General features: G+C 59.1%; 215 protein-coding genes, 6 tRNA genes, 1 pseudogene and 1 riboswitch (2 of these 223 only partly in view). Of the genes and pseudogenes, 139 read left to right on the forward strand and 83 right to left on the reverse strand.

What is annotated here, in order from left to right:
• The 4 genes from lipB to msrQ form a co-directional block, all read left to right on the forward strand.
• Positions 1-141, forward strand: partial view of a lipoyl(octanoyl) transferase LipB gene (lipB, locus tag C8D72_RS03420; protein WP_115852979.1) — the 3' portion only. It extends 564 nt beyond the left edge of the window; only the last 141 of its 705 coding nucleotides appear in the window; the start codon falls outside the window, past its left edge; its stop codon occupies positions 139-141.
• A complete protein-coding gene (gene lipA / locus C8D72_RS03425; RefSeq protein ID WP_115852980.1) occupies positions 141-1,115 on the forward strand; it encodes a lipoyl synthase in 975 nt (324 codons plus the stop codon). The genes lipB and lipA overlap by 1 nt, the downstream gene beginning before the upstream one ends.
• A gap of 161 nt (positions 1,116-1,276) precedes the next feature.
• A complete protein-coding gene (gene msrP / locus C8D72_RS03430) occupies positions 1,277-2,287 on the forward strand; it encodes a protein-methionine-sulfoxide reductase catalytic subunit MsrP (protein ID WP_115852981.1) in 1,011 nt (336 codons plus the stop codon).
• Positions 2,287-2,910: a protein-methionine-sulfoxide reductase heme-binding subunit MsrQ gene (gene msrQ / locus C8D72_RS03435; protein WP_115852982.1), complete on the forward strand. Its 624-nt coding sequence runs from the start codon at positions 2,287-2,289 to the stop codon at positions 2,908-2,910. The genes msrP and msrQ overlap by 1 nt, the downstream gene beginning before the upstream one ends.
• A gap of 55 nt (positions 2,911-2,965) precedes the next feature.
• On the opposite strand, the gene C8D72_RS03440 is transcribed toward msrQ, so the two are convergent.
• The gene (locus C8D72_RS03440; RefSeq protein WP_115852983.1) at positions 2,966-3,988 is read right to left on the reverse strand and encodes a zinc-binding alcohol dehydrogenase family protein; all 1,023 of its coding nucleotides are present in this window, start codon (positions 3,986-3,988) and stop codon (positions 2,966-2,968) included.
• 140 nt (positions 3,989-4,128) lie between these two features.
• Here C8D72_RS03440 and C8D72_RS03445 point away from each other — a divergent pair, with 140 nt between their 5' ends.
• Together C8D72_RS03445 and C8D72_RS03450 are read left to right on the forward strand one after the other, a co-directional pair.
• Positions 4,129-4,752, forward strand: a complete 624-nt coding sequence (locus C8D72_RS03445) for an NUDIX hydrolase (protein ID WP_115852984.1) — start codon at positions 4,129-4,131, stop codon at positions 4,750-4,752.
• A complete protein-coding gene (locus C8D72_RS03450) occupies positions 4,752-5,684 on the forward strand; it encodes a DUF429 domain-containing protein (protein ID WP_115852985.1) in 933 nt (310 codons plus the stop codon). Before C8D72_RS03445 ends, C8D72_RS03450 begins: the two co-directional genes overlap by 1 nt.
• A gap of 91 nt (positions 5,685-5,775) precedes the next feature.
• Here C8D72_RS03450 and pyk read toward each other — a convergent pair whose 3' ends face one another.
• Positions 5,776-7,245 carry a pyruvate kinase gene (gene pyk / locus C8D72_RS03455; RefSeq protein ID WP_115852986.1) on the reverse strand — a complete coding sequence of 490 codons (1,470 nt, stop codon included), beginning with the start codon at positions 7,243-7,245 and terminating at the stop codon, positions 5,776-5,778.
• A 320-nt stretch (positions 7,246-7,565) separates the two neighbouring features.
• On the opposite strand from pyk, the gene topA reads away from it, so the two are divergent.
• The 4 genes from topA (at position 7,566) to C8D72_RS03475 (ending at position 11,818) form a co-directional block, all read left to right on the forward strand.
• Positions 7,566-10,235 (forward strand): type I DNA topoisomerase, encoded by a 2,670-nt coding sequence (gene topA, locus C8D72_RS03460; RefSeq protein WP_115852987.1) that lies wholly within the window; start codon positions 7,566-7,568, stop codon positions 10,233-10,235.
• A complete protein-coding gene (locus tag C8D72_RS03465; RefSeq protein WP_115852988.1) occupies positions 10,232-10,690 on the forward strand; it encodes a DUF6586 family protein in 459 nt (152 codons plus the stop codon). The genes topA and C8D72_RS03465 overlap by 4 nt, the downstream gene beginning before the upstream one ends.
• Before the next feature lie 89 nt (positions 10,691-10,779).
• A complete protein-coding gene (locus tag C8D72_RS03470) occupies positions 10,780-11,025 on the forward strand; it encodes a hypothetical protein (protein WP_115852989.1) in 246 nt (81 codons plus the stop codon).
• Between the two features lie 91 nt (positions 11,026-11,116).
• The gene (locus C8D72_RS03475; protein WP_170140490.1) at positions 11,117-11,818 is read left to right on the forward strand and encodes a lipopolysaccharide kinase InaA family protein; all 702 of its coding nucleotides are present in this window, start codon (positions 11,117-11,119) and stop codon (positions 11,816-11,818) included.
• A gap of 42 nt (positions 11,819-11,860) precedes the next feature.
• Here the strand turns inward: C8D72_RS03475 and lexA are convergent, their stop codons facing one another.
• Entirely contained in the window at positions 11,861-12,505 is a 645-nt protein-coding gene (lexA, locus tag C8D72_RS03480) for a transcriptional repressor LexA (RefSeq protein WP_115852991.1), read from the reverse strand.
• A 165-nt stretch (positions 12,506-12,670) separates the two neighbouring features.
• Here lexA and C8D72_RS03485 point away from each other — a divergent pair, with 165 nt between their 5' ends.
• Genes C8D72_RS03485 through C8D72_RS03500 form a run of 4 tightly spaced genes read left to right on the forward strand, consistent with a single transcriptional unit; the run spans position 12,671 to position 16,319 of the window.
• The gene (locus C8D72_RS03485) at positions 12,671-13,381 is read left to right on the forward strand and encodes a TetR/AcrR family transcriptional regulator (RefSeq protein WP_115852992.1); all 711 of its coding nucleotides are present in this window, start codon (positions 12,671-12,673) and stop codon (positions 13,379-13,381) included.
• The gene (gene nagZ / locus C8D72_RS03490; RefSeq protein ID WP_115852993.1) at positions 13,378-14,415 is read left to right on the forward strand and encodes a beta-N-acetylhexosaminidase; all 1,038 of its coding nucleotides are present in this window, start codon (positions 13,378-13,380) and stop codon (positions 14,413-14,415) included. The genes C8D72_RS03485 and nagZ overlap by 4 nt, the downstream gene beginning before the upstream one ends.
• A 40-nt stretch (positions 14,416-14,455) precedes the next feature.
• Positions 14,456-15,739 carry a mechanosensitive ion channel family protein gene (locus C8D72_RS03495; RefSeq protein ID WP_115852994.1) on the forward strand — a complete coding sequence of 428 codons (1,284 nt, stop codon included), beginning with the start codon at positions 14,456-14,458 and terminating at the stop codon, positions 15,737-15,739.
• A complete protein-coding gene (locus C8D72_RS03500) occupies positions 15,732-16,319 on the forward strand; it encodes a hypoxanthine-guanine phosphoribosyltransferase (RefSeq protein ID WP_115853601.1) in 588 nt (195 codons plus the stop codon). The genes C8D72_RS03495 and C8D72_RS03500 overlap by 8 nt, the downstream gene beginning before the upstream one ends.
• 170 nt (positions 16,320-16,489) lie before the next feature.
• On the opposite strand, the gene mfd is transcribed toward C8D72_RS03500, so the two are convergent.
• Positions 16,490-19,939 (reverse strand): transcription-repair coupling factor, encoded by a 3,450-nt coding sequence (gene mfd / locus C8D72_RS03505; protein WP_115852995.1) that lies wholly within the window; start codon positions 19,937-19,939, stop codon positions 16,490-16,492.
• Positions 19,940-20,343: 404 nt separating this feature from the next.
• Between mfd and C8D72_RS03510 the strand changes: the two genes are divergently transcribed.
• The 10 genes from C8D72_RS03510 to C8D72_RS03555 all read left to right on the forward strand — a co-directional run bounded on the left by C8D72_RS03510 (position 20,344) and on the right by C8D72_RS03555 (position 30,193).
• Entirely contained in the window at positions 20,344-21,792 is a 1,449-nt protein-coding gene (locus C8D72_RS03510) for a glyceraldehyde-3-phosphate dehydrogenase (RefSeq protein WP_115852996.1), read from the forward strand.
• A gap of 277 nt (positions 21,793-22,069) precedes the next feature.
• On the forward strand, positions 22,070-23,425 hold the full coding sequence (locus tag C8D72_RS03515) for a Na(+)-translocating NADH-quinone reductase subunit A (RefSeq protein WP_115852997.1): 1,356 nt from the start codon (positions 22,070-22,072) through the stop codon (positions 23,423-23,425).
• Positions 23,425-24,654, forward strand: a complete 1,230-nt coding sequence (locus C8D72_RS03520; RefSeq protein ID WP_115852998.1) for an NADH:ubiquinone reductase (Na(+)-transporting) subunit B — start codon at positions 23,425-23,427, stop codon at positions 24,652-24,654. Before C8D72_RS03515 ends, C8D72_RS03520 begins: the two co-directional genes overlap by 1 nt.
• Entirely contained in the window at positions 24,651-25,439 is a 789-nt protein-coding gene (locus tag C8D72_RS03525; RefSeq protein ID WP_115852999.1) for a Na(+)-translocating NADH-quinone reductase subunit C, read from the forward strand. Before C8D72_RS03520 ends, C8D72_RS03525 begins: the two co-directional genes overlap by 4 nt.
• A gap of 2 nt (positions 25,440-25,441) precedes the next feature.
• Positions 25,442-26,122, forward strand: a complete 681-nt coding sequence (locus C8D72_RS03530; RefSeq protein ID WP_115853000.1) for an NADH:ubiquinone reductase (Na(+)-transporting) subunit D — start codon at positions 25,442-25,444, stop codon at positions 26,120-26,122.
• Positions 26,122-26,742, forward strand: coding sequence for an NADH:ubiquinone reductase (Na(+)-transporting) subunit E (gene nqrE, locus C8D72_RS03535; protein ID WP_115853001.1), 621 nt, complete (start codon positions 26,122-26,124; stop codon positions 26,740-26,742). The genes C8D72_RS03530 and nqrE overlap by 1 nt, the downstream gene beginning before the upstream one ends.
• A 34-nt stretch (positions 26,743-26,776) precedes the next feature.
• Positions 26,777-28,009, forward strand: a complete 1,233-nt coding sequence (gene nqrF, locus C8D72_RS03540; RefSeq protein WP_115853002.1) for an NADH:ubiquinone reductase (Na(+)-transporting) subunit F — start codon at positions 26,777-26,779, stop codon at positions 28,007-28,009.
• Between the two features lie 166 nt (positions 28,010-28,175).
• Positions 28,176-28,427 carry a (Na+)-NQR maturation NqrM gene (gene nqrM / locus C8D72_RS03545; protein WP_115853602.1) on the forward strand — a complete coding sequence of 84 codons (252 nt, stop codon included), beginning with the start codon at positions 28,176-28,178 and terminating at the stop codon, positions 28,425-28,427.
• A 6-nt stretch (positions 28,428-28,433) separates the two neighbouring features.
• Positions 28,434-29,825 (forward strand): Si-specific NAD(P)(+) transhydrogenase, encoded by a 1,392-nt coding sequence (gene sthA, locus C8D72_RS03550; RefSeq protein ID WP_115853003.1) that lies wholly within the window; start codon positions 28,434-28,436, stop codon positions 29,823-29,825.
• An 83-nt stretch (positions 29,826-29,908) separates the two neighbouring features.
• Entirely contained in the window at positions 29,909-30,193 is a 285-nt protein-coding gene (locus C8D72_RS03555; protein ID WP_245955131.1) for a YrhK family protein, read from the forward strand.
• A gap of 6 nt (positions 30,194-30,199) precedes the next feature.
• Here the strand turns inward: C8D72_RS03555 and C8D72_RS03560 are convergent, their stop codons facing one another.
• From C8D72_RS03560 to C8D72_RS03570, 3 genes are all read right to left on the reverse strand, one after another.
• Positions 30,200-31,060, reverse strand: coding sequence for a DNA replication terminus site-binding protein (locus C8D72_RS03560; RefSeq protein WP_115853603.1), 861 nt, complete (start codon positions 31,058-31,060; stop codon positions 30,200-30,202).
• Positions 31,061-31,203: 143 nt separating this feature from the next.
• Complete coding sequence (locus C8D72_RS03565) at positions 31,204-32,100, reverse strand: carbon-nitrogen hydrolase (protein ID WP_425453248.1); 897 nt, start codon at positions 32,098-32,100, stop codon at positions 31,204-31,206.
• A gap of 20 nt (positions 32,101-32,120) precedes the next feature.
• Positions 32,121-33,185: an agmatine deiminase family protein gene (locus tag C8D72_RS03570; RefSeq protein ID WP_115853005.1), complete on the reverse strand. Its 1,065-nt coding sequence runs from the start codon at positions 33,183-33,185 to the stop codon at positions 32,121-32,123.
• Between the two features lie 164 nt (positions 33,186-33,349).
• Between C8D72_RS03570 and C8D72_RS03575 the strand changes: the two genes are divergently transcribed.
• Both C8D72_RS03575 and lolD read left to right on the forward strand, forming a co-directional pair.
• On the forward strand, positions 33,350-34,591 hold the full coding sequence (locus tag C8D72_RS03575; RefSeq protein WP_115853006.1) for a lipoprotein-releasing ABC transporter permease subunit: 1,242 nt from the start codon (positions 33,350-33,352) through the stop codon (positions 34,589-34,591).
• The gene (gene lolD, locus C8D72_RS03580; RefSeq protein ID WP_245955132.1) at positions 34,584-35,306 is read left to right on the forward strand and encodes a lipoprotein-releasing ABC transporter ATP-binding protein LolD; all 723 of its coding nucleotides are present in this window, start codon (positions 34,584-34,586) and stop codon (positions 35,304-35,306) included. The genes C8D72_RS03575 and lolD overlap by 8 nt, the downstream gene beginning before the upstream one ends.
• 86 nt (positions 35,307-35,392) lie before the next feature.
• Here the strand turns inward: lolD and C8D72_RS03585 are convergent, their stop codons facing one another.
• Positions 35,393-36,190: an SDR family NAD(P)-dependent oxidoreductase gene (locus C8D72_RS03585; protein WP_115853605.1), complete on the reverse strand. Its 798-nt coding sequence runs from the start codon at positions 36,188-36,190 to the stop codon at positions 35,393-35,395.
• 129 nt (positions 36,191-36,319) lie between these two features.
• A complete protein-coding gene (locus tag C8D72_RS03590) occupies positions 36,320-36,844 on the reverse strand; it encodes a DUF2062 domain-containing protein (protein WP_115853008.1) in 525 nt (174 codons plus the stop codon).
• A gap of 46 nt (positions 36,845-36,890) precedes the next feature.
• Between C8D72_RS03590 and C8D72_RS03595 the strand changes: the two genes are divergently transcribed.
• The 7 genes from C8D72_RS03595 to murB all read left to right on the forward strand — a co-directional run bounded on the left by C8D72_RS03595 (position 36,891) and on the right by murB (position 44,589).
• Positions 36,891-39,224 carry a DNA internalization-related competence protein ComEC/Rec2 gene (locus tag C8D72_RS03595; RefSeq protein ID WP_115853009.1) on the forward strand — a complete coding sequence of 778 codons (2,334 nt, stop codon included), beginning with the start codon at positions 36,891-36,893 and terminating at the stop codon, positions 39,222-39,224.
• Positions 39,225-39,336: 112 nt separating this feature from the next.
• Positions 39,337-41,091, forward strand: coding sequence for a lipid A export permease/ATP-binding protein MsbA (gene msbA / locus C8D72_RS03600; RefSeq protein WP_115853010.1), 1,755 nt, complete (start codon positions 39,337-39,339; stop codon positions 41,089-41,091).
• 24 nt (positions 41,092-41,115) lie between these two features.
• On the forward strand, positions 41,116-42,099 hold the full coding sequence (lpxK, locus tag C8D72_RS03605; RefSeq protein WP_115853011.1) for a tetraacyldisaccharide 4'-kinase: 984 nt from the start codon (positions 41,116-41,118) through the stop codon (positions 42,097-42,099).
• A 15-nt stretch (positions 42,100-42,114) separates the two neighbouring features.
• Entirely contained in the window at positions 42,115-42,324 is a 210-nt protein-coding gene (locus C8D72_RS03610; RefSeq protein ID WP_115853012.1) for a Trm112 family protein, read from the forward strand.
• On the forward strand, positions 42,321-43,109 hold the full coding sequence (gene kdsB / locus C8D72_RS03615; protein ID WP_115853013.1) for a 3-deoxy-manno-octulosonate cytidylyltransferase: 789 nt from the start codon (positions 42,321-42,323) through the stop codon (positions 43,107-43,109). Before C8D72_RS03610 ends, kdsB begins: the two co-directional genes overlap by 4 nt.
• Positions 43,085-43,585, forward strand: coding sequence for a low molecular weight protein-tyrosine-phosphatase (locus C8D72_RS03620; RefSeq protein WP_245955133.1), 501 nt, complete (start codon positions 43,085-43,087; stop codon positions 43,583-43,585). Before kdsB ends, C8D72_RS03620 begins: the two co-directional genes overlap by 25 nt.
• A 2-nt stretch (positions 43,586-43,587) precedes the next feature.
• Positions 43,588-44,589: a UDP-N-acetylmuramate dehydrogenase gene (gene murB, locus C8D72_RS03625; RefSeq protein WP_245955134.1), complete on the forward strand. Its 1,002-nt coding sequence runs from the start codon at positions 43,588-43,590 to the stop codon at positions 44,587-44,589.
• Between the two features lie 75 nt (positions 44,590-44,664).
• Here the strand turns inward: murB and rne are convergent, their stop codons facing one another.
• Complete coding sequence (gene rne, locus C8D72_RS03630) at positions 44,665-48,261, reverse strand: ribonuclease E (RefSeq protein ID WP_115853015.1); 3,597 nt, start codon at positions 48,259-48,261, stop codon at positions 44,665-44,667.
• A gap of 562 nt (positions 48,262-48,823) precedes the next feature.
• Here rne and C8D72_RS03635 point away from each other — a divergent pair.
• Genes C8D72_RS03635 through sppA form a run of 3 tightly spaced genes read left to right on the forward strand, consistent with a single transcriptional unit; the run spans position 48,824 to position 51,517 of the window.
• Positions 48,824-49,762 carry an RluA family pseudouridine synthase gene (locus C8D72_RS03635; protein ID WP_115853016.1) on the forward strand — a complete coding sequence of 313 codons (939 nt, stop codon included), beginning with the start codon at positions 48,824-48,826 and terminating at the stop codon, positions 49,760-49,762.
• 59 nt (positions 49,763-49,821) lie between these two features.
• Entirely contained in the window at positions 49,822-50,514 is a 693-nt protein-coding gene (locus C8D72_RS03640) for an HAD family hydrolase (protein WP_115853017.1), read from the forward strand.
• A complete protein-coding gene (gene sppA, locus C8D72_RS03645; RefSeq protein WP_115853018.1) occupies positions 50,507-51,517 on the forward strand; it encodes a signal peptide peptidase SppA in 1,011 nt (336 codons plus the stop codon). Before C8D72_RS03640 ends, sppA begins: the two co-directional genes overlap by 8 nt.
• A 39-nt stretch (positions 51,518-51,556) precedes the next feature.
• On the opposite strand, the gene C8D72_RS03650 is transcribed toward sppA, so the two are convergent.
• Positions 51,557-52,144 (reverse strand): Maf family protein, encoded by a 588-nt coding sequence (locus tag C8D72_RS03650; protein WP_115853019.1) that lies wholly within the window; start codon positions 52,142-52,144, stop codon positions 51,557-51,559.
• A 284-nt stretch (positions 52,145-52,428) separates the two neighbouring features.
• Between C8D72_RS03650 and C8D72_RS03655 the strand changes: the two genes are divergently transcribed.
• The 16 genes from C8D72_RS03655 (at position 52,429) to C8D72_RS03730 (ending at position 66,215) form a co-directional block, all read left to right on the forward strand.
• Entirely contained in the window at positions 52,429-52,809 is a 381-nt protein-coding gene (locus tag C8D72_RS03655) for a YceD family protein (RefSeq protein ID WP_342768059.1), read from the forward strand.
• Between the two features lie 38 nt (positions 52,810-52,847).
• Positions 52,848-53,024 carry a 50S ribosomal protein L32 gene (gene rpmF / locus C8D72_RS03660; RefSeq protein ID WP_115853021.1) on the forward strand — a complete coding sequence of 59 codons (177 nt, stop codon included), beginning with the start codon at positions 52,848-52,850 and terminating at the stop codon, positions 53,022-53,024.
• A gap of 12 nt (positions 53,025-53,036) precedes the next feature.
• Positions 53,037-54,047 carry a phosphate acyltransferase PlsX gene (gene plsX, locus C8D72_RS03665; protein ID WP_115853022.1) on the forward strand — a complete coding sequence of 337 codons (1,011 nt, stop codon included), beginning with the start codon at positions 53,037-53,039 and terminating at the stop codon, positions 54,045-54,047.
• A gap of 98 nt (positions 54,048-54,145) precedes the next feature.
• On the forward strand, positions 54,146-55,102 hold the full coding sequence (fabD, locus tag C8D72_RS03670) for an ACP S-malonyltransferase (RefSeq protein WP_115853607.1): 957 nt from the start codon (positions 54,146-54,148) through the stop codon (positions 55,100-55,102).
• A 51-nt stretch (positions 55,103-55,153) separates the two neighbouring features.
• The gene (fabG, locus tag C8D72_RS03675) at positions 55,154-55,894 is read left to right on the forward strand and encodes a 3-oxoacyl-ACP reductase FabG (protein ID WP_115853023.1); all 741 of its coding nucleotides are present in this window, start codon (positions 55,154-55,156) and stop codon (positions 55,892-55,894) included.
• Positions 55,895-55,987: 93 nt separating this feature from the next.
• The gene (gene acpP / locus C8D72_RS03680; RefSeq protein WP_019951639.1) at positions 55,988-56,221 is read left to right on the forward strand and encodes an acyl carrier protein; all 234 of its coding nucleotides are present in this window, start codon (positions 55,988-55,990) and stop codon (positions 56,219-56,221) included.
• Between the two features lie 267 nt (positions 56,222-56,488).
• Positions 56,489-57,727 (forward strand): beta-ketoacyl-ACP synthase II, encoded by a 1,239-nt coding sequence (gene fabF, locus C8D72_RS03685; protein WP_115853024.1) that lies wholly within the window; start codon positions 56,489-56,491, stop codon positions 57,725-57,727.
• 26 nt (positions 57,728-57,753) lie between these two features.
• Entirely contained in the window at positions 57,754-58,578 is an 825-nt protein-coding gene (gene pabC / locus C8D72_RS03690) for an aminodeoxychorismate lyase (RefSeq protein WP_115853608.1), read from the forward strand.
• 14 nt (positions 58,579-58,592) lie between these two features.
• Positions 58,593-59,594, forward strand: coding sequence for an endolytic transglycosylase MltG (gene mltG / locus C8D72_RS03695; protein ID WP_115853025.1), 1,002 nt, complete (start codon positions 58,593-58,595; stop codon positions 59,592-59,594).
• An 8-nt stretch (positions 59,595-59,602) separates the two neighbouring features.
• Positions 59,603-60,244, forward strand: coding sequence for a dTMP kinase (tmk, locus tag C8D72_RS03700; RefSeq protein ID WP_115853026.1), 642 nt, complete (start codon positions 59,603-59,605; stop codon positions 60,242-60,244).
• Positions 60,235-61,218 (forward strand): DNA polymerase III subunit delta', encoded by a 984-nt coding sequence (locus C8D72_RS03705; RefSeq protein WP_115853027.1) that lies wholly within the window; start codon positions 60,235-60,237, stop codon positions 61,216-61,218. Before tmk ends, C8D72_RS03705 begins: the two co-directional genes overlap by 10 nt.
• Before the next feature lie 67 nt (positions 61,219-61,285).
• Positions 61,286-61,585, forward strand: a complete 300-nt coding sequence (locus C8D72_RS03710; protein WP_115853028.1) for a PilZ domain-containing protein — start codon at positions 61,286-61,288, stop codon at positions 61,583-61,585.
• A gap of 151 nt (positions 61,586-61,736) precedes the next feature.
• A complete protein-coding gene (locus tag C8D72_RS03715; protein WP_115853029.1) occupies positions 61,737-62,594 on the forward strand; it encodes a TatD family hydrolase in 858 nt (285 codons plus the stop codon).
• A gap of 10 nt (positions 62,595-62,604) precedes the next feature.
• Positions 62,605-63,177, forward strand: a complete 573-nt coding sequence (locus tag C8D72_RS03720) for a DUF1285 domain-containing protein (protein ID WP_115853030.1) — start codon at positions 62,605-62,607, stop codon at positions 63,175-63,177.
• Positions 63,174-65,354, forward strand: a complete 2,181-nt coding sequence (locus tag C8D72_RS03725; RefSeq protein ID WP_115853031.1) for an ATP-dependent helicase — start codon at positions 63,174-63,176, stop codon at positions 65,352-65,354. The genes C8D72_RS03720 and C8D72_RS03725 overlap by 4 nt, the downstream gene beginning before the upstream one ends.
• A gap of 15 nt (positions 65,355-65,369) precedes the next feature.
• Entirely contained in the window at positions 65,370-66,215 is an 846-nt protein-coding gene (locus C8D72_RS03730) for a sulfurtransferase (protein ID WP_115853032.1), read from the forward strand.
• Between the two features lie 86 nt (positions 66,216-66,301).
• Here C8D72_RS03730 and C8D72_RS03735 read toward each other — a convergent pair whose 3' ends face one another.
• Entirely contained in the window at positions 66,302-67,948 is a 1,647-nt protein-coding gene (locus C8D72_RS03735; RefSeq protein WP_115853033.1) for an electron transfer flavoprotein-ubiquinone oxidoreductase, read from the reverse strand.
• 317 nt (positions 67,949-68,265) lie between these two features.
• On the opposite strand from C8D72_RS03735, the gene C8D72_RS03740 reads away from it, so the two are divergent.
• The 8 genes from C8D72_RS03740 to C8D72_RS03775 all read left to right on the forward strand — a co-directional run bounded on the left by C8D72_RS03740 (position 68,266) and on the right by C8D72_RS03775 (position 75,353).
• Positions 68,266-69,015: an electron transfer flavoprotein subunit beta/FixA family protein gene (locus tag C8D72_RS03740; protein WP_115853034.1), complete on the forward strand. Its 750-nt coding sequence runs from the start codon at positions 68,266-68,268 to the stop codon at positions 69,013-69,015.
• Positions 69,015-69,950: an electron transfer flavoprotein subunit alpha/FixB family protein gene (locus C8D72_RS03745; RefSeq protein ID WP_115853035.1), complete on the forward strand. Its 936-nt coding sequence runs from the start codon at positions 69,015-69,017 to the stop codon at positions 69,948-69,950. Before C8D72_RS03740 ends, C8D72_RS03745 begins: the two co-directional genes overlap by 1 nt.
• Before the next feature lie 268 nt (positions 69,951-70,218).
• Complete coding sequence (locus C8D72_RS03750) at positions 70,219-70,968, forward strand: DUF3450 domain-containing protein (RefSeq protein WP_115853036.1); 750 nt, start codon at positions 70,219-70,221, stop codon at positions 70,966-70,968.
• A gap of 14 nt (positions 70,969-70,982) precedes the next feature.
• A complete protein-coding gene (locus tag C8D72_RS03755; protein ID WP_245955135.1) occupies positions 70,983-72,362 on the forward strand; it encodes a MotA/TolQ/ExbB proton channel family protein in 1,380 nt (459 codons plus the stop codon).
• A complete protein-coding gene (locus C8D72_RS03760; RefSeq protein ID WP_115853038.1) occupies positions 72,359-72,895 on the forward strand; it encodes a MotA/TolQ/ExbB proton channel family protein in 537 nt (178 codons plus the stop codon). Before C8D72_RS03755 ends, C8D72_RS03760 begins: the two co-directional genes overlap by 4 nt.
• Positions 72,888-73,295, forward strand: coding sequence for an ExbD/TolR family protein (locus C8D72_RS03765; RefSeq protein ID WP_115853039.1), 408 nt, complete (start codon positions 72,888-72,890; stop codon positions 73,293-73,295). The genes C8D72_RS03760 and C8D72_RS03765 overlap by 8 nt, the downstream gene beginning before the upstream one ends.
• The gene (locus tag C8D72_RS03770) at positions 73,295-74,077 is read left to right on the forward strand and encodes an energy transducer TonB (RefSeq protein WP_115853040.1); all 783 of its coding nucleotides are present in this window, start codon (positions 73,295-73,297) and stop codon (positions 74,075-74,077) included. The genes C8D72_RS03765 and C8D72_RS03770 overlap by 1 nt, the downstream gene beginning before the upstream one ends.
• A gap of 4 nt (positions 74,078-74,081) precedes the next feature.
• Entirely contained in the window at positions 74,082-75,353 is a 1,272-nt protein-coding gene (locus tag C8D72_RS03775) for a tetratricopeptide repeat protein (RefSeq protein ID WP_115853041.1), read from the forward strand.
• An 84-nt stretch (positions 75,354-75,437) separates the two neighbouring features.
• Here the strand turns inward: C8D72_RS03775 and xthA are convergent, their stop codons facing one another.
• Positions 75,438-76,253, reverse strand: coding sequence for an exodeoxyribonuclease III (gene xthA / locus C8D72_RS03780; protein WP_115853042.1), 816 nt, complete (start codon positions 76,251-76,253; stop codon positions 75,438-75,440).
• 1 nt (position 76,254) lies between these two features.
• The gene (locus C8D72_RS03785; protein ID WP_115853043.1) at positions 76,255-76,509 is read right to left on the reverse strand and encodes a hypothetical protein; all 255 of its coding nucleotides are present in this window, start codon (positions 76,507-76,509) and stop codon (positions 76,255-76,257) included.
• A 171-nt stretch (positions 76,510-76,680) separates the two neighbouring features.
• Here C8D72_RS03785 and C8D72_RS03790 point away from each other — a divergent pair, with 171 nt between their 5' ends.
• Together C8D72_RS03790 and dinG are read left to right on the forward strand one after the other, a co-directional pair.
• On the forward strand, positions 76,681-78,039 hold the full coding sequence (locus tag C8D72_RS03790; RefSeq protein WP_115853044.1) for a DEAD/DEAH box helicase: 1,359 nt from the start codon (positions 76,681-76,683) through the stop codon (positions 78,037-78,039).
• 32 nt (positions 78,040-78,071) lie between these two features.
• Positions 78,072-80,219 (forward strand): ATP-dependent DNA helicase DinG, encoded by a 2,148-nt coding sequence (gene dinG / locus C8D72_RS03795; RefSeq protein WP_115853045.1) that lies wholly within the window; start codon positions 78,072-78,074, stop codon positions 80,217-80,219.
• A 77-nt stretch (positions 80,220-80,296) separates the two neighbouring features.
• On the opposite strand, the gene C8D72_RS03800 is transcribed toward dinG, so the two are convergent.
• Complete coding sequence (locus tag C8D72_RS03800; RefSeq protein WP_115853046.1) at positions 80,297-81,370, reverse strand: 3-deoxy-7-phosphoheptulonate synthase; 1,074 nt, start codon at positions 81,368-81,370, stop codon at positions 80,297-80,299.
• Between the two features lie 311 nt (positions 81,371-81,681).
• Here C8D72_RS03800 and rpoE point away from each other — a divergent pair, with 311 nt between their 5' ends.
• The 16 genes from rpoE (at position 81,682) to C8D72_RS03880 (ending at position 101,220) form a co-directional block, all read left to right on the forward strand.
• On the forward strand, positions 81,682-82,290 hold the full coding sequence (gene rpoE, locus C8D72_RS03805) for an RNA polymerase sigma factor RpoE (protein WP_115853047.1): 609 nt from the start codon (positions 81,682-81,684) through the stop codon (positions 82,288-82,290).
• Between the two features lie 132 nt (positions 82,291-82,422).
• Complete coding sequence (locus tag C8D72_RS03810; protein WP_115853048.1) at positions 82,423-83,112, forward strand: sigma-E factor negative regulatory protein; 690 nt, start codon at positions 82,423-82,425, stop codon at positions 83,110-83,112.
• Between the two features lie 16 nt (positions 83,113-83,128).
• Positions 83,129-84,127: a MucB/RseB C-terminal domain-containing protein gene (locus tag C8D72_RS03815; RefSeq protein ID WP_170140491.1), complete on the forward strand. Its 999-nt coding sequence runs from the start codon at positions 83,129-83,131 to the stop codon at positions 84,125-84,127.
• Positions 84,128-84,411: 284 nt separating this feature from the next.
• Positions 84,412-85,821, forward strand: a complete 1,410-nt coding sequence (locus C8D72_RS03820; RefSeq protein WP_115853609.1) for a DegQ family serine endoprotease — start codon at positions 84,412-84,414, stop codon at positions 85,819-85,821.
• Positions 85,822-86,028: 207 nt separating this feature from the next.
• Positions 86,029-87,846: a translation elongation factor 4 gene (gene lepA / locus C8D72_RS03825; protein ID WP_115853050.1), complete on the forward strand. Its 1,818-nt coding sequence runs from the start codon at positions 86,029-86,031 to the stop codon at positions 87,844-87,846.
• A gap of 42 nt (positions 87,847-87,888) precedes the next feature.
• A complete protein-coding gene (lepB, locus tag C8D72_RS03830) occupies positions 87,889-88,683 on the forward strand; it encodes a signal peptidase I (RefSeq protein ID WP_115853051.1) in 795 nt (264 codons plus the stop codon).
• Positions 88,684-88,802: 119 nt separating this feature from the next.
• Entirely contained in the window at positions 88,803-89,486 is a 684-nt protein-coding gene (rnc, locus tag C8D72_RS03835) for a ribonuclease III (protein WP_115853052.1), read from the forward strand.
• 76 nt (positions 89,487-89,562) lie between these two features.
• Positions 89,563-90,501 (forward strand): GTPase Era, encoded by a 939-nt coding sequence (gene era, locus C8D72_RS03840; protein WP_115853053.1) that lies wholly within the window; start codon positions 89,563-89,565, stop codon positions 90,499-90,501.
• Positions 90,502-90,503: 2 nt separating this feature from the next.
• Entirely contained in the window at positions 90,504-91,214 is a 711-nt protein-coding gene (gene recO, locus C8D72_RS03845; RefSeq protein WP_115853054.1) for a DNA repair protein RecO, read from the forward strand.
• Between the two features lie 11 nt (positions 91,215-91,225).
• On the forward strand, positions 91,226-92,005 hold the full coding sequence (gene pdxJ, locus C8D72_RS03850; protein ID WP_115853055.1) for a pyridoxine 5'-phosphate synthase: 780 nt from the start codon (positions 91,226-91,228) through the stop codon (positions 92,003-92,005).
• 100 nt (positions 92,006-92,105) lie between these two features.
• The gene (cysM, locus tag C8D72_RS03855; protein WP_115853610.1) at positions 92,106-93,002 is read left to right on the forward strand and encodes a cysteine synthase CysM; all 897 of its coding nucleotides are present in this window, start codon (positions 92,106-92,108) and stop codon (positions 93,000-93,002) included.
• Positions 93,003-93,004: 2 nt separating this feature from the next.
• Positions 93,005-94,378 carry a TRAM domain-containing protein gene (locus C8D72_RS03860; RefSeq protein ID WP_115853056.1) on the forward strand — a complete coding sequence of 458 codons (1,374 nt, stop codon included), beginning with the start codon at positions 93,005-93,007 and terminating at the stop codon, positions 94,376-94,378.
• A 24-nt stretch (positions 94,379-94,402) separates the two neighbouring features.
• The gene (gene relA, locus C8D72_RS03865) at positions 94,403-96,670 is read left to right on the forward strand and encodes a GTP diphosphokinase (protein WP_115853057.1); all 2,268 of its coding nucleotides are present in this window, start codon (positions 94,403-94,405) and stop codon (positions 96,668-96,670) included.
• Between the two features lie 32 nt (positions 96,671-96,702).
• Complete coding sequence (mazG, locus tag C8D72_RS03870; protein WP_115853058.1) at positions 96,703-97,533, forward strand: nucleoside triphosphate pyrophosphohydrolase; 831 nt, start codon at positions 96,703-96,705, stop codon at positions 97,531-97,533.
• Between the two features lie 123 nt (positions 97,534-97,656).
• Positions 97,657-100,380 carry a phosphoenolpyruvate carboxylase gene (gene ppc, locus C8D72_RS03875; RefSeq protein WP_115853059.1) on the forward strand — a complete coding sequence of 908 codons (2,724 nt, stop codon included), beginning with the start codon at positions 97,657-97,659 and terminating at the stop codon, positions 100,378-100,380.
• 207 nt (positions 100,381-100,587) lie between these two features.
• A complete protein-coding gene (locus C8D72_RS03880) occupies positions 100,588-101,220 on the forward strand; it encodes a superoxide dismutase (protein ID WP_115853060.1) in 633 nt (210 codons plus the stop codon).
• A 102-nt stretch (positions 101,221-101,322) separates the two neighbouring features.
• Here the strand turns inward: C8D72_RS03880 and C8D72_RS03885 are convergent, their stop codons facing one another.
• Both C8D72_RS03885 and C8D72_RS03890 read right to left on the reverse strand, forming a co-directional pair.
• Positions 101,323-103,275: a DNA topoisomerase III gene (locus C8D72_RS03885; RefSeq protein WP_115853061.1), complete on the reverse strand. Its 1,953-nt coding sequence runs from the start codon at positions 103,273-103,275 to the stop codon at positions 101,323-101,325.
• A gap of 4 nt (positions 103,276-103,279) precedes the next feature.
• The gene (locus tag C8D72_RS03890; protein WP_115853062.1) at positions 103,280-105,181 is read right to left on the reverse strand and encodes a hypothetical protein; all 1,902 of its coding nucleotides are present in this window, start codon (positions 105,179-105,181) and stop codon (positions 103,280-103,282) included.
• Between the two features lie 170 nt (positions 105,182-105,351).
• Between C8D72_RS03890 and C8D72_RS03895 the strand changes: the two genes are divergently transcribed.
• On the forward strand, positions 105,352-107,184 hold the full coding sequence (locus C8D72_RS03895; protein ID WP_115853063.1) for an SEC-C domain-containing protein: 1,833 nt from the start codon (positions 105,352-105,354) through the stop codon (positions 107,182-107,184).
• Between the two features lie 44 nt (positions 107,185-107,228).
• Here the strand turns inward: C8D72_RS03895 and mltA are convergent, their stop codons facing one another.
• Positions 107,229-108,302 (reverse strand): murein transglycosylase A, encoded by a 1,074-nt coding sequence (mltA, locus tag C8D72_RS03900; protein ID WP_245955136.1) that lies wholly within the window; start codon positions 108,300-108,302, stop codon positions 107,229-107,231.
• A 126-nt stretch (positions 108,303-108,428) separates the two neighbouring features.
• A complete protein-coding gene (locus tag C8D72_RS03905) occupies positions 108,429-109,670 on the reverse strand; it encodes an AmpG family muropeptide MFS transporter (RefSeq protein WP_115853065.1) in 1,242 nt (413 codons plus the stop codon).
• A gap of 90 nt (positions 109,671-109,760) precedes the next feature.
• Between C8D72_RS03905 and rfaH the strand changes: the two genes are divergently transcribed.
• Positions 109,761-110,285: a transcription/translation regulatory transformer protein RfaH gene (gene rfaH / locus C8D72_RS03910; RefSeq protein WP_115853066.1), complete on the forward strand. Its 525-nt coding sequence runs from the start codon at positions 109,761-109,763 to the stop codon at positions 110,283-110,285.
• 22 nt (positions 110,286-110,307) lie between these two features.
• On the opposite strand, the gene C8D72_RS03915 is transcribed toward rfaH, so the two are convergent.
• The 3 genes from C8D72_RS03915 to C8D72_RS03925 all read right to left on the reverse strand — a co-directional run bounded on the left by C8D72_RS03915 (position 110,308) and on the right by C8D72_RS03925 (position 113,599).
• Positions 110,308-110,712 (reverse strand): lytic transglycosylase domain-containing protein, encoded by a 405-nt coding sequence (locus tag C8D72_RS03915; protein ID WP_245955137.1) that lies wholly within the window; start codon positions 110,710-110,712, stop codon positions 110,308-110,310.
• A gap of 187 nt (positions 110,713-110,899) precedes the next feature.
• Positions 110,900-112,606: a proline--tRNA ligase gene (locus C8D72_RS03920; protein ID WP_115853068.1), complete on the reverse strand. Its 1,707-nt coding sequence runs from the start codon at positions 112,604-112,606 to the stop codon at positions 110,900-110,902.
• 414 nt (positions 112,607-113,020) lie between these two features.
• Positions 113,021-113,599, reverse strand: coding sequence for an outer membrane beta-barrel protein (locus C8D72_RS03925; RefSeq protein ID WP_115853069.1), 579 nt, complete (start codon positions 113,597-113,599; stop codon positions 113,021-113,023).
• A 359-nt stretch (positions 113,600-113,958) separates the two neighbouring features.
• On the opposite strand from C8D72_RS03925, the gene C8D72_RS03930 reads away from it, so the two are divergent.
• A complete protein-coding gene (locus tag C8D72_RS03930; RefSeq protein ID WP_245955138.1) occupies positions 113,959-114,576 on the forward strand; it encodes a MiaE family protein in 618 nt (205 codons plus the stop codon).
• Positions 114,577-114,636: 60 nt separating this feature from the next.
• On the opposite strand, the gene C8D72_RS03935 is transcribed toward C8D72_RS03930, so the two are convergent.
• Positions 114,637-115,392, reverse strand: a complete 756-nt coding sequence (locus C8D72_RS03935; RefSeq protein ID WP_115853070.1) for a UDP-2,3-diacylglucosamine diphosphatase — start codon at positions 115,390-115,392, stop codon at positions 114,637-114,639.
• Positions 115,393-115,452: 60 nt separating this feature from the next.
• Complete coding sequence (locus tag C8D72_RS03940; protein WP_115853071.1) at positions 115,453-115,950, reverse strand: peptidylprolyl isomerase; 498 nt, start codon at positions 115,948-115,950, stop codon at positions 115,453-115,455.
• Between the two features lie 205 nt (positions 115,951-116,155).
• Between C8D72_RS03940 and C8D72_RS03945 the strand changes: the two genes are divergently transcribed.
• The gene (locus tag C8D72_RS03945; RefSeq protein WP_115853072.1) at positions 116,156-117,835 is read left to right on the forward strand and encodes a glutamine--tRNA ligase/YqeY domain fusion protein; all 1,680 of its coding nucleotides are present in this window, start codon (positions 116,156-116,158) and stop codon (positions 117,833-117,835) included.
• A gap of 13 nt (positions 117,836-117,848) precedes the next feature.
• On the forward strand, positions 117,849-119,225 hold the full coding sequence (gene cysS, locus C8D72_RS03950) for a cysteine--tRNA ligase (protein WP_115853073.1): 1,377 nt from the start codon (positions 117,849-117,851) through the stop codon (positions 119,223-119,225).
• A 102-nt stretch (positions 119,226-119,327) separates the two neighbouring features.
• On the opposite strand, the gene folD is transcribed toward cysS, so the two are convergent.
• On the reverse strand, positions 119,328-120,185 hold the full coding sequence (folD, locus tag C8D72_RS03955) for a bifunctional methylenetetrahydrofolate dehydrogenase/methenyltetrahydrofolate cyclohydrolase FolD (RefSeq protein WP_115853074.1): 858 nt from the start codon (positions 120,183-120,185) through the stop codon (positions 119,328-119,330).
• A 208-nt stretch (positions 120,186-120,393) separates the two neighbouring features.
• On the opposite strand from folD, the gene C8D72_RS03960 reads away from it, so the two are divergent.
• The 11 genes from C8D72_RS03960 to C8D72_RS04010 all read left to right on the forward strand — a co-directional run bounded on the left by C8D72_RS03960 (position 120,394) and on the right by C8D72_RS04010 (position 130,720).
• Positions 120,394-120,470 (forward strand) — tRNA-Pro (locus C8D72_RS03960).
• A gap of 65 nt (positions 120,471-120,535) precedes the next feature.
• Positions 120,536-120,612 (forward strand) — tRNA-Arg (locus C8D72_RS03965).
• Positions 120,613-120,648: 36 nt separating this feature from the next.
• Positions 120,649-120,723, forward strand: a tRNA-His gene (locus C8D72_RS03970).
• 45 nt (positions 120,724-120,768) lie between these two features.
• A tRNA-His gene (locus C8D72_RS03975) sits at positions 120,769-120,843 on the forward strand.
• Between the two features lie 277 nt (positions 120,844-121,120).
• Entirely contained in the window at positions 121,121-122,455 is a 1,335-nt protein-coding gene (gene tig / locus C8D72_RS03980) for a trigger factor (RefSeq protein ID WP_115853075.1), read from the forward strand.
• 103 nt (positions 122,456-122,558) lie between these two features.
• On the forward strand, positions 122,559-123,179 hold the full coding sequence (clpP, locus tag C8D72_RS03985; protein WP_115853076.1) for an ATP-dependent Clp endopeptidase proteolytic subunit ClpP: 621 nt from the start codon (positions 122,559-122,561) through the stop codon (positions 123,177-123,179).
• 66 nt (positions 123,180-123,245) lie between these two features.
• A complete protein-coding gene (gene clpX, locus C8D72_RS03990; RefSeq protein WP_115853077.1) occupies positions 123,246-124,535 on the forward strand; it encodes an ATP-dependent Clp protease ATP-binding subunit ClpX in 1,290 nt (429 codons plus the stop codon).
• Positions 124,536-124,691: 156 nt separating this feature from the next.
• Entirely contained in the window at positions 124,692-127,109 is a 2,418-nt protein-coding gene (lon, locus tag C8D72_RS03995) for an endopeptidase La (RefSeq protein ID WP_115853078.1), read from the forward strand.
• 173 nt (positions 127,110-127,282) lie between these two features.
• Entirely contained in the window at positions 127,283-127,555 is a 273-nt protein-coding gene (gene hupB, locus C8D72_RS04000) for a nucleoid-associated protein HU-beta (RefSeq protein ID WP_086622767.1), read from the forward strand.
• A 212-nt stretch (positions 127,556-127,767) separates the two neighbouring features.
• Complete coding sequence (locus C8D72_RS04005; protein ID WP_115853079.1) at positions 127,768-129,606, forward strand: SurA N-terminal domain-containing protein; 1,839 nt, start codon at positions 127,768-127,770, stop codon at positions 129,604-129,606.
• Positions 129,607-129,715: 109 nt separating this feature from the next.
• On the forward strand, positions 129,716-130,720 hold the full coding sequence (locus C8D72_RS04010; RefSeq protein WP_115853080.1) for an NADP-dependent oxidoreductase: 1,005 nt from the start codon (positions 129,716-129,718) through the stop codon (positions 130,718-130,720).
• Between the two features lie 52 nt (positions 130,721-130,772).
• Here the strand turns inward: C8D72_RS04010 and C8D72_RS04015 are convergent, their stop codons facing one another.
• From C8D72_RS04015 to C8D72_RS04040, 6 genes are all read right to left on the reverse strand, one after another.
• Positions 130,773-131,075, reverse strand: coding sequence for a YkgJ family cysteine cluster protein (locus C8D72_RS04015; protein ID WP_115853081.1), 303 nt, complete (start codon positions 131,073-131,075; stop codon positions 130,773-130,775).
• Positions 131,072-131,920: a 6-carboxytetrahydropterin synthase gene (locus C8D72_RS04020; protein WP_115853082.1), complete on the reverse strand. Its 849-nt coding sequence runs from the start codon at positions 131,918-131,920 to the stop codon at positions 131,072-131,074. The genes C8D72_RS04015 and C8D72_RS04020 overlap by 4 nt, the downstream gene beginning before the upstream one ends.
• Entirely contained in the window at positions 131,920-132,564 is a 645-nt protein-coding gene (gene queE / locus C8D72_RS04025) for a 7-carboxy-7-deazaguanine synthase (protein ID WP_115853083.1), read from the reverse strand. Before queE ends, C8D72_RS04020 begins: the two co-directional genes overlap by 1 nt.
• 2 nt (positions 132,565-132,566) lie before the next feature.
• Entirely contained in the window at positions 132,567-133,265 is a 699-nt protein-coding gene (queC, locus tag C8D72_RS04030) for a 7-cyano-7-deazaguanine synthase QueC (protein ID WP_115853084.1), read from the reverse strand.
• 272 nt (positions 133,266-133,537) lie between these two features.
• Positions 133,538-134,155 carry a CBS domain-containing protein gene (locus C8D72_RS04035; RefSeq protein ID WP_115853085.1) on the reverse strand — a complete coding sequence of 206 codons (618 nt, stop codon included), beginning with the start codon at positions 134,153-134,155 and terminating at the stop codon, positions 133,538-133,540.
• Between the two features lie 74 nt (positions 134,156-134,229).
• A complete protein-coding gene (locus tag C8D72_RS04040) occupies positions 134,230-134,730 on the reverse strand; it encodes a hypothetical protein (RefSeq protein WP_115853086.1) in 501 nt (166 codons plus the stop codon).
• A gap of 202 nt (positions 134,731-134,932) precedes the next feature.
• Between C8D72_RS04040 and C8D72_RS04045 the strand changes: the two genes are divergently transcribed.
• A complete protein-coding gene (locus C8D72_RS04045) occupies positions 134,933-135,529 on the forward strand; it encodes a hypothetical protein (RefSeq protein ID WP_147301497.1) in 597 nt (198 codons plus the stop codon).
• A gap of 84 nt (positions 135,530-135,613) precedes the next feature.
• Here C8D72_RS04045 and C8D72_RS04050 read toward each other — a convergent pair whose 3' ends face one another.
• The gene (locus C8D72_RS04050; RefSeq protein WP_115853088.1) at positions 135,614-136,210 is read right to left on the reverse strand and encodes a rhomboid family intramembrane serine protease; all 597 of its coding nucleotides are present in this window, start codon (positions 136,208-136,210) and stop codon (positions 135,614-135,616) included.
• 171 nt (positions 136,211-136,381) lie between these two features.
• On the opposite strand from C8D72_RS04050, the gene C8D72_RS04055 reads away from it, so the two are divergent.
• Complete coding sequence (locus tag C8D72_RS04055; RefSeq protein WP_115853089.1) at positions 136,382-137,773, forward strand: ethanolamine ammonia-lyase subunit EutB; 1,392 nt, start codon at positions 136,382-136,384, stop codon at positions 137,771-137,773.
• Between the two features lie 13 nt (positions 137,774-137,786).
• Entirely contained in the window at positions 137,787-138,635 is an 849-nt protein-coding gene (gene eutC / locus C8D72_RS04060; RefSeq protein WP_245955139.1) for an ethanolamine ammonia-lyase subunit EutC, read from the forward strand.
• Here eutC and C8D72_RS04065 read toward each other — a convergent pair.
• From C8D72_RS04065 to C8D72_RS04095, 7 genes are all read right to left on the reverse strand, one after another.
• A complete protein-coding gene (locus C8D72_RS04065) occupies positions 138,622-140,151 on the reverse strand; it encodes a cobyric acid synthase (protein WP_245955140.1) in 1,530 nt (509 codons plus the stop codon). The two genes, eutC and C8D72_RS04065, sit on opposite strands and share 14 nt — an antisense overlap.
• Positions 140,148-144,029 carry a cobaltochelatase subunit CobN gene (gene cobN / locus C8D72_RS04070; protein WP_115853091.1) on the reverse strand — a complete coding sequence of 1,294 codons (3,882 nt, stop codon included), beginning with the start codon at positions 144,027-144,029 and terminating at the stop codon, positions 140,148-140,150. The genes C8D72_RS04065 and cobN overlap by 4 nt, the downstream gene beginning before the upstream one ends.
• Positions 144,030-144,064: 35 nt before the next feature.
• Entirely contained in the window at positions 144,065-145,174 is a 1,110-nt protein-coding gene (gene cobW, locus C8D72_RS04075; protein WP_115853092.1) for a cobalamin biosynthesis protein CobW, read from the reverse strand.
• 22 nt (positions 145,175-145,196) lie between these two features.
• Positions 145,197-145,631: a cobalamin biosynthesis protein gene (locus C8D72_RS04080; RefSeq protein ID WP_170140494.1), complete on the reverse strand. Its 435-nt coding sequence runs from the start codon at positions 145,629-145,631 to the stop codon at positions 145,197-145,199.
• Complete coding sequence (locus C8D72_RS04085; RefSeq protein ID WP_115853094.1) at positions 145,621-146,985, reverse strand: cobyrinic acid a,c-diamide synthase CobB; 1,365 nt, start codon at positions 146,983-146,985, stop codon at positions 145,621-145,623. The genes C8D72_RS04080 and C8D72_RS04085 overlap by 11 nt, the downstream gene beginning before the upstream one ends.
• Positions 146,985-147,551, reverse strand: coding sequence for a cob(I)yrinic acid a,c-diamide adenosyltransferase (gene cobO / locus C8D72_RS04090; protein WP_115853613.1), 567 nt, complete (start codon positions 147,549-147,551; stop codon positions 146,985-146,987). The genes C8D72_RS04085 and cobO overlap by 1 nt, the downstream gene beginning before the upstream one ends.
• A 71-nt stretch (positions 147,552-147,622) precedes the next feature.
• Positions 147,623-149,608 (reverse strand): ATP-binding protein, encoded by a 1,986-nt coding sequence (locus C8D72_RS04095; protein ID WP_115853095.1) that lies wholly within the window; start codon positions 149,606-149,608, stop codon positions 147,623-147,625.
• A 194-nt stretch (positions 149,609-149,802) separates the two neighbouring features.
• A riboswitch (cobalamin riboswitch) is annotated at positions 149,803-150,023 on the reverse strand.
• A 131-nt stretch (positions 150,024-150,154) separates the two neighbouring features.
• Between C8D72_RS04095 and cobT the strand changes: the two genes are divergently transcribed.
• The 15 genes from cobT to C8D72_RS04165 all read left to right on the forward strand — a co-directional run bounded on the left by cobT (position 150,155) and on the right by C8D72_RS04165 (position 161,021).
• Positions 150,155-151,186, forward strand: a complete 1,032-nt coding sequence (gene cobT / locus C8D72_RS04100; protein WP_115853614.1) for a nicotinate-nucleotide--dimethylbenzimidazole phosphoribosyltransferase — start codon at positions 150,155-150,157, stop codon at positions 151,184-151,186.
• Entirely contained in the window at positions 151,183-151,965 is a 783-nt protein-coding gene (gene cobS, locus C8D72_RS04105) for an adenosylcobinamide-GDP ribazoletransferase (RefSeq protein ID WP_115853096.1), read from the forward strand. Before cobT ends, cobS begins: the two co-directional genes overlap by 4 nt.
• Complete coding sequence (gene cobU, locus C8D72_RS04110) at positions 151,958-152,479, forward strand: bifunctional adenosylcobinamide kinase/adenosylcobinamide-phosphate guanylyltransferase (protein ID WP_115853097.1); 522 nt, start codon at positions 151,958-151,960, stop codon at positions 152,477-152,479. Before cobS ends, cobU begins: the two co-directional genes overlap by 8 nt.
• Positions 152,476-153,135: a histidine phosphatase family protein gene (locus tag C8D72_RS04115; RefSeq protein ID WP_115853098.1), complete on the forward strand. Its 660-nt coding sequence runs from the start codon at positions 152,476-152,478 to the stop codon at positions 153,133-153,135. Before cobU ends, C8D72_RS04115 begins: the two co-directional genes overlap by 4 nt.
• A gap of 48 nt (positions 153,136-153,183) precedes the next feature.
• Positions 153,184-154,125, forward strand: coding sequence for an adenosylcobinamide-phosphate synthase CbiB (cbiB, locus tag C8D72_RS04120; protein ID WP_115853099.1), 942 nt, complete (start codon positions 153,184-153,186; stop codon positions 154,123-154,125).
• Complete coding sequence (locus tag C8D72_RS04125; RefSeq protein WP_115853100.1) at positions 154,122-155,249, forward strand: threonine-phosphate decarboxylase; 1,128 nt, start codon at positions 154,122-154,124, stop codon at positions 155,247-155,249. Before cbiB ends, C8D72_RS04125 begins: the two co-directional genes overlap by 4 nt.
• A complete protein-coding gene (bluB, locus tag C8D72_RS04130) occupies positions 155,246-155,890 on the forward strand; it encodes a 5,6-dimethylbenzimidazole synthase (RefSeq protein ID WP_115853101.1) in 645 nt (214 codons plus the stop codon). The genes C8D72_RS04125 and bluB overlap by 4 nt, the downstream gene beginning before the upstream one ends.
• Positions 155,891-156,142: 252 nt before the next feature.
• On the forward strand, positions 156,143-156,667 hold the full coding sequence (locus C8D72_RS04135) for a hypothetical protein (RefSeq protein ID WP_115853102.1): 525 nt from the start codon (positions 156,143-156,145) through the stop codon (positions 156,665-156,667).
• A 51-nt stretch (positions 156,668-156,718) separates the two neighbouring features.
• On the forward strand, positions 156,719-156,874 hold the full coding sequence (locus C8D72_RS04140; RefSeq protein WP_115853615.1) for a YqaE/Pmp3 family membrane protein: 156 nt from the start codon (positions 156,719-156,721) through the stop codon (positions 156,872-156,874).
• A 73-nt stretch (positions 156,875-156,947) separates the two neighbouring features.
• Entirely contained in the window at positions 156,948-157,610 is a 663-nt protein-coding gene (locus C8D72_RS04145) for a metallophosphoesterase (protein WP_115853103.1), read from the forward strand.
• An 80-nt stretch (positions 157,611-157,690) separates the two neighbouring features.
• A tRNA-Pro gene (locus tag C8D72_RS04150) sits at positions 157,691-157,767 on the forward strand.
• Positions 157,768-157,961: 194 nt separating this feature from the next.
• Positions 157,962-158,105, forward strand: coding sequence for a hypothetical protein (locus C8D72_RS17510; protein ID WP_170140495.1), 144 nt, complete (start codon positions 157,962-157,964; stop codon positions 158,103-158,105).
• Between the two features lie 148 nt (positions 158,106-158,253).
• Positions 158,254-158,607 carry a hypothetical protein gene (locus tag C8D72_RS04155; RefSeq protein WP_147301498.1) on the forward strand — a complete coding sequence of 118 codons (354 nt, stop codon included), beginning with the start codon at positions 158,254-158,256 and terminating at the stop codon, positions 158,605-158,607.
• 485 nt (positions 158,608-159,092) lie between these two features.
• Positions 159,093-159,932, forward strand: coding sequence for an alpha/beta fold hydrolase (locus tag C8D72_RS04160; RefSeq protein ID WP_115853105.1), 840 nt, complete (start codon positions 159,093-159,095; stop codon positions 159,930-159,932).
• 306 nt (positions 159,933-160,238) lie between these two features.
• On the forward strand, positions 160,239-161,021 hold the full coding sequence (locus C8D72_RS04165) for an amidohydrolase (protein WP_115853616.1): 783 nt from the start codon (positions 160,239-160,241) through the stop codon (positions 161,019-161,021).
• 149 nt (positions 161,022-161,170) lie between these two features.
• Here C8D72_RS04165 and C8D72_RS04170 read toward each other — a convergent pair whose 3' ends face one another.
• The 5 genes from C8D72_RS04170 to gloB are packed head-to-tail and all read right to left on the reverse strand — an operon-like array spanning position 161,171 to position 167,552.
• Positions 161,171-162,769, reverse strand: a complete 1,599-nt coding sequence (locus C8D72_RS04170; protein ID WP_115853106.1) for an ABC transporter ATP-binding protein — start codon at positions 162,767-162,769, stop codon at positions 161,171-161,173.
• Entirely contained in the window at positions 162,766-163,842 is a 1,077-nt protein-coding gene (locus tag C8D72_RS04175) for an ABC transporter permease (protein WP_281271597.1), read from the reverse strand. Before C8D72_RS04175 ends, C8D72_RS04170 begins: the two co-directional genes overlap by 4 nt.
• A 3-nt stretch (positions 163,843-163,845) precedes the next feature.
• The gene (locus C8D72_RS04180) at positions 163,846-164,916 is read right to left on the reverse strand and encodes a microcin C ABC transporter permease YejB (RefSeq protein WP_115853108.1); all 1,071 of its coding nucleotides are present in this window, start codon (positions 164,914-164,916) and stop codon (positions 163,846-163,848) included.
• Between the two features lie 5 nt (positions 164,917-164,921).
• Positions 164,922-166,769, reverse strand: a complete 1,848-nt coding sequence (locus C8D72_RS04185) for an extracellular solute-binding protein (protein ID WP_342768060.1) — start codon at positions 166,767-166,769, stop codon at positions 164,922-164,924.
• 15 nt (positions 166,770-166,784) lie between these two features.
• The gene (gloB, locus tag C8D72_RS04190) at positions 166,785-167,552 is read right to left on the reverse strand and encodes a hydroxyacylglutathione hydrolase (RefSeq protein WP_115853109.1); all 768 of its coding nucleotides are present in this window, start codon (positions 167,550-167,552) and stop codon (positions 166,785-166,787) included.
• 130 nt (positions 167,553-167,682) lie between these two features.
• Here gloB and C8D72_RS04195 point away from each other — a divergent pair, with 130 nt between their 5' ends.
• The 4 genes from C8D72_RS04195 to nudC are packed head-to-tail and all read left to right on the forward strand — an operon-like array spanning position 167,683 to position 170,581.
• Positions 167,683-168,570, forward strand: a complete 888-nt coding sequence (locus tag C8D72_RS04195; protein WP_115853110.1) for a methyltransferase domain-containing protein — start codon at positions 167,683-167,685, stop codon at positions 168,568-168,570.
• 34 nt (positions 168,571-168,604) lie between these two features.
• Positions 168,605-169,072, forward strand: a complete 468-nt coding sequence (rnhA, locus tag C8D72_RS04200) for a ribonuclease HI (RefSeq protein ID WP_245955141.1) — start codon at positions 168,605-168,607, stop codon at positions 169,070-169,072.
• The gene (gene dnaQ / locus C8D72_RS04205) at positions 169,069-169,803 is read left to right on the forward strand and encodes a DNA polymerase III subunit epsilon (protein WP_115853112.1); all 735 of its coding nucleotides are present in this window, start codon (positions 169,069-169,071) and stop codon (positions 169,801-169,803) included. The genes rnhA and dnaQ overlap by 4 nt, the downstream gene beginning before the upstream one ends.
• 1 nt (position 169,804) lies before the next feature.
• Entirely contained in the window at positions 169,805-170,581 is a 777-nt protein-coding gene (nudC, locus tag C8D72_RS04210) for an NAD(+) diphosphatase (RefSeq protein ID WP_115853113.1), read from the forward strand.
• Positions 170,582-170,610: 29 nt separating this feature from the next.
• Here the strand turns inward: nudC and C8D72_RS04215 are convergent, their stop codons facing one another.
• Complete coding sequence (locus tag C8D72_RS04215) at positions 170,611-170,937, reverse strand: SCP2 sterol-binding domain-containing protein (protein WP_115853114.1); 327 nt, start codon at positions 170,935-170,937, stop codon at positions 170,611-170,613.
• 134 nt (positions 170,938-171,071) lie between these two features.
• Here C8D72_RS04215 and sohB point away from each other — a divergent pair, with 134 nt between their 5' ends.
• Positions 171,072-172,121, forward strand: a complete 1,050-nt coding sequence (gene sohB / locus C8D72_RS04220; protein ID WP_211308755.1) for a protease SohB — start codon at positions 171,072-171,074, stop codon at positions 172,119-172,121.
• Between the two features lie 78 nt (positions 172,122-172,199).
• Here the strand turns inward: sohB and C8D72_RS04225 are convergent, their stop codons facing one another.
• Positions 172,200-172,472 (reverse strand): ArsR/SmtB family transcription factor, encoded by a 273-nt coding sequence (locus tag C8D72_RS04225; protein ID WP_227876013.1) that lies wholly within the window; start codon positions 172,470-172,472, stop codon positions 172,200-172,202.
• Between the two features lie 251 nt (positions 172,473-172,723).
• On the opposite strand from C8D72_RS04225, the gene C8D72_RS04230 reads away from it, so the two are divergent.
• The gene (locus tag C8D72_RS04230; protein ID WP_115853116.1) at positions 172,724-173,416 is read left to right on the forward strand and encodes a 7-cyano-7-deazaguanine/7-aminomethyl-7-deazaguanine transporter; all 693 of its coding nucleotides are present in this window, start codon (positions 172,724-172,726) and stop codon (positions 173,414-173,416) included.
• A 62-nt stretch (positions 173,417-173,478) separates the two neighbouring features.
• A complete protein-coding gene (locus C8D72_RS04235) occupies positions 173,479-174,267 on the forward strand; it encodes an alpha/beta fold hydrolase (protein WP_115853117.1) in 789 nt (262 codons plus the stop codon).
• Here C8D72_RS04235 and C8D72_RS04240 read toward each other — a convergent pair.
• The 5 genes from C8D72_RS04240 to C8D72_RS04260 form a co-directional block, all read right to left on the reverse strand.
• A complete protein-coding gene (locus tag C8D72_RS04240) occupies positions 174,264-175,727 on the reverse strand; it encodes a 3'-5' exonuclease family protein (protein WP_115853118.1) in 1,464 nt (487 codons plus the stop codon). The genes C8D72_RS04235 and C8D72_RS04240 overlap by 4 nt on opposite strands.
• A 138-nt stretch (positions 175,728-175,865) precedes the next feature.
• Positions 175,866-176,318, reverse strand: a complete 453-nt coding sequence (gene mntR, locus C8D72_RS04245) for a manganese-binding transcriptional regulator MntR (protein ID WP_086898989.1) — start codon at positions 176,316-176,318, stop codon at positions 175,866-175,868.
• Between the two features lie 202 nt (positions 176,319-176,520).
• Positions 176,521-177,534: an ABC transporter substrate-binding protein gene (locus C8D72_RS04250; RefSeq protein WP_245955143.1), complete on the reverse strand. Its 1,014-nt coding sequence runs from the start codon at positions 177,532-177,534 to the stop codon at positions 176,521-176,523.
• Entirely contained in the window at positions 177,531-178,322 is a 792-nt protein-coding gene (locus C8D72_RS04255) for an ABC transporter permease (protein ID WP_115853119.1), read from the reverse strand. The genes C8D72_RS04250 and C8D72_RS04255 overlap by 4 nt, the downstream gene beginning before the upstream one ends.
• Entirely contained in the window at positions 178,319-179,083 is a 765-nt protein-coding gene (locus C8D72_RS04260) for an ABC transporter ATP-binding protein (RefSeq protein ID WP_115853120.1), read from the reverse strand. The genes C8D72_RS04255 and C8D72_RS04260 overlap by 4 nt, the downstream gene beginning before the upstream one ends.
• 326 nt (positions 179,084-179,409) lie before the next feature.
• On the opposite strand from C8D72_RS04260, the gene C8D72_RS04265 reads away from it, so the two are divergent.
• Positions 179,410-180,258, forward strand: a complete 849-nt coding sequence (locus C8D72_RS04265; protein ID WP_115853121.1) for an aminoglycoside phosphotransferase/kinase family protein — start codon at positions 179,410-179,412, stop codon at positions 180,256-180,258.
• A gap of 112 nt (positions 180,259-180,370) precedes the next feature.
• Positions 180,371-181,937, forward strand: a pseudogene (locus C8D72_RS04270) (potassium/proton antiporter).
• Between the two features lie 55 nt (positions 181,938-181,992).
• Here C8D72_RS04270 and C8D72_RS04275 read toward each other — a convergent pair.
• From C8D72_RS04275 to C8D72_RS04285, 3 genes are all read right to left on the reverse strand, one after another.
• A complete protein-coding gene (locus C8D72_RS04275; RefSeq protein WP_115853122.1) occupies positions 181,993-182,232 on the reverse strand; it encodes a hypothetical protein in 240 nt (79 codons plus the stop codon).
• 114 nt (positions 182,233-182,346) lie between these two features.
• Entirely contained in the window at positions 182,347-182,484 is a 138-nt protein-coding gene (locus tag C8D72_RS17515; RefSeq protein ID WP_170140496.1) for a hypothetical protein, read from the reverse strand.
• Between the two features lie 357 nt (positions 182,485-182,841).
• Positions 182,842-182,932, reverse strand: a tRNA-Ser gene (locus tag C8D72_RS04285).
• Between the two features lie 146 nt (positions 182,933-183,078).
• Between C8D72_RS04285 and C8D72_RS04290 the strand changes: the two genes are divergently transcribed.
• From C8D72_RS04290 to C8D72_RS04315, 6 genes are all read left to right on the forward strand, one after another.
• Positions 183,079-183,744: a Bax inhibitor-1/YccA family protein gene (locus C8D72_RS04290; protein ID WP_115853124.1), complete on the forward strand. Its 666-nt coding sequence runs from the start codon at positions 183,079-183,081 to the stop codon at positions 183,742-183,744.
• Positions 183,745-183,847: 103 nt separating this feature from the next.
• Complete coding sequence (tusD, locus tag C8D72_RS04295) at positions 183,848-184,240, forward strand: sulfurtransferase complex subunit TusD (RefSeq protein WP_115853125.1); 393 nt, start codon at positions 183,848-183,850, stop codon at positions 184,238-184,240.
• A gap of 30 nt (positions 184,241-184,270) precedes the next feature.
• Positions 184,271-184,624, forward strand: coding sequence for a sulfurtransferase complex subunit TusC (tusC, locus tag C8D72_RS04300; RefSeq protein WP_115853619.1), 354 nt, complete (start codon positions 184,271-184,273; stop codon positions 184,622-184,624).
• Between the two features lie 31 nt (positions 184,625-184,655).
• The gene (gene tusB / locus C8D72_RS04305; RefSeq protein ID WP_115853126.1) at positions 184,656-184,943 is read left to right on the forward strand and encodes a sulfurtransferase complex subunit TusB; all 288 of its coding nucleotides are present in this window, start codon (positions 184,656-184,658) and stop codon (positions 184,941-184,943) included.
• Between the two features lie 62 nt (positions 184,944-185,005).
• Positions 185,006-185,356: a TusE/DsrC/DsvC family sulfur relay protein gene (locus C8D72_RS04310; RefSeq protein ID WP_115853127.1), complete on the forward strand. Its 351-nt coding sequence runs from the start codon at positions 185,006-185,008 to the stop codon at positions 185,354-185,356.
• 8 nt (positions 185,357-185,364) lie between these two features.
• Positions 185,365-185,943, forward strand: coding sequence for an acyl carrier protein phosphodiesterase (locus C8D72_RS04315; protein WP_115853128.1), 579 nt, complete (start codon positions 185,365-185,367; stop codon positions 185,941-185,943).
• Here C8D72_RS04315 and C8D72_RS04320 read toward each other — a convergent pair.
• The 7 genes from C8D72_RS04320 to wrbA all read right to left on the reverse strand — a co-directional run bounded on the left by C8D72_RS04320 (position 185,929) and on the right by wrbA (position 190,518).
• Complete coding sequence (locus C8D72_RS04320) at positions 185,929-187,128, reverse strand: molybdopterin molybdotransferase MoeA (RefSeq protein ID WP_115853129.1); 1,200 nt, start codon at positions 187,126-187,128, stop codon at positions 185,929-185,931. The genes C8D72_RS04315 and C8D72_RS04320 overlap by 15 nt on opposite strands.
• The gene (moaB, locus tag C8D72_RS04325; RefSeq protein ID WP_115853130.1) at positions 187,121-187,642 is read right to left on the reverse strand and encodes a molybdenum cofactor biosynthesis protein B; all 522 of its coding nucleotides are present in this window, start codon (positions 187,640-187,642) and stop codon (positions 187,121-187,123) included. Before moaB ends, C8D72_RS04320 begins: the two co-directional genes overlap by 8 nt.
• Entirely contained in the window at positions 187,639-187,959 is a 321-nt protein-coding gene (locus tag C8D72_RS04330; protein WP_115853131.1) for a DUF1244 domain-containing protein, read from the reverse strand. The genes moaB and C8D72_RS04330 overlap by 4 nt, the downstream gene beginning before the upstream one ends.
• 123 nt (positions 187,960-188,082) lie before the next feature.
• On the reverse strand, positions 188,083-188,685 hold the full coding sequence (locus C8D72_RS04335) for a helix-turn-helix domain-containing protein (RefSeq protein ID WP_245955144.1): 603 nt from the start codon (positions 188,683-188,685) through the stop codon (positions 188,083-188,085).
• Positions 188,686-188,761: 76 nt separating this feature from the next.
• A complete protein-coding gene (gene pdxH / locus C8D72_RS04340; protein WP_115853133.1) occupies positions 188,762-189,406 on the reverse strand; it encodes a pyridoxamine 5'-phosphate oxidase in 645 nt (214 codons plus the stop codon).
• A gap of 87 nt (positions 189,407-189,493) precedes the next feature.
• A complete protein-coding gene (locus C8D72_RS04345) occupies positions 189,494-189,904 on the reverse strand; it encodes a DUF2069 domain-containing protein (RefSeq protein ID WP_115853134.1) in 411 nt (136 codons plus the stop codon).
• A 2-nt stretch (positions 189,905-189,906) separates the two neighbouring features.
• On the reverse strand, positions 189,907-190,518 hold the full coding sequence (gene wrbA / locus C8D72_RS04350; protein WP_115853135.1) for an NAD(P)H:quinone oxidoreductase: 612 nt from the start codon (positions 190,516-190,518) through the stop codon (positions 189,907-189,909).
• 172 nt (positions 190,519-190,690) lie between these two features.
• Between wrbA and C8D72_RS04355 the strand changes: the two genes are divergently transcribed.
• Positions 190,691-191,935 carry a YihY family inner membrane protein gene (locus C8D72_RS04355; protein WP_115853136.1) on the forward strand — a complete coding sequence of 415 codons (1,245 nt, stop codon included), beginning with the start codon at positions 190,691-190,693 and terminating at the stop codon, positions 191,933-191,935.
• A gap of 138 nt (positions 191,936-192,073) precedes the next feature.
• A complete protein-coding gene (gene smrA / locus C8D72_RS04360; protein ID WP_115853137.1) occupies positions 192,074-192,673 on the forward strand; it encodes a DNA endonuclease SmrA in 600 nt (199 codons plus the stop codon).
• Between the two features lie 104 nt (positions 192,674-192,777).
• On the opposite strand, the gene metH is transcribed toward smrA, so the two are convergent.
• Positions 192,778-196,485 (reverse strand): methionine synthase, encoded by a 3,708-nt coding sequence (gene metH, locus C8D72_RS04365; protein WP_115853138.1) that lies wholly within the window; start codon positions 196,483-196,485, stop codon positions 192,778-192,780.
• 262 nt (positions 196,486-196,747) lie between these two features.
• Between metH and nfuA the strand changes: the two genes are divergently transcribed.
• Entirely contained in the window at positions 196,748-197,335 is a 588-nt protein-coding gene (gene nfuA, locus C8D72_RS04370; protein ID WP_115853139.1) for a Fe-S biogenesis protein NfuA, read from the forward strand.
• Positions 197,336-197,426: 91 nt separating this feature from the next.
• On the opposite strand, the gene C8D72_RS04375 is transcribed toward nfuA, so the two are convergent.
• Positions 197,427-198,392, reverse strand: a complete 966-nt coding sequence (locus C8D72_RS04375; protein WP_115853140.1) for a DNA-binding protein — start codon at positions 198,390-198,392, stop codon at positions 197,427-197,429.
• A 244-nt stretch (positions 198,393-198,636) separates the two neighbouring features.
• On the opposite strand from C8D72_RS04375, the gene C8D72_RS04380 reads away from it, so the two are divergent.
• From C8D72_RS04380 to C8D72_RS04390, 3 genes are read left to right on the forward strand one after another with little or no spacing between them, the layout of a single operon-like run.
• Positions 198,637-199,812: a tyrosine-type recombinase/integrase gene (locus C8D72_RS04380; RefSeq protein WP_115853141.1), complete on the forward strand. Its 1,176-nt coding sequence runs from the start codon at positions 198,637-198,639 to the stop codon at positions 199,810-199,812.
• Between the two features lie 37 nt (positions 199,813-199,849).
• Positions 199,850-200,260, forward strand: coding sequence for a SufE family protein (locus C8D72_RS04385; protein WP_115853142.1), 411 nt, complete (start codon positions 199,850-199,852; stop codon positions 200,258-200,260).
• Positions 200,261-200,317: 57 nt separating this feature from the next.
• The gene (locus C8D72_RS04390; protein WP_115853143.1) at positions 200,318-200,719 is read left to right on the forward strand and encodes a DUF2628 domain-containing protein; all 402 of its coding nucleotides are present in this window, start codon (positions 200,318-200,320) and stop codon (positions 200,717-200,719) included.
• Here C8D72_RS04390 and yidD read toward each other — a convergent pair.
• From yidD to C8D72_RS04410, 4 genes are read right to left on the reverse strand one after another with little or no spacing between them, the layout of a single operon-like run.
• Positions 200,710-201,057 carry a membrane protein insertion efficiency factor YidD gene (gene yidD, locus C8D72_RS04395; protein WP_115853144.1) on the reverse strand — a complete coding sequence of 116 codons (348 nt, stop codon included), beginning with the start codon at positions 201,055-201,057 and terminating at the stop codon, positions 200,710-200,712. The genes C8D72_RS04390 and yidD overlap by 10 nt on opposite strands.
• Complete coding sequence (gene hisI, locus C8D72_RS04400) at positions 201,044-201,493, reverse strand: phosphoribosyl-AMP cyclohydrolase (RefSeq protein WP_115853145.1); 450 nt, start codon at positions 201,491-201,493, stop codon at positions 201,044-201,046. The genes yidD and hisI overlap by 14 nt, the downstream gene beginning before the upstream one ends.
• 20 nt (positions 201,494-201,513) lie before the next feature.
• The gene (locus C8D72_RS04405; RefSeq protein WP_115853146.1) at positions 201,514-202,848 is read right to left on the reverse strand and encodes a dihydroorotase; all 1,335 of its coding nucleotides are present in this window, start codon (positions 202,846-202,848) and stop codon (positions 201,514-201,516) included.
• A 59-nt stretch (positions 202,849-202,907) separates the two neighbouring features.
• Entirely contained in the window at positions 202,908-203,351 is a 444-nt protein-coding gene (locus C8D72_RS04410) for a Fur family transcriptional regulator (protein WP_115853147.1), read from the reverse strand.
• 265 nt (positions 203,352-203,616) lie between these two features.
• On the opposite strand from C8D72_RS04410, the gene C8D72_RS04415 reads away from it, so the two are divergent.
• A complete protein-coding gene (locus tag C8D72_RS04415; RefSeq protein ID WP_115853148.1) occupies positions 203,617-204,096 on the forward strand; it encodes a DUF1161 domain-containing protein in 480 nt (159 codons plus the stop codon).
• Positions 204,097-204,186: 90 nt separating this feature from the next.
• Here the strand turns inward: C8D72_RS04415 and C8D72_RS04420 are convergent, their stop codons facing one another.
• The 4 genes from C8D72_RS04420 to gorA form a co-directional block, all read right to left on the reverse strand.
• The gene (locus C8D72_RS04420; RefSeq protein ID WP_115853149.1) at positions 204,187-204,582 is read right to left on the reverse strand and encodes an ectoine synthase; all 396 of its coding nucleotides are present in this window, start codon (positions 204,580-204,582) and stop codon (positions 204,187-204,189) included.
• A gap of 83 nt (positions 204,583-204,665) precedes the next feature.
• The gene (gene ectB / locus C8D72_RS04425; protein WP_115853150.1) at positions 204,666-205,934 is read right to left on the reverse strand and encodes a diaminobutyrate--2-oxoglutarate transaminase; all 1,269 of its coding nucleotides are present in this window, start codon (positions 205,932-205,934) and stop codon (positions 204,666-204,668) included.
• Positions 205,935-205,989: 55 nt separating this feature from the next.
• Positions 205,990-206,502 (reverse strand): diaminobutyrate acetyltransferase, encoded by a 513-nt coding sequence (gene ectA / locus C8D72_RS04430; protein WP_425453260.1) that lies wholly within the window; start codon positions 206,500-206,502, stop codon positions 205,990-205,992.
• 291 nt (positions 206,503-206,793) lie between these two features.
• On the reverse strand, positions 206,794-208,155 hold the full coding sequence (gorA, locus tag C8D72_RS04435; RefSeq protein WP_115853152.1) for a glutathione-disulfide reductase: 1,362 nt from the start codon (positions 208,153-208,155) through the stop codon (positions 206,794-206,796).
• A 161-nt stretch (positions 208,156-208,316) separates the two neighbouring features.
• Between gorA and can the strand changes: the two genes are divergently transcribed.
• The gene (gene can, locus C8D72_RS04440) at positions 208,317-208,961 is read left to right on the forward strand and encodes a carbonate dehydratase (protein ID WP_115853153.1); all 645 of its coding nucleotides are present in this window, start codon (positions 208,317-208,319) and stop codon (positions 208,959-208,961) included.
• 122 nt (positions 208,962-209,083) lie between these two features.
• A complete protein-coding gene (locus C8D72_RS04445) occupies positions 209,084-210,121 on the forward strand; it encodes a hydrolase (RefSeq protein ID WP_115853154.1) in 1,038 nt (345 codons plus the stop codon).
• Positions 210,122-210,150: 29 nt separating this feature from the next.
• On the opposite strand, the gene msrA is transcribed toward C8D72_RS04445, so the two are convergent.
• The 4 genes from msrA to C8D72_RS04465 all read right to left on the reverse strand — a co-directional run bounded on the left by msrA (position 210,151) and on the right by C8D72_RS04465 (position 217,549).
• On the reverse strand, positions 210,151-210,783 hold the full coding sequence (gene msrA / locus C8D72_RS04450; protein ID WP_115853155.1) for a peptide-methionine (S)-S-oxide reductase MsrA: 633 nt from the start codon (positions 210,781-210,783) through the stop codon (positions 210,151-210,153).
• Between the two features lie 110 nt (positions 210,784-210,893).
• Positions 210,894-214,988 (reverse strand): autotransporter assembly complex protein TamB, encoded by a 4,095-nt coding sequence (gene tamB / locus C8D72_RS04455; RefSeq protein ID WP_115853156.1) that lies wholly within the window; start codon positions 214,986-214,988, stop codon positions 210,894-210,896.
• Complete coding sequence (tamA, locus tag C8D72_RS04460) at positions 214,988-216,874, reverse strand: autotransporter assembly complex protein TamA (protein ID WP_245955145.1); 1,887 nt, start codon at positions 216,872-216,874, stop codon at positions 214,988-214,990. The genes tamB and tamA overlap by 1 nt, the downstream gene beginning before the upstream one ends.
• 63 nt (positions 216,875-216,937) lie before the next feature.
• A complete protein-coding gene (locus C8D72_RS04465; RefSeq protein ID WP_115853157.1) occupies positions 216,938-217,549 on the reverse strand; it encodes a hypothetical protein in 612 nt (203 codons plus the stop codon).
• 294 nt (positions 217,550-217,843) lie between these two features.
• On the opposite strand from C8D72_RS04465, the gene C8D72_RS04470 reads away from it, so the two are divergent.
• Positions 217,844-218,464 (forward strand): superoxide dismutase, encoded by a 621-nt coding sequence (locus tag C8D72_RS04470; RefSeq protein ID WP_115853158.1) that lies wholly within the window; start codon positions 217,844-217,846, stop codon positions 218,462-218,464.
• Between the two features lie 112 nt (positions 218,465-218,576).
• Here C8D72_RS04470 and C8D72_RS04475 read toward each other — a convergent pair whose 3' ends face one another.
• Positions 218,577-219,887, reverse strand: coding sequence for a nucleotide sugar dehydrogenase (locus C8D72_RS04475; RefSeq protein WP_115853159.1), 1,311 nt, complete (start codon positions 219,885-219,887; stop codon positions 218,577-218,579).
• Positions 219,888-219,889: 2 nt separating this feature from the next.
• Positions 219,890-220,780 (reverse strand): UTP--glucose-1-phosphate uridylyltransferase GalU, encoded by an 891-nt coding sequence (galU, locus tag C8D72_RS04480; protein WP_115853160.1) that lies wholly within the window; start codon positions 220,778-220,780, stop codon positions 219,890-219,892.
• A 654-nt stretch (positions 220,781-221,434) separates the two neighbouring features.
• On the opposite strand from galU, the gene ubiG reads away from it, so the two are divergent.
• Together ubiG and C8D72_RS04495 are read left to right on the forward strand one after the other, a co-directional pair.
• Positions 221,435-222,154, forward strand: a complete 720-nt coding sequence (gene ubiG, locus C8D72_RS04490) for a bifunctional 2-polyprenyl-6-hydroxyphenol methylase/3-demethylubiquinol 3-O-methyltransferase UbiG (protein ID WP_115853162.1) — start codon at positions 221,435-221,437, stop codon at positions 222,152-222,154.
• Entirely contained in the window at positions 222,151-222,843 is a 693-nt protein-coding gene (locus C8D72_RS04495) for an HAD-IA family hydrolase (RefSeq protein ID WP_115853163.1), read from the forward strand. Before ubiG ends, C8D72_RS04495 begins: the two co-directional genes overlap by 4 nt.
• Before the next feature lie 72 nt (positions 222,844-222,915).
• Here C8D72_RS04495 and ybgF read toward each other — a convergent pair whose 3' ends face one another.
• The 6 genes from ybgF to tolQ all read right to left on the reverse strand — a co-directional run.
• A complete protein-coding gene (gene ybgF / locus C8D72_RS04500) occupies positions 222,916-223,695 on the reverse strand; it encodes a tol-pal system protein YbgF (protein WP_115853164.1) in 780 nt (259 codons plus the stop codon).
• A 14-nt stretch (positions 223,696-223,709) separates the two neighbouring features.
• Entirely contained in the window at positions 223,710-224,228 is a 519-nt protein-coding gene (pal, locus tag C8D72_RS04505; protein WP_115853621.1) for a peptidoglycan-associated lipoprotein Pal, read from the reverse strand.
• A 48-nt stretch (positions 224,229-224,276) separates the two neighbouring features.
• Positions 224,277-225,572, reverse strand: a complete 1,296-nt coding sequence (tolB, locus tag C8D72_RS04510; RefSeq protein ID WP_115853165.1) for a Tol-Pal system beta propeller repeat protein TolB — start codon at positions 225,570-225,572, stop codon at positions 224,277-224,279.
• Between the two features lie 105 nt (positions 225,573-225,677).
• Positions 225,678-226,820 (reverse strand): cell envelope integrity protein TolA, encoded by a 1,143-nt coding sequence (gene tolA / locus C8D72_RS04515; RefSeq protein WP_115853166.1) that lies wholly within the window; start codon positions 226,818-226,820, stop codon positions 225,678-225,680.
• Between the two features lie 9 nt (positions 226,821-226,829).
• Positions 226,830-227,267, reverse strand: coding sequence for a protein TolR (gene tolR / locus C8D72_RS04520; RefSeq protein ID WP_115853167.1), 438 nt, complete (start codon positions 227,265-227,267; stop codon positions 226,830-226,832).
• Positions 227,268-227,277: 10 nt separating this feature from the next.
• Positions 227,278-227,696: the 3' portion of a protein TolQ gene (tolQ, locus tag C8D72_RS04525; RefSeq protein WP_115853622.1), read on the reverse strand. It continues 268 nt past the right edge of the window; 419 of the gene's 687 nt are visible here — the last part of the coding sequence; the start codon falls outside the window, past its right edge; the stop codon is at positions 227,278-227,280.

A 227,696-nucleotide genomic window follows, 5' to 3' on the forward strand; every position in this document is an offset into this window, starting at 1 on the left:
TCGCAACCACCGGACATGGCGCGTGAAGCACAAGGATTGCTCGGAGCCTTTGCCGCTGAACTCGGCAACCCCGAGCTTCAGGAGATGGTGAGCGCACCCGGGGTGCTGACCCACATTTCTCGAGTAACAGGATCAAACTGATGACCGAGACGACTGCTACCACCCCCAAACAGCGGGCTGAAAAAGGTGTCAAGCTGCGCGGCGCCGAGAAGGTGTCCCGCATTCCGGTCAAGGTCATTCCGACCGAGACCCTGCCGACCAAGCCGGACTGGCTCAAGGTGCGCATGCCCATCTCGAAAGAGGTGACACGCATCAAGGAAACCCTGCGCCGGCACAAGCTTGTGACGGTATGCGAAGAGGCGTCCTGTCCCAATCTTGGTGAATGTTTCAACGGCGGCACGGCCACCTTCATGATCATGGGGGATATCTGCACGCGCCGCTGCCCGTTCTGCGACGTCGCTCACGGCCGGCCCAATGCACTCAATGAAGACGAGCCGCGGGAGCTTGCTGAAGCCATCGCCGAGATGCGCCTGAAGTATGTCGTGATCACCTCCGTGGATCGTGATGATCTGCGTGATGGCGGTGCGCAGCACTTCAACAACTGCATCGAAGAGATCAGAAAGCGCAGCCCTGACCTTGAGGTCGAGGTGCTGGTGCCTGATTTTCGTGGCCGCATGGAGAAAGCCATCGATATCATGCGTCAGGAGCCGCCGGATGTGTTCAATCACAACCTTGAAACGGTTCCGTCGCTCTATCGCCGCGTGCGTCCGGGCGCTGACTATCAGTGGTCGCTGGATCTTCTCAAGCGCTACAAGGAAGCCCGTCCCGAGGTGATGACCAAATCGGGGCTGATGCTGGGTGTGGGTGAAACCGATGACGAGGTGGTCGAGGTCATGCGTGACCTTCGCGCCCATAACGTCGATATGCTCACCCTTGGCCAGTACATGCAGCCTTCACGCAATCACCTGCCGGTCGATCGCTGGGTACACCCCGACACGTTTGCCTGGTTTGCCGAAAAGGGCTACGAGCTGGGCTTCAAGCATGTCGCGTCAGGCCCGCTGGTACGCTCAAGCTATCACGCCGACAAGCAGGCACATGGTGAAAGGGTGTCCTGAAACATGACAGGCTCGGGCAGCTGATACCCGACATGTTTTGTTCATCGCGCCCGGCACTGCCGGGCGCTGTTGTCTCCGGGGTCCTTGTCGCCCATCGAGGGCAGAAACTATTTCGCTGCGTAACGGTCAGTAACCATAACGGCCGTCAAGTGGAGGGAGCCATGCTGATCAGGACACGAAAGCCTCACCATATTGGTGAAAACGAGGTCACCCCGGAGTCGGTCTATTATGCGCGCCGGCGTTTCATGGCAGGGGTGGCAGGCCTTGGGATGGCAGCAGCACTGCCGCGCGGTGCCTGGGCGGCGTCTCAATATGACGATGTCGAACAGGGTAGCCACCCTGACTGGTTTGCCTCGCGCCTTGAAAATGCAAACTGGCAGGCGGTGACGGCAGGGGATAACGACAAGCTCACGCCGTTTAATGATGCCACGCACTACAACAATTTCTTCGAGTTTGGCACCAGCAAGGACGACCCCTACAAGCACGCCGGCGCGATGACCACCGAGCCCTGGACCATCGAGATTGACGGCGAGGTGGCCCGGCCCGGGACGCTGGATGTGGATCAACTGCTGGGTGAGCAGCAGCTGGAAGAGCGCATTTATCGACTGCGCTGTGTCGAGGCCTGGTCGATGGTTATCCCCTGGCTCGGGGTACCGCTGTCCGAAATTATCAAGCGCGCCGAGCCGACCAGCGATGCGAAGTTTGTACGCTTTCAGACCCTGATGCGCCCTGAAGAGATGCCCGGACAGCGCTCCCGTTTCGGCCTGATCGACTGGCCCTACCAGGAAGGGCTGCGCATGGATGAGGCAATGCATCCGCTGACCATTCTGAGCGTGGGCATGTACGGGCGAGTGCTGCCCAATCAGAACGGGGCGCCAGTGCGCCTGGTGGTGCCCTGGAAATACGGCTTCAAGAGCATCAAGTCGATCGTGCGTATCTCGCTGGTCAAAGAGCAGCCGACGACGGCCTGGCCGACCATCAATGCCAATGAATACGGCTTTTACTCCAACGTGAACCCGGACGTGGATCACCCACGCTGGAGTCAGGCGCGCGAGCGTCGCCTGCCCAACAGTCTGTTCAGTACCAACATGATCGATACGCAGATGTTCAACGGCTATGGTGACGAGGTGGCGTCTCTCTACAAGGGCATGGATCTGCGGAAGTATTTTTGATGCGACTCTGGCGATGTGCGGTGTTTGTGGCGGCACTGCTGCCGTTTCTCTGGTGGGCCTTTCAGGTAGCAGCAGGGCAGGCCGGCCCCGAGCCCGGGCAGTATCTGCTGCTCAACTTTGGCCAGTGTGCGCTGATTCTGCTGCTGTTGACGCTGAGCCTCACGCCGCTGATGAAGCTGACGCGCTGGAAGGGGTTTGCCGTGATCCGGCGCCAGCTGGGGCTCTGGACCTTCAGCTATGGGGTACTGCATCTGACCAGCTATCTGCTGTTCATACTGGGGCTGGATTTCTCGGCGCTGGGCGCGGATCTGCAGCGGCGGCCCTACATCATGGTGGGGTTTGCAGCCCTGCTTATGCTGCTGGCGCTGGCGGTGACCTCCAATCGCTACTCCATGAAGCAACTGGGCAAACGCTGGAAGTTTCTGCACCGGCTGGTCTATATCGCCTTGGCGCTGGTGCTTTTACACTTTTTCTGGGTGGTGCGTGCCGATATGGGGCAGTGGAGCGCCTACGCTTTTGCCGGCGCCGTCCTGATGCTGCTCAGGATTCCCGTGGTTTCGCGGGCGCTGGGTCGGGTTCGCCCCCGGCGTGGCAGTGGGCCCAAAGCGCCTCGTTTTTCCTGAAAAAAAACTTCTGAGAGAACACCGGCCATGAGGCCGGCGTTTTTATGTGGTTTGATCAGTTCTGCGGCATTGCGGTCAGCACCAGTTTGCCGATGGTATGACCCTCTTCCAGCATCTGATGGGCGCGGGTGAGGTTTTCGACATTGAGCGGCCCGACGATTTCACCCAGCGTACTGCGCAGCCGACCTTCATCAAGCAGGCGTGCCAGGGTTGCCAGCGCCGCGCCCTGCTGTTCACGCTGCACATCATGCAGCGGGCGGGCAAACATGAATTCCCAGTGAAAGCTGGCAGCCTTGCCCTGCAGGGCGTTGAGATCCACCTGCTGTTTCGTTTCGGCAATCGCCACGATCTCGCCGAGCGGCTTGATCAGAGAGACCATGTTGTCCCAGTGCACGCCGATGTCGTGGCAGTTGAAGATGTAATCGACGTCCTCAAGATCGAGTCGCTTGAGTTCGTTGACGAGATTGTGGTGGTCGACCACATCATGAGCGCCCATTTCGCGACACCACTGTACCGACTGCTCGCGCGAGGCGGTGGCAATCACGCGGATACCGGTGAGCTGGCGGGCCATCTGAATGGCGATCGAGCCCACGCCGCCGGCGCCATTGATGATCAAAAGCGTCTGGTCACCATGGTCACTGGTGTCCTGCGCCAGGCGCAGCTTGTCAAACAGCGCCTCCCAGGCCGTCAGTGCCGTCAACGGCATGGCCGCAATTTCCTCGATATCAAGCGTCTGAGGCGCGCGGGCCACCAGACGCGAATCGATCAGCTGGTACTGGGCGTTACAGCCGGGGCGATTGACCTCGCCTGAATAGTAAATGCGCTCGCCGACGGCCAGATCGCTGACACGCTCTCCAATGGCTTCCACGATGCCGGTGGCATCCCAGCCCAGGATGGTCGGCTCGCTGATGTCTCCCAGCGCGCCGGCGCGAACCTTGGTATCTACCGGGTTGACCGACACGGCTTCGATACGCACCAGAACATCTTCCCCTTCGGGCGAGGGGCGCTCGATGTCGATCTCTTCAAAGGCACCGGGTGCGTTGATATCACTGGCGCCGCGTGTGGCAATGGCTTTCATGGTCTCTCCCTGGTTAACGAACGCACGTTGATGCGTCATCCACTAGAATGTCAGCCACCAATCTGGACCATGATGACAGCCGATGCCAGTCGCTGTGCTTGTGGTGATACGAGCGTGATGGAAAGCAGGAGAGACGTGGCATGACACATGACTGGTTAGCCTTTGCAAAGCAACTCAGATCCATTGCCCAGACCGGGCAGACCTATACCACCAACAAGTATGAGCTGGAGCGCTATCAACAGCTGGAAACACTGACCAACCAGATGTTTGCCGTGCTGGGTGATGTGCCCATCGAAAAAATAGAAAACCTGATCATCCCTGATCGCGGGTATGCCACGCCCAAGGTGGATGTCCGCGGCGCGGTCTTTGACGACAGCGGCCGGGTGCTGCTGGTGCGTGAAATCAAGGATGGGCTCTGGACACTGCCCGGCGGCTGGGCAGACGTCAACGAAGGCCCCAGTGAAGGCGTGTTAAAGGAGATTGTCGAAGAGTCCGGGCACCGGGCGAGCCAGCCGCGTCTGGTCATGCTCAAGGATCGCAGTCTTCATCCCTACGCCCACTATTCGCCGGATCATATCTACAAGCTCTTTTATGTTTGTACTCATGAGGGTGGTGAGTTTGTATCCAATAATGAAACGGATGCTGCCGAATTCTTCGATCTTGATGATCTGCCGCCGCTGTCCGAGGGGCGAACGCTGCCTGCCGATATTCACGAATGCTGGGCCTTTGTGACGTCGGGGGCGGAAGGTATCTACAGCGACTGATGGCCATTGCCGGTATCGAGCGACTATTGCATGCCGACTGGAGCCTGTCCCCCTCAAAACGCTGGTACGCTCAGGCCCACCGTATCAATGGTCAGTGGCAGGTTAGTGATCCGGTGCGAATCGGGGATGTGCACACCTGGCGTGACGAGGTTCTGATGGCGCCGGTTCACGGCACAACGCTTGCCGGGTTTGATTTCCCGATCGGTGTTCCCGAGCAGTGGGCCATGCAGGCTGGTGTCACCGATTTCAGGGCGTGGCTGGAAGCGCTGGATATGCCCCGATGGCAGTACTTTTTTGATACGGCTTCAACGCCAAAAGAGATCTCGCTGACGCGGCCCTTTTATCCTCATCGCGCCAGACAGGGTATGAGACAGTCGGACCTGACCCGGGCGCTCAACGTTGAGGATTTCGATGCACTGCGTCGTGAATGCGAGCGTGACATGCCGGGGCGCAGGCCCTGTCCGCTGTTCTGGACGCTGGGGGCCAATCAGGTGGGCAAGGCGGCTCAGGCCGGGTGGCGTGAAGTCATCATGCCGGCGCTTGATCAAGGCGCGGCACTCTGGCCCTTTGATGGGACGCTGGCCGCGTTGGCGCAAGAGAATCACTGCATCTTGTGCGAGACCTGGCCGACGCTGGCGGCGCGACTGATGAAAAATGAGCTGTCGCCACGCCAGAGCAAGCGGCGTCAGGTGGATCGTATCGAGGCTGGAAAGGCCCTGTTTGAAAGCGGGCTTCCCATCGTGTGGGACGGGCAGGCGAAAGCATCCGTTGTTTCGGGATTTGGTGAGCGCGCTGATGGAGAGGATGCCTTTGATGCCACACTGGGGCTTTTGATGATGATTGCGGTAGTAGAGGAGCATCTGCCGGCGTCATCGACCCTTTCGCCCGTGGCACGCCATCTTGAAGGGTGGATACTGGGTCTTGAAGGCTGATCAACGCAGAGAGAGTAGCCGGAAGCTGAAAACAGAAAAGGCCTTCAAATGAAGGCCTTTTTAATGCAGATCAAAAGTCACATAGCGGCTTTCAGCCGATGTGTTCGCCGACCTGGACGATCTTCATGGCATTGGTGCCGCCCTGAGCGCTGACGTGGTCACCGCGTGTAAGGATGACGTAGTCGCCCGGATTGGCCAGTGCGCGCTTTTCGAGCTCGGAGACGGCGCGCTGGTTGACCTCGGCATTGGGCATGTCATCGGTGTTGAATTCGATGGCAAATACGCCGCGGTAGAGCGCCATGCGACGCAGTGTGCGCGGATGCGACGAGAGGGCCACGATGGGTAGACCAGAGCGGATGCGCGACGCGATCAGCGGGGTATAGCCGGTCTCGGTAAGGCAGGCGATGGCCGCCACACCTTCCAGATGGTTGGCCGCATACATGGCTGACAGGGCCACGGTTTCATCGATGCGATGGAACTCGTCGGCCATGCGGTGCTTGGACTCCTGAGCAGCGCGTTCGCGCTCGGCGCCCATGCAGCAGCGATTCATGGCTTCGATGGTTTCTACCGGGAAGCTGCCGGCGGCCGTTTCGGCGGACAGCATGACGGCATCGGTGCCATCAAGCACCGCGTTGGCCACGTCAAAGACCTCGGCGCGTGTTGGCAGCGGCGATTCGATCATCGACTCCATCATCTGCGTGGCCGTGATGACCGCGCGATTAAGCGTCCGGGCGCGGGCAATCATGCGCTTTTGAACACCGATAAGCTGCGCGTCACCGATTTCGACACCCAGATCGCCACGGGCCACCATGACGGCATCGGAGGCGATGATGATCTCATCGAGTGTGGCTTCATCGGCCACGGCTTCGGCACGCTCGACCTTGGCGACCAGGGCGATATTCTTGCCGGCATCTCCCAGCAGGTCGCGCGCCAGCTGCATATCGGCACCGGAGCGCGGGAAGGAGACCGCCAGGAAGTCGACTTCCAGGTCGATCGCGGTCTTCATGTCCTCGCGATCCTTGTCGGTCAATGCTGCTGCCGACAGGCCGCCGCCCTGTTTGTTGATACCCTTGTTATTGGAGAGCTTGCCCCCCACCTTGACGGTGCATTCGATACGCCCGCCATCGACGCGCTTGACTTCCAGCACGACACGGCCATCGTCGAGCAGCAGTACGTCGCCGCTTTTGACGTCATCGGCGAGTTCCTTGTAGTCACAGCCGACCTGGTGGTCGTTGCCTTCATCACGGCCCAGGTTAACATCGAGGGCAAAATCCTGGCCGTTTTCAAGCTCGACCGAGCCATTGGCGAAACGGGCGATACGAATCTTCGGGCCCTGCAGGTCGCCCAGAATGGCCACGTTGCGCTGCTGGTTTTTGGCCGCTTCACGCACAGCCGTTACGCGGCGGCGGTGATCTTCGGCGCTGCCGTGGGAGAAGTTGATTCGAACGACATCAACGCCCGCGTGCACCATGGCATCGAGTACACCTTCCTTGTCACTGGCGGGACCAAGGGTGGCGACAATCTTGGTGCGGCGAATCGGACCGGCGGTCGCTTTCGTCATGAAGCATTCTCCTGATGCGGTGTCTGAATGGATTCACTATACCTTTTTCACCCCTTCGGGTGCGACGGCTATGCTCCAAAGTCTTGATGACACCTTCGAGAATGTCGAGGTGTTTGGCAGCTCAGAGGAAGTCGAAGAGGCGTCAGAAAGGAAAGATCGTTGCCTTGCATCGGTTTTTATCCGGTGGCGCCATGGATAAGGCCAGGGTAGGGTAGTCGCATTTTCAGGGTGTCTGAACCCGTCCGGGCCAACGGACGCTCACGCACGCCGCTTTTCTGACATTACAGTGCCGGCAGGACCGGCAAAAGAGACGGAGATCTATGGGCAAGTCACTGGTGATCGTCGAGTCGCCGGCCAAGGCCAAGACCATCAATAAGTACCTCGGCAACGATTTCATCGTGAAATCGAGCGTGGGTCATATTCGTGATCTGCCGACCAGTGGTGGTGGCAAAAGCGCCACGGACCCTTCCGAGCGTGCGCGCCAGGCCGCTGCCACACGCAAGATGTCTGCTGAAGAGAAGGCAGTCTATAAAAAGCGCAAAAGCCATGATCAGTTGATCCGCCGCATGGGCGTTGATCCTGAAAATGACTGGCAGGCGAACTACGAGATACTGCCGGGCAAGGAAAAGGTCGTCGACGAGCTCAAAAAGCTCGCCGAAAAGGCGGATGCCGTGTATCTCGCCACCGACCTTGATCGCGAAGGGGAAGCCATTGCCTGGCATCTGCGCGAGACCATCGGCGGCGATGAGTCACGCTACCGCCGCGTGGTATTCAACGAGATTACCAAAAATGCCATTGCCCAGGCGTTCGAGACGCCCGGCGAGCTCAAGCTGGATCGGGTTCATGCCCAGCAGGCCCGGCGCTTTCTGGACCGGGTGGTAGGGTTCATGGTTTCGCCGCTTTTATGGAGCAAGGTTGCACGAGGCCTGTCGGCGGGTCGCGTTCAGTCCGTCGCGGTGCGCCTGATCGTCGAGCGTGAGCGCGAGATTCGCGCCTTTACGCCCGAGGAGTTCTGGGACGTCCATGCCGACCTTGAAGCCGGCAGTGGTGACAGTGTGCGCTTTGAAGTGGCACGCCATAACGGTGAAGCTTTCCGGCCGGTCAGTGAGTCACAGACAACCTCCCTGATTGAGCCGTTGAAAAAGGCCGAATACGTTATTACCGGGCGTGAGGATCGCCCGACGTCCAGCAAGCCCGGCGCGCCCTTTATTACGTCGACCCTGCAGCAGGCTGCCAGTGGCCGTCTCGGTTTTTCGGTCAAAAAGACCATGACCCTGGCGCAGCGTCTGTATGAAGCAGGCTTTATTACCTATATGCGTACCGATTCGACCAATCTGTCGGCGGATGCCATCACCATGGCGCGCGACTACGTAGAATCGGAAATGGGTAGTGACTATCTTTCCGACGCGCCTAACGTCTATTCCAGCAAGGCCGGGGCTCAGGAAGCGCACGAGGCGATTCGACCGACTGACGCTCATCGCCGGGCAGACGATCTTGGCAGCATGGAGCGTGACGCCGAGCGTCTTTATGAGCTGATCTGGCGTCAGTTTCTGGCCTGTCAGATGGTGCCGGCACAGTATCTGTCGACCACGCTGACCGTCGAAGTGGAAGGCTTTGAACTGCGTGCCAAAGGGCGCGTGCTGCGCTTTGATGGCTATACCCGGGTGCTCAAGCCTTCTTCCAGAAAGGAAGAGGATCAGCAGCTGCCGGATCTGGGCAAGGGCGAGCACCTTTCGCTTAAAACACTCGATCCAAAACAGCACTTTACCAAGCCAACCGCCCGCTATACCGAAGCCAGCCTGGTCAAGGAGCTTGAAAAACGCGGCATTGGTCGGCCCTCAACTTATGCCGCGATCATTTCCACGATTCAGGAGCGTGGCTACGTCAAGCTGGACAGCCGCCGGTTCTACGCCGAGAAGCTTGGCGAGATCGTCACTGACCGACTGACAGAATCCTTTCAGGACCTGCTGGATTACGGCTTCACGGCCCGCATGGAAGACGAGCTTGACCATGTCGCCGATGGTGAGCGTGACTGGCGTGAGTTGTTGAACAGTTTCTATGGCGATTTTCGCAGCCGCCTCGAACACGCCGAAGGCGAGAAGGGCATGCGTCCCAATCAGCCGGTCGAAACCGATATCCAGTGTCCGACCTGCGGCCGGCCGATGCAGATTCGCATCGCCTCGACGGGTGTCTTCCTGGGCTGCTCGGGCTATAACCTGCCGCCCAAGGAGCGTTGCAAGACCACCATCGATCTGTTGCCCGGCGATGAGGCAGTGCCGGCCGATGCCGATGAAAATGCCGAAACCGATGCCCTGCGCGCCAAGCGTCGTAACCCGAAGACGGGGACGGCCATGGACAGCTATCTCATCGATGAGACGCGCAAGATCCACATCAGCAACGATGATGATGACTACTACGAGATCGAAGAGGGGCACTTTCGCATCAAGGGCTATGAAGGCCCGACCATCGAGTGCGACAAGTGCGGTTCGGAAATGCAGCTGCGTACGGGACGGTTCGGCAAGTATTTCGCCTGTACCAATGACGACTGCAAAAATACCCGCAAACTCTTGAAAAGCGGCGAACCCGCGCCGCCCAAGATGGATCCGATCCCCATGCCGGAATTGACCTGTCAAAAGGTGGACGACCACTACGTGCTGCGTGATGGCGCCAGCGGTCTCTTTCTGGCCGCCAGTCAGTTTCCAAAGAATCGTGAGACTCGGCCGCCGCTGGTCAGTGAAATCAGGCCGCATGCCGAGGCACTGCCGGAGAAATACCACTTTCTCCTGAAGGCGCCGGACCATGATCCGGATGGGCATCCAGCGCAGATTCGATTTTCGCGCAAGACCAAGAGCCAGTTTGTGCTGACCGAAGAGGATGGCAAGGCGACCGGCTGGAAGGCGCTGTGGGATGGTGAGCGCTGGCAGGTCGAAGATAATCGAAAGGGGACCGGCACCAAAAAGGGTAGCAAGGCAGGGAAACAGGCCTCATGAGTCATCAGGGACGAACCAATCAGCTGCTTTACCAGGCCATGCTGCTGCTTGAGCAGCCGGCAGGTCACGATGAGCATGCCGATGCCAGACGACGCGCCCTTGAAGAGGGCACGCTTTCGATGATCGAAATGGCGCTTGAAAGCGTGATCAAGGAGATCGCGCACACCTGCCGCTGGCCTGCCATGCACTGGCGAGCGGTGCTTGATCAGCCGCCGGCGCCGGTGGCTGAAATTGAGCTGCTGCGAGCGCTCATGTCGCAGCCGGAAAGCTGGCTTGCCCGGCTTTTACAGCTGCTGGACCGCCTGCATGATGAAAGCGGCGCCGCACAGCTTCGTCGGCATGACAACATGATTGCTTCCAGCCAGAGTCCGCCCCTGTCCCGAGAGCTTGCAACCTGTCTTGATGAATTTCGGGCTCTGCTTCCCAGACTCCGTGAAACCAGTTATGAGTGGTAATTTCTTGTATTCAATGAACGTGACATCGCCGTCAGAGAGCCTTAACATTGTGTTAATGTTTTTCGCTGATCGGCTTGGTGAGGTGGCTCATGACTGAAGCTGCCGTATTTGAAATCGTTGAGCTCGAGGACGGGCAGTTTGTGCTGCGTGCCGCCGACAGTGACGATAAAAACGAGCCGCTGGCCAGCATTCGTTTTTCGTCCCAGACGCTTGAGCTTTTGCGTCACCATCGCTTTGATGTCGCCCGCGAGATGCTGGATCATCTGATCTCGCGCTCGGTACTGGCAGATGAAGATGACGCCGCTGACGCGCCCGAGCCTGCCGCGATCCATTAAGCCGCTCTTTTTTTGATTGGTTCGATACCCGTCCATGTGCGGGTATCGTCGTTTCAGGCCCGCGGGTCTGAAAAATCCGGAATTGATCGTTATGTCAGAGGCCTTGCAGGGTGATTTTGACTTCTGGTGGCAAGCGCCGGGAGAGTGGGTAGAACCCCCCAACGAACGCAAGGGCGGCCTCAGCGGCGTCCGATTTGTCAGCCCTGACCCCGGGGGACCTGCCTATTACGTCAAGATTCAGCACGGTCACCTGTTTCGTAGTCTGCGCTATCCGCTGGGCCGGCCGACAACGGTGCGTGAATGGCAGGGGCTCAGGCGGTGTCAGGCGCTGGGGGTAAATGCGCCGCAGCCGGTCTTTTTCAAGGCCAGAAAAAGCGGGCAGGGGTGGCAGGCCGTCATGGTGACCGAGGCGCTACTGTGTTATCAAAGCCTGCAGGCGATGCTGGCGGCTGACGACCATTCGCCCGAACAGCGCTCGGCAATATTCACGGCACTGGCGGAAAATCTCGTCAGGCTGCATCGCAGTGGCTACAAGCATGGGCATCTTTATCCCAAGGAAGTGCTGGTGCGTCTTGAGGATGACAAAAGGGCGAGTACCGCCCTCGTGGATCTGGAAAAATGTCAGCGCCGTCCATCAGGGCATCTGGCGGCCATGCGCGACCTGACGCGTCTTTTTGGCGACGCTCGATCGATGGGGATGCATGATGACGAATGCCATCTGATGATGGATATCTACCGGGATTCAGGAATTACGCTGGACAGGGCGCGGCTCATGTTGCCGCGGGTACGTTAGGTGCGCCCGCAGACGCACCATCACAAAAAGCAATAACGTCGTTTAAAGGCTGTTGCCGTCTCCACCGCGTATCACCCCGACACCAACGCCCTCGATATCCAGACTTTGTCGTGTCAGATCGATCGTGATGGGCTCAAACTCCGGATTCTCGGCAATCAGACTCACGATGCTGCCCTGACGCTTGAAGCGCTTGACGGTGACATCGTCTCCCAGTCGAGCCACGACAATCTGCCCGTCGCGAGCATCGTGTGTACGGTGGACGGCCAGCAGATCACCATCCAGAATGCCGGCATCGCGCATGGAAAGACCGCGTACGCGAAGCAGATAGTCTGCGCCCGGATTGAAAAAATCTGCAGGCATCGGGCAGTAGCGCGAGATATGTTCGGCGGCAAGAATCGGGCTGCCGGCAGCCACTTCGCCGATCACGGGCAGGCCCGTCATGAGGCTTTCCTGTTCCTGACCGACCAGTTCCTGGTGTGAAATACGAATGCCGCGCGACGTTCCGGGAATCATTTCGATGACGCCCTTCTTGCGTAGGGCGCGCAGGTGCTCTTCGGCGGCATTGGGCGAGCGAAATCCAAGGGCACCGGCGATTTCGGCGCGCGTGGGCGGGTAACCGAGTTCACTGATGGTCCTGGCAATGAAATCGAATACGGCCTGTTGGCGTGCGGTCAACGGTCGTGTCATGTGCAGTGGCCATTGTTGATGTATACAGTATGTGATTGTATCCAGTCATCAGAGCAATGCAAGCGCTTCGATACTGTCGCAGGGGCAGGTACCAGGCGGCAATGGTGATACCATCAATGACTGGTCTGTACGTTTTATTTTCATGACAGAGAACCGATATTTCACATGGTGCCATCCGATACCGTGACCCGAATCCTTGATGCGGCCGAAGTCCTGTTTGCCGAATATGGCTTTTCCGAGACTTCCCTGCGTCGTATCACCGGACGGGCCGAAGTTAATCTGGCCGCTGTCAACTATCACTTCGGCTCCAAGCAGGCCCTGATACAGGCAGTATTTTTCCGATATCTGGATCCCTTCAGTGTGGATCTGCACCGACGGCTCGATGCACTGGAAGCAAGCGAGGCGGGGGCATCAAATCTTGAGGGGCTGCTCGACACGCTCTTTGCCAGCGTGCTGGAAATGCCTTCCAATAATCATGATCTGAGAACGTTCATGAAGCTTTTGGGGCTTGCCTACTCGCAGGCACAGCGCCACCTTCGTGACGAGCTTCGCAGCCATTACGGCAATATCTTTTCACGATTTTTGAAGCTGCTCAGACAGGCCACGCCGGAACTGGCCGATGATGAGCGTTTCTGGCGACTGCACTTCATGCTGGGGTCGGTCATCTTTACCCTGTCCGGGCTCAATACGCTGCGTGACATTGCCGAGCATGACTACCATCAGCGCATCACGATTCGAGAGCTGGCCCAGCGGTTGAAGCCGGTCGCACTGCATGCCCTGCGGGCGCCGGTTGCCGATGTTACTCCGGCCTGCGTGGTTGATCATCATCTGGACAGCCAGGTGGCTTCTCACCCCAAGACAGGAACGCATTCATGACCGATTCCCGGGCCGAAACCTTTGGCGGGCCTCTCATGTGCGATATTCAGGGGACACGCCTGAGCGACAGGGAAAGTGCCTGGCTCTCCCATCCCTGCGTAGGCGGTATCATTCTTTTTGCGCGCAATGTCGAGTCCCCCGAGCAGATGCGAAAGCTCTGTGACGACATTCGTCAATGCCGCCCGAACATCGTCATCGGTATTGATCAGGAAGGCGGGCGGGTTCAGCGCCTTCGCAACGGCGTAACGAACCTGCCCCCCATGGCGCGGCTGGGCCATTATTATCGGCAGTCCCCTGATGAGGCGCTGACGCTTGCCCGGGATACCGGCTGGCTGCTGGCGATGGAAATGGCCGCCTGCGGGGCAGATTTTTCCTTTGCGCCGGTGCTGGATCTGGACGATAGCCGCTGCCCGGCTATCGGCAACCGTGCCTTTTCCGATGACCCGCAGCATGTTTCGGCGCTGGGCGGCGCCTTTATCGAGGGCTTCAGGGAGGCCGGCATGGCCAGTATCGGCAAGCATTTTCCGGGCCATGGTGGCGTCACACTCGATTCACACCTAGTGATGCCGGAAGATACCCGAACGCTTGAGACGCTCGAGTCGCATGATCTGATTCCCTTCCGCGCGCTGTCCGACGAACTGACCGGTGTCATGCCGGCGCATGTACGCTTTACCCAAATCGATGACCGGCCTGCCGGCTTTTCGCGACGCTGGCTGGAATATCTACGTCACGATATCGGCTTTGAGGGCGTCATTGTTTCCGACGATCTCTCAATGGAAGGGGCCGCCATGGCGGGCGGGCCCGGTGAGCGCGTTCTGGCAGCGCTGGACGCCGGCTGTGACCTGACCCTGCTATGCAACGATCCTGACACCGCAGCGCAGGCCCGCGATACACTGACATCGCATGACATGGCACCAGCGAGCCGGCAGCGTCTGAGCAGGCTTTACTTCAGCGGTGAGCGTCTGACGCTTGAAACGCTAATGGCGCTGCCGCGCTGGCAGCGTACGCGGGATCAGCTACAGCAGATCGACTGACGCTCAAACACACTCGACGACCTGAAGAGGCTCCTTCCTTATGGAAGCAACCGCGCTCTGGCAACAACTGCTGATCGAGCTGCGCGACCGCCTGGATCAACTGACCGGTCTGCCGGGCTGGGCCCTCATGCTGATCGGACTGACGCTTTTGACGGTGGTCGTCGATATCACGGGGGCACTTCTGTTGCGTCGTCTGGAGCGGCGTCTACGTCGCAGCCCCAGGCGCTGGGACGATGCTCTGGTGCACGGTGCTCGTGTGCCCTTTCGGGTCTGGCTGTGGAGCGGTGCCCTGTGCGTGATCCTGACCCTGGTGGCTCAGGAGATTGAGTTTGAAGGGGCCAGCCGCTATATGGGTCTGACGTTCGGGATGATTACCCTGATATTGATCTTCTGGGGTGAAATCCGCCTGATGCAGCGTCTCGAGCAGCGCATGGTCTTTCCGCCCGGCAATTCGCGCTCGCCTCCGATGGACCAGACCACGGCCTCGGCCGTGACCAAGATCGTGGGCGCGTTAACCCTGCTCACTGTCATGCTGCTGGGCATGCAGCTGCTGGGCGTCGACATGTCCAGCATTCTGGCGGTCGGCGGTGCCGGCGGCCTGCTGATCGGATTTGCCGCACGCGATGTCATGGCCAATTTCTTTGGCGGCATGGTGATTCATCTGGACAAGCCCTTTCGGGTGGGGCACTGGATTCGTTCACCTGATCGCGATATCGAAGGCGTTGTTGAAGACATTGGCTGGCGCCTGACCCGTATACGTACCTTTGCCGGCCCTCCCATCTACGTGCCCAACGCCGCATTCAACCGTATTACCATCGAAACCCCGTCACGCATGCAGGCACGTCTCATCTGGGAAAATGTTGGCATACGCTATCAGGACGCCGGGGCGATCGAGGCGATTACCGGCGATATACGCGACATGCTCGATCGGGACGAGGAGATCAATAGCGATGAACTGATCACGGTGAATTTTAACCAGTATGGTGATTACTCGCTGAATCTGATGATCTATGCCCTGAGCAGTGTCACCGATTGGCAGCGCTACAATGAGACCCGACAGCGCATACTGCTCAAGGTCCGCGACATTATCTATCGCCATGGTGCTGAACTGGCGCTGCCTGCTTCAAGGATTTATGTCCCTGACGAGGTCCGCTTGAGCAGCGTGGCGGAGCAGGCGAACCTTGAGCCCGAGCAGGATTCACGTCAGGATAACGCCCCTCAAAATTCCCGATCGGCAGCCAAAAGCCGAGCGCGGGACCAGGACGGGGGGCAAAAGGCCCCGTTTGATACCGAACCCAACAGTGAGTCAGATGGCGATGGCTGAAAAGCACGATGGTCACCTCGAGATAGCCCAGTATCACAACGACATGAAGGTTTTGATGGATGAGGCAGACTGCCTGATCGATCTGCCTGCCGTCGAAAGGGCGCTGGATGACATGGCCGAGCAACTGACGCAGTCGCTTTCTGACAGCATGCCGGTGTTCTACTGCGTGATGAACGGCGGGCTGATCACGACCGGCCATCTGCTGACACGGCTGGGGTTTCCGCTGGAAGTGGATTATCTCCATGCCACGCGCTACCGCGGCGGTCTGCGCGGCGGTGAGCTGTTCTGGCGTGTCTCACCGGAAATTCCCATGGCGGGCCGTCACGTGGTCATCGTGGACGACATTCTGGATGAAGGGGCAACGCTTGCCGCCATTCTTGACTATTGCCATCAGGCGGGCGCGGCCAGTGTGTCATCGGCGGTGCTGGTCGAAAAAATGCATGAGCGCAAGGCGGTTCCCGATCTCAAGGCAGACTACTGTGGTCTGGAGGTCGAGGATCGCTATGTGTTCGGTTTCGGCATGGATTACAAGGGCTACTGGCGCAACGCGCCGGGAATTTTCGCACCGCGCGGGCTCTGATCGGGCCCTCATCGGTTAGCTTTCTTCATGCTGACATTCTGATGACGTTAGAGCGCTAAATCCGAAAGCGCCCTGCCGTAATGAGCAACAAGGGGCCGGCCACTGTGGCCGGCCCCTTGTCGTGTGGCGTCATCAATCAGCGTGACTGCCTGGCTGACGTATCCAGGGTGTCAGGGCTTTTGATTGAAGTGATCCAGCAGGGATTCGATCGCGGCAAAGCGCGTCTCGGCTGTCTCCATGGGCTGTTCAAATCGCAGGGTGTCGGCGCCATCAAGACGATATTGACTGGGCGCCTTCTGCATCATTTTGACCAGCGTCATGGGTTCAACCGAGGTTTCCGGGCTGAACTGTATTCGCCCGCGCTTGTCACCGGCCTCCAGCCGCGTAATGCCCAGCCGCTCGGCTTTGAAACGCAGAGTGGCCTGGCGGAAAAGGTGTTTGACCGGCTCCGGCAGCAGTCCAAATCGATCGATCATCTCGACCTGAAGCTCGCGTAGCTCCCCATCGTTTTTGGCGTTGCTGATCCGCTTGTACATGACCAGACGCTGCTGCACGTCATGCATGTAGTCTTCGGGGATCAGCGCCGGCAGCCCGAGGCTGATATCCACGCCTTCCGACATAGGGGCTTCGATGTTGGGCGTCTTGCCGCTTCGAATGGCATTGACGGCCCGGTCGAGCATTTCCATATAAAGGCTGTAGCCGATGGTCTCGATCTGGCCGCTTTGCTCCTCGCCCAGCAGCTCTCCGGCACCGCGAATCTCCAGGTCGTGGCTGGCAAGGGTAAAGCCTGCGCCCAAGTCTTCGGCCTGTGTAATCGCCTCGAGCCGCTTGGTCGCATCCGTTGTGATCTGCTTCGGAGGCGGGGTGAGCAGATAGGCGTAGGCCTGATGATGTGAACGGCCCACGCGCCCTCGCAGCTGGTGAAGCTGGGCGAGGCCGAATTTGTCGGCGCGCTCGATGATGATGGTGTTGGCGCTGGGCACATCGATGCCGGTTTCGATGATGGTAGAGCACACCAGCACATTGAAGCGCTTGTGATAGAAATCGGACATCGCGCGTTCCAGGGCACGCTCGGCCATCTGGCCATGGGCCACGCCCACGCGCGCGTCGGGCACCAGTTCGCGCACCTTGTCGGCCGTGGCCTCGATCGATTTGACCTCATTGTGCAGATAGTAGACCTGACCGCCGCGCAGCAGTTCGCGCAAGACCGCTTCCTTGAGCACCGCTTGGTTGCGCTGCTGCACGAAGGTCTTGACCGACAGCCGGCGCGCCGGCGGCGTGGCGATGATGGAAAGATCGCGCATACCGCTCATGGCCATCGACAGCGTCCGCGGGATCGGCGTGGCGGTCAGGGTCAGGATGTCGACCTCGGCGCGAAGGGATTTGAGCCTTTCCTTCTGATGGACGCCAAAGCGGTGCTCTTCATCAACGATGACCAGTCCCAGGTTGGCAAACTCTAGTTCCTTGCCCAGCAGCTTGTGCGTGCCGATGACGATATCGATGCGACCATCATTGAGGCGTTCAAGCGTCTGCGACTGCAGCTTGCCGCCCTGAAAGCGTGACAGGATATCGATGTTGATGGCCGAGTCGGCGAAGCGGTCGCGGAAGTTGTCAAAGTGCTGCTGTGCCAGCAGCGTGGTCGGCACCAGTACGGCCACCTGGCGACCGGACTGTACGGCCAGAAAGGCCGCTCGCATCGCCACTTCCGTCTTGCCAAAGCCGACGTCGCCGCAGATCACGCGATCCATCGGCTGGGGCGATGTCATGTCATGGATCACGGCATCGATGGCCATGCGCTGGTCGGGTGTTTCCTCAAATGGGAAGGTGGCGGCAAAGCGGGCGTATTCCTGGCCCGGCGGTTCACAGGCGAAGCCTTCGCGCGCCTCGCGCCTGGCGTAGACATCGAGCAGTTCGGCCGCCGTGTCGCGGACCTTTTCTGCTGCCTTGCGCCGTGCCTTTTCCCACTGATCACTGCCCAGCTTGTGCAGCGGGGCGCTGTCATCGCTGGCGCCGGCATAGCGGGAAATCAGATGAAGACTGTCGACCGGCACATAAAGGCGAGCGCCGCTGGCATATTCCAGCGTCAGAAATTCGGCCGGCATGCCGCCGGCATCGAGGGTTTCAAGCCCCAGGTAGCGACCGACGCCATGGCCCTTGTGAACGACCGGCGCACCTTCCCTGAGTTCGGAGAGGTGGCGTATGGCCAGTTCGTTGTCATCCGTGGCACGGCTGCGCCGGCGGCTCTGGCGCACAATCTCGCCGTGCAATTCGGTCTCGGTCAGTACCAGCAGCTTTTCGCTTTCCAGCCAGAGCCCACGCTCGAGACCACCCTCCACGAGCGCATGAGTCTGGCTGGCGTTGAGAAAGCTCTGCCAGCTGTCCGTGTCACCCAGGGAGAGGTTCAGAGGCGCCAGGGTTTCGTGCAGGGCTTCCTGTCGGCCACGCGACTCTGCCACAAACAGTACACGAAGGTCGTCGTGCGTGGACAGAAACTGCTCCAGTGCTGCCAGCGGCCGGGCCGCACGACCGTCAATGGCAATCTCGGGCAGGGCGGCGCCTTCAACAGGGGTACCCTCATCATCGGTGCGCCACTGCAGGCGCGGGTAGCGGTTGATCTGCCCGAAGAGTTCCGCCACCGGGATAAAGGCTTTTGCCGGGGGCAGGAGCGGGCGCGTGGGATCAACGCCAAGGTTTTCATAGCGCCCGGTGATGGACTGCCAGTGACCTTCGGCCGCCTCGAAACTGCCCGGCATCAGGGCACAACGCAGGTCGTCACCGATATGGTCGAAAAGCGTCGATGTCCGCTCAAAAAAAAGCGGCAGATACTGCTCCAGCCCCGGCGATGGAATGCCCTGCAGGGCATCGAGATAGAGCGGACAGTGGCGCGGGTCGACATCAAAAATTGTTTCGAAGCCCTCTCGAAACCGCGCAATGGCCTCCTGCGTCAGCGGATATTCATGGGCCGGCAGCAGCTCGATGCGCTCGATGCGATCCGTCGAGCGCTGCGTGTCGGGATCGAAATGACGAAGCGTATCGACGTCATCGTCAAACAGGTCGATGCGAAGCGGGTGCTCACTGCCGACCGGATAGAGATCGATCAATGCCCCGCGAAAAGCGTATTCACCGGGTTCGTAGACGGTCTCAACGGCGCGATAGCCGGCGAGGTGGAGCTGTTCGCGAAAATGCTGGCGGTCCAGCGACATGCCTGTTTCCAGATGCAGGGCCTGCACGGCGACATAGTCGGTCGGCGGCAGGCGCTGCATGAGGGTGTTGACCGGCGCCAGAACGATGCTCTGGTACTGGTGCTGAAGCTGTCGCAGGGTGCGCAGGCGCTCCGATACGATGTCCTGATGGGGAGAAAAGCTGTCGTAGGGCAGGGTTTCCCAGTCAGGAAAGACCAGCACCTCCTGATCGCTGAAAAAGCGCAGTGCCAGGGCCATGCGCTGGGCACTCGCCGAGTCCGGCGTGATCACGAGCAAAGGCGTGTTTTCGGCCCCGGCCAGATGGGCCATGGTGAGCGCATCAGCGCTGCCCTCGGGCAGTCGCCAGCGTGTATTTTCCCGCGCAGGGACAAGCGCAGGGGGCGCAAGGGGGCTGATGGTGTGGCTATGCGATGGCATGGGTCACTTCAGATCGATGGGCACGTGGACAAAGTGCGGACAGTATCGTCGATATGGAAGAGGTTTGCGTTGAAGTCTGTCATACCCGAGGCATAAAGCGTTCTTTCGCAACGCATCATTATGCCGTGAAAACGGCACCGATTGTGCTTTCCGAGGCTGGAAGTTGCTGTGAAGCGGTGAGTACAGGGAGAGGCGCCTGTCAACTTATGCTTTGGTGTAGTGAGACTACATTTTTGCGACTACGCAACCATTGTGAGAAAGCAGCGCTCTTTCGATAATGCCGCCACCTTAAGATTGCAGCTGCCGAGAGAGTGCCCACGATACCAGCATGGATATCAAATAAAACAAGGGCAGGCGCTGCAGGTTTTCGATCACTGCTTTTGATCACTGCAAGGAAACCTGACGTGAGTATGGAAAAAGAAGAAACGTGCCTGCAGCAGTGGCAGGCACAGGAGGCGCTGGCCGAAGAGATGATCCCGCTGCTGGGGCGTCTCTATCGGACCTGCCAGGTCGTACCGCTGATGTATGGCCGTTCCATGGTCAATCAATCGGTCATTCAATTACTAAAGCACCATCGCTATGCCCGCCATGCCGAAAACGTTGAGCTGGAGGTCGGCGATACTTTCGCTCTTGTCAAACGGCTGATCGAGCTTGAGCCCGGCCCGGCTCATATCGATATCGGCAAACTTGCCGTGGCCTACAAGCGCAGTGGCGAGCGTGATGTGATGGGCTTTTTAAGGAAGGCACTTGTTCCCATTGTGGGCCAGCAGGGCAGGGGGCCTTCAGAGCCTCCCCGTGATGTGGTGCTGTATGGTTTTGGCCGTATCGGACGACTGCTGGCAAGGCTTCTTATCGAGCGGATCGGTGGCGGGCGTACGCTGAGGCTGCGTGGCGTTGTCGTACGTGGTGACAGTTCTGATCTGGAAAAGCGTGCCAGCCTGCTGCGCCGCGATTCCATCCATGGGCCTTTTCCCGGCACGCTGACCCTGGATCATGACAATGACGCCATCATTGCCAATGGTAACTATATCCAGTTCATCCGCGCCGAATCGCCGGAAAGCATTGATTACACGGCCTACGGCATCGATAACGCCATTGTGGTGGACAACACCGGCAAGTGGCGTGACCGGGAGGGGCTGGCGAAACACCTGTCCGCAAAGGGTGTAGCACGTGTGCTGCTCACGGCGCCGGGCAAGGGCGATATCAAGAATATCGTTTACGGCATCAACGAGCATGAGGCCGATGAAAGCGAGCAGATTCTGTCGGCGGCATCGTGTACCACCAACGCCATTGTGCCGGTGCTGAAATGTCTGTCGGATCGTTACGGCATCGAGCGTGGCCATGTAGAAACGGTACATGCCTATACTAACGATCAGAATCTGACCGATAACTATCACAAGGTCGAGCGTCGTGGGCGCAGCGCGCCAATGAACATGGTGCTGACCGAAACGGGCGCGGCGAAAGCGGTGGCGCGGGCACTGCCGGAGCTTGCCGGCAAGCTGACCGGCAATGCCATTCGTGTGCCGATCCCCAATGTCTCCATGGCGATTTTGAATCTGACGCTTGAAAAGGCGTGCGACAGGACGTCCCTGAACGGCTACCTCCGCGAGATGTCGATCGATTCGAAACTGCGTCGCCAGATCGACTTTGTCGATTCGCCCGAGGTGGTGTCATCGGATTTCGTGGGCAATCGTCACGGCGGCATCGTGGACGGCAAGGCGACCATCGTTGATGGCAGAAATATCGTGCTTTATGTGTGGTACGACAATGAGTTTGGCTACAGTGCCCAGGTGATTCGACTGGTGCAGCATATGGCGCATGCGCGTCTTCCTTCCTTTCCTTCGCCAAACTGAAATCAGCGTATTTTCTCCTGGACTTTGGTCCAGGAGACCCCCGCCTGCAATGTGAATCCCTTGTAACTCATATGGTTTTTCATGTTCCGGCTCCTTATAATACGGCTGGTTTTTAAACCGTGTTAATCATGTCCGCTCTGGCGGATCACCGAAACATCTCATCTGATTGATCATCACCCAAGGGGATCACCGGGAATAACGGTTGCTATCAATAGCTTGCGTCAAACGGTTATCAAACCCTGCATGACTGCATCAGATTCGACTACTGGGCGAGACTATGATCGAAGTCAAACGAGGCCTGGATCTCCCCATCGCGGGTTCACCTTCCCAGACCATCGAAAATGGTCAGCCGGTGAAGCATGTGGCCGTTCTTGGCCCTGACTACATCGGCATGCGGCCGACCATGGAAGTCCGCGAGGGAGACCGGGTATCGCTTGGTCAGGTACTTTTTACTGACAAGAAAACCGAAGGCGTTCGATATGTGGCGCCTGCCGCCGGTGAGGTAGTAGCCATTAATCGTGGTGAGAAGCGCCGCCTTTTGTCGGTGGTCATTCGACTTGATGAAAACAGCGATAGTCAGGCGCCCGCTCTTGAGCGTCACGATCCCAGCCGTCTCGATACGCTTGAGCGACAAACGGTGGTCGATCAGCTGGTGGCTACCGGCCTGTGGACCAGCTTTCGAAAGCGACCCTTTTCCCGTGTGCCGTCGGTGTCCGAGCAGCCGCTCAACATTTTCGTGACGGCCATCGATACGCATCCCTTGAGTGCTGATCCGGCGCCCATTATCCAGGAGCGACGCGAAGATTTCGTCAATGGACTCAGGGTCATTCGACACCTGACCGAAGGGCAGGTCTATCTGTGTACGGCACCTGGTGCCGAAATTGCCGGTAGTGAGCTTGACGGAGTAAGGCATGAAAGCTTTGCCGGTCCTCACCCGGCAGGTCTTGCAGGGACCCACATACATTATCTTTCGCCGGTAGGAATCAGTCGTCAGGTATGGCACCTGAACTATCAGGATGTCATGGCCATTGGCACGCTGTTCACGGAAGGCCATCTGGATACGCGACGTGTTGTCGCCATTGGTGGTCCGGGCGCCAAAAAACCGCGTCTGGTACGTACGCGTCTTGGCGCAAGCCTTGATGAGCTGCTTGCCGGTGAAGTCGAAAGCGACAATGACGTTCGCATCATCTCGGGATCGGTTTTTGGTGGCAGTACTGCCAAAGAGGCAACGGCCTATCTGGGGCGTTATCACCTGCAGGTGTCGCTGATCGAGGAGGGCCACAAACGTGCGCTGTTTGGCTGGCTTTCACTGGGTTTGGACCGGCATTCCGCGACCGGTATCTATCTGTCGCGGTTGACGCGTCCGGCCTCCTTTCGTCCCAATACCAACACCAACGGCTCGGAACGTGCCATGGTGCCAATCGGTTCTTACGAACAGATTATGCCGCTGGATATTCTGCCGACCCAGCTTTTGCGTTCGCTGATCGTGGGCGACATTGAAGTGGCCATGCAGCTGGGTTGTCTGGAGCTCGACGAAGAAGATCTGGCGCTTTGCACCTATGTCTGCCCGGGCAAGTATGAATATGGTCCGATCCTTCGCGACAATCTGACAACGATCGAGAAAGAGGTCTGATGATGGGGATTCGTCGTTTACTGGACAATATCGAGCCCCACTTTCATGAGGGCGGGAAGTATCAACGCTTCTACGCACTTTATGAGGCGGTCGATACGATTTTCTATGCCCCGGGTCATGTGACCGGGTCAACTTCTCACGTGCGCGATGGTATCGACCTCAAGCGCATCATGATCACGGTCTGGATGTGTACCTGGCCGGCCATGTTCTTCGGGATGTACAACGCAGGCCTTCAGGCCAACGTTGCCATCGCTGACAACTATGGTGCGCTGGCGGGCTGGCGCGAATCGGTCGTCATGGCACTCGCCGGAGGGCATGATCCTGGCAGCATCTGGGCCAACTTCGTGCTTGGGGCGACATGGTTTCTGCCGATTTACGCTGTCACCTTTATCGTGGGCGGCTTCTGGGAAGTCCTGTTTGCCATTCGTCGTGGTCATGAGGTCAATGAAGGCTTCTTTGTAACCTCTGTGCTGTTTGCCCTGATTCTGCCGGCGACCGTGCCGCTGTGGCAGGTTGCCCTGGGGATTACCTTTGGCGTGGTTATTGGCAAGGAAGTGTTTGGCGGTACCGGCAAGAACTTCCTCAATCCGGCCCTGACCGGACGTGCCTTTCTCTACTTTGCCTATCCAGCGCAGCTATCGGGTGACTCTGTCTGGGTGCCGGCTGATGGCTATACGGGTGCGACGGCGCTTTCGACCGCCGCTCAGGGTGGCGTAGAGCAGCTGGTGGCACAAACGCCCTGGCTCAATGCCTTTCTGGGTTTCATTCAGGGGAGTGTCGGTGAGACGTCGACCCTGCTGATTCTGCTGGGTGGTCTGGTCATGGTCTGGACCAGAGTGGCTTCCTGGCGCATTATTCTGGGTGTTTTCCTCGGCATGGTCGCCACAGCGACGCTGTTCAATTTTATCGGCTCCGATACCAACCCGATGTTTGCGCTGCCCTGGTACTGGCACCTTGTCATTGGTGGCTTTGCCTTTGGCATGATCTTCATGGCGACTGACCCCGTGTCGGCCTCGATGACCAACACCGGCAAATTGATTTTCGGTGGGTTGATCGGTTTCATGACAGTGCTGATCAGGGTCGCCAACCCGGCGTTCCCCGAGGGCATTATGCTGGCCATCCTGTTTGCCAATCTTTTCGCACCGCTGATCGACCACTTTATCGTTCAGGCCAATATCAAACGTCGGCAGAAGCGTCTTATGCCGTCAAGGGATAAGGAGGTTGCCTGATGGCCAGCAATGATTCGATCAAGAAAACGCTGACAGTGGCGCTGTCACTGTGCGTTGTCTGCTCCGTGGTTGTCTCCACGGCAGCCGTGGCGCTTAGACCCACACAGCAGCAGAATCAGGAGCTTGATCGCAAGACCAATGTATTGCAGGTCGCCAACCTGCTCGAGCCCGGGCAGAGTGTGGAGCGTCAGTTCAACGAGATCACCCAGCGTGTGGTGGATCTGCGTACTGGTGAATACGCTGAGGATATCGATCCGGACCGCTTTAACCAGATTGCCTCGACCCAGGACCCGGCCATGTCGCGCACGTTGGGCGGCAGCCAGGACCGTGCGGGCCTCGGCGGTCGTGTCGAAAACTATGCTACGGTCTTTCTGGTAGGTGACCCCGATAATCCCGACGAGATTATTCTGCCGGTACGTGGTCAGGGTCTGTGGTCGTTGATGCTGGGATATCTGGCGCTTGAAGGCGACGGCAATACGGTGGTGGGCCTTTCGTTCTACGAGCAGGGTGAGACACCAGGGCTTGGCGGTGAGGTAGACAATCCTCGCTGGAAGTCGCTCTGGCCCGGCAAGGAAATTTACCCTGAAGGCAGCAACGACCCCGCGATCCGACTGGTCAAAGGGGGCGTTGGCAGCAACACACCTGATGCCGAACACAAGGTGGATGCACTTTCCGGTGCCACCCTCACCAGTACCGGTGTGACCAACCTGCTGCAGTTCTGGATGGGCGACGAAGGCTTCGCCAACTATCTGGCGCGCTTTCGTGACACTTCACAAGGAGCTTGATCATGGCGAAAACTGATACGGCCAGAGGTCTGCTGATAACTCCGATCTTTCAGAATAACCCCATTGCACTGCAGATTCTCGGGATCTGTAGCGCGCTGGCGGTCACCAATTCCATGAGCACATCGCTGGTCATGGGGCTGGCGGTTATTGCGGTGACGGCATTTTCGAACATGTTCGTCTCGTTGATCCGCAATCACATGCCGTCATCGATTCGTATCATCATTCAGATGACCATTATCGCCTCACTGGTCATCGTGGTGGACCAGCTCCTGAGAGCCTTCGCCTATGATCTCTCCAAGCAGCTGTCGGTGTTTGTGGGGCTGATCATTACCAACTGCATCGTCATGGGGCGTGCTGAAGCCTTTGCCATGCAAAATGGTCCCGGCCTGAGCTTTCTTGACGGTGTCGGCAACGGTCTGGGCTATACCTTTATCCTGCTGGCCGTCGGCTTTTTCCGCGAGCTGCTGGGGTCTGGGTCGGTGTTCGGCATTACCATCATGCAGACCGTCAACGATGGTGGCTGGTACCTTCCCAACGGTTTGATGCTGCTGCCGCCGTCGGCATTTTTCGTGATCGGGCTGCTCATCTGGGCCATCAGAAGCTTCAACCCGGAGCAGGTTGAAAGCAACGAGTTCAAAATCACTACCAACACCAAGCCGCAGGCTGCCGAGGGGAGCGCGTGATGTTCGAACATTACCTTAGCCTGTTCATCAAGGCCGTATTTGTCGAGAACATGGCGCTGGCCTTCTTTCTGGGCATGTGTACCTTTCTGGCCGTCTCCAAAAAGGTATCCTCTGCCATCGGTCTGGGCGTTGCGGTGATCGTGGTGCTCACCATCACGGTGCCGGCCAATAATCTGATCCTCAACTATCTGCTCAAGGCCGGTGCGCTTTCGTGGACGGGTGTTGAGGGTGCCGAGAACATTGATCTGTCGTTTCTGGGTCTTCTGAGCTATATCGGCGTCATCGCTGCCATTGTTCAGATTCTCGAGATGTTTCTCGACAAGTTCGTGCCTGCGCTCTACAACGCGCTCGGTGTCTACCTGCCGCTGATTACGGTGAACTGTGCCATCCTGGGGGCGGCGCTTTTCATGGTGCAGCGCGACTACGCCTTTGGTGAATCGGTCATTTACGGTCTTGGTGCCGGGTTTGGCTGGGCGCTGGCCATCGCAGCACTGGCCGGCATTCGTGAAAAACTCAAGTACAGCGATGTGCCTGCCGGACTTCAGGGATTGGGTATCACCTTCCTGACGGTTGGTCTGATGTCACTGGGCTTCATGTCGTTTTCCGGCGTTCAGCTGTAAGCGGCGGATCATCGACTGAGCAAGGAAACGAGTCATGGTAGATATCTCTGTCATTATCGTTGGCGTGGTCATGTTCACGCTGATTATTCTGGGCCTTGTGGCCATTATCCTTACCGCTCGCAGCCGATTGGTCAGCAGCGGTGAGGTGACCATCGAGATCAATGGTGATCCCGAAAGCACCATCAAGACCCAGGCCGGGGGCAAGCTCTTGCAGACCCTCGCCGGTCAGGGCATTTTTCTGTCGTCTGCCTGTGGCGGCGGCGGGTCCTGCGCACAGTGCAAGTGCCGCGTGCAGGAAGGTGGCGGGTCGATCCTGGCTACCGAAGAGAGCCATTTCACCATGGGTGAAAAGAAGGAAGGGTGGCGTCTCTCCTGTCAGGTGCCGGTCAAGCAGGATATGAAGATCGAGGTGCCCGAGGATGTGTTCGGCGTCAAGAAATGGGAATGCACCGTTGTTGACAATGACAACGTGGCCACCTTTATCAAGGAGCTGACGCTGCGTCTGCCCGAAGGCGAGAACGTGGCCTTCCGTGCCGGTGGTTACATGCAGCTTGAGGCGCCGCCGTATGAGGTCGATTTCAGCAATTTTGATATCGCTGAAGAGTATCGTGGTGACTGGGACAGGTTCGGGTTTTTCAATCTGAAAACCAAAACAACCGAGCCGGTCATTCGCGCCTACTCAATGGCCAACTATCCGGAAGAGAAGGGTATTCTCAAGTTCAATATCCGTATCGCCACGCCGCCGCCCAACTCCAGCCATCAGCCGGGTCTCATGTCGAGCTGGGTCTTCAGCCTCAAGGCCGGTGACAAGGTCACGGTGTATGGTCCCTTTGGCGAGTTTTTCGCCAAGGATACCGATGCTGAAATGATCTTTATCGGTGGCGGTGCGGGCATGGCCCCCATGCGAAGCCATATTTTCGATCAGCTCAAGCGTCTGGGTAGCGAACGCAAGATCTCTTTCTGGTATGGCGCACGCTCGGTTCGCGAGTCGTTCTACAACGACGAGTACGACCGGCTGCAGGAAGAAAATCCCAACTTTGAGTGGCACCTGGCACTGTCGGATCCGCAGCCTGAAGACAACTGGACCGGCAAGACCGGGTTTATCCATAACGTATTGTATGAAAACTATCTGAAGGATCATCCGGCCCCGGAAGACTGTGAGTACTACATGTGTGGGCCGCCGATGATGAATGCCTCGGTCGTCAAGATGCTTCTTGACATGGGGGTTGAGCCGGAAAACATTCTACTTGATGATTTCGGCGGCTGATTCAGCGCTTCCTTCCACGGCATCGGTATTCCCGATGCCGTTTTTATTTGAACTCTATTAACATGATTGTGCTGCCAGCATTGGTACTTGTGCGGTCAGGGCAGTTAAAATGATGATTACGGTCAAACCCTGGTGGGCGATGACCGACAACGAACAGGAGCGATCCATGCTGTTATGGTTGATGGTTCTGGCAGTCATGCTGCTTATCGTAGGCGCCATGTCAGTAGGCGTTTTATTGGGACGCAAGCCCATCAGCGGTTCTTGCGGTGGCCTCAATAATCTGGGGCTCAAGCAGGGCTGCGATATTTGTGGCGGCAAGGATGAGGTCTGTGAAGAGCAGCAGCGCAAGGAAAAGCTGCAGCTGATGGCTCAAAGGCCCGAGCTGGCTTTCGATGCCACCCGCAAGCCGGGAGCCTAGTGAGTCATGCCGACCTATCAGTATGATGTTGTAGTGCTTGGGGCCGGGCCCGCGGGGGAAAGCGCCGCTGTTAATGCTGCCAAACATGACAAGCGAGTCGCCATCGTCGAGCTTCAGTCAGCGGTGGGCGGCAACTGTACGCACAAGGGCACCATTCCATCGAAGACGTTGCGTCACGCGGTCAAGCAGGTGGTGCAATTCAACAATAATCCCATGTTCAGGGATCTCGGAGAGCCTCGCTGGGTCTCCTTTCCTCGCATGCTCGAGCGCTCCCGCCGGGTGATCGAGGATCAGGTCGCGATGCGGACACGCTTTTACGCGCGAAATCGTATTGATGTCTTCTTTGGAACGGCCTCCTTTGCCGATCCTCATACCATCCAGATCGGTGACGGGCATGGCACCAGCGAATCGCTGGTTGCTGAAAACATCGTTATTGCTACTGGCTCGCGCCCCTATCGACCCTCGGATGTCAATTTCAGACATCCGCGCATCTACTGCTCCGACACGATCCTGGGTCTGTCACATACACCCCAGCGCATCATGATCTACGGCGCCGGCGTTATCGGCTGCGAGTACGCCTCGATCTTTTCCAATCTGGGCGTCAAGGTCGACCTGATCGATACCCGCGATCGGCTACTGTCGTTTCTGGATGATCAGATCAGTGACGCGCTGTCCTATCATCTACGCAACAACGGCGTGCAGATTCGCCATAACGAGGAGTATTCCCGCGTTGAAGGGGATGAATCCGGCGTTACCCTGCATCTCAAGTCAGGCAAGAAGATGCGTGCCGATGCTTTCATGTGGGCCAATGGCCGCACGGGTAACACCGATACGCTCAAGCTTGAGAATGCAGGGCTTGAGTCGAATTCGCGTGGGCAGCTTCAGGTCGATACCAGCTACCGCACCAAAGTCGAGCATATCCATGCCGCCGGTGATGTCATCGGCTGGCCCAGTCTTGCCAGTGCCGCTTATGATCAGGGACGTTCGGCATCCGGCGACGCTCTGAGCAAGGATTCGCGCTTCGTGGATGATATTCCCACGGGTATCTATACCATTCCCGAGATCAGCTCACTGGGCAAGACCGAGCGGGAGCTGACGGAGGCGCGAACGCCGTATGAGGTGGGGCAGGCCTTTTTCAAGGATACCGCGCGGGCTCAGATTACCGGCGACACGGTAGGCATGCTCAAGATTCTGTTCAATCCGCGAACGCTCGAGATCTACGGTATCCACTGTTTTGGCGATCAGGCCTCCGAAATCCTGCACATTGGTCAGGCGATCATGAACCAGCCCGGCGAATCCAATACGCTGGCATATTTTGTTAATACCACCTTCAACTACCCGACCATGGCAGAAGCCTACCGTATCGCGGCGCATAATGGGCTTAACCGCCTACACTAGCGATGTAAATGAGTCTTGTGTCAAAGCGCCGACCATCAGGTCGGCGTTTTTATAGAGTAACTGTTCATCACAAGGAGGCGACCTTGTCTCGCAAGGAAAGCTGCGCTAAGACAAGCGATCTGACGCTGCATTTCAATCACGACATGCTGGTCGTGCATCGCCGCTATGAAGTCATCAGCATCATTAATGATGTATTGATCGGACTCTGGTTTCTGTTGGGAAGTATCTGCTTTTTCTATTCATCACTAATGATGATCGGCACCTGGCTGTTTGTGATCGGCAGTGCGCAAATGCTGATCAGGCCGGTCATTCGATTGAGCCGACACTTCCATTTGAAGCGACTACCCCAGGCCAGTGACGATTTTTGAGTGCCATCAAAATCGGTAACGATAGATGCGCAGACTGGGGATGAACGGCTCACTCTCAAGTCTTGAATCACCTCGCAGGGCGCGCGTTCGTTTTTCGGGAGGGGTGGGTGCCGGCTGATTGATCTGCGGCAGACGATTATCCGAGGCCGGGACGAACAGGGGTAGAGCCACATTCATGGCACGGCGCGTATGCCCGTCTTCCAGCGGCTCACGAAAAAACAGATTGGCGCGCATTAGCGGTGCCTGAGCCTGCACCTGTGCCAGCATTTCGCCATCAGGCAGGCCTGCAAGCAATCGATACTGAATCTGGACGTGTGCCGCTTCATTGTTCAGTTTGGCCAGTTTGGCTTCTACCTCTGCAACGCTCATGCGCTTGATCGATCGCCCGCTGGAATACCAGGCGAGCCGAATGCGCGACACAGGGGCGTCCGCGATCGGCAGCCGGCGCCAGCACTGCTTGAGATGCAGGCGTGCCATACCGCTTCCCTTGAGATGATCATGCAGTACAGGGTGGCGAAAGGGCAGCGTGGCCTTGAGCTCGGCGATCATGGAAGGGTGCTGCTTTCGGACAACGCCCAGCTGCCGGGCGAAAGCATCCTTGCACTGATTTACCCTGTGCGCGTGTTCAAGCAGGGTGTCATTGGCGACGACCACGCCCACATGATCGCGCGTTGCACGACCGTCCTGTCCATCCTGGTACCAGTAGTCGGTCAGTGCCCGCATCAGCCAGTCGATATCGGCTTCACCATCAAAGCGCCACATGGCCGGAGGTTGCTGCCTTGCTGCTGCGATCAGTGCTTCCGTGGCTTCTACCAGCTCATCAAAGGCCTTCTCCAGCTCTGCCATCAGTTGATATTGCAGCGACATGATCGTTTCCATCCCGGTTCTGGAATATACCGTTATCTTGTGACATAAACAAAAACGGGGCAACCATTGCGAGATAAACGATGAACCATCAGCATCTGCCCCTGATGTTATGGCGACAGAGGCTGATGATTCGATGGGCTGACTCAGCGGTCCAGATATCGCTCGGTAATATCGCCGTAGGCATCGATACGACGATCGCGTAAATAGGGCCAGATGCGTCGTACCTGTTCACTGCGCGCCGGCGACAGCGTGACCAGAAGCTCTTCGGTATCTTCACCTGCCAGTGCCAGAAGCTCGCCCTGCGCTCCGGCAATAAAACTGCCGCCCCAGAAATCGATCCCGTCGCCCACCTGACTGGGGTCCTCTTCATGTCCGACCCGATTGGCGGCCAGTACCGGGATGCCATTGGCCACGGCGTGTGAGCGCTGAATCAGTGTCCAAGCATCCTTCTGGCGCTGTTGTTCATCCGGCGCATCTGCCGGGTCCCAGCCGATGGCCGTGGGATAAAGCAGCATGTCAGCACCGGCCAGCGCCATCAGGCGCGCGGCTTCGGGATACCACTGATCCCAGCAGACCAGTACCCCCAGGCGACCGACGGACGTGTCGATAGGCGTGAAGCCCTTCTGGGGGCCGGCGTCGCCGGGCGTAAAGTAAAACTTCTCGTAAAACCCGGGATCATCCGGAATATGCATCTTGCGATAGATGCCCGCCAGGCCGCGATCGGTATCCAGTACCACGGCGGTATTGTGATAAAGCCCGGGCGCACGGCGCTCGAAAATGGAGCCCACGATCACGATATTCAATTCTCTGGCCAGTTCGGCCAGAAACTGCGTCGTCGGACCTTCCAGCGGCTCTGCCAGGTCAAAGACGTCGGTGTCCTCGCACTGACAGAAGTAACGCGTGGCGTGCAGCTCCTGAAGCAGGACAAGACGTGCACCACGTTCGGCCAGCGAGCGGATGCCTCGCTCGCTCTCGGTCAGACTTCGCTGCTTGTCGTTCCAGGCCTTTTGCTGAACGACACCGACTTCAATGCTATTCATCAGTAGTGTTTCTCCGCGCATCAGTTTTCGATCGCTTTCAGTGAGCCCGCGGGCAGCTGCATGGTCAGACAATGCAAACTGCCGTGCTGTCGGATGACCTGGCGGCAGTCAATGGGGATGATATCGCGCTCGGGAAAGGCTTCCGACAGCGCCTTCAGCGCCGCATAATCGGCCGGGTCGGCGTAGGCCGGCATCAGGACTGCGCCATTGATGATTAGAAAGTTGGCATAGGTTGCCGGCAGACGGTGACCATCCTCCGGATCGAAGCAGGGCGCGGGCCAGGGCAGGGCAATCAGCCGATAGGGCTGGCCATCAACGCGACGGAAGGCCTTCAGTTCCTGCTCCATGGCGCTCAATGCTTCAAAGTGCGGATCCAGCGGGTCATCACAGCGGACGTAGGCGATGGTCTGTTCGTCGCAAAAGCGTGCCAGCGTATCGATATGGCTGTCAGTGTCATCACCTTCCAGATAGCCGTTTTCAAGCCATAGAACACGATCAATGCCCAGGTTTTCCCTGAGATGCGTCTCTACATCTGCCTGCTCAAGGTGTGGATTGCGGTTGGGGTTCAAAAGACAGCTGCGGGTGGTCAGCAGTGTTCCCTGACCGTCGGTCTCCACGCCGCCGCCTTCCAGCACGAGGTGCTGCATGTCCTGCAGTTCAGGGGCAAAAATCTCCTGCTCTGCCAGCACGCCATTGAGAGCATTGTCACGTTCGGCAGGGAATTTGCCTCCCCAGCCGGTAAATCGGTAGTCCAGCAGGCGCAGGGTGGCGTTGTCCATGACGGTCAATGGGCCATGATCGCGTGCCCAGGTATCGTCACTGGGTGCCATCACCAGTGATAGACGGCTGTCGGGAACGCCCAGATTGGTCAGTGTCGTGGCAAGGCGTTGCCGGGTATCGTCATCCGGCAGGGTAACAAGCACATGCTGATAGCGGGCGATAACCTCGATCAGGGTGATGAACGTGGTTTCGATGGCATCCAGCAACGACGCCCAGTCGCTGTCCCGGCCGGGCCAGCTGAGCAGGACGGCCTGCTGGGGTGTCCATTCGGGTAGAAACTGACGGGAGGAAGGGCCCTGGTTCATGGCAACAGTGTTATCCGCTCGATCGATGGGGCAGGAGTCTGCAGGTGTCGGCGCATGGCCTGAAGCGATATTTTACCACCGACAGGGATTAAGGCGACGCCTGATGCAGGGTGACATAAAAGTCCGTACCATATCGGCTCCTGTCACTGGATCCCAGGCCAATAATGCTTGATCGAATTCCTTTCCTGATCGGGCTTCGCTATACGCGAGCCAAGCGGCGCAACCACTTCATCTCCTTTATATCGCTGACGTCGATGCTCGGCCTGACGCTGGGCGTGGCGGTATTGATTCTGGTGCTTTCAGTCATGAATGGCTTTGACCATGAACTGAGAACCCGCGTACTGGGCATGGTCCCGCATACCCGCATCGAGGCGCAAAACGGTGTCAACGACTGGCGTGCGCTGGCAGAGCAGATGCAAAAACATGATCACGTTGTGGGGGCGGCCCCCTACATCGAGCAGCAGGGCATGTTCTCCTCCCGGGGCCAGACGCAGGGTGCCATGATCGAGGGCATTCTTCCTGACGCCGAGGAGAAGGTTTCCATCATCGGTAATCACATGGTGGGCGGGACGTTGTCTTCCCTGCAGCAGGGGGAGTGGAACGTTGTGCTCGGCAGTGGTCTGGCCCGAAACCTTGGGGTAGCGCTGGGCGACAGCGTGACCCTGCTGGTGCCCGAGGCTTCCATTACGCCCGGGGGCGTCTTCCCGCGTTTGAAGCGTTTCACCGTGTCCGGCATTTTTCAGGTGGGGGCGCAGCTTGATGGCAACCTCGCCTATACCAGCCTTGGTGACATGAAAACGCTGGCGCGCCAGTCCGGTGAAGCCCAGGGCGTGCGTCTGAAACTCGATGATCTCTTTCAGGCCCATGCGGTTACCCGGGACATCATCAATTCCATGCCGCCCGGCTATCGCGGGATCGACTGGACCTATACGCAGGGCAATCTTTTCCAGGCCATTCAGATGGAAAAGCGCATGATCGGGCTATTGCTGATGGTGATCGTGGCCGTGGCGGCGTTCAATATTGTCTCGACGCTGGTCATGGTCGTCACCGACAAGCACGCTGATATCGCCATCCTGCGCACGCTGGGCGCCACTCCCGGCTCCATCATGGGGATCTTCATGGTGCAGGGCATCACCATCGGCATTATCGGGATCGTGCTGGGGGTCCTTGCCGGGATCGGACTGGCGCTATCGATTGCCGATATCATCAGCTGGGTCGAGTCAGCGTTTGGCATTCAGTTTCTGGATCCCAGCGTGTATTTCATCAGCTATCTGCCTTCCCGCCTTGAGTTCTCGGATGTTCTGGTCGTCACCGGTGTGGCGCTGTTGCTGAGTTTTCTGTCGACCCTTTATCCGGCGTGGCGAGCTGCGCGGGTACAACCGGCCGAGGTGCTGCGCTATGAGTAGTCAACACGATGCGAGAAAAACGGTGGAAGGCGACATCATGCTGGAGTGCCGGGAGCTGACACGTGTCTATCAGGAAGGGCCGCAGGATCTGACCGTACTGGACAATCTGGAACTGACGGTGGCCGCCGGTGAGCGTATCGCGGTGGTCGGCAGTTCCGGCAGCGGCAAGACCACGCTGCTCAACCTGCTTGGCGGACTGGATCGTCCGACGCAGGGAGAAATCCTGATTGGCGGGCGCTCCATCAAGGGGCTTTCCGAGAGCGCTGTCGGCCAGTTTCGCAACCAGCACATCGGCTTTGTCTACCAGTTCCACCATCTGCTGGCCGAGTTCACGGCGCTGGAAAATGTCTCCATGCCGCTGATCATCCGCGGTCAGAGTCGCAGTGAGGCGGCCAAAAAGGCCAATATGCTGCTGGAAAGGGTCGGCATGGCACCCCGTGGGGAGCACAAACCGGGTGAGCTTTCCGGTGGCGAGCGCCAGCGGGTGGCCATCGCGCGGGCGCTGGTCACCGATCCCAGTCTGGTGCTGATGGATGAACCTACCGGTAATCTTGATCAGGTCACGGCACGCCAGATTCTGGATCTAATGGATGAAGTTGCCGAGCGCTCACGCAGTGCTTTCGTGGTCGTGACCCACGATATGGCGATTGCCCGGCATCAGGATCGGGTTCTGCGTCTGGACAAGGGTCGACTGGCGCCCGATGTCATGACCTGACAACATGTTATACCCATGAAAAAGGCCCGTCAGCATGGCTGACGGGCCTTTTTTCGTTGAATCGCTGCTCCGTTTTGATCGGAGGCTCAGTTCTGAACGGACATCACTGCACCACCGTCAACGCGGATATTGGACCCGCTGATAAACGAGCCACGCTCGGAGACCGCCAGAGCGATGGCGGCAGCGACTTCTTCAGGCTGTCCGCGGCGCTTGAGCTTGATGCCGGGGCGCTCTTCTTCAAGAAAGCTTTCTACCGCCTCATCGAAGGAGCAGCTGTTCTGCGTTGAGCGCTTGTCCATCATCCCATCGGTCATGGGCGATTCAATGAACGCCGGTGAGACCGTATTGCAAAGGATGCCGTTTTCGGCCTCGCCATAGGCCAGATTTTTGACGAACGTGGCAAGCGCTGCCTTGGAAACGTTATACACGGCTTCATCCCAGTAGGGCTGCACGGCATTTTCCGAGGTGATGCATACAAAGCGTCCCCAGCCCTTTGCGCGCATGGTGGGAAAGGTGGCGCGTGCCATGCGAACGGCGGACATGAAGTTGATCTGCCAGGTGTCCTCGAAGTCTTCATCGCCGACTTCAAGAGGATGACCCTTGGCGCCGGTAATGCCGGCCGTGTGGATCACGATATCAATGGTGCCAAAACGATCGATGGCCGCCTGCGCCAGCGCATCAACATCTTCCTGTCGGGTGATGTCGGCTTTCTGACAGACCACTTCAGCATCAAGCTGCGCCGCATCCTGTTCCAGTTGCTCGATGTCCATGTCGGACAGAACAAGCCTTGCGCCTTCATTGGCAAGCTCACGCGCGGCAGCAAGCCCCAGCCCACCCTTTGCCCCGGTAATGATGGCAACGCGATTGGTAATTCCCAGATCCATGATGTCGGCTTCCGTGTCGATACTGCATGAATGTGCCTCGATGACAGGCAGCATTAACATAGTTTAAAAACCGCCCATGGGAAACGTGCGTGTTTCCGTCTTCGCAGGCCCTGATGTCATGAAGAATGCTTAATGATGGCGTCGCCGGTGCTGCCGCCGTTTGCGCCAGATGCGCAGGATGTGCCAGCGCCAGCAAAGGCGCGTCAAGATGTTGGCAATGACGCCGATAACCAGTGCACAGACCAGCGAGCCAATCATCAGCGCCGGCATCATGTCGACCAGCTGATTGGCAAACCAGCTGACGCTGACCTCATCGGGAAGTGCGCGGGGTGGCGTGTGGAGTAGCCAGGCCCCCGCCCGATAGGTGACATAGAAGATCACGGGCATGGTCAGCGGATTGGTCAACCAGACCAGCGCCAGCGCCAGCGGCAGATGGCCGCGTAGCCACCAGGCGCCAAGAGCCGCTATCAGCATCTGACCGGGGATCGGCAGCAGGGCACAAAAAAGCCCCACGGACATGCCATTGGCAATGCTTCGACGCGTGATCAGCCAGAGCGCAGGATTGCCAAGCAATGGGTGAATCAGTCGAAGCGATTTTCGGCGCCGAATGGCCTCCGGGTCCGGCAGATAACGTTGAATAAATCGGCGCAGCATCAGGCAGCGTCCTGACAGAACGATGTAGCCATTATCCCTGAACCCCATGGGTGAGGAAAATCTTTCTGAATATCATGAGCGCTTTGTGCCCATTCGTCGTGAACTGATTGATTGCGCAAAAGGTATACGCCTTCCGCTACTGTGTCTTGCAGCCGGTATCGGTGCTCTGCTGGTGCGCGTCCCTCAGGAGAGGTGGTTATGGGCGCTGGCGCTTTTCTGGCTGCTGGCGGCGGCACTCTATCACCGACTGTTGTTACTCATGGCTGGCGTATTGGCCCTGGCGCTTTATCACGGCCTTGCTCAGTGGCCTGAGCCCCTGGCGGAGGGGCTGGCCAGACAGGATGTAATACTGACTGGCCGCGTTGTCTCGCTGGAGCGGCTGGGAGGGCGCGCAAGGTTCAACCTTGAGGTGGCAGGCTGTCAGGGCGCGGCCGAATTGCCACGCTGCGATCATCTCAACAACGTCCGCCTTGACTGGTATCGGCCTCCGTCGCTCGAAACCGGGGAGCGGTGGCAGTTGACGGCGCGCCTGAAACCGCCGCGTGGCTTTCTCAATCCAGGCCGATTTGATTATGGCGCTTGGCTGATGGACAAGGGCTTTGGCGCTACCGGCTATGTACGTGATGCCGACGACGCGGTACGCCTTCATTCAGGTAGTGGCCCAGCGTTGACCGAGCGCTGGCTTTATTTGCGGGTACATGATGACTTTACCCGGCGCTGGCTGCAGGCGCTGACGCTGGGAGATGGCGGAGCGCTCGAGTCGTCACAGTGGACCCTGCTCAGGGACACCGGGACGACGCATCTGGCCGTGATCTCGGGGCTCCACGTAGGACTGGTGTCGGGTTGGGTACTGCTGCTTGGTCGGTTGCTGGCCCGGCTTCTTCAACCGCAGCGCTGGCGCATGGTGATATGGCCCTGGGGTCTGGCGGGACTGGCAGCCGTGGCCTATGCCGGACTCTCGGGCTTTGCGCCGCCGGCCGTGCGTGCCGCCATCATGACGCTGATTGCGCTGTGGACTGCCAGCGGCCGTCATGCCCCTGGTGTGTGGCAGGCCTGGTGGCTGGCACTTCTGGTGGTCATCATGACCGCACCACTCTCATTGCTGCGTCCGGGATTATGGCTGTCCTTTGGTGCCGTTGCCGTTTTGATACTGGCTTGGCGCTGGCGGGAAAAGCCTGTCTGGTGGTACGCGATCCTGCGAAGCCAGGCACTTCTGAGTCTGGCAACCGGTGCCGCCACGCTGCTTTTGTTTGGACAACTGGCAAGCCTTTCGCTATTGATCAATCTCGTCGCGATCCCATGGGTCTCCATGGTCATGGTGCCGCTGGCGCTGCTGGGCTGGCTGCTGTCGCCCGTACCAGGGGTCGGACAACTGCTCTGGGGGCTTTTCGGGCACACTGCCCATTATTTCGAGGACGCTCTTGAGCTGGTTCGACAGTGGCAACCCCAGTGGCAGCCTTCTGCCGAACAGATATGGCCTCTGTCCGCCATGGCGTTTTTGGTCTGTCTGGTATGGCTGCTGCCCGGACTATCCCGGGTGTGGCGTTGTGTTGCCAGTGTCATGACAATGTCGCTGTGTCTGGGAGGAAGCGCTACGCCAGTACTTCGAAGCGGCGAATTGTCGCTGGTGGTCCACGATGTCGGTCAGGGCCAGTTGATCGATATTCGTACGGCCAGCGGACGCTGGCTTTATGACAGTGGCCCGCGCTCCCGGTCGGGCTTCATGGCGATTACCACGCTCTGGGATGGTCCTCAGCACTTTGATGGCGTCATCGTGTCGCATGGGGATATGGACCATGCCGGTGGGGTACCCGTGCTCAAGACGCTACATGAGGTGGAACGCTGGTGGGCGCCACTGCCTGATACCATCGAAGTTGAAGGGGTGATGCCCTGTCGAGCCGGCGCGTCATGGCGAGTCGACGGGGTAAGCTTTACCTTTCTCTGGCCGCGCAGTACGGCCACGCTGCCAGCCGCTGAAAATGATCGTTCCTGCGTATTGCTGGTCGAAACAGCCCATCATCGTGTGCTGATCACCGGCGATGCCGGCCAGGCGGTCGAAGCCCGGATTGTTGCCCACTACCAGGCGCCCGTCGATGTGCTGGTGGCAGGCCATCACGGTAGTCATGGCAGTTCTTCGCAGCGGCTGGTGGATCTTCTTGAGCCGGCGCGCGTGATCTACAGCGCCGGTTATCTCAACGCTTATGGGCATCCTGCTGATAGTGTAGTGAGGCGATTTCGTCATGCCGGGAGCTGTCAGTGGAATACGGCTTTTGATGGCGCCATTACCGTGACAAGCAGTGCCCTTGAGATCAGTGTTGTCTCCCAACGGCCTGTCAGCGGTGTCGAACAATGCCGACCTGGGGTAGAATCCGGCCGGTGATTGCCCAGGGGCAGTCTTCGATCGTGATCGATAGCGGGGCATCGTTGGGTTCGGCGCTGCCGGAGCCCTGACGTGTATACCCGGTATCATTATCAGCCAGGCAGGAGAGCCCGTGAAGTCAAACGCCAGTCTGACGCTGTACGCCCGACTGCTGACCTATGTAAAGCCTTTCTGGAAGGCCTTTGCGATCGCTCTGATCGGCAACGCCATCTATGCAGGCTCCAGTACTCTCATGGCGCGTATCATGGAGTTCCTGACAGACGGTATACAAAATCCCGATGCCGATTTTCGTCAGGCCCTGCCATTGATGATTATCGGCATCTTCCTTGCCCGTGGCTTTGGGACCTTTCTGGGCTCCTATGGCATGGAGTATGTGGCGCGTAACGTGGTGCATCGTCTGCGCGTGTCGGTCTTTGATCAGATGCTGCATCTGCCGGGGCGCTTTTATGATGAAAACAGCGGCGGTCATCTGATTTCACGTGTGACCTATCACGTAGAGCAGGTCACCGGTGCCGCCACCAAGGCGCTCAATGTGGTGCTACAGGAAGGCATGCTGGTACTGGGTCTGACCATCTATCTGTTCTGGATCAACTGGAAGCTGATGCTGATCTTCATTGCGGTCACGCCGCTGATCGGCTTTGTGGTGGCCTGGTGCAGCAAACGCTTTCGCAAGCTTTCACGGCGTATTCAGAAGTCGGTCGGAGAAGTGACCCATGTGGCGTCTGAAACCATTACGGGCTACCGCGTGGTTCGCACGCACGGCGCGGAGCACCATGAATACCAGCGCTTTAACCGGGCCAGTCAGTACAACCGCGATCAGAGCCTGAAGGAGGCGCTGACCAAGGCCATCAGCGCGCCGGTCATTCAGACGATGGTCGCCGTGTCGCTGGCACTGCTGGTGTGGCTGGCATTGGCCCCCGAGCTTCTGGGGAACATGAGCCCGGGGCAGTTCATCGGCTTTATTACCGCCGCCAGCATGATCATCAAGCCCATCAAGTCGCTGACTGAAATCAATGGTGTCATTCAAAAGGGCCTGGCCGCCGCTCAGGAACTTTTCGATTTAATGGACAGGCCGCGTGAACCCGACAACGGCACGCATGACCCGGGTCGCGTCCAGGGCCGGGTCAGCTTCAAGGAAGTTCGCTTTCGCTACGGCAGCGATCTGCCGGATGTGCTCAAGGGGATCAGTCATGAGGTTCATGCCGGCGAAATGATTGCGCTGGTCGGGCGATCAGGCAGCGGCAAGAGCACCATGATGAATATGCTGCCAAGGTTTTATGATGCGACGGGCGGTCGTATCTGTATCGATGGGGTGGATATCCGCGATTATTCCATGCAGGCGCTGCGCCGTCAGATTGCGCTGGTGACCCAGAATGTCACGCTGTTCAACGCCACCATTGCCGACAATATTGCCTACGGGATCGATAATTCATCACGCGAGGCCGTGGTGGCGGCTGCTCAGGCCGCTTATGCCGATGAATTTATCGAGCGCCTGCCGCAAGGATATGACACCCTGGTCGGCGACAACGGTGTGATGCTGTCCGGCGGGCAACGCCAGCGTATCGCCATCGCCCGTGCCATTTTCAAGGATGCCCCCATCCTGGTGCTGGATGAGGCGACCTCGGCACTGGATACGGAGTCCGAGCGCTATATTCAGCAGGCCCTCGAGAGGGTTTGCGAAGGGCGCACCACTTTCGTGATTGCGCACCGGCTTTCGACCATCGAGCAGGCCGATCGCATCCTGGTCATGGACAATGGCGAAATCATTGAATCGGGAGATCACCACACGCTACTGGCACAGGACGGTGCCTATGCAGCGTTGCATCGCATTCAGTTCAGCGAGGAGCGCAGCAATGTCCCGGTATAAGCGCCTCTTCGGGGTGGTAACTCCATGAAGGGCCTCGAAAGGGCCTGGTACAGCGGCGCCCGTTGGCCGGGGCTGCTGACGCCGCTTGAAGCGCTGTATAAAAGCGTTGTGTCGCGCCGGCGTCACGCCTACCAGAGCGGTCGGCGCGAAATATGGGTATCGCCGGTGCCGGTCATTGTCATTGGCAATATTACGGTAGGGGGGACCGGCAAGTCCCCGCTGACGGCGTGGCTCGGGCGCTGGCTGCAGGAGCAGGGCTGGCAGCCTGGCATCATTTCGCGTGGCTATGGCGGGCATGCGCCGCGCTATCCCTTTTATGTCAACGAAAACAGCGATGTCGCGCATGCCGGGGATGAACCTGTCATGCTGGCCCAGCAGACACAGCTGCCTGTCGTGGTGGATCCGGACCGGCCGCGTGCTGCACGCAAGCTGATCGCTGCCGGCTGTAATATTCTGCTGTCTGACGATGGCTTGCAGCATCATGCGCTCGGGCGCGATATAGAGCTGGTGGTGGTAGATGGCATGCGTGGATTCGGCAATCGTCGCTGCCTGCCGGTGGGCCCCCTGAGAGAGCCGTTGTCCCGGCTGTGTGAGGTCGATGCCGTCATCTCCAATGGTGATTTGCAGACTCCGGATGCTGCCGCGCAGTACGCCATGTCTCTGGTGCCCAGCGCCTGGCGCCATCTCAATGACGGTGTTTGCTATAGTGTCAACGCTCGACCCTTCGATGGGCGAGTTCATGCCATTGCCGGCATCGGCAATCCTCAGCGTTTTTTTAAAACACTCGAGACGCTGGGCGTGGCGTTCGATCAGCATCCGCTACCGGATCACCATCGTTTTTCGGCGCAGGATGTGCGCTTTGCCGATAACCGTCCGGTCGTCATGACCGCCAAGGATGCCGTCAAATGTCGCCCATTCGCCAACGAACGGTGCTGGTCACTGGACATTGAGGCGTGCCCCGAGCCAGCACTGATCGAGTGGCTGGCGGCGCGTCTTGAAAAACTCTGATGCAGGAGAAAGAGAATGGATCAGGAACTGCTTGCCATGCTGGTGTGCCCGGAAAGTGGTGGAAAGCTTGAATACAACCGCGATACCGGTGAGCTGCTGTGCCGTGAAAGTGGCCTGGCCTATCCCATCACGGATGGCATCCCCGTCATGCTGGTCAGCCGGGCCCGTCGTCTGAACGTTGAAGAGGCACTGGGTAAACGGCAGGGGACATCGGCTGCATCATGAGTCAGGCCTTTACTGTCGTTATCCCGGCCAGATTCGCCTCACAGCGACTGCCCGGCAAGCCGTTGCTGGAGATTGCTGGTCGGCCCATGATCGAGCACGTATGGCAGCGTGCCATGGCATCCGGCGCTGCTCGCGTGCTGATTGCTACCGACAACGAACAGATCGCGACCGTCGCTCGGGGCTTTGGTGCGGAGGTGGTCATGACGCGCGAGGACCATGTCAATGGCACATCGCGTCTGACAGAAGTCGTCGACAGCCTTGGCCTTGAAAATGACGCCTGCCTCGTTAATGTGCAGGGCGACGAGCCACTGCTGCCCAGCAGCATGATTGACCGGGTGGCCGAGTCGCTTGGGGAGGATAACGGTGCTGCGATGGCGACACTTGCAGAGCCGATCGTTGATCGAGCCACCCTGATGCGCTCCAGTGTGGTCAAGGTGGTCTGCAGTCAGCAGGGGCGGGCCCTTTATTTTTCCCGGGCGCCCATTCCCTGGGATCGTGATCGCTTCGATCTACCGGCCTCCGGACAGGCGCATGACACTCATGATCTGGGGCAGGGCTGGTTTCGACATATCGGCATCTATGCTTATCGCGCGTCCTTTTTGCGCGATTATCAACATCTTCCGGTAGCGCCCGTTGAAGCCTGCGAGCAGCTTGAGCAGCTGCGAGCGCTTTATCATGGCTACGCCATTTCCGTTGCTGTGGCCACTGAGCAATATCCCGCCGGTGTGGATACACCCGAGGATCTGGCACGTGTCCGCGAATGGATGACAAGGAGTTCAGATTGATTCGAGTCCTGTTTGTCTGTCTGGGAAATATCTGTCGTTCGCCCATGGCGGAAGGTCTTTTTCGTCAAATGGTACAGCAGTCGGGGCACGACGCCCGAATCGAGGCGGACTCCTGCGGTGTAGGCGACTATCACGTGGGAGAGCCGCCCGATCCGCGCGCCATACGCGAAGCACGACAGCGTGAGGTGGATATCACTGACCTGCGTGGTCGTGTTATCCGTCAGGAAGATTTCAACCACTTTAATTACATCCTCTGCATGGATGCTGACAACCTGAGCGCTCTGCAAGAGATGGCACCCGATAACGGTCGCGCGCAAGTGGGACTGTTGATGGATTTCGCAGACGACAGCACCGGCGTCGAAATTGGTGATCCCTATTTCGGTAATACCGACAATTTTGGGAATGTGGCCGATCAAATCACCGCCGGCTGCCGGGGGCTGCTCCGCCATTTGAGACTCGAGGAAGCGTCGGATTGAGGATGCAGTACGGCGTTTCCCTGCAGTCATACAACACACTAGGGTTTGAAGCCACGGCACAGGCGCTGGCTGAAGCCGATTCACTGCTTTCCCTACGCCGTATTCTTGCCGCAGGCCATCACCGATTCCGTCGCATTATTCCGCTGGGTGGCGGCAGCAACGTTGTCATGAAGCCTTGTATCGAGGGGCTGGTTGTGCGCTACACGGGGCGGCGTATCTGGCAGGAAAGCGTCAACGAACATGAGGCGCTCTGGCATGTCGAGGCGGGCGTGAACTGGCAGGCGCTGGTCGAGGAAACTACTCGTGGGGGCTGGTGGGGGCTTGAAAATCTCGCTCTGATTCCGGGGTCGGTAGGCGCTGCGCCTATCCAGAACATTGGTGCCTATGGCACTGAAATCGGGGATAGGATCGAGAACGTACATGTCATGCACATCGCTGATGGCCGCTATGAAATACTTGATCGCACGCAGTGCGATTTTGGCTATCGACACAGCATTTTCAAGGCAGCGCTGGCCGGCAGGGTCATGATCGTTAGAGTCGTGTTAAGACTCGGCCTCGAAGGGAAACCACGCATCGACTACGGCGATCTTGCCAGACGGTTGTCGGGAACACCCGGACCGAGTGATATTGCCACGGCCGTGGCCGACATTCGCCGGGAAAAACTGCCTGATCCGCACGTGCTGGGCAATGCCGGCAGCTTTTTCAAAAATCCGGTGGTGCCACCCGAGCAGGCTGAAAGACTGATGACGCAATGGCCCGGATTGCCGGTCTGGAAGACCGCGCAGGGGACCAAGCTGGCCGCTGGGTGGCTGATCGATCAGTGCGGCTGGAAGGGGTATTGTGACAAAAATGTCGGCGTCCACCGCCAGCAGGCGCTGGTGCTGGTACATTACGGCGATGCCAGTGTGAATGATCTGCTGGAGATGGCCGGGCGCATCGGGGATTCCGTCGAGGCGCGCTTTGGCGTCACACTTGAGATGGAGCCCGGCATTATCGGGCGGTAGATGCAGCGATTTTGACATCGGTGACAAAATAAAAGGCCCACTCCAGAGGAATGGGCCTTTTTGATGCAGCCTTGATTACTCGCCAGAGGACTGGTTTTCACGCAGCTCGCGCTGCTGTTGACGGCGACGTTCACGCGGGTCGTTGTGTGCCCGGCGACGCTGACGCTGCTGTGAGGGCGCCTTTTCTGAAGTGCTGGTATCTTCCACGGAAGCACTTTCAGACGCTGTCACCTTGTCAGTCTTTTTTTCAGCAGTCGTGGCTGACTTGTCGCTGCCGGTAGCAGCTACCGGCTCGGGCTTGTCGCTGGCCTTCTTCGGGGCCGCTTCATTGGCCGATTTACCGACGTCAACAGCAGCGGGTTTATCGGCGGCTCTGGTGCTGGTGGCCGGAGCTTTCTGCGCCGATGTCTGCCCGGTTTCAGGGGCCGTCGAGCCCTTCGAGGCGGGCTTTTCCGCGCCCTTGTCACGTGCCGTCACGCTTTGCTTATTGATGTCGCGTGCCGGTGCTTCGCTGGAGGCCCTGTCCGTGACAGGCGTTTCGGCTTCCTGAGAAACCAGCTGCGGCTGCTCGCGGGGTGCTGCTTCTTTGGCCATGGTGGCAGCAGATGCCTTGTCTGTATCGACGCCTTCTCCCTTGTCACTGGATGCTGCGTCAGCAGACGGACGTTCGCTGGCGCTGTCTTCAGGCTTTTGGGTCTCTTTCGTGGAGGCAGTGGCAGGCGAAGACTGCTTTTCACCTTTTTTGCCCGCATTCTCGGCCGCCACAGCACCAGGTACCTCGGGGGTCACGGTAGATGCCGTGTCACTGGCGGCGTCGGAGACCTTTTGTGACGGTTTCTGTCGAGCGTCCTTGTCCTGAGACTCGGTAGCTGTTCTCGGTGCTGCGGCACCGGATTCTGCCGTATCAACAGCCCCACCATTTTTTGCGTCCTGCTGACCCGAAGCGGTGTCGGAGGACTGCGGTTCACGGCCGAAGGTAGCGCTGACCGACTTGCGGCCATTGCCTGACGTCGCAGAAGCTTTCTCTTCAGAGGCAGACGGCTTCTTTTCAGAGGCAGGCGTCTTCTCTTCAGAGGTCGACGTTTTCGCGTCAGAAGCGGGCGTTCTGTCCTTCGAAGCAGTGCTGGCAGTCTCATTGGAGGCTGCCGCTTTGGGCGCCGCCGGGCTGCTATCGCCGTTTTTGGCGGCGTCAGCATCGGCACTACCCGTATCCGTCGACGGGGAGGCTTCAGCCTGCAGCCGTTCCTGCTCTGCAATCGCCTCCGGGCTCAAGGCCTGTTTGCGGCTGCGCTGGCGCGGGTTGTTGCGAGTACGACGGGGCTTGTCATCATCGCCATCCTGAGCTTGAGCAGGCGTCTGTTGCGCAGGCTCACCCTGAGCATTTTCCGCTTTGGCAGAGGTGTCCGCAGCGGGCTTTTTACGCTCGCCGTCATCACGAGCCTTTTCAGGGCTCTTGTCTGTTGAAGCGCTCTTGTCTGCAGAAGTGCTCTGCTGACGCTTGTCATTGCGCTCGGATGCGGCGTTATCGCCCCTGGGTGCCGTACCATTTTGCTGACGCTTGTCATTGCGCTCGGTGCTGGCGTTGTCACCCTTGTCGGGCGTAGTACTTTGCGGGCGCTTATCGCCTCGGGCGTTGCTGTTATCGCCCTTGTCCGAATCGCGTGAAGGTCGATCACGACGGCTCTTGTCGTCACGGCTCTTGTCGTCACGGCCCTTGTCGTCACGGCCTTTTTCAGACGAGGTGCGCTTGTCGTTGCGACCGTTTTTGCTTCCGCCGTTGTCATCGCGTTTTGTGTTGTCGCGACGATTATTGCGTTGCTCTGCGCCTGTCGATGAGGACTTCTGTTCCTCGCGTGCCGCGGTTTCCTGAGTGGCAGGCTGTGGCTTTTCTTCCCTGGCGGTCGGCTGAGCGCTTTCCTTTTTGGGCTGAGCGCTGGCAGAGTCCTGCTTGCTGCTGCTTTCTTCGCTGCCCATCAGGCGGTTGAAGCCTTTCATGAGACGGTTCAAAAAGCCCGACGGCTCTTCATTGGCCGGCTCGGCGGCGGCAGTTGGCTCGGGGGCCGGCGTACGATGCGCGACGGAGCGTACGGCAGCTTCGGCACGCTTGACGGGCTTTCGATAGGTTTCGCTTTCGTCTTCGGGCGCTTCGAAATCGTCCGACAGCTCAAAGCTTGAGCGTGCCGCTTCTTCGGGGTCGACCTGATCGTCGCGATAGCGCTGAACGTCGTAGTGCGGTGTTTCGAGTTCAGGCTGTGGCAGCAGCATGACGCGGACACCCTGGCGACGTTCGATGTCGGCGAGGACGTTGCGTTTTTCGTTGAGCAGGTAGGTGGCGACCGGCACCGGCAGCATGGCGCGAATCTGCGAGCTGCGATCCTTCATCGCTTCTTCTTCGATCAGACGCATGATCGACAGTGACAGCGAGCGGACATCGCGGATAGTGCCCTGACCGTTACAGCGTGGGCACACCACGCCACTGGTTTCGCCCAGCGAAGGCCGCAGGCGCTGGCGCGACATCTCCATGAGACCGAAACGCGAGATACGCCCGATCTGTACGCGCGCGCGATCAAGCTTCAGGGCGTCTCGAACCCGGTTTTCGACTTCGCGCTGATTGCGGGCAGGCGACATGTCGATGAAGTCAATCACCACCAGACCACCGATGTCGCGCAGACGGAGCTGCCGGGCGATTTCGTCCGCGGCTTCCAGGTTGGTCTGCAGCGCGGTCTCCTCGATGTCGCCGCCCTTGGTGGCGCGTGAGGAGTTGATGTCGATGGAGACCAGAGCTTCGGTATGGTCGATCACCACCGAGCCGCCTGACGGCAGTTTTACTTCACGCTCGTAGGCGGTCTCGATCTGGGATTCGATCTGAAAACGAGAGAAGAGGGGGACGTCGTCGTTATACAGCTTGATCTTTTGCTGATACGACGGCATGACCTGCTTGACGAAGTTGAGCGCTTCTTCATGCACGTCGGTATGGTCAATCAGCACCTCGCCGATGTCCTGGCGCAGGTAGTCGCGCATGGCGCGGATGATGACGTTGGATTCCCGGTAGATCAGGAAGGGAGCTGAACGCTTGCCGGCTTCTTCGGTAATGGTCTCCCATACCTGTACCAGATAGTCCAGATCCCACTGCAGCTCCTCGGAGGAGCGACCGATGCCGGCCGTACGCACAATCACGCCCATCTTTTCGGGCATGGTGAGCTGGCTCATGGCCTCTTTCAGCTCAGTGCGCTCATCACCTTCGATGCGACGCGAAATGCCGCCGGCTCGCGGGTTGTTGGGCATCAGCACCAGGAAACGGCCGGCCAGACTGATAAAGGTGGTCAGTGCCGCACCCTTGTTGCCGCGCTCTTCCTTGTCGACCTGGACAATGACTTCCTGACCTTCCTTGATCACTTCCCGAATATTGGGGCGGCCGTTGCCGGAGGGCTCCTTCGAGAAGTATTCGCGCGAGATCTCCTTGAGCGGCAAAAAGCCGTGGCGGTCGGCACCAAAATCGACGAAGGCAGCTTCAAGGCTGGGTTCGACGCGCGTAATACGACCGCGATAGATGTTGGCCTTTTTTTGTTCCCGAGCACCGGATTCGATGTCGAGGTCATAAAGTCTTTGTCCGTCGACCAGCGCGACTCTCAGCTCTTCGGGCTGAGTCGCGTTGATAAGCATGCGTTTCATATTGTCTCACTGACTGAGCGTACCGTCAGACAAATGCCGTGCCACAGTCGTTATCAACCTCTGCAGTTGATGGCCTGTAGCGCCGGGCATCGGTGCAGCCGAATCGCGGGCCAGAGTGTTTGTGCTCAGCGCATGTCTACAAGTATGTTTCAATTCCTCGGGCGCCATACAGACGTGCCTTGGAAAGGCTTCATGATCATGTTGAGTACGTGACCGCCTGAAGACATGTCGCGGCAGCATGGTTGCTTAACCGGTCTTCCAGTGGGGCGGTCACACCTGGTGGCCATCGATTCGACAGCACCGGCCTTCGGCACGGAAATGGTTTATCCCGTGATGCAAAATCCGGGTACTTCAATACTGCCAGGTGCCGGGTTGGTATCATCCGACGACTGTTCTGTTGCTTCGGCCTGCGTGTCATCTGGTGCAGGCGCTATCAGGTCTTTGGGACCTTAAGGAAGCCCCCGGAATATAACAGCAAACCCTGGTGCCCACAATCGGGGCCATCACGGCGTTATTTCGATACAATGCCGGCCCTTACAGCCGGTAAAAGAGGAAGAAAGACATGGCCGAGGGGCGCGGAGTTCAGTGGCTTGAAATCGATGAGCATCATGATGGCCAGCGACTGGACAATTTTCTTCTTGCCCATCTCAAGGGCGCGCCTCGCACCCTGATCTATCGGATTATTCGCCGCGGTGAGGTGCGCATCAACGGCGGGCGGGGCAAGGCGAGTCGACGCCTCATCAGAGGGGATCGTGTCCGTGTGCCACCGCTGCGGCTGACGCCTCAGGAGGCCGTGCAGGAAGTCAGCGATAATCTGCGCCATGTGATCGAACGCAGTCTCCTGAAAGAGACACCGGACTGGATGGTGTTCAACAAGCCCTCGGGACTTGCCGTACATGGCGGCAGCGGGGTCAAGATCGGGCTTATCGAAGCTCTGCGTCAGATACGTGACGATCTGCCCTATCTGGAGCTGGTGCATCGGCTGGATCGCGACACCTCAGGGTGTCTGCTGGTGGCAAAATCCCGCGATGCCCTCAACTTTCTCGGCAATGAGCTGCGCGAGCACCGAATGCAGAAACACTACCTGGCCCTGGTAGAAGGTGTATGGTCCGTCGGGCGTGATGAGGTAGACGCGCCATTGCTGCGCTTTGAGCTGGCCAACGGCGAGCGCCGTGTGCGAGTGGATGCCGCCGGCAAGCCCTCCAGGACGCGGTTCACGCTCATTGAAGCGTTGAAGGGCGCCTCGCTGGTAGAGGCAGAGCCCGTGACGGGCCGCACGCACCAGATCCGGGTTCATGCGGTCCATGCCGGCCACCCCCTGCTGGGGGATAGCAAATATGGCAGTGACAGCGGGGAGCGTCTGGCCACACGCTGCGGATTGCCTCGCCTTTTCCTGCATGCACGAATGCTCGGATTTACCGATCCGACCTCACGACAACCTGTCCAGCTGCAGGCTCCCCTGACTGATGACCTGCAGAGTGTGCTGGCACGCCTGCGTTAGGAGCCCCGGCGGTGCAAGCGGGCCACACCGATAACGAAATTCAAAGGAGCATGGCAGCGATGCGGTATCGTCTGATCATTTTTGACTGGGATGGCACGCTCATGGATTCGGCGGATCGAATCGTGGATTGCATGCAGCGTGCCGGCATCGATGTCGGCTGGCCTGAGCTGAGCCGGGAAGCCGTGCGCGATATTATCGGCCTTGGTTTGCCTGAAGCCATTGCCCGCCTGTGCCCGGGGATCGATGCTGATCGAGCCGAACAGCTTCGGCAGCGTTACGCACATCACTTCGTGGCGGCCGAGCGGGAAGGGCCCGCTCTGCCATTTTTTGCCGGCGTGGAAGAGGGCATTTCCCGATTGAGAGCAACGCCCGGTGTAAAGCTTGCCGTCGCCACCGGCAAGAGTCGTCGAGGGCTTGATCGCATTTTTAACGAGCGCAGCTGCGGAGACTGGTTCGATGGCAGTCGCACGGCAGATCTGACGCGCTCAAAGCCTGATCCACTCATGTTGTTCGAACTGCTTGAGACGCTTGATGTCGACCTCGAAGAGGCGGTCATGGTGGGCGACAGTGTTCATGATATGGGCATGGCTCAGGCGCTGGGTATGGATCGGGTGGCCGTCACATGGGGCGTCCACAATGCGCGGCAGCTGGGTGACTTCTCGCCCGTATGCGTGGCGACGGATTTTTACGAACTGATGTCCTGGCTGGCGTCGACAGCCTGCCAGCGTACAAGGGTAGGGATGCATGAGTGATCAAAGGGATCAGTGGACAGAGCGTGACATGACAGAGGAGGGCGTGACGGCTGCAGGCCATGCCCGTGACAGCGATTCTCGCGAAGCGCTGATGGAGCGGTGGCTGCTCGAGATGGTGCGTGAGCAGCGTCGCAGCCGTCGCTGGAAAATCTTCTTTCGCCTTCTGTTCTGGGGTTTCTGGATCGTAGTGGTGGCAGCCGTGGCCTTCATGGTGACAAGCGATCGGGAGTCGCTGGCCGGTAACCGGGTCGGGGTCGTCAGGATTGAGGGGGTCATTGACAGCCGTTCACCGGCCAGTGCCGAAAGGGTCATTCGAGGGCTGGACAATGCCTGGCAGGGCTCCGATACGGCGGTGGTGTTGCAGATCGACAGTCCCGGCGGTTCCCCGGTGCAGTCACAGCGCATTTATGACGAGATTCGCCGTCTTCGCAGTAGCGGCGGCAAGCCCATTATCGCGGTCATCGAAGATATCGGTGCCAGCGGTGCCTACTATATCGCCTCCGCCGCTGACGAGATTTATGCGGCCCCGGCAAGCCTTGTCGGCTCCATTGGCGTGGTCTATTCCGGGTTTGGTCTTGAGGGTGCAATAGAGAAGCTGGGCGTTGAGCGGCGCGTGTTCACGGCAGGCGACAACAAGGACATGCTTGATCCTTTTCAGCCCGTCAGTGAAGAGCAGCGGCGTTTCTGGCAGCACGTGCTTGATCAGACGCACGATCAGTTCATCAATGCCGTCAAGGAGGGGCGCGGGGATCGACTGTCGGATGATCCGTCGCTTTTCTCGGGGCTGGTATGGACCGGTGAGGAGGCCGTCGACAAGGGGCTGACGGATGGTCTCAAAAGCGTTGATGATATTGCGCGCGACATGACCGGCAGTGCCGACACCACGGACTATACCCAGAGCGGTGATCCGCTTGAGCAGATATCACGCCATTTTGGCCGGGTTGCGGCTCAATATCTCGGTATTGACCTTCAGGCTGGAGAGTCGCCGGTTCGTCTGCGCTGATCTGCCGGGCCGGTAGGCGAGCCCGGCGGTATCCGTTGGTCATTGTTCGAGTAGCGGATTGACGCCGGCCTCGCGCAGCAGGCGGCAAAGGGCGATAAGCGGGAGGCCGATCAGGGCACTGGGATCAGTGGTGTCGATGTTATCGAAAAGTGCCATGCCCAGCCTTTCCATATAAAAGCCGCCGGCACTGTCGGTTGCCGGCTCTTTTTTGATGTAGCCCTCGATCTCCTGAGGGCTCAGCGCCCGAATATCGACGCAGGTAAGATCCACGTGGGTAGCGCAGTGGTCACGACGCGTATCCAGCAGTGCAAGGCCCGTCAAAAAATTGACGCGTCGGCCGGAGAATCGTTGCAGCTGCTGACGTGTTTTGTCGATGCTGCCCGGCTTGCCCAGTAGATCGTTATCAAGGCTGGCGACCTGATCGCTGCCGATAATCAGATGCTGTGGATAATGCTCTGCCAGAGCGTACGCCTTTTCGCGCGATAGACGCTCGGCCAGCATCCGCGGCGTCTCGTTATCCCGAGGAGATTCATCGATATCGGGCGAGTGATGATGAAAGGGCAGGCCAAGACGGTCCAGAAGATCGCGCCGCGAAGCGGAGCCGGAGGCAAGAACAAGCAGGGACATCATCTCTCCTGAACATAGTTGCTCGTAAAAGAAGGTAATCAACAAGGTGGTCTTTTTAAGCAGTACGAAATTGCTTTAGAGCTATCATTTGCAACAACTCTTTTGACACCTTCAAAGACAATCCCTATTATTGCGCGCCTATGTCAACCACGCGACTACCCAAAACGGTCGAGCCCTATCGGCTTGCTGCCAGCGGCGAACGTCTGGAAGGGAGAGTTAATCTCTCTGCCATGCCTCGTATCGTCGATGCTATTGGGCGGCAAGAGGTTGAATGTCATGTTGTCATGACATTTGATCGTGATGCACAGCGCCAGCATTATATCGAAGGCTCACTTGTTGCCGATGCCGAAATGCCCTGCCAGCGATGTCTGCAGGCCATGCCGGTCCATCTTGAAAGCACCTTTCTGCTTGGCATGGTGACCAGCGACGAGCGTGCAGCAACGCTGCCGGCAAGCTATGAGCCGGTGCTTGTGGAAGACGAACATCTGGATCTGCTGCCGGTTGTCGAGGACGAACTGCTTCTGACGCTACCGCAGGTGGTCTATCACGATGAAGCGGATTGTGCCGTTTCCCGTGATTTGCTGCAAAGCGGTGACGAAGCCGAGCAAACGCCGGCGCGAGCCGATAACCCGTTCAGTGTGCTTCGTTCCCTGAAGGATCACTGAGTCATTTCTGACGTTACGTTACAACCGGAGACAACCCCATGGCTGTCCAAAAGAATCGCAAGTCTCGTTCCAAGCGCGGTATGCGTCGTGCACATGATGCGCTGACCGCCCCGACGCTTTCCCAGGACAAGGAAACCGGTACTACCCATCTTCGTCACCATGTGGCACCGGATGGCTACTACCGTGGCCGCAAGGTCATTGACGTCGAAGAATAAATGGTTCGGGCGATGCCGCCCTTGCGTATCGCCATCGACGCCATGGGCGGGGATTACGGTCCCCGCGCTACTGTCACCGGAACAGCTCTTGCTCTGGCAGAAAGACCAAATGCCAGCGCCACGCTTTATGGCAGGCATCATCTGATCGATGACGAACTCTCTCGCTTGCCAGCTACTCTTGCTCATGTTCGCGAACGCATCGATTTCGTTGAAGCCGGTGATTGCCTTCCCGTTGACATGACGCCCTCTCGAATTCTGCGCGATGTACCTTCCGGCAGCCTTCATGCCAGCCTTGTCGCCCTGCGTGACGGTGAAGCAAAGGCCTGTGTCAGCGGTGAGCATACCGGTGCCATCATGGCGCTGGCACGACGTCATGTCGGTATGTTGAGCGCTGTTTCACGGCCCGCCATCAGTGCCGCTATCCCAACGGTTTCTCACAGACCCTGTTATATGCTTGATCTTGGCGCCAATGTGGATGCCCGGGCAGAGCATCTCGTGGATTTTGCCTTCATGGGCGCTGCCATGGTCAGGCTGGTGGACAACGTTTCTCTCCCGCGTGTAGGGCTCTTGAATGTGGGTACCGAGAGCAGCAAGGGCGAGCGCCGCGTACGAGAAGCCGATGCAATGCTTCGTGCCAGCGGGTCTTCACATATTGAGTATGTCGGCTACGTAGAAGGGGACGGCCTTTTTATCGGCAATACGGATGTCGCCGTCTGTGATGGCATGGTGGGCAATGTTGCACTCAAAGGCAGCGAAGGACTGGCACGCATGCTGGGCGAGCGTCTGCAGGCCGAATTTCAGACGGGTTGGTATGCCCGTGTCGTGGGGCGGTTGGCAGCCCCTGTATTGCGCCGCTTTCTGCAGGAACTCAATCCGGTGCGATATAATGGCGCCAGTTTTCTGGGACTCAGGGCCACTGTGGTAAAGAGTCATGGCAGTGCACGGGCTGAAGGGTTCGCCTATGCTGTGCGCCGTGCTGTGGATGAAGCAGCAATGAATTTGCCGGACAGACTGATGTCATAAGGTCATTTTCGTATGGCGAAGCCTGAAGCAAGCCTGCATCATGGTTTTTATAATGCTTCGCTTATTCAATCTTCAATGAGTTAGTACAGGTGAATCAGATGAGCAATGCCCTCGCCCTGGTCTTTCCCGGTCAGGGGTCTCAGCAGCTGGGCATGCTGCGAGAGCTCGCCGAGCGCTATAGCGTGGTGCGAACGACCTTCGAGGAAGCTTCCGACGCGCTGGGATATGATCTCTGGCATGTGACCCAGGAAGGCCCCGAGTCAGCGCTCAATGCGACGGCCTGCACGCAGCCGGCGCTGCTGACTGCCAGTGTCGCCATCTGGCGCGTATGGCAGGAGCTTGAAGGGCCGCGCCCGGCAGCCATGGCCGGTCATAGCCTGGGTGAATACAGTGCGTTGGTCTGTGCCGGTGCCATGAGCTTTGCCGATGGTGTTCGCCTGGTGCGTCTGCGCGGCGAAGCCATGCAGGATGCCGTGCCTGCCGGTCAGGGCGGTATGGCCGCCATACTGGGTCTCGATGATGAGGTTGTGGAAGCTGTCTGCGATCAGGCCGCACAGGGCAGTATTGTCTCTGCTGTCAACTACAACTCGCCCGGGCAGGTCGTCATCGCCGGCGAAAAGGCTGCCGTCGAGCGTGCCATTACCCTTTGTCAGGAACGCGGCGCTCGGCGTGCCATGCCGTTACCGGTATCGGTCCCCTCGCACTGTGCGTTGATGAAGCCTGCTGCCGAGCGCCTTGAACAGGCCATGGCCGACATCGATCTTCGCCAGCCGCGCTATCGTGTTATCCAGAATGTGGATGCCGCCTGGCACGATGATCTTGATACCATTAGAGCGTGTCTGGTGCAGCAGCTCTATCGTCCGGTGCTCTGGACGCGCTGCGTGGAAGCGCTGTGTGAGCAGGGCGCCAGCGTCTTTATCGAGTGCGGCCCCGGCAAGGTACTGACCGGACTGAACAAGCGTATCGTACGTCAGAGCCGCGGTCTGGCCGTCAACGACCCCGAGTCGCTATCGGCTGCCATTGAACTGGCCAAAGAAACGCCGAGCAGTCATTAATGGCATGTCGATGCGTAGTACAAGACATCAAGCCCAAAAGGGACAGTAAGCATGAGTGAAGCAAGAGTAGCACTGGTTACCGGTGCAACACGCGGCATTGGTCAGGCCATTGCTCGTGAGCTGGGTCGACAGGGCCATACGGTTATCGGGACGGCCACCAGCGAAGACGGCGCGCGCCGCATCGAGGATGATCTTGCCGCGCATTCGGTTACCGGTGCGGGCATGGTGCTCAACGTGACCGACAGCGAGGCCATCGATCAGGTCATCAAGGAGATTACCGAGCGTTTTGGTGCCCCCCTGATTCTGGTCAACAATGCCGGCATCACTCGTGATAACCTGTTGATGCGAATGAAGGATAATGAATGGGATGAGGTTCTGGATACCAACCTCACCTCGGTCTATCGTGTCTCCAGGGCCTGCATGAAGGCAATGACACGGGCGCGCTTTGGCCGCATCGTCAATATCAGCTCTGTCGTGGCAACGCTGGGCAATGCAGGCCAGAGTAACTATGCTGCGGCAAAGGCCGGTATGGAAGGGTTTACCCGTTCACTGGCGCGCGAGCTTGCCTCGCGCAATGTTACCGTCAACGCGGTGGCACCAGGGTTCATTGCAACCGACATGACCAGTGAGCTGCCAGAGAAACACAAGGAATCATTGCTGAATCAGATCCCGCTGTCGCGTCTGGGGCAACCCGAGGAAATCGCAGCAGCAGCGTGTTTTCTGACCAGTGATGTCGCCGGGTATATCACCGGTGAAACGCTGCATGTCAACGGCGGTATGAACATGCGCTAGAGCCGGCAAAGGACGTTGTTGCGTCCGAGAAAGACGGTCTATAAACTACCGCCAGTTTTGATCTGGCGACTCGTAAACCAGGAGTGATGATAAATGAGTACCATCGAAGAGCGCGTTAAAAAAGTTGTTGCCGAACGTTTGAACGTCAAGGAAGAAGAGATCCAGAACAGCTCTTCCTTCACTGAAGATCTTGGCGCCGACTCGCTCGACACCGTGGAACTGGTAATGGCTCTCGAAGAGGAATTTGATACTGAAATTCCCGACGAAGAAGCTGAAAAGATCACGACCGTGCAGGAAGCGATCGACTACATCGTCGCCCATCAGTAAGTTTTTGGCGCAATCCGGCCCGCAGGGCCAGGGTTGACCTGTAAAGCCGCCCCATTCGGGAGCGGCTTTATTTTTAAATAAAATTGACCGGTAGCCAGCGAAAGCTGCACCGGGCCTTTCAGGCTGAATCATCAAGGTATATCAGTCAGCGACCGAATCGACAGAATCGGTATAATGGCCACGGTATATCATGCAGCAGGCGGTCGGGTATCCAGCAGGAATTCAGTTTCTCGAGCGCACTCATCTGTCTTTTTTGGAGGAAAAACGATGCCTCGCAGAAGGGTCGTGGTGACCGGCATCGGTCTGGTAACACCGGTAGGTAATACTACTGATGCCACCTGGAACAGCATCAAGGCTGGCAAAAGCGGTATCGGATCGATCGAGCACTTTGATGCCAGCGGTCTGAACACCCGCTTCAGCGGCGCCGTAAAGGGATTTGATCCAGCCCCCTGGTTCAATCCGAAGGATGCCAAGAAGATGGATCTTTTCATCCAGTATGGCATCGCGGCTTCCGTGCAGGCTGTTCAGAACTCGGGCATTACCTGTAGTGAAGAGAATGCCCATCGTATCGGGGTTGCCATCGGATCAGGCATTGGCGGGCTGCCGATGATCGAAACCAACCACCAGTCGATGCTTAAGTCGGGGGCACGCCGCATTTCTCCCTTCTTTGTACCGGGCTCGATTATCAACATGATTGCCGGGAACTTGGCCATTCAGTTTGGTTTTCGCGGTCCCAACATCGCCATTACAACGGCCTGCACTTCCGGTACGCACAATATTGGCTACGGCGCGCGAACGATTGCCTATGGCGATGCCGATGTCATGGTGTGCGGCGGTGCCGAAATGGCCAGTACGCCGCTGGGCGTCGGTGGGTTCTCCGCAGCGCGTGCGCTCTCGACCCGCAACGATGACCCGCAGGCGGCCAGTCGTCCCTGGGACCGGGATCGCGATGGTTTTGTGCTCTCCGATGGTGCCGGGATACTGGTGCTGGAAGAGTATGAGCACGCCAGGGCACGTGGCGCCGACATCCTGGCCGAGTGCGCAGGGTTTGGCATGAGCGATGATGCCTGGCACATGACGGCACCCCCCAGTGATGGCGCTGGCGCCGCCCTTGCCATGAGCAACGCCATTCGTGATGCCGGGCTTGATCCTTCCAGCATTGACTACATCAATGCGCATGGTACTTCCACGCAGGTGGGCGATGTTGCAGAAAGTCTTGCCATCGAAAAGGTGCTGGGTTCCTCCGCGCGTGATGTCGCCATCAGTTCGACCAAGTCGATGATCGGACATCTATTGGGAGCTGCCGGCGCTGTCGAAGCGGCCTTCTCCATTCTGGCCCTGCGCGATCAGGTTGCACCGCCGACCATCAATCTGGACAACCCCGATGAGCAGTGCCGTCTGGATTACGTGCCGCATACCGCCCGTGACATGAAGATCGAGCACGCATTGTCGAACTCGTTCGGCTTTGGCGGCACCAACGGTTCGCTGGTGTTCTCGCGTATCTGATGGCGGATGACGTCAACGTGAAGGGCATGGATGAAAGCGATCCGACGATTGCTCTGACGGACCGTGGGCTGGCTTACGGTGACGGTCTTTTTGAAACCGTACTGTTAAGAGACGGCGCTGCCCGGCTTTGGGACGAGCATTGTGAGCGTTTATCGCAGGGCGCGCGCCGGCTGGGCTTCGAGCCTCCGTCGCGGGAATGGCTCGATGCCCTGCCTGAAAGGGCACCTGCCGGTGAGCAGGTGCTCAAGATCATGCTCACCCGTGGCAGCGGTGGACGCGGTTATCGTCCGCCACTGCCGGCCGAGCCTCGCTGCTACTGGCAGTTCATGCCCTTTAGTCCCATGCCTGCGCGCTGGGACAGCGGGGTGAACGTTCGACTCTGCCGGCTGCGTCTCGCGCGTCAGCCTGCACTGGCCGGTATCAAGCATCTCAATCGACTTGAAAATGTGCTGGCCCGCCAGGAGTGGCAGGAGGATGCCATTGCTGAAGGTATTCTGCTCAACGACTGCGATCAGCTCGTTGAGGCGACCGCCATGAATCTCGCCTGGCATGATCAGGGGCAGTGGTGGACGCCGGCACTGACCGAATGTGGCGTAGAAGGTACGCTGCGCCGTGCATTGGTTGAAAGAGGTCATTTGACCGTTACAGAACATGCGCCGCTTTCCAGACTCCTGAATTCACAGACCGCATGTCTTTTTAATTCGGTACAGGGGCTATGGCCGATCGTGACGTGTTGCGATCCGGACAATCAGCATCTGCTCGCGCAGTGGCCAATCGATGAATCCGTGCGCCGTCTCCAGCGTGAAGCACATACCCTGCTGGGCCATGTGTTCAATCTCCCAACTTCCTGATCAGAGTCTCACGTATGCGATGGTTAAAGGGTGTGCTCCTGGTATTGGTTGTCATGGCGGCCGCCATCGGCGGCGGCTGGCTCTGGTGGCAGCACAAGCTGGATGCCCCGATTGCGCTGCAATCGCCTGCCGTTTATGAAGTGCGCGCCGGCATGGGGGCCAGACAGATCATCGAGGAGCTTCACGAGCGTGACATTATCGACGAGCGCTGGCCGTATCAGCTGCTGGGGGTGGTCGACCCGGCGCGCCTGAGAGCACTGCGCGCCGGTGAATTCGAGATTCTCCCGGACATGAACGCGCATGCGCTGCTGGACAAGCTTTCCAGCAATGATGTCGTTCGATACCGTGTGACCATTCCGGAAGGACGCACCTTTACCCAGATGCGCCAGATTCTGAATCAGGCCGAGCCGCTTGAGCACAAGACCCAGGACATGAGCGATGAAGAGGTCATGGCCGCACTCGGAGAGGAAGGTGAGTTCCCCGAAGGCTGGTTCTTCCCGGATACCTATCAGTGGCACAAGGGCGCCACGGATCTCGAGCTGCTCAAGCGTGCCCACGACAGAATGACCGGCACGCTCGATGAGGTCTGGGCCGAGCGTCAGTCTGACCTGCCGATCGATAGCCCCTATGAGGCGCTCATTCTGGCCTCGCTGATCGAGAAGGAAACCGGCGCACCTGCCGAGCGTACTCGAATTGCGGGCGTGTTTGTGCGCCGACTTGAAAAGGGCATGCGCCTTCAGACGGATCCCACCGTGATCTACGGTCTGGGGCAGGCCTATGACGGCTCATTGACGCGTGCCGATCTGACAAAATCTACCCGCTGGAACACCTATGTCATTCATGGGTTGCCGCCCACGCCCATTGCCATGCCCGGACGCGCCTCGCTCGAAGCGGCGGTCAACCCTGCTGAAGGCAACGAGCTCTATTTTGTCTCCAGGGGCAATGGCGAGCATCAATTTTCCGCCACGCTTGAAGAGCACAATGCGGCGGTACGTCGCTATATCCTCAATCGTTGAGAACAGTAATGACCCAGCCAGGCCGCTTTATTACTCTGGAGGGCGGAGAAGGTGCCGGCAAGAGCACCAACCTTTCCTTCGTTCGTGATTATCTTCAAGACCGCGGGATCAGCGTTGTCACTACGCGTGAGCCCGGTGGCACCCCCATGGCAGAACGCATTCGCGCGCTGCTGCTCGCCGGTGACGAGGAAGATCCGCTGGATGATCTGGCGGAGCTGCTGCTGGTGTTTGCTGCCCGCGCCCAGCATCTATCGCAGGTGATTCGCCCCGCGCTGGCCCGGGGAGAGTGGGTGGTCAGTGACCGCTTCACCGATGCCACCTTTGCCTATCAGGGCAGCGCCCGCGGCATCGCCTGTGATCGTATTGCCATGCTTGAGCAGTTTGTCCAGCAGGGGCTTGCACCGGATCTCACCCTCTGGCTGGACATGCCGGTGACCCATGCCGCAGATCGTCTGGCCGCGCGAGGCGGGGAGCGCGACCGCTTTGAACGCGAAAGGGGCGATTTTTTTGAGCGGGTACGACAGGGATATCGTATGCGCGCTGCTCAGGCACCCGAGCGTATTGTCCCTGTCGATGCCTCACAGTCGCTTGAGCAGGTGCAGCACGATATTGGCCGGTTACTCGATCAACAGCTCAGCTCATGGAATTAACCCCCTGGCCCTGGCAAACCGAGATCTGGCAGCGCCTGACGGCGTTGGCGGATGAATCACGCCTGCCCCATGCGCTCATGCTGACCGGTCCTTCGGGGCTGGGAAAGGAGCGGCTGGCGCAGGCATTGATTGCACGCCAGCTCTGTCAGAGGCCTCGGAACACCGCCTGCGGCGAGTGCCATGCCTGCCAGATGCTGATGTCGGGATATCATCCCGATCTTCTGGAGATCCTGCCGGCCGATCGTGGCAAGCAGATTCGTATCGATGCCATCCGCGACATCAATGCCTTTGCCTCCCAGACCGCGCAGCAGGGTGGCTATCGCGTCATTCATCTGGCGCCTGCCGAGGCGATGACCGTGGCGGCGTCCAATGCGCTGCTGAAAAGCCTCGAAGAGCCGGGCAGCGACACGCTGTTTATCCTGCAAAGTGATATTCCCTCTCGTACGTTGCCGACCATTCGCAGTCGTTGTCAGCAGTGGTCGCACCCGCAGCCGGCACGCGAGGAGGCGCTTGCCTGGTTGGCCCGTGAGCTTGAAGACGAGGAGCAGGCGGCATTCTGGTGGCAGGTTGCCGGTGGCCGGCCGCTGCTGGCGCGTGATCTGGCCGCACCCGAGGCCCGTCAGCTGCGCCATGAGTTGCGAGAGCTTTTCGAATCACTGGTGCGCGGCGGCGATCCGGTCGCAGAGGCCGCGCGGCTGGATAAACAGGCGCTGGCCGATATTTTATGGCATGGCGTGCTCTGGCTTGAGGATCTGATTCGCCTGGGAGTGTCCGGTGAGATGGATAGCGTTCGTAATCGGGACCTTTTGCCGCTATACCGGCAGGCCATCAAGAACGGCCGTGCGCGTGACTGGTTCCGGCTGCTGGACTATGCCCACGAGCAGCGGCGACTGCTGGCCGGAGGAGGGAATCCCAACGCTCAGCTGGTGATCGAATCATGGCTGATTCGATGGTCGGCGTTGTTGCGCTCCTGAACTCCAGCGCAACTTCTGTTGCTGTTGGCCGATAAGAGAAACGTCGCTTTCTCATCAGGAGGTTTTCATGAGTGCCGCCCGGGCATTGTCTTTTACGTTCCACGATACTGATGCACTCAAAACCGCATGGATGCCGATTCTTGAACGCGGTGGTCTGTTTGTTCCGACATCGGCGCGTCATCGCCTGGGGCAGCGGGTCTACCTGCTGCTGACGCTGCCTGGTGAACAGGAGCCGCGTCCGGCATCGGGCATCGTTGCCTGGCTATCGCCCTCGGGCATGGCCGGACAGCAGGACGGTGGTGTCGGCGTGCACCTTGATGCAGAAGAGCATGCGCTGCGTGAGCATATTGAGGCACTGCTGGCCTGAAGTGCATTGAAGGCCGGCATGCGGTATCGATGGAATTTTTTTATACCGTTATCTTGTTATCCGCTCAATTTGAAAATACATCTTTCATCCCCCTGAAAGTCGGTGATCTGCGATAATACCCGATCTGTCTATCTACAACCGGGTAAGCTTAATGAGCCAGTTAACCGAGCAATTGTCATGGCCTTCGGTTCTGATCGATTCCCACTGCCATCTTGATCGCCTTGACCCTGAAAGCGGCGATGTGGACGCCGTGCTTGCACGTGCCCGTGATGCGGGTGTGCGCGGCTTTCTGGCGGTCGCCACCAATCTGAAAGGTATGCCGACACTGGCAGAGATCGGGCGTCGCCATGACGATGTCTTTTATGGTGTCGGTGTTCACCCGATGCAGATTCTCGAGAGCGAACCCACGTTTGAAGAAATCAAGGACTGCATTGAGCGATTCGAGCCGGTGGCCGTCGGCGAGATCGGTCTGGATTTTCAGCCGGACGAGCAGGGGGCGCTTCGTGTCCCCAGAGAGACGCAGCTGACCCGCTTTGAACGTCATCTGCAGGCCGCTTTTGAGGCCGAGCTCCCGGTCAGTGTTCATACGCGCGCGGCGCGTGAAGAGACAATGGCGCTTATCGAGCAGCATCTTGACTCAGGCGTGGGCGGGGTACTGCACTGCTTTACCGAAGATCTGGATATGGCGCGTCGGGCCGTTGCCCATGGCTTCATGATTTCCCTGTCCGGTATCGTCACCTTTGCCAGCGCCGAGAACGTGCGCGCGCTGGCCCGGGCGTTGCCGCTTGATCGACTGCTGCTGGAAACCGACAGTCCGTGGCTGTCACCGGTGCCTTACAGAGGTCGCCCCAACGAGCCGGCGCGTGTGCTGGAAGTGGCTCGTGTCATTGCTCGTGAGCGCAATATTAGCCTTGATGAGGTAGCCATGCAGACCACGGCCAATTTCCACCGTCTGTTTCGCCGGGCCACACCCGTACACGACGCCGCTGCACACTTTGCGACTGCCTGAGGAGCCTGCGATGTCACTGGAGAGACTGCTGACGGTTCAAACCGATGATCAGCCGCTGCCGCTGGAACGCTGGAATCCGGCGCTGTCAGGCGAACTGGACATATTGGTGGATCGTTGGGGAGCCTGGTGGCATGAGGGCGCGGCGGTTGAGCATCCACGCGTACTGCGGGCCCTGTCACGGCTTCTGCGGCGTGAAAAGGATGGACACTATTATCTGGTCACGCCGGTCGAGAAATGGCGAATCCGTGTCGAGGATTATCCGCTTTTGATCGTGGACGCCGCCTGTCAGAAGATGCCCGGGGGGGATTCCTGCTGGGTGCTGACCACGCAGACCGGAGAGCACGCCACGTTGAATGGCGACTGTTGTCTGGTAACAGATGAGGACACGGAGATACCACGGGTCAACCTGCGTCATGGTCTTTCGGCACGGCTGTCACGCCAGTGCTGGTATCACCTGGTCGAGCAGGCCGAGTGTGTCGAGGATGATCAGGGTCGCCTGCATATGGGGCTTCACAGTGGTGGTCACTGGCATGCGCTGGGCGCGCCGATGGATGCCGACGATATTCAAACACCGCCATCATGACGCTTACTGAGCAGCAGCAGGCCGTGGTTCACCATGGCGAGGGGCATGCGCGAGTGTTTGCCGTGGCCGGTGCCGGCAAGACATCGACCATGGTGGCCCGCGTGCTTCATCTCATGGCCGTGGGCACGCCGCCTGATCGCATCCTGATCCTGATGTTCAATCGCGCCGCGCGCGAGGATTTCGCGGCGCGCCTTGGCATGCTGGCCCCCGCGGGGAGCCGGCTGCCGCAGGTACGCACCTTTCATTCCATCGGTCATCGTCTGGGGCAGAGTCTGGTGCGCTGGGGCGCGCTGCCGCCGCGTCGGCTGATCGAGGGGGAGTGGCAGCGTGAACGCCTAGCCCGTCAGGTGCTGCAACAGCTGCTCGTCGATCAGCCCGCCCAGCTGGCACTGGCGCTGGAAGAAGAGCGTATCGAGGCGCTGCTACAGTTCTGCGATCTGGTGAAATCGGAGTGCCTGCCGCCTGCCAGACTCCATGAGCGCGGCGACTACGGCGCGGATACCGAGCACTTTGTGCCGGCCTTTCTGGAGATGGAGCGCCAGATGCATGCGCAGGGGGTCATGACCTATGCCGACCTGCTCTATCGCCCGTTACGGGCACTGATCCGCGATGACGCGTCGCGCGAACGCATTCAGGGACGTCTTGATCACATCATTGTCGATGAGTACCAGGACATCAACGAGGTGCAGCTGCGTCTGCTGTCGATGCTGGCGGGTCACAGCGCCAGCGTCATGGCCGTGGGGGATGCCAACCAGTGTATCTATGAGTGGCGCGGGGCGCGCCCGGATGCCATGAATGCCCGCTTTGGCGAGCTTTTCGGTGCGCCGACCGACTACCCTCTGAGCTGGACCTTTCGTCACGGCCACGCCGTCTCGCTGATGGCCAATCATGTGATTCGCGCCAACAAGGGCGCTGCCGATCAGCTCACGCTGTCGGCGCCGGGCAACCCCGAGACACGGGTGGAACATGACATCGACGGCACGCGCCTGGTGAGACTGCTGGGAGAGTGGCAGGCTCAGGGGCGCGATCTAAAGGCATGTGCGGTGCTGGTGCGTAGCTGGGCGCTCAGTGTCCCCGTGCAGCTTCGTCTTTTGCGGGAAAACATTCCCTTCCAGCTGGGGCAACAGGAGCGCTTTGTCTTTCGCCTGCCGCTGGTCAGGGCGCTGGCGGGTTATCTGGAGCTGACCCGGCGTCCAGAGCTTTTAAACGACAGCGATCATCTTTTGATGCTTTACAGCCAGCCCAGTGCCTTCGTCAGTCAGGAACGCCTGGGCCCCCTGACGGCGGAGCTGGCACGTACCGGCCGCTGGCCCGAGCAGCACATTGTGCTGGACGGTCTGAAATCCTTTCAGCGCCGGCACCTCAAAAAACGCTGGGCGCTACTGCAGAAGCTGCCCACCATGCGGGATCAGGCCCCGGCCGATGTGCTCTCCCATGTGGTCGACACGCTGGAGGCCGAAAAGCTTCTGCGCCGCGCCGCTGCCCGGCGTGACAAGGGCGAGGAGGATATCCGCCTGCTGGATGTCCTGATCGAGCAGGCCGGCGAGCTTGCCGACGATCCGGATGCCTTCATTGCGCTGCTCAAGGACCCGGTTGTCAGTCAGGAGCAGGGCGTGTTGCTCTCTACCATTCATGGCGCCAAGGGGCTTGAATGGCCGATGGTGGTGCTGGCGGGTCTCAACGAAGAGGATTTCCCCCTGTACTCCAGAGACAATCCGCTTACACCCCAGGCGCTGGAAGAGGAGCGGCGGCTGTTTTATGTCGGCATTACCCGCGCACGCGAGCGGCTGCTGTTGCTCTCCGACCCGGCACCGCATCGCACCAGCCGGTTTGTCGAGGAAGCCGCCTGGGAAGACAGTATTAAAATCACGCGCGCCATCGCGGCAGATCATGATGCCACCCCCGGCGTACGCGACCCGGCACTGGTCAACCGCTATCTTGAAGGTATCGGTGCTGATGCCTCGCTTCGTGTCTGTGCCGGCGGCAAAACGCCGGCAGTGCTGTCCCGGGCCAATGACTGGCAGCCCGGCGAGCAGGTGCGTCACGCCGTATTCGGGGAGGGGCGCATCGAGCTGGTCGAAGGCGACCGTGAGCGCTGCGTGCTGGAAGTCATGTTTCATCGGGCCGGTCGTCGCCGGCTCATCGCTTCACGCGCGCCAATCGAGCGCGTCAGTTAAATCCAGGGAGTTTTCATGACCACTGCACTGACAGATGTCACAACACTGCTGATGTGGCAGCGCCATAGCGTACCACTGGTGATTCTTGACTGTCGGGCGCGCCTGGATGACGCCCAGGCGGCCACGCGACTCTATCAGGAAGGGCACCTGCCCGGCGCGCTGCTGGCCGATATGGATCAGGATCTCTCGGCGCCGCCGGGTGGGGCAAAGGGCGGGCGCCATCCGCTGCCGGCGCCCGACACCTGGCAGAAGACCCTGCAGAGCTGGGGCATCACGCCCGACACCCGGGTGGTCGTCTATGACGATCTGGGCGGGCAGCTGGCCGCGGCGCGTGCCTGGTGGATGCTGCACTGGGCCGGTCACGACAACGCGTTCGTCCTCAACGGCGGCATTCAGGTGTGGCAGGCCGTTGGCGGGGCGCTGGAGCACGATACTCCCGAGTCGCCATCCCCCAGTGACTGGCAGTGTGATTTCCAGCACCAGATGGTGGCCAGTGCCGATGATGTGGCCGGCGGTGATGCCCTGCTGCTGGATGCCAGACCGCCCGCGCGCTATCGCGGTGAGAGTGAGCCGATCGATCAGGTCGCAGGTCACATTCCCGGCGCCGTTAACGTGCCGGGATCCGCGCTGCTGGATAACAGCAACTGTCTGTCAGAAAGTGAGGCGCTTGAACAGCTGATACCGGCCACCGGGCAGTCGAGTATTGCCTACTGTGGTTCCGGCATCTCCGCCTGCATGATCGTTCTGGCGCATGCGGCACTGGGCAGGCTGCTGCCACGGCTCTATCCGGGGTCATGGAGTGAGTGGAGCCGGGACCCGGCGCGTCCGGTGGCAACCGACACCAGTGCCCCAACGGCCTGATCAACGGGCGAGTGGAAACGAAAAGGGCCCCGTTGGGTTGCACATCGGGGCCCTTTTGCGTATCTGACTACCTGCACGCTACCTGTCTACATGTTGGGGTAACCCGGGCCGTTGCCGCCTTCCGGCGTGACCCAGCGAATATTCTGGGAGGGGTCCTTGATATCGCAGGTCTTGCAGTGAATGCAGTTCTGGAAGTTGATCTGGAAGTGCGGCGCCCCCTCGCTGTCTTCAACCACCTCATAGACGCCTACGGGGCAGTAGCGCTGTGCCGGCTCGTCATAGCGGGGCAGGTTGACGTTGATGGGGGTGCTGGCATCACGCAGTTTCAGGTGACAGGGCTGATCCTCCTCATGATGGGTATTGGAGAGATACACCGAGGAGGGCTTGTCAAAGGAGAGCACGCCATCGGGGCGCGGGTAGTCAATTTTCGTTGACGCCTGCGCTGTCTTGAGGCGCGCATGATCCGCGACGTTGTCATGCAGGACGGGCAGCGGTAGACGCAGCTTCTGCTCCAGAAAATTCCATGCCCCACCCATGACCATGCCGAAGCGGTGCATCGCCGGGCCAAAGTTGCGGTGCCGGGCAAGCGCCTCATGGGCCCAGCTGTTTTCAAAGCGTGTTTTGAATCTGGTGAGGGTCTTGCCGCCTTCATCGCCACCTGCAAGTGCTTCCACCACGCTTTCGGCTGCCAGCATGCCGGACTTCATGGCCATGTGAAGGCCCTTGATGCGGGCAAAATCCAGCGTGCCGGCATCGCAGCCGATCAAGAGACCACCGGGGAAGACCATCTCCGGCAGGCTGTTGAGACCGCCCTTGGTAATGGCCCGTGCACCAAAGGCGATACGGGTGCCGCCCTTGAGATGACGCGCCACCTCGGGGTGATGCTTCATGCGCTGGAATTCATCAAACGGGGAGAGCCACGGGTTGTCGTAGGCCAGATCCACGATCAACCCCACCATGACCTGGCGGTCGCTGCCGTGATACAGATAGCTGCCGCCGTGCGCCTCGGACAACAGCGGCCAGCCGGCGGTGTGGACCACCAGCCCCGGCTCGTGCTGTTCGGCGGGGACTTCCCAGAGCTCCTTGAAGCCAATGGCATAGTGCTGTTCGTCACGCCCGGCGGCCAGGTTGTAGTGCCTGATCAATTCCTGACCCAGATGGCCGCGGGCGCCTTCGGCAAAGAGGGTATAGCGCCCGTAAAGGGCAATGCCGGGCTCATGAGCGGGTTTGGGATTGCCCTCATGATCCAGCCCCATATCACCGGTGATCACGCCGGTAATCTCGCCGCGCTCGCCAAACATCAACGACTGGGCGGCAAAGCCCGGGAAAATGTCGACGCCCAGCGCTTCGGCCTGCTCGGCCAGCCAGCGACACAGATCGCCGGCGCTGATCAGGTAGCTGCCGTCATTGAGCATGGACGGCGGTATCAGAGCATCCGGGAAGCGCACGGCGCGCTCGCTGTCGCGCAGAAACAGGATCTCGTCGCGTTGCGCCGGGGTATGCAGCGGCGCCCCGCGGTCTTTCCAGTCAGGGAAGAGCTCATCAAGTGCCTGTGGGTCAAAAGCGGCGCCCGAGAGAATGTGGGCGCCCACCTCTGCACCCTTTTCCAGCACACAGACGCTAAGCTCATGCGCCTGGCGCTGGGCTTCCTGCATCAGGCGACAGGCAGCGGAAAGCCCGGCGACGCCGGCACCCACGATAACCACATCAAACGACATGGACTCTCTGTCCATTGCGCAACTCCTTGTGCGTGATTCGATCCCCCATCCTGATGACGTCTGGCGTGTTACACTAACGCTTTTGGATAGCAATGATTCTCAGCCGCTTCTGGAAGCAGCCTCGGGGGACTCAAAGATGCCTGATTATCGCATCAAGTCATGGCCCAGCCCAATCTGAAGCCCTTTTTCAGGATGGATTTGTTGTCCTGAGGCGTCTCAATCCCCATGTAGGCTGACAATTGATGTGCAAAAAACGCCCAGGAGCACCCTGTCCGTTGCTGCCGGGCGGTAACGCTTACGAATTTCGAGATATCTGACACCACGAGGAAGGCATGAAAGTACTCGTCGCCATCAAGCGCGTGATTGATCACAACGTCAGGGTGCGCCTCAGGGAAGACCACAGCGATGTGGACCTGACGCACGCCAAAATGGCCATGAACCCGTTTTGTGAAATCGCGCTCGAAGAAGCCGTTCGCCTGAAGGAGCAGGGCATTGCCGATGAGGTAGTGGCCGTCTCCATCGGTGACAAGAGTGTGCAGGAGCAGCTGCGCACGGCCATGGCGCTGGGCGCTGACCGTGCCCTGCACGTGAGCTGTGATACCCCGGTCGACTCCTTGGGTGCGGCCCGGGTGCTGGCAGAGGTGGTCAAGCGTGAAAGCCCCGGACTGGTACTGCTGGGCAAGCAGTCGATCGACAGCGACAGCAGCCAGACCGGCCCCATGCTGGCGGCGCTGACGCAGATGCCCCAGGCCACCTTTGCCTCGAAAATCACCATCGACGGTGAGCGTCTGGAGGTCACCCGGGAAATCGATGGGGGGCTTGAAACCCTGTCCATGTCGCTGCCGGCGGTGGTCACCACCGATCTGCGCCTCAACGAGCCGCGTTATGCCAAGCTGCCTGCCATCATGAAGGCCAAGAAACGCCCCATTGAAAGTCTGGATATGAATATGCTGGGTATCGACGCAACACCTCGTCAGGAGCTGCTTCGGGTTGATATCCCGAGAGAGCGCCAGGCAGGGGTACGCGTGGATTCCGTGGATGAATTGATTGATCGACTCAAGAACGAAGCGAAGGTGATCTGATGAGCGACGCACGTATTCTGGTCATCGCCGAACAGGAAAAGGGCCATCTTTCCAGTGCCACGACACGCGTCATGGATGCTGCCGCTCGGCTGGGGGGCAGCGTCGATGTGCTGGTGGCAGGCAGCCAGTCTTCCCAGGCCGCGCAGCACGCCGCTCGCCTGACCGGCGTTAATAGCGTGATCAGCGTGGAAGACGGCGCCTTTGATCACATGCTGGCGGAAAACATGAGCGCGCTGATCAAATCGCTGGCAGAGCCCTACACCCATCTGCTGTGCGCCTCGACCACCAGCGGGCGCAACGTCATGCCACGTGTGGCAGCGCTTCTGGGTGTCGGGCAGATATCCGATGTCATCGCGATTGAATCGGCTGACACCTTCGTGCGCCCCATCTATGCCGGCAGTGTGCTGGCCACGGTGCGCAGTCGGGATGCCAAAAAGGTCATCACCATTCGGCCGACGGCCTTTGAGCCGGTGGGCGAGCAGAGCGCGGCCAGCGTTTCAAGCGCTGACAGCACCGGCGAGCAGGGGCTGGTGACCTTCGTTGATGAGCAGCTGGCCGGCGGCGAACGCCCGGAGCTTGGCGGTGCGCGTGTAATCATCTCCGGCGGACGGGGCCTTGGCAGCGCCGAGAACTTCCGTTTGATCGAAGGGGTGGCCGACCGCCTCGGAGCGGCCGTGGGCGCCTCGCGTGCTGCCGTGGATGCCGGCTATGTCCCCAATGACCTTCAGGTCGGTCAGACCGGCAAGATGGTGGCGCCGGAGCTGTATATCGCCGCCGGCATTTCCGGTGCGGTACAGCACCTTGCCGGCATGAAGGACTCGAAGGTGATCGTGGCCATCAACTCCGATGAAGAGGCACCGATCTTTCAGGTGGCCGACTACGGCCTGGTCGCGGATCTGTTTCAGGCGCTGCCGGAGCTTGAACGCAAGCTTTGACCCGTCTTGCCAATATCTTTATAAGCCGGCCCCATGCCGGCTTTTTTGTGGAAAACGACTGCCTTCAGGGGAAAGCAGTTCCGTTTTGGCGATGTTAGCGATGATCATTTGATAATTGTTCTTGTTTCTATTAAGTTGCCTCGGGTATCCGACAGCACGCGCTCGGGTTGCCCCCACGTTTACCGTACGCCTCTTCCTGGAGAACCATGTGAGGACCCACCGTCGTAATTGTTGCCTCAGAGGCGCTGCCTTTTCCCTGTTGACGATAATGGCATTACCGGCGCTGGCAGAGGCGTCGTCGCTTCGTGATGAGACCGCTCAGCAGCAACAGCAGCAGCAGGCCATTCAGACCCGTATCGATCAGGCGGATGACGAGACTCGCGAGCTTTTGACCCGCCTGCGTGATGCGCAGTCGTCGGCGCAGCGCCTTGAGCGCTATAACGATCAGTTCTCCTCGACACTGGAGGAGCAGCAGCAGCGTATCGATCGTCAGCAGCATGCACTCGAGACACTGGACGACACTCGTGACGCCTTGCCTGATACGCTGCAGGACATGCTTGATCGCCTGCGTGCACTGGTCGAAGCTGATGTTCCCTTCCACCAGACAGAGCGCATGGCCCGCCTTGACGGTCTTGAGAGAACGCTTGCCGACCCCTCCGTTTCTGAAGAGCAACGCATGGAGCAACTGCTCTCCGTCTGGCGGGCAGAGCTTGATTATGGGCGCAGCATGGACAGCTGGCGCGGACAGCTGACTCAGGGCGATCAACAGCGCGACGTTCAGTTCCTGCGTATGGGGCGCATCGGTTTTTACTACCTCACACCGGACGGTGAGCAGGGCGGTGTCTGGAAAAACAGCGATCATCAGTGGCATCCCCTGGACAGCGCCCAGCGCACCGTGATCAATCGCGGCATTCGCATCACCAACGATCAGCGCGCGCCGGAGTTGTTGTCATTGCCACTGTCCATCGAACTGGACAATGCGTCATCCGAATCCGCGCCGCAGGGGGCATCCTCATGAAGGTGGTAAAGCATATGATCGGGCCCATGGCTGGTGCTGCACTGGCCCTGATGATTGGGGTGTCCCTGCCGGCCGCCGCTGCGCAACAGTCGGCGCCTTCGCTTGATGACATTGTTCAGAACTATCAGCAGGACTCGGCAGAGGCGCGTCAGCGCGACATGTCGCGTCTGGAGAATCTGCTGGATGATCGCGGGCAGCTGGAACAGGCCGTGGCAGAGGCCGAAGCTCGCCAGCAACAGGCTCAGGCGCGTCGCGACAGTCTCGACAGCACACGTCAGCGTCAGGAAGCCGCCATTGCCGAGATCAACGAGCGCCGAAACGCCGAAGGCGATGATCTCCAGCCCATGTTTGATCATCTGCGCCGCGAAATCGACGACACCCGTGACAGCCTGCACAACAGCTGGCTGATGCTGGGCAGTGATATCACTCTGCCGGCACTGGAAGAGGACAGCATTGCTTCTACCGATGATCTCGAGCAGTACGCACAGTCCATGAGTCAGCTGATCGCGCGCAGTGCCCGTGGCGAGCATCTTCAACTGCCGGTGGCCGGGCAGAACGGCAACATCACCGAGCGTGATGTGGTACGTCTGGGTGGCATGAGCGCCTTCAGCGAAGGCGATCTGCTGCGCGCGCCCGTAGAGGATCGACCGCTGGCCGTGGCGGCGCATACGCCGAGCGGTGTTTCAAGCGAGCTTGAAGCACTGGCCCGGGGTGAAGGCGATACTATGGCGCTGGACCCGACCGATGGCGAAGTGCTTGAAGCGCTGGCCCAGCAGCCATCACTGATTGAGCGTATCCAGCAGGGCGGGGTGATCGGCTATATCACGCTGGCACTGGGCGCAGTGGGGCTGCTGATCGCCTTGGCCCAGTTTTTCTGGCTGGCGCTGGTCAGTGCTCGCACTCGCCGTCAGACGCAACGGTTCGAGGACCTTCGTGACGACAACCCGCTGGGACGCGTGCTCAAGCGCTTCGGGCAGCAGCAGCGCTATCACGAGCCCGAAGTGCTCGAGGCCCGCATGGATGAGATGCTGCTGGCCGAGCAACCGGGGCTGGAGCGCGGCCAGGCGGCCGTTAAGGTGATTGCTGCCATCGCCCCTTTGATGGGGCTTCTGGGCACGGTGACCGGCATGATCGGCACCTTCCAGGCCATTACGGTATTCGGCAGCGGCGATCCCAAGATGATGGCCGGCGGCATCAGCCAGGCACTGGTGACCACCGTGCTGGGTCTGGTCGTGGCCATTCCGCTGCTGTTTGCCAACACCGCGCTTAATAGCCGCAGCCGCAGCCTGATGAACCTGCTGGAGCGCCAGGCCAGTGCTCATCTGGCCGATCGTCTGGACGAGCAGCAGAGTGGGCTTGAAACGGATACCCGCCTGCATGGAAGTGCATCATGATCGAGGCGCTGGTACATCCCCTTGAGCGGCTGGCCAGCGCCGGCGGGCCCGTGCTGGTAATCATTGCCCTGGTCGCCGTACTGCTGTTCATGCTGTCGCTTGAGCGGTTGATCTACTGGCAGTGGCGTTACCGGCGCCAGCGTCAGGCGCTGATCGCCCGGTGGCAAAAACGCCACGAGCACGTCAGCTGGAGCGCACGAACCCTGCGTGAGTGCTGGTGTGGCGAGCTGATCAGCGCGCTGCGGGCTTCGCTGCCGTGGCTGAAACTGCTGGTGGCCCTGTGCCCGCTGTTGGGGCTGGTCGGTACCGTCACCGGCATGATCCAGGTGTTCGATACGCTGGCCATCACCGGCGTGGGACAGGCGCGCAGCATGTCGGATGGTGTGGCACGCGCCACGCTGCCCACGCTTGCCGGCATGGCAGTGGCCGTGGTGGGCATCCTCTTTACCAGTCGGTTTGAACATATTGTGCGGCGTGAGGATCAGCATCTTCACGATCGGCTGACCCGAGCCACGGAGATCGATCATGCGTAGACGGCGAACTCGCATGGAAGAAGAGACCACCGGGGTCGATCTGACACCGATGCTGGATGTGGTCTTCATCATGCTGATCTTTTTTATCGTGACCACCAGTTTTGTGCGTGAAAGCGGTGTGGAGATCGAGCGTCCCGAGTCCAGTGAAGCCACTCAGCGCAACGATACACAGGTGCTGGTCGCGATCACCTCTGAAGGGGCTGTGTGGGTGGACGGCCAGGCCGTTGACAGCAACGCCGTAGGCGATCGCGTGCGTGAGGCGCTCTCCGGCAGTGACGGTAATGTTGTCATTCAGGCCGACCGCGCCTCACAGACCGGGCTTTTGATCGAAACCATGGACCGTATCCGCCAGGCGGGTGTCGAGAACGTGGCGGTAGCGGCCTCACGAGGAGAGAGCTGATGCGTCAGGCGCTTGCGCTTCTGGGCGCGCTGGCCCTTGCACTGCTGCTGTTCTGGGGGCTGGCTATGATGGTGGCGCCGCCCGAGCCGCGTGAAACGCCGCAGGAAACCATGGCCATGGCAGTCGTCGATGATGTGGCGGCGCCTGCTCAGGCACCTGAAGCCTCGACCGACATCGCCGCGGCGGCGCCGCCTCCGCCACCACCGGCCGCGCCGGCGCGGCCGGCACCGGCGCCTCAGCCTGCACAGGATGTACAAAGCGATATCGAGCTGCAGACACAGGAGGTCAGCGAGCCTCAGGCGCCGGATGTTGAGATGAACGACAATCTGCCGGAGCTGGAGGTGGAACAGCCCGAGCCGCAGCCCGAACCAGAACCTGAGCCCGAGCCACGGCCGACGCCCACGCCGCCGCAGGAGCAGCGCACACCCACGCCATCGTCACAGGGGACGCAGCAGAGCGAGCAGCAGGGCGAACGCAGTGGTGGTACGCCGGAGGGTGCGCCTGCAGCCCAGGGGGGCGGCACGGTACAGGCCCAGCCCACCAATCAGGTGCAGCCGGAATACCCCATGCGGGCAAGACGCCGCGGTGAGGAGGGCTTTGTCGAGATGAGCTTTTTGATCAACCCCAACGGCAGTGTTGATGCAGGCTCCATTGAAGTGACGCAATCCGAGCCCGGCGGCGTGTTCGACAGTGCTGCCCGTGATGCCATCGAGCAGTGGCAGTTTCCGCCACGTGATGCGCCGGCCCGTACGCGCCAGCGGCTGGTCTTCAAGCTGAGGTAATGCCATGTTTCGTCACTATCTGGTTCGCCATCTGAATCGCCGCCCAAAACCGTTGAAAACGCTGATGGCGATGGGGGTCGGTCTGGTTATGCTGCTGGGCGGCGAGCAGCGTGCCACGGCCGCCGGCCCGGCGCTTTCCCAGCAGAGCATTGATCGGCTGCAGGGCCTTGAGCGTAAGCTCTCGGCCGGGCATTACCAGCAGGTTGTGGATACGGCGCGCTCCCGGGCCGCCAGTGCCGGCAGCAGTCAGGCAGACCAGTGGGCCCGGGCGCTGTATCTGCAGGTGGCCGCCAGTGCCGCCCAGCGTCTGGACCAGCCCGGGTGCGCCGCCGATCTGCTCTATCAGGCACGCGGCATCGATACGGCACCGCTGTCACAGCGGCTGCAATGGCTTGAACAGGAGGCGAGGCTGCGCCTGCGTGCCGGGCAGCTCGAGCAGGCGGCGACGCTCTTTGATCGCTGGCAGGGTCAGGCATCGCTTACATCCGACGATCTCTGGCTGGGGGCACGTCTTCATGCCCGCCTTGAGCAGTGGGATGACGCCCTTCGCTGGGTCAGTCTGGCACGCGACAAGGAATCAGCACCGGACAACGAGCAGCTGGCTTTGGCGGCAAGTGTGTATCAGCAGGCCGGCCAGTACGGTGAGGCGTCCAGCGTGGTCGAGGCGCAGCTCGAGCAGGAGGACAGCGATCCGCAACGCTGGCAGCAGGCGGCCGCACTTTATCAGCGCATCGGGCAGCCGGGGCGCGCGGCCGCGTTGTGGGAGGCCGGCTGGCAGCGGGGCATTCTGAAGGGCGAGGAGGCGCTGCTGACGCGCGCAAGGCTGCATATGGCGGGTGGTACGCCGGCGCGTGCCGCCGAGATGCTCTCGCAGGCGCTCGATAACGGTGAACTCGAGGACAGCAATGATCATCGCCGTCTGCTGGCGCGGGCCTGGGCACAGGCCCGCGATCATCAACAGGCGTTGCAGGCCTGGCAGGCCGTGGCCGAGCGCACCGAGGATGCGCATGACTGGTACATGCTGGGCGATCTGGCCTATGGCTGGGGCGTCTGGGCGCAGGCAGAGCAGGGGTTTGCCAATGCGCGTGCCAGAGGTGGGGATAATCCCGGACAGCTCTTGCTGATGGAAGGCGTTGCGGCCTATGAGCAGGGCCGCCTCGAACAGGCCGAGGAGGTCTTTCGTCAGGCCGAGAAGTTTGGTGACAGTGCCGACCAGGCCAATCAGTGGCTGGCGCTGATCGATAACGACCGCGGCCAGCCCGATCTGTCCTCGTAAGCTTTAATGCGCTGAAGGCCATCTGGCCCGCACAAGGCGGGCCAGATGGTGAGCGTTCTGCCATGGATCATGCCGACAGAGGCGTCATTTTACAGACAGAGTGGTCCAGACCGGCGCATGATCGGAAGGTTTTGTCATGGCGCGCAGGTCGTAATCAATACCGGCATCCTGCACGCGTGGCGAAAGGCCGGTGCTGGTCAGGATGTAGTCGATACGAAGCCCACGTCTGGGATCACGCTCAAAGCCCTTTGAGCGGTAGTCAAACCAGCTGAACAGGTCATCGCGCTGCGGGTAACAGCGACGATAGCTGTCTTCAAGCCCCCAGGTGGTCAGGCGCTCGAGCCAGCTGCGCTCCTCAGGTTGAAAGCTTGTCTTGCCTTCTCTCAACCAGCGCTTTCGGGCGGGCTCGCCAATACCGATATCGATGTCGGCAGGGGAGATGTTGAAATCCCCCATGATCGCAATCAGCTCATCACTGTGATGCGTTTGCTCGAGATGACGTGACAGCTGATCATAGAAATGACGCTTGTTGGGAAATTTGGTCGGGTGATGGATGCTTTCACCCTGCGGGAAGTAACCGTTGTAGACGGTCAGGGGTCCGGCAGGCGTATCGAGAGTCACCGCAATCATGCGCCGCTGCGCATCCTCGCCATCGTCTGTAAACCCGAGCTGCACCTGTGTCGGCGCCGATTTCGTGAGAAGAGCCACACCGTAGTGGCCCTTCTGGCCATGATAATGCACGTGATAGCCAAGACCGGCCACGGCATCGAGCGGGAACTCGCTGTCCTGGACCTTGGTCTCCTGCAGGCCGATGACATCGGGAGCATGGGTTTCGACCAGCGCTTCAAGCTGATGCTGGCGGGCACGAATGCCGTTGATATTAAATGAAACCAGGCGCATGTCAGCTGTCTTGTGATGAGTCGGATGAAGTGTCGTTGTCCTGCGAATGCAGCGGCAGGGTCGTGGCCTCGCGACGCTGGCGCTCCAGCTTGCTGGCGGCCTGATTCTTGCGCTGGTCACGCTTTTTGGCCGCAAATCGCGGTGTGGAGTGTAATTGATCGGGATTGTCATGCCGCCAGCGGCGGTAATCCTTGCGCTTGCCGGTACGGATTGTCACCTTGTCGGCCAGCGAGCGCGTCTTCTTGCGACGGGTCATAAAAACCTCTCGTGTCTCGCCTGAAGCAGTGTGCCGCAGTGGCATGCAGTTTAACAATTTGCGCGCGCGCTGGCTTGCACCTGACACGGTTGATGCACAACTGAGTCAACGGTGCTGATACAATGAAGCGTTATCTTGTCTATTCATCTCAAGCCAAAGTGATCGCAGCATATGAGTGAGTCGGAAAACTCTCAGCCGGCACAGACGTCGGCGGAGGCTCCTGCCAATGCCAATCGTCGGCCCAAGCGTCGCCGTCGAAAGCCCCGCCGCAGCCAGTCCCGCAACAATGCGCAGACCGGTAACGTGCAGGGTCAACAGGCCTCGAGCGGTGATGCCCAGAACGCTCTGCCGGAAGTGCCCGCCGTGGCTGGCAAGTGGCGTTTTCAGGATTTCAACCTGCCGATGCCCCTGATGCAGGCCATCGCCGAGCAGGGCTTCCACTATTGCACCCCGATCCAGGCCGAGGCACTGCGACACACGCTGCTCGGCGGTGACGTGGTCGGCAAGGCGCAGACAGGCACCGGCAAGACGGCCGCCTTTTTGATCTCGATTCTGGCCTATTTCCTGGAAGAGCCGGCCCCGGATGGGCAGAAGCCGGGCGCGCCCCGGGCACTGATCATCGCGCCGACGCGGGAACTGGCCATGCAGATTGAAAAGGATGCCAAAGCGTTGATGACCCACACTTCATTGAAGGTGGCCAGCGCCGTTGGCGGCATGGATTATCAAAAGCAGCGCCAGAAGCTTGAAAAGCCGCTGGATATCCTGGTGGCAACGCCCGGTCGTCTGCTCGACTTCCATCAAAAGCGCGATGCCGATCTCTCTCAGGTCGAAGTGCTGGTGCTTGATGAGGCCGACCGCATGCTGTCGATGGGCTTCATCCCGGATGTCAAACGCATCATTCGTGCCACGCCCAAAACCAGCGAGCGTCAGACGTTTTTGTTCTCGGCCACCTTTACCCAGGACATCCTCAATCTGGCCAGCCAGTGGACGCACGAGCCTGCGCATGTCGAGATCGAAGTCGATGCCAGCGCGGCGGCCAATATTGATCAGCGCGTGTATCTCGTCAGTGACGCCGAGAAATTCACCATTCTCAGGCGGTTGATCGAGCGGGAGAAGCTGGAGAAGGTGATGGTCTTTGCCAACCGGCGTGATCTGGTACGCAAGCTGGATGATCGCTTGCGCAAGGCAGGGATCAACGTGGCCATGCTGTCGGGCGATGTACCGCAGAAAACGCGTGTGAGCACGCTTGAGCGCTTTCGTGAAGGCAAGGTCGCCGTGCTGGTCGCCACCGATGTGGCCGGTCGCGGGATCCACATCAACGACATCAGCCATGTGGTCAACTACACGCTGCCCGACGATCCGGAAGACTACGTGCATCGTATCGGACGGACCGGCCGCGCAGGCGCACAGGGCACCTCGATCAGTTTTGTGGGTGAAGAAGACGGCTACGCACTGCCGGAAATTGAAGCCTACATCAAGGATCGACTCCCCTGTCAGCAGCCGCCGGCCAACCTTCTCAGCGATGACTGACCACGCCGTGTACCAGGAGGCGGAGAAGCACTGTGCTCGACGACGCGCTTAAAAGCGATATCCAGGCGGCCTATCGACGCGTGATTGAAGCGCGCTCGCTCAGACCTCGTTATGGCCAGCGTCTAATGATGGCCGAAATTGCCCGCACGCTTGGCGATATCAGGACCGACGAGCAGGGCAAGCGCGTCAGTCAGGAGCATGTCTGTGTGCTGGAGGCCGGTACCGGGACCGGCAAGACACTGGCCTATCTGCTTTCGGCGCTGCCCATTGCCCAGGCGCAGGGTAAGCGACTGGTCATTTCGACCGCCACCGTCGCCCTGCAGGAGCAGGTGCTCCACCAGGACCTGCCGATGCTCAAGGCCAGTAGCGGACTTGAATTCGAGTATGCGCTGGCCAAGGGCCGCGGGCGCTATGTCTGTGTGGCCAAACTGGATCAGCTGATGGACGGGGCAGAAGAGAACCCGACCATGTCGCTTTTCGAGCAGAGCCTGGTCAGCAGTCAGGAAGATATCGGTGAACTGGCCCGCGAGCTTGCCGAGGCCTATGGCAGCGGCGAGTGGCAGGGCGATCGCGACAGCTGGCCACAGGCCATTGCCGATCCGCAGTGGCGACGTCTGACGGTCGATCACCGCCAGTGCACCAATCGGCGCTGCGGGCACTTCGGTGCCTGCGCCTTTTTCCGTGCCCGGCGAGGCATGGACGAGGCCGATATTATCGTTGCCAACCACGATCTGGTGCTGGCCGACCTGTCGCTGGGCGGGGGCGTCGTGCTGCCCAATCCAAAGGATACGATCTACGTCTTTGACGAGGCGCACCATCTGCCGGACAAGGCGCTGGAGCACTTTTATCATCGTCAGGGCGTCAACGCGTCGATGCGCTGGCTGGGCCAGCTCAAGAAGTCGCTGACGGATCTCAACACGGGGCTGGGGGCGCAGCATACGATCGCTCGCCTGCTGGGTCAGTTTCCGGACCTGCTGGCAAGCATTGAGCCCCGGCTCGGAGACGCCTTTCGACTGGCGCAGCCGCTGGCCGAGCGTACCCCGGAAGACAACGAACGGCTGCACTATCGCTTTACCATGGGCAGGTTGCCGGCGGCCTTTCGTGATCTGGCCCAGCAGCTGGTCACGCCCTTTGCCGAGCTTTCACGCCACCTGGAGACCATCAGCGATATCCTTCGGGAAAGCCTGGATCCGGACAAGTCGACCGGTCTTGCCCGTGAGCAGGCAGAAGCCTGGCTGCCGTTGATTGCGCTGGTCCATGGGCGCGCGCTCGAGGCGCACGCACTGTGGCAGGCCTTTGGCGCCGAAGAGGTCGAGGACGCACCGCCTCAGGCGCGCTGGCTGACCTTTGAGCAGCGCTCCGGCGAGGCGGAGCTGACCTTCTCGGCAAGCCCTGTCAGTGCCGCCGAGACGCTGGCCCGCTATCTGTGGGGCAGCTGCCATGGTGCGGTACTGACGTCAGCCACGCTGACGGCGCTGGGGCGTTTTGATCGTCTTCAGGAGCGTGCCGGCCTTGCCAACCGCTATCGCTACCAGAGTCTGCCTAGCCCGTTTGACTACTCGCGCGCAGTGCTGTCGGTGCCACGCGAGGCCGTTGATCCCGGCGATCGTGACGCCCACGAAGGGGCTATCGTGGATTTTATTGAAAAGCTGGGTGCGGATGAGGCGGCGCTGGTGCTCTTTTCGTCGCGCAAACAGCTTCGCGCTGTTACGGCAAGGCTTGAAGAGGAGACGGCGGCGCGCACGCTCTCTCAGGATGACATGCCACGACGTGAGCTGATCGAGCGCCATCGAAAGCGCATCGATGACGGGCAGGGCAGTATCATTCTGGGGCTGGCAAGCTTTGCCGAAGGCATCGATTTGCCGGGCGATTACCTGACCCATGTCGTGATCACGCGGCTGCCCTTTGCCGTCCCCGACGATCCGGTGGGGGCGACGCTTGCAGAGTGGATTGAATCCCGGGGCGGCAATCCCTTCATGAAGATTTCGGTGCCCGATGCGTCGATCAAGCTGGTACAGGCCTGCGGGCGGTTGATTCGCAAGGAGATCGACACCGGTCGTATCACATTGCTGGACCGGCGCGTACTGACGCGTCGCTATGGGCGGGCGCTGCTGGATGCGCTGCCGCCGTTTCGTCGTGAGATTGAAGGCGAGAGCGCACCTGCAACGCTTGCCTCCTGAAAAGCGCAGCGCATAAAAAACCCGGCCATCATGGCCGGGTTTTTTTATCGGGACAGGTGCTCCCTGAATCGATCGATTCAGCGCTTTCGCGCTTCAAGCGGCTCGCGCAGCTTGTCGTTAATCTCCAACAGCAGTGTCTCGCTGGTCTCCCAGTCGATGCAGGCGTCCGTAATCGACACACCATATTCGAGCTGCGAAGGATCACTGGTCAGCTTCTGGGCGCCCCAGTGGATATGGGACTCGATCATCAGACCCATGATGGAGGTGTTGCCTTCCAGAATCTGCTGGGTGATGTTTTCAACGACCAGCGGCTGCAGGGCAGGATCCTTGTTGGAGTTAGCATGCGAGCAGTCGACCATGATGTTGGCCTTGAGTCCTGCCTTCTCCAGCTCTTTTTCGGCCAGTGCGACGCTGACGCTGTCGTAGTTGGGCTTGCCGTTGCCACCGCGCAGTACGACATGGGCGTTGGAATTGCCGCGCGTGCGAATGATGGCGACCTGGCCCTGCTGGTCGATACCCAGAAAGTTGTGCGGCGAGGCGACCGAGCACAGTGCATTCATGGCAACATCCAGACTGCCGTCGGTGCCGTTTTTGAAGCCGACCGGGCCTGATAGACCCGAGGCCATTTCACGGTGCGTCTGTGATTCCGTGGTGCGCGCCCCGATGGCGGACCAGCTGATGCAGTCCTGCAGGTACTGTGGCGAAATCGGGTCCAGTGCTTCAGTGGCCAGCGGCAGGCCCATCTCGCAGAGTTCAACCAGCAGGCTGCGAGCCAGACGCAGTCCGTTGTGGATATCGAAGGAGTCATCGAGGTGAGGGTCGTTGATCAGTCCCTTCCATCCCGTCGTGGTACGAGGCTTTTCAAAATAGACGCGCATGACGATAAACAGCGAGTCACTTACGCGCTCTGCCAGGGCCTTCAGGCGCTGAGCATAATCCTGTGCGGCCTTTGTGTCATGAATGGAGCAGGGGCCGATGACGACCAGCAGACGAGGGTCTTCACCGCTGAGAATGCGTTCGATCGTGCGACGACTCTCGATAACGGTGCTTTCAGCCTCTTCCGACAGGGGAATCTCGCGCTTGAGCGCCTCGGGAGTGGTAAGCACGTCCTGAGAGAGAACGTTTAGATTATTGACCTGTTGCTGTGACATGAGCGTGCTATCCGGCAGTGCTTGGAAATCGAAATGAAACGGAACCTGCATGATACGCGGCTGGCGGAGAATACTACCATGGAACCGAAACACTTTTTCATGGTCTCAATACTTTACAGTTTCCGGGAGGGTTGTGTCCGGTGGATTGATGTCGACTTGATGAGGCGTCGATAAAGGGGAACACTAACGCCATGGATCAAGGCCCGGAGCTTTCAGGTTATCACTATGATTTTAATTGTTTGTTACTTTCCTGAAGGGCCTGAGAAGACAGGTTCGAAAGGTTTGAACCCTGTCGTTGCGGGGGATCGCGAATGGGGTTGAAGGAAACGGATCATCAACTGGTCGAGCGGGCGCAGAAGGGAGACAACCAGGCCTTTGATCTTTTAATACGCAAGTATCAGCACAAGGTGATCGGTCTTGTGGGTCGCTATGTGCACGATCAGGCAGAAGTGCACGATGTGGCGCAGGAAGCCTTTATCAAGGCCTATCGGGCATTGGGACGCTTTCGCAATGAAAGCGCCTTTTATACCTGGATGTATCGCATCGCGATTAACACCGCGAAAAATTATCTTGTGGCGCGTGGGCGTCGTCCGCCCAACAGCGACATGGATATCAGTGATGCAGAGGTGCTGGATCAAAGCGGCCGGTTGGCGGATATCGATACGCCAGAGTCGGCCATTGCGCGTGATCAACTCGAAAAGGCGGTCTTCGAGGCCATCGAAAACCTGCCCGAGGATCTGCGAACGGCCATTACCCTGCGAGAGTTCGATGGACTCTCCTATGAGGATATTGCCAGCATCATGCAGTGTCCGGTCGGGACCGTGCGGTCACGTATCTTTCGTGCCAGAGAGGCAGTGGACAACCGAATCAGACCGCTGCTTCATCCGGAACAAGAGGATGACATGGTGCATGAGCAATGACGTTGATCATGAGATCTACCCATGATGAGGAGTGCAGACGATGAGAAGTGAGTCATGGGTAAAACTTAATGGGTTTTGGACTGTCTACCATAGCGTGACGATGCGTCACGACGGGTTTGAGGGTGTCAGGGTATGAATCAGAAAGTACGGGAATCCCTTTCGGCGTTGATGGATGGCGAGTGCAGCGAGTTCGAAACTCGACGTGTATTGAAATCGCTGTCTGAAGATGCTCCCGAAGAGGCCGATACCTGGCGTCGCTATCATCTCATGCGCAGCATCATGCAGCGTGATAACGCCATCGACGTATCGACCGATCTGTCTGCCTCCATCCGGGCGCGCCTTGAGCAGGAACACATGGAAGATGCCGAGCCGGGGCAGGAGACCCACCGGCGTACGGCACCGTTCTCCTTTATGGGCAGTGCCGCCATTGCGGCAGCCGTCAGCCTGATGGTCATGACCGGTGTTCAGGTGTATCGAGCCAATACGGGTGTCGATAGTGTGCCCGGTAATGGTGGTGGCACCAGTCTGGCATCACGTGATACGACCATTGATGGCAGTGGCGCCATGTCAGGAAGCGATGGTGCGATGGCGTCTCTGGCAGCCTTTCGTGGTACCGGCGGTGACGCGGGTAGCAATGTCATGCCCATTGGTGCCCAGACCTCATGGTTCATGGCGCCAGGCGAAGAAGATGCGGCACGCAATGATCGCCAGCAGGTCGAAGTACTTCAAAATTATCTGAACCGACATGTCGAACAGGCAGGCTACCGCAGTAATGTCTGGATGGCGAACATGCAGGGGCTGGCACCTGCCAGCGGCGAGTAAGGCGGGCCTTCAAGCAATGCGACAGTGGTTTTGTGCTTCTCTGATGGGAGCTGTGCTGTTTTCTCCCCTGTTTGCCGCTCAGGCTGATGCCGGTGAGCCACATGCCGAAGGCAGGGTAGAGATCTCTTGCAGCCAGCTGGATCAGGAGATGGGAGACAAGGGTGAACAGTGGTTCAGACGGAGCCTGATGGCCGAGCGCTGCCACGCCTTTCAGGCAGTGGCACTGCGACTGGGCATGGGATCTCTTCGTACCTTTCTATTTGAACACCGCATCGATGACGGGCAGGAGCAGGAGCGTATTCAGTTCCTTGATGGCCCTGCCGAAACCATCGAGCACAAGGGGCATCCTCCCGGGCTCTGGTGGACAGGGCGTTCGGGCAGCTCACCTCACCTGGCCTCCATCAATGACACGGTCGAGCAGCTTCAGGACCACTATGATTTCAGTCTGATTGCGCGCGACGTTGTCGCTGGTCGCAAGGCCGTGGTGCTCGATATCACGCCTCGTGACGATCAGCGTTTCCCGCATCGGTTGTGGCTGGATATTGCCAGCGGTCTGCCACTTCGACAGCAGCTGTTGAATGCTCGAGGGCAGGCCGTTGATACCGTGCAGATTGTACGCATCGACTCTCTGGTGCGCTCCAGCGATACCCTTTATCTCCAGGAAGCCGATGATGATGCGATGCCCGAATCGTCCTGGCAGCCGGGCTGGCTGCCGCAGGGATTCTATCGCCAGCCGGCAGCGCTTGATGTCACCCTCAATGGCGCACGGCTTCAGCGCGAAATCTATAGTGACGGTCTGGCTGCCATGAGCCTTTTTGCCGGCCCGGTCAAGGACGATACAGCGCTGCGCGAAGGGGTTCACCAGCTGGGCAACTTTCGCGCCGCAGCGCGCCATGTTCAACATGATGGCAAGCCCTGGCAGGTGATTGCCGTGGGCGCCATGCCGGCTGAAGTGCTCACCCGTGTTGTCTCCCAGGTGCAGCTTGAGGGTGCCGGCAGTGACGCTCAGAGATAGTAGGGCGCGCCTCCCCCGGCCGGGAGCAATGACTGCTCAAACAAAGCGTCCTGACGTGTTCTGGAGATAAAACCGGCAACGTGTTGAGATCGAGAACTTAAATCATTCTTAATAGTCTATAGAGGCGACAGGCAGGGCACGTTGACCCTTGCCTGATCACCGTATCTGCTACCGTCCTAGCCCATAAGAGTATCCGGAGTCCGAAGATGGCCGATCTCTCTTTCAATGATGCCTCAGTTACCGTCCCCTCCATAGGCCGACTAGCCGCCAGCCGATGGCAGGCCATGGTTTTATTGATGCTGCTGATGACCGCCCTGATGGTCATGTCACTCCCCGCCAGAGCCGTTGAGCAAAAAAATGGTCTGCCCGACTTTACGGCGTTGGTAAAAAGCGCCGCGCCTGCCGTCGTCAATATTTCAACGACCCGGGAAGCGGCTGCACGCTCCGGCATGATGGGTCCCAATCAGCAGTTGCCCGATATCTTTCGTCACTTCTTTGGCGATCAGATGCCGCCGGGATTTGGCGGGATGCCCGATCAGAGGGGAGGCAGAACGCTGAGCTCGCTGGGGTCCGGCTTTATCATCAGTGATGACGGCTACATCCTCACCAATGCGCATGTCATTGACGGGGCCGATACGGTGACGGTGCGACTCAACGATCGTCGTGAGCTGACAGCCGATGTCATCGGTCAGGATCAGAAAACGGACATCGCGCTGATCAAGGTGGATGCCAATGATCTGCCCACGCTCCGGATGGGCGATTCAGACGGGCTTGAAACAGGCGAATGGGTGGCGGCCATCGGCTCTCCCTTCGGGTTTGATCACTCGGTAACCGCCGGCATCGTCAGTGCCATCAATCGCACGCTGCCCACCGACAGCTACGTGCCCTTTATCCAGACCGATGTCGCCATTAATCCGGGCAACTCTGGTGGGCCTCTGTTCAATCTGGACGGGGAGGTCGTCGGCATCAATTCGCAGATATTTACCCGAAGCGGCGGCTTCATGGGCGTGTCGTTTGCCATTCCGATCAACGTTGCCATGGATATCGCCGATCAGCTCAAGGACAACGGACGCGTCGATCGCGGCTGGCTGGGCGTTGTTATTCAGCCCGTCTCCGAAGACCTGGCCGACTCCTTTGGTCTGGACCGGGCACGCGGGGCACTGATTGCCGAGGTGGCGCCGGACAGCCCGGCGGAAAAATCGGGCCTGCGCTCCGGTGACATCATTCTCAGGGCCGGTGACAGCGATATCGATACGTCTGATGCGCTGCCACGCCTGATCGGGCGCGTCTCGCCGGACGACAGTATCGACCTGCATGTACAGCGTGACGGACGCGAGCAGACGATCAAGGTCACGGTAGGACAGTGGCCCGACAGCGACAGCGATACCGGTGAGGTGTCCCGGGCCGACAGTGACAGCATCGGTCTGGCGGTCTCCGGTCTGAGCGCTGAACAGCGCCAGCAGCTGGGTATCGAGGCCGGTGTGCTGGTCCAGCAGGTGGCACAGGACAGCCCCGCGGCTCGTGCCGGCCTGCAACCGGGCGATGTGGTCGTCGAGCTTGCCGGTCAGCCGGTGGATTCGGTTGCAACGCTTCGCAAACTAGTTGGCCAGCTTGACGATAAAAAGGCGGTCCCCATGCGTATCAATCGTGATGGCGCCACGCTTTTCGTTCCATTGCGACTGAGCACGCGTTGATCAACTCGTTCAATCGAAGGGGCCCGTCCGGGCCCCTTCATTCATCGCGAGTGCGGCATTACCCTCAGGGTGTCCATCAAGGCATTGCCTATCACCTGATTCGCCAACACGCTACAATGCGCCCATTTTCGGCCATGGTCAGTGCACGGATTCAACACGGCACGGATGCGCCATGGCTCACGGCGCTTTAACAGGTGATCACCTCGAATGACGAATGACGCAAGCAACGGGACGCTGAAACACATCCGCAACTTCTCGATCATTGCCCACATTGATCACGGGAAGTCGACGCTGGCGGATCGTATCATTCAGATTTGCGGCGGGCTGACCGAGCGCGAGCTCAAGGAACAGGTGCTCGATACCATGGATCTTGAGCGCGAGCGCGGGATCACGATCAAGGCGCAGTCGGTCACGCTGGATTACAAGGCCGAGGATGGCACGGTCTATCAGCTCAACTTCATCGACACGCCAGGCCACGTTGACTTCTCCTATGAGGTGTCTCGTTCGCTGTATGCCTGTGAAGGGGCGCTGCTGGTGGTGGATGCCGGGCAGGGCGTCGAGGCGCAGTCGGTCGCCAACTGCTATACCGCCATCGAGCAGGGCCTTGAGGTTCTGCCCGTACTCAACAAGATGGACCTGCCCCAGGCCGATCCCGACAAGGTAAGCCACGAGATCGAGGAGATTATCGGGCTCGAGGCTGACAATGCCCCGCAGGTGTCGGCCAAGACAGGGCTTGGCATGGAAGGACTGCTCGAACGGCTGGTCAGCTTTATTCCGCCACCCAAGGGTGACATTACTAAACCCGCGCAGGCGCTGATCATCGACTCCTGGTTTGACAACTATCAGGGCGTGGTATCGCTGGTTCGCCTTTTTGACGGCACCGTTAAAAAGGGCGACAAGATCCTGATGAAATCCACCGGACGCGAGTGGGAAGTCAGCGATATCGGCATCTTTACTCCGCGCCAGAAAAGCACCGGCATGCTGCGGGCCGGAGAGGTGGGTTACATCATCGCCGGCATCAAGGACATTCACGGCGCACCGGTGGGTGACACCATCACCCATGCCAAAACGCCTCAGGTGGAGCGCCTGCCGGGCTTTCAAAAGGTCAAGCCGCAGGTCTATGCGGGCATGTTCCCGATCAGCTCGGACGACTACGAGGATTTCCGCGACGCGCTTGAAAAACTGGCGCTCAACGATGCCTCGCTGGATTACATTCCTGAAAACTCCGATGCCCTGGGCTTTGGTTTTCGCGTCGGTTTTCTTGGCACCCTGCACATGGAGATCGTTCAGGAGCGCCTCGAGCGTGAGTATGGTCTTGACCTGCTGACCACCGCGCCGACCGTTATCTATGAGCTTGCCATGGAAGATGGGGAGGTTATGTACGTCTCCAACCCTTCCAAGCTCCCTGACATGGGCTCGGTCAACGAGATTCGCGAGCCGATCGTGCGGGCCAACATTCTGGTGCCGCAGGAGTATGTCGGTAACGTCATCAACGAATGCGTGGTGCGCCGCGGCGTGCAGCTCGACATGCAGGTGCTGGGCAGTCAGATGCAGCTGGTCTATGAGCTGCCGATGGGCGAGGTGGTCATGGACTTCTTTGATCGCCTGAAGTCGATCTCGAAAGGGTATGCCTCGCTGGATTACAGCTTCGAGCGCTTTGATGCGGCAAAGCTTGCACGCCTTGATGTTTTGATCAATGGCGACCGCGTCGATGCGCTGGCCACCATTGTCCATCGTGATCAGGCGCATCAGCGCGGCCGCTCGCTGGTCGAGCGCATGCAGGAGATGATCCCGCGTCAGATGTTTGATGTGGCCATACAGGCCGCCCTGGGTGGTCATGTCGTGGCACGTTCAACCGTCAAGGCACTGCGCAAGAACGTCACGGCCAAGTGCTATGGCGGTGATGTGTCAAGAAAGCGCAAGCTGCTGGACAAGCAGAAGCAGGGCAAAAAGCGCATGAAGCAGGTCGGCAAGGTCGAGATTCCGCAGGATGCCTTTCTAGCCGTACTAAAAGTCAATGATTGAGCGTAGCGCAGGCTGCGCTCCCGTGAGTCGGGAAAGCACGTAATGGATTTTTCACTTCTGCTGGTGGTAGCCGTCCTTGTCACCGGGGCGATCTGGCTGCTGGATATTGTTGTACTGCGTCGCCGGCGCAGGGCCTCTACAGGTGGCAGCCGACCACCCGGGGAAGTGACCCACGACACCACGGCCCCGGGCGCGCCGAAGGAGCCCTGGTATGTGGATTATTCCAGGGCCTTCTTTCCGGTCCTGCTGGTGGTGCTGGTACTGCGCTCCTTTATCATCGAGCCGTTCCAGATCCCGTCACGCTCCATGGAGCCCACGCTTGATGTCGGTGACTTCATTGCTGTCAGCAAGTTCTCCTACGGGCTGCGCCTGCCCGTGATCAACACCAAAATTCTGGATACAGGCGAGCCGGAGCGCGGCGATATCATGGTGTTTCGCTTTCCCGGCGATACCTCGGTCAACTACATCAAGCGCGTGATCGGCGTGCCGGGAGATCGCATTCGCTATCAGGACAAACAGCTCTATATCAACGGGCAGCCGGTGCAAAAGGATCTGCTGGATGATAGCGGCAGCGATACGCAGGTGCTTTACAGGGAACATCTCAGGGGCGTGGAGCATCATATCTTCAACAATCTTGAAGCTCCCGGCCCGCAGATGAGTGAAGTCATCGTGCCGCCCGGTCACTACTTCATGATGGGTGACAACCGCGACGACTCCAACGATAGCCGTTACTGGGGGTTCGTACCGGAGGAGAACATCGTGGGGCGTGCCTTTGGTGTCTGGATGCACTGGGATAGCGGCCTGCCGGACTTTACAAAGGCCAGACTGCTGCACTGAATGCTCTTCATCCCTTTTCCATCAGAAGGCTCTGAGGGAAAATCCCATCCAACAGAAGCTGTCGAAGGACAGCTTCTGTTATCATTTATGCCTGTTTCATTGAACAAAGCGACTATCTCGTGAGCAGTTCCCTCAATATCCTCAGCGACCGTCTCGGCTATCGTTTTGACGATAAGGCCCGGCTTGAACTCGCCCTGACGCACCGCAGCTATGGCGGTGCCAATAACGAGCGACTCGAGTTTCTGGGCGATTCCATTGTCAATTTTGTCGTGGGCGAGGCGCTCTATGCACGCTTCCCTCAGGCGCGCGAAGGGCAGCTTTCAAGGCTCAGGGCGCGGCTGGTCAAGGGTGAAACGCTGGCCGAGCTGGCTCGCGAATTCGAGCTTGGCCAGTTCCTGCGGCTGGGCTCGGGCGAGATGAAAAGCGGCGGACACCGGCGCGACTCCATTCTGGCCGATGCCGTGGAAGCCATCATTGGCGCCATCTATCTTGATAGTGACATGACCGTTGCCAGACGTTGCGTGCTGGCCTGGTATGATGGACGTCTTCAGGCGCTCAACCTTGAGGATACCCAGAAGGATCCCAAGACACGCCTGCAGGAGTTTCTACAGTCCCGCCAGATTCCGCTGCCGCGCTACGAGGTTCTCAATATTGAAGGCGAGGCGCACGCCCAGCAGTTCACTGTCAGCTGTCATGTGGACGTGCTCAAGGCACCGACCACCGGCACCGGCGCCAGCCGTCGTCATGCCGAGCAGCAGGCAGCCGAACAGGCACTGACACTGATCGAGTCGGCACGGCGATGATCGGTCGCCATGGGCTGTACTGCTACCTTATGCATCCTCCCTGCAACACCGGACACACGTTAACGTGGAGCCTTTCATGAACGAAAATACCACGGACGACACTCCCGAATCCGGTGCGCCCACGCGCTGTGGATTTGTGGCCATTGTCGGCCGCCCTAACGTGGGCAAATCAACCCTGATGAATCGCATCCTGGGTCAGAAAATTTCCATTACCTCGCGGCGCCCGCAGACCACCCGCCATCAGGTCATGGGCGTCAAGACCGAGGCCGACACGCAGACCATCTATGTGGATACGCCCGGTATTCACCTCATGCAAAAGGATCGCAATCGGGCCATCAATGCCTTCATGAACCAAGCCGCCACCCAGGCGCTGCGCGATATCGATTGCGTGGTCTTTATCGTGGATCGCACGAAGTGGACCAATGAAGACGATATCGTGCTTGAGAAGCTTTCCCACGTGCAGGCGGCGGTCATCGTGGCGGTCAACAAGGTGGACTGGATCGACGATCGCTCGAAACTTCTGCCGTGGCTTGCCGAGCTTGAGAAACGCCGCAATTTTGCCGCCATCGTGCCGATTTCCGCGCGCCATGGCACCAACGTTGAAGCACTTGAAGCCGAAGTGGCCAAACACCTGCCGCAAAACGTTCATTTCTTTCCCGAAGATCAGGTCACCGATCGCAGCCAGCGCTTTCTGGCCGCCGAGCTGGTGCGTGAAAAGGTCATGCGCCAGCTCGGTGATGAGCTGCCTTACCAGATGACGGTAGAAGTTGAGCAGTTTCGCGATGAAGGCCACATCATTCATATCCATGCCCTGATGCTGGTCGAGCGCGACGGACAGAAAAAGATTCTGATCGGCGAAGGGGGCGAGCGCATCAAGAAGATCGGCCAGGAAGCGCGCCTTGAGATGGAGAAGGCCTTTGACTGCAAGGTCATGCTAAAGCTCTGGGTCAAGGTCAAGCGTGGCTGGTCCGATGACGCACGCGCCCTGAAAAGCCTTGGTTACGATCTGGACTGATCATGGAACTGCAGCCGGCGTATCTGCTGCACCGTCAGGCCTGGCGCGAAACCAGCGCGCTGGCGGACATACTGACGCTATACGACGGGCGTATCCGCGCCGTGGCGCGCGGTGTGATGCGTCCGGGCAGTCGAACGCGCCATCGGCTTCAGCCCTTCACGCCGCTGCATCTGACCTGGCAGGGCGAGGGCGAGCTGAAAACCCTGAGAATCATTGAATCCCAGGGGCCGGGTGCCATGCTGGCAGGGGAAGGTCTTATCTGCGGGCTGTATGCCAACGAGCTGATGAGTCGTCTTTTGCCCCTGTCGATGCCGGTAGACACCCTGTTTGCCTTTTACGCAGCGCTGCTTGAGGCGTTGCCCTTTCCCGAGAGGCGAGGCGGCGCGCTCCGACGCTTTGAGATCACGCTTCTTGAAGCGCTCGACAGCGAGCCCGTCTTTCTTGATGAGCAGGACAGACCGCTGGATCGTGAAGGGCGCTATCACTACGACCCTTCCCTGAAACGTTTTCGTCCGGCGCCCCTGGAGGGGCCGGCCTTTGAAGCGCGTGCGCTGGGCTGGCTTGCTCGTGGGGACTGGGATTCCCCGGGCCTTGCCGGTACCGCACGCGTTTTGACGCGTCAGGCACTGGCGCCGCTTTTGGGAAGTCGTGAGCTGCGCTCGCGGGAACTGATGAACGAACTGATGCGCCGACGCCGAACCGGCGCGCGTTGAAGGAGACCACCATGTCGGATCAAATCGTTAATGCCCTGCCGCCGCGGATTCTGCTGGGCGTCAATGTTGACCATATCGCCACGCTGAGACAGGCGCGCGGCACGCGCTTTCCCGACCCGGTGCAGGCCGCCCTGGTCAGTGAAGAGGCCGGTGCCGATGGCATTACCATGCATCTACGCGAGGATCGCCGTCACATTCAGGACCGTGACATCGAGCTTGCCATGCAGATGCTCAACACGCGTCTTAACCTTGAGATGGCCGTGGTCGAGGAGATGATCACGCTGGCTGAGCGTCTCAGGCCCGCCAATGTTTGCCTGGTGCCTGAAAAGCGTGCGGAGCTGACCACCGAGGGCGGTCTGGATGTGGTCGGGGGCGGTGATCGCATTCGACAGGCCTGCCAGCGTCTGGCGGCAGCAGGCTGTGAGGTGTCACTGTTTATCGATCCCGAGCCGGATCAGATTCAGGCAGCATTCGATGCAGGCGCGCGCGCCATCGAGCTGCACACCGGGACCTGGGTGGAGGCGTCACGCGACAATGCCGATGTCGAGCTCGCCCGTATTGCCGCGGCGGCCGAAATGGCCCATACCCTGGGCATGACCGTCAACGCCGGCCACGGCCTGCACTACCACAATGTAGAAGCCATTGCGGCCATGCCCTGGTTTCATGAGCTCAACATTGGCCACGCGATTGTCTCACGTGCCGCCCTGACCGGGCTTGACGAGGCCGTGCGTGAAATGAAGCGTTTGATGGTACAGGCGCGCGCCTTCAGTACGTTCGAGCACTCGGCCTGAAGACGGCGGCACTGAACGCATTAGCGCTAAAGACAATGCGTTGATCGGGCCGCGCTATAATAGGCTCTTTTTTGGCATCCCGTTGATTCTGGAGCGCTGCATGGATTACCCCACAATCGAATCCACCATCGGGCATACCCCGCTGGTGCGCCTCAAGCGCATTCAGGTCGGCAGCAGCACGCTGCTGGCCAAGCTTGAAGGCAACAATCCTGCCGGTTCGGTCAAGGATCGTCCGGCCCTGTCGATGCTTGCCCACGCCGAAGCGCGCGGTGAGATCACACCCGGCGACACGCTGATTGAAGCCACTTCCGGCAATACCGGCATTGCGCTTGCCATGGCAGCGGCCATACGTGGTTATCAGATGATTCTGATCATGCCGGACAGTGCCAGCAGCGAGCGCAAGCAGGCCATGGCCGCCTATGGCGCCCGATTGATCGAGGTCACGAAGGATCAGGGCATGGAAGGTGCCCGGGACATGGCGGATGCCATGATCGCTCGAGGCGAAGGCAAACCGCTCAATCAGTTTGCCAACCATGACAATCCACTGGCCCATTTCGAGACTACCGGGCCCGAGCTCTGGGAACAGACGGGGGGCAACATCACCCATTTTGTCAGCTCAATGGGCACCACCGGCACCATCATGGGCGTCTCGCGCTATTTGAAGTCAAAAAATGACGCGATCCAGATCGTGGGGCTTCAGCCCGAGGATGGTGCCAGCATTGCCGGCATTCGCCGTTGGCCCGAGGCCTATCGTCCCAGCATCTTCGAGCAGTCGCGCGTTGACAGGGTCATCGATATCGGTCAGCAGGAAGCCGAAGAACACATGCGGCGTCTGGCACGGGAAGAGGGCATTCTGGCTGGCGTCTCCTCGGGCGGCGCGCTGGCGGGCGCCCTTCGTATCGCGCACGAAGTCGACAACGCCGTGATCGCCTTTATCGTTTGTGACCGTGGGGACCGTTATCTCTCCACCGGTCTTTATGCACCGGAGCAGCATTAAACATGGCCATGTTGGGACAGCGTCGTCAGCAGCGACCCGCGACGCGCAAGCGTCTGGAATCGCCGGGCGCGAAACGCGCTGATGAAGGAAGCGTGGTGATCGAGCGCCTGGCGCACGATGGACGCGGTGTGGCGCACAATCTTGAGGGCAAGATACTTTTTATCGAGCAGGCGCTGCCCGGTGAAGAAATCGAAGTGGCCGTGCATACCCAGCACGGTCGGTATGATGAAGGCCACGTGCGCCGAATCCTCAAGGCATCCGATGAGCGCGTGACGCCGGGCTGTGCCCATTTTGGCCGCTGTGGTGGCTGTGATCTGCAGCATCTGGCGATCGAAGGCCAGCGTCGTCACAAGCAGCAGGTGCTGCGTGAACACATGGCGCGCCATGATATTGAACTTCCCGAGCTGTCCTTGCTGGAAGGTGACGCATGGGGCTATCGCCGCCGTGCGCGACTGGGCGTTCGGGTCGGCAGTGATGACCGCATTCACATGGGCTATCGGGTGCGCGGGCAGGATCGGCTTTTTAATATCGAGCAGTGTCCGATTCTCGAGCCCCGTCTGGAAGCGCTGCTTCAGCCGCTGCGCGCGCTGATCGAAACGCTTGAAGCGCCGCGTCGGCTGGGGCATATCGAACTGGTGGCCGGTGATGAAAACGTCATGATTACCCTGCGCCAGCTCCGCCGTGTTTCCAATGATCTGGCGCGCTGGCAGCAGTTTGCCCATGAGTATGGTGTGCTTTTGAGCGTTGTTTGCGGCGAAGGTGAAAAGCCGGCACTGGAGCGTCTGGACGACAGGCCCGAGACATGGCCGAGTTATCGGGCGCTTCCCGGTGACGACGCCCTGAATATTCGTGTGCAAAACGGCGATTTCCTGCAGGCCAACGCCGAGGTGAATCATCAGCTGGTGGCGCAGGTGCTGGCGTGGGCTGATATCCATGACGGGATGTCTGTTGTGGATCTCTTTGCCGGCGTGGGCAATTTTTCCCTGACCCTTGCCGCTGCCGGGGCGCGCGTAATCGCCTACGAAGGTCGGGAATCAATGGTGCAGCGCCTGCGCGATAATGCACAGGCGGCAGGCGTATCGGATGATATCGAGGCGCGCTGTACGGATCTCGCCAGTGCGCCCCCCGGGCTGGAGGACGCGGCGCTCGTGGTGCTTGATCCGCCTCGCGCCGGGGCTCAGGGCATCTGTCAGTCGCTTGCAGTGAGCGGGCCTTCACGGGTGCTCTATGTGTCCTGTGAGCCGGCCACGCTGGCACGCGATGTGCATCTACTCGTGAGCGGTGGCTATCGTCTGGTCAGGGCAGCCGTGGCCGACATGTTCCCGCAGACGGCGCATCTGGAATCGCTGGTGCTGCTCGAGCGTCAGCCTACATAAAAGACAAGACGGGAATCGCGTTACATGGTCAAGGTTCGCGAAGATCAGCCGCTCGATGCCGATGGACGAGTCGATATCACGACCTGGCTTGCCCATCTTCAAAGCGAAGTCCCCCTCAAGGACCCGGCCGAGCTTGAACGCGCCTGCCGGTTCGCCGCGAGGATCAATCAGGAGGCTGCCAGCCAGCAGCCTGCCTGGCGTGACATCTATTCCGCCTTTCGTATCGGGCTTGAAATGGCCGATATCCTCAGTGAGCTCAAGCTCGATCAGCAGGCCATCACGGCCGCCGTGCTGTATCGCAGCGTGCGCGAGGGGCTGACGCGTCTGGACGTGATCGAGCGTGAGTTCGGCCCGGAAGTCTCCAGCCTGATTGATGGGGTGCTGCGCATGGCGGCCATCTCTCAGCTGCAGGCGCCGGATCAGGGCATGACGCAGCACAATCAGCAGGAAAATCTGCGCAAGATGCTGGTGGCCATGGTAGACGATGTGCGTGTGGCCCTGATCAAGATTGCCGAACGCACCAGCATGCTGCGCCAGGTCAAGGATGGTTCCCGCGAGCGTGCCCTGCGTGTGGCGCGCGAAGTGTTCGACATTTATGCCCCACTGGCGCATCGATTGGGGATCGGCCAGATCAAGTGGGAGCTGGAAGATCTTTCCTTTCGCTACCTGCATGAAAACGATTACAAGACCATCGCCAAACAGCTGGCGGAGAAGCGACTGGATCGTAATCGCTACATCCACGATGTCGTGGACACGCTCAAGCGTCTTCTCGAGGCGCAGAACATCACCCGCTATGACCTCTCCGGGCGTGCCAAGCACATCTATTCGATCTGGCGGAAGATGAAGCGCAAGCACATCGACTTTTCACAGGTCTACGATGTGCGCGCCGTGCGGGTGCTGGTGCCTGAAGTCACCGATTGCTACACCGTACTGGGGATTGTCCACTCCTTGTGGCATCACGTGCCCAACGAGTTTGACGACTACATCGCCAACCCCAAGAAAAACGGCTATCAGTCGCTGCATACGGCTGTCTTCGGGCCCGAGGGCAAGGTGCTGGAGATCCAGATTCGTACCTTCGCCATGCATGAGGATGCCGAGCTTGGGGTCTGTGCGCACTGGCGCTACAAGGGCACCGATGTCGACTCCAAAAGCCGCAGCTACGAGCAAAAGATTGCCTGGCTGCGTCAGGTGCTCGAGTGGCAGGAGGAGGTCGGCGAGCTGACCGATCTTACCGAGGGGCTCAACTCCGACATCGCTCCCGATCGCATCTACGTCTTTACCCCGGAAGGGCACGTGATCGACCTGCCCCGGGTCGCGACACCGATCGACTTTGCCTACCGCGTGCATACCGAAGTCGGCCACCACTGCCGCGGTGCGAAGGTGGATGGGCGCATTGTCCCCCTGACCTATCAGCTCAAGACCGGACAGCAGGTCGAGATTCTCAACGCCACCCAGGGCGGCCCGAGCCGCGACTGGCTCAACCCGTCGCTGGGGTATGTCTGTACCTCCCGTGCCCGGGCCAAGATCCAGTCATGGTTCAAGCTGCAGGCGCGTGAGCAAAACGAGGAGGAGGGGCGCGTTCTGCTGGAGCGCGAATTTCGCCGTCTGGACCTTGAGCGTCTGGATCGCACGCGCCTGGCGCAGGCGGTAAATTACACCAGTCCTGAAGACATGTACGCCGCCATTGGCGCCGGCGATCTTCGCATCGGGCAGGTACTCTCCCAGGCGCAGCATCTTTTCGGTGAAACCGAAGATGTCGATGAACTTGACCGTCTATTGGCGCGTCCGCGTCGCCAGGGTGTACGTGAAAGCACCGATACCATCACCGTGCTGGGGGTCGGCAATCTCAAGACCCAGATGGCCAACTGCTGTCATCCGGTGCCGGGGGACGACATCGTGGGCTTTATCACCCAGGGGCGGGGGGTCACGGTGCACCGTCAGGATTGTCCCAATATCCTGCAGCTTCGAAGCGATGAGCCGGCGCGCGTCGTTCAGGTCGAGTGGGGCCAGCAGCAACCGATCCAGTACCCGGTCGATATCGAAATCAAGGCATGGGATCGCTCCAATCTGCTGCGCGATGTCACCGGTATTCTTTCCAATGAAAAGGTCAACGTACTGGGCGTCAATACCTCTACCAATCGTGATGACCATATGGCCACGCTGAAAATCACGCTGGAGGTGTCGGGGCTTGATGTGCTGTCAAAGGTGGTCAACCGGATCGGGCAGTTGACCAACGTGACCGATATCCGTCGGCTGCGTCAGGGCGGTGGCAGCCTGAAGGATTCGGTCTAGATCGCGATTTTAAGGTGAAAAAGGGTATTTCGATGCAAGAGGCACGTTACACGCTCGATGATCTGCTCACCCTGATGCAGGTCTTGCGCGACCCGCAGCAGGGGTGTCCGTGGGATGTGGCTCAGCACTGGGATTCCATCGTGCCCCATACGATCGAAGAGGCGCATGAAGTGGCCGATGCCATCGAGCGTCGCGCCTTTGATGAGCTGCCCGGCGAGCTGGGGGATCTGCTGTTTCAGATCGTCTATTACGCCCAGTTTGGCCGCGAAGAAGGCCGTTTCGACTTTCACGATATTGTCCATGTGCTGACGGCCAAGATGATCACCCGTCATCCGCATGTGTTTCCTGACGGGCATCTCGGCTCGCGGCGACAGGGTGTGGCGGCGGTTGATGTGGATACCTCGGCGGTCGGGCAGCGCTGGGAGGCCCGCAAGGTTAACGAGCGTGATTCGCGCGCGGCCACATCACACCTGGACGACATCCCGCTGGCACTACCGGCGCTGTCTCGCGCCAGCAAGCTCTCCAGTCGCGCCTCCCGGGCAGGCTTTGACTGGCCCGACCACCGCGGCGCGCTGGACAAGATTCGCGAGGAGCTGGCCGAACTGGAAGTCGAAATCGAGGCCGGCCATCAGGAGAACATGAACGCCGAGCTGGGCGATCTTCTCTTTGCCGTGGTTAATCTGGCTCGCCATCTGGAGGTGGATCCGGAACAGGCGCTGCGCGGTACCGGTCAGCGATTTGAAAGGCGTTTTCGCCACGTGGAAGACGCCGTTCGGGAAAGCGGCCATCCCATCGAGCATACCGACCTCGACACCCTTGAGTGTCATTGGCAGGAGGCCAAGCGCATCGAGCGTGGGCAGTAGCGGCTAATCCCCCATGAGTTCGCATGACTTCGACTTTGGTCGCAAGTCATTGTTGTAGTGTTGTTGTTGTTCCCCGACCGCGTCAGGCTCTTGCTTCCTGTCATGCGCCTCGCGGAGTCTTTCATGCAATACGCTTCTTCTTCTGCCCCTGGAGGTGCCTCTTCAGGGGACGTTTCCGATAACGACCATGCGCTGGATGACAATGTGCTTCACGCCTCACTGCGTGAGCATGTGCGTCTGCTGGGTGACAGCCTGGGCCACACCATTGCCGATGACCTGGGCACCGACCTTGTCGATCAGATCGAAAAAATCCGGGCGCTGGCAAAGCAGGGGCGCAAGGATGCCGGTGCCCGCGCCGAACTGATCGAGTATCTGCGTAACCTGCCTGAAGAGCGCATGCTGCCGGTGACGCGAGCCTTCAACCAGTTTCTGAACCTGGCCAACCTTGCCGAGCAGCACTATCGCGGTCGCTTTCGCCGGGTCGAGGATTATCGCCCCGGCACCCAGCCGCGTCTGGATGACCTGCTGGAACGTCTGACGCAGGCCGGCCATGACGGCGAGGCGCTGATCGAGCGCATTGCCTCGATGCGCATCGAGCTGGTCATGACGGCGCATCCGACCGAAGTGGTCCGGCGCACCCTGATCCGCAAATATGACGCCATCAATGGCTGTCTGGGAGAGCTCAACGCCAGCGAAGAGCACCCCGAGCGTCTGGAGCAGTTGCAGGGGCGTCTCAATGAGCTGGTCAGTCAGGCTTGGCACACCAGCGAGATCCGTGCCGAGCGGCCGACGCCGGTGGATGAGGCACGCTGGGGGCTGGCGGTCATCGAACAGTCGCTGTGGCAGGCCGTGCCGACCTTCTACCGCGAGCTGGATCAGATGCTGCTGTCGCGTGCCGGTCGGCGCCTGCCATTAGAGGCAGCGCCCATCCGGTTTGCGTCATGGATGGGTGGCGACCGCGACGGCAACCCCAACGTGACCTCGGCGGTCACCCGTGAAGTGCTGCTGCTTGAGCGCCACCGCGCGGCCGAGAGTTTCCGCCGCGATGTCGAGCAGCTGCGTCTTGAGCTTTCCATGTGGAAGGCCACGCCGGAGCTGATCGAACTGGCCGGCGGCCCCTGTCCCGAGCCCTACCGCAAGGTGCTCAGCGATCTCGAACAGCGTCTGGGGGCGACCCGCGACAAGGCGCAGATGATCTGGGAAGGGCACGGCTGGAGCGGCGAGCGGCCCACGGTGGATACGCGCGAGGCGCTGCAGGCGCCGCTGGAAGCCTGTTATCACTCGCTGATGGCCTGCGGTCTTGATGTGATCGCCAATGGGGCGTTGCTGGATACCCTGCGTCGGGTGGCCTGTTTTGGCACCACCATGACCCGTCTGGACATTCGCCAGGAGTCCACCCGCCACACGCAGGTGTTCGAAGAGCTGACGCAATATCTGGGGCTTGGCAACTACGCCGAGTGGGACGAGCCGGCCCGCCGCGAGTTTCTGCTAACTGAGCTGAACTCGCCGCGCCCGCTGATTCCCGCGCAGTGGCCCTGCTCGGACGAGGTCCGTGAGGTGCTCGATACCTTTGAAGTGATCGGCTCCGAGTACAGCGAGGCGCTGGGCTCCTATGTCATTTCCATGGCGGGGCAGGCCAGTGACGTGCTCGCCGTGGCGCTTCTCATGAAGGCGGTGGGCGGCCGGGTCAGTCTGCCCATCTCACCGCTGTTTGAAACGCTCGATGATCTGGACCGTGCCGGCCATGTGATCAATGACCTGCTGGGCATGTCGGAATACCGCAACCTGATCGATGCGCGTCAGGAAGTGATGATCGGCTATTCGGACTCGGCCAAGGATGCCGGCCAGCTGGCGGCGGCCTGGGCGCAGTATCGTGCCCAGGAGCGACTGGTCGAGGTCTGTCATGAACACGGTGTCACGCTCACGCTCTTCCACGGGCGTGGCGGCACGGTAGGCCGTGGGGGCGGTCCGGCGCATGCAGCGATTCTTTCCCAGCCGCCGGGCTCCGTGCAGGGCAGTCTGCGGGTGACCGAACAGGGCGAGATGATTCGCTTCAAGTTCGGTCAGCCCCGTATCGCCGTGCGTTCCATGGAGATCTATCTCAGTGCGGTGCTGGAAGCGACGCTGTTGCCGCCGATCGAACCAAAGCAGGCGTGGCGTGAGGAGATGGATCACCTCGCCACGCGCGCGCATCAGGTGTATTCAGGCATCGTGCGGGAAGACCCGGCCTTTGTGCCCTATTTTCGCGCCGTGACACCGGAAACGGCGCTTTCCGGGCTGCCGCTGGGCTCCCGGCCGGCCAAGCGTCGCGCCACGGGCGGTGTTGAAACGCTCAGGGCCATTCCCTGGATATTTGCCTGGACACAGACGCGATTGATGCTGCCGGCGTGGCTGGGCAGCGATGCCGCCTTTGCCGAGCGCAGCGAGAGCGAGGAGGGCATGGCCCGGCTGCGCGAAATGATGAACGAGTGGCCGTTTTTTGGCACCTTCCTGGACATGCTCGAGATGCTGCTGGCCAAGGCCGATGCCGAGATCAATGCCTATTATGAAGAGCGTCTGATCGATGATGACAATTCCCGCGCGCTGGGGACCTCACTGCGCGAGCGCCTGCAGGGGCTTGAGAAGACGCTTTTGCGCATTCGGGAACAGAGCCATCTGCTCGAACATGCGCCACTGATTCGTCAGGCCGTGGATATACGCAATCCCTATATCGATCCACTGCACGGGCTGCAGGCTGAACTGTTATATCGAAGCCGCCAGCTTGAGGGCGATATCTCCCCGGACCTGCAGCGCGCCCTGATGGTCACCATGGCCGGCATTTCGGCGGGCCTTCGCAACACCGGTTAAGCATGATGAGAGAGGCAATGACACGAATGGCGAACAAAGAATTGTGTCACTGACCTTGAAAAGCCTGCGTTGGCACCTAATGTCTTATAGGACGCATACGGTGGTGGTCTCCCACCATCGTGTGCCCTCAACTTTCATGACGATTGCGGGGATCAAAACGCAGTCGTCGGTTTAAACCCGCTCAGCGAGCGAAGAAGGAGTTTGACCATGGCTTACAAGCTTCCCGAACTGCCCTATGCATTTGATGCACTCGAACCGCACATCGATGCGCAGACGATGGAAATCCACCATGGCAAGCATCACAACACCTATGTGACCAATGCAAACGCTGCGCTGGAAAAGCTTCCTGAAGATCTGGCCGGGCTCGAGGCGCCGGAGCTGCTCAAGCAGCTGGATCGCGTGCCGGAAGAGCAGCGTACCGCCATTCGCAACAACGCCGGCGGTCATGCCAACCATTCGCTGTTCTGGGAAATCATGACCCCCAACGCGCGTGGTCTGAAGGAATTCCCCACGCTGATGAACGACATCGAAAAGACCTTCGGCAGCGTCGAAGCCTTTGCCGAGAAGTTTGAAACGGCTGCCAAGGGCCGCTTCGGTTCCGGCTGGGCATGGCTTGTGGTCAAAAATGGCAACCTGGAGATCGTCTCCACTGCCAACCAGGACAGCCCGGTCTCCTCGCAGGCTTATGGCGGCCATGATGCCACGCCGATTCTGGGCGTCGACGTGTGGGAGCACGCCTACTATCTGAACTACCAGAACCGTCGTCCTGACTATCTCAAGGCGTTCTGGAATGTTGTTAACTGGGCAGAAGTCGAAAAGCGCTACAACGCTGCCAAATAAGTATGTAACGCGCTGACGGATGACTCTGTCTGTAACCCGCATCAGCCCTCGCTGATGCGGGTTTTTTTGTGTCTCAAACAAGGCGTCGATCGTGATGGCGCGCTATTGCTTCGTGCTGCGACCTTTTGAGGTTCGGCGCCTGGCAGTGTCGCGTGTGGTCGTACGCCCGCTGCTTTTGCCGCGGCGCGCCGGGTTTTTTTTACGACCGGCAGAGGCGGCAGGCTGTTCACCGCCGGCCTGCTGCATGGCCTGATTCAGACGCCCGGCATCGACGGCGCTGACCAGCGTTGTCAGCTCGCCGGCCATGTCGGCAAGAAAGGCCTCCAGCGAGTCGTCGCCTTCTCGCACCCTGGAGAGCCGCTGCTCCCAGAGCGCCGTGCGTTCAGGACCGGAAAGACTCTCGGGCAGGGCATCAATCAGGCCGCGGCCGCGTCGAGTGGCGCGAATGGTGCCCGACTGTCGATGAATATATTCCCGTGTCAACAGCGTTTCTATCATGCTGGCCCGCGTGGCCTCGGTCCCCAGTCCGTCCGTTTCTCTGAGGGTTGCCCGCACGGCGTCATCGGTCACGTAACGCGCCACATGGGTCATGGCATTGATCAGGCTGGCATCGGTAAAGGGGTCGGGCGGGCGTGTCTGGCGTGTCTGCATCTCGCATTGGCTGACGCGGGCATCATCGCCCTGGGTCATGGCGGGCAGAATGGCATCCTCATCAGGCGTATTGAAAAGCGCTCGCCAGCCCACCTGAAGAATCTCGCGCCCTTTGGTCATGAAGGCCTCATCAAGCGTTTCCAGCGTGACGCGGGTATCACGATACTCAAAGGATGGATAAAACTGGGCCAGTACGTTGCGCACCACCAGCGTATAGACGTTTTGCTCCTCGCGGCTCAGCGTCTGCCAGCGCGGCGTCTGCCCGGTCGGGGCAATGGCATGGTGCGCACCAATCTGCTTGTCGTTGAAGGCACGCGACACGCGTGTGGTATCGATACCGGCATGCCATTGCCCAAGAGTGTCATCACCCTGACAGGCATGGCGCAAAGTGGCATCGATGCCGTTGAGATAATCACGCGGCAGGTAGCGACAGTCCGAGCGCGGATAGGTAATCAATCGGTGTCTTTCGTACAGGCGCTGGGCACAGTCGAGCACCGACTGGGCCGACATTTTATAGCGTCGGGCCGCATCAATCTGAAGCGTCGAGAGCGAGTAGGGCAGCGGCGCACTCTGACGCTGATGCTTTTGTTCGACGCTTTTGATCACGGCCGGCTGTCCGGGCAGCCTTGCCGCCAGAGCGCTGGCGGGGGCAGGGTCCAGCAGGCGACCCTGATTGTCCAGGCGGTGCTGGTCACGCGGCTGCCACCAGGCGCGGACGGTGCCGTGACGCGTGGCGAAATCGGCCCACAGCGGGTAGAAATCGACCGGCTGGAAGGCCTCGATGGTTCTGTCACGGCGTACGATCAGTCCCAGCAGCGGCGTTTGTACCCGACCGATGGAGAGCACGCCCTTGATGCCGGCCTGTTGCCCGGTCACCGTCCAGGCTCGGGTCAGGTTGATGCCATACAGCCAGTCAGCCCGCGAGCGGGTCAGTGCTGCCTGATAGAGCGGCTGAAAGCGAGCGTTGTCTTCCAGCGCCTGCCAGGCACGTTTGACGGCGGGTGTGTTCAAGTCGCTGATCAAAAGGCGCTCGATGGGGCCCTTCCAGCCCAGATATTCAATGGTTTCCTGAACGAGAAGCTGACCTTCCCGGTCGGGGTCACCGGCGTGAATGATCCTGGTGGCAGACTTGATCAGACGGCGCAAAATGGCCAGCTGAGCGCGCGCCTTCGGTCGGGGGGTCAGCTTCCACTTCGAGGGGATAATGGGCAGATCATCCAGGCGCCAGCGCTTGAGACGCTCATCGTAGGCCTCAGGCGCGGCCTGCTCGAGCAGATGGCCAAAGCACCAGCTGATCGTAATATCGGTACTGCTCAGGGCACCTTCGGTCTGGCTGAAACGCCCGGGCAGCGCTGAGGCGATGGCGCGGCCCAGTGACGGTTTTTCGGCAATAATCAGTTGCATGACGTCAGTTCAATGCCCTTTTGGCCTTGATCAGTGCCCGGTACCAGCGTCTTGGTACGGTGCCAATCCCCGCAGGGCGCTGGCTGAGCAGGCTGATGTTGCGATGGGCGGTCTGGTCAATGTTGGACAGGATGTTAAGCGTTGAGGCACGGGCTCCGTACTGTCGAATCAGGAAGTCGATCGCTTCGGGTTCCAGCGCCACCCGGTAATGGCGTACCAAAGCAATGGCCAGTGATTCGGCACTGCGAGACAGATCATCATGGATCTCGTTAACCATGGCCGCACCCAGTGCCGCCTTGGCCGCTGCCGACAGGTCCGGCTCCAGATGCCCGAAATAGGAAGCATTGGTGGCATTGATGGCGCGCTGCACTTCCGGCCGCGACAGATGGATATGCGGCTCAAGGGCCAGGGCAATCTCGATGGCCAGATGCTTGGCCATCTCGATATCGCCGCTGGCGGGAGAGCTGTTGGCGCCATGGTCATGCTGTTGGGAGCGTTCACGGTCTGCGCGCGTGTCATTGAGATAGCGCGCCAGATGACGGCAGACGCGGGCCTTCTCGCCGTCGGTCAATGCGATGTGAGTTTCATGAATGCGAAGCCCGCGCTTGCCGGGGCCGACCTGCAGATGCGTCGCCTTGTCGTGCATCTGCTCGGTAATCGCCTCCCAGCGCTGGGAGTGACGAATAAGCGTCGCGTGACTGCGTGCGATCTGGCCGTAGTTTTCCTGCACGCTTCGAAAGAGTTTCAGGGCATTGGTCAGAATTTCGGCACGGTCGCGCAGTTCCTGGCGCAGGTCACTGCGTCCCTGCTGTACGCCGCTGGCGAGATGTTCAATCTGCTCGGCCAGCGCATCCATGGCCTGACGGCAACGGGCCGTCAGGGTCTCGGCACGCAGGCCCGCCGCGGCGTCCTCGACCAGTGTGCCCGACTGCTCGGCGAGATAGACGGTCAATGCCTTGAGACGGGAAAGCCCTGTGGCCTGCTGGATGCGATAGCGTGAGCGGGTCTGTTCAAGGGCGTCGAGCGCTCGGGCCAGATGCCATCGACCGCGATACTCAAAGGTGAGCATGGGGATGCGACGCCCGCAAAGCAGCTCAAAGGCCAGAATGATCATCTCCTCGACATCCTGCAGCGTCATGAGCAGTTCGTTGTCCTGCTCGATGGCCGCCAGCACGCGTTCGATGAAGTTCTCATCGCGCGGCACCCCCTGGTGCAGATCGGGGGCCCGGCCTGCGAATCGATCGCGCAGCAGTGAAATGGCCTCCGGCGCCACGTCGGCCAGCTCGTTGAGTCGCGGGTCGATATGGTCGCGATACAGATCGACCAGGTCGCGGATGCGTGACTGCATGCCGATACGGCGATAGACATCGATCTGCGAGATGCGCCGGGCACTCTCCTCATCATCAAGCAGCTCAAGGGCAGCCAGTTCTACCCCTTCAGGTGACAGGTCATGCTTGCGCAGCAGCATGGCAGCTGCCTCACGCCGACGGGCGTCGCCTTCAAGACTGCCAACGATCAGATTGCGGGTGATCAGCACCAGTTCCGGCAGGGTATCCAGCACCTGCGAGACCCGGGCCGCGGCACGCTCATGCTTGCGTCCCCGGGTCAGATGATGGGCGAAATTGGCGATGATACCGGCAAGACCCGTGATCAGGGCATAGCTGATGAAGAACACATAGTTCTCCATCGAGGGGCCACGGCCGTAGCCAAGCAGGTAGCCGACCCAGGCCCCCAGCAGGGTCACGGGGCCGCTGACCCAGAGGATCTGCATGGCGCTGTTGGTCCAGGGCACCTTGTCCATCGCCTGAGTAATGCGGCGGATACGGTCGCGCCCTTCGCGCTCGAGACGAACGCGGGGCTCATTGGGATTCTGGCGTCGGCGAAGCAGTGAACGAGCTGAGAACAAGCGGGTATTTCCGGAACTAAAGTGGGCGCAGTAACGCAAGGGCTGCTTCAGGACATGTAGAAGGCCTTGCTGACAGGATGTGAGGCGTCAACGAGGCAACATGATGGCGTTATCATGAGACGCCGGCAGTCAGCGTGCTAGCATAAGCGTGATCATGGTGGAGGAACAATATGCTGGCAGCCTGGGTTGACCAACTCCTTGGGTTTTCGACGGGTGCGCTTGACGCCATACGGCGTGACGAGCGCTATCCGTCACTGATGGCCTGGGCAAGAAAAGAGGGCGCTGAGCTGCTTGGCGCAGATGTGGCGCTGGCACAGGCGCTGGCGCCGGTGCTCTGGAATCAGATGCCGCTGCAGCGTCTTGGATTTCGTATTGAAACGCTGGCTGTCCCGGCACCTCAGGAGCCCTGCTGGTGCGACTCCGGTAAACGCTATGCCGACTGCTGCGCCCGGGTCACGTTACCCGGCCAGGTACCGCCGCACCTGATGTGGATGCTGCTGTTGCAGCGCCTTCGCGGGAAGGTACTGCATGAGGCGCTGGCCTCGGATCAGGTGCCGGCACAGGCCCTGCTTGAAGCCGGTATTGTCAGTGCCGAGGGCGGGCAGCTGGGGCGGGCCCAGACCATTCTGGAGGCGCTTTTCAATAACGCCGACTGGGAGGGGTTGCCGCAGGAGAGCGAGCCGGCCTTTGAACTTCTCAGCGATGTGTATCAGGAGCGGGGCTTTACGCGTAAAAAGGCCGCGCTGATGGACAGCGCCGTCGAGCACGGCCCCGGCTTTCTGCGTGGCGCGGCATTGAAACGGCTGTGCCTGAGGTATATGGACAGTGATGATCTGACCAGTGCCCGGGAGACCTTTATTCGGACCCTGGAGACCATGCCCAATGAGCCGGCGCTGGCCTATCTTGAAAGCATGCTGCTGCTGCATGAAGGGCGTCCCGAACAGGCCCGTGCGCGGGCCGATTTCTGGCGCCGGCGATTGATCCATCGCAGTGATCTCGACGAGGATCAGCAGGCGTTTCTCAAGCAGCTGGCAGAAGACCCCGAAGCCACCCTCGCAGAGCAGATGATTTACGCCGACGAGGAGCTGGCCGAACCGCTGGAGACCCTGACCAGAATCCTGCAGGAGTTTTCCAGCGCCTCACGGCTGTCGCTGTCGATCAATGTCGAAGGACGGCTTGAGTATCAGCAGGGCGATCTGGACGACGCCCGCTATCAGATGTGGCAGCAGCACTTCACGACCGAAAACGAGGAGGCGCCCGGCAGCGGGCTTCAGGGCGACCCCTGGCGTGACGCCCGTCCCTGGCTGGATGCGCTGTGTCTTCACCCCGAGTGGCTGGCGACGCCGGCCATTCTGCAGGAGCTTGCCATGGCCCTGGCCGGGCGTTTCGGCAATCTGCCCTGGATGTTTGCATCCATCTTTTCCCCGCTGGCGCAGCGCTTTGAAGATTGGCTGGTTGCGATCGAGGCGGCCGACAGCCCCTTTGTATGGGGGGATGGTGACAATCACGTCCTGTTCCGACTCGGGCTTGGGCTGATTATCGGCATGGAGCGCGGTGCGCGTGAGCAATCAAGACAGCTGGCCGAACGCCTGATTCGTCTTGATGGCGAGGACAGCATGGGCTTGCGTGAGCTGCTGCTGGAGCAGCTTCTGAGTGATGGTCAGGATGTCAGAGCCCTGACACTGATCGAGGAGATCGAGGCGGGCAGTGACGATGGCGAGCCCTGGCTTGGGCTGCTGCTGGGCAAGGCGCTGGCACTCTTTCGTCTTGCTCGGCTTGAGGAGGCCCGTCAGGCACTGACCATGGTCGAACAGGCCAACCCCTGGATGCTCAAGCTACTGATTCGTGACAACCCCAGGCGCGAGCCGGTAACCGGCAATGCACCGATCCCGGGCTCACGTGCCGAGGCGTGGCAGTATCGCGTGCTCATGCGGCCTCACTGGGTGGCTACTCGGGGCGCCATTGGCTGGCTGGATGCCAGACTACGCGCCCCTCTCGAGTAACCCCCTGGCTGCCCATGGCATGCCGCCCTCGAACATACCGTCTACTATCGATTGGGCAGAAATACCCACATCTGGCCGGGCTGCTTCATGCGCCCGGCATTGAGACTTGCCTCGTCCCCGTGGCCCCAGAAGAAGTCGGCGCGTACAGTCCCCTTGATGGCACTGCCCGTGTCCTGAGCCAGCATCAGACGCTGCATGCGCTGGTTGGAGAGCGGACGCGTGGTGGACAGAAAGACCGGTGCGCCCAGCGGAATCTGTGCGGGGTCGACGGCGATACTGCGTTCCGGGGTCAATGGCACGCCCTGGGCACCGATCGGGCCATCATCGCTCTTGTGGCTGCTGTCGAGCTCCCTGAAAAAGACGAATCGCGGATTCACGTTGAGCATGTCCTGTACCCGGTCCGGGTGCGCACTGGCCCAGGCCTTGATGCCCGGCAGGGTTGCCTGAGCCGGTGTGATTTCGCCATTGTCCAGCAGCCAGCGCGCGAAGGACTGGAAGGGCTGATCATTGGCGCCGGCAAACCCGACCCGCATTTCGCCGCCTTGTGCCAGTTTGATGCGTCCTGACCCCTGAATCTGCAAAAAGGCGGCCTCTACCGGGTCGTCCACCCAGACCAGTTCACGACCGCGCAACACGCCGCTTTTGATCAGCTGGCTGCGGCTGGCGGCCATGAGGCTATTGTTGCCGACGTTACGGTACAGCGGTACCTGGTAGGGCCCCTGACGCGTGCGGGAGCCGCGAAGAACGGGCTCGTAGTAGCCGGTAATGGTGCCGACCGTCGACCCATCGCTGTTGACCAGGGTGAAGGGCGTAAAGCGTTGTTCGAAATAGCGTCGGATGGCCTGGCTGTCCAGCGGGTCGACGTGGCGGGCATCGTTGCAGACCGAGGCCCAGTCAGGCTTGCGCGCGAGCTTTTCGCAGCTGGTTCGAAAGGCGCTCCAGGCGCTTAACAGATTGTCATCGTGCCAGCCGGGCAACTGTTGCCAGCTGGTGGGATGCATGGGGGGCTGGGGATTGGAATAATTGGGAGTTTTGGCAGGCTGAAAACCGGACTGACCGGTAGAGCAGGCGGCCAGAAATACACCGGCAAGTACCAGACAGGTGGTCTGACCAGCCATGCGTGCCAACGATAAAAGGCCCTGAGGGCGAAACATTCTAGCGGGTACAAGGGACAAGATCAGGGTCTCTTCTAGGGGCGCGGCTGTCGCCTGGCGCCCGTGAAACAGGAAAGGCGTAAAACGGTATTACCGGCCGGGAGGGTCGGTGATATCGCGCCACTGGCGAAAATACCAGAGGATCATGAGCCCCGGAATAGCGGCCAGGGTGCAGATCAAAAAGAAGCCGTCCCAACCCACGGCTTCTGACAGAATGCCTCCCGGCGCCGAGATCACGACCCTGGGCAGGCCCATGATCGAGGAGAGCAGGGCGTACTGCCCGGCGGTAAAGCGCTTGTCGGTCAGGGCGGCCATGAAGGCCAGAAAGGCGGCGGTGCCCATGCCGGCGGCGGCGTTTTCAAAGCTGACCACTGTGGCCAGCACCGTAATCGAGTGCCCCACATGATTGAGCCAGATAAAGCCGGCGGTCGAAATCATCTGCAACAGCCCGAACCACCACAGCGAGCGGTAAATACCGATACGCAGAATGACCAGACCGCCCAGGAAGATACCGCCCAGCAGAGGCCAGAAGCCAAAGATCTTGACCGTGGCGCCGATTTCGGCGTTGGAAAACCCCAGCGCCTTGTAAAAGGGCGTCGTCAGATTGCCGGCCACCGAGTCCCCCAGCTTGTAGAGCAGGATGAACAGCAGCAGCCAGAGCGCACCCGGGCGCGTCAGGAAGTTGCGAATGGGGTCCAGGAAAGTGTCGCGCCAGTTTTGTGGCTGCGTGGGTCGCTGGGCGCTCGGCTCGGGCGCCATGAGGGTGACCAGCATGCAGGCACCCAGCAGGGCCGCCATGGTCAGATAGGTCGTACGAAAGCCGATGCTGTCGGCCAGCATCAGCCCGCCACCGGAGGCAAACAGCATGCCGGTGCGATAGCCATAGGTATACAGACTGGAACCGATGCCGAGTTCCTTCTCGGGCAGGTGCTCGCGGCGATAGGCATCGATGATGACGTCCTGGGTGGCGCTGAAAAAACTGATCCCCAGTGCCACAAGGCCCACGGTCAGTGGTGCTAGGCCCGGATCGGACAGGGCCAGCAGGACAATCAAGGAGGTCAAAAACAGCTGGGTCAGCAAAAGCCATCCGCGGCGTCTACCCAGAAAGGGCAGCTCGAAGCGATCCAGCAGCGGTGCCCAGAGAAACTTGAGCGTGTAGGGGATGCCTATCAGTGCCAGCAGGCCGACCGCATCCAGAGCAACGCCGGCATCGGTCATCCATGCCTGAAGCACACTGCCTGTCAGCAACAGTGGCAGGCCTGACGCCAGCCCCATCAGGAACGTGATACCATGGCGCGCAACGGCGGCCCGGGCTGTAGCAATCGAAGTCAACGGTTTTATCCAGAAAGTCGCGGGCATTTAAATGGCGCGCCGATTCTCTCAGACCGGTGCGCCCACGGCTACTGACCGGGGGTGGTTTTAATGCAGACGACAGGCCCTGAAGGGCTACGCTGGTATGCCGTCCAGTGCAAGTCGGGCGAGTCCTTTCGTGCCGCCGAACACCTGAGCCACCAGGGGTATACGGTCTTCCATCCGATCATGCAGCGAGAAAAGCGCCAGCGCGGCAGAACCGGGCAGGTCGTCGAGCCCCTTTTCCCCTGGTATCTTTTTATCCGGATGAATCCGCAGCAGGATAACTGGGCCCCCGTTCGTTCTACTCGAGGGGTGATCAAGCTGTTGGCATTTGGCCAGGCGCCGGTACCGGTACCGGATGCGCTGATCGACACCCTGCGCCAGCAGGTCGATGATCAGCCGGTGGCTTCAGGAGCGTATCGTTTTAGTGTCGGTGAACGTGTCGAGATCACCGAAGGTCCCTTCAAGGCTCTGGAAGGGCTTTTCGTGCACGGCAAGGGGGAGGAGCGTGTCATCGTACTGCTTAATATTTTGCAGCGAGAGCACCAGGTTACCGTAGGGGCAGGACAGATTCGGGCGTCACAAAAAAGCTGAAACGGGCGTCATGCGGTGCGCTTTAACTGTCTATCCACCAGCGAGTGTCCCAGCGTGTCATGACCTGCTCCGGATAGCCTGTCTTGCCGAGGCTGCCGTTGTAGCGCGCCAGTGCACGGGTAATATCTCCCTTTTCGACCTTGAGATACCACGCCAGTATGGTACAGCCATAGCGCAGGTTGGTGTCGGGATCGAAGAGGTCGTCGCTGTCTCTGCCGATCTCCTTTTTCCAGAAAGGCATGACCTGCATGAGCCCCTCGGCACCGGCACTCGAGACGGCCCGGGAGGTAAAGCGGCTTTCGACATCGATGACCGAGAGGACCAGCTGTAGATCCAGTGAGGCGCGAAGGGATTCACGCTGAATGCTTTCCAGCAGGGCAAGTCGCTGAGGTGTCTCTGGAAGGTAGGACGTGAGGCGCCGACTCATGTCGGTCATCCAGACCTCGGCTTCAAAATGATCTTCAAAGTGTTGATCATTTGCCAGAGCGCTGGAGAGCTGGCGAATCAGCTGGGCCGAAACATTCGCTTCGGGCGCTGCGGCAGTCGGGCAGGCGGGCGCAAAAAGGGCGCCTGTTATCCAACAGGCGCCCAGAAGACGTGCCAGCGGGCCGGCGTCAAGCCAGCTTTTGACAAATGAACTCGACGGCCTCCTGTTGCGCCACCATCGTAATCTCGTCGTCACGTCTTCCCTTGTACTCCAGTTCGCCTGTTTTCAGGCCGCGATCCCCGATCACGATCCGGTGTGGAATACCGATCAGTTCAAGATCGGCAAACTTGACGCCGGGGCGCTCGTCACGATCATCCAGCAGTACTTCGACACCCATTTCATTGAAGGCGTTATAGAGACGCTCGGCCTCGTCGCGAACGGCCTGCGACTTGTGCGCATTCATGGGTACCAGCGCCACCTGATAGGGCGCCAGACTGGCGGGCAGGGTGATGCCGCGCTCATCATGATTCTGCTCGATGGCGGCAGCCACGACGCGGCTGACGCCGATGCCATAACATCCCATCTGCAGCGGTACGTTGGCTCCGTTTTCATCGAGAACGGTGGCGCCCAGCGCCTCGGAGTACTTCGTACCGAGCTGGAAGACGTGCCCGACTTCAATGCCGCGCGCGATCGAGAGCGTGCCCTGGCCATCCGGTGACGGATCGCCGGCCACGACATCGCGAATGTCGGCGACCATCGGCAGCGGCAGATCGCGCTCCCAGTTGATGCCAAAAAGATGCTTGTCATCACGGTTGGCGCCGGCCCCGAAGTCACTCATGACCGCGACACTGCGATCAATGATCAACGGTATTTCAAGCCCGACCGGCCCGAGTGATCCGGGACCTGCGCCGACGGCCTGACGAATTTCTTCTTCATTGGCCATGGTCAGCGGTGACGCCACCTGATATAGATGCAGCGCCTTGACCTCGTTGAGCTGATGGTCACCGCGTACCATCAGCGCGACCAGCCCGCCCTCGGTGCCATGCACGATCAGCGTCTTGACGGTCTTTTCAATCGGCAGCCCGTGCTTTTCCACCAGTGCTGCAATGGTTTTGACATTCGGTGTATCGACCTCTCGCATGCTTTCTTGAGGGGCCGCCCGTTCCTGGCGATCAGGCAGTGCCTCGGCCTTTTCGATATTGGCGGCGTAATCAGAGCCCGTTGAAAAGATCACGGCATCTTCACCCGAGTCGGCCAGCACGTGAAATTCATGCGAAGCGCTACCGCCAATCTCGCCGTTGTCGGCCTGGACAGCACGAAAATCGAGCCCCAGACGATTGAAAACGCGAATGTAGGCGTCATACATTTTTTGATAGGAGGCGGCCATCGCTTCCTGACTGACATCGAACGAGTAGGCATCCTTCATCAGGAACTCGCGCGCGCGCATGACACCAAAACGGGGCCGCGTTTCATCACGAAACTTGGTCTGGATCTGATAGAAATTGCATGGCAGCTGGCGGTAGGAGCGCACCTCATTGCGTACCATATCGGTAATGACCTCCTCATGGGTGGGGCCATAGCAGAACTCGCGATCATGGCGGTCACGAAGACGAAGCAGCAGGTTGCCGTATTTGTCCCAGCGGCCTGACTCCTGCCAGAGCTCGGCGGGCTGCACGGCAGGCATCAATACTTCCTGCGCGCCGGCACGGTCCATCTCCTCGCGCACGATCTGCTCGACCTTTCGTAGCGTTCGCAGCCCCAGCGGCAGCCAGGTATAAAGGCCCGAGGCCAGTTTTCGAATCATGCCGGCACGCAGCATCAGTTGATGACTGACAACTTCAGCGTTGGCGGGCGTTTCCTTGAGCGTGGATAGCAGCAGTTGACTGGCGCGCATGAACCGAATGTTTCCCTTGAGCCGGATGAAATGAACCGCATTGTACGAGCATTCGTTGCCTGTCGGCAAAATGCGTTTCCCGTAGCCGGCAATGATGGTATGTGTTCATTAGCGCTGCACGCCTAGAGGGGACAGCGATTGTCATCAATTGATAACAGGCAGGAGGCATTATGCAACGTCGATGGGCTGGCGTGGTGACGGCCGTGCTGATACTGATGGTATCGGGCTGTGCAGGGAGAGATGATACGGAGTTTGTCTGGCAGTCACCAAGGGTCAACGATCAGGGGACTCAGGCAGGGCAGAGAGCCTGCATGCCCGGGCCCGACGGCCCCAGCAGCTGTAACCGTTGAGAAGGACAGCATAAAAAACGGCACCCGAGGGTGCCGTTTTTTCAGAGCTGTCGAAGGGAATCGATCAGAACTGTACGCCAACGGATGCCATGGCAGCGTCAATGCGGTAGTCGCTGTCCATGTCGTAGCGCGTGTACTCAGCACGTGCGAAGACCGGGATGGTTTCAAACTGGTACTTGAGGCCTAGACCGTAAACCGGGTCTGTACCGTACTGGTTGCTGGCCGGACCTTCCTGCGCATTGGCCTTCCAGTAGGCAGCGCCAACACGTGCGTAGCCGGAAACACCATAGAACAGGGGCAGCTCGCCGATGGCGCTCAGGCTGTAGGCCTTGGTCTGATAACGGCCATTGCCCTGGTCAGTCGCGTAATCAATGTCACCGAGATCGGCATAGTTGATTTCGGTGGAGAACCAGTCGTTGAACTTGTAACCAACGAAAGCGCTCTGAGCAGTGTCGTTGTTGTCAGTGATGCGATCGCCTGACAGATCGCCACTGCTGAAGCTGCCAACATCAGCATCGTGGACCTGGGCACTACCAACACCAACACCGGAGTAGATGCCGGTGCTGGTATCAGCCATCGCCATCGGGGCAACTGCCAGAGAGGAGGCGAACAGCGGTGCAGCAAACAGTGCGAATTTTTTCATGATGATCTCCTTGCATGAAACCTTTATTGACGGGAGCGTTCCTGCTCCACGATCAAACTTGATTCGATGAGCTGTTATTACTCGAACAGTGTTTTCAAAAACATTTTTAGCATGAGAATCGGTTCACGTAAAGATTAGAATGCATCAACCTGCTCTATGAGGTGGTTTGCAAAAATCTCTTAACGAGAAGGGATGCTAGTATAGCAACAGTCTGTATTTTCGACCTGTACCGACAATTATTTAGTGTTTCACTAGTGTGATGGTGGGGCAGTCGCCCCTTTCACCAGTACAATCCCTGTCCTTCTATCATGCTCTCAACATGATCACGCACATCTTCATGTTTTCTATCTGGTTTTGATATGTCCCACGAATTGATGCCTTCCGAACTGCTTGATTTTCTGCCTTGCCGTACCCCCCAGCGCTGGGTGGAAGCGGCGCTGGGCAACGAACGTCTTTTAATGATCGATCACGCCCAGTGTGAAAAAAAGGCCGCTTCGACGGCCATGAGCCTCATGTATCGCTACACAAGTCGTGCGGACCTTTTAACGAAAATGTCTCAATTGGCGCGTGAGGAGCTTCTTCATTTTGAGCAGGTGGTGACACTGATGCGTGAGCGTGGCATCGCTTATGAACACGTGTCGGCCTCACGCTATGCGCAGGGGCTGCGTGAACACGTTCGGGAGCAGGAGCCCGTGAGGCTGGTCGATGTGCTGATCGTGGGCGCCTATATAGAGGCGCGTTCCTGCGAGCGTTTTGCCTGTCTGATTCCTCACCTTGATGACACGCTTGCGAAATTTTATCGCAGCCTGGTGAAATCCGAAGGGCGGCATTTTGAAGATTACCTGGAGCTGGCCGCGCAGTATGCTGATGAGCCCATCGATGCACGGGTGGCCTTTTTCGGAGAGGTCGAAAGATCGCTGATCGAGTCACCTGATCCAGAATTTCGCTTTCACAGCGGTGTCCCGGTCGCAGCGTGACGGGCGTACCTGTAAACGAGCTCGGTGACAGGACGCCCCGATTCGGGGCGTCGGAAGTCATCAGTGATAAGGCAGTTCCGACAGGCTGAAATGCTCCAGTGTCAGGGTTATGCCATCCAGACGCACTTCCCAGCCTTCGTCTCGTTCATGGTCCCAGTCGCCGAGGACATAGCGCTTGGCAACCTCGTCACCGTGCAGGCGAAAATCATGCACATCAGGGCGATGGGTATGGCCATGAATCAGCGTACGAACATGGCACTGCTCCATGATCTCTTCCACGGCCTCCTGACTGACATCCATGATGTCATCGGATTTGCTGCCGTTGGCACTGCCGGAGCCTTCACGCATGCGATCTGCCAGTTGACGGCGCTGCTCTATGGGCATTGCCAGCGTCTGCTGCTGCCACTGCGGATCGCGCGTCATGGCGCGAAACTGCATGTACTCACCGTCCTGGGTGCAAAGACTGTCGCCATGCATCAAAAGGGCAGGAACATCCTTGTCGATGGTAATGATGGCGGGATCGTCGACCAGTATGGCACCGGTGAGCTCGGCGAAGCGCTCACCCAGCAGGAAGTCGCGATTGCCATGCATGACATAAAGGTGTCTGCCGCCGTCACTGAAACGACGCAGGGCCTCGATCACCTCTTGTTCGAAGTCATCGATGGCATCATCGCCGATCCAGCTTTCAAAGAGATCGCCCATGATGTAGAGCGCATCAGCATCCCGGGCGCGATACTCCAGATAGTTCAAAAACGCCCGGGTCAACTCGGGGGTGTCCTGCTGTAAATGCAGATCGGCAATAAACAGTGTCGTCATGACCTCTCCTGCTTGAAGGGCGCAGTATCTTGCTGCGCCTGAAACATTATTGTTCAGCGATCAGGCGTCAACCAGACGAGCAGACTCGATCACGACATCTTCGGCGGGGACGTCGGCATGCCCATGACGCCGTGTGGTGGCCACGCCCTTGATGCTCTCTACAACATCCATGCCGTCAACGACACGACCAAACACACAGTAGCCCCAGCCCTGAGGGGTGGTAGAGGTGTGGTTCAGGAAATCGTTGTCAGCCACGTTGATGAAAAACTGTGCCGTCGCCGAGTGAGGGTCGCCGGTGCGGGCCATGGCAAGATGGCCGCGGCTGTTCTTGAGACCATTATTGGCTTCATTGTTGATGGGCTCGTGAACCGGCTTCTGGTTGAATTGAGTATCAAACCCGCCGCCCTGCACCATGAAGCCGTCGATCACACGATGGAAAAGCGTGTTGTCATAGTGGCCTTCCCTGACGTAGCGCTCAAAGTTGGCAGCCGTCTGCGGCGCAGACTCGTGGAAAAGCTCGATCTTGATCTCGCCGGCGCTGGTGGAAAAAATAATCATGAAAAACTCTCTGAAAGACAACAAAAGGACAGCTTCAGGGAAGCTACGCAAGAGTGGTGCGTACCGATCTGCTGACCACTCATGACGTCGGGACTGATACCTGCATGGCATGGTCCCGGGCGCTCACGCTATAATAGCGGCTTTATTCGGGCAGGCGAAACCGCGCCTGCCGGTATCCGCCGTCAACAAGGTCTGATCACGCCCCATGAGCTCAGAAAGCACCAGCGCACCGAATTTCATTCGTACACAGATTCGTGAAGAGATCGAGCAGGGGCGCGTTGATACTATCGTGACGCGCTTTCCGCCCGAACCGAATGGCTTTTTGCACATCGGTCACGCCAAATCGATATGTCTCAATTTTGGCCTTGCCGAACAGCTCGGTGGGCAGTGTCATCTGCGCTTTGACGATACCAATCCCGCCAGGGAAGAGCAGGTCTATATCGATGCCATTCGTGAAGACATCGAATGGCTCGGCTTCCAGTGGAGCGGTGAGATTCGTTATGCCTCAAGCTATTTTGACCAGCTTCATGAATGGGCTTGCCAGCTGATTCGCGATGGCCTGGCCTATGTGGATGATCTTGATGCCGAACAGATGCGTGAGTACCGTGGCACGCTGACCGAACCCGGCCGTCCCAGCCCATGGCGCGATCGTAGCGTTGAAGAAAATCTGGCCCTGTTCGAGGGCATGAGAAACGGCGAGTTCGCAGAGGGTGAAAAGGTGCTGCGGGCCAAGATTGATATGGCCTCGCCCAATATCAATCTGCGAGATCCCACCCTGTATCGCATTCGCCATGCCGCGCACCATCAAAGCGGGGACAAGTGGAAGATCTATCCCTCCTATGACTTCACGCATGGCCAGTCCGATGCCATCGAGGGAATCACGCACTCCATCTGTACGCTCGAGTTTGAAGACCATCGCCCGCTCTACAACTGGTTTCTGGATAACCTGCCGGTGCCGGCACGCCCAAGGCAGATTGAATTCGCGCGTCTCAATCTGAATTATACCGTTACCTCCAAACGTAAATTAAAGCTGTTGGTAGATCAGGGTGTGGTAGACGGCTGGGACGACCCGCGAATGCCGACTATTTCGGGGATGCGGCGTCGCGGCTATACCCCGGCCTCCATCCGCAAGTTCTGCGATATGGTAGGCGTTTCCCGCGCCTCGGGCGTTGTCGATATCCAGATGCTTTATCACGCCATTCGTTCGGATCTTGAAGACAACGCGCCACGCGCGATGTGTGTCATGAAGCCGCTCAAGGTGGTATTGACCAACCTCCCTGATGACCATGAGGAGATTTTCGAGGTGGCAGGGCATCCGGCACGTGAAGACATGGCAGTGCGTCAGCTGCCGCTCAACCGCGAAATCTGGATCGATCAGGAAGACTTCATGGAAGAGCCGCCGAAGAAGTTCTTCCGCCTGGCACCCGGCAAGGAAGTACGTCTTCGCAATGCCTATGTCATTTGTTGCGATGAGGTGATCAAAAACGAGCAGGGCGAGGTAGAAGCGCTGCACTGTAGCGTTGATCTGGAAACGCTGGGCCAGAATCCGGAAGGTCGCAAGGTGAAAGGGGTCATTCACTGGGTCAGCGCCCGTCACGGTGTTGATGTCGAGGTGCGCAACTACGACAACCTGTTTCAGGTCGAGGCACCGGATCGGGACAAGGACGTCGATTTTCTGGAGCATCTCAATGCACAGTCACTCGAGGTAGTTCACGGCATCGGTGAGCCCTCATTGGCACAGGCTGGCGCCGAGCAGCGTTTCCAGTTTGAACGTGTCGGCTATTTCTGTGCCGATCGCCATGATCACGGCGCAGGTCGTCTGGTCTTCAATCGTACGGTCAGCCTCAAGGATGGCTGGGCAAAGGCGCAGAACAAGGCAAATTGAAGGGGGTATCCGCGTGCAGATTTACAACACCCTGACCCGTCAGAAAGAAGCCTTTGCGCCTGCTGATGCCGACAACGTACGCATGTATGTCTGTGGCATGACGGTATATGACTACTGCCATCTGGGCCATGCAAGAATGCTGGTGGCATTTGATGTCATTACCCGATGGCTGCGTGCCAGTGGCTATGGTCTTACCTATGTGCGCAACATTACCGACGTCGATGACAAGATTCTGGTCCGGGCTCGGGAAAACGACGAATCCATCGATGCGCTGACAAATCGAATGATTGATGCCATGCATGAAGATGAGCGTCGACTGGGCGTACTGGCACCGGATCAGGAGCCGCGTGCCACGGGTCATATCGATGACATCATCGTCATGATCAAGACGCTGATCGAGCGCGACTATGCCTATCAGGCCGATAACGGTGATGTGTTCTATCGAGTCCGCCGTTTTGAACACTATGGCGCGCTCAATAATCGCAATCCTGATGAGATGCGCTCCGGCGCCCGTGTCGATATCGATCAGGCCAAGGAAGATCCGCTGGACTTCGTGCTCTGGAAAAGTGCCACCCCCGGAGAAGCCAGCTGGCCATCCCCCTGGGGTGAGGGCCGACCGGGCTGGCATATTGAATGCTCTGCGATGTCGACATGCTGTCTGGGCAATACCTTCGATATCCATGGGGGGGGGCCGGATCTGGCCTTTCCCCATCACGAAAACGAGATTGCCCAGAGCGAGGCGGCCACGGGCCAGAAGTACGTCAATACCTGGATGCATGCCGGTGCCCTGCGAGTCGATAACGAAAAGATGTCCAAGTCGCTGGGCAATTTTTTCACGGTCCGTGATGTACTAACCGAGCATGACCCCGAGGTAGTGCGCTATCTGCTCGTCGCCAGCCATTATCGCAGCGCCATCAATTACGCCCCTGACACGCTCAAGGATGCCAGGCGGTCACTGGAGCGATTCTACAACGCGCTGGAAGGCATCGAGGTCGTTGAAGGTGAGGTCAGCGATGAGTTTGCAGAACGCTTTGCCCGTGCCATGGACGATGACTTCAACACGCCCGAGGCGCTGGCGGTCATGTTCGAGATGGCGCGCGAAATCAATCGCCATCGCGATGATGTCGCGCGTGCCGGTGCGCTGGCGCACGAGCTCATCCGGCTTGGCAATATGCTGGGGCTTCTTGAGCGCTCGCCGAGTGACTTCCTGCAGGGAGCCCAGTCCGGCATTGATGATGAGGAAATCGCGCGGCAGATCGAGGCGAGAAATGCAGCGCGCCGGGCCCGCGATTTTGCCGAGGCTGATCGCATTCGTGATGCGCTGGCAGCACAGGGCATCATTCTCAAGGACAGCCGTGGGGGGACAACCTGGGTAAGCGAAAACCACTAGTTTTTACGCGCTGTTCCACGCAAATGTGCTATTGGTACAAAAAAGGCCCCGCCATTGGCGGGGCCTTGTCATATCCGGAATGCCGGCACGAAACCGCTTTTCTCAGCTATTGTCGTGCAGGTCGGCAGCCATCAGCGTATTTTCGAGCAGTGAAGCCACGGTCATTGGCCCCACACCGCCTGGCACCGGTGTGATGTGAGAAGCGCGTTTTTTGGCGCCCTCGAACTCCACATCGCCGGTCAACTTGCCCTCGGCGGTACGATTAATGCCGACATCGATGACGATGGCGCCTGGGCGAATCCATTCACTCTTGACCAGTCCCGGATTACCCACGGCCACGATCAGCAGCTCTGCGCTCTCAACGTGTTTTTGAAGATCGCGCGTAAAGCGATGGCACACGGTAATGGTGCAGCCTGCCAGCAGCAGCTCGAGGGCCATCGGACGGCCAACAATGTTGGATGCGCCAACAATGGTGGCTGTCATGCCGCGAACATCAAGTTGATGCTCATTGAGCAGTGTCATGACGCCCATGGGCGTACACGGGCGCAGGGTAGGCATGCGCTGTGCCAGACGGCCAAGGTTGTAGGGATGAAAACCATCGATGTCCTTGTGCGGATGAATGCGCTCAAGCAGGGGGCGTGCATCCAGGTGGCCGGGCAGGGGCAGCTGCAATAAAATGCCATCCACGCTGGTATCCGCGTTCAGCTGATCGATCAGCGCTTCCAGCGTTTGCTGTGAGGTATCCGTCGGCAGCTGATGCTGAAAGGAAAGGATACCGGCCTGTTCACAGGCACGATGCTTGTTACGTACATAAACTTCCGATGCAGCGTCCTCGCCCACCAGTACCACGGCCAGGCCCGGCACTCTCTTGCCCTCACGGTGACGTTCGGCTACCTGTTGGGTAACCCTTTCACGCACCTTCTGTGCCGTGGCCTTGCCGTCAATCAACTGTGCACTCATCTGTATTCTGTCCTGGTGACGATTCAAGCGAGCTTCGCTCATTAGTGGCGCAATTGTCGCATCCCGCCGGGTGCAGTCAATGAATGTTCTTTTCACGGCCGAGGAAAGGCAGGAGCGCAGCCCATGACAAGTTATGCTTGACCCGTCGCGCTTATCAGGTAGAATGCGCCTCGCATTGGCAGCGGCCTCGGCAGAGGTGCTGGCGTATCGGGGTATAGCGCAGTCTGGTAGCGCGCCTGCTTTGGGAGCAGGATGTCGGGGGTTCAAATCCCTCTACCCCGACCAACTTCTTGATTTTGATAAGTATTTTAAAATTGAGGGTTGACAGCAAAAGTCACGGTCAATAGAATGCGCCCATAGCTCAACCGGATAGAGCAACGGCCTTCTAAGCCGTAGGTTGCAGGTTCGAATCCTGCTGGGCGCGCCAACAATGCTTGGCTTGCGTAACCGGTAAAAGATAGTGGTGGATGTAGCTCAGTGGTAGAGCCCCGGATTGTGGTTCCGGTGGTCGTGGGTTCGATACCCATCATCCACCCCATTATTTTGAAAGCACTGATGATTGTCAGTGCTTGAAGTTAAAATGGTGGGTGTAGCTCAGTGGTAGAGCCCCGGATTGTGGTTCCGGTGGTCGTGGGTTCGATCCCCATCATCCACCCCATTATTTTTAAGCGCTGATTATTGTCAGTGCTTGCATTAAAAGGGCGGCCCGACAGGGTCGCCCTTTTTGCTTTGCATATCAGCTGTCGGTACTCGGTCCAGTAATGACTGGTTCTTTGGTTTCCCGAGTGCAAAGAAATTCCGATTTTCCCCTTGAAATCGTATTAATCGGTGCCAATTAAGGCTTCGAGCTTGCCAGTATCTGATGGGGTTCTTAAAATCTGCGCCCTTGAGTTTTTTATTTCGAACACGCCACCTGAGTGGGTAGAGGATCATTCATGCAAGTTTCAGTCGAAACGACTTCACCGATCGAGCGTCGCGTAACCGTCCAGGTCCCGGCTCAAGAAGTGGATAACAATGTCGATGAGCGACTCAAGGATACCGCTCGTCGTGTACGCTTGGATGGTTTCCGTTCAGGACGCGTTCCCATGAGCGTTGTTCGCCAGCGTTTTGGCCGCGATGTACGCAACGAAGTCGTTGATGAAGTGATGCGCCAGCATTATGTCCGCGCCATCACCGAAAACGAGCTTAACCCGGCGGGCCATCCTTCGCTGGAAGCCACGGTCAACGAAGAAGGCAAGGATCTCGAGTTTGTCGCGACTCTGGAAGTTTATCCTTCCATCGAGCTGACACTGCCTGAAGACGAGCAGATCGAGCGTCCTCAAGCCGAGATCACGGATGCCGATATCGATGAGATGATCGATACGCTGCGCAAGCAGAATGCTCAGTGGAATGACGTTGAGCGCGCTGCAGCTGATGGTGACCAGGTCACTATCGATTTCGAGGGTTTCCTCGGTGATGAAGCCTTTGAAGGCGGCAGCGCTGAAGGTCATCAGCTGGTGCTGGGTTCCAACAGCTTTATCCCGGGTTTTGAAGAGCAGCTGGTAGGCGTTCAGGCCGGTGAAGAGCGTGAAGTTACGGTAACCTTCCCTGAAGATTATCAGGCTGAACATCTGGCCGGTCAGGAGGCGCGTTTCAAGACCACGACGCACAAGGTGCAGGCGCAGGAACTTCCTGAAATCGACAGTGAGTTCATGTCGCGCTTTGGTGTTGAAGACGGTGACAACGACAGCTTCCGCGCCGAAGTACGCAACAACATGCAGCGCGAGCTGGACAATGCAATCGACAACCGCGTGCGTCAGCAGTTGATTGATGCGCTGAAATCGCGCAATGAAGTATCGGTCCCCAGCTCTCTTATTTCTCAGGAAGTCGAGGGCCTCAAGCGCCAGGCGGCACGGCAGTTCGGCCTGGGTGAGGATTTCGATGTTTCTCAGCTGCCCGATGAGCTGTTTGCCGAACAGGCTCGTGGCCGCGTTGAAGTCGGTCTGCTGCTGGCAGAGGTTGTCAGTCACTTCGAACTGGATGCGGATGACGATGAGATCCGTGCCTTTATCGAAGAGCAGGCCGGCCAGTTCGAACAGCCCGAGCAGGTTGTCGAGCAGTATATGGGCAACGAGCAGATGAAAAATCAGGTGAAGTCTGCTGTGCTTGAACGCAAGGCTATCGATAGGCTGCTGGACAAGGCCAGCGTCGTTGAAACGCCCATGAGTTATCAGGAAGCACTTCAGGCCGCACAGCAGCAGGATGCTGACGAAGCCGAAGAAACTGAATAGCAGGCCGGCTGATATCTGGCATTACAGCCATACCGAGGCTGGCAGTCAGGACCCGGCGAAAGCCGGGTTCTATCATTGGCCCACATCACTGTAAGGTTGCTACATGAGAAGCGAGTCTGATATTACCAATGCTGGTGGGCTGGTCCCCATGGTGGTGGAGCAGAACGCACGTGGCGAGCGGTCCTACGACATCTATTCGCGCCTGCTGAAAGAACGTGTCATTTTTCTGGTCGGCCCGGTCGAAGACTACAGCGCCAATCTGATCGTGGCGCAGCTGCTCTTTCTGGAGTCAGAGAATCCTGACAAGGATATCCATCTTTATATCAATTCTCCGGGCGGTTCAGTGACTGCTGGCATGTCGATCTATGACACCATGCAGTTTATCAAGCCCAATGTTTCAACGGTCTGCATCGGTCAGGCGGCCAGCATGGGTGCACTGCTGTTGGCAGGTGGTGCAGAAGGCAAGCGTTACTGCCTGCCGCATTCCCGCATGATGATTCACCAGCCGCTTGGTGGCTTCCAGGGCCAGGCCAGTGACATCGAAATCCATACACGTGAAATTCTGACGATTCGGCAGCGCCTGAACGAAATTCTGGCGCATCATACCGGACAGGATCTCGAGAAGATTGCCCGCGATACTGATCGCGACAACTTCATGAATGGCGAGCAGGCCGTCGAGTACGGGCTGATCGATGCAACGCTGGCGCATCGCCCGGTATCCTGATAGCGTTGATTCAGAGTTTGACCATGATGGCGTGCCACTGCGCCGCTATCTTCAAGAGGTACGCGAATGGCTGACGGCAAAGGCAAGGACGAAGGCGGCAAGCTGCTGTATTGCTCATTTTGTGGCAAGAATCAAAATGAAGTGCGCAAGCTGATCGCTGGACCCTCTGTTTACATCTGCGATGAATGTGTTGATCTATGCAACGACATCATTCGCGAAGAGGTCGTGGAGTCCGAAGCGTCTTCCGACGACGAGCGTCTTCCTGCTCCGCGGGAAATTCGCAACACGCTTGATGATTATGTAATCGGTCAGGATCGCGCCAAGATGGTGCTCTCCGTCGCTGTTTATAATCACTACAAGCGTTTGAAAGTAGGGCAGCACAAGGGCGATGACCGGGTCGAGCTTGGCAAGAGTAATATTCTGCTGATTGGTCCTACCGGTAGCGGTAAAACGTTGCTGGCAGAAACCATGGCTCGTCTGCTCAATGTGCCCTTTACCATTGCTGACGCTACTACGCTGACAGAAGCTGGGTATGTGGGTGAAGATGTCGAAAACATCATCCAGAAACTTCTGCAGAAATGCGATTATGACGTAGAGAAGGCTCAGCGCGGCATCGTCTATATCGATGAAATCGACAAAATTTCGCGTAAATCGGACAATCCGTCCATCACGCGCGACGTGTCGGGCGAAGGCGTACAGCAGGCGCTTCTCAAGCTGATCGAGGGCACTACGGCTTCTGTACCTCCGCAGGGAGGGCGCAAGCATCCTCAGCAGGAATTTCTGCAGGTCGATACCGGCAATATCCTGTTTATTGTGGGTGGCGCCTTTGCCGGACTGGACAAGGTCATCAGTGATCGTGCCGAGCGTGGCGGCATCGGATTCAACGCTGTCGTCAAGAGCAAGGATACCAACAAGGGTGTCGGCGATATCCTGGCCAGCGTAGAGCCCGAGGACCTTGTCAAGTATGGTCTCATCCCCGAGTTTGTTGGTCGTCTGCCTGTTATTGCGACGCTCAATGAGCTTGATGAGCAGGCACTGATCCAGATCCTTACCGAGCCCAAGAACTCTCTTATACGCCAGTATGTGCGTCTTTTTGAGATGGAAGGCGTTGAGCTGGATTTCCGTGAAGATGCGCTCAGGGCTGTTGCCCACAAGGCCATCGTAAGAAGAGCAGGCGCTCGCGGGCTTCGTTCGATACTGGAATCCGTGTTACTGGATACCATGTATGAAATCCCCTCCGCCGAGAATGTTGTCAAGGTGGTCATTGATGAGACTGTCATCAATGGTGACAGCAAGCCATTGCTGATCTATGCCAACCAGCAGGAAAGCAAGCTGGTCGTTGGCGACGATCGATAGTCGGTAAGCTGATGGTTGATCGGGGGGGCCGTCATGGCCCCCCAGTCATATCAGACTCCTGCCTGATAAACGGTTGTATTTCCGGCCGTCATCCCCATATTGATGCCATCAAAGTCGCTTCCTGCGGCCCACACACAAGATTCGAGGTTGTCTGCGATGGAGCGTAACCCCGCACAGACGTTAAACATACCCCTGTTGCCACTGCGAGACGTTGTCGTTTATCCGCAGATGGTCATACCGCTGTTCGTGGGTCGCGAGAAATCGATTCGTGCCCTCGAAGCGGCCATGGAATCGGATAAGCAGGTGTTGCTGGTCGCTCAGCGTGACGCTGGTCAGGACAATCCCGAGGTCGAGGATCTGTTCGATATCGGAACGATTGCCAGCATCATGCAACTGCTCCGCCTGCCGGATGGCACTGTCAAGGTTCTCATTGAAGGCAGTTCCAGGGCTGATATCGCCCAGATCGATGATGATGACAGTGAAAATGGCTATCCGACAGCCAGTGTTACTCTGAGGGAGAGTGAGCCTCTGAGTGAACGCGAACAGGAATCACTCGTGCGCGTTCTGCTGGATCAATTCGAGCAGTATGTGAAGCTGTCACGCAAGGTACCCAACGAGGTATTGAGCTCGCTTCAGGGCATTGAAGATGCCAGCCGGCTGGTCGATACCGTCAGTGCCCACCTGTCTCTCGAGATTGGCGACAAGCAGTCACTGCTTGAGATGGACAAGGTTCGCGATCGCGTCGAGCATCTGATGACGCTGATCGAATCCGAGATTGATCTGCTGCAGGTAGAAAAGCGCATTCGCTCCAGAGTCAAGGAGCAGATGGAGAAGTCCCAGCGTGAGTACTACCTCAACGAGCAGATGAAAGCCATCCAGAAAGAAATGGGTGAGCTTGAGAATACGCCCAATGAGGCGGATCAGTACGAACAGAAGATTGCTGAATCCGGCATGTCGGCTGAGGCCGAGGAAAAGGCCCGTCAGGAGCTGAACAAGCTCAAGATGATGGCGCCGGCTTCTGCCGAAGCAACGGTTGTACGTTCCTATCTTGACTGGATGCTGGCTGTCCCGTGGAAGAAGCGCACGCGCGTTCGCCACGACATCAGTCATGCCGAACAGGTTCTGGAAGAAGACCACTATGGGCTTGAAGAGGTCAAGGAGCGTATCCTTGATTATCTCGCCGTGCAAAAGCGTGTGCGCAAGCTCAAGGGACCGGTGCTGTGCCTGGTTGGCCCGCCCGGGGTGGGCAAGACATCACTGGGCCAGTCCATTGCGCGTGCTACCAATCGCAAATACACGCGCCTGGCACTGGGCGGCGTGCGTGACGAATCAGAAATTCGCGGCCATCGCCGCACCTATATTGGTTCCATGCCCGGCAAGCTTTTGCAGCGCATGAGCAAGACCGGTGTACGCAATCCGCTCTTCCTGCTGGATGAAATTGACAAGGTAGGGATGGATCATCGGGGCGATCCTTCTTCCGCGCTGCTTGAAGTGCTGGATCCCGAGCAGAATGACAAGTTCAGCGATCACTATCTGGAACTTGACTACGACCTTTCGGATGTCATGTTCATTTGTACCGCGAATTCCATGAACATTCCCGGTCCGCTTCTGGACCGTATGGAAGTGATCCGGATTCCGGGCTATACGGAAGACGAGAAGCTGGGCATCGCCAGGCGTTATCTGGCGCCGAAGCAGCTCAAGGCCAACGGTCTGAAAAAGGATGAGCTGGTCCTGACAGATGACGCACTGCTTGAGTTGATCCGATACTATACGCGCGAGGCTGGCGTTCGCGAGCTCGAGCGTCAGATTGCCAAGGTGGCACGCAAAGTACTGCGCGAGCGCATTGGCAACGAAGCTTCACAGGGCAAGGGTGCTGCTACCCAGCATCTGGAAGCCACTGATGTTGAGCGTTATGCTGGCGTCAGGCGTTTCAGCTATGGTCTGGCTGATCAGGCCCATCAGGTCGGTCGAGTGACCGGGCTGGCATGGACTTCCGTTGGCGGTGAAATTCTCAATATTGAATCGGTTGTCACCCCCGGAAAGGGCCGTATTAACAAGACCGGCTCTCTGGGCGATGTGATGAAGGAGTCGGTCAGTGCCGCGCATACGGTCGTGCGTTCACGTGCAGCCCTGCTCGGGATCGATCCGGAGCGGTTCGAGAAGGAAGATCTTCATATCCACGTGCCCGAAGGGGCCACGCCCAAGGATGGCCCCAGCGCCGGTGTCGCCATGGTAACGGCAATGGTGTCGGCCTATACCAATCAGGCCGTACGTGCTGATGTTGCCATGACAGGTGAAGTCAACCTGCGCGGTGAAGTCATGCCGATCGGGGGGCTCAAGGAGAAATTGCTGGCTGCCCGGCGCGGTGGTATAAAGATTGCCCTGATACCGGAAGAAAATCGCCGCGATCTCAAGGAAGTTCCTGATACCATCAAGGATGCACTTGATATTCGACCGGTGCGCTGGATCGACGAAGTTCTTGATATTGCTCTGGTACAAAAGGGCGATGATGATTTTGAAGATACGCGGATAGAAGAAAAAAATACTTCGCAGGCGTCTGTAAATACTCATTAGGATTATTTTTGAATAATGTCGGCCAACAAAGCCTGAAATGACGGGCTTTGTTGCCAACATTGCTTGACGGTATTTATGGTCGTTGATATAAAATGCGGCTCGTTATGATTGCGTATGCTGTTCGATTGCCGCGCTTAATCCTAGCAACGATTGTTATAGTCAAGGGGTGAAGAGTGAATAAATCCGAGCTGATTGAGGCTATTGCTGCTTCTGCAGATATTCCAAAGGCAGCGGCTGGTCGGGCTCTCGATGCCATGATCGATTCCGTTACCGATAGCCTTAAGCAGGGTGATTCCGTAGCACTGGTAGGTTTCGGAACATTCAGCATCAAGGAGCGGGCTGCACGTACCGGTCGTAACCCGCAGACTGGCAAGACCATTGAAATCAGCGCTGCCAACGTGCCCAGCTTCAAGGCCGGCAAGGCGCTGAAGGACGCTGTCAACTGATAGCGGTGTTACTGCATTGGAAGGCGTGTATTCAGGTGTCTTCCCTGTATGAGATAAACGCATCGTGAAAACGGTGCGTTTTTTTGTGTGCAACCCCCGGCTGGAAGGACCTTCAGTCAGATACCGGCTTATAGCGTGTCGGTTTGTGCCATGTATCGTTATAATCCTTCGCCAATCCCATTTATCATCCATCAATTTCAAGGGCCTGCTGCATGCTGCAAAAGATCAGAGATCGGGCACAGGGCTGGATCGCCAGAATAATAGTGGCTCTGATCGCGCTGACATTTACGCTATTTGGCGCAGAATCGTTGCTGAGCTATTTCAACGGTAGTCAGCGTGACGAAGCTGCTTCCGTCAACGGCGAGACAATCAGTCGTCAGACCCTGGATATCGAGGTTCAGCGAGCCGTACGCTCCGGCCGTGTGCCTCCTGACCAGCAAAACGAAGCGCGACGCGCCATTCTGGACTCCCTGATCACCCGTACGGCCATGGAGCAGTACGCACGTGATGGCGGGATGAGCTTTTCGGATCAGCAGGTGGACCAGCTTCTGGTCAATCGTCAGGAATTCCAGGACAGCAACGGTCACTTTTCTGCCGAGCTTTTCCAGAGAAGACTGGGGAGTGCCGGCTACACCGCCGATGAGTTTCGCCGCCAGCTACAGGAAGACATGCTGACCCAGCAGCTCCAGAACGGACTGATTGCAGGGACTTTCCTGCTGCCTTCGGAAACACGGCGTCTGGCAGAGCTTCGCTATCAGCAGCGCGATTTTCGCTATGCCACGCTGGACGAGGACGCCCTCGAGCAGCCGGTAAGCGTCAGTGATGACGAGGTGCAGGCGTGGTATGACGCGCACAAGGAAGCTTATCAGCGTCCTGAAGAGGTCAGACTCGAGTATGTCGTGCTCGATCGCAGTCAGCTGACCGAGGATGATCAGTCCGTTGACGAACAGCAGCTTCGGCAGCGCTACGAACAGCGTCGCGCCACCGCGCCTCGTGAAGTGTCAGATATTGTGGTCACCTTTGGTGACGATCGTACGCGTGAGGAGGCGCAGGCGCGCGTCGATGAGGTTGAAGCGCGTCTGCAGGACGGTGAAGATTTTGCCGCTTTGGCAAAACAGTACTCCGATGACCCCTCCAGCGCCGATCGGGGCGGCCGGATGGGGGCGGTCAGCGAAGGCATCTTTGGTCAGCCCTTTGATGAGGCCGTCTCTTCCATGTCGCCGGGTGAAGTATCGCAGGGTGTGGAAAGTGACGGCGTCTTCCATGTCATCCGTGTCGACAATATTGATATCGACAGTTTCGATGAGATGCGTGATGAACTGGCCAGCGAGCTTCGACAGGCGCAGCGTGACGAGCGTTTTCAGCAGCTTGCCCAGCAGCTCAGTGACGAAAGCTTTTCGGCTGACGATCTTGAAAGTGTGGCCGATCGCCTGAATCTGCCGCTGCAGCGCACGGACTGGGTATCACGCAATGATCAGTTCGAAGGTGATAATGCCGTACTGGGTGAAGCCGGGGTCATGGACGCTGCCTTCAGTGATGATGTCCTCAACAATGGCTACAACAGTGAACCTGTCGAGCTGGGGCAGGATCGCCGTGTGGTCGTACGCGTTACCGAGCATCGTCCGGCCACCACGCTGGCCCTTGATGACGTACGAGACCAGGCAGAGCGTTCGGCGCTGCAGGAAAAGCGCCGCCAGGCACTTGCCGAGCAGGCGGATCAGACGGTGGCGACCCTTCGTCGCGGTGAAACCCCTGAGGGAGTGACGTGGCAGGAGGTCACTGGTGCCACGCGTGATGGGCAGGGAGAACTTTCGGCCGATCTGATCAATGCCGCCTTTGGCATGCCGCGGCCGCACGATGGCCATCCCGGTTATGGGCATGCCCGTACCGGTGAGCAGCAGGTGGTATTTGCCATTGATCATGTCGATACGGATGTCAGCGATGAACAGATATCATCCATGACAGACGGGCTCTGGAATGCGCAGGCCGGCCAGACGATTGGTGTCATGACGGATGCAATCCGTAACCATGCTGACATTTCGCAAAATTAAATAGGCTGCTATCTTTTTTAGGCGCAACATGGGTTGCGCCTTTTTTTTATCCTGTGGTTTATCCACTTGTTTGTTGTTGGCACTTTTTTGAAGTCTCCAGGAGAGCCCCATGACCCAATCACGCTATTTCACGATCGGTGAACATCCCGAAGGCCTGCCGGAGCGTTCGCTTTTTCAGCTGGAAACCTGTGAACTGCCCGAGCTCAAGGAAGGTGAAGTACGCATCCGTAATCAGTGGCTTTCCGTGGACCCCTACATGCGCGGGCGCATGAGTGGCGTCAAGACCTATGTTGAGCCCTTTGAGTTGAATAAGCCCATGGAGGGCGGCGCGCTCGGAGAAATCATCGAATCCCGCCACCAAAAGCTGCAAAAGGGCTACCGTGTCGTTCACATGGGCGGTTGGCGAGACGTGGCGCAGGTGAATGGCGATCAGGTGCAGCCCCTGCCGGATATCGACGTGCCGCCACAGGCATTTCTGGGCGTTCTGGGCATGCCCGGGATGACCGCATGGACCGGGCTGACACTGGTGGCCGAGCTTGAATCATCGGACACCGTGCTGATTTCGGCCGCCAGCGGCGCTGTAGGGTCGCTGGCAGCACAGCTGGCCCGTCAAAAGGGTTGCACGGTCATCGGCAGTGCCGGCAGTCAGGAAAAACGTGAGTGGCTTGAAGCCCGGGGCGTCAAGACCATCGATCACCATCAGAGTGCTGATGAGATCAAGCAGGCGTTGAAGGAAGCCGCACCTCAGGGCGTTGACGTTTACTACGAAAACGTCGGTGGCCCCATGCTTGAGGCAGCGTTCGATAGCATGAACGACTTCGGCCGTATTGCAGTGTGTGGCATGATTTCACGCTATAACGAAACGTCACCGTCTGCCGGGCCGGCCAATATTGCCGCCGTGCTGACCAAACGGCTGCGTATGCAGGGCTTTATCGTGCATGAGTGGGTCAAGGGCCATGAGCAGACGTTTTATCAGCAGGTTGGCCCGCTGGTGGCCGATGGCAGCATCGAATATCGCGAGACCGTGGAAGAAGGGCTCGAGCGAACGCCTGACGCCTTTCTGGCCCTGTTTGAAGGAAGCAATGACGGCAAGATGCTGGTGAAACTGGACTGATTTTGAGGTCATGACACCAGTGCTGAACCCGCCTTGTGCGGGTTCAGTCATTTCATGGCGTACTGCCTTCTTCAAGAAGCGCAATCATGTGGAGCGCCTCATCTCGCGTGTGGCCACAAAGCTCATGATCAAAAGTGAAGTCGTGGCAGACCTGCGGTCGGCATGGATCACCAAACAGCCGACAAAGATTATCATCATCAAGCTGGATGCAGCGTGTGCCGGCCGGCTTGCCCTGCGGCATGCCGGGTATGGCAGAACTGATGGAAGGCGCAATACAACAGGCGCCGCACCCCGCGCGGCACCCGTCGTCCTGATTTGTGGCAATTAACCGCGTGTGCTCGTCATCGGCACTCATGCCGGCTCCCGAACCCCATGAGCGGTCGCAACGGCCCCCTTGTCGATCCCTTCAAAGGCCTGTACCCGTACACTGCCGCCGTGCAGTGAAGCGATCTCCTTCGCCATCCAGTGAGCAATCTGTTCTACCGTGGTCGGCGTGGGCAGAATCTCGGCGCGCTCCTGAGGCAGGCGTATCGAAAAGCGCCCCTGCGCCGATTCATACCCGACATGATAGATCTCGTTGTCAGCATCGATCAGGTCGGCGCGATCGATGAGATAGCTATCCTCAAGGCGATGCGACCACTGGGCTTCAAGCGCTTCGCTGCGCTGGCCGTTGTGCCAGATGGCCAGACGCGAGCGATGGCCGTGTGCGATGCGCTGGCAGTTGCCCTTGTGGCGTCGAAGGCCATGGCTATACGTATAGCCGCCGCTGGCATGCGGCTCTTCACGTAGCGACACGCGGATTTTTTCAACCTGCGCCGGCGGGCGTCTGGAAAGCTCGGCAGACAGATAGTCACCCAGGCGTTCAGGCGTGATCCGCTGCCAGGGCAGCAGTGTGTAGGCCTGACGCGGCGCGCGTAGTTCCATGGGCCACGGATGCCGTGTCTGTAGACGCAGTCCCTCGGAGCACTCGTCAACCTTGATATCGTGCGCTTTGGTGGGTACCAGCAGGGTGTGGTCCACGGTGGCGTCGATGCGGGACTTGATCCAGGGCTTGACGTCGCCAAAATCAAACAGCATCCCGTCTTCGCCCAGTGGGCCTTCAAGCTCTACATCAATGTGATAGCTGGCACCGATCAGCCCGCGTTCGGGGCACCAGATGGACACATCCAGGGCGCTCAAGGCATTTACGAAAAGAATCATCAATCAATACCTGCAATCTTGTGTGTCTGCAGGGAGAGCCGCCACTGTGGGTTCGCCATGCAATAGCCCACCGTGTCGGCCATGGTGTTGCCTGTTTCGCCGCGAGGCGCAAGGTCCATGGGCTGCAGAAAAAAGTGATCAAACTCGAGCGCCTTGAAGCGCTCGGGCAGGGCATCTTCCTGCGGATAGACCAGTTTGAGCTCGTTACCTGACAGCTGCTTGAGCTCGGCACGGCCCTTGGGGCTGACACAGAGCCAGTCGATACCCTCCGGTGCCGGCAGCGTACCATTGGTCTCAACCGCGATTTCAAAACCCCGTTCATGCACCGCTTCGATCAGAGCGGCATCCAGCTGGAGCAGGGGCTCACCGCCGGTAAACACCACATAGGGGCGCGCATGATCCGTCTGTTGTGGCCACAGGGCTTTAATATGCTCTGCAAGGTCCGAGGCCTGTCGAAACCGCCCGCCGTTCTGGCCATCGGTGCCGATAAAATCGGTGTCACAAAAACGGCAGATACTGTTGGCGCGGTCCTTTTCACGGCCCGACCAGAGGTTGCAGCCGGTGAAACGACAAAATACCGAGGCACGACCGGCCTGGCCGCCTTCCCCCTGCAGGGTGTAGAACGCTTCCTTGACGCTGTACACGATCAAACCTCCCGGGTGCGAGAGGATTGCATGTGATAGGGCAGTGGGTCCACGAGGCCTTGTGAAGCAAAGGCCTGAAGACGCTCACGACAGCTGCCGCATTCACCGCAGGCAAGCGCTTCGCCCAGGTAGCAGGTCCAGCTGTTGGCATAATCGAGCCCCATCTGCAGTCCTTCGGCAAGGATGTCGTCCTTGCTGGCGTGCAGATAGGGGGCCCGTATTTCCACGGGGGTATAGTTGGCAATCGCCGCGACATCGTTCATGCGCTCGACAAACTCGGGACGGCAGTCGGGGTAGATGGCGTGATCGCCACCGTGTGCCCCGTAGTAACAGATCTCTGCCTCCAGGTTAACGGCGTGGCCGATCGCCAGGGAGAGCAGAATCATGTTGCGGTTGGGGACGACGGTGGCCTTCATGTTGTCTTCGGCGTAGTCGGCACGCGGCATCTGCTGCGTGGCATCGGTCAGTGCCGAGGCACCAATGAGCCCATGAATGGCACGTATATCCACGACCTGATGCGCGACGCCCAGTGACTGGCAGACTTCACTTGCAACATCCAGTTCACGAGCATGGCGCTGGCCATAATGAAAGGAGAGGGCATGAACCTCATGGCCCTCGCGCAGGGCGCGGTGTAAAACAGTGTAGGAGTCCATGCCGCCGGAATAGATAACGACGGCGCGTGATGCGGTCTGTGATGTCATGACGGAGAATTTCTTTGCCGATGGAAATCGACGCCCGGGATCCGGTCCGGACGAGTGGAGGGCGGCAGTGTAACGCCAAAGCCTCGATATGTCAGCAATATATCTTATACCGTTATCTCTAATAACCACGAATTACCCGAATCATAGTCATGTGCTTGCGACAGTAGGAAGATAGATAGAGCTAACTGTCAAAGCGGTGGACAAGAGTGAGAGTGAGAAACAGGTTTCAAAAGCAGCAGGGCCGATAGACGGCCCTGCTGCTTCAGCATGATTTACAGATCATGCCCCAGCACGACCGAACGAATGGCCGAAAAGCTGTGCGCTTCAGGGGGATGATCAAGATCGATGCCCAGTGCGTTACTGACTTCGCGCGCAGAGATTACGCCGCGAATACGAAGGCTGCCGTCTTCCTCATGATCGGTGACCAGTACGTGACGATCACCTGACGCTTTCAGCGTCTGCACCAGATCGCCCACCGTGGCGCGTTCAAGACGCTCATGGTCGATGGCATGGAGCTCTTCACGCGGCAGCTGAATCATATCGACCGTGACATCCTCGCGAGCAAGCGCGCCTTCATGCATGGCGCGCGTCACGGCACTGCCGCCAAACAGGATGCGGGCACTCACGACGCCGGTAAATTCACCCTTGTCATTAATCACCAAAAGCATGTGAATGCTGTTCTGCTTCATCGTCTGCAGGGCGTCATCGACGCTACTGCGAGACGATACGGTAAAGGCGCGCACCTGCTGAAAGTCCGTCAGCAGAGCGAGCGCCGGGCTGTCCATGTCCAGTGACGCGGAGGTCGCATGATGGCCCGGGCGACAGATACTGGTGACGCTGCCCATCTCCTTGAGGGGCAGATGGCTATAAGGGGAGGGGGTATTGTTCATGGGCGTCTCCTGTGCATGCCTTGTCAGGCGTTTTTCTCTCGAAAATGAAAAACATGAAACCAGGTGCGGTTCGATTACAGATGAGGTTTCAGATCGCCCCGTACAACATCGACAAAGGTAATGAACCGGGTATCGCGATCATCATCATTGCGATCCACCCGACAGCCCAGCTGCATGGTGTTTTTGACCAGCAGTTCATCGAAAATTTCCAGCGTTACGCCAATGGCCGGCTTATCCCCGGGTGTGATGACACCCTCTTCCAGGGTAAAGGTTTCCAGCAGGGAGGCCCTGACACGCGTCGTACCGCCTTCTGCGATCACGCGACGCACGAACAGCCAGCCCTCGCAGGCAAGCTCCTCACCGTTGTCCTGACGGCGGCTGAACAGCGTCCGGTAGCATGCCCCCTCGGATGAGGCCCGCTCTGCCATGCTCTTGTAGGAGGCGGTCATTCGTGTCGCCATGGCGCCGGACTTGGCCAGCTTCTGTACGGCACCCCGATGTTCCAGGTCCAGTTTTTCCTGTTTGGAGAAACGCTGCCAGTGCCGGTATTCCTCTAAGATTGAAGTCACATCCATCCCTGTCGTCGCTGCGAATAATAATGTCGAAGGCTATCTTGCCGATACATGATGCTTCTCGCCAGCCCGTCCCCCAAATATGGTCTGTCACCGCCTCAAAATCGAACGGTGACGCATCCCGTATCGGGCAGAACAGACCGCCATCCGTTACAATCAGCGCATCTGACAGGCTGATACCCATGGAAAGTGGAACAAAATGACGATGAAAAGGACATGGATGGGCGTTGCCGCACTGACGCTGATGACAGGGTGCGTTTCGGGACAATACATCGTGGATGACAGGGTCTCCGAGAGTCGGGAAATCAACCCCGTCCAGGGGGCGGATGGTGACTACCTGGGCTCCTTTGCCGTACGCCGGCCCTACACCGACGTGACCCCCATGCAGCTTGAGCAGTGCCTTGATGCCGGCATCCAGCAGCAGCAGGTGAATCTGACGAGCGGGGCACTGCGCGATCCGTTAGGCCAGAGTGGGGGGATGGCCTTTAACGGCATGTCCGGTGATGGTGGCGGCGAGGTGTCGGGCATTACCGGTGTCACGCATTACGAAGGGCGTGATCTGGCCTACCGTCTGGAGATACAGCGCCTGCCGGAAGCCAACTACTATTATTTTGACCGGCTGGGTGAAGCCAGTGGCGGGCAGGATAACCAGTTTGCGCCGATTGGTGCCTGGGCAGAAGCCTCGCCCATTCAGGTCACCCAGGGGCTGGAAGTCGTCGCCGACCGGGTGCAGTCCTGTCTGGAACGTGGCGCGACCAATCAGCCCGGTGAAGACGCCACTGGCTGGCAGCCGCAGTCCTGATAGCGCCGTAAAAAGCGATTGTCAGCAAAAGGCCCCTTCCATGGAAGGGGCCTTTTTGGTATGTCGCGCTGCGGTTGTTAACGTCTAGAACGCCACGATCTGCTCCAGAAAGCGAGGGCCCAGCGCCGGCTCCATGAGCAGGGCAAAGACGACACCGTAGGCCGCCCCCCACAGATGGGCACTGTGATTAACGTTGTCCCCGCCGCGGCGGCCGGCATAGATCGACCAGCCGGTATAGACGATGGCAAAAACGATGGCCGGTACCGGGATCACCAGCACATAGAGGGTGGTCCAGGGGGCGGCCAGAATAAAGGCAAACAGTACGGCCGACACGGCACCGGACGCGCCGAGGCTGCGATAGTTCGGGTCATTTCGATGCGCCAGATAGCTGGGCACGATGGCCGCCACAATCCCACCCAGATAAAACCCGATAAATCCGGCCACGCCGATATAGGAGACAAAAAAGCGCTCGATGGCGCGGCCAAAGAAAAAGAGCGTGAACATGTTGAAAAACAGGTGCCCACCGTTGGCATGCACAAAGCCATGGGTCACGAACCGGTAGAGCTGACCGCGCGCCACGGCCGGTGGCCAGAACAGCAGTTTCTCGAGCAGTCGATGATTGTTGAAACAGGGCAGGGAGACCGCGCAGGTCACCGCAATGAGTAAAAGCGTCAGTGTCATGCCTTTCTCGCGTTGAAGGTGAGATGTGCTCGATCATAACGCAGTGCCTGCAGCCGTGCCTGTTTCGCCCGCGCCATCCCGGTGGGCAGCCTCTGTCGGTCTCGTTTATGCTGAAAGTCGGCATCACGACAAGGCCAACGATACAAGACAAACAATGATTCGGAGGTGCGCATGAGCGGCTATTACCATGACGTCGGCAGTAAACGCTATCGCTTCGAGAGCCTTAAAACGCTGATGGCCTGCGCCACGCCCGAACGCTCCGGCGATCAGCTGGCAGGTATCGCGGCCCCGGACAGCGAAACACGCGCCGCGGCGCAGCTGGCGCTGGCGGAAGTGCCCCTGAGCCGCTTTCTCGAAGAGATGCTGGTGCCCTATGAAGACGACGAGATCACGCGTCTGATAATCGATGGCCATGACCCAGCGGCCTTTGCTCGCGTGGCTCACCTGAGCGTGGGTGAGTTCCGCAATTATCTGCTCTCCCATGAGGTCGACAGCGAGGTGCTGGCGGCCCTGTCGCCCGGTCTGACCCCTGAAATGGTCGCCGCCGTTGCCAAGATCATGCGCCTGCAGGATCTGGTGCTGGTGGGGCGCAAGTGCCGCGTGGTGACTGCCTTTCGTAATACGATCGGTCTTGAAGGGCGGCTGTCGACCCGGCTGCAGCCCAACCATCCCACGGATCACCCCACCGGCATTGCGGCCAGCATTCTCGATGGACTGTTGTACGGCAACGGGGATGCGGTGATCGGGATCAACCCGGCCACCGACAATACCGGTGCTGTGGTAACGCTTTTGAAAATGCTTGATGACATCATCCATCACTACGAGATCCCCGCCCAGAGCTGTGTGCTCACGCACGTCACCACGGCTATCGAGGCCATCAAGCGCGGCGCGCCCACCGATCTGGTCTTTCAATCCATTGCCGGCACTCAGGGGGCCAATCAGGGCTTTGGCATCGACCTGGCGCTGTTGCAGGAAGGTCAGGACGCCGCGCTGTCGCTGGGTCGCGGCACGGTCGGCAACAACGTCATGTATTTCGAAACGGGTCAGGGCAGCGCGCTGTCGGCCGGCGCGCATCATGACGTTGATCAGCAAACGCTCGAGGCGCGGGCCTACGCCGTGGCGCGTCGTTTCAATCCGCTGCTGGTCAACACGGTGGTGGGCTTCATCGGCCCGGAGTACCTGTTTAACGGCAAGCAGATCATGCGCGCGGGTCTGGAGGATCATTTGTGCGGCAAGCTTTTGGGGGTGCCGATGGGCTGCGATGTCTGTTACACCAACCATGCCGAGGCCGACCAAGACGATATGGACGTTTTGCTCACGCTGCTGGGGGCGGCCGGCTGCAACTATGTCATGGGCATTCCCGGCTCGGATGACATCATGCTCAACTACCAGACCACCTCCTTTCACGATGCGCTTTACGTGCGCGAGGTGCTGGGCCTGCGCGCGGCCCCCGAGTTTGAAACCTGGCTTGAGACCATGGCAATCACCGACCGTCATGGTCGAATCATCGTGGATCAGAGCCTGCCGGCTCCCTTTGCTCATGCCCTGACGCGGGCGCACTAACCGGAGAGATGCCATGACAGACCGCTCACCAGACCCGATGAAAACAGACGCAACGAGTGTGGTAACCACCAATCCGTGGCGGCAGCTCAGCGAGTACACCGATGCCCGAATCGGGCTGGGCCGCGCCGGCGGCAGTCTGCCTACCGCGCCGCATCTGGCCTTTCAGCTGGCCCACGCTCAGGCCCGTGATGCTGTGCACCTTCCATTGGATACCGAGCAGATGATGGAGGCGCTCGAGTCGCGCTTTGAAAGCGTTGTGCGCCTTCACAGCCGGGCCGGGGACCGCGGCGAGTATCTGCGCCGGCCTGATCTCGGGCGCCAGCTTAATGAGAGAAGTCTCGAGCAGCTGGAATCAATGAACGTCGAGCAGTGCGATGTGTCGATTGCGGTTGTCGATGGTCTGTCGGCGCGTGCGATTCATGAGCACGCCGCCACGCTGCTGGATCATTTGGTGCCTGAGTTTGAAGCGCGCGGCTGGTCCGTGGGGCCGGTATCGCTGGTCGAGCAGGGTCGCGTGGCCATCGGTGATCCGGTGGGTGAGGCGCTGGGCGCGCGCATGGGACTGGTGCTGATCGGGGAACGCCCGGGGCTCAGCTCGCCGGACAGTCTGGGCGTCTACTTTACCTGGGGGCCGACCCCGGGCCGGTGCGACAGCGAGCGCAACTGTATTTCCAACGTTCGCCCGCGGGGACAATCGTTTGACGCCGCTGCAAAGCTGATCCTGTATCTGCTCGATGAGGCCAGCCGCCGCGAAGTCTCCGGCGTCGAGTTGAAGGATGACTCCGAGGTGGATTCCGAGCTCGGCGACGGCAGTCAGGGCAACTTCCTGCTGCCAAAGGATCAGGCGTCTACCCCGGAGTAACCGGATCTAGCGGTGCCGGCACATCATCCGCCAGCGGCCAGCGCGACCAGTCGATGGCCGCCTCGACGTGATCGGCCAGCCGGTCGATCTCGGCCATGCGATGGGCGTCGTAATCAAAGGGCACCGGCGCCGCAAGCCCGGCCCATTCCAGCAGCACGTTCAGGGTGGCCGGGTGGTCGAACACCCCATGCAGATAGGTGCCCAGAATCCGCCCATCCTCGGAAATTGCCCCGTCCAGCCGGCCGTCATCGAGGGCAAATACGCCGCGGGCCAGCCCTTCACCCAGACTTTCTCCCACGTGGATCTCATACCCCGTGACGGGTGCGCGCGTCTCTCCCTGCCGACCTTCCAGCAGGCAGTGCCCCGTGACCCGGCGCAGCTGTTTGATGGCCTTGAGCGTGGTAGAAAGATCCAGCCAGCCTAGCCCCGCGCTATTACCGGCGGGGCCTTCGACACCCTGCGGATCATCGATGTGCTTGCCCAGCATCTGATAGCCGCCGCAGATCCCGATTACCTTGCCGCCGTAGCGCAGGTGGCGGGCCAGCGCCTCTGACCAGCCCTGCTGGCGCAGCCAGTCCAGATCGGCGCGTACGTGCTTGCTGCCGGGCAGGATGATCAGATCCGCCGCACCCAGCTCATCGGGGTGGCGAACAAAGCGTACGTTGACCTGGGGATGCAGGCGCAGGGCGTCAAAGTCGGTGTGGTTGCTCAGGCGCGGCAGCAGGATGACCGCAACGTTGAGGCCGTCCGCCGCACCGGTACTGTCACCGGCCCGGGACAGGCCGTCTTCTGCTTCCAGGTGAAGGTCCTCGAGCCAGGGCACCACGGCCAGTACCGGTTTGCCGGTGCGCGCTTCGAGCCATTCAAGGCCGGGTTTGAGCAGATTGATGTCGCCACGGAAGCGATTGATGACCAGTCCCACGACCCGCTCGCGCTCCGAGGCGCGGATGATATCCAGCGTCCCCACCAGGTGGGCAAAAACGCCGCCTCGATCGATATCGGCCACCAGAATGACCGGGCAGTCCACGGCCTCGGCAAAGCCCATGTTGGCCAGGTCATGCTCACGCAGGTTGATCTCGGCGGCACTGCCGGCGCCTTCGACCACGACCCGGTCGTAGCCTCGACAGAGCCGGTCGTGGGCGGCCACCACCTGTTTCAGCAATTGGGGCTTGTAGGCGTAGTACTCGGCGGCCTTCATGTGGCCGATGGCATGGCCCGCGACGATCACCTGAGAGCCCTGGTCGCAGGTAGGCTTTAACAGCACCGGGTTGAAGTCGACATGGGCATCCACCTCGGCGGCCATGGCCTGAACGGCCTGGGCACGGCCGATTTCGCCGCCCTCCACGGTGACGGCGCTGTTGAGCGCCATGTTCTGCGGCTTGAAGGGGGCAACCCGGCGCCCGCGGCGCGTCAATATCCGACAGATGGCGGTGACCAGTGCGCTCTTGCCGGCATCCGAGGTGGTGCCCTGGACCATCAGGGTGCGGGACGCCCGGAAACGATCTGTCTGACTCATGACGCGCGCTCCTCCTGTTCGTCGATGCCCAGCAGCAGATCACGCAGTCGCGTCTGGTAATCTGCCGGAGACTGCCACAGACCGCGGGCGATGGCGTCCATCAGCGTTTCGCCCATCTCCTTGAGCGCCTGCGGATTGTGATCGTTCAAAAAGCGCTGATTGTCGGCATCCAGCACCAGCGCATCGGTAATCTGCTCGTACTGATAGTCACTGACCAGTGCCGTGGTGGCGTCCCAGGCAAACAGATAATCCACGCTGGCTGCCATCTCGAAGGCGCCCTTGTAGCCATGGCGCTGCATGGCGCTGATCCACTTCGGGTTGGTGACGCGAGAGCGCATGACCCGGTTGAGTTCTTCCTTGAGCGTGCGCATGCGCGGGCTGGCCGGGTTGGCGTGGTCGCCGAAATAGAGTGCCGGCGTGGCACCCTGCTGGCGGGCGGCGGCGCTCATGCCGCCCTGAAACTGGCTGTAGTCGCCGGAATCGAGCAGGTCATGCTCGCGGTTGTCCTGGTTCTGGACGATGCCTTCCAGCGTCGAGAGCCGTTTCTGGAAGGCCTCCATGGCGGGTTCCCCTTCGACGCCCTTGCCGTAGGCGTAGCCGCCCCAGTTGACATAGGCGCGGGCCAGATCGGCTTCCTCCTGCCAGTGGCCGTTGTCCAGCAGCTTCTGCACGCCGGCGCCGAACGTGCCCGGGCGGGCGCCGAAGATGCGAAAGCCGGCCTGGCGCCGCGCCGTGGTCTCATCGATACCTTCAGCCAGCAGTGCGTCGCACCGGGCCTCGACGTTGGCGGCGATGGTGTTGCCGTTGCCCGGCTCGTTGAGATCGACGAGTTTTTGAACCGCGCTGTCATAAAGCGCGATTAGCCCCGGAAAGGCGTCGCGGAAAAACCCCGATACCCGCAGAGTGACATCCACCCGCGGGCGCCCGAGCAAAAACCCGGGAATGATTTCAAAATCGATCACCCGCTGCGAGCCTGACGCCCAGATTGGGCGCACGCCCATCAGCGCGAAGGCCTGGGCGATGTCATCGCCGCCGGTGCGCATGGTGGCCGTGCCCCACACCGAAAGCCCCAGGCTGGTCGGGTAATCGCCGTGCTCCTGCAGGTGGCGCATGATCAGCGCATCAGCGGATTTCTGCCCCAGCGTCCAGGCGGTTTTTGTCGGCATGGCGCGGCTGTCGACGCTATAGAAGTTGCGTCCGGTGGGCAGCGTGTCAAGCCGGCCACGACTGGGCGCGCCGCTGGCGCCCGGCGGCACAAATTTCCCGGCAAGGCCATCCATCAGCGCCGAGAGTTCGTTGTCCACGCTCTGATGCAGCAGCGGCAGCAGGGTCTCGCGCATGAAGTCGATCACGGCACGCGTCTGCGGCCAGTCATGCGCCGGGAGTGGCGGGGCATCACAAGACAGGACGTGCTGCTCGATCAGCTGTGCCCCGAAAATCTCCAGGCGTTCCCGGGTATGGGCCGAGCTGCGCCAGGTACTGGCCTCAATATCCAGCAGCGCCGCGGGCCATGGCCCCTGCCAGGGCCAGGCCTCAAGCGAGAGCGGGTCAAAATTTTCGTGCACTGTGAGAAGGCCCAGATCCATGGCCATCGCCTGCAGAAGGCTGCGCTCATGGGGCTGACTGCCGCGCGACAGGCGCACCAGCGCCATCAGCGTATCGCGCAGCGAGTCGTGTTCCGGCAGCTCGCCCAGCACGTGCAGCCCGTCACGAATCTGGGCCTCCTTGATGTCGCACAGATAGTTGTCCAGCGCGTCCAGCAGGGTCTGATCGTCTTTCAGCGCATCATCGATTGATGGCCGGTCGCCACTGCTGGCCGAAGGCGACAGGCTGAGCTCTTCGAGCACATGGGTGTTGCGCACCCGCTCGATGATCGCCTCGCGCAGAAACTGCTCGCGGCGCTGATCGAGCCCAAGGGCTTGGTAATACTCATCGGTGAGCCGCTCAAGTTCAGCCAGATCGTCATGGATGCCGGCCCGTGTCATGGGCGGCATCAGATGATCGATGATCACCGCCTGGGCGCGTCGCTTGGCCTGGGCGCCTTCACCGGGGTCGTTGACGATAAACGGATAGAGATGCGGCATGGGGCCAAGCACAATATCCGGCCAGCAGGTATCTGACAGCGCCGTACCCTTGCCGGGCAGCCATTCAAGGTTGCCGTGCTTGCCGACGTGTACAAAGGCGTCCACGCCATAGACGTGGCGCAGCCAGAAGTAGAACGCCAGATAGCCGTGGGTCGGCGGCAGATCCGGATCGTGATAAGCCGCATTCTGGTCGATATCAAAGCCGCGCGCCGGCTGCACGCCCACGAAGGTTTCCCCGAGGCGCATGCCGGACACCATCAACCGCCCCTGACGATACAGCGGGTCATCCGTCGGTTTACCCCAGCGATCAAGCACGGCCTGACGGCAGCTCTGCGGTAACTGCGCGAAATGCTGCTCGTAGGTGGCCAGTAAAAGACTCTGCGCTGCGGGTCGGCTGTCTACATGGGCTGCATCGTTGGTCACGGTTTGTGTGAGCCATTCGATCAGCGCCGTCGGGTCATGGGGCAGGGCATCCGTGACCGGGTAGCCCGTCTCGCGCAGGCGGTGCAGGATGTTGAGCGTCGAGGCTGGCGTATCAAGCCCCACGCCGTTGCCGATACGGGCATCGCTGGAAGGGTAATTGGCCAGCACCAGCGCTACGCGCTTGTTCCGGTTGGGTTTTTCGGCAAGGCTCACCCAGCGCCGCGCCAGTTCGGTGACAAAGCGGGCGCGCTCCTCATGAAGGGCGTGAATCACGATATCGTGCTGACAGCGCGTGGAGTGATAGTGCGCCGACTTGAAGGCAATCGGGCGGGTGATGATGCGCCCGTCCAGCTCCGGAAGTGCTACCTGCATGGCGATATCGCGCGGGCGCAGGCCCATGGGCTGGGTCTGCCAGTCTTCGATCGTGGTGCCCACCATGATCAGCTGCAGGATGGGAATGTGGCGTGTCCAGGGGTGCTGATAGCCGCCCTGCGTGGCGTCAGCGCTCGCGGCCAGGGCAAAGCCGGTGGTGTTGAGCATGATGGTGGCATGACTCTGCTCGATCAGCTCATCGAGTGTGTCCAGACACGGGCGCTCCTTGAGCGAGGCCACCGCCACTGGCAACACGTTGAAGCCGCCCGCTTCCAGAATACTGATGAGCCGATCAAAGACGCTGGTATTGCCCTGCTGCAGATGGCTTCGGTAAAACACCAGCGCGGCCACCGGTTGCTCCGGCTGCCAGCGCGCCTGCCAATGGGCCAGCGTGACCTGTGACGGCGGGGCATCACTTTCCTGCGGCGGGGCGTGCAGGACCACCCGCGGCAAGGGGCGCGGCGCCTGCCAGGCCCGGGGTCGATCGAGATAGCGATCATCGAGCCAGTCGAGCATGGCGCGGGTGTTGTCGGCACCGCCTTCGCGCAGATAGCGCCACACCCGATGCGCCTCCTGATAGCTCACCGTGCCGGCGCCCAGCAGGCTCTCATCCTCGACATCCTCGCCGGGCACCACGATCAGCGTGCGTTGATGACGCTGTGCCCACTCTTTTAACTGCTCCAGGCCATAGCGCCAGTAGGAGGCGCCGCCCAGCAGGGAGAGCACCACCACGCGAGCCCCTTCTGGGGCCTCATCACTGCGCTGATCCAGCACCCGGTCGCGATAAAGATCAAAGGCGGCCGGCTTGAGCAGGTTCATCCAGTTGGCCAGCCGAATGCTGGTGGCGCGTTCGGCGTCATCGGCTTCGATCACGGTGGCCAGCAGGGCCAGGGCGCTGTCGGCAGCCGACAGGATTACCAGCTCGGCGGGCGACTGACCAAGATCGACAATGCCGTTGTCATCGCTGAACCCGCCGGGCTGGGCGGCGAAAAGGTGCATGCGTCACACTCCGTGGCAGGACTGGGGTTGTGCACTCAGCTGAGGCGTTCGTGCTGCTCGGCCTCGGCCAGCGCCGCCTGCAGGCGATCACGATCGAGATGCTTGCCGATCACCACCAGCCGGGTCTGGCGCGTTTCGTCACTGCGCCAGGGGCGGTCAAAGTGATGGGTAAGCCGGTTGCCCACCGCGTGAAGCACCTGGCGCATGGGTTTGCCGACATCGACAAATCCTTTCACCCGATAAATGGTCTGCTCGGCGAGTTCCTGCTCCAGCGCCTGAACCAGCATCTTGCTGTCCACGCTCGCCAGGGTGATGACACAGGAGTCGAAGTCGTCATGGGCATGGTGATGCTCGCGGCCATGGGCATGATGATCATCATGGTGGGTATGAATGTCGTCGGCCCGGCCTTCGGAGGCCAGCTGCATGCCCATGACCGCGGCCACATCGACTTCCCCGTGGGTGGCCCAGAGGGTTTTGACCCGCTCGGGCAGCTCGCCACGCAGCTGCTGCTCCAGTACCCGGCGGGCTTCGTCATCCAGCGCGTCGCCCTTGCTGATGATGACCAGATCCGCCGAGGCGAGCTGATCGTCGAGCAGCTCCTGAAGGCTCGGGTCGTGATCCAGACTCTCGTCGGCCTGACGCTGCGCTTCGATACGTTCGTGATCATGGGCGACCCGGCCGGCGGCCAGGGCCGGGCCGTCGACCACGGTAATAACGCTGTCCACGGTGCAGAACTGCTTGATGTCCGGCCAGTTGAAGGCCTGTACCAGCGGCTTGGGCAGGGCAAGGCCCGAGGTCTCGATCAGGATGTGATCGATCTGGTCGCGGCGCTCGACCAGCTTTTGCATCACCGGCAGAAACTCTTCTTCTACCGTGCAGCAGATACAGCCGTTGGCGAGCTCGAAGACACCCTGTTCGCGCTCAACGACCTCGTTTTCCTCGCAGGCCTCGAGCTGGCAGCTGCGCACCAGTTCAGCGTCGACATCCAGCTCGCCGAATTCGTTGACGATCACGGCGATGCGCTTGCCGCCGGCGTTACGCAACAGATGCGAGAGCAGGGTGGTCTTGCCGCTGCCGAGAAAGCCGGTCACCACGGTAGCGGGGATCTTGTGCAGCTCGGGGCGTGAAGATTCGATAGGGGGCATGAGGCTCTCCTGATGATACGGGTTATTCGGTAAGGGCCATGTAGGCTGCCGGTGTGGCCAGTGCACAGGTAGCGCTGGCGCACTGCTGGCGGTTGACGAGCAGCCGGGCCGTCGCGCCGGTGTGCTGGCGTATGGCGGCAAGGGCGGCGGCTTCGGCCACGCCGGGCACGCCATGCACACGGCGGGTTGTCTCGCTGACCTGGCTCATCGCGGGTTCGCTCTCCCGTAATGCCTCTTTTGATAGCGCGATCAACGGGCAGTGACACGCCCTGGCCAGTGAGGTGATGGCGGTCTCGTGCTGGCGGCCTTCAAGCGTGGTCACCAGTGTGATCTGATCCGGCTGCAGCCCGGCCAGCGCCAGGGTTTGCACCGCCAGCGTCATGAGCGCATCCGACGGGCAGTCCCGTCGACAGCCCACACCGAGGGCAATCGGGCCCCGTTCGGGTTCATTCGGCATGCTGGTATCGCTCAACATGGACCGATGGCGTTGTTATTGCGTCCCTGCTCAGCAGCGCCGCCACGGCGGCAGGATTGGAGGGGAAGAACAGGTGCAGATAGCTGGCGGTCAGTCGACCGCGCCGAAAGATCGCCTCGCCTGGTGCCGGGTGGCTGGCACGACGGCCATACGCAATCGGTTCCAGCGTGTCGTGGCTTCGGGAGTGATGATGCGCATGGCCGCGAATCTCGCCTTCCGCCAGGGGCGCGCTCTGCATGCCCTGACAGCCGCGTTTGGTGCGCATCTCGCCGTGACCGGGCAGCACGCCGGCCATGGGGTGGCAGATGCCGTCCTGGTCGGTCAGGGTCTGCTGCAGATAGAGCATGCCGCCGCACTCGGCGAGAATGGGCAGACCGCGTGCATCAAGATGTCGAATGGCCTCGCACATGCTTTGATTGGCGCCCAGCGCCGCGGCGTGCAGTTCCGGATAGCCGCCCGGCAGCCACAGAGCATCAAGGGCCTCCGGCAGGCTCGTATCTGCCAGCGGCGAGAACCAGCAGAGCTCGGCCCCCATGGCTTCCAGCAGTCGGGTATTGGCGGCGTAGATAAAGCTGAACGCTGCATCTCTTGCGACACCGATACGCTTGCCGGCCAGCGCGCGAGGCGGCGTGTCGATCTCCTGCGGTTCGAACGCCACCGCCGTGGGCAGTTCGGTCAGGGCCTGGCCTTCGAGCAGATCGGCGGCGGCATCGAGTCGAGCATCAAGGGACAGGCTATCGGGATCTTCCGCCTCGCCGGGCTGGACCAGCCCCAGATGACGCGAGGGCAGGGCAAGGTGCTCCTCTCGGGGCATGGCGGCCAGTAGCCGGACATCATCGGGCAGGCTGTCTTCGATCAGCTGGCGGTGTCGCTCGCTGCCCAGCGCGTTGGCGACCAGACCGTGAAAGCGCATCTCCGGGCGATAGCGGGCCAGCCCCAGGCCGATGGCGGCCACGGTCTGCGCCATGCCGCGGGCATTGATGACACAGGCCACTGGAATGTCGAAGGCCACCGCCAGATCGGCACTCGATGGCGTGCCGTCATACAGCCCCATGGCGCCTTCGATCAGAATCAGGTCGGCCTCACGGGCGGCGCGGTACAGCTGCTCGCGGCAGAAGGTGTCACCGGCCATCCACAGATCCAGCGGTTCCACCGACGCGCCCGAGGCCAGCGCCAGAATCTGGGGATCCAGATAGTCGGGCCCGGTCTTGAAGACCACGACCCGGCGGCCCTGGTGGCTGTGGTAGCGCGCCAGCGCGGCGGTGAGAGTGGTCTTGCCCTGACCCGAGGCCATGGCAGAAAGAAAGAGTGCCGGGCAGTACGCGGTATCTGACATCAGTATTCGATCCCCGCCTGTGCCTTGACGCCGAGCCGGAAGGCGTGGCGCTCGTCGTGAATGATGCTGATGGTATCGGCGATGTCCTGAATTTCGCGGGCCATGGTGCGCCCGGTGATCATCACGTTCTGGTGGGCCGGTCGCGCCTTGAGGGCCCGGGCGATCTGCTCGGCGTCGAGATAGCCGTACTTGATCATGTAGGAAAGCTCGTCAAAGAGCAGAAAGTGATACTGGTCATCGGCAAGCAGGCGTTCTGCCAGTGCCCAGGCCTCCTGCGCCGCCTGACGTTCTCGTTCGGGGTCGCGCACTTCCCAGCTGAAGCCGTGGCCCATGACGTGAAAGTCGACCTGCGGGTGCTCGTTGAAAAAAAGATACTCGCCGGTGGCGCGTCGGCCCTTGATGAACTGAATGACCGCACAGCGCTGTCCGTGGCCCATGGCGCGGGCCATGGTGCCAAAGGCCGAGCTGCTTTTGCCCTTGCCGTTGCCCTTGAGCACGATCAAAACACCGCGTTCCTGATCGGCATTGGCAATGCGCTCATCAACGATGCGCTTTTTGGTCGCCATGCGCTGCTGATAGCGGCTGGCCTCCTGATCGGTGTTGTCGTCACTATGGTTGTCATCACTATGGTGCTGACTCACGATGTTCTCCCGGGCGCTGTCGTCGTAAGGGGGTGAGGATGCGACGCGGCCGGTGTGTTGTTGGTCGTGTTGTCGACCAGGCCGTCCAGGGTATGACAGGTGGCGCCAAGCGTTGCGGCCAGTTCCTGCGCGCGGCCCAGTGCTTCCCCCCGGGGTTCGCAGTCGACGATGTGCGTCTCACAGGCGAAGAGGGGGATGTCCAGGTCATCCCGACTGCGGGCATCGGTGAGTATCCAGAGGCTGGTGGTCACACCGGGCTTCTGGCGCGAGAGCTGCGTCAGACGCTGGCGGGTGTCATCAAGCCCTTGTCGCAGGGGCGTGCCGCCGCCCGGTTCAATTCTTTCCAGCAGGGGCGCGATCGTGCGCGGCGCCCGCCGGGGCGTCATGACCTCGGTAAGGCCGTCACCGCCCAGCGTCAGCAGCATCAGCTGCTCACGCGTGAGATAGGCATTGGAGGCGAGTCGCTCGACCAGCGCCATGGCCCTTTCAAGCTGGCGCGACCGCTGCTGGCCACCCTGACGGCTCAGGCTGGAGCCGGAAATATCCAGCACGATGCAGGTGAGTTTCTCAGGACGACGTCTTTCGCGCTGCCAGACCAGTGACTGCGGACCGTCGAGCGATAGGCGACCGTGGTGGGTCGCTGCCCTGCGCAGGCTCCCGGGCCAGTCGATACGCGCTCGGCCGATGGCATGGCGGCCCTTCATTTGTGTATGTTTCTGTCCGGTCCGCGGTGTCGGTTCGGCTGAGGGCAGCTGAATAGATCCGCCGGTAGTCGCATTCAGGGCAAGCGATGGCCGGTGGGCTGGTAGATGGCCCCAGTCACCGTTGTGCTTGTCACGACGATCACCACGATTCTCGTCAGACGCCTGATGCTCTTTGCGGTTGTCAGAATGCGGTGGCGGCGCCGCATCAGTCCGGTCGCCCGAGGCCTCGTGGCGCGATGTGAGATCGGGCCGGTTCGGCGCCTCGGGGGGCGTTCGACGCCCCTGATAGCGGTCCGATTGATCAGGCGCCTTGCTCTCTTCCGGTGGCCTGCTTTCTGTATCGGCTGTGTCGCGCCGAGCGCTGCCGTTGTCATTGCCGGAGTTGCCGTTTTCAGATGTGTCGGCCTTTTCCTCCCATTCGGGGGCCCGATGGGCCAGCACCAGTGGCGCCAGTGACTCGATATCTTCCAGCGTGACGGTGTTTCGACCCTGCCAGGCGGCATGAGCCAGCGCCCCCCGACGCCAGGCGAGATCGGCGCGCACGCCCTCCACGCCGGCCTCGACGCAGCGCCTGGCAATGATGCGAGCCAGTTCGGGAGGCAGGGCGACCGTCGTGAGTCGTTCACGAGCAGCCTGCAGTCGATCGCTCAAATGTGACTGCTCATCCTGCCAGGCGGCCATGAAGGCATGAGGGTCGTGATCGAAGGCCAGCCGGCGCTCGACAATCTGCAGGCGCTGCTCGATATCCGGGGCGGCGTGATCCAGTACGGACAGGCCGAAGCGGTCCAGCAGCTGCGCTCGCAGCTCGCCTTCATCGGGATTCATGGTACCGACCAGCAGGAACTCTGCGGGGTGTTGATGGCTGATGCCATCGCGTTCGACATGGTTGACGCCGCTGGCGGCCACATCGAGCAGCAGATCGACCAGCGCATCGGGCAGCAGATTGACCTCGTCGATATAGAGCACGCCTTCATGAGCGCGTGCGAGCAGACCGGGCTGGAAGGCGACTTCACCATCGCCCAGGGCCCGCCCCAGATCCAGCGTGCCGGTCAGCTGGGCTTCGTCGGCGCCCAGCGGCAGTGTGATCAGTGACGAGCGGGAAAAGGGCAGCAGCTCGGCAAGGCTGCGTGCCAGTGTGGATTTGGCCGTACCGCGCGGACCGCTGACGAGCACGCCACCCAGACGCGGGTCCAGTGCGGCCAGAATCAGCGCAAGCTTGAGGCGCTCGTGACCGGTGACGGCCGCAAAGGGGAAAAGGGGGCGTGTGGTCCGGGTCATGCCACCTCCGGGCAAGAGAGGCATGACGACACCAAAAGACGGCCCGTCGACCCTATGGAGTCCGTGGCAGCGTCAACAAACGCAGCGGCTGTCGGCAGGGACAGCCACCTGATAGGAAAATGCATCAATCGTGTGCTCCTGCGTATCGACCCGTACGCGTGGCAGTCATTACTGATGATGTCGTAAGCATCACCACCCTGTATTATCGCCGGGCCGGTCTCCGGGCTGACGAGCTGGCAGATAGGTGTTCTGCCGGGCTGAAGCACCTTCCCGACCATGAAGAAGGTCAGTGGTCTGGCGCCAGGCGCCTGCTTCAAGCCACTCGATTACCGTTGCGGGGACAGCAGTGAACTTGCATCACTTTCCCGATTATCCCGTGCAGACGGCACGGGCACCCGAGCGCTGCTCATCGTGGGCCGGGGCAATGATGGAGTCAAGCCCGGCGCAGCGGTGCGCCCGGGCCCGCCTGAGGCGTGGCGTCACTTTATCGTTGTTCCGCTACCGGGTGCCTGGTAGCGTCTGTGCATGTTTACCCGAGTCAATGTCATGACCTTTAACATTTCACCACCTGACGGTGGCGATGACGCCAGTATTCAGGCCCACATCGATAGCCGATTAAAGCCGCCGGGGTCGCTGGGCACGCTGGAAACCACGGCGGCGTCACTGGTGCGTATTCTGGGGCCGTCACGGACTGCCATTGAATCGCCGGTCATGCTCCTTTTTGCCGGCGACCACGGCGTGGCAGCCGAAGGGGTCTCTATTGTCGAGCCCTCGATCACCCATCTGATGGTGCATCACTTTCTTGCGGGCACGGCCTCGATCAACGTGTTCTGTCGCCAGGCCGACCTGGCGCTTAAGGTGATCGATTGCGGCACGCTCAAGGCGCATGAACCGCATCCGCAGCTGGTCAGTCAGCGTCTGGGGGAGATGACGGCCCCCTTTCATCGTGAGCCCGCCATGACGCTCGAGCAGCTCGACACAGCGTTTGACAACAGTCGTCGGCTGATCGATGAGCTTCATGCCGACGGGTGCAATCTGATCGCACTGGGGGAGATGGGCATTGGCAACACGACCAGTGCCAGCGCGCTGATGGCGGCGTTGACCCATCTGCCGTTTGAGATGTGCATTGGGGCCGGCAGCGGCGTGACGCCAACCATCATGAAGCGCAAGCAGGAGATCGTGCAGCTGGGGCTTCAGCGTCATGCCCAGGCCCTGCTGGATCCGCAATCGACGCTGGCGGCACTGGGCGGTTTTGAAATCGCCAGCATGGTGGGCGCGATTCTGGCCGCTGCCGAAAAGGGCATGGTGGTTCTGGTCGATGGTTTCATTACCACCGTGGCGGCGCTGTGTGCCTGTCGTCTTGCACCGCAGGCACGGGGCTATCTGATCTTTTCACACTGTGGCGACGAGCGCGGTCACAGGCCACTGCTGGATCAGCTCGAGGCGGTGCCTCTTCTGCATATGGGACTGCGCCTGGGAGAAGGGTCCGGTGCGGCCCTGGCATTGCCGCTGCTGCGCTCGGCGCTGGCCTTTTATCACGAGATGGCCTCGCTGGATGACGCCGGTTTGACGTTATGAATCGCGACGGCCTGATGCGTCAGTGGCAGTGGGGCTGCCTGGCGGTGAGTTTTCTGACCCGCCTGCCGGTGCGCATTCGTGGCGAGGTCACGCCGCAGGCGCTGGGGCGCTGTCATCGCTGGTTCTCGCTGGTCGGGGCGCTGATCGGGCTGGGGCTTGCCCTGGTGTACTGGGGCATCGAAGCCTATCTGCCCTCAGCGGTGGCGGTGTTCATGGTCCTGGGGCTGTCGCTCTGGCTCACCGGTGCGCTGCACGAGGATGGGCTGGCGGACTGCATGGATGGTCTCGGCGGCGGACAGGATGTGGCGCAGCGTCTGGCCATCATGAAGGACAGCCGGGTAGGCAGCTACGGCGTGCTGGCGCTGAGCGTGAGTCTGGTTGGTCGTTGGCTGCTGTTGAGCGCGCTGGCGCAGCAGGACGCCGCTCTGGTGATGGTCGCCCTTATCACCTCTCACAGTCTGAGCCGTGGGCTGGCGGCCTTCATGATGGGCCTGCTGCCGTATCTTCGATCGGATGGTCACAGCAAGGTGCAGGCGCTGACCGGGCATCAGCGCGGCAGTGATCGTGGCTGGCTGGCTGGCATCGCCGTCATTGTGGCGGTCCTGGCCGCCGGTGTGGCGTCGGGGCTCGTATTGCTTCTGACAACGGCGCTGTCGGGGCTGGTCCTGTATCGCTGGCTGAACCGACAGCTTGGTGGTGTTACGGGGGATGCGCTGGGCGCCGTGCAGCAGATTACCGAAATTCTGTTATATCTGGTTCTGGTGGTGCTTCATGCATGAGCTGATTCTTGGCGGTGCGCGCAGTGGCAAAAGCGCCCATGGTGAGCGGCTTGCCGCGCAAAGTGATGGTGAGGTGACCTATATAGCGACAGCGCAGGTGCATGATGACAGCGAAATGTACACGCGCATCAAGGCCCACCAGGCGCGAAGGCCCGCTCACTGGGCGCTGGTGGAGGCGCCGCTGGCCCTTGGCGATGCCATCGCCTGTCATGCCCGGCCTGATCGCCTATTACTGGTGGACTGCCTGACCCTCTGGCTGACCAACCTTCTGCTTGAAGGCGAAGAGCGCTTCGTACAGGAACGTGCTCGACTGCTGGAGGCTCTCAGCGCCGCTCCCGGTCGTGTCCTGATGGTCAGCAATGAGGTGGGTCAGGGGGTGGTGCCCATGAATGCCCTGTCACGACGCTTCGTGGATGAAGCCGGCCGGCTTCATCAGGCGCTGGCGGAACATTGTCAACGCGTCTGGTGGGTGGTCGCCGGACTGCCGCAGTGCCTCAAGGGCGACAGAGCATGACGTTTCAGACCCTGATGATTGATTGTCTGCGTCATGGCGCCTGTGAAGGGCCACAGCAGTGTCTGCGGGGGCATACCGATGTGGCGCTGAGTGTTGAGGGGAGAGTCGACATGCTGGCGGCGGCAGAACGGTTGCCGCGCCCTCATGCGATTGTCAGTTCACCGTTGATTCGCTGCAAACGCGTGGGGGAGACGCTGGCACAGGATTGGGACGTGTCACTGCATACCGTGGTCGAGACCATGGAGATGAATTTCGGAACCTGGGATGGCATCCCCACGGAAGAACTGTTGCAGCATTCTCGGCCGGCGCTGGAAAACTTCTGGGTGGATCCTCAGGCATTTCCGCCGCCGGGCGGGGAGCCCCTTGATGATTTTCTGGAGCGCATCGAGCAGGGGTGGCAGCTCATTCTGGAAAAGGGTCTGGCGCTGGCGGACACGCAGCAACAAAAGGAGAGCGGCGCCCCGGTACGACTGCTGGTCTGTGGCCATGCCGGTGTCATCAAAAGCTGGGTAGCAATGCGGCTGGGTATGCCGACCCTGCAGGGTATCTACCTTCACCGTTTACATCTGCCTTATGCGGGCGTGGCTCGGCTACGGGTGGATATCGATAGGCAAAGCGATGAACGGTTTGAGCAGCTGTGCTCTCTGGGAGCGTAAAGTGACGGGAAAACGTCGTGATCAATCAAAATTATACCGTTATCTTCTATGTGGTTAATTATTGTTGGATCTCTCATAGTTGACCAGATACGAGGAGAACCTCGTCGATTTCATCCGCTGATCGGGCTGGGGTGGTGGATTGCTACCGTTGAAAAACGCATTTATCCCTTAAGACAGCAAACAACCAGGACGCTATTGGCCGGTCTTGCGGGATGGCTCATGGTCGTCGTGCCCATCATGCTGCCAGTGATATGGGTCGATCGTTTTGTTGAAGGGTTCTGGCACAATTTGCTGGCGATCCTCACGCTTTATCTGGCCATCGGCCACAAAAGCCTGATTGAACACGCGCTACGCGTTTATCTGCCGCTTTCAAAGGGGGATATGACAGCAGCGCGTCAACAGGTGGCGATGCTGGTCAGCCGAGACACTCATCAGCTCGATGCTTCCGGGATATCGCGCGCAACCTGTGAATCCGTACTTGAAAACGGCAGCGATGCACTCTTCGCCGCACTGTTCTGGTTTGCCGTCGCCGGCATCCCGGGCGTTGTCCTTTATCGTATCGTCAATACGCTCGATGCCATGTGGGGCTATCGCAGCGAGCGCTATCTTTATTTCGGCCGTGTGGCAGCGCGCGTGGATGACGTCATGAACTGGATACCGGCTCGATTAACGGCACTGTCCTATGCACTGGCCGGCTGGCACTGGCAGACTTCAAAAAGCACCTTTAACGCAGCCCTTGCATGCTGGTGGAAGCAGGGCAGAAGCTGGAAGAGCCCCAATGCGGGACCCGTCATGGCTGCCGGCGCCGGTGCATTGGGCATACAGCTGGGCGGCGGCGGTATCTATCACGGCAGGCATATCGAAAGCCCGGTGCTGGGTATCGGTCGCCCTGCAACCACGGTCGATATCCAGCGTGCCTGCACACTTATCCGCCATGCGCTGCTGATTTGGCTGGCCGTACTTCTCATCATTACCTGGGTGTTGTCATGAATGATGCTTCCGGTCCCTTACTCAACCCCTTGCCGGAACACGGCGGCAGGTTGGCGGAGATCAGCCGCCGACAGGGTATTGAACGTCATGACTGGCTGGATCTTTCCACCGGCATCAATCCCTGGCCCTATCCGATAACGCCTATCGATGCCAGCGCCTGCCAGGCACTGCCAGACCATGACAAGGCACTTCATGACGCGGCCATTCGTTATTATCTGGGGCACCCGGTCGATACTGGCGAAAGCCGATTACACCCATCGTTGACCCTTTTAAATATTCCTGGCTCTCAGTGGGCCATCGAGAATCTGCCGCAATGTTGTGCGCGGGGGAGCGTGGCACTCCCCGATATTGGCTATCGAGAGCACGAATGGCGCTGGCAGCAGGCCGGGCATCGTACGCTTTATTACGATGCGGATAGCCCTGATGCGGTGATGGGTGATTTGTCTGGTATAGAAAACCTGCGCGCCGTGGTTGTCATCAATCCCAATAATCCAGGTGGGCAGCATGTGGTGCCCCACGTATTACGCGTGTGGGCCGCTGAACTGCAAAGGAAGGGCGCGGTGTTGATCGTCGACGAAGCCTTTGCCGATGCAACGCCCGAGCAGAGCCTGCTGCCGGATATCTCTGACAACATCGTGGTGCTGCGCTCGCTGGGCAAGTTTTTTGGCCTGGCCGGGTTACGCCTGGGCGCAGTTATCGGGGCAGGGCAATCAGGAATCATGCAGCGATTGTCATCAATGCAGGGGCCCTGGCGGGTGACATCACCCGCTCAACTGGCGGGTATGGAAGCCCTGGCAGATCAAAATTGGCAACATGGCATGCGGGCAACCCTGCAACGCGCCAGTCGGGAGCAGGGGCAATGGCTTGAAGAGCGGCTCAGGGCGCATGGTGATGTCATGCGCTGGCGTCAGAGCGCACTTTTCAATGGCTTTGACATGCCGCTGGCTCGCGCTCGGCAGTGGCATGAAGCGTTTGTGCATCAGAGCGTACTGACGCGTTTGTGGGTAGTGGATGAACAGCGCGCCATATTGCGCTTCGGGCTGCATGATGAAAGTCCACAGGCGAACCATCAGCTTGAACAGGCCATGTCAGCAGCCGGCAAGGCCGTGGGGAAGACAGCATGAATGATCATGCCTATAGCGAAGCAGAAAAAGCAGCGATCTATCGGGTCATTCGTGAGCGCCGGGACATGCGCCACTTCCTGCCTGATTCGGTCGACCCGGATGTGATACGGCGAATGCTCGAGGCCGCGCATGACGCGCCAAGCGTTGGGTACATGCAGCCCTGGCGCTTTGTCTGCATCCGCGATCCTTCCCTGCGAGAGGCCATGGCCCGGCTCGTGGATGATGAGCGCCAGGCGACGGCGCAGGCGCTTGATGAACGCGGTCAGGCATTTCTGGAACTCAAGGTCGAGGGCATTCGCGAATGCCCGGAACTGTGGGTTGTGGCGCTTTGCGAGGCGCGCGAACAGTATGTGTTCGGGCGGCGCACCCTCAACGAGATGGATCTCGCCTCGGCCAGCTGCGCCATTCAGAATCTCTGGCTGGCCGGCCGGGCCGAAGGCATTGGCGTTGGCTGGGTCTCGCTCTTTGATCCCGAGGCGCTTAAATCACTGATCAATGCTCCTGAAGGCGCCTGGCCCATTGCCATTTTGTGCATGGGGCATGTCGAGGCCTTTTACAGCGCGCCCATGCTGGAGGAGAAAGGATGGGATCAGCGTCGTTCACTGGCAGCCCTGATGGGTATTGATGGCTGGCCCGAATAGCACTGATTTCTGAAAGCACTTTATACGCCACGCCCGGTGGTCTTCCCTGTACACCGATAGGCAGTTCCTGAATGTCAAAGCGCCTTCAGGTTTTGCATCGACCAAAAATGAGTATTAATTCATCGGCCAGGCAGTTCTCTTTTAAATTCGCACTTTCGAATTAACCTCCTGGGCGTTATTAGAACATTTGTTAAATCATGAAATGGACTATATTGATTTATGCAGGACTTATTGACTCAAGGAGGATGCTGGATGTCATTTATTAAAAAAGGGGCCACCACGCTGGCCATCGCAGGCGCCATGTTTGCCGTGGCAGGCTGCTCAAGCTCCGAGCCCAGGCAGGAAGATCCCAATATCGATAGCGTGATTCCGCAGTCCGAGCAGGGGTATCGGAATACGACGGTCGGTTATACCTTCACCTATCCTGAAAACTGGCAAAATGGCATCGTCCAGCGCGATACGTTCGAGTGGAATGATCAACGCATCGATGCCGATAACATGTCAGTGTTCTATTACAGGAACTACGAGCGTAATAGTGACCCCGAGCCGTTGCTGGCCCTGGCTGCCTACCCACAGCAGGAATGGGAACAGATGCAGCGCCAGGCAAAGGATCGCAGTGGCTCGACACCGCCTCATGTCATCGATACCAAAAATGATCAGGTGCTGGTCGCCTACATCAATACACAAAACCCGTATGATGCCGGCTCCAACCAGGGGCAGCAGTATGCCCGTCATGTTCTGTCACCCGAGCAGGTTAAAAACGCCATAAGCTGGTAAATGAATATGCTGGCAGAGCCCTTGATGGGCTCTGCCATCGAGACCTTCCCGATGGATCCCGTATCCCTGATTGTTCTTTCCTTTCTTCTTCCCCCTCTGGCGGTCTATCTGGCTGTGGGCATTGGCGATGCTCTCTGGCTTAATCTACTGCTTACCCTCATGGGTTATATCCCCGGTATCATTCATGCCCTGATCGTTGTGACCTGACGTGATGGTGTCAAAACAAGCGGTTATTTCGTTTATGATGCGACGCATGCCCAACAATTACCGGAGTCCATGAATGCTCAAGCGATTCGAACGCAACGTCAGCGGCCATGACTACGTCGTTGGCGATCTGCACGGGCACTACGCATTACTTGAGCGTGAACTGACCCGAGTCGAATTCGATCCAGACAGGGATCGTCTCTTTAGCGTGGGTGATTTGATTGACCGCGGCCCCGACTCCCTAAAGTGCCTGGAGCTGGTACATCAACCCGGCTGCTTTGCGGTGACCGGCAACCACGAAATGATGGCGCGCAATGCGCTCTTTGATAATCACTGGGGGCAATGGCTCGGCAACGGGGGAGAGTGGTCGCAGCAGCATGACAAGGTCGTGCTGAGAAATCGCCTGGCCGAGGCCATGATGAAAATGCCACTGGCGTTTGAGGTGGAGACCTCTCATGGTGTGGTGGGGATCGTCCATGCCGAACCGCCGAAGGACTGGGCCGACATTCGCGGGACATCACGCGAAACGCTGCTCTGGTCACGTCAACGGATCGAATCCGGCAATCAGGACATCGTTTCCAACATTACTGCCGTCGTTGTGGGACACACACCGGTGGCCGAACCCAAAACACTTGGGAACGTGCGCTATATCGACCTCGGATCCTTTTTCAGCGGCCGCATCTGTCTGGAGCGACTCGAGGATATCGCGGCCATGATGGAAAAGGGCAGGAATTCATGAATCTGCGTTAACTGCCTCTTTCCTTTTGCAGAACAGTAATGTAGGATACGCCCCGTTCTCGCAAATATAGAGAGCAGTGTCGGGGCGTAGCGCAGCTTGGTAGCGCGCCACAATGGGGTTGTGGAGGTCGCAGGTTCGAATCCTGTCGCCCCGACCAAAAGCTTTATGAAAAAGCCGCTACGGTTAACAACCGAAGCGGCTTTTTTGCGTCCGGACTTCTGCCGCCATCGACTCTCTCTTTCGTAGTAAAACTCTCTTTCGTAATGGAACTCTTTTTCATCCTATAACTTGCGTGCCCTGAACATCTGCTTTTGCTTGAATGGTGCATAACGTTACCCAACAGGAGACAACATGATGAAAAACCTGCCCGGAATGCTGGTAGGTACGGTGGTGGGGCTGGTGGCCTGGTTGCCCAGCCAGAGCATGGCAATGAGTATCATGCTTGGCATCGCCTGTGGTGTGGCCTGGGATATCTGGCGCAAACGCACCTCATAGAGAGCATTCCAAAGTATTGGAAGATGCCTGCGAAAATAGTAGGGACAAGGCTCCATCGTCGCGGTTATGCTGGCGCGCGCGACCAATAAACCCTTTTGGCGCTTAAGAATTTTTAATCTTTGGTCATTACAGACTCAGGAGAAAAGGCGTGGCTCGTCAATTGAAAAGCGCTACACGATGGCTGGGCATCACAGTAGCCATCGGTGCACTATCAGGTTGTTCTCTGTTTTCTTCAGACAAACCGGAAAGCGCCGCGGTCGTGCCGCCACCGCCGCAGCTGGTCGGCTATAACGGCATGAATGTCTGCCAGCCCTATAGTGACAAGACCTGGGGTAATTTTCTGATGATCGGGGAGGTGGTCTCCGTCGATTCACCGGAAAACATGCACGTTAATATTCTGCGCGCCGAGGCAATGAAGCAGCCCTCCATTCAGATGACCGGCTATCCGCGAGAAATCATCGATCAACGCAACAAGTGGTATCCCTGCGAAGGCCAGGGGTAACCGGGGTTTTCGAATCTGACAATGAACGCCATTGTCAGATTTGCCTCAAATCCACACAAAATGTGCGGTATACTTGTTGCATATGCTTACTGCTTGATGAGGAGCAGTGACAGTCGGCTTACCCTGACTAAACGGCTGACTGTCCAAACCTCATACCGCCTCACCGAGGCGGTTTTTTTATGCCTGCTTCCATCAAATAGCACATCGTCTCAAATAAAAATAATTCTCTTTTGCATTGATTTCCCTTTCAGGATCCTTCAGAGTGTTTTTCAGACGTCACGACGTCTGGTTCATTTCGGTATGTCAGGTGCCGGAATGGATTCTCTCCTCATCATCAGGTCCTTTCGCCGCCTTCCTCCGGGAGGCGGCTTTTTATGGTCTGAACATGGCGAGTAGCAACCTGTCAGGGCCAGGCAGGCATCACGCTGCTGAGCTACCTTGCAGGCTATGACGTGTGTTACTCATCCAGTGAGGGAGACTGATTCATGGCCTATGCCAATATCATCGACAGTAACAACAATGCCATCGATCTTTACTATCAGGATTGCGGGCAGGGGCCGACAGTGGTGCTGATCCATGGCTGGCCGCTGAGTCACCGCATGTGGGAGTACCAGATCAACGCCCTGACGGAGGCAGGCTATCGCTGCATCGCCTATGACCGTCGCGGCTTTGGTGAGTCGGAAAAGCCATGGCAGGGCTATGACTACGACACACTTGCCGATGACCTGGCAGGCCTTCTGGAACATCTGAATATCGATGATGCCACGCTGGTCGGTTTTTCAATGGGCGGTGGCGAAGTCGCTCGCTATCTGGGGCGTCATGGCAGCAAGCGTGTTCGCGGCGCTGTCCTGGTTGGCGCTGTACCGCCCTTCATGCTCAAGACCGGTGACAATCCCGAAGGAGTGGATCAGTCCATCTTTGATGACATGCTGACCAACGTGAAACAGGATCGGCCCGGTTTTCTGGGCGGCTTCGGCAAGCTGTTCGTCAATCATGACGGCCAGGCGCCCACGCTTTCCGATGAGCTTTTGGCCTATAACCAGAGCATTGCCAACTTTGCCTCCCCCAGAGCCACCCAGGAGTGCATCAAGGCCTTTGGCTTTACTGACTTTCGTCAGGATCTGGAAAAATTTGATGTGCCGACCCTGGTCATCCATGGCGATGACGATCAAATTGTTCCGCTGGCTGCCAGCGGCCAGCGCTCGGCAGACATGATCAAGAATGCTCGTCTTGAAGTCGTGAAGGATGGTCCGCATGGCCTCAACTTCACGCATGCTCAGGAGCTCAACCGGCTTCTGATCGACTTCCTCGAGAAGGGACGCTAATGAAAGAAGGGGAAGGCTCGTCTGTGGCCTTCCCCCGAAAAAATTCGGCCAGCAGGTTGCTGGCCGTCAGGCTTTACACAGTGTCACTGTTACCGGAAGTCGTGTGAGCCCAGTCAACCTCCTGTTGCCATCGAACTCCCTGTCCATGTGCTTCCCTGCACAATGTTTTTCTCTTTTCCGGCACGGCAACCATGGCCGATCAAGATGACAGGAATGTGATAGCGCCTTCTCTTTCTACTAAAGGTGTATCGGCGGAAAACCCGTTCGGCCTTTTTTAAAACGCTTGATAAATACTGGATCATTATCATGAGCGAACTGAGAACAACACTGGTGCAGGCTGACCTGCGCTGGGAAGATATCGGTACCAACTGTCAGTTACTTGATGAGTGGCTTCAGGATGTCACTACAAGCGATCTGATTGTTTTGCCGGAAATGTTTTCCACCGGATTCAGCATGGCCCCGGATCGTATGGCCGAGCCCATGGATCAGAGCAAGGCTGTCGCCTGGATGCAGCAGGCCGCGCAGTCACACCACGCCGTGGTCACCGGCAGTGTCGCGGTTGCCGAAGGGGGACAGTATTTCAATCGCATGATCTGGGCCCGCCCGGATGGGACCATGGTGACCTATGACAAGCGGCATCTTTTTCGCATGGCCGATGAGCACGAACACTATGCCATGGGCAATGAACGAACCGTGGTCGAGCTCAACGGCTTCAAAATCCTGCTGACGGTCTGCTATGACCTGCGCTTTCCCGTGTGGCTGCGCAACGTTGACTGTGAATATGACATCATGATTTGTGTCGCCAACTGGCCCTCGCCGAGACGCATGCAGTGGCGAACGCTGCTACAGGCGCGCGCCATCGAGAATCTTTGTTATGTCATCGGTGTCAACCGGGTAGGCAATGACGGCAACGATCTGCATTACAGCGGTGATTCACTGTTGATCGACTACCGCGGCGATGCGCTGATCGATGAAGCGCCGGATCGCGCCTTTGTGCGTACCGGTGTCATCGGCAAGGAAAGTCTTGAAGACTTCCGTGAACAATATCCAACGCATCGCGATGCTGACCGCTTTACGCTGCACGTCTAGCCAGTCGCATGCTCATGATCGAAAAGGCCCCGGGCAGTAATGCTCGGGGCCTTTTGGGGACAGGGACTGGTGCTCGGACAGACCACGGCGTCCAGTACTCTGTATGGACTTCAAGCGGCGGCAATAACGTCAGCTCAATAAAGCCCCGATCACGTCGATCGATCAAACGCGGCCTCGATCAGCTGGCGTGTATAGGCATGGCGCGGCCGCTCGATGACTTCACGGGTCGCACCATGCTCGATCATCTCGCCATCCTTGAGCACCATAAGACGATGCGCCATGGCTTTGACCACTGCCAGATCATGACTGATAAAAAGATAGCTGAGCTGGCGTTCGCGCTGAAGGGTGCGTAAAAGCTCAATAAGCTGGCCTTGAACGGTACGATCCAGCGAGGATGTCGGCTCATCAAGCACCAGAATACGAGGATGCAGAATCAACGCTCGCGCCAGCGCGATACGTGCGCGCTGGCCACCGGAAAACTCATGCGGATAGCGTGCCAGCGCATCCGTTGCCAGCCCGACGGATGACAGCGTCTGAACCACCTGCTCACGCAGCGCATTGCGGTCCAGTTCGGGAAAATGAAAGCGAAGTCCTTCGCTGACGATATCCTCAATGGTCATGCGCGGTGACAGGGCGCCAAAGGGGTCCTGAAACACGATTTGCATGTGCCGGCGCTCAAGACGCAGCGCGCGGCCACCCAGACGGTCAAGGCGGGTATCGCCCAGCCTGATCTCGCCACTTGAGGCCACCAGACGCAGCAGCGCCTGCGCCAGCGTGCTCTTGCCGGAGCCGGATTCGCCGACAATGCCGAGCGTCTCTCCCTGCAGCAGGGTCAGAGAGGTGGGCTTCAAGGCAACGAACGGAGCCGGGCGTGGTTTCAACAGCGGTCTGGGCCTTTGAAAGGCCACCGACAGGTCACTGGCTGACAATATCTCGGGGGCCTGCGCCGACACGGGCGCCGGTCTACCTTCCGGTTCGGCCTCGATCAGGGATTGAGTGTAAATGCTGGTCGGGTGCGACAGTACCTCACGGGTCATGCCGGTCTCCTGCACGCGCCCCTGATGCAGCACGCATACCCGATCCGCCCAGCGCCGTACCAGATTGAGATCATGCGTGATCAGCAGCATCGCCATGCCCATCGAGTCGGCCAGATCCCGCAGCAGCAGCAAAATTTCACGCGACACGGTCACATCAAGCGCGGTTGTGGGCTCATCGGCCACCAGAAGCTCGGGACGGTTGGCGATCGCCATGGCAATGACCACGCGCTGGCGCTGTCCGCCGGAAAGCTCGTGCGGCCAGGCATTGATCAGCTGTTCGGGGCGCGGCAGGCGCACCTGTTGCATCAGCTCAAGGATACGCGCCCGCAGGGCACTGCCATGTAGCGGCTGGTGCAGGGTGATGGCCTCGCCGATCTGACGACCGATGCGGTGCAGCGGGTTAAGCGCACTCATGGGTTCCTGAAACACCACACCGACCCGATCGCCATGAAGGGTTTCCCAGTCACGGCGGGAAAGCCCTTCAAGCCGGGTCTCTCCCAGCCATCGGCCACCTTCGACCCGGATGCCCGGGGGAACAAGATCCAGCGCGGCCATGGCGGTCATGGTCTTGCCGGAGCCGGACTCGCCGACCAGCGCCAGCGTTTCACCCGCCTCGATGGCAAGACTGACCCCATGCACCAGAGGCTTGTCGTCTGCAAAAACACGCAGCTTTTCCAGCGAAAAAACGGGGTTGCCGGACGTCTCCATCATGCCGCACTCCCGGCCACCGGCTGCACCGCGTGGCGCGGATCAAAGGCGTCACGCAGCCCTTCACCGATAAACACCAGCAGCGACAAGAGAATGGCCAGGGTCATGAACGCCGTTATCCCCAGCCAGGGCGCCTGCAGATTGTTCTTGCCCTGTGCCACCAGCTCGCCCAGAGACGGGGAGCCCGGCGGCAGGCCGAAGCCCAGAAAATCCAGCGCCGTCAACGTGGTGATGGCGCCGGTAAAGATAAACGGCAGAAAGGTCAGGGTAGAGACCATGGCGTTGGGCAGCACGTGGCGAGCCATGATCAGCCGTGCCGGCAGGCCCATGGCGCGGGCCGCGCGAACATAGTCAAGGTTGCGGGCACGCAGAAACTCGGCCCGCACGATATCGACCAGCCCCAGCCATGAAAAGGCAATCATGATCAGCGCCAGCCACCACACGCTGGGCACCACCAGGCTGGAGAGAATAATCAGAATAAACAGCATCGGCAGGCCGGACCACAGCTCGATCACGCGCTGCCCGACCAGATCTACCCGGCCACCGACATAGCCCTGCACCGCGCCCACGATAACGCCGATCAGCACCGACCCCAGTGTTACCAGTCCGGCAAAAAGCACCGAGAGTCGAAAGCCGTAGATCACCCGGGCCAGCACGTCGCGCCCCTGATCATCGGTCCCCAGCCAGTGGGCCGCACTCGGCGGGGCCGGCGCGGGCATATCGAGCGTCATGTCGATGCTCTGCCAGGAGAAGGGAATGGGTGGCTGAACCAGCCACCCCTGATCACGAATCAACGACAAAACGGCCGGATCGCTGTAGAGCGCAGTGGTGGGTAAAAAGCCACCGAAGACGGTTTCGGGATAGTCCACCAGCAGCGGCCAGTACCACTGACCGTCAAAACGCACCACCAGCGGCGTGTCATTGGCGATCAGCTCGGCGGGTAGCGTCACCACCAGCAGCGCCAGAAATAGACCACTGGCGACCATGGCTCGCCGGTTGCCGCGAAAGACGGCCAGCCGACGTCGCATGATGGGAGAGAGACGGCTTCTGGCCGGGAAGGGGGCATGGTTGGACAAGCGCTAGCTCTCCCGTCGTTCAAAATCGATACGCGGATCGATGGCCACATAGGTCAGATCGGAGATCAGCTTCAGCACCAGACCGATCAGCGTAAAGAGAAACAGCGTGCCAAAGATGACCGGATAGTCCCGCTGCAGTACGGCCTCGTAGCCGAGCATCCCAAGACCATCGAGCGAGAAGAGCACCTCGATCAAAAGCGCCCCGGTAAAGAAGATGCCCACCAGTGCCGAGGGCAGACCCGCGATCACGATCAGCATGGCGTTGCGAAACACATGGCCGTAAAGCCGGCGTCGCTCGGAGGCACCCTTGGCACGCGCGGTCATCACGTACTGCTTGTGAATCTCTTCCAGAAAGCTGTTGCGGGTCAAAAAGGCGAGGGTGGCGAAGCTGCCGATGGTCAGTGCGGTAACCGGCAGAGCGATATGCCAGAAGTAGTCGATGATTTTTCCCCACCAGGAGAGCTGGTCAAACTCGGGCGAGGTCAGTCCGCGCAGCGGAAACCAGTTGAGATAGCTTCCACCGGCAAACACCACGATCAACAGCAGCGCGAACAGAAAGCCGGGGATGGCGTAGCCCACAATGACCAGCGCCGAGCTCCATAGATCGAACCGGCTGCCCTGACGCACCGCCTTGAGAATGCCCAGCGGTACGGAGATGAGATAGACCAGCAGCGTGCTCCAGAGCCCCAGTGAGATGGAGACCGGCAATCGATCAACGATCAGGTCCGTGACCGGCTGGCCGCGAAAGAAACTCTCGCCAAAATCCAGTTGCGCATAGTTGCCCACCATGATGGCAAAACGCTGCCACAACGGCTTGTCGAAGCCGAACTGCGTGTTGAGCTCCTCGATGAAGACAGGATCAATGCCACGCGTTCCGCGCGTGGCGTCCCCGCTGGCCACGACCCCGTCACTGCCACCCCCGAGCGTCGCGTTTGAGCCCATTCCCTCGATGCGCGACAGCATCTGCTCGACCGGCCCGCCGGGTGCGGCCTGCACGATGATGAAATTGAGCAATAGTACCGCCAGCAGGGTCGGCACCATCAGTAGTACACGCATCACGATATAACGTGCCATGGGCACTACTCCTGCTGGGCGTCAATCTGACGGGCGCCCTGTGTGTCGACCCACCAGCTGTCGAGATCCAGACCGTACTCGGGGCTTTGATCGGGCACGGCAAATTTTTTCCAGTAGGCCAGTCGGGTCACCGGCGAGTGATACTGGGGAATCACGTAAAAGCCCCAGCGCAGAACACGATCCAGTGCCGAGGCGGCCGACGCCAGCGCCTCGCGTGAGTCTGCCCGGATAATATGGTCAATGAGATCATCAATCACCGGGCTTTCAATCCCCATGAGATTGCGGCTTTGTGGCTGATCGGCATATTCACTGCCCCAGTACTCGCGCTGCTCGTTGCCGGGATTGTTGCTCTGGGCAATGACGGTGGTGGTCATGTCGAAATCAAACTGGCGCAGCCGTACCAGATACTGACTCGCGTCCACGGTACGAATATTGACCTCTACCCCCAGGCGCGCGAGGTTACGCACCATAGGCAGCGCCATGCGCTCAAGGCTTGAATCCCGCAGCAGCAGCTCAAAACGCAGCGGCTGCCCGGTTTCCCGATCGACCATTCGATTATCACGCACTTCATAACCGGCCTCATACAGAAGGTCCAGCGCCTTTTTCAGTCTGGGCCGCAGCTTTTGTGGTGCCTCGATGGGCAGGGGCGAGTCGAAGACCTCCTCGGGCAGCTGACCACGCCAGGGGGTGAGAAGGTCGCGCTCGCCCGCGTCCGGCAGTTCTTTGGCTTCCATGGTGGAGTGGTCAAAAAATCCCTGTGTACGGACGTAGAGACCATAAAAGAGATTGCGATTGAGCCATTCGAAATCAAACGCCAGCCCCAGCGCCTGTCGAACGCGTCGGTCCTTGAAGATATCCCGGCGCAGGTTCATCACAAAGCCCTGCATGGGGGCCGGATTGTGATCTTCGATCTCAACGCGTTTGACCAGTCCCTGCCGCGCGGCAGGGAAGTCATAACCGGTGACCCAGTTGCGCGCGATGTTCTCGACCCGCAGATCGACGCGGCCGGCTCGAAAGGCCGTCAGGGCCACGCTGGGGTCGCGATAGTAGTCAAAGATCAGGCGGTCGATGTTGTAACGCCCACGATTGACCGGCAGGTCGCGGGCCCAGTAGCTGTCGTCACGCTGATAGACAATGCGCTGGCCGGGCTGAACGGAGGCGATGCGATAAGGGCCTGAGCCCATCAGGGGGTCAAGCGTAGGGCGCGTGATGTCACGCTCGCGAATATCGGCTGCCGACAACACCGGCATCTGTCCCAGGATCAGCGGCAGTTCCCGCGAGTTATTGGCACTGAACTCAAAGCGCACGGTACAGGGTGACAGCATCTCCACCCCGGTGACGTCGGCATAGTAAGCCCGATACAGGGGAGAACCCTGGGTTTTCAGGGTCTCGAAGGTGGTGACAACATCTTCGGCCGTCACCGGGCTACCATCATGAAAGCGCGCCCGGGAATCCAGATCGATCTCCATCCAGTGCCGGTCCGGATCCAGCCGAATACCCGCCGCCAGAAGCCCATACAGGGTGAAGGGTTCATCGGGATTTTCCACCATCAGCGTATCAAAGGGCAGACCGCCGAAGGCGTTAAGCCCGCTGGCCGGGTCGCCCCGCACGATGAAGGGATTGAGCGAGTCAAAGCTGCCCTGGGCGGCGCGCACCATGTCGCCACCCTTTGGCGCCTGCACATTGACCCAGGGGAAGTGATCAAACCCAGCCGGCAGCTCGGGCGTATCGTAAAGCGAGATGCCATGCACGGTCGGTACGTCACTGACGGGAGCGGCCTGTAGCCCCTGGGCCGTCAGGGCCATCATAAGACCTGCCCCCAGCAGGCCGCGCCACCGATTCATACGCATCATGTCAGGCGTGTACCTTCAAAACCGATCCTTCCAGGCGCGCAGGGTGGCAAAGGTTGCCTGGGCGTCGTGGGTATCTCCCTGTTCCACCGCGCCACGCTGTACACTCTCCAGATGAACGCGCATGAACGGGTTGATGAGGCACTCACGACCGATGGTACTGGGCAGAGTGGGGCGGTCGAGTTCACGCGCCTTTTGGCACTCCTCGAGCAGAGTGTCGCGGGCACTGTTGTCCGGCTCGGCGGCCTGGGCGAACTTCAGGTTGGCAAGCGTATATTCATGTGCACCAAAGACCAGCGTGTCATCATCAAGCTCGGCAAAGCGCGTCAGGGCCTGATGCATCTGCTCAGGCGTGCCCTCGAAAAGACGTCCGCAGCCGCCGCAGAAGAGCGTGTCGGCGCAAAAGAGCAGAGACGGCGTGCCGCTGGAGAGAAAGGAGATATGATCCAGGGTGTGGCCGGGCGTGGCCATGACCTCAAAGTGGCGCCCCATCAGACGAAAGCGATCACCTTCTCCAACAGCTTCGTCGATACCCGCGATGGACGAATTATCGGGACCGATGACCCGTGGCGAGTAGCGTGTTTTGAGCTCGTCCAGACCACCGGTGTGGTCCTGGTGATGATGGGTAATCAGGATGGCTTCAAGGCATGCACCGGTACGCTCCAGATAGTCGATGACCGGCTGTGCCTCACCCGGATCGACCACGACAACGCTGCCCGTGTTGTCCTGTTGCATCACCCAGATGTAATTATCCTGGAACGCCGGCAGTGGTTTGACGGTCAACATGACAATCCTCGATAAAGTAGGTTGCAAAAAGGGCGCAATGTGCCCGATGTAACGAATGTTTCGGGTAACCGCCAGCCTCGACAACCGGGGTGGTCATTAAACGCGATAACCATGCGATCAGGGGCCCTGCATGTCAAATCACCACGCCGACCAGGCAGCGTTCAGCGAACAGTTCCTTGCCGGACAGCGTTACTGGCAGACCTCCCATGGCAGGCGACAGTGGCAGGCAGAGAAACAGTGTCTGCACCCATTGCTGGCCAGATCCGGCGTACAGCATGCCCTTGAGATCGGTGTAGCGCCGCCGCTGCTGGCCCACGACAGCATTCGCCATCGCATCAGCTGGGCGCCACAGCGCGATCTGGCTGAGCATCCCTCGACCCTCGTCTGTCGCCCCGAAGCCCTGCCACTGGCCGATGAGGCACTGGAGCTGGTCCTGGTGCATCATATGCTGGAAGTGGCGCCTCAGCCCGGCCATCTGCTGCGTGAAGCCGCTCGCGTCACCAGCGACAGCGGTCGTTTGATACTGATCGGCTGGCATCCGCTGGGCATTGCAGGCCCGGCACGGCTCAAGCGGTGTCATGAGCGCTTTTATCAGCGTAGCCGATGGCTGACCCCGGGTCGGCTGCGCGACTGGCTGGCGTTTATCGATTTCAACATTGAGCGTATCGATTACTGCGGCTTTGTGCCTTTCGAAAACACGCCGGACTGGCTTCTCATGGAGACCTGGGGCCGGCGCCACAACCTGCCGCTGGGTCGTGCCTGGGTGATCAGTGCAAAACGCCAGATGTGTCGCATGATTCCGCTTAAAAAGCGCTTTGACCCTGGCGCCATGCTCGGCAGCAAGGTCTCTTCGATGGCCTGCATGTCGCATGAATCCGGGCACGAGCCGTCACATGACATCGTCCAGCTCATGAGTTCTCAAAAGGCGCATGACACGCCGAATCACAACTCTTCAAGCGACATTGCCCGGGAAAGGAAACAACGCAGCCCGACAGCGCCCCCGGGTGTCATGGCATAATGGTGTTCTGATAACGGATACCACGAGGCGCGCAGTGAGCGATGAAGTACGTCCCCATGTCATTATCCATACCGACGGTGGGTGCCGGGGCAACCCCGGTCCGGGCGGCTGGGGCGCGGTTCTGCGCAGTGGTCCTCATGAAAAGTGCCTGAAGGGCGGCGAGGCGCACACCACCAACAACCGCATGGAGCTGATGGCTGCCATCTCTGCTCTGCGGGCGCTGACTCGCCCCTGTCGCATCGAACTCTGGACCGATTCGCAGTATGTCCGTCAGGGCATCACCCAGTGGATTCACAACTGGGTCAAAAAGGACTGGAAAACGGCATCGAAGGCGCCGGTAAAAAATGCCGAGCTCTGGAAGATGCTGCTGGAAGAGTCCCGTCGACACGAGATTGAATGGCACTGGCTCAAGGGCCATGCCGGCCATGAAGGCAATGAATTGGCCGATCAGCTGGCCAATGACGCCATGGATGAACTCAAAACCCGCGAGAAAATGTCATGAGACAGATCGTTCTTGATACGGAAACCACGGGTATCGAAGTCAGGGACGGGCACCGCCTGATCGAAATCGGTGGTGTCGAAGTCATTAACCGTCGCCTGACCGGGCGACACTATCACCAGTACATCAACCCCGAGCGCGCCATCGACCCGGAAGCCATTGAAGTGCATGGCATCACGGATGCGCGCGTGGCCAACGAGCCGGTATTTGCCGATATCGCCCACGAGTTCTGGGAGTTTGTGCAGGGCGCCGAGCTGGTCATTCACAACGCCCCCTTTGACGTAGGCTTTATCGATCACGAATTTGCCATGGTCAACCGGGCGCGTGGCAACGAAGCGCTGGGGCCGCTGGCATCAAAATGCAGCATACTGGACACGCTGAAGATGGCGCGCGATCGCCACCCGGGGCAGCGCAACAGTCTGGACGCCCTGTGCAAGCGCTACGATATCGACAACGGCCGCCGCGAACTGCACGGCGCTTTGCTGGACTCCGAGATTCTGGCCGATGTCTATCTGGCCATGACCGGCGGGCAGACGGCACTGACCCTGGGGGCAGAGCGGGATGCCGACAGCAACAGCAGTGGCAACACGGGCTTTGCCATTCGCCGGCTGTCGGCCGAGCGGGTGCCGCTACGCGTGATTACTGCCAGTGATGAAGAAGCACAGGCACACCAGCAAAAACTGGCCAGAATGAGGGAAAAGGGCATCTGTCTTTGGGACGAACTGGGAGCTTGAGGTGCTGACACGCGATATTCGAACGCTGACCGGCTGCCGCGAAGGCTATCTGATTCGCGTCGGTGAGCATGGCATCGCCGACAACGGGCAGGGCGGCATCCTGCAGCCTCGAGGCCGCTGGCCGGACGGTGCCATCGCCATCGGCTACTGGAACGAGGTGCCGGTCGCCGTGTTATCAGAGCCGGGAGAAGAGCAGTGGCTGCCGGCGCGTCACTGGCTGGGCGCACTGCCCGAACAATCCTTTGGGCTGATCTCCACGGCACTGCAGATCGTGCGCTGGGCACAGGATCATCGCTTTTGCGGCCGCTGCGGGACACGCATGCGCCGTCGCCCCGGCGAGTTCATGATGGCATGTCCGGCCTGCAGCTTTCGAAGCTACCCCAGAATATCCCCCTGCATCATCACCCTGGTGACCTGGCGCGATCAGCTGCTGCTGGCACGAAGCCCGCGCTTCCCCACCGGGCGCTTTAGTACGCTGGCCGGTTTTATCGAGCCCGGTGAATCGGCAGAAGAGGCCGTTCGCCGTGAGGTGTTCGAGGAAGTTGGCGTGCAGGTAGGCCGGGTCAGCTACTTCAAGAGCCAGTCATGGCCGATGCCACACTCTTTCATGATGGGGTTTTACGCCGAGGCGGCCAGCCGCGACCTTCATATCGACGGGGTCGAGATCGAGGCTGCCGACTGGTTTACTGCCGATCAGTTGCCGGGGCTGCCGCCATCCTATTCCATCTCAAGCGCCCTGATCGAAAACTTCCTTCGAGGCAGCGCCACTCGGGAGTGAGCACTCAAAACGTGGCGGCGCCGGAGAGGCTAGGCGTCGCCGCGGCGACGAAAAAGGCGGGTCAGGCGTGACGCCAGCATGATATCGCCGCGGGCGCGAACCTTGCCGGACATGACCGCCTGCATCCCGCTGAGCTCCTTGTTGATCAGCCGCTCGAAGGTGCGGGTATCGGTCATGAGTGTGACGGAAGGCGCCTCGTGGTTCCCTTCCTGAATATCCAGTGTTCCATCATTGATCACGACAAAATAGCGTTGCCCTTCAGCCAGTTCGAGCTGCAGGGTCTCGTGGACACCCGCTGCCGCTTCTGCGTCAAAGCGTTCGTGAAGTTTTGCAATCAGTGGCGCGGTATCGACCATCTTTATGTCCGGTTAATGATTAAAAAATACATGATAGCCATTTCATGGCACGCCATGCCTGGTCCTCAGCACATTGAGGCCTCATGTGCGATGATGGCGCGCATTCTATCCGTTATACCCGGGAGGTTGAAAACGTGGGCGAATGGTTATCCAGCTACGCGCTGTTTCTGGCACAGAGTGTCACGGTCGTCGTGGCCATTGCCGTGGTCCTGATGCTCATGGTTCGGGCGCGCAGTCAGCGCCAGGGGCGCAGTGCCAGACTTCATGTGCGCAATCGCGGAGAATATTTTCGGCGCCATCGCGAAACACTTGAGGATGCCACGCTCAAGGCAGGGGAGCGCGAGCGCAATATCAAGGCCCGACTGAAGGCGCACAAGGCAGAACAGAAGGCGGCCAAAAAGCAGAAACAGGCCGCTGATGGGCGCAACACCCTCTGGGTGCTGGATTTCGACGGCGATTTGAGAGCGTCACGCGTGCCTGCCTTCACGGAGGAGATTACCAGCGTTCTCATGGCCGCGAGGCCCAACGATGAGGTGCTGGTGCGCCTGCAGTCAGGCGGGGGGCTGGTCCACGCCTATGGTCTGGCCAGTGCCCAGCTGGATCGCCTGCGTGAGGCGGGCCTCAGACTGACGGTCAGCGTGGACAAGGTGGCCGCCAGCGGTGGCTACATGATGGCCTGCTGCGCCGATCGTTTGATCGCGGCCCCCTTTGCCGTTATCGGCTCGATCGGTGTGGTCGCTCAGGTGCCCAACCTGCACCGCCTGCTCAAGAAAAACGATGTCGATGTTGAAATCCTGACGGCAGGTCGTCACAAGAGAACCCTGACCATGCTGGGCGAAAATACCGAGGAGGGGCGCCAGAAGTTTCTGGACGATCTGGAAAAGACCCACGATCTCTTCAAATCCTGGGTCGCGTCTCGCCGGCCGGCACTGGATATCGACCAAGTCAGTGAAGGGGACATCTGGTACGGCCAGCAGGCCATTGATCTGGCGTTGATCGATGAGGTCAATACCAGCGAGGCCTGGCTTCAGGCCCGCAGCGATCAGTGGCAGATTCTCGAAGTCGGCCTCAGGCCGCAGCGCTCGATGCTTGAAAGACTTGGCAAGGGCACCGAAGGGGCGATTGAGCGGGGCATCGATCGTGCCATTGATCGCGTGGTGCGACTGCGCTGGGAAAAGCAGTAACGCTTTTGCCAAAAGACAAGCGGCCTGCCCCGGTCAGGGGGCAGGCCGTTTATTGAAACCACGTATCCGGATCAGGGATCAGGACCGATCAAGCCCTGCCAGCGTATCAATGACTGCCTCGGCGTGCTTGCCACGCAGGGAGTAATAGATCGTCTGAGAAGCACGACGTGTGTTGACGAGTTCCTCGCGACGCAGCACGGCCAGGTGCTGGGAGAGCGCCGACTGGCTCAGGTCAAGTTTACTGTTCAGCTCCGATACGGACATTTCACCTTCCCTGAGAAGACAGAGAATGCGCAGTCGGTTTTCGTTGGCCATGGCCTTGAGCAGCGGTGCAGAATCGAGAATGACCATTTCGCACCCCGCTGTCGCGATCGGTGCAGTGGCACATACACTCATTTTTAACTCCTTGTGAAAAAAAACGCTCTGCAGGTTGATGCGCTATTGCCGGCATCGTTTCCGGCAAATACTCGGCATTCAAACGCTGCAGTACCGTGTCCCATGGCGATGATGCACTCACTCATCAAACAGCCTCTGGATTAGCGCTCACGGTTAGATGATTTTATACCTTTCTGGTTCACACAAATCGATCAAAAAACTCAATAATGCTGATATTTGACTATGCCAAAATGCGTATTGCGCTTATGGTGCTTTGTGCTTTCCATATTCTGGTCATTGCCGCCAGCAATTACCTGGTTCAACTGCCCATTACGCTTTTAGGCTTTCACACGACTTGGGGCGCCTTCAGCTTTCCCTTCCTGTTTCTGGCCACCGACCTGACCGTTCGCCTCATGGGGCGACATGCGGCAAGGCGCCTGATTTCTCTCGTCATGCTGCCGGCTCTGGTGGTCTCCTATCTGATCTCCGTACTGTTTCAGCAGGGGCAGTGGCACGGGATGGAAGCCCTCTGGTCGTTTAATCTCTTTGTCGGGCGTATCGCACTGGCAAGCTTTATGGCCTATGCGCTGGGTCAGGCCCTGGATATTCTGGTGTTCGACCGGCTGCGCAGGATGCGCCCCTGGTGGCTGGCACCGGTCGGCTCTACCATTCTCGGCAATCTGCTGGATACCTTTATCTTCTTTTTCGTGGCGTTCTGGCATAGCCCCGACCCCTTCATGGCCGAGCACTGGATTGAAATAGCACTGGTCGACTATGGTGTGAAACTCACCATCAGCCTGCTGCTGTTTCTGCCCCTCTACGCCATGTTGTTGCTCTGGCTACAGCGATGCCTGCTTCGACTTTCCGGCGTAGAAGCCTCAGGAGAAACACAAGGGGATGATGGCAGGCAACATCGGTAATGCTCTGCCAGAATGCGAGCAGGGCATCATGGCGTCGATATGAACAGGGTTACGGAGAGTTCATGAGTATTGAGCTTCACTATGCGGATTCAGGCGTGCCGGAACAGGCAGATGCTCCGCCGCTCATTGTTGTGCATGGTCTTTTTGGCAGCGCTGACAACTGGCGCTCTCACACGAAATACTGGCGTCAAACGCGACGCGTGGTGGCCGTGGATCTGCGCAATCATGGCCGCTCGCCTCATGCGCCCGGCATGGGGTATGAGGACATGGCAGCAGACGTGCTGGGTGTCATGGATCAGCTGGATATCGATCAGTGTGACCTGCTGGGACACTCCATGGGAGGAAAGGTCGCCATGACCCTGGCACGGCATCACCCGAATCGGGTCGCTCGTCTGATTGTGGCCGACATCGCGCCCGTGGCCTACGAGCACGGCCATGACGATATCTTTCGTGCCCATCGGCTGGTCGAGGATGCGCTGCCGGAATCCCGCAAGGAAGCCGATGACGCCATGGCCGAGGCCATCGACAGCCAGACCACAAGGCAGTTTCTGGCCACCAACCTGGCGCGCGATGATCAGGGGATTCTGGGCTGGCGTGTCGGGCTTGATTTCATCGAGGAAGGCTACGGTGACATCGTGGCACCACCGGGGGGAGAAGCGCCCTTTGAAGGGCCAACGCTGGTACTGCGGGGCGAAAACTCCAATTACATCGAAAACGACATGCTACCTCTCATTAACGAGGTGATGCCGGCGGCGCGGGTCGAAACCATCAAGGGCGCCGGTCACTGGCTGCATGCCGAGCAGCCCGAGGCCTTTCTACGGTCCATCGATGATTTTCTGAACGCACGCTAGGTCGGGGGCGCAGCACTGCCCGTTATCCCGCTCGGGAGATCCCGGTTTTCAAGCGGGATAACGCTGATCCCTTCATGCTCGTCGGCCAGAAAGCGCGTCAGGATCCTGTAGGTGTCGGCATCAAAGGCGATATCGGTGGCTTCCGGCGCCTGATCCAGCTGCTCAACGCTGCCGAGATAACACCAGTGATCCACCAGGTGATAGACCACATCCTGATCGCTGGCCGCTTCTCGAAAGGCCACACGCCCGGGCCAGGGCCAGTGCTGAATGCGCAGGCGCTCAAGCGCCTCCCGGCCCCGATGGGCATGCGCCTCCAGGCTTTCCTGGCCACAGCAGGCCCCGGCGCAGCGTCCAATCTGATAGGCAAAGCAGCGCCCCTTGCCACGTTCAAGTCCCATGACCCGCGGACACAGGCGCTGCTGCTCGACAATGCTGCTCAGTGCCTGGGTGGCTTCCCGCCGTGATCGAAACATGCCATAGCGCGTCCCGGCGACATCCTCGTGCAGCATTTTTTGCCCGGCTAGCTGTGGCGCCTGAGCATCGGCTGGCCAGTACCACGTATGCAGCCCGGCGCTACGACGCAGCCGACGGTTGTAAATGGGAGAGAGCTGCTTGATCAGACGTGCCTCGAGCAGCTGCGCGCCCAGATCCCCTGCGGTTTCATGCCACTCCATATGCTGGGTCTGCTGGCATATCTTCATTTCTCGATCGTTGCGATGATCGTTATTGAAATGACTCAACACTCTTGAGCGCAGGTTGACGCTTTTGCCCACATAAAGCGGCAGGCGATTGTGTCCATAAAAGAGATAGACACCGGGCCGGGCGGGGACCTCATCCAGCAGACCGGGGTCAAGCTGGGCAGGCAGGCTGCGGCGACGCTCCTGATCGAGCACCAGGGTTTCGATGTGATCGACGCGATGGTGTGCTGCCCAGTACTGCCAGACGGAAAAAAGTGTCATGGCATCCCCCAGCGCCCGATGGCGCGGCGGGTGAGGCTCGAGCTGATAGCGCTCTAAAAGGGCGTCCAGCCCATGCTGGTGAGAGCCTTTATCCAGCGCCCGGGACAGCTTGAGCGTACAGACAACACGACGGCGGAATTCCCGGCCCAGCCGACGGAATTCATTGCGCAGGAAGCTGTTGTCAAAGCGTGCATTATGCGCCACCAGCCAGCCATCCCCCAGCCACTGCTCAAATGTATCGGCGATCTCCTCAAAGCCGGGCGCCCCGGCGACCAGCGCATTATCGATGCCGGTCAGCGTGGCAATGCGATCAGGGATATCGATGCCGGGATCCACCAGGGTTTCAAAGCGATCAACGATCTGGCCATCGAGTACACGCAGCGCCGCAATCTCGGTAATACGATCGCGCGTGGCACGCGTCCCGGTGGTTTCAAGATCGATAAAGATCAGCGGCGTGTCCGCCAGCGGCGGATGCGTCTGACCTTTTAAATGAGACGGCATGACCGGGGTCTCCCGACGCTCGAGGCGCCGTGCTGGAACACAAAAAATGGGCACGCCTGCAGACAAACCATCATGGCCGCAGGCGAAAGGCCTTACTGAGGATAGATGTCGAAACGTCAGGACGGGAAGCAGGGGGCGTTAACGGCTGGTCATGCGGGAAATGGAGTCCGGTACCAGGTGAGGGTTATCGGCCAGAAAACGGTGCATGGCGGCCACGGTTTCATCACTGCAGTGATGTTCGATGCCTTCGGAATCGGCCCGCGCAATGCTTTCGGGGACACCCAGGGCCAGAAGGGCCTGAAGCACGACCCGATGACGTGCGGCAACCTTGTGGGCCAGCTCTTCCCCCTGATCCGTCAGGAAAATCCCGCGGTAGGGGCGCGCATTGACCAGGCCATCACGCTTGAGACGCGTCACCACCTTGGACACGGCAGCCGGACTGACACCGAAACGGTCGGCAAGATCACTGGCGCGTGCTTCCCCCAGATGACGATGCAGATGCGCTATTTCCTCGACGTAGTCCTCCACCAGTTCACGCTGGTGATCCTGGCGCACGCGCTCAAAATGTTCGTGGTGGGACGTTGATGGCATGACTCTCTCTTGATCGATCGCCGAAACGGGAATAAAAGTAACACATAAAAGTTGACTATTATAATAAGGATTGTAAACAACGCCGTATTCGACGGCACCTGTCAAAGTGGCCATTTGGCCCGTCCTGTCCGGTGCCGTGCGGACATTATCATCGCTGGTTTAAATGGCCATTCCCTACCAGGATGCCTCGTCGTGGTTGCTGTCAGCTACCGATTGCATTGACGTCCTCTGCCAGGCGCTCGACAGGAACACGCTTTTTAATCACACCGCGATCAAGCAGAAAGTTCTCGAAATCCCGATAGCGTGCAGTATCAAACGCGGCCGGACGCAGCGCGAAACGTGCAATGCTCGCCTCCCATGCCTTGTGGTTGACCTCATTGTCCAGCGACTCGTCATATGACTTGAAAAGCGTCCAGCTTTCGTCCGGGTGATTCACGATCCACATCGCCGCCTGCTCAACAGCTTTCATGAAGCGCGACACCAGAGGGCGTTTCTCATCAAGCGTCTCGGTGCTGGCCAGAAATATCAACTCATCGTAGATGGGAACGCCTTCCTCCTCGATAAAGAAGGCGCGCCCGTCAACCCCTTCCTGCGCCAGCTGGGCCGGCTCGAAATTGCGAAAGGCACCGGTCACCCCATCGACCCGACGGCTCAACAGGGCAGGGGTCAGGGCGAAGTTGACGTTGACGGGTTCAATATCGTCCATATCAAGCCCCGAGTGATTGAGCATTGCCGCCAGAAGAACTTCCTCGACACCGCCGACCGAGTAGCCTACTCGCTTGCCCTTGAGGTCGCTGAACTGGTGGATGTCGCTGTCCGCGCGGACCATCAACACATTCAGCGGTGTACCGATCAGGGTGCCGACCCGTTTGACCGGCAGCCCTTCATCGACCTGCAGATGAAGCTGGGGTTGATACCCCAGCGCCAGATCCGCTCGTCCGGCGGCCACCAGCTTGGGCGGGGCGGTCGGGTCAGCCGGCGTTTCGATGGTGACCTTCAGACCCAGATCGCGAAAATACCCCTTTTGCTGGGCAATGATGATCGGCCCATGGCTGGGATTGACATACCAGTCCAGCATCAGACGCAGGGACGACTCGGGAGGTGACGACAGAGGCGTTGACGCCTCGCCCCCGGCGCGCTCATCGGCTCTGGCAACGCCGGTCAGTAAAACGGCCGTGAGCGCCGTAAAACACAGCCAATCGAACATTTTTTTCATGTCATCTCTCCATTAAGCAACGCGTATCTGCCGGCATGGTCCGGCTGCCAGGGCATGGCCAGTCGACACAGACGGTCGACGGTAAAATAAAGCGTGATGGTGATCACCAGCAGCATGATCAGGGCGGCAAACATGAGATCGGTCTGCATGCGGCCGTTGGCCTGCAGCATGAGATAGCCAAGCCCGGCGCTGGAGCCGACCCATTCACCGATGATGGCGCCTATGGGGGCGGCGGTGGCTGCCATGCGAAGCCCCGAGGCCAGCGAGGGCAGGGCCGCCGGCAGGCGTATGTAAAAAAGCTGGCGATTGGCGCTGCCGCCCATGGTGGATGCCAGATCAAGCCAGCCGGTCTGGGTCTGGCGCAGGCCGTCGTAGCAGGTCGAGGCGACCGGGAAATAGATGATCAGGGTCGCCATGACGATTTTCGATCCCGGCCCGTAACCGAACCAGAGCACCAGTAGCGGGGCAATGGCAAAGACCGGGATGGCCTGGGTCAGCAGCAGCAGCGGCAGTACCGTCGAGCGCAAGAAGGCCCAGCGCGACAGCACCAGCGCTGTCCCGGCGCCCAGCAGTGTCCCGCAGAGGAAGCCGGCCACGATTTCGCCCAGGGTCACGAGGGCGTGATGCCACAAAAGCCCCCACTGTGTGACAAGCGTCTGCATGACGCTCAAGGGGGCCGGCAGCATATAGCGCGGCGCTCCGAAAAATATGACCAGCTGCCAGAGGACTACCAGCACGGTGGTGGCCAGTATCAGCCGCAGCAGGGGCAGGTAAAGGGATCGCGTCATGCTGACAGCTCCGTCAGGGCCGTTAAAAGCTCGCCATGATGACGGCTCATCGAGGCGGTCGTCGGGTCACGCGGCGGGGCACCTTCAGGCGGCAGGACACGCTCGATTCGGGCCGGGCTGCCCCGCATGATCAACAGTTGGTCGCCCAGGCGCAGGGCTTCAAGGGGATCATGCGTCACCATCAGCACAATGCGATCTGACAGGAGCTCACAGGCCCGGGCGTGAATATCAAGACGGGTCATCGCATCGAGCGCAGCAAAGGGCTCATCCATCAACACCAGCGGTGCCTGTTCATAGAGCGTACGCGCCAGCGCTACCCGGGCACGCTCCCCGCCGGAAAGGGTCTGCGGATAGCGGCGTGCCGCCCAGCCCAGCCCGGTCTTCTCGAGAAGCGCCATGGCACGATCAGGATCTGCGCGTTCACCGCGCATGACAGCCCCCAGCTGTACGTTATCGATGACGCGTCGCCAGGGCAGCAGCAGATCCTGCTGGCCCATCCATGCAATGCGCTGCTCAAAGGGGTGATGAGACGCATCGACCATTGTCAGATGCGCATCGTTTGAGACGCTCAGCCCTGCCATCATGCGCAGGAGCGAGCTCTTGCCGCAGCCGCTTCGGCCCAGCAGACAGCTCCAGCCGGGGGCGGGCAGAGACAGTGACACATCGTCAAACAGCACACGATCGCCAAAGGCAAGGCGTGCCTGATGCACCCAAAGACCGTCGGACGTGTGAGACTCGAAACGTAAATCTGGCGGTGGCATGAAGGCCCTTTTTACAGGGCGAAGGGCACGGCGTGCGTGACTCGAAATCCCTCCGCCGGCATGAACCGGATCAGGTAGTGGGCGCCATGTGGACGCCTTGCGGGTTGTGGTCAGCCACTCTCAGCATCGATGTTTCATCGATACACCCCGTTCGAACACCGCCGAGTCTAGCGCTCCGGGGCCGCATTCACCATGATTTCATGCACGACAACACCCGTCCTAATAACGGCCATCAACATAAAGTACTTTTTTATCAGAACGTTATTTGCATACTAAAGGAAGGCCAACCGCTTCCGGTACCTTTCATCAACAAGGGCTGCCTGTGTATGTCACCATCGTGCGAACTTACCGAGCGACTCTCCTTTTTTCTGGGACGGCAGCTCATCGCTCAGCCGCTGGACTGGGAAGATGCCTCCAACTGGCGCTGGAAAAGCGATTCGCTGTCGCCGGAAATGATTCGCATGGCGCGAACCAGCATCAATGATCCCTTCTGGCACGGGCTATGGGCGCTTTTCGGATTCGATCGCTGGGCGCATGCCGAGCACCTGACACGTCTGGCCGGTAACCTGCCGGCGCACTTGCCCATGCCACCCCTGCCCATGACCTGGCTGGGCACCCTTCAGGGTGCTCCGGTATGGAGCCTGCCCTGGCGCGCTGGGCGTACCGCGGGCATGGATACTTCATTTACCTCGCGCCTGGGAGAACAGATCGGACGCCTCCATGCCGTTCCCGTATCAGGCTGGGGCCACCCGCTGGCCACCGTGTGGCCGCTGTCAGCATGGCCACAAAGGGTGAAACGTTATCTGGATCAGTACCTGCCACCGGCGGTACTTCGGGATCTGCCCGCACGGATCCCCGTACCGGACAGCGCCGTATGGTGTCTGCCGGATCTGCGCGACGATCAGTTCATCGAAGGCGTGACCGACTGGTGCTGGAGCGACTGGGAAGCACTGGTGTGGGCGCCACGGGAGTTTGACTGGGCCCTGATCGAACTCTTGATCATGGACCCCGATCAACAGCGCCATTTTCTGGATCGTTACTGGCAGTTCTGTGATGCCATCGATATCGGAGCACACCGACGCATCTGCCGAGCCATCTTGTGGCAATTCAACTGCTTCGGGCCGTGCCCCTGGCCGCAGGTACGCGATGCGCACTGCTGGCTTGATTATCCCTGAGCACGGTCGCCGGCATGGAATATTTGATCATGGTCATTCAGACGCATGGATGATAAAGGATGGCGTTCATGGCACACTACCGCTTATTACAAGAGGTTATTAACAAAACGCCGTGACCGACTTTAACAGCATATTCCTGCTTGGCGGATTACTGGTGGCCATGAGCATTCTGGCCAGCCGGGTGTCCGCGCGTATTGGCCTGCCACTGCTGCCCCTGTTTCTTGGCATCGGCATGCTGGCCGGCGTTGACGGCCTGGGCCTGATCAATTTCAGCGACTATAACCTGGCCTATCTGGTCGGCCAGCTGGCGCTTGCCATGATCCTGCTGGACGGTGGCCTTCGCACCCGCATGAAGACCTTCAGGGTAGGTCTGCGACCTGCCCTGTCGCTGGCAACGTTAGGGGTATTTTTGACCAGTGGCCTGACGGGGCTGTTCGCCATGTGGGTGTTCGATCTCAGCCTGTTCCAGGGGCTGCTGGTCGGGGCCATCGTGGGATCCACCGATGCCGCGGCCGTATTTTCGATGCTCAGCGGGCAGGGGATTCGTCTCAACGAGCGTGTCGGCGCCACGCTTGAGATCGAGTCAGGCACCAATGATCCGATGGCGATCTTTCTGACGCTGATTTTGTCGCAGACCCTTGCCGGATCCATCGATAGCGTCTCCGGCACGCTTTTGATGTTTGTCGAGCAGTTCGGTATCGGCACTGTGGCAGGCGTCGCCAGTGGCTGGCTGCTGGGGCGTCTATTGCGCTGGCTGGATCTGGCACCGGGGCTTTATTCATTACTGGCTGCGGCCATGGGCTTTAGCGTGTTCGCCCTGACCAACATGCTGGGCGGCAGCGGTTTTCTGGCCATCTATCTGGCCGGCGTCATGATCGGCAACATCCGTGGCAAGCATCTTGAGTTTATCCTGCCCGTGCATGATGGCCTGGCATGGCTGAGTCAGATTGGCCTCTTTTTGACGCTGGGTCTTCTGGTCACGCCCAGCGAGATGGTCGATTACGCCTGGTCCAGCGTCATGGTCGCCGTGGTACTGATCTTTGTGGCCCGCCCGCTGTCGGTCCTGTTGAGCCTCAAACCCTTCTTCGGATTTCGCTGGCGAGAGCTTGCCTTCATCTCGTGGGTAGGGCTGCGCGGCGGTGTACCCATTGTGCTGGCTATCTTTCCAGTCATCGCCGGGGTCGAGAACGCTTCGCTCTATTTCAATGTCGCCTTCTTCGTGGTGCTGATTTCACTGGTGCTGCAGGGCACCACACTTGGCCATATGGCGCGCTGGCTCAGAGTCGAAATACCAGCAGAGACAGCCCCGGCCCGACGTCGCCTGCTGGGTGTACTGCCTGAAATTGCAGGCCGGGGATGTGGCCTGTGTCATAGCCCGGACCCACGATCTCAATGCCATCAATCATCTTTTCAATGGCGACGCCGAACTCAAGCGGGAGCGCGATTTCTTTGGCGCCTTTGCCCTGTCAGGCGAAGCCCTGATGGGGGATGTGGCCGATGCCTACGGTCTGACACTGTCACGCTGGGAGCGTGAAGAAACGCTTGGCGCCTTTATCGCGCGTCGCGTAGGGGGATACCCGGTGGTGGGGGATGACATCGACTGGCACGGCATTCACTGGATCGTGCAGGACGTGGAAGGCAATAACGTGACGCGTGTCGGTATCAGGCTGCATGGCTAGCATGAAGCAGAACGCCCGCTGATCAGCGGGCGTTTTATCTTTCAACAAGGGTGTCCTAGTTCATCATGCGCCACTTGTTGTTTTTCTCCGACGTCGGCGGCAATGGCTCATCGTCGTAATCAAGCTGAATGCGTGTCGATTCATCCAGCAGATCACCCTGAGGCGTACACTCCTGAAACTCACCGGCATGCCCGGGACGGTCACCGGCGTCGAATACGGCAGGAGGATTATTACCCTGGTGCTCGTTCTCGCGCTCCATGTTGCCCCTGGTAAAACCGCGTCCACTGTTGGCCATTTGAACCTCCCCGTATCATCGGATAACCCTGAGATGAGCCTAGGCAAGGCGTCATGACTCTGCAACCCGAGGCCCCGGGCGGGCCCGTGACGGCTAGGAAGTGTCGATGCCGCGTTACAGGCCGGATTTTCCGGAGTGGCTCAGCTGACGAAACGCGCGCACGGTGCTATCGCTCATTCCCTGCTGGCGATAACAGGCTTCAAGATTGATGAAGACCTCCAGCATGTCGTCACTGAGGTAGAGTTCGTCCACCTTGCAACCGTCCTCTCGGAGCTCCAGACAGATCGCCCCCGTCTCAAGCGGCTGCTGAACGACCTCCCTTGAGATGTGATCATGGGCCGCCTCAGAAGCTTGCTGCAAACGCACAGGTATCAAAACGGTTGCCTCGGTATATCCATCGAAGCAGCAACAGTAAGCGCACGTGTTTTGATTGTAAATTTTCGAGGCGAAAAAGTTAGCAATCATGATGTCGATGGCTTACAACCAGGTCGGGACATCACGAAATCGGAGAGGGCGTTATCATGGCTGCGATGAGCACGCTTTTGATTACTGAAAAGCGCTCAAACGAAAAGAGCCTGCCAATCAATGATCGGCAGGCTCTTCGGATAGTGGCGGAGGGACAGGGATTCGAACCCTGGAAGGGCTACAAACCCTTGGCGGTTTTCAAGACCGCTGCAATCGACCACTCTGCCATCCCTCCGGCTTACGGCGATGCATCTTAACAGCCTGTCAGCAAAGGTCAAGGAGCTTAATTCAATCAAAAGGGCCGTGACTTGCAGAGAGTGCGTTTGAAGCTCATTCTTGGTTAAAATTCCATCAAATTAGACACAAGGCAGGGAGTGATCCATGGTCGATAGAACCTATGGGGTCTCGCAAACCGGGGCCAAAAGCGTCGAGTCACACAAGGTATTGCGCAATACCTACATGCTGCTTGCCATGACACTGCTTTTCTCGGCCGTTACCGCCGGGATCGCGATGTCGATGGGCATCCAGCGCATGAACATTTTTGTCTTTTTCATTGGCGCCTACGGCCTGATGTTTCTGGTCCACAAGACCGCCAACTCGGCCGCAGGACTGCTGGCGACCTTTGCGTTTACAGGCTTTATGGGATTCACCCTCGGGCCGATTCTCAGTGCCTACCTGACACTGTCCAACGGTCCGCAGCTGATCATGACGGCGCTGGGCATGACAGCCGTCACCTTTGTGGGACTTTCAGCGGTCGCGCTGATTACCCGCAAGGATTTCAGCTTCTTGAGCAATTTCATCATGGCCGGCGCCATCGTGCTGATCCTGGCCATGGTGGTTGCGATGGTCTTTAACATCTCCGGTCTGGCACTGGCGGTATCGGCAGGTTTTGTCCTCTTTGCCTCGGCCGTGATCCTGTACGAGACGAGCCAGCTGATCCATGGCGGACAGACCAACTATATTCTGGCCACCATCAGCCTCTATGTGGCCATCTACAATCTGTTTATCAGCCTGCTGTCGATCCTGGGTCTGACCTCCAGCGACTGATCCATCGATACGTCATGATCTGTTAGTATGAAACCCTGCCTTCGGGCAGGGTTTTTTGTTTCAAGAGGCTTGTTTCAGGAGAGTTGTCTTGGTCTCTCAAGGATTGACCTATGCCCTGATGGTGCAGGGGGCGCCCTATAGTCAGCAGGCGTCTCACAGCGCGCTGCGCTTTGCCGAAGCCCTGCCGGCACAGGGACACCGGGTGGCAACGGTTTTTTTCTATCATGATGGCGTCTACAACGCCGCCAGCATGATGTCGCCACCCCGGGATGAACCTCATCTTCTCGAGCGCTGGCGAGCCCTTCATCAGACGCAGCATTGCGAACTGCTGGTCTGCGTGGCGTCCGCCGTTCGACGCGGCCTGCTTGACGAGGGCGAGGCACGGCGTCACGGACACCCGCATCCTACCCTTGAGGCACCCTTTGAACTGACGGGCCTGGGCCAGCTCATGCAGGCAGCGTTTCAACATGACCGATTGATTACCTTTGCCCCTTGAGGCATGTATGACAGGCAGGGCAGTGACATCATGAATTCCAGAAGCATACTGGTCATCGTGCGCCATCCACCGCATGGCACGAGCTGGGTACGCGAAGGGCTTGAGGCGGCGCTGGTCGGCGCAGCGCTGGGACAACCGCCGACAATACTTTTCAGCGGTGATGGCGTTCTGGCACTGCTTGCCCATCAGCAGCGTGGTGCGCTGGGTCAAAAGGGCAGTGCCGCCATGCTGGAAGGCCTGTCACTGTATGACATCGAACCCCTGTGGTATGACCAGCGCTCGCTTGAAACGCGCGGTATGGAGGTCAGTCAGCTGATGCCGGGGTGTCAGCAGGCCTGTGTCGCTGACCTGATCGCCCGGCACGACGTGGTCATGAGTTTTTAATACGCCATTACCGGCATCGACGAGTGTTACCATGAGCACACTTCACCTGATCAATCGTTCTCCCTTCAGCACCAGCATCCTGCAGGAACTTGCCGACGCCGTTTCAGAAGGCGATCATGTTCTGCTGATCGAGGATGGTGTCTACGCAGCCTCTGGCACCACCTCTCGCGTATTGCCGGAGGATATTGAGCTCTGGGCGCTTGAAGAGGACTGTACGTCAAGAGGCGTTACGCCGACCTCTGACACGGTGGGGACGCTGGGCATGGCAGGCTTTGTGGCACTGACCGCCAGCACCGATCGCACTGTCAGCTGGTTTTGACCCCCGGCCGCCCTGATTTCCCGTCGATACAACACCTCTCATTTTTCACGATGCCAGACCCCATGACCCAGAATATGGACACTCTGACGCTTGCTGATGGCACCAGCATCGCACTTGATAGCGATGGCCATCTGCAGGACCTTGAACGCTGGTCTCCCGAAGTGGCCCGAAAAATGGCCGAGCACGAGGGGCGCGAGCTGACGCCGGCCCACTGGGAAATCATCGATCTACTGCGTGATTTTTATACGCGTTTTGAAATGGCCCCCGCCATGCGGGCACTGGTCAAGACTACCCGCCAGCAGCTGGGAGAAGAGAAGGGCACATCGATCTATCTAATGTCCCTTTTCCCCGAGAGCCCGGCGCGCGTGGCCGCACGTCTTGCCGGCCTGCCGCGACCCACGAACTGCCTTTAGGTCAACTCTTGAACTTCCTTGCTCACGCCTGGCTTGCACGTCACGGCAGCGACATTTTCATGCTGGGTAACCTGGTCGCCGATGGCATCAAGGGCCCCGTGCCGGCCGCGGGAGATGACGGATTTGTCCAGGGGGTCCGGTTTCACCGCCGAATGGACGCTCTGATCGATCATCATGAGGTAACGCTGGCCCTCAGAAAGCAGGCGCCCGAGGCGCAGCGTCGTGTGTGCGGCATTGCGCTGGATATCGTCTGGGATCACTTCCTTGCCAGGCTCTACCCCGATGACGCCCTGAATCGGCGCGTCCATCGGGTGCTGAATCATCACCCCACCATGATCCCGGCGCGGCAGACGCGGCTTTTTGAGCATCTTTGCCGCGAGAACTGGCTGGAAGCCTATGGGGATTTTGATTTCACCTGTCGGGCCATTGCCGGGGTGGGCAGCCGTCTGTCCGGCCCCAACCGGCTGGCCGAGCTGACGCCCTGGCTTGAACGGGAATACCCGCTGCTGGAAGAGAGCTTTCACACGATCTGGCCATGGATGCAGCGTGCGGCATGCGAGCATGCCGCGGCATTAGCTCACCAGTAGCAGGCACCTGATGCTGTCGCCCGGCGTGACCTGCGAATGGGCACCGATGACCGCCAGCGCATTGGCGTTGACACAGGAGCGCAGGATGGAAGAGTCCTGATCCTCAAAGGCCACGGCGCGATAGCCATCGCCCTCCCAGTGCAGGGTGACGCGCATGTAGTGATCGCGGCCGGCCGTCTCGGTTGAAAACGCGGCCCGGGCGCTCACCTCCGGCAGGGCCTGCATCGCTTCACACCCCTGCAGGCCACCCATGAGCGGGCGCAAAAAGAGCCATGCGCCGACAAAGCTCGATACCGGGTTACCCGCAAGGCCTACAAAACGGCATTGATCGATGTGCCCCAGCGCCAGTGGCTTGCCGGGGCGAATCGACAGGCGCCAGAGATCCAGCTCGCCCAGCGATTCCAGGGCGCGGCGAACATAGTCGGCGTCGCCCACCGAGACACCACCGGTGGTGACGATGACGTCCACCTGGCGTGATGCCCGCGCCAGCGCCTGCGTCATGTCCTCCAGGGTGTCCGGCACCTGTTCCACCAGCGAAATCTCGGCGCCAAACCGCGGCAACAGATCCAGCAGCATGAACCGGTTGCCGTTATAGATCTGCCCGGGCGCCAGGGGCTCACCCGGCAGTTTCAGCTCATCGCCGGTAAAGAGCAGGGCAACCCGGGGCTTTCGATAGACCGGCACTCGGTCAAAACCCTGGCCTGCCAGAAACCCCAGCGCCGCGCTGTTGAGTCGCGACCCCTGACGCACCAGCACGTCATCGGTGGTGATTTCGCGCCCCCGCAGACGCACGCTGTTGCCCACCTCAAGCCCGGCGGGGATAAACACCCCTTCGTCACGGGTTTCCACCTGTTCCTGCATGATGACGCTATCGGCGCCTTCAGGCAGAGGCGCGCCGGTAAAGATGCGCGCACAGGTGCCTTCTTCCAGCGGTGCTGACTGCTGGCCGGCCATGATGCGCTGGCTGACGGGTAACACTTTGCCGCTATCCCCGGCGCGCAGGGCATAACCGTCCATCGAGCTGTTATCAAAGGGCGGCGTGTCATGGCGGGCATGAAGCGTCTGCGCCAGCACGCGATCGCCGGCAGCCTCAAGCGCTACCCATTCCAGAGGCAGTGGTTCTAAACCGTTCGAGAGCGAATCAAGCGCCTGTTGCGGCGTATGTAAACGACCGCTGTCAGCCATGCTGCCTCCGCCCGGGGATCACCAGGTTGGCAAAATTGCAGGGCTTGTGACGACTGTCGAGCTGTTCAGCGAGCATGCCTTCCCAGCCGGTGCGACAGGCGCCGGTAGAGCCGGGGAGACAGAACACGGCCGTGTGGTTGGCAAACCCGGCCAGTGCCCGGCTTTGAATGGTTGAGCTACCGACGTCGTCCTGCGAGAGACGGCGAAACATCTCGCCAAAGCCTTCGATATGGCTATCAAACAACACGCTGACGGCTTCAGGCGTGGAGTCACGACCGGTAAACCCTGTCCCGCCGGTCGTGATCACGATCTGTACCTGCGGGTCGGCAATCAGGCGCGCCACTTCGGCGCGAATCTGATAGAGCTCATCGCGGATGATCTGTCGGAAGACACAGCGATGGCCGGCCCGCTCAAGCGATTCAATCAGCAGGGCGCCGGAGCGGTCACTGCTTTCATCACGGGTGTCGGAAATGGTTAAAACGGCAATATCGAGCGGTATGAAATCGTCACTCACGAGGATGCGTTCTCCTTTTCCTTCTGGCGCGCTTCAAGCGCCCTGAGCTGCTCGTCGGTGGCCGGTGACTGATGATTGGCCTTCCATTCGCTGTAGGGCATGCCATAGACATGCTCCCGGGCACTTTCCAGATCAAGCTCGATGTGGCGCTCTTCGGCTGCCGTCACCAGCCACTTGGAAAGACAGTTGCGACAGAAGTCGGCCAGAATCATCAGGTCGATGTTCTGCACATCCTTGTTGTCATCAAGATGCTTGAGCAGACGACGAAAGGCGGCGGCCTCAAGCTCGGTCTGGGTCTGCTTGTCCAGTTGTTCCATGTTCAGCTCCTGTAAACGCCCTGAATGCTGCAAAAGGCAAACGATACGATGAGGGCAGAAATATTGTAGGCCTTCAGCCGGGCCCCGAGTAGTGGACAGAGTTGTGACGGCGACAGTCAAGCGTCAGGCGCGCTCGCCCGGCGCGCAAACCGACAGCACCAGGGCGTCCTCGTCACTGATGGAGACCTTGGCATGCCCCATGTCGCTGTCGAAATAAAGGCTGTCGCCGGCATCAAGCTGGAGAGGTTCATAGAATTCGCTGTACAGCAGAATCGAGCCCTCCAGCACCAGCAGAAACTCTTCACCGCCATGACGCACCCAGTCCGGAAAGGCCTGAATGCTGCGAGCGCGAACGATCGTCTTGAAGGGCGTCATGAGTTTTTGTGCCAGCTGTGCCGACAAAAGCTCATGCTCATAGGTGGGCGTGGGATGCTGCTCCCCCTGACCGCTGCGCGTCAGGTCGCGCCGCCCGGCATTGCAGGGCGCACTGCGCGGGCTTTTCAAAAGCTGCGGCATATCCAGCTCAAGCCCGATCATCAGCTTTTGCACGACCACAAAGCTTGGCGAGACCAAATCGTTTTCGATCTTGGAAAGGGTCGAGCGTGCCACGCCGGTACGGCGGCTGACCTCTTCGAGCGTCAACTGCTGGGCACGGCGAATCTCACGCAGACGCTCCCCCAGACGCAGGGGCTCAACGAAGGGCTTTTGCCCGCGGGCAACATTCATGCTGGCCCCTATCCTTGCATCACGATCTGTCATCCTTGCACGAATAACTCCGGGCCGAGGCCGGCCGCCCTCGACATCAGGGAGCCAGCCTGCTCTTCAGCCAGTGACCGTCAGTGCTCCGCCAACGATAGCGAATCCGGTCATGCAGGCGACTAGGCTGACCCTGCCAGAACTCGACCATGATTGGCACGACCCGATAGCCACCCCAGTGCGGCGGGCGATCCACCTCATTGTCCTGATAGGCACTCTCAAAGCGACGGGTACGCTCATCAAGCCACTGTCGATTCGGGATTTCCACGCTCTGCTGGGAGATCCAGGCACCCAGCTGGCTTGCTCTGGGGCGGGAGTGAAAATAGGCATTGGATGTGTCATCGGAGACCTGTTCAACGTGGCCTTCAATGCGCACCTGACGCTGCAGGGTCGGCCACCAGAACACCAGCGCCGCATGAGGACAGGTCCCCAGCTCACTGCCCTTGTGACTCTGATAGCTGGTGTAGAACACCATGCCATCTTCATCGAAACCCTTGAGCAGCACGATGCGCGCGTGAGGGATGCCTTCATTGTCGGCCGTGGCCAGCGTCATGACATTGGCGTCATCGCGCTCGCTCTCCAGCGCTGCGTTGAGCCACTCCGAAAAGAGAGGCCATGGCGCTTCGGGCGTGCTGTCACGGTCGAGAGTGTCTCCGGCATAATCACGACGCAAATCAGAAATGGTGCTCATGAGCGGTTTCCTTGAAGCTTCGGGAGGCGTCACCTGGTCAGCCTCGCAATAGTGTGCCGGGCATGATTCACGGCTCTGGTAGTCGTTTTACCCGGTGTCCGAGGTATTATCGTTACGTTGCCAGCGGTGAATAAGAAACGAGTAGCTGCCGGCACTGAGCAACAGGGTCAGCGCCGAAAGCGCCTCGACAAGACCCAGCCACCATAGCCCCGGCAGTTGCAGCATGGCCGCACCCTGAATGATATAAAGCACGCTGACAAATGCCAGCCAGCCATAGCCCCGACGGCGCTCGGTGCGCAGCACCACCCCCAGCAGCGCCAGCGGCACAATACGTACCAGCACGGGCAGCAGTGTCTCGGTGCCGCCGCGCTGCGACAATACCAGCCCCGTGACCAGCGTGACTGCCAGAAGAACGCCCCAGCTGATGGCCACGACCCGGCGCGCCCGTTGCCGGGCGCCAGCCGCCCCGTAGCGCTGCTCGAAGGTGCGAAACAGCACGACTACTGTCCTCTTGTCGTTTCAAGCGCCAGTGCCAGCCGTGCCAGACGCTTGCCCTGTGCCATTGCCAGCGCGCGCTCGTGCTCATCGATGCTGCGGTCGTTGTCCGGTCCGGCGAAGTGACTGGCCCCGTAAGGCGTACCGCCGGTACGCGTGGTGAACATTTCATCCACGCTATAGGGAATGCCTGCGATGACCATGCCATGGTGGAGAAGGGGATTCATCATCGTCAGCAGCGTGCTCTCCTGACCCCCGTGGATGCTGGACGTCGAGGTAAAGACCGTCGCGGGCTTGTCGACCAGCGCCCCGTTGAGCCAGAGCGTACTGGTACCATCCAGAAAATGCTTGAGTGCTGCCGCCATGTTGCCAAAGCGGGTCGGGCTGCCCATGGCAAGGCCTGCGCAGTCACGAAGGTCATCATGGCTGGCGTAGATCGGCCCTTCATCGGGAATATCACTGGCCACCGCCTCACACTCGCTGGATACCGAAGGCACCGTGCGCAGGCGGGCATCAATACCGCCCACCGATTCAATGCCTGCGGCGATGTGACGGGCAATATCGCGTGTCGCGCCCTGCCGGGAGTAATAAAGCACCAGTACGTAGGGTCGGGTCATGACATATCCTTGTGGAAACGATAGAGGCCAATTCTGGCAGGTATGTCACCATTGTGCCCATTGAGGCAGCGGTTGTCAGGCAGCACGGCCTTCAGATTCGGTTGGTCAGTGCGCATGGCTAGCGCTATGTTTCAGTTAACAATCAAACGGTTATCGTCAGGAGAAGGACAAGGTGAGACGTTTTCCCATACCCCGATACCTGTGGTTGTTGCTGACGCCGTTCAAGGCGCTGCTCAAACTGTTCAAACGCTTCAATGCACACGACGGCCTGCAGACGGCGGCCTCTCTGACCTACACCACGCTGTTTGCCGTGGTCCCGCTGACGACCGTGGTGTACGCTCTTTTTGCCGCCATACCCGAGTTTCAGGATGCCGGGGATCATATCCAGCAGTTCGTGTTTCAGCAGTTCGTGCCTGAAACGGGCGAGACGATTCTGAACATGCTGCGCGGCTTTACGCAGCAGGCACGCGGTCTGACCATGGTCGGCGTCGCGTTTTTGCTGGTCACCTCGATTCTGATGATGATGACGGTCGAAAGCGCGCTCAATCGTATCTGGGGCGTTCGTCACAACCGGCACGGCCTGATGGGCTTTTTGATGTACTGGGCCGTACTGACCCTGGGGCCCATCCTGATCGGCAGTGGCTTTCTGCTGTCCTCCTATCTGGCCTCCATCAGCGTACTGAATTCGGCCGCCTCCTGGCTGGGAGTCAGCGATTTCATCCTGCATTTTTTGCCGCCGATTTTGAGCTTCCTGGCCTTTTTGTTTATCTATATCACCGTGCCCAACGCTCGGGTGCGCTTCAAGCATGCCGCCGCCGGCGCCCTGCTGGTGTCGGTGTCGCTGGAGCTGGCCAAATGGGGCTTTTCCATCTATGTCACCAACTTCCCTTCCTATCAGATTCTTTATGGTGCCTTTGCCGCCGTGCCACTTTTTTTGCTCTGGATATTTTTAAGCTGGGCCATCATCCTGATGGGAGCCGAGCTGGCTGCCTGGCTGGATGAATCACAGCATGCCGATTGGCGCCGCTGGCCCCTGTTCTGGCAGGCCGCGGGCATACTGATGCTGCTGCACCAGACGCAGGCAAGCGGACAGGGCGCCCTGAAAACGTCCAGGGTAAGAAGGCGGCTGGGAGGGCACTACCATACGCTGCGGGCCACGCTGGTCGAGAAGGGCTGGGTGGCGATCAGTGAAGAGGATGAATGGGTGCTGGCAAGACCGCTTGAAACCCTCTCGCTCAAGGACTTCGTGAATGGCCTGCCCTGGGCCATGCCAGATCAATACCGGGCACCTGATGGCTATAGTAGACTTGCCGACATGATGAATGCCGCACGACAGCGCCATGACGAGGCACTGGAGGTTCCGATGTCATCAGCCGTATCGGAAGACACCCGTGCTCACCGGCGCTCCACCCCATAACGGCCAGAACCGGAGGCGAGGCACTTCATAACTTATTCCCGACGCGACGCTCTGACACTGATGCTGCCCGACCGGCAGCAGCCCCTGTTTGAACGACAAGCCTATTGGTGACCCTGCCAATACGCGAGGAGTAGCCTGATGAATGCCAATCAACGCGATGATGAGCTTTTCTTTCATGAAATGGCTGACGTCATCCCGCTCAACAAGGGACACAACCGTGCCGATGCCAGCAGTACCGGCACGCGAGTCCCCAGCGACGCCCAGCTTGCCAGGCGGGCCAGCGCCCAGGACGGCGAACAGGAGAGCAATTTCCTGTCTGATGAGTTTGTAGACCTTCTACCGGCCAATGACCCGATCGAGTTTCGCCGCGATGGTATCCAGACCGGTGTGATCGAAAAGCTGCGTCATGGCGGCTATCAGGTCGACTCCCAGCTCAATCTGTTAAAGCGCCCTGTGGCCGAGTGCCGGCGGGAGCTTTTCAACTTCATTCGCCAGGCCCACGAGCATGAGCTGCGCTGTGTCATGATCATTCACGGCCGCGGCAAAAGCGATGAGAGCCATGCCAATGTGGTGCGCTCCTATGTCGGCAAATGGCTGCAGCAGTTTGACGAAGTGCAGGCCTACGCCACGGCCCAGCCCCGTCACGGCGGGCTGGGCGCCACCTATGTCATGCTGAGAAAGTCCCATCGCTCTCGTCAGCGCAACCGCGAGCTGCATCAGCGCCGTCGTGCGCCCTGAGCGTGAACCTCATGCCTGCTGTTAAAAGAAAAGGGGCCTCTCGCTGAGAGGCCCTTTTCTGGTTTTCTGACAGGGTCATATCGCCGGCCCAGGGCCGACCCTGACTATTCGTCAGGGTTGTAGGACAGAATCGGAGACAGCCAGCGCTCCATGGTGTCGCGCGACATCTCCTTGCGCGTGGCCAGCGCATCGATCTGATCGCGACTGATGCGCCCGGTCGAGAAATAGCGCGACTGCGGGTGAGAGAAGTACCAGCCGGACACGGCGGCCGCCGGCCACATGGCAAAGCTTTCGGTCAGCGTCAGCCCCGTATTCTGTGTGGCGTCCAGCATCTCGAAAAGGGTTTCCTTCTCCGTGTGATCGGGGCAGGCCGGGTAGCCGGGGGCCGGACGAACGCCTCGGTACTTCTCGCTGATCAGGTCATCGTTGTCGAGCGCTTCATCCGGCACGTAGCCCCAGTGCTCGCGACGAACACGCTCATGCATGTGCTCGGCCAGCGCCTCGGCCAGACGGTCCGCCAGCGCCTTGACCATGATGGCGTTGTAGTCATCGCCGGCCTGTTCATACGCTCTGGCCAGCTCGTCGGCACCATGGCCTGCGGTCACCGCAAAGCCGCCGATCCAGTCAGCGCGGCCGCTCTCCTTTGGTGCCACGAAATCGGCCAGGCTATAGCAGAGACCATCGCGGTTTTTGGTGGTCTGCTGGCGAATGTGGTGAAGGTTTTGAACGACTTCGCTGCGTGACTCGTCGGCGTAGACTTCGATCACGTCATGATCCACCGTATTGGCCGGCCAGAAGCCGATCACACCGCGCGCCTGGATGTGGCGCTCCTCGATGAGCTTGTCGAGCATCGCCGTCGCATCCTGATACAGGTTGCGGGCAGCTTCGCCCACCACGTGATCTTCCAGAATCTTCGGGTACTTGCCCGCCAGCTGCCAGCTCATGAAAAACGGCGTCCAGTCGATGTAGTCGACCAGCGAGCGCAGGTCGACATCCTCGAAAACGCGCAGGCCGGTGAAAGCCGGTTTCGGCGGCTCATAGTCGGCCCAGCCACCATCAAAGCGCCGCTCACAGGCCTGGGCGTAGTTGAGATCGGCTGATTTGGGTCGACGCTTGCTGTTGCGCTCGCGCACCTTTTCGTATTCCGCGCGAATCTCGCCGACATAGGCTTCCTTGAGCCCGGGCGAGAGCAGCTTGCTGGCCACACCCACCGCGCGTGACGCATCGGTGACATACACCACCGGATGGCTGTAGGCCGGCTCGATCTTGACCGCCGTATGGGCCTTGGAGGTCGTGGCGCCGCCGATCAACAGGGGAATATCAAACCCCTGGCGCTCCATTTCCTTCGCCACGTGCACCATTTCATCCAGCGACGGCGTAATCAGACCAGAGAGCCCGATGATCTGGGCGTTATGTTCGCGTGCAGCGGCAAAGATCTTCTCGGCAGGTACCATCACACCCAGATCGATCACCTCATAGTTATTGCACTGCAGTACCACGCCCACGATGTTCTTGCCGATATCATGTACGTCCCCCTTGACCGTGGCCATGATGATGCGGCCCTTGCTGTGATCCTCATCGCTTTTTTCGGCCTCGATGTGCGGAATCAGGTAGGCCACGGCCTGTTTCATGACGCGTGCGGATTTCACCACCTGCGGTAGAAACATCTTGCCGGCGCCGAACAGATCACCCACCACGTTCATGCCATCCATGAGCGGGCCTTCGATCACCTCGATAGGGCGGTCAGCACGCTGACGCGCCAGTTCGGTGTCTTCCTCGATGTAGCTGGTAATGCCCTTGACCAGCGCATGCTCGATGCGCTTTTCAACTTCCCAGCTGCGCCACTCGAGATCTTCCTTTTTCTGGACGCCGCTGCCGTCATCCTTGTAGCGCTCGGCGATCTCCAGAAGCCGTTCGGTGGCATCTTCGCGGCGGTTGAGCACCACGTCTTCCACCGCCTCGCGCAGCTCTTCCGGCAGGTCGTCATACACCGCCAGCTGGCCGGCGTTGACGATCCCCATCGTCAGACCGGCGTGGATGGCGTGATAGAGAAATACCGAATGGATGGCCTCGCGAACCGTGTTGTTGCCGCGAAAGGAAAACGACACGTTGGAAACACCACCGGAGATCATGGCATGGGGCAGGTGCTGCTTGATCCAGCGCGTCGCCTCGATGAAGTCGACCGCGTAGTTGTTATGCTCCTCGATGCCGGTGGCGATGGCGAAGATGTTGGGGTCGAAGATGATGTCTTCGGCCGGAAAATCGATCTCATCGACCAGAATGCGATAGGCGCGCTCACAGATTTCGGTCTTACGTGCCTTTGTGTCGGCCTGGCCATCCTCATCAAAGGCCATGACCACAATGGCCGCACCAAATCGGCGGCACTGACGGGCCTGATGGCGAAAGCTGTCTTCGCCTTCCTTCATCGAGATCGAATTGACAACCGCCTTGCCCTGCACACACTTGAGGCCGGCCTCGATGATCTCCCACTTGGAGGAGTCGATCATGATGGGCACGCGGGAGATATCCGGCTCGGAGGCGACGAGCTTGAGAAAATGCTCCATCGCGGCCTGCGAGTCGAGCATCCCCTCATCCATGTTGATATCGATGACCTGGGCGCCGTTTTCAACCTGCTCGAGTGCCACTTCAAGTGCGGTATTGAAATCCTCTTCCTTGATCAGCCGCTTGAAGCGGGCAGAGCCGGTGACATTGGTACGCTCGCCGACGTTTACAAACAGCGATTTCGCGTTGATGTTGAACGGCTCGAGCCCGGAGAGACGGCAGGCCGGCGCAATATCCGGCACCCGGCGCGGGGGAAGGTCGGTCATGACCCGCTTGATCGCGGCGATATGCTCGGGCGTGGTGCCACAGCAGCCGCCCATGATGTTGACCAGCTGCTGCTCGCCGAAGGTACGCACGATCTCGGCCATCTCGTCGGCTTCCTGATCGTACTCGCCAAATTCGTTGGGCAGGCCGGCATTGGGGTGAACCGACACATACGTGTTGGCGCGACGCGAAAGTTCCTCGAGATACGGGCGCAGGTCCTCGGCACCGAGCGCACAGTTGAGCCCCACGCTCAGCGGCCGGGCATGGCGTACGGAGTTCCAGAATGCCTCGGTGGTCTGGCCCGACAATGTGCGCCCCGAGGCATCGGTAATGGTGCCCGAAATCATGATGGGCACACGGTAGCCAAGCTCTTCGAACAACACGTCGAGGGCGTAGATGGCCGCCTTGGCATTGAGCGTATCGAAAATGGTTTCGATCAGGATCAGATCACTGCCGCCCTCGATCAGCGCCCGCGCCGCTTCCACGTAGTTGTCGACCAGCGCATCAAAGGTGACATTGCGCTTTGACGGGTCGTTGACGTCCGGTGAGATCGAAGCGGTACGGCTGGTCGGCCCCAGCACGCCGGCCACAAAGCGCGGCAGCCCCGTTTCAGCGGCCACCTCATCACACACTTCCCGGGCGAGTCGGGCCGCCTTTTGATTGAGCTCAACGACCAGTTCTTCGGCGTGATAGTCGGCCTGGGAGAGTCGGGTACTGTTGAAGGTGTTGGTTTCAACGATGTCGGCACCGGCTTCGAGATAGTCCCGATGCAGGCGTTTGATCACCTCGGGCTGGCTGAGTACCAGGAGATCGTTGTTGCCCTTGAGATCACTTCCCCAGTGCGCAAAGCGCTCGCCGCGGAAGTCCTGCTCGGTCAACCGCTCGTTCTGGATCATGGTGCCCATCCCGCCATCGAGGATCAGTATGCGTTCCGACATCAGACGGGTCAGTGTCTCCAGAACCGGCGAATCGGCAGCTTTGGGCATGGAAGGTGATCTCCGGACAGTAGTGGGGCGTACATGAAAGAGGGCGTATTCTAGCAAACCCCTGTCAGGCGGACAGGTTTGCGCCCTGAAAGACATTCACGCCGAGCATGAGCCCGGGTAATTCATGCCGGCGCCCTCAGCGCCACTGTGACATGACAGGCATGTTCATTTACCCGAGTATTGCACTCGGATTTGTCGCGAGCTGCTGGCTGGCATAAAATATCGACAGATTTCTTTATTGCGATTGCGCAAGAGGCCGCCAATGAGTCAAAGCATCGAAATTACCGAAAGTGCGCAGGAGTATCTTGCCGATCTGCTCTCGCGTCAGGACGTTGAAGGCATCGGTGTGCGTGTTTTTATTACCCAGCCGGGCACGCCCTACGCTGAAACCTGCCTCGCCTATTGCAGGCCCGGCGAAGAAGAAGAAAGCGATGAGCGAATTCCGCTGGAAAGATTCAACCTCTTCCTTGAAAAACACAGCGTCACGTTTCTTGAAGATGCGGTCGTGGATTTCAATGCCGACCGCATGGGCGGGCAGCTTACCATCAAGGCGCCCAACGCCAAGATGCCCCAGGTCAGTGAAGACAGTCCGCTCGAAGATCGGGTCAACTATATTCTCTATAGCGAAATCAATCCGGGGCTTGCCGCCCACGGCGGCGAAATTCGCCTGATCCAGCTGACAGAAGACAACGTGGCCGTTTTGCAGTTCGGCGGCGGCTGTCAGGGCTGTGCCGCTGTCGACATCACGCTCAAGCAGGGCGTTGAGAAAACGCTGACAGAGCGCATTCCGGAGCTTACGTCCATTCGTGACGTGACCGACCACACCGATACCACCAACGCCTACTACTGATCGCTACCCGCGATTCCCGGCATCAGTGGAAGCGTGCATCAAAAAAACCCCGGCAAGCCGGGGTTTTTTTATGCGCTAGCTACCGGAATTTCTAATACACAAACGGCGGCATCGGCGATTTCGAGAGACGTTCCTGTAGCACCCGAAGTTCGGTGCGAAGACGCGCCATTTCCTCATCCCGCTCGGCCAAAAGCCCCGAAAGATGGTCTTCACGCCCCCGGCTTTCCTGAAGCTGCTGCTCGTTGTAACGGGCCTGCTGGCCCAGATCACGCATCTTGCGCTCTTCTTCCTGCAGGGTGCGTCGCTGCTGCTCCAGCTGGGTGTTGATCTTCTCGATACGCTCCTCGAGCTGCTCCTGGCGACGACGTGCCTGCTTCTCGACCTCCTGCTTTTCATGGCGGGCGCTATCAAGGAGCTGCATCAGGCGATTTTCAGCGCTTTCATGGCGTGATTCTTCCTGTGCCAGGCGCCGCTTGTGTGTCTGATCCAGCTGCTCAAGCGCCTCATGGTGCTCACGCTCCAGGCGATCGCGATCTTCGCTAAGGGCATCGATCTGTCGATCGCGCATGGCCAGGCGCTGATCGCGCTCCTCGAGCTGTCCGCGCAGATGCGCCGCTTCACTTTCAAGTCGGGCAAGACTTGTGGCCTTCTCCTCAAGCCGGGCGGCCGTGCTGTCGAGGCGTTCTCCCAGCGCCTCCAGGCGCTGCTCGGTGTCCTCGACGCGTCGCTGTGCCTGTCGGGCCTCCTCCTGAGCCTGCTCCACCTGCCCATCGGACTGCTGACGATAGAAGGCCAGTGCCTCGCCGGCTTCCTCCTGTGCCTGCTGCCAGAGCCCGGCCAGCGCATCGTGCAGCCGCTCCGGTATGGCCTGGGGCAGGGGGGCATCCCGGTTTTCCTCGCGCCTTGCCCGCCACTCCCGCAGGTGATCACTGATCGTGGTAAAGCTGCCGGTACCCAGTACCTCGCGGATACGCTGAACGCTCGGCGCATCACCACGCTGTATCAGGGTTTCGATCGCCCTTTGTACATCTTCGAACTGCACGCCATTTCGTGCCATGACGGCCTCCTGAGTTCCCTGTGATCGCCCTGAGGTTTCTTCTGTTTTGAGGTGGGCGACATTTCATCACCACTATAGCGGGTTATTGTGGCAAAAACATTATTACGTAATATGTATAACGTAATAATATTTACAAATTAAATAATAAATTCATGATTACGCGTCTTATCATGATTTTGTTCGCCATAATGGGTACCATGGGCGATGAGAGGGCGGGGCAGCTTTTGATGATGGTGAGAATGCGATGAAAAAGGCGTTGAGTATCGAGCCTGATGCCGACAGGGACCGTAAGACTGTACTGGTAGAGCGCGACGCACACGTGGTACCCGGCCAATTGGTCGAGGCGGGGAGCGATCGAGAAATCGTGGCCGCCTGGCTTATGGAATATCGCGCCAGTGCTCAGACCTTCAGACAGTATCGAAAGGAGGCCGAACGGCTGCTGTTATGGCTTGAGGGGCAGGGCAAGCGTCTGGCGCATATCAACCGACGCACGCTCGACGATTTTGAGCAGTTTTTGGCCGATCCGAGGCCAGCCAGTGAATGGATCGGGCCGCCCAGCCCCCGCCACAGTGAACACTGGCGCCCGTTTCGCAAAGGGCTTTCTGCCGCGAGTCGCCGTCAGAGCCTGGTAATTTTACAAACGCTTTTCGGCTGGCTGATCGAGGCAGGGTGGCTGCGTCAAAATCCTTTCAGACTGATGCGGGGAAAGCGCCGACGCCTCGACAATACGCAGGCCGGCGTCGAGCGCTATCTGGAACGACCGCTATGGCAGTGGTGCTGGCAGGCACTCGATACGCCACCGCCAGCAGGAGCATCACTTCGCGCCCGGTATGAGTTCGAGCGCCGGCGCTTCATTTTTGCCTTTGCCTATCTACTGGCGCCACGGGTAAGCGAAATGAGCCACGCTCGCATGAACGATTTTCTCAAACGTGAAGGGCAGTGGTGGTGGCAGGTCACGGGCAAGGGCGGCAAGCGGGCAAGCATCCCGGTACCGGATGCCATGATGGAGGCGTTGATGCAGTGGCGCCGGATGCTTGGTCTAACCGACATGCCGACACCCGAAGAGAGCACACCGGTCATCAGAGCGCTGGATGGAAAGCGCGGCGTTGGCGACAATCAGCTTTATCGCATGATCAAAACGGCCTTCGAGGTTCTGGCAGTAAAAAAGGACCAGGAGGGCGAGGCCGCACAAAACGAGGCGCGGCGACTACGACTGGCCACACCCCACTGGCTGCGCCACACGGCCATTACGCACCAGGCCCAGCAGGGCGTCGAGCTGCGCTATCTTGCACGTACGGCGCGACACTCAAGACTTGAGACCACGGCGCGCTATCTCCACGCTGAGACACAGGAGTGGCACGGACAGATCAATCGTCACACGCTTGATCTGTCGGACGAGGCCCCGGATGACACGCTATAATGCCAATCTTTCCCTTACACCAGCACATGGAGCCGGCATGAGTCCGCAAGAGGCCCAGCAGGAACTGATCGAAGAGTTCGACATGTTTGATAACTGGATGGACCGTTATCAGTACATCATCGATCTGGGCAAGCTGCTGCCCGCATTTCCCGACGAATGGAAAAATGACGACACTCGCCTGGACGGTTGCCAGTCCAACGTCTGGGTTTACGGTGAAAAGCAGGGCGCACAGCTGCACTTTCACGCCATATCCGATGCCGCCATCGTCTCGGGCCTGATCGCCATGCTGCTGCGTATCTACAACGACCGAGCGCCGCAGGAAATTATCGACACCCCCCCCGATTTTCTGGCGGCCCTGGATCTCGACAAGCATCTGTCACCGACGCGCAGCAATGGACTGCACGCCATGCTGGAGCGCATCAAGACAACGGCGCATGCACATGCCTGATGCGTAACGTTTTGAGCGCGCCTATAATGCGCCATCCTTAACAAATGATAAGTATGCATGAAACGCTTTGATGTTTACCGGCATCCCGATGGCCGCCTTGAAGCGGTCAAACAGGGATGGAACTGGCCGGCCTTCTTTTTTGGCGCGTTATGGGCACTGTATTGCCGTCTATGGAAGATCGCTGTATTGACGCTCGTGGGCGTTTTTATTGTATCGATGGCAGGTGCGCTGGAAGAGAGCGGCATGTTGGACGTGATGGCCAATATTGCCTGTCTCGGCCTCTATATTGCCTTCGGCATCAATGGCAACCACTGGAAGCGGCGTCATCTGACGTCGAGTGGATTTCAGCCTGCCGGTACGCTGGAAGCCGGCAATGTGAAAGAGGCCATCAAAAGACATGCGCAAAGACAAAAACCACAGTCGCCGGATGTCGACCACCTGCACACCTTTCAGGCCTGATCCTTGTGCTTTCGGCTCCGGTCATGATCAGAGACTTTCTCGTCATGACCCTTGCAGTCTTTGCAGGACGCCCTGGTAGCCGGCACCGGATCAACCCCGCCAGCACAAAGAGGATGGCAGCGCAGGAGTCGTCGGAGCGCTAGCCACCCACCGCGCATAGCCCCATGCAATTGAATGGCTTCAATTGCATAGTTGGAGCAGGTGGGCCAGAAGCGACAGCGCGGGCCAATCAATGGGCTGATAACATACTGATAGAAAAGCACCAGCCCGATCAAAACCCTGGCAAGCGCCTTTTGCAACCCCCGCAACAGCTGACGCAGCGCGTCAGCTATTGCCATACAGCGCCTCGGCCGACATCATCGGCGCCGTATCCACATGCGCGCCTGTTTCATCAAGCGCCAGGTAAAAGCAGGTGCGCCGACCGGTATGGCAGGCAGGCCCGGTCTGATCGACCTTGAGCAGCAGCGTATCGCCATCACAGTCCAGCCACGCCTGATTAAGCATCTGCACCTGTCCCGAAGACTCGCCCTTGCGCCACGGCTTTTGCCGGGAGCGTGACCAGTAGCACACGCGTCTTGTTCGCAGCGTCTCTTCAAGCGTTTGCCGGGTCATCCAGGCCATCATCAACACTTCGCCGCTATCAAACTGCTGGGCAATGGCGGGCATCAGGCCTTCGTCATTCCAGCCTGCAGCCGCCAGCAGCGCCTCGAGATCCGCCTCATGGCCGGGTGCCGCCTGCTCAAGTGATTTGTAGGTAGGGGAGGATGCACTCATGTTCTTACGCACTCCATGGATTATCGACGACGGTAGGTAACGCGCTCGCCGGAAGGTGCGCCGGCAATGCTGTCACCGTCCCAGGCGATGACGCCGTTAACGATGGTGGTATCGATGCTGCCTCGCAGCGCCGTATTTTCGAAAGGGCTCCAGCCGCACTTGTACAGCAGCGCATCACGCGTCACGGTAAAGCGCTTTTCGAGATCCACCAGTACGAGATCCGCCATATAGCCCTCACGAACAAAGCCGCGATTTTCCAGCTCAAAGCGGCGCGCCACGTTATGACTCGTCTTCTCGACAATGGTGGTCAGCTCGAAGTGACCGGCGTTGACCTGATCCAGCAGGGAGGAGAGGGCGTGTTGCACCAGTGGCATGCCGGAGGGCGCATTGAAGTAGCTGTTGTTCTTTTCTTCCAGCGTATGCGGCGCGTGATCGGTGGCCACGATGTCAATGCGCCCGTCGTTGACGGCCTCCCGAATGGCCTGACGGTCAGCCGCGGTCTTGATGGCCGGATTGCACTTGATCCACGACCCCAGGCGCTCGTAGTCCTCATCGCAGAACCACAGGTGATGCACGCAGGCTTCGGCCGTGATCAGCTTTCCGTCTACGGGGCCGGGCTCAAACAGCGCCATTTCTTCTGCAGTGGTCAGGTGCAGCACATGCAAACGCGTGCCGTGCTTGCGCGCCAGCTCGATCGCCATGCTGGAGCTTTTGTAGCAAGCCTCGCGCGACCGGATCTCGCCATGCAGTGAAAAGGGCACCTGCTCTCCGAAACGCTCGCGCGCCTGGCGCTCGCTCTCCTGAATCATGGGCGTGTCTTCGCAGTGCGTGATGACCGGAATTTTTGCGTTGGCGAAAATATCTTCAAGCGTCTGTGGCGCATCGACCAGCATATTGCCGGTCGAGGCCCCCATGAAAATCTTGATGCCGCAGGTGGTCGCAGGATCGAGCGCCTTGATGGCCTCCAGATTGTCGTTGCTCGCACCGTGATAAAAGGCGTAATTGGCATGGGAGCGGCCACGCGCCAGCGCGTACTTGTTCTCAAGCGCCTGACTATCCAGCGTGGGCGGCTTTACGTTGGGCATTTCCATGTAGGTGGTAATACCGCCGGCGACTGCCGCTGCCGATTCCGTGGCCATATCCGCCTTGTGCGTCAGGCCCGGCTCACGAAAATGCACCTGATCATCAATCATGCCGGGAAGCAGATAACGCCCGCGTGCATCGATCACCTTCCTGGCATCACGCGACAGGGAAGGGGCGATGGCATCAATACGGCCATCAAGGATGCCGACATCCAGTTCACGAATGGTGCCTTCGTTGACGACGCGGGCATTGACGATCAGCAGATCGAACATGGCAAAAGACCTGTATTATTGGAAAAACGTACTGTTGGAAAAAAGGACATCATTGTCGATCAGCGTGACTGCTGACATTGCTGACACACCCCGGAAAGCTCAATGGTCTGGCGCTCGATGAGAAACCCGTGACCGGCAGCCGTCTCATCCAGACGCCGCATGGTGTCATGATCGTGCATCTCTTCAACCAGACCGCAGTGTCGACAGATCATGAGCTGAAAGCCGCGCGAATGGTCGGGACACGGGCAGGCAACATAGGCATTGAGCGACTCGATGCGATGCACCAGTCCCTGTTCGAGTAGAAAGTCGAGCGCGCGATACACAGTAGGCGGTCGTGCTGACGCATGCTCGCTGGACAGCAGATCCAGAAGCTCATAGGCCTTGAGGCCGCTGGAGTGGGCACTGATGATTTCAAAGACCCGGCGACGTATAGGCGTGAATCGCACGTCGTTATCGTGACAGCGTGTTTCGGCCATGCGCAGCAGGCTGGATACATCAGGCATCGAATATTCTCATCGTTAAAACGCAGGACAGCATGGGAAATATACGCTCATGGTAACGTCATCGGGCAGGGCTCGCACCTTGCGGGATAGCACAAATCATCAGCTGACAGAACTGGCAGTATTTCCGCATTACTGTATTTAACATAATATATATTATGCGAAGCACCGATGCTGTTTAGTGCATCCTCACATGGCGGCCGCCATAATGGTTTATATTCATCGCATCGAATAATGCTGTCTGTGTCGTTTTTCAGGAGATCGTCCCATGAAGTATTCACGCGCATTATCAGGATGCTCAACCCTTGCGCTGGCACTAACGGCCCTGTGTCTACCCACGCTTGCCTTTGGCGCCTGCCAGGAAGTGCGCGATCGGATTGCCCGGAACATCGAATCCAATGGCGTCGAACCCATGGGCTATTCACTTGAGGTGATTCCAACGGCCGATGCCGATCAGGCCGAAGGCCAGATCGTGGGTCACTGCGAAAACAATCACTATCAGATTGTCTATCAGCGTCACTACCACTCCAGCAGCGCCGAAACCATGGAAGATGCTTCTTCCGAAGAGATTGATGGCGCATCGTCGATGCCTCTGGAAGACACTTCATCAAGGGTGCCTGAAACCTCATCCGGTTCGACTAAAGCAGCCGGGACCTCAATGCCGGTAGATCATGCCGACGATGCGCCCGCGTCAAACAGTCGGCGCATCGAGACTTCCGACATGCCGGTCAACAGCGACACCCCCTGATCGTCCGTAGTGCGAAAGGTCTTGCTGCTCGCCAATGCAAAAAAGCCTGCTCATTTGAGCAGGCTTTTTTGATGAAGATGCAGCAGATACTCAATCGTCTGCCGGTGCGTAGGAGCCATCCTCACGATGGACTTCACGCCCGGTCAACGGCGGGTTGAACACACAGGCCACCGTCATGCCCTTTTCCTTGCCACGCAGCCAGTGCTCATCATGCTGGTCGAGCAGATACATGTCACCGGCCTTGATGGTGTGTTTTTTGCCATCGGCGATGGTTTCCACTTCGCCTTCGCCTTCATAACAGAAGACGGCTTCAATGTGATTCGTATAGTGAATATGGGTCTCTGTGCCCGGACGAATGCGAGTGATATTAAAGGAAAAGCCGCAGTTGTCCTCGGCCAGCATCAAGCGAGTGCTGTCCCAGTTACCGTTTTCGGCTTCAACAAAGCGGTCGGTCTTGCGGCACTCTTCGAGGTTACGAACGATCATCGGTCTGGCTGCCTTCTCTGGTCACAATGAACATGAATCACCACCAGGGGTGCGGGCGCCATGCGCCCGCCTCGCCCTTTTTATCAATGCCTTTCAGTGATGCTGCGAACGCTTTCTTCAAGGATATTCAGGCCCTGCTCAAGCTCGTCATCCGTGATGGTGAGCGGACAGAGGCACTTGACCACTTCACCAGCCTGGCCACTGGTTTCGATGATAAGCCCGCGCTCAAAAGCGCCGTGGGTGATCTCATCGGCCAGTTCACCGTTGCCGACATCAATGCCACGCATCATGCCACGACCGCGCTCCTTCGCCGGATGGCCGGCATCGTCGAGAAGCCCTGCCAGCCTTTCGAAGCGCTCGCGGATGATTTCGCCCTTGCGCTGAACCTCCTTTTCAAAGGTGTCGTCGGCCCAGTAGTGACGCAGCGTTTCTGTGGCAGTCACCATGGCCAGCGTGTGGCCGCGAAAGGTGCCGTTGTATTGCCCGGGCGTCCATTTATCGAGATCGCGGTGCATCATCAACATGGCAAATGGCAGCCCGTAGCCGGACAGTGACTTGGAGTTGGTCACCATGTCGGGCTTGATATCGGCGTGCTCGAAGCTGAAGAACTTTCCCGTACGACCACAGCCGGCCTGAATATCATCCACGATCAGCAGGATATCGCGCTTTTTGCAGATATCCGCCAGGCGCTTGATCCACTCGATGGACGCTGCATTGATGCCGCCTTCACCCTGCACCAGTTCAACAATGGCTGCTGCCGGGCGATCAAGGCCACTGGATTTATCATCGAGCGCCTTCTCGACATAATCGAGCGTATCCACGCCCTCGCCCATGTAGCCGTCATAAGGCATGAACTGGGCACCGATGGCCGGTACCCCCAGCGCATCACGAAACTTGGCATTGCCGGTGGTCGCAAGCGCCCCCATGGTGACGCCATGGAAACCGTTGGTGAAGGTCAGAATGTTGTGGCGCCCTGTAATACGACGCGCCAGACGGATGGCGGCTTCAACGGCGTTGGTACCGGTAGGTCCGGGCAGCTGAATCTTGTAGTCCAGACCACGCGGCTTGAGGATCAGCTCTTCCAGAGTCTGATAAAAATCCTGCTTGCCATGGGTCCAGAAATCGAGACCGTGAACGATGCCGTCACGCTCGATATAGTCCATCAACGCCTTTTTCAATACCGGGTTGTTGTGCCCGTAATTGAGCGTACCGGCACCGGCGAGAAAATCGATGTACTGCTTGCCTTCAGTGCTCCAGAGATGGGCACCGGAGGCGCGATCAAAAACGATGGGAAAAGAGCGGGAATAAGTGCGAACTTCGGATTCCATCCGTTCGAAATACTGTGTGTCCATTTACAACACTCCCCCGTTTGGCTAGTGATTCAATCAAAAATTGAAGTTGTCCTGCTCAGATCTGCTGTGGATCGAAAGGCCCTATCCGTACCAGATTTTCTGGATCGTGTTCTCCACCAAGCTGTTCTTCAGAAAAATATTCCCGGCTGTTGAGCGGTGCCTGCCAACGCTGCGCCAGGCGCCTGAAAAGCCCCCATGACGCTTCGTTATCCGGCGTAATGGTGGTCTCAAGATGGCGTACACCGGCCTGATGTTCGCGCCGCAAAACGGTTTCAACCAGCTTGCGGGCAAGCCCTGTCCCTCTGGCCTTTTCACCCACTGCTACCTGCCATAAAAAGAAGGTATCCGAGGCATTGGTCTTGATGTAGCCCGACACAAAACCAACGATTTCGCCATCGGCCAGTGTGGCCACGGCGCAACGATCGCGAAACTGGGTGGCGAGAAGCAGGTAGGCGTAAGCGGAATTGACGTCCAGCGGCGGGCAGGCCTTGATGAGCTCATAGATGCCCCATCCATCGTCGGTACCCGGCGGGCGAACAAGAATGGGTGTCTCCCCCTCGATAATCATCTCTGCCAGATCAGGATGAGAGATATCGGATGAAGCCGTCGTTGTTTGATTGGTTGGTATCATGGATATTTCGCAGTTGGCGAATTAGACACACATAATAACAATAACTTATAAAAGCAGCAAATCCATTAATTATGAATTCGCGAGACTTTCATAACCCATTTTTATACCACCTTAAGCCGCCTGCACCACTCCTGCCGGATTTGAAGGCAGCACGTTCAACCCTACTAACTATAGACAAGAAAAAGCCGCCTGCAGGCGGCTTTCGAACTCATGATACGTATCAAGGCATTACGTTCTTGTGACACTGCGCAGAGTGACGAATTCCTCGGCGCTGGTGGGATGCACACCGATCGTGGCATCAAAATCACGCTTGGTAAGCCTTGCGCGTACTGCGATGGCCAGCGCCTGAATCAGCTCACCGGCCTCCTCGCCTACCATATGGGCGCCTACCACACGATCAGTGCTGTCATCGACTACCAGCTTCATCAGGCAACGTTCATCACTGCCCGAGAGCGTATGACGCATGGGCTTGAAATCAGTGGTATAGACACGAATGCTGTCACACTGTTCTCTGGCCTGCTCTTCGGTGAGGCCGACCGTCCCCATGTTGGGATGACAGAATACGGCGGTCGCCACGCTGTCGTAATCAATGGGGTCTGCGCTGCCGCTCCCATAATGAAGCTCTACCAGGCGCATCGCTTCCTCAAGCGCGACAGGTGTCAGTTCCGGCCCTTCGATAATATCGCCCAGCGCCAGAATCGACGGCACGGAGGTCTGGTAGCGGTCGTCGATTTTCAGCTTGCCATCGTATTCACGCTCGACATCGACATTTTCAAGACCCAGCCCTTCAAAGCGTGGACGACGCCCGGTGGCACCGAGAATGGCATCCACTTCCAGCGTTTCGCCGTTGCTGAGCTCCACTTCATAGGCGTCCTGGCGTTTCTCGACCCGAGTGATCGTGGACTCGAAGTGCAGATCCACACCCTTTTTCAGCATTTCGTCACGAATGTAGTCGCGCAGTTCATGATCAAAACCACGCAGGAACAGCGGGCCCCGATAGGCCAGATGGGTTTCGGCCCCCAGGCCATTGAAGATGCTGGCAAACTCGACGGCAATATAACCGCCGCCCATGACCAGAAAGCGCTGCGGGAAAGTTGGCAGATCGAAAATCTGATCGGAGGACAGCACATGCTCGCGTCCTTCGAATTCCGGCATCCAGGGCGTGCCGCCGGTCGCAATCAGGATTTTCTCGGCGCTGATGTGGCGACCATTCACGGTGACCGTGTGTTCGTCAACGATTTCGGCGCGCCCCTGAATCAGCTCAACGCCCGAATTGGACAAGAGCTTTTCATAGATGCCGTTGAGACGCGAGATTTCAGCCTTCTTGTTGTCCCTGAGCACCGACCATTCAAAACGCGGCGCACTGTCGAAGTGCCATCCAAAGCCCTGACTGTCCTCAAAGGCATCGTGAAAATGAGCGGCATAGGAATAAAGCTTTTTGGGTACGCAACCCACGTTGACGCAGGTTCCCCCCAGGTATCGATCCTCGGCGATGGCTACCCTGACGCCCTTGCCGGCTGCGGTGCGAGCAGCCCTTACGCCACCTGATCCTGCACCGATAACAAAAAGATCGACATCATATTGCGACACGGTTGTTGCTCCAGCTGAAAAATATTTGAAACAGAGGCGCTTCCGTTGGAATCCTGCCCTGGGAATAATGGGTCATGATGCTATCACATGAGCGTGCGCCATGGCCGTGCTGGCGTGTTTACCATTATTTATGTTGTTCATTGAAAAGGCCGTAAAAAACGATGTGTGATCACAAGAGTCATCAGGACATCTCACAGCTTCTCGAGCAGAATCGGCTCTGGGCCGATCAGATGGTGGAAAGCGACCCTGACTTTTTCAAGCGCCTGTCGGATCAGCAAAATCCCGATTTTTTGTGGATAGGCTGTTCTGACAGCCGGGTGCCTGCCAACCAGATCATCAATCTCCCGCCGGGTGAGGTGTTTGTGCATCGTAATGTCGCCAATGTGCTACATCACAATGACATGAATGCCCTTTCCGTTATCCAGTTCGCCGTGGATGTGCTCAAGATCAAACACATCATGATCGTTGGGCACTATGGTTGCGGCGGCATCAGGGCGGCCGTTACCGGCGGTGATAACGGCATTGTCGACTACTGGCTCAATACCGTTCGTAACCTCTATCACCAGCATCAGGAGAGTCTTTCCGATCTGTCGCTGGATGAGCAGATCAACCGCATGTGCGAAATCAACGTCAAGGCGCAGGTGTCCAACCTCTGTCAGACCAAGATTTTGCAGCGTGCCTGGGAGCGTGAGCAGGAAGTGACGGTGCATGGCTGGTGCTACAGCCTGGAAAATGGCCTGGTCAAGGACTTGGACAGCACGGTAAGGAACTTTGATGAGGCCGAGGCCTTCCGGCTCGCTCGCTAACGCGTGAACGCTTCATGAAATCGGCCCGACAGGCGTCACATCAATAAACACAACAGTGCTTGACCTGGCTATCAGCTCTCGGTGATAACAGAACCTCACTGTTGCTGGCACAAAGAATCGACATGTCGGGCATGATCTACAAGGCCGGCTTTCGCCCTCCTCGCGGGCTGGCCAACCCTCATATTCAGACCCTGCTGCCACTGCTTCTACCGCGCAGCAAAGTGCGTCTTGAAACAGAGCTTTTGACGCTGCCCGATAATGACATCGTGGAGCTCAGCTGGGCTCAGCCGTCACCCGCTGATGCCCGAGCGCCAATCATGGTGCTCTTTCACGGGCTGGAAGGCTCCGTCGATTCACCCTACGCCCGCATGCTCATGCGAACAGCCGCTGATATGGGCTGGCGCGCGGTCCTGATGCACTTTCGTGGCTGTGGGCGTGTGCCCAATCGTCACCTGCGAAGCTATCATGCCGGCGAGACGGCAGACGCCTACTGGGTGCTCTCACAGCTGACCCGGCGCTATCCCAATGCACTGAAAGTGGCCGTGGGCGTGTCGCTGGGGGCCAATGTGCTGCTCAAGCTGGCAGCTGAACAGGGGGGCGACGGACTTGACCTGGCAGGCGCCATTGCCATCAGCCCGCCACTGGATCTGGCCGCTTCGGCGGATGCCATCAATATCGGCTTCGCGCGCTGCTACCAGCGACATATTCTGAAATCCATGAAGCGCAAGGTCATGCGTCGTGTGGAAGATGGCAGTCTGGACCGGATCAACCGTCACCAGCTCAAGGAGCTGGACACGTTCTGGGCCTTTGACAATGAAATCACGGCGCCCCTGCACGGGTTTGAGTCAGCCACGGATTACTATCGGCGGGCGTCGTCGGGTCTCATGCTTCACCGCATTGAGCTCCCTACCCTGATATTGCACGCAGCCGACGATCCATTAATGCCCAAAAGCCTGCTGGATCGTCTGCCGGTACCGTCAAGAAGTGTGCGTATCGAGATGGCCGAACATGGTGGTCATGTTGGATTTGTAGAGTTTCGCCAGGGGCTGCTGCGCCCGTGGCTTGCCAGACGTGTGGCGCAGCAGCTTGAAAGCTGGCGTGTTGTGCCCGGCAGGCAGCAACACACCCAGCCACTGGGGCGTAATCAGCCACTTGAATAGCCACGCCCCGAATACCCCGCGGGTATCCATCAGATCGGGCAGCTGACCCCTGTTCCCTTGAGGCCACAATAGCCCATCGGATTCTTGCTCAGATACTGCTGGTGGTACTCTTCGGCGTAGTAGAAGGCCTCAAGTGAGGCAATCTGTGTGGTGATTTCCCCCTTGCCGCTCTGCTTCAATGCCTGCTCATACTCTTCAAGGCTCTGGCGGGCGATATCACGCTGCTGTTCATTGCGCACGAGAATGACGGAGCGATATTCGTTGCCGATATCGTTGCCCTGACGCATTCCCTGGGTGGGGTCATGCGCTTCCCAGAACGTCCTGAGCAGTTCTTCCAGGCTGATCTCTGCCGGATTGAAGATCACACGCACGACCTCGGCATGCCCGGTTTTGCCGGTACAGACTTCATCATAGGTCGGGTTGGGAGTGTAGCCGCCGGCATAACCGACCGCCGTGACCCAGACGCCCGGCAGCTCCCAGAAAAGGCGCTCAGCCCCCCAGAAACAGCCCAGCCCCAGAACGATCTCATCGAAACCTTCAGGCGGTGGCGATGAAATATCACGGTCATTGATGTGATGGACGCCGCTGATGTTCATGGGCGTGTCACGGCCTGCCAGTGCTTCTTCTGCACTGGGCATACGCGTTCTGTCGTATCCGAACATGGTGCCTCCCCATCAGGTTTCGAAACGAGATAAACGTTAACAGGCTACAGGTTATCGGGGCGGACAGGAGCAAACACAAGCCCCTCGCCCCGAAAACTGTCTGCTTTGCATCAATACGCTCTATCCGGCGTGCGCCCCAGACTGAAGGTATAAATCAGGTCTACAGCCTGATTGGCCCCCGATACCGCCTGGAGATACAGGTTCTGGATCAGTCGATAGCGCAGCGTCAGCTCGGCAATCGAGGAAAACAACCCTACGCCGTAGCTGACCTGGAAGTCGTCAAAGAGATAGCCGCTGACCACGACCTGACTGTCATCGCCACTGCCGGACGTATCCAGAGACAGGTCATCAATGCCAAAACTTTCACCCAGCTGGCCGATGGCCTTGCCACTTCTGGACAACGACAGCCCGATCAGCGCCGAGGTCAACATGCCGTCGCTATCGCCGTCGGCATCCGGTGCGCGCCCGCGCAGCAGGTAGGACAGCGCGCGTGACTCGTTCATGGCCGGCTCCGAGAAGACATCCAGTTCGGGCTGGTCTGCCGGACCGGTGACTCGCAGACCGGCAATCACATTGTCTGCCGTGCTATCAGGGTTTCTAACGGCCTCAATGCTCAGGTAGGGCTGACCGGGCGGGCCGCTGAACAGTACCTGTCCGCGGCGAATGATCAGGTCCTGCCCCAGCGCCTGGAAGCGCCCGTCTTCAAGCGACACATCGCCGAAAAGCTGCAACTGACTGGCACTCTGACGGACATTGAGCCGGCCCTGTACGTTGGCGTTCAAGCCATAGGCAGCCAGCTGTACGTCATTGCCCACGATGATGTTCACGCCGACGTTGACCTCCATGCCGGCCGCCTCGAGATCCTGGGTGTTGGCCCACGCCAGCTGACGATCGATCTCATTGGTCGCCTCAACCGTGGCCATTTTCTGCTGGCGGGCTTCATACTCTTCACGAGTGACGATGACCTCATCAGAAGACGGCTTGACGGCCGATGCCGGAATCTGCCCGATTTCAAGACGCGCCCAGGGAATCCGTACATCACCGTTGATATCCAGACGCTGCGGGTTGGCAGCCACTCTGATATCGGGCGCCACTCGCAGGCGGCCGAACTCCGGCATGCGAATTTCAAGCGGCGAGTTGCCCCCGTTGAGCGCCATGCTGGCCTGCCAGTTTTCAGTGGTAGGCCAGTTGGCGTTGCCATCGAGATTCCAGCGGGCGTTGCCGACCTGCAGATGGCCCTCTAGCGTACCGCGATCCCCCTGGAATGCCATCGCCATACGGGCATCATCCAGTCCGACCGGCAGCTGAACGCCGCGGGCGCGAACATCACTGAGCACCATATTGCCATTGAGGCGCGGCTCGATCAGGGTGCCGGAAAGTGCAACATCACCGTTGAGCTGGCCGGCCAGCTCGTTCAGGGCCACGACCAGTGGCGTGTAAGGTGACAGCGTCACGCCGTCCACCTGCAGTCTACCGCTTAGCGTTCGACTGCCCAGCGGGTCACCGATATCGGCATTCAGACGAATGCTGCCGGCGTCGCGTAAATTCGTGCCCAGCTGAACCTGCGCTCGTTCAGGGGTGGCCTGAGCATTCAAGCGAATACCTAGATGCGGCAGGGAAAATGGCTGCCCCTGGGCATTCTGACCGCGTACATCGGCCTGACTCTGCAGGTCGGTATCCACATTCCACCGGCTACCTGCCTGCGACCACTGCGCATTGATATCGCCCTCAAGCCCGCCGGCAATTTGCCATTGCGGTGGCAGATAATCGTTGGCCAGCGCCAGGTCGATATCGGAGAGGCGCAGTGCCGCACGACCGCTGTCGGCACTGGCCTGGAGAGTGTCGACCGAACACAGCCGGCCCCCCTGCCGCCTGGACAGACAAAACGGTGAGGCGGTCACGCTGGACTGATCCAGCAGCGCCGTGAACTTCAGTGGCCCATCAAGGGCGATATCGCCCCCCTGGGGCGCACTGACGTCCAGTGGCGAGATCGTCCCGGCGTAGCGCTGTTCTGCCTGATCAAAACTACCATCCAGCGCCATGCGTAATCGACTGACGGGCAGGCCGTCACCACCGTCCACATCCAGGGTCAGTCGATGCTGCTGCAGGGTGCCGTTGAGTGCCGTGGTCACCTGACGAATCTGCTGATCGGCCGCGCTGATATCGCTGGCATCAAGATCAACATTGAAGCTTGGGTTATCGAGGCCCTGCGCCCTGGCGGTCAGGCGAAGCGCGCCCACGCGATTGTCCTGATAACGCAGCCCCTGCCCGCGCAGATCCACATTGCCGTCAGGATTATCCAGCGTCCCTCTGAGCCTGATCTGCCCGTTGGCACTGCCCCCCAGCTCCGGCAGGATTGAGCCCAGTGCGGGCGCCGTGATATCGGCATCCAGTGACAGCCGATCACCGATATCACCATTGGCCGACAAGCGGTTGTTGCCCTGTCGAAAATCCAGTTGATCGATGTGCCACTGCATATCGCTGTTGCCGTTCAAGCGACCTTTCAGGGAGAGTGCTCGATCCTGCAGCGTGCCATCAATGGCAAGCTCGGGCACCTCGACACGCCAATCGTCACCCTGCTGCTGGAAACCGGCGCGCAACTTGCCATTAAGGCGACCGGTCACGGCGTCGGTAAAGTTCTCCAGTCTGAGGCTACTGAAATCAAGCGATGAGGCCACATCCAGAGAAGGCGACCATGTCGCTGTCCCGCTGGCTTCCACCTTCCCGTCGCCAGTCGTGACGGTGAGTGGCGCCCAGTTGAAATGGGCAATATCCCCATCGCCTTTCAGACGAATATCCAGCGGCGATATGCTCGGCCCTTCCACATGGCCAGCCATGGCCAGTTGATAGCCGTCGAGCGAGCCTTCGGCATTGATGTTGATATCGCGGGCAAGCCAGGGCGGCACACCGGGCTCGTCCTCGAGCGGCCAGCGCACCTGAGGGCTGGATAGCTGCAGCCTGAACGGCAGGTCGGGCGCCAGAAGGTCGGCATAAGCACTCAGGGCAGCCTCGATGGGCCCACTGGCATTGATGGACAGATTCAGATCAGAGAGCGCGCCATGGGCGTCAACTTCAATATGCTCTCCCTGAGCCGGCGCCTGCAGGGCATCGGCCACCATCGACAGTGTCAGCGGGTAATCATCCTTGAGCGAGGCCTGAGCGCTCATGGACAGACGTGCGATGGAGGAGTCCAGCGTCAGTCGGCTCAGGTCAATGTTTGATTCTCTGGTCTGGACAGCCAGCGCCAGCTGATTGACCACCACGGGCGTTTCCCCATCAAGTCTCAGCCGGTTGATGGCGACATCGTCGGCATCGATATCCAGTGGCAGCGTGATCTCGGGCATGACGATGCGCCCCTGGGCATCCGTCTGACCAATGATCTCGACCAGCGGATTGGCCAACGGCTTCTGGCCGAGTTCGGCCAGTGTCTCCAGCACGGTGGGCGGCTCGGGATTGGCGACCTTCATCGCACCTTCAAGAGCGTCGGACGACAGCGCAAAGGCAGCGTTATTGGTCAGCAATACCGAGGGCGACGATGCCGCGACCGACTCGGCAGCGGCAATGGCCTGTGCGGTAATCATGTCAGGGCGCGCAACGCGCCGGGCGATGCGCACGTCCAAGCTGGCATCGAGAAGATCCGGCTGATCCAGTCCCGGTGACGTTGCCAGTACGACGCGGGTGTTTTCCAGCCGCGTTTCGCCCAGGGTGAGATGGCTGCCTTCGAAAACGGCGCTGCTGTGAAAGTGCCCCAGCTCGACACGGGTGCCATCTGCCAGACGTACGTGAACGTCGTCCAGACGCAGATCACGCAGCCCTATTGGCAGCGGCGTACTGATTCGATCCATTGTCGAATCGTCATCCGTTGTGTCCGGGTCGGCGCTGTCGCCACCGCGCAATACGACATCAACGCCGCTGAGTTGCAACTGATCCATGCATAGCCGACCACGCAGCAGGCAATCACTGCTCCAGTGCAGGGCAAACTGATCAACATCCAGCCGAAGCGCTGGCAGATCCAGATGCAGCCCCTGGAGGGTGAAATCATCCAGCAGCGCACCTTCCGCGTGCTCATAGGTAATAAAGCCGCGTGACTGCGCCTGCTCGAGCAGTTTGGCGGTTCCCCATGGTGAAAGAACAACGCCTGCCACGATCAGGACAAGTGCAAGAAGCGTCACCACTACCCAGAGGATAGCGCGAGGCAGCAACATCAAAATTCCGGGCCGATGCCAAAGTGCAGACGCCAAGAGTTTTCCTCACTATCAAAGGGATGGGCGATATCCAGACGAACCGGCCCAACGGGTGAAATCCATCGCACGCCTACGCCTGCGCTTGTCTTGAGGTCATCCGGCCACCAGTCGTTAAAGGCGTTGCCGGTATCCACGAAGGTCGCGCCCCACCAGTTATTGGCGACCTGACGCTGATACTCCAGAGAGCCCACCAGCAGGTGCTTGCCCCCCAGCAGATCACCATCACTGTTTTCAGGCGCAATGGTTTCATATTCGTAACCACGTACGCTGCTGTCACCCCCGGTAAAGAATCGCAGCGAAGGCGGTACCTGACTGAAATCATCCGTACTTGTCGCTCCTGCTGTCGCACGAGCTACAAAACGATTGTTGGCGCCCAGGCTCCTGACCCACTGACTGTTGAGGCGGGTCCGCAGGAAGTTGGCGTCCGAGCCCCAGGCATCGCTTGACCCCTCAACCAGGATGTCTTGGCGATCGCCCCACATGGGAAACCGGGTCTCATCCGTGCGGGTGCGTGTCCAGCTCATGCCCGGTATGAACAACACCACCTGATCCTTTTCATCCCCCTGGGTGAAATCCTCATAAGTGGTACGCAGGTAGGCATTTTGTATCCAGTCATTTTCGAAACGCCATTCCCGACCAAAGGACACTGAACTTTCGAAGCTGCGGGTATCGCTTTCGCTGCGATCGGTATTCTTGAACCCGTAACGCATGTAGTAATTGTCACGCGCCGGGTTGGCCAGCGGTACGTTGTATTCCCCTACCAGGGTCTGTTCGGGACCGGAAAGGCTCAGATCATTATTGAGACTATGCCCCTGATCATTGAGCCATGGCATGTTCCAGCCAAAATTGACTCGAGGACCCACGTCGGTGGAGTAACCGATACCGGTTTCAAACTTGTGGCGATCTTCCGGCGTCACGCTGACCTCGATGGGCACGGTCGCGCGCTGGGGCCTTTCCTGCACCGCGAGATCGTCCTGGAAGTCTCTCCCGCCACTGTCGGGGTCTTCACCTTCAACGCGCGCATCCGGTGAAGACGTCACCATTGATGAGGGGCTCTGGCGAGAGCGTTCATCAAGTCGAGGGCGAACGCTGATGCTTCGAAACCAGCCCGCATCACCCAGACGCTGGCTATAAAGAGCAACGTCCGTGGCCAGATAGCGATCATCGGGATCAAAGGGTGCCATCCTTCGCAGACGCTCTTCACGAATCTGGCTGCCGCTCACAAAAATATCGCCGAACCGATAGCGCTCTCCACTCTCGAATACCAGCGAGATATAGGCGGCATGTTCCCAGGGATGGACTTCGATACGGCTTTGTCGATAGCGAGCATCGAAATAACCGCGCTCCAGTGCCAGCCCCGTCAGGCGCGTCTTGAGCGTATCGTAAGGTGTATGCAGGAGGCGCTTGCCTTCCAGGTCTGCCAGAGGATTGGCATCAAGCGCCTCCTGAAAGGGCTCGTCATTTTCTGCCTCGCCCTCGACGCGAACCACCACCGAACGCACACGAACAGGCTTGCCACGGTCGACATCGACAATGACCTCTTCGCGGTTACGAAAACTGACCGAAATCTCGGGTTCGTAATAGCCGTAGGGTTTCAGGGCATCCTTTACCCTTTGCGTTACTTCCGCGCTGTAACTGTAGGTTTGCGTTTCAGCGTTTCCAGGGATATCCAGGGACTGGAGGTAATTGCGAATATTGGTGGCCAGCTCTCCCCGCACACCTCTTACCTCTGCATCGATGGCAAATACGGCAGGTGCCTGACACAGGCTGGTCACCAGCAGCGTTAGTAGAAGCAACTTTCGGGTAGGCGTGCCGGCGATCATGCCGTTACGAGAAAAGGATCGCATAACGTTCAGGAGTTTCCTTGATGATATGAATCACACCGTATGCCACGGGGCTGGCTGCACCCTTCAAGGACTCAGAAGATCCTGAAGTGACTCCTGGGCGGCGTGCAGACTGGTCTGATTCTGCTGAAGCCGCTCGATCCGTGCCGCCAGTTCATCGATCCGCACCTTGATCGAGGCCAGAGTCTTTTCCTGATCATCGACGCTGGCGGCAAGCGTCTCCAGATGCCGGCGGTTGTTCTCAACTTCCTGCAACTGACTCGACAGCTCGGCGTTAGTATTATCTACATCTTCAAAGCGTGCATCATAAGTGCTTTTAAGACCTTCGATAACCGCGTCCAGTGAGTCCAGCGATTGCTGTAGGGAAACAAGGGTTTGCTGGCGCAGCGCATCGGCCTTTTCAAGCTGATTCAACCTAGCTTGCCGGTCATCGTTGTCGAGCTGCTGCTCAAGGCGTTGCTGCAAGGTTTCAAGCTGTGTGCGCTGGGTCTGCTGCTCCCCTCGAACACCGTCGAGGATCTGTTCCAGGTTGGCCGACATCTCCTGACGATCCGCTGCCACCTGCTGCGCTCTATCCGTCAGCGAGGACATCTCTTCAGACCAGCGTTGACGGTCCTGATAATACTGCACGCCCATGGCCACGATGGCTGCGGCAAGTAACAGCAAAAGCACATACAAGGGCCATAATGGTCTCCTGCGTGTACCACGATGAGTGCTGCCATGTCGTGCTTCTGTACGGGTTGAATACGCAGCGTTGCGATCAGCGCCTATGACGGGCTCTTCATGATCTTTTTGCGGCATGAAAGTCTCGAGAAATGTAGCAGACAGAGATACGACCCGCCCTTTTCAGCCAGGTCATGAAACTGCATGCATGCTACGATGCATGGCCTGTGAAAAGCCAGTACAGGCTATCCGATAGACAGGTTGAAACGGCAATACCAGGGGCTCCCTGGTCAGAATGGAACGTTGATCATGCCCCTTGAACTTCCCTCTTTGCCCTATGCAAAGGATGCATTGGCGCCCGTTATTTCTGAACACAGCCTGCGCATGCATCATGAAGGCATTCATGCAGGCTATCTGCAGCGCTTGAACGCACTGCTCGAAAGCGATGGACCTAACGAGCGTTCACTTGAACACATCATGGGTACCGGTCGCGGAGAGGCTCAGGCCTGCGCCTGCCAGGCCTGGAATCATACCTTCTTCTGGCAGTGTCTGACGCCCTGGTATCATCCTCCCGGGCAGGCTCTTGAACATGCATTAACGCAACGCTGGGGAAGTCTTGAGGGCTTTCAGGAGGCTTTCATGGCCAGTGCCATGGCGCACTTCATGGGCGGCTGGACGTGGCTCGTATACACTCCGCAGGGGCGTCTGGATATCCATAATGCAGTCGATGCCGGCTCCCCCCTGCTCAAGGGCCTTACACCGCTATTGGCCGTCGATATGTGGGAGCATGCCTGGTATGTCGATTTCGGCAATAATCGGCGCAAATATCTTCAAAAACTCTGGGGAATGATTAACTGGCCGTTTGTCGAGCAGTGCCTTGAAGATGCCATCGCAACTGCGGAAGGCAGGCGTAATTTGCTACACGCCTGATAATGGCAGTCCTTTTCCTACAAGGGCCATTGATACAAAAACACTTGCTACAGAAGGCGGCGCTGGCCAGATATGCCTGTCAGCATATCAACACCAGCCCGCCTGCTGAGCATCAGCGATCGTCGTCTGCTGTTCTTTCTGCCGGGTTGGCGCTGCGCCCGATACCCCGATAGTAAAACCCGTGCTGCGCCACGAATGACGGATCGTAGATGTTACGACCATCCAGAATCAGCGGGGTTGTCATCAGGGTGGAAAGCCGTCGCCAGTCCGGGTTCCAGTACTCCTTCCACTCCGTGACCAGCAATAGCGCATCAACATTTTCACAGGCTGACTGCGCGGTCCCTGCCAGAGTCAGGAGAGGATGCTGACCATAGTAGTGCTCGATGGCTGGCAGCGCGGCGGGATCATGTAGTTTGACATGTATCCCCTGCGCCCAGAGCGCATCCAGCAGACGAAGTACCGGTGCATGGGCAATGCGAGCAGTACCCGGCTTGAACGCCGCGCCCCAGACAGCCACCGTCCGCCCTTCAAGATTGCCATCATAGTACTGCCAGAGCTTGCGAAAGAGCTCTTCCTGCTTTTGCTCGTTAACCTGCACTACCTGCTCAAGCAGCCCGTTGTGCTGACCTTCACGGGCTCTAATGCTCGACAGGCGATACAGATTACGAGCAAAACTGGGGCCGCCAAAGCCACATCCTGGATAGAGATATTCGCGACCGATGCGGCGATCCGACCCCATCGCCTGACGTACCAGTTCAATATCTACGCCCAGGCTGTCTGCCAGACTGGCCAGCTCATTCATGTAGCTGACACGTGTCGCCAGCATGCCAATGACGGCAAGCTTGGTCAGTTCGGCAGCTCGCCGCGGCATCAGACGGACATTGTTTTCACGTCGATTGAAAGCCCTGAGAAGCTCACCGATCTGGCGGGTGGCCCAGTCGTCTTCGCTGCCCATGATCCAGCTATCAGGACGCGTGAAGGTGGCCATCGCACGGCCCTCTTCGAGCATGTCCGGCAAGGCGACAGCGATCTGGCGCTCCTTGCGAAGCAACGTCTCAAGTACTTCCGTATGACCGATCGGGAAGGTGCTGTTATTGACCAGCACAAAATCGTGCGGTTCGCGTCCCAGTGTCTGCTCGACCCAGTGATCGGCATCATTGCGCTGGTCTGCAGATACAGCCAGCCAGTAGACATTGGCACTGGGCAGCGACTTCGAGCTTTCACACAGGGTCAATGACCCGTTGGCGATGCTTTGCGTCAACTGATGATAAAGGCCCGGCTCATTTCTGATCCAGTCTGTCTCGGCCAGAACGTTCCATGGCTGAGCAGGATGAGGCCACCAGTATACCTGGTGACCAACCATTGAGAGTGCAGCGGCTGCCGTTGCTGCACTCAGTTCGCTTCCATGCACTACCACCTGCATGATTATGCCTCGCTTTGATAGCGCTTCAGCAGCTCGCGGAATCCTTCGCCGTACTTGGGATGACGACGGGCAAACGACAGTGTCGCTTCCAGATAACCGAGCTGATGACCGCAGTCGAAAGTTTCGCCTTCCATACGATAGGCAGCAACATCCTGATTGCTACGCAAGGTATCGATGGCGTCGGTCAGCTGAATTTCGTTACCTGCGCCGGGACGAGTTTCGGCAAGCACCGGGAAGATACTGCCGGGAAGCAGATAACGACCGATGACGGCCAGTGTAGAAGGCTCGGTACCGGCTTCAGGCTTTTCTACCATGCCCGTAATCTTTTCGCTCTTGCCGGCTTCAGGTGTCTCGCCCTCAAGGGCCACGATGCCGTACTTGTAGGCGACTTCTGCCGGGACATTTTGCACCATGATCTGAGCTGCGCCCGTTTGATCATAGGCTTCAATCATGCCACCCAGATCGTTGCGCGTCATGCCTTCATCGTCGACCAGCACATCAGGCAGCAGCACGGCGAAGGGTTCATCGTCTCCGATTACCGGACGAGCGCAGAGGATAGCGTGGCCAAGACCCAGCGCTTCCGGCTGACGGACGCTGATGATGGACACATCATCCGGAATGATATTGTGAAGCTCGTCCAGAAGCTCCTGCTTGCCCTTGGCTTCCAGCTGGCTCTCGAGTTCGAAATGCTTGTCGAAATGGTTCTCGATCGCTGATTTCGAAGAGTGCGTGACCAGCACGATCTCCTTGATACCAGCCTTGACGGCTTCCTGAACGACATACTGGATGACCGGCTTGTCGACAATTGTGATCATCTCCTTGGGAATCGCTTTGGAAGCGGGGAGACAACGGGTACCAAAACCTGCGACAGGCAATACTGCTTTACGAATCATTCCTTTTCCCTTTGCTGGCAAATATAAGAAATATATGGATTTATGGCATGATTGATTCTTGCCATGACAGCATCGTGATCGATAAGCGGCTCGAAATCTTGCTCGAACAGGCGAATTTCGTCACGGTGCTCGATAAGCTGGGTTATAACCACAACAAAATACCGAACCTTGAATGTTATATCCTTGGCAAAATGTTTCTTTTTGTATATCTAGTTCTTTTCATTTTTAAAATTTAAAAAGATAACGGTATAAAAATGGTTTCAAATACACACTTTGGCATGGTCGCTTCAGGCTGGCCATTACTTAACGTGTATCATGATTTAATGGCTTTTCTCGCTCAGACCAGAAGGTATTCTGGTCTGGTCATGATGCGATGAATCATGCAGTCAACCATTCACGGGCAGTCAACACGTCATTGATGAAGCTAATGTGTGTCAGAGCCACACCTGCCAACATAAAGGCTCGGCATGATAGCGCTCCAGCAGCTGAATTTCAGATTGTGCCAAAAGCGTGCTTGGCCAGCTGGCCCTTTACATCTTGTGTCGGTGCCAATAAGCCGTGATGCTGAAACCGTACTGGTTCACGATCCCATCAGACCCTATACAATACAGGCCAGCATAGATACCACCGCCCTACTCTCACAGGAGCTCCTTGATGAGCGAACAATATCATTCCAACGTTGATCCGGATGAAATTGCCAAGTTTGATGATCTGGCCAGTCGCTGGTGGGATCGTGACGGTGAATGCAAACCACTTCACGATATCAACCCACTGCGTCTTGATTATATCGATCAGCGGGCGGGCCTGACGGGCCATCGCGTGATTGATGTTGGCTGTGGCGGGGGCATTCTCAGTGAAGCCATGGCACACCGTGGCGCCGAAGTGACCGGTATTGACCTGGGGGAAGCACCACTCTCCGTTGCCCGCCTCCACCAACAGCAAAGCGGTGTCGAGGTAGATTATCAGTGCATCAGTGCCGAAGACATGGCCGCACAGCAGCCGGGCAGCTTTGATGTCGTGGTCTGCTTTGAAATGCTTGAGCATGTCCCCGACCCGGGCAGCGTCATCAAGGCATGTGCGCGCATGGCCAGACCCGGCGGCCATGTCTTTTTTTCCACGATCAACCGCAACCCCAAATCATGGGCGATGGCCATTGTAGGCGCTGAATACGTCCTGAACCTTCTGCCTCGCGGAACGCACAGCTATCAGCGTTTTATACGTCCCTCCGAACTGGCTCGCTGGGCCCGTCAGGCCGATCTCGACGTGCAGGATATTACAGGCATGATCTATAACCCTGTTACACGGCACTATCGCCTTTCCAACAAGGATCTGGACGTCAACTATTTCATGCATACCCGTGTGGCCCATCAATGACCCTGAAGGCTGATATACCGAAGGCCGTATTGTTTGATCTGGATGGCACTCTGGTCGATACGGCACCCGATCTTGCCCGCGCCACCAACGCCCTTCGAAAGGAGCATGGGCTTGCACCTCTGGCGTATGACGAGATTCGACGTGAGGTCTCTCACGGTGGAAGTGCTCTGGTCACTCTGGCACTGGGGCTGGAAAAGAACGCATCAGGGCACAATGAAGCCCGGACGATGCTGCTCGAGTACTACGGCAAAAATGTCGCCGAAGAGAGCTGTCTTTTTGAAGGATTTTCAGAAGTACTTGATCGCTATCGCAGTACGCAACGGCCTTGGGGGGTCATTACCAACAAGCCACGGGAGTATGCAGTTTCACTGCTTGAAGCACTAAACATAGCGCCGGATGTGCTTTTGTGTGCCGATGATCTTCCGGTCAAAAAACCGGACCCTGCCCCATTGCTTGAGGCTGCAAGGCGTCTGGATATCGCTCCGCAGCACTGCTGGTATATCGGTGATCATCTACGCGATATTCAGGCAGCCAACAATGCCGGCATGACAGCGATTGCAGTGAAGTATGGCTATTTACGTCAGGAGGACGATCCTGACAGCTGGCCTGCCAGTCAATTTTTTGAAACACCTGCAGCGCTTTGCAAGGTGCTGTTACAGCATGATCTGCATGACACCGCGAGCTTCTGAATAGCACCAATCATCAATAAGCAGCGGGCATTTCGTCTTTTACGAACTGCCCGCGAATTCCGATCGACTCTGTTAACTGCTGGTTTTTTGCATGAATTCGCGCGCAAGACCAGCCGCATCGCTATCTGAATGCTCGCTAATGACCTTTTTCAACATGTTCTGGCTTTCAGTACCCTTGCCCTGACGAGCATACACCAGACCCAGCTTGTACATCGCGTCAGGCACCTTGTTGCTTTGAGGATAATCACTGACCACCTTGTCAAACGCCGAAGCTGACTTGTCCAGCTGTGATTTCGCAGAGTAAAGCTCACCCAGCCAGTACCAGGCATTGCCGTTCAAACCTGACTGCGGATAATCACGATTAAAGGCTTCAAAGGCGGAGATGGCCTGATCAAATTCGCGTTTTTGTACATGCGAAAAGGCAGCCTGATAAGCACTCTGGGCATCATTGGAAGAAGACGCTGACCCCCCACCTGCGTTTGATGAGGACTGGCGACTCCCCGACGCAGCCTGTGCTATGGGATCGTTATCCGCCGAGGAGTTACCATTATCACTGGAAGGTGACGCTCCCCCGCTCCCTTCTGAACTGCTCAAGCGCTCTTCCAGATCCAGATAACGCTGCTGGGACAATCTTGTCTGTTGCTCCAGCTGATGACGCAGTTCTTCGATTTGCCCACGAAGCTGATTAATATCCTGTTCCTGGCTTTGCAAACGATTGAATATTTGCAGATTGCCCGAACCGGAATCCGTGGAAGCCTGATTATAAAAAGAGTTTGTTTGTGCGGATGCCCAAACGGACAGCGGGAGCACAAGTGCTCCCGCGCCGCACAGTCGAATAAGACTGTGTTTCATTGCTTACTCCGGGATCAGTAGTCGATAACGACGCGACGATCCTGAGAATAGGCCTGTTCACCGTTGCCGGAAGCAGCGCGACGCTCTTCACCGTAACTGACAACTTCGATCTGCGAGGCAGGCACGCCCTGAATGGTCAGATATTGACGTACGGCATTGGCACGACGCTCGCCAAGGCCCAGGTTGTACTCACGAGTACCACGCGGATCTGTGTGGCCTTCCAGTACGATATTGGTGCTGGAATTACGCTGAAGGTACTGAGCATGCTGGTTCAGCATGGATTCGTACTGCGGACGAATGCTGTCGCTGTCGAAATCGAAGTAAACACGATTTTCACTCGGCATTTGTGCCTGCTGGCCGGCGTTCTGGCCGGTAGCACCAGAGCTGCTGCTCATGCCCTGAGTGGAAGAACCGCTGTTCATGCCAGCATTCTGCTGGTCGCCATCCTGTGTGCCGCCGCCGCTGGAACAACCAGCGACAACTGCCAGAGAGAGTGCGGCCGCCAGAGTCTTGGCGTAGGAAGAAAACTGCATGATGATCTCCTTGCTTTTATAAAGAATGACAACATTCATTCTAGTCGTTTAATCCAAAAACGGCGACCAGGAAGGTTCACGAACCTCACCATTGGGTGCAGGGATTAAGAAAGAAGCCCTGCCATCTGCCGAAACAGCACCGAGCACACCACGTGCTCCCTGCTGAGTGGCATATATCACCATTGTGCCATTGGGCGCAACTGCCGGTGCTTCATCCTGATAAGTATTGGTTAATGTAGTCACACGCCCTGACGACAAATCCTGCCTTGCGACCTGAAAACCGCGGTCGGTTCGAGTGGTCATGAAGATGAATTTATTGTCAGGTCCATAGAGGCCACCCGCATTGTAATTGCCGGTAAACGTCATGCGTTTTGCGTTTCCACCGGAGGCATCCATCTGATAAAGCTGAGGCTGACCACTACGATCGGAGGTAAATAGCAGCGAACGCCCATCAGGACTCCAGTCGGGTTCGGTATTGATGGCACTGGTGTTTGTCAGACGCGTCAGCGAACGAGAGGCGACATCCATCACGTAAATTTCCGGATTGCCATCCTTTGAAAGCGACATGGCAAGCTTGCGACCATCCGGGGACCAGGCCGGGGCACCGTTGATGCCACGAAAGGACGTGAGCTGAACGCGACGGCCACTGGAAAGCTGCTGAACATAAATGGCAGGTCGCCCTGACTCAAAGGAGACATAGGCAAGCTTTTGACCATCCGGAGACCAGGCCGGTGAGAGAATGGGCTGATCGGAAGACAGGATCTGCTGTGGGCGATGGCCATCCTGATCGGCGACATACAGGGCGTAGCTGATATTGGGGTCAACGCCATTGGCGGTCACGTAGGCAATACGCGTCTGAAAAGCGCCACGAATACCGGTAATTTCTTCAAAAATCTGATCGGCAATGTAGTGCGAACGCGAACGCAGCTGATCTTCGCTGGAAGTGACAACCTCTCCCAGTTCACGCCGCTGTCCTGCTATATCATGAAGCTCATAGCTGATCTTGTAGCCGTTACCGGAAGACTCAACGCGTCCTACCACCAGGTAGTTGGCCCTGACACGACGCCAGTCACTGTAATTGATGTTGTCCCCACTGGCGGGACGAGAGATCAGGTCCTGCGGCGCCAGAGGTGCAAACTGACCGCTGTGCTCCAGATCATCGGCAATGATCTTGCCGATATCTTCGGAAGGGCTGACCCCTTCACCTCGAAAAGGCACCACGGCAATTGGAATGGCATTGTCGTTACCACGCGTAATCTCGATGGTGAGATCACCAGCTGCCTGCGCCATCAGGCTGGCCATCATGAGCATCATGAAGCCTGCCAGTGCCATTAGTTTTTTCATCAGCACACACCCTCGGGTTTTAACGATCCTTGGTTCCTGCGGCCTGCCATCGAAGCAGACGCAATATTGACCACGTTTTTACACCACATGGCACAATCCCTGCACCTAGCGCACATCCTCGGGATTAAAGCGCAGGTTGAAGCTTCTGAACTTCTGTCGCGCCTCGGGCGGCAACTGGCTCATTTCAGTAAACGGCGCTGCCCTTTCTACTGCCTGCACCGCTGAACGATCAAATCCAGGATCTCCGCTACTACTGGAAACATTGGCAGAAAGAAGTTCACCGGTCGGTAGAAGCTGCACTCTGACCACGGTCACCAGACCTGGAGCCGCATTGGGCGGGCGTGACCAGCTCTGCTCCACGACGCGACGTACCAGATTCATGAACCCATTTGACGCTTCCTGAGCCTGACGCGCATTGGCAATGGATTCCGCTTCATTGGTAATCTCATCACCGAAGGCATCCTGACTGGCGACAGCTGCAGCCTCTGCGGCACGCTTGCGATCGGCCTCAGCTTTCTTTTTGGCGGCTGCCTCGGCTTCCGCTTTCTTTTTGGCCGCCGCCTCGGCCTCTGCCTTTTTCTTCGCTTCGGCTTCTGCCTTTTGTTTGGCCTCGGCTTCTGCCTTTTGTTTGGCCTCGGCTTCTGCCTTCTTCTTGGCCTCGGCTTCTGCCTTCTTCTTGGCCTCGGCTTCCGCCTTCTGCTTGGCCTCGGCTTCTGCCTTCTGCTTGGCCTCGGCTTCTGCCTTCTGCTTGGCCTCGGCTTCTGCCTTCTGCTTGGCCTCGGCTTCTGCCTTCTGCTTGGCCTCGGCTTCTGCCTTCTGTTTGGCTTCAGCGTCTTCTCGTGCCTGCTGCTCCTGAGCCTGCTGAGCAGCTACCTGCTTCGCCTGTTCGGCGCGGCGCTGGGCGGCTTCCTGCGCCTCGCGAGCCGCCTGCTCTGCCTGACGAGCCTGTTCGGCAGCCTCAGCCTGCTGGCGTGCCGTTTCTTCAGCGGCATCATCCTGAGTGGCCTCCGGCTCGGGCTGCTCCTGTTCCGGCCCCTGCTGAGCGCGCGGCTGTGCCTCGGTGGCCTGCTGGGCCTGATCGGTAACCGTCTCCATTGAAATCAACTCGGCCTGCACGACGGCATTGGAGGTTTCAACGGGCTCACTTTGCGGCCAACGAAAGACAGTCAGCCCGATAATGCCCACGTGCAGCAAAACCGCAAGCACGGTGGGCAACGTATAGCCTACACGGCGATCGTGTCTGGCCATTGTTTCTCCCTACTGCTGGTCGCCAGGCGGTGGATCAGAGATCAGTCCTACATTGGGCACGCCTGCATTTTGCAGAGCCCCCATCAGCGTTACGACCTGACCATAGGAAACATTGCGATCACCGCGCACCATCACGGGTGTACCCGGATTACGGTTGAGTACCGCCATGACCTGATCGCTGATTTCATCAAGTGACTTGCTCTGCTGCTCATCGCCCAGACTGATGTAATAGTCGCCCTCACGATTAACCGTCACCACCAGTGGTTCGTTATCACTCTGCACCGGCTCTGAGCTGATCTGTGGCAGATCGACATCAATGCCCTGGTTGATGGTGGGGGCTGCAATGATGAAAATGACCAGCAGTACCAGCATGACGTCGATAAACGGTACGACGTTCATCTCGCTGGAGAGTTTCTTGCGCCGGTTGCGTCGGTAGGATCCCTGCATGAAACGCTCCTCAGGTGTTCTCGCCAGCGCTGCGATTTTGCAGATTACGATGCAGGAAGGCATGAAACTCTTCAGCAAAGTTCTCCATGCGCACCATCAGCTTGTCAGCCTTGTGCGTCAGGCGGTTGTAGCCGATGTTGGCGGGTATCGCTGCAAAAAGTCCCATGGCCGTGGCGATCAGCGCCTCGGCGATGGCCGGCGCGATGGTGCCCAGCGATACCTGTTGCGCGCCGCCGAGCGCCTGAAAGGTGCCCAGTATTCCCCAGACCGTGCCGAAAAGACCCACATAAACAGCGGACGAGCTGATAATGGCCAGTATCGCCAGATGGGTGGTCAACCGCTCCTCTTCGCGCGATACGGAAACACGCATGGAACGCTCCACGCCTTCGAGTACGGCATTGTGACTGCGTGACTTGGGCAGCAGTCGAT

This window comes from Kushneria indalinina DSM 14324, assembly GCF_003385845.1.
Lineage (GTDB): Bacteria > Pseudomonadota > Gammaproteobacteria > Pseudomonadales > Halomonadaceae > Kushneria > Kushneria indalinina.

Excerpts from the sequence above, each read along its gene's own strand:
- C8D72_RS04320 (WP_115853129.1), bottom strand. The coding sequence starts at position 187,128 with ATGGCTGACAGCGGTCGTTTACATACGCCGCAACAGGCGCTTGATTCG.
- C8D72_RS04380 (WP_115853141.1), top strand. The coding sequence starts at position 198,637 with ATGAAAAAGGCGTTGAGTATCGAGCCTGATGCCGACAGGGACCGTAAG.
- C8D72_RS04140 (WP_115853615.1), top strand. The coding sequence starts at position 156,719 with ATGGATCCCGTATCCCTGATTGTTCTTTCCTTTCTTCTTCCCCCTCTG.
- C8D72_RS03705 (WP_115853027.1), top strand. The coding sequence starts at position 60,235 with ATGGAATTAACCCCCTGGCCCTGGCAAACCGAGATCTGGCAGCGCCTG.
- tig (WP_115853075.1), top strand. The coding sequence starts at position 121,121 with ATGCAAGTTTCAGTCGAAACGACTTCACCGATCGAGCGTCGCGTAACC.
- msrQ (WP_115852982.1), top strand. The coding sequence starts at position 2,287 with ATGCGACTCTGGCGATGTGCGGTGTTTGTGGCGGCACTGCTGCCGTTT.
- C8D72_RS04145 (WP_115853103.1), top strand. The coding sequence starts at position 156,948 with ATGCTCAAGCGATTCGAACGCAACGTCAGCGGCCATGACTACGTCGTT.
- C8D72_RS03790 (WP_115853044.1), top strand. The coding sequence starts at position 76,681 with ATGAGTGAGTCGGAAAACTCTCAGCCGGCACAGACGTCGGCGGAGGCT.
- tamB (WP_115853156.1), bottom strand. The coding sequence starts at position 214,988 with ATGTTGCTGCCTCGCGCTATCCTCTGGGTAGTGGTGACGCTTCTTGCA.
- relA (WP_115853057.1), top strand. The coding sequence starts at position 94,403 with ATGGTCAAGGTTCGCGAAGATCAGCCGCTCGATGCCGATGGACGAGTC.
- era (WP_115853053.1), top strand. The coding sequence starts at position 89,563 with ATGAACGAAAATACCACGGACGACACTCCCGAATCCGGTGCGCCCACG.
- dnaQ (WP_115853112.1), top strand. The coding sequence starts at position 169,069 with ATGAGACAGATCGTTCTTGATACGGAAACCACGGGTATCGAAGTCAGG.
- C8D72_RS03720 (WP_115853030.1), top strand. The coding sequence starts at position 62,605 with ATGTCACTGGAGAGACTGCTGACGGTTCAAACCGATGATCAGCCGCTG.
- pal (WP_115853621.1), bottom strand. The coding sequence starts at position 224,228 with ATGCAGTTTTCTTCCTACGCCAAGACTCTGGCGGCCGCACTCTCTCTG.
- fabD (WP_115853607.1), top strand. The coding sequence starts at position 54,146 with ATGAGCAATGCCCTCGCCCTGGTCTTTCCCGGTCAGGGGTCTCAGCAG.
- C8D72_RS03560 (WP_115853603.1), bottom strand. The coding sequence starts at position 31,060 with ATGTCGCTGCAATATCAACTGATGGCAGAGCTGGAGAAGGCCTTTGAT.
- pdxH (WP_115853133.1), bottom strand. The coding sequence starts at position 189,406 with ATGAGCACCATTTCTGATTTGCGTCGTGATTATGCCGGAGACACTCTC.
- C8D72_RS03820 (WP_115853609.1), top strand. The coding sequence starts at position 84,412 with ATGGTTTTATTGATGCTGCTGATGACCGCCCTGATGGTCATGTCACTC.
- tolB (WP_115853165.1), bottom strand. The coding sequence starts at position 225,572 with ATGAAAAAACTAATGGCACTGGCAGGCTTCATGATGCTCATGATGGCC.
- C8D72_RS03590 (WP_115853008.1), bottom strand. The coding sequence starts at position 36,844 with ATGCTGCGCCGATTTATTCAACGTTATCTGCCGGACCCGGAGGCCATT.
- C8D72_RS04015 (WP_115853081.1), bottom strand. The coding sequence starts at position 131,075 with ATGAGTGCCGATGACGAGCACACGCGGTTAATTGCCACAAATCAGGAC.
- lexA (WP_115852991.1), bottom strand. The coding sequence starts at position 12,505 with ATGACACGACCGTTGACCGCACGCCAACAGGCCGTATTCGATTTCATT.
- C8D72_RS03635 (WP_115853016.1), top strand. The coding sequence starts at position 48,824 with ATGGCCGAGGGGCGCGGAGTTCAGTGGCTTGAAATCGATGAGCATCAT.
- C8D72_RS03520 (WP_115852998.1), top strand. The coding sequence starts at position 23,425 with ATGATGGGGATTCGTCGTTTACTGGACAATATCGAGCCCCACTTTCAT.
- C8D72_RS04375 (WP_115853140.1), bottom strand. The coding sequence starts at position 198,392 with ATGGCACGAAATGGCGTGCAGTTCGAAGATGTACAAAGGGCGATCGAA.
- cobS (WP_115853096.1), top strand. The coding sequence starts at position 151,183 with ATGAATCGCGACGGCCTGATGCGTCAGTGGCAGTGGGGCTGCCTGGCG.
- C8D72_RS03530 (WP_115853000.1), top strand. The coding sequence starts at position 25,442 with ATGGCGAAAACTGATACGGCCAGAGGTCTGCTGATAACTCCGATCTTT.
- C8D72_RS03450 (WP_115852985.1), top strand. The coding sequence starts at position 4,752 with ATGGCCATTGCCGGTATCGAGCGACTATTGCATGCCGACTGGAGCCTG.
- C8D72_RS04410 (WP_115853147.1), bottom strand. The coding sequence starts at position 203,351 with ATGCCTGATGTATCCAGCCTGCTGCGCATGGCCGAAACACGCTGTCAC.
- pabC (WP_115853608.1), top strand. The coding sequence starts at position 57,754 with ATGGATGAAAGCGATCCGACGATTGCTCTGACGGACCGTGGGCTGGCT.
- C8D72_RS17510 (WP_170140495.1), top strand. The coding sequence starts at position 157,962 with ATGATGAAAAACCTGCCCGGAATGCTGGTAGGTACGGTGGTGGGGCTG.
- C8D72_RS03915 (WP_245955137.1), bottom strand. The coding sequence starts at position 110,712 with ATGAGTCGGCGCCTCACGTCCTACCTTCCAGAGACACCTCAGCGACTT.
- C8D72_RS03810 (WP_115853048.1), top strand. The coding sequence starts at position 82,423 with ATGAATCAGAAAGTACGGGAATCCCTTTCGGCGTTGATGGATGGCGAG.
- C8D72_RS04235 (WP_115853117.1), top strand. The coding sequence starts at position 173,479 with ATGAGTATTGAGCTTCACTATGCGGATTCAGGCGTGCCGGAACAGGCA.
- pdxJ (WP_115853055.1), top strand. The coding sequence starts at position 91,226 with ATGTCGGATCAAATCGTTAATGCCCTGCCGCCGCGGATTCTGCTGGGC.
- galU (WP_115853160.1), bottom strand. The coding sequence starts at position 220,780 with ATGATTCGTAAAGCAGTATTGCCTGTCGCAGGTTTTGGTACCCGTTGT.
- nqrE (WP_115853001.1), top strand. The coding sequence starts at position 26,122 with ATGTTCGAACATTACCTTAGCCTGTTCATCAAGGCCGTATTTGTCGAG.
- eutC (WP_245955139.1), top strand. The coding sequence starts at position 137,787 with ATGACAGACCGCTCACCAGACCCGATGAAAACAGACGCAACGAGTGTG.
- C8D72_RS03885 (WP_115853061.1), bottom strand. The coding sequence starts at position 103,275 with ATGCAACTGATTATTGCCGAAAAACCGTCACTGGGCCGCGCCATCGCC.
- pyk (WP_115852986.1), bottom strand. The coding sequence starts at position 7,245 with ATGACGAAAGCGACCGCCGGTCCGATTCGCCGCACCAAGATTGTCGCC.
- C8D72_RS04180 (WP_115853108.1), bottom strand. The coding sequence starts at position 164,916 with ATGGCACGTTATATCGTGATGCGTGTACTACTGATGGTGCCGACCCTG.
- gloB (WP_115853109.1), bottom strand. The coding sequence starts at position 167,552 with ATGTTGACCGTCAAACCACTGCCGGCGTTCCAGGATAATTACATCTGG.
- lipA (WP_115852980.1), top strand. The coding sequence starts at position 141 with ATGACCGAGACGACTGCTACCACCCCCAAACAGCGGGCTGAAAAAGGT.
- C8D72_RS03725 (WP_115853031.1), top strand. The coding sequence starts at position 63,174 with ATGACGCTTACTGAGCAGCAGCAGGCCGTGGTTCACCATGGCGAGGGG.
- C8D72_RS04135 (WP_115853102.1), top strand. The coding sequence starts at position 156,143 with ATGTCATTTATTAAAAAAGGGGCCACCACGCTGGCCATCGCAGGCGCC.
- C8D72_RS03515 (WP_115852997.1), top strand. The coding sequence starts at position 22,070 with ATGATCGAAGTCAAACGAGGCCTGGATCTCCCCATCGCGGGTTCACCT.
- C8D72_RS03860 (WP_115853056.1), top strand. The coding sequence starts at position 93,005 with ATGGCCATGTTGGGACAGCGTCGTCAGCAGCGACCCGCGACGCGCAAG.
- cysM (WP_115853610.1), top strand. The coding sequence starts at position 92,106 with ATGGATTACCCCACAATCGAATCCACCATCGGGCATACCCCGCTGGTG.
- queC (WP_115853084.1), bottom strand. The coding sequence starts at position 133,265 with ATGACATCACAGACCGCATCACGCGCCGTCGTTATCTATTCCGGCGGC.
- C8D72_RS04195 (WP_115853110.1), top strand. The coding sequence starts at position 167,683 with ATGTCAAATCACCACGCCGACCAGGCAGCGTTCAGCGAACAGTTCCTT.
- hisI (WP_115853145.1), bottom strand. The coding sequence starts at position 201,493 with ATGAGTGCATCCTCCCCTACCTACAAATCACTTGAGCAGGCGGCACCC.
- C8D72_RS03585 (WP_115853605.1), bottom strand. The coding sequence starts at position 36,190 with ATGGATCTGGGAATTACCAATCGCGTTGCCATCATTACCGGGGCAAAG.
- lepA (WP_115853050.1), top strand. The coding sequence starts at position 86,029 with ATGACGAATGACGCAAGCAACGGGACGCTGAAACACATCCGCAACTTC.
- clpX (WP_115853077.1), top strand. The coding sequence starts at position 123,246 with ATGGCTGACGGCAAAGGCAAGGACGAAGGCGGCAAGCTGCTGTATTGC.
- folD (WP_115853074.1), bottom strand. The coding sequence starts at position 120,185 with ATGAGTGCACAGTTGATTGACGGCAAGGCCACGGCACAGAAGGTGCGT.
- C8D72_RS03595 (WP_115853009.1), top strand. The coding sequence starts at position 36,891 with ATGGGTGAGGAAAATCTTTCTGAATATCATGAGCGCTTTGTGCCCATT.
- C8D72_RS03740 (WP_115853034.1), top strand. The coding sequence starts at position 68,266 with ATGAAAGTACTCGTCGCCATCAAGCGCGTGATTGATCACAACGTCAGG.
- msrP (WP_115852981.1), top strand. The coding sequence starts at position 1,277 with ATGCTGATCAGGACACGAAAGCCTCACCATATTGGTGAAAACGAGGTC.
- C8D72_RS03745 (WP_115853035.1), top strand. The coding sequence starts at position 69,015 with ATGAGCGACGCACGTATTCTGGTCATCGCCGAACAGGAAAAGGGCCAT.
- lon (WP_115853078.1), top strand. The coding sequence starts at position 124,692 with ATGGAGCGTAACCCCGCACAGACGTTAAACATACCCCTGTTGCCACTG.
- C8D72_RS04475 (WP_115853159.1), bottom strand. The coding sequence starts at position 219,887 with ATGCAGGTGGTAGTGCATGGAAGCGAACTGAGTGCAGCAACGGCAGCC.
- C8D72_RS04125 (WP_115853100.1), top strand. The coding sequence starts at position 154,122 with ATGAATGATGCTTCCGGTCCCTTACTCAACCCCTTGCCGGAACACGGC.
- C8D72_RS03925 (WP_115853069.1), bottom strand. The coding sequence starts at position 113,599 with ATGAAAAAATTCGCACTGTTTGCTGCACCGCTGTTCGCCTCCTCTCTG.
- C8D72_RS03920 (WP_115853068.1), bottom strand. The coding sequence starts at position 112,606 with ATGCGCGCCAGTCAACTGCTGCTATCCACGCTCAAGGAAACGCCCGCC.
- C8D72_RS04185 (WP_342768060.1), bottom strand. The coding sequence starts at position 166,769 with ATGATGCGTATGAATCGGTGGCGCGGCCTGCTGGGGGCAGGTCTTATG.
- bluB (WP_115853101.1), top strand. The coding sequence starts at position 155,246 with ATGAATGATCATGCCTATAGCGAAGCAGAAAAAGCAGCGATCTATCGG.
- C8D72_RS04115 (WP_115853098.1), top strand. The coding sequence starts at position 152,476 with ATGACGTTTCAGACCCTGATGATTGATTGTCTGCGTCATGGCGCCTGT.
- C8D72_RS03770 (WP_115853040.1), top strand. The coding sequence starts at position 73,295 with ATGCGTCAGGCGCTTGCGCTTCTGGGCGCGCTGGCCCTTGCACTGCTG.
- C8D72_RS04405 (WP_115853146.1), bottom strand. The coding sequence starts at position 202,848 with ATGTTCGATCTGCTGATCGTCAATGCCCGCGTCGTCAACGAAGGCACC.
- C8D72_RS04310 (WP_115853127.1), top strand. The coding sequence starts at position 185,006 with ATGACCCAGAATATGGACACTCTGACGCTTGCTGATGGCACCAGCATC.
- C8D72_RS03895 (WP_115853063.1), top strand. The coding sequence starts at position 105,352 with ATGCTGGCAGCCTGGGTTGACCAACTCCTTGGGTTTTCGACGGGTGCG.
- C8D72_RS04160 (WP_115853105.1), top strand. The coding sequence starts at position 159,093 with ATGGCCTATGCCAATATCATCGACAGTAACAACAATGCCATCGATCTT.
- tolA (WP_115853166.1), bottom strand. The coding sequence starts at position 226,820 with ATGGCCAGACACGATCGCCGTGTAGGCTATACGTTGCCCACCGTGCTT.
- topA (WP_115852987.1), top strand. The coding sequence starts at position 7,566 with ATGGGCAAGTCACTGGTGATCGTCGAGTCGCCGGCCAAGGCCAAGACC.
- C8D72_RS03785 (WP_115853043.1), bottom strand. The coding sequence starts at position 76,509 with ATGACCCGTCGCAAGAAGACGCGCTCGCTGGCCGACAAGGTGACAATC.
- lpxK (WP_115853011.1), top strand. The coding sequence starts at position 41,116 with ATGAAGGGCCTCGAAAGGGCCTGGTACAGCGGCGCCCGTTGGCCGGGG.
- C8D72_RS04495 (WP_115853163.1), top strand. The coding sequence starts at position 222,151 with ATGACCCTGAAGGCTGATATACCGAAGGCCGTATTGTTTGATCTGGAT.
- ybgF (WP_115853164.1), bottom strand. The coding sequence starts at position 223,695 with ATGAAACACAGTCTTATTCGACTGTGCGGCGCGGGAGCACTTGTGCTC.
- metH (WP_115853138.1), bottom strand. The coding sequence starts at position 196,485 with ATGCCCAAAGCTGCCGATTCGCCGGTTCTGGAGACACTGACCCGTCTG.
- tolR (WP_115853167.1), bottom strand. The coding sequence starts at position 227,267 with ATGCAGGGATCCTACCGACGCAACCGGCGCAAGAAACTCTCCAGCGAG.
- C8D72_RS04040 (WP_115853086.1), bottom strand. The coding sequence starts at position 134,730 with ATGGATGTGACTTCAATCTTAGAGGAATACCGGCACTGGCAGCGTTTC.
- clpP (WP_115853076.1), top strand. The coding sequence starts at position 122,559 with ATGAGAAGCGAGTCTGATATTACCAATGCTGGTGGGCTGGTCCCCATG.
- C8D72_RS03495 (WP_115852994.1), top strand. The coding sequence starts at position 14,456 with ATGGAAGCAACCGCGCTCTGGCAACAACTGCTGATCGAGCTGCGCGAC.
- C8D72_RS03930 (WP_245955138.1), top strand. The coding sequence starts at position 113,959 with ATGTCCCACGAATTGATGCCTTCCGAACTGCTTGATTTTCTGCCTTGC.
- C8D72_RS04225 (WP_227876013.1), bottom strand. The coding sequence starts at position 172,472 with ATGGTCATTCTCGATTCTGCACCGCTGCTCAAGGCCATGGCCAACGAA.
- tamA (WP_245955145.1), bottom strand. The coding sequence starts at position 216,874 with ATGCGATCCTTTTCTCGTAACGGCATGATCGCCGGCACGCCTACCCGA.
- C8D72_RS03485 (WP_115852992.1), top strand. The coding sequence starts at position 12,671 with ATGGTGCCATCCGATACCGTGACCCGAATCCTTGATGCGGCCGAAGTC.
- C8D72_RS03750 (WP_115853036.1), top strand. The coding sequence starts at position 70,219 with ATGGCATTACCGGCGCTGGCAGAGGCGTCGTCGCTTCGTGATGAGACC.
- C8D72_RS04330 (WP_115853131.1), bottom strand. The coding sequence starts at position 187,959 with ATGGAACAACTGGACAAGCAGACCCAGACCGAGCTTGAGGCCGCCGCC.
- C8D72_RS04065 (WP_245955140.1), bottom strand. The coding sequence starts at position 140,151 with ATGAGTCAGACAGATCGTTTCCGGGCGTCCCGCACCCTGATGGTCCAG.
- C8D72_RS04170 (WP_115853106.1), bottom strand. The coding sequence starts at position 162,769 with ATGATGGAGACGTCCGGCAACCCCGTTTTTTCGCTGGAAAAGCTGCGT.
- C8D72_RS03445 (WP_115852984.1), top strand. The coding sequence starts at position 4,129 with ATGACACATGACTGGTTAGCCTTTGCAAAGCAACTCAGATCCATTGCC.
- nqrF (WP_115853002.1), top strand. The coding sequence starts at position 26,777 with ATGGTAGATATCTCTGTCATTATCGTTGGCGTGGTCATGTTCACGCTG.
- C8D72_RS03760 (WP_115853038.1), top strand. The coding sequence starts at position 72,359 with ATGATCGAGGCGCTGGTACATCCCCTTGAGCGGCTGGCCAGCGCCGGC.
- C8D72_RS04055 (WP_115853089.1), top strand. The coding sequence starts at position 136,382 with ATGAGCGGCTATTACCATGACGTCGGCAGTAAACGCTATCGCTTCGAG.
- C8D72_RS04230 (WP_115853116.1), top strand. The coding sequence starts at position 172,724 with ATGCTGATATTTGACTATGCCAAAATGCGTATTGCGCTTATGGTGCTT.
- C8D72_RS03730 (WP_115853032.1), top strand. The coding sequence starts at position 65,370 with ATGACCACTGCACTGACAGATGTCACAACACTGCTGATGTGGCAGCGC.
- C8D72_RS04390 (WP_115853143.1), top strand. The coding sequence starts at position 200,318 with ATGAAACGCTTTGATGTTTACCGGCATCCCGATGGCCGCCTTGAAGCG.
- C8D72_RS03935 (WP_115853070.1), bottom strand. The coding sequence starts at position 115,392 with ATGACGACACTGTTTATTGCCGATCTGCATTTACAGCAGGACACCCCC.
- C8D72_RS04020 (WP_115853082.1), bottom strand. The coding sequence starts at position 131,920 with ATGATTCTTTTCGTAAATGCCTTGAGCGCCCTGGATGTGTCCATCTGG.
- sppA (WP_115853018.1), top strand. The coding sequence starts at position 50,507 with ATGAGTGATCAAAGGGATCAGTGGACAGAGCGTGACATGACAGAGGAG.
- C8D72_RS04165 (WP_115853616.1), top strand. The coding sequence starts at position 160,239 with ATGAGCGAACTGAGAACAACACTGGTGCAGGCTGACCTGCGCTGGGAA.
- C8D72_RS03470 (WP_115852989.1), top strand. The coding sequence starts at position 10,780 with ATGACTGAAGCTGCCGTATTTGAAATCGTTGAGCTCGAGGACGGGCAG.
- C8D72_RS04335 (WP_245955144.1), bottom strand. The coding sequence starts at position 188,685 with ATGAATGTTGCCCGCGGGCAAAAGCCCTTCGTTGAGCCCCTGCGTCTG.
- C8D72_RS04050 (WP_115853088.1), bottom strand. The coding sequence starts at position 136,210 with ATGACACTGACGCTTTTACTCATTGCGGTGACCTGCGCGGTCTCCCTG.
- tusB (WP_115853126.1), top strand. The coding sequence starts at position 184,656 with ATGAGCACACTTCACCTGATCAATCGTTCTCCCTTCAGCACCAGCATC.
- C8D72_RS04470 (WP_115853158.1), top strand. The coding sequence starts at position 217,844 with ATGCCCCTTGAACTTCCCTCTTTGCCCTATGCAAAGGATGCATTGGCG.
- C8D72_RS04010 (WP_115853080.1), top strand. The coding sequence starts at position 129,716 with ATGACCCAATCACGCTATTTCACGATCGGTGAACATCCCGAAGGCCTG.
- C8D72_RS04415 (WP_115853148.1), top strand. The coding sequence starts at position 203,617 with ATGAAGTATTCACGCGCATTATCAGGATGCTCAACCCTTGCGCTGGCA.
- nqrM (WP_115853602.1), top strand. The coding sequence starts at position 28,176 with ATGCTGTTATGGTTGATGGTTCTGGCAGTCATGCTGCTTATCGTAGGC.
- rpmF (WP_115853021.1), top strand. The coding sequence starts at position 52,848 with ATGGCTGTCCAAAAGAATCGCAAGTCTCGTTCCAAGCGCGGTATGCGT.
- C8D72_RS04035 (WP_115853085.1), bottom strand. The coding sequence starts at position 134,155 with ATGAACAATACCCCCTCCCCTTATAGCCATCTGCCCCTCAAGGAGATG.
- msrA (WP_115853155.1), bottom strand. The coding sequence starts at position 210,783 with ATGTTCGGATACGACAGAACGCGTATGCCCAGTGCAGAAGAAGCACTG.
- ectB (WP_115853150.1), bottom strand. The coding sequence starts at position 205,934 with ATGGACACACAGTATTTCGAACGGATGGAATCCGAAGTTCGCACTTAT.
- mltA (WP_245955136.1), bottom strand. The coding sequence starts at position 108,302 with ATGGCTGGTCAGACCACCTGTCTGGTACTTGCCGGTGTATTTCTGGCC.
- C8D72_RS04085 (WP_115853094.1), bottom strand. The coding sequence starts at position 146,985 with ATGTCAGATACCGCGTACTGCCCGGCACTCTTTCTTTCTGCCATGGCC.
- mazG (WP_115853058.1), top strand. The coding sequence starts at position 96,703 with ATGCAAGAGGCACGTTACACGCTCGATGATCTGCTCACCCTGATGCAG.
- tusC (WP_115853619.1), top strand. The coding sequence starts at position 184,271 with ATGAATTCCAGAAGCATACTGGTCATCGTGCGCCATCCACCGCATGGC.
- C8D72_RS03475 (WP_170140490.1), top strand. The coding sequence starts at position 11,117 with ATGTCAGAGGCCTTGCAGGGTGATTTTGACTTCTGGTGGCAAGCGCCG.
- C8D72_RS03440 (WP_115852983.1), bottom strand. The coding sequence starts at position 3,988 with ATGAAAGCCATTGCCACACGCGGCGCCAGTGATATCAACGCACCCGGT.
- C8D72_RS04275 (WP_115853122.1), bottom strand. The coding sequence starts at position 182,232 with ATGGCCAACAGTGGACGCGGTTTTACCAGGGGCAACATGGAGCGCGAG.
- C8D72_RS03735 (WP_115853033.1), bottom strand. The coding sequence starts at position 67,948 with ATGGACAGAGAGTCCATGTCGTTTGATGTGGTTATCGTGGGTGCCGGC.
- C8D72_RS03710 (WP_115853028.1), top strand. The coding sequence starts at position 61,286 with ATGAGTGCCGCCCGGGCATTGTCTTTTACGTTCCACGATACTGATGCA.
- cobU (WP_115853097.1), top strand. The coding sequence starts at position 151,958 with ATGCATGAGCTGATTCTTGGCGGTGCGCGCAGTGGCAAAAGCGCCCAT.
- can (WP_115853153.1), top strand. The coding sequence starts at position 208,317 with ATGTGTGATCACAAGAGTCATCAGGACATCTCACAGCTTCTCGAGCAG.
- C8D72_RS03650 (WP_115853019.1), bottom strand. The coding sequence starts at position 52,144 with ATGTCCCTGCTTGTTCTTGCCTCCGGCTCCGCTTCGCGGCGCGATCTT.
- C8D72_RS03815 (WP_170140491.1), top strand. The coding sequence starts at position 83,129 with ATGCGACAGTGGTTTTGTGCTTCTCTGATGGGAGCTGTGCTGTTTTCT.
- C8D72_RS03940 (WP_115853071.1), bottom strand. The coding sequence starts at position 115,950 with ATGATTATTTTTTCCACCAGCGCCGGCGAGATCAAGATCGAGCTTTTC.
- rne (WP_115853015.1), bottom strand. The coding sequence starts at position 48,261 with ATGAAACGCATGCTTATCAACGCGACTCAGCCCGAAGAGCTGAGAGTC.
- C8D72_RS03715 (WP_115853029.1), top strand. The coding sequence starts at position 61,737 with ATGAGCCAGTTAACCGAGCAATTGTCATGGCCTTCGGTTCTGATCGAT.
- C8D72_RS03945 (WP_115853072.1), top strand. The coding sequence starts at position 116,156 with ATGAGCTCAGAAAGCACCAGCGCACCGAATTTCATTCGTACACAGATT.
- mfd (WP_115852995.1), bottom strand. The coding sequence starts at position 19,939 with ATGCCATCGCATAGCCACACCATCAGCCCCCTTGCGCCCCCTGCGCTT.
- C8D72_RS03775 (WP_115853041.1), top strand. The coding sequence starts at position 74,082 with ATGTTTCGTCACTATCTGGTTCGCCATCTGAATCGCCGCCCAAAACCG.
- lepB (WP_115853051.1), top strand. The coding sequence starts at position 87,889 with ATGGATTTTTCACTTCTGCTGGTGGTAGCCGTCCTTGTCACCGGGGCG.
- C8D72_RS03620 (WP_245955133.1), top strand. The coding sequence starts at position 43,085 with ATGGATGACAAGGAGTTCAGATTGATTCGAGTCCTGTTTGTCTGTCTG.
- cobT (WP_115853614.1), top strand. The coding sequence starts at position 150,155 with ATGACCTTTAACATTTCACCACCTGACGGTGGCGATGACGCCAGTATT.
- smrA (WP_115853137.1), top strand. The coding sequence starts at position 192,074 with ATGAATGCCAATCAACGCGATGATGAGCTTTTCTTTCATGAAATGGCT.
- C8D72_RS03640 (WP_115853017.1), top strand. The coding sequence starts at position 49,822 with ATGCGGTATCGTCTGATCATTTTTGACTGGGATGGCACGCTCATGGAT.
- C8D72_RS04445 (WP_115853154.1), top strand. The coding sequence starts at position 209,084 with ATGTCGGGCATGATCTACAAGGCCGGCTTTCGCCCTCCTCGCGGGCTG.
- wrbA (WP_115853135.1), bottom strand. The coding sequence starts at position 190,518 with ATGACCCGACCCTACGTACTGGTGCTTTATTACTCCCGGCAGGGCGCG.
- nfuA (WP_115853139.1), top strand. The coding sequence starts at position 196,748 with ATGAGTCAAAGCATCGAAATTACCGAAAGTGCGCAGGAGTATCTTGCC.
- C8D72_RS04095 (WP_115853095.1), bottom strand. The coding sequence starts at position 149,608 with ATGACCCGGACCACACGCCCCCTTTTCCCCTTTGCGGCCGTCACCGGT.
- C8D72_RS03570 (WP_115853005.1), bottom strand. The coding sequence starts at position 33,185 with ATGAACCAGGGCCCTTCCTCCCGTCAGTTTCTACCCGAATGGACACCC.
- tmk (WP_115853026.1), top strand. The coding sequence starts at position 59,603 with ATGACCCAGCCAGGCCGCTTTATTACTCTGGAGGGCGGAGAAGGTGCC.
- sthA (WP_115853003.1), top strand. The coding sequence starts at position 28,434 with ATGCCGACCTATCAGTATGATGTTGTAGTGCTTGGGGCCGGGCCCGCG.
- fabF (WP_115853024.1), top strand. The coding sequence starts at position 56,489 with ATGCCTCGCAGAAGGGTCGTGGTGACCGGCATCGGTCTGGTAACACCG.
- C8D72_RS04385 (WP_115853142.1), top strand. The coding sequence starts at position 199,850 with ATGAGTCCGCAAGAGGCCCAGCAGGAACTGATCGAAGAGTTCGACATG.
- C8D72_RS04240 (WP_115853118.1), bottom strand. The coding sequence starts at position 175,727 with ATGCCGTCTCATTTAAAAGGTCAGACGCATCCGCCGCTGGCGGACACG.
- xthA (WP_115853042.1), bottom strand. The coding sequence starts at position 76,253 with ATGCGCCTGGTTTCATTTAATATCAACGGCATTCGTGCCCGCCAGCAT.
- C8D72_RS04290 (WP_115853124.1), top strand. The coding sequence starts at position 183,079 with ATGGTCGATAGAACCTATGGGGTCTCGCAAACCGGGGCCAAAAGCGTC.
- ectA (WP_425453260.1), bottom strand. The coding sequence starts at position 206,502 with ATGATTATCGAGGGGGAGACACCCATTCTTGTTCGCCCGCCGGGTACC.
- lolD (WP_245955132.1), top strand. The coding sequence starts at position 34,584 with ATGAGTAGTCAACACGATGCGAGAAAAACGGTGGAAGGCGACATCATG.
- nagZ (WP_115852993.1), top strand. The coding sequence starts at position 13,378 with ATGACCGATTCCCGGGCCGAAACCTTTGGCGGGCCTCTCATGTGCGAT.
- C8D72_RS03465 (WP_115852988.1), top strand. The coding sequence starts at position 10,232 with ATGAGTCATCAGGGACGAACCAATCAGCTGCTTTACCAGGCCATGCTG.
- recO (WP_115853054.1), top strand. The coding sequence starts at position 90,504 with ATGGAACTGCAGCCGGCGTATCTGCTGCACCGTCAGGCCTGGCGCGAA.
- mltG (WP_115853025.1), top strand. The coding sequence starts at position 58,593 with ATGCGATGGTTAAAGGGTGTGCTCCTGGTATTGGTTGTCATGGCGGCC.
- C8D72_RS03800 (WP_115853046.1), bottom strand. The coding sequence starts at position 81,370 with ATGTCACAGCAACAGGTCAATAATCTAAACGTTCTCTCTCAGGACGTG.
- cobN (WP_115853091.1), bottom strand. The coding sequence starts at position 144,029 with ATGCACCTTTTCGCCGCCCAGCCCGGCGGGTTCAGCGATGACAACGGC.
- cobO (WP_115853613.1), bottom strand. The coding sequence starts at position 147,551 with ATGGCGACCAAAAAGCGCATCGTTGATGAGCGCATTGCCAATGCCGAT.
- C8D72_RS03610 (WP_115853012.1), top strand. The coding sequence starts at position 42,115 with ATGGATCAGGAACTGCTTGCCATGCTGGTGTGCCCGGAAAGTGGTGGA.
- C8D72_RS03755 (WP_245955135.1), top strand. The coding sequence starts at position 70,983 with ATGATCGGGCCCATGGCTGGTGCTGCACTGGCCCTGATGATTGGGGTG.
- C8D72_RS03500 (WP_115853601.1), top strand. The coding sequence starts at position 15,732 with ATGGCTGAAAAGCACGATGGTCACCTCGAGATAGCCCAGTATCACAAC.
- cobW (WP_115853092.1), bottom strand. The coding sequence starts at position 145,174 with ATGCCCCCTATCGAATCTTCACGCCCCGAGCTGCACAAGATCCCCGCT.
- C8D72_RS03765 (WP_115853039.1), top strand. The coding sequence starts at position 72,888 with ATGCGTAGACGGCGAACTCGCATGGAAGAAGAGACCACCGGGGTCGAT.
- acpP (WP_019951639.1), top strand. The coding sequence starts at position 55,988 with ATGAGTACCATCGAAGAGCGCGTTAAAAAAGTTGTTGCCGAACGTTTG.
- C8D72_RS04250 (WP_245955143.1), bottom strand. The coding sequence starts at position 177,534 with ATGAAAAAAATGTTCGATTGGCTGTGTTTTACGGCGCTCACGGCCGTT.
- ppc (WP_115853059.1), top strand. The coding sequence starts at position 97,657 with ATGCAATACGCTTCTTCTTCTGCCCCTGGAGGTGCCTCTTCAGGGGAC.
- rfaH (WP_115853066.1), top strand. The coding sequence starts at position 109,761 with ATGCAGACGACAGGCCCTGAAGGGCTACGCTGGTATGCCGTCCAGTGC.
- C8D72_RS03575 (WP_115853006.1), top strand. The coding sequence starts at position 33,350 with ATGCTTGATCGAATTCCTTTCCTGATCGGGCTTCGCTATACGCGAGCC.
- cbiB (WP_115853099.1), top strand. The coding sequence starts at position 153,184 with ATGTGGTTAATTATTGTTGGATCTCTCATAGTTGACCAGATACGAGGA.
- C8D72_RS04080 (WP_170140494.1), bottom strand. The coding sequence starts at position 145,631 with ATGCCGAATGAACCCGAACGGGGCCCGATTGCCCTCGGTGTGGGCTGT.
- C8D72_RS04255 (WP_115853119.1), bottom strand. The coding sequence starts at position 178,322 with ATGACGCGATCCCTTTACCTGCCCCTGCTGCGGCTGATACTGGCCACC.
- C8D72_RS04420 (WP_115853149.1), bottom strand. The coding sequence starts at position 204,582 with ATGATCGTTCGTAACCTCGAAGAGTGCCGCAAGACCGACCGCTTTGTT.
- murB (WP_245955134.1), top strand. The coding sequence starts at position 43,588 with ATGCAGTACGGCGTTTCCCTGCAGTCATACAACACACTAGGGTTTGAA.
- C8D72_RS03565 (WP_425453248.1), bottom strand. The coding sequence starts at position 32,100 with ATGAATAGCATTGAAGTCGGTGTCGTTCAGCAAAAGGCCTGGAACGAC.
- mntR (WP_086898989.1), bottom strand. The coding sequence starts at position 176,318 with ATGCCATCAACGTCCCACCACGAACATTTTGAGCGCGTGCGCCAGGAT.
- C8D72_RS03880 (WP_115853060.1), top strand. The coding sequence starts at position 100,588 with ATGGCTTACAAGCTTCCCGAACTGCCCTATGCATTTGATGCACTCGAA.
- rpoE (WP_115853047.1), top strand. The coding sequence starts at position 81,682 with ATGGGGTTGAAGGAAACGGATCATCAACTGGTCGAGCGGGCGCAGAAG.
- C8D72_RS03655 (WP_342768059.1), top strand. The coding sequence starts at position 52,429 with ATGACATTTGATCGTGATGCACAGCGCCAGCATTATATCGAAGGCTCA.
- ubiG (WP_115853162.1), top strand. The coding sequence starts at position 221,435 with ATGAGCGAACAATATCATTCCAACGTTGATCCGGATGAAATTGCCAAG.
- fabG (WP_115853023.1), top strand. The coding sequence starts at position 55,154 with ATGAGTGAAGCAAGAGTAGCACTGGTTACCGGTGCAACACGCGGCATT.
- C8D72_RS04215 (WP_115853114.1), bottom strand. The coding sequence starts at position 170,937 with ATGGTCGATACCGCGCCACTGATTGCAAAACTTCACGAACGCTTTGAC.
- yidD (WP_115853144.1), bottom strand. The coding sequence starts at position 201,057 with ATGGCAATAGCTGACGCGCTGCGTCAGCTGTTGCGGGGGTTGCAAAAG.
- C8D72_RS04265 (WP_115853121.1), top strand. The coding sequence starts at position 179,410 with ATGTCACCATCGTGCGAACTTACCGAGCGACTCTCCTTTTTTCTGGGA.
- C8D72_RS04045 (WP_147301497.1), top strand. The coding sequence starts at position 134,933 with ATGAAAAGGACATGGATGGGCGTTGCCGCACTGACGCTGATGACAGGG.
- plsX (WP_115853022.1), top strand. The coding sequence starts at position 53,037 with ATGCCGCCCTTGCGTATCGCCATCGACGCCATGGGCGGGGATTACGGT.
- kdsB (WP_115853013.1), top strand. The coding sequence starts at position 42,321 with ATGAGTCAGGCCTTTACTGTCGTTATCCCGGCCAGATTCGCCTCACAG.
- C8D72_RS04005 (WP_115853079.1), top strand. The coding sequence starts at position 127,768 with ATGCTGCAAAAGATCAGAGATCGGGCACAGGGCTGGATCGCCAGAATA.
- C8D72_RS04260 (WP_115853120.1), bottom strand. The coding sequence starts at position 179,083 with ATGCCACCGCCAGATTTACGTTTCGAGTCTCACACGTCCGACGGTCTT.